Annotated in this window: 165 protein-coding genes, 3 tRNA genes and 1 pseudogene; 88 read left to right on the top strand and 81 right to left on the bottom strand. The window is 62.9% G+C overall.

Annotated elements, in window-relative coordinates:
- The 5 genes from NKH99_RS17030 to NKH99_RS17010 all read left to right on the top strand — a co-directional run.
- A partial coding sequence (locus tag NKH99_RS17030) for a site-2 protease family protein (RefSeq protein WP_353014771.1) occupies nt 1-864 on the top strand: 864 nt, incomplete at its 5' end.
- A gap of 100 nt (nt 865-964) precedes the next feature.
- Nucleotides 965-1813, top strand: coding sequence for a DUF1194 domain-containing protein (locus tag NKH99_RS17025; RefSeq protein WP_352918931.1), 849 nt, complete (start codon nt 965-967; stop codon nt 1811-1813).
- Nucleotides 1814-1927: 114 nt separating this feature from the next.
- The gene (locus NKH99_RS17020; RefSeq protein WP_352766919.1) at nt 1928-2878 is read left to right on the top strand and encodes an ABC transporter substrate-binding protein; all 951 of its coding nucleotides are present in this window, start codon (nt 1928-1930) and stop codon (nt 2876-2878) included.
- 71 nt (nt 2879-2949) lie between these two features.
- A complete protein-coding gene (locus NKH99_RS17015) occupies nt 2950-3726 on the top strand; it encodes an ABC transporter permease (RefSeq protein ID WP_023676527.1) in 777 nt (258 codons plus the stop codon).
- A complete protein-coding gene (locus tag NKH99_RS17010; RefSeq protein ID WP_352500960.1) occupies nt 3723-4505 on the top strand; it encodes an ABC transporter ATP-binding protein in 783 nt (260 codons plus the stop codon). Before NKH99_RS17015 ends, NKH99_RS17010 begins: the two co-directional genes overlap by 4 nt.
- A 10-nt stretch (nt 4506-4515) precedes the next feature.
- Here NKH99_RS17010 and NKH99_RS17005 read toward each other — a convergent pair whose 3' ends face one another.
- From NKH99_RS17005 to NKH99_RS16990, 4 genes are all read right to left on the bottom strand, one after another.
- On the bottom strand, nt 4516-4689 hold the full coding sequence (locus NKH99_RS17005) for a type II toxin -antitoxin system TacA 1-like antitoxin (RefSeq protein ID WP_353014769.1): 174 nt from the start codon (nt 4687-4689) through the stop codon (nt 4516-4518).
- A gap of 57 nt (nt 4690-4746) precedes the next feature.
- Nucleotides 4747-5685: a GlxA family transcriptional regulator gene (locus NKH99_RS17000; RefSeq protein WP_352501106.1), complete on the bottom strand. Its 939-nt coding sequence runs from the start codon at nt 5683-5685 to the stop codon at nt 4747-4749.
- Nucleotides 5686-6035: 350 nt separating this feature from the next.
- Nucleotides 6036-6170 carry a hypothetical protein gene (locus NKH99_RS16995; RefSeq protein WP_013894968.1) on the bottom strand — a complete coding sequence of 45 codons (135 nt, stop codon included), beginning with the start codon at nt 6168-6170 and terminating at the stop codon, nt 6036-6038.
- A 335-nt stretch (nt 6171-6505) separates the two neighbouring features.
- Nucleotides 6506-6691 carry a hypothetical protein gene (locus NKH99_RS16990; protein ID WP_352452109.1) on the bottom strand — a complete coding sequence of 62 codons (186 nt, stop codon included), beginning with the start codon at nt 6689-6691 and terminating at the stop codon, nt 6506-6508.
- 230 nt (nt 6692-6921) lie between these two features.
- Here NKH99_RS16990 and NKH99_RS16985 point away from each other — a divergent pair, with 230 nt between their 5' ends.
- Nucleotides 6922-7821, top strand: coding sequence for a LysR substrate-binding domain-containing protein (locus NKH99_RS16985; protein ID WP_023676521.1), 900 nt, complete (start codon nt 6922-6924; stop codon nt 7819-7821).
- Nucleotides 7822-7827: 6 nt separating this feature from the next.
- Here NKH99_RS16985 and NKH99_RS16980 read toward each other — a convergent pair whose 3' ends face one another.
- The 10 genes from NKH99_RS16980 to NKH99_RS16935 all read right to left on the bottom strand — a co-directional run bounded on the left by NKH99_RS16980 (nt 7828) and on the right by NKH99_RS16935 (nt 17320).
- Nucleotides 7828-8811 (bottom strand): alpha/beta hydrolase, encoded by a 984-nt coding sequence (locus tag NKH99_RS16980; RefSeq protein WP_353014768.1) that lies wholly within the window; start codon nt 8809-8811, stop codon nt 7828-7830.
- Between the two features lie 268 nt (nt 8812-9079).
- Entirely contained in the window at nt 9080-9262 is a 183-nt protein-coding gene (locus tag NKH99_RS16975) for a hypothetical protein (protein ID WP_352470285.1), read from the bottom strand.
- 186 nt (nt 9263-9448) lie between these two features.
- A complete protein-coding gene (locus NKH99_RS16970) occupies nt 9449-11518 on the bottom strand; it encodes an ASKHA domain-containing protein (protein ID WP_023676517.1) in 2070 nt (689 codons plus the stop codon).
- Between the two features lie 113 nt (nt 11519-11631).
- Nucleotides 11632-12606: a methyltetrahydrofolate cobalamin methyltransferase gene (locus tag NKH99_RS16965; protein WP_023676516.1), complete on the bottom strand. Its 975-nt coding sequence runs from the start codon at nt 12604-12606 to the stop codon at nt 11632-11634.
- 80 nt (nt 12607-12686) lie between these two features.
- Nucleotides 12687-13778, bottom strand: a complete 1092-nt coding sequence (locus NKH99_RS16960) for a methylenetetrahydrofolate reductase (protein WP_023676515.1) — start codon at nt 13776-13778, stop codon at nt 12687-12689.
- On the bottom strand, nt 13775-14380 hold the full coding sequence (locus NKH99_RS16955) for a methylenetetrahydrofolate reductase C-terminal domain-containing protein (protein WP_353014775.1): 606 nt from the start codon (nt 14378-14380) through the stop codon (nt 13775-13777). The genes NKH99_RS16960 and NKH99_RS16955 overlap by 4 nt, the downstream gene beginning before the upstream one ends.
- Nucleotides 14381-14390: 10 nt before the next feature.
- On the bottom strand, nt 14391-14693 hold the full coding sequence (locus NKH99_RS16950; protein WP_352470289.1) for a virulence factor: 303 nt from the start codon (nt 14691-14693) through the stop codon (nt 14391-14393).
- 235 nt (nt 14694-14928) lie between these two features.
- On the bottom strand, nt 14929-15840 hold the full coding sequence (locus NKH99_RS16945) for a fatty acid desaturase (RefSeq protein ID WP_353014767.1): 912 nt from the start codon (nt 15838-15840) through the stop codon (nt 14929-14931).
- 43 nt (nt 15841-15883) lie between these two features.
- The gene (locus tag NKH99_RS16940; RefSeq protein WP_353014766.1) at nt 15884-16666 is read right to left on the bottom strand and encodes a formyl transferase; all 783 of its coding nucleotides are present in this window, start codon (nt 16664-16666) and stop codon (nt 15884-15886) included.
- Nucleotides 16667-16744: 78 nt separating this feature from the next.
- A complete protein-coding gene (locus NKH99_RS16935) occupies nt 16745-17320 on the bottom strand; it encodes a DUF4893 domain-containing protein (RefSeq protein ID WP_353014764.1) in 576 nt (191 codons plus the stop codon).
- A 121-nt stretch (nt 17321-17441) separates the two neighbouring features.
- On the opposite strand from NKH99_RS16935, the gene NKH99_RS16930 reads away from it, so the two are divergent.
- Nucleotides 17442-18353, top strand: a complete 912-nt coding sequence (locus tag NKH99_RS16930) for an NAD-dependent epimerase/dehydratase family protein (RefSeq protein WP_353014763.1) — start codon at nt 17442-17444, stop codon at nt 18351-18353.
- Nucleotides 18354-18397: 44 nt separating this feature from the next.
- Complete coding sequence (locus tag NKH99_RS16925) at nt 18398-18913, top strand: hypothetical protein (protein WP_353014762.1); 516 nt, start codon at nt 18398-18400, stop codon at nt 18911-18913.
- A gap of 58 nt (nt 18914-18971) precedes the next feature.
- On the opposite strand, the gene NKH99_RS16920 is transcribed toward NKH99_RS16925, so the two are convergent.
- A complete protein-coding gene (locus NKH99_RS16920; protein WP_352500949.1) occupies nt 18972-19601 on the bottom strand; it encodes a DUF1638 domain-containing protein in 630 nt (209 codons plus the stop codon).
- A 64-nt stretch (nt 19602-19665) separates the two neighbouring features.
- Between NKH99_RS16920 and NKH99_RS16915 the strand changes: the two genes are divergently transcribed.
- Nucleotides 19666-19806 carry an entericidin A/B family lipoprotein gene (locus tag NKH99_RS16915; RefSeq protein ID WP_023676507.1) on the top strand — a complete coding sequence of 47 codons (141 nt, stop codon included), beginning with the start codon at nt 19666-19668 and terminating at the stop codon, nt 19804-19806.
- Between the two features lie 81 nt (nt 19807-19887).
- On the opposite strand, the gene NKH99_RS16910 is transcribed toward NKH99_RS16915, so the two are convergent.
- Nucleotides 19888-20586: a cobalamin B12-binding domain-containing protein gene (locus tag NKH99_RS16910; RefSeq protein ID WP_023676506.1), complete on the bottom strand. Its 699-nt coding sequence runs from the start codon at nt 20584-20586 to the stop codon at nt 19888-19890.
- A 308-nt stretch (nt 20587-20894) separates the two neighbouring features.
- On the opposite strand from NKH99_RS16910, the gene NKH99_RS16905 reads away from it, so the two are divergent.
- From NKH99_RS16905 to NKH99_RS16885, 5 genes are all read left to right on the top strand, one after another.
- Nucleotides 20895-22469, top strand: a complete 1575-nt coding sequence (locus NKH99_RS16905) for a trimethylamine methyltransferase family protein (protein ID WP_292654762.1) — start codon at nt 20895-20897, stop codon at nt 22467-22469.
- Nucleotides 22470-22617: 148 nt separating this feature from the next.
- The gene (locus NKH99_RS16900) at nt 22618-23247 is read left to right on the top strand and encodes a hypothetical protein (protein WP_353014761.1); all 630 of its coding nucleotides are present in this window, start codon (nt 22618-22620) and stop codon (nt 23245-23247) included.
- Nucleotides 23248-23351: 104 nt separating this feature from the next.
- Nucleotides 23352-24107: a dienelactone hydrolase family protein gene (locus NKH99_RS16895; protein ID WP_352681607.1), complete on the top strand. Its 756-nt coding sequence runs from the start codon at nt 23352-23354 to the stop codon at nt 24105-24107.
- Between the two features lie 68 nt (nt 24108-24175).
- Nucleotides 24176-24736, top strand: coding sequence for an RNA polymerase sigma factor (locus NKH99_RS16890; RefSeq protein WP_352452095.1), 561 nt, complete (start codon nt 24176-24178; stop codon nt 24734-24736).
- A gap of 2 nt (nt 24737-24738) precedes the next feature.
- On the top strand, nt 24739-26856 hold the full coding sequence (locus NKH99_RS16885) for a vWA domain-containing protein (protein WP_353014760.1): 2118 nt from the start codon (nt 24739-24741) through the stop codon (nt 26854-26856).
- Nucleotides 26857-27005: 149 nt separating this feature from the next.
- Here NKH99_RS16885 and bmt read toward each other — a convergent pair whose 3' ends face one another.
- Nucleotides 27006-28022 carry a betaine--homocysteine S-methyltransferase gene (gene bmt, locus NKH99_RS16880; protein ID WP_352454606.1) on the bottom strand — a complete coding sequence of 339 codons (1017 nt, stop codon included), beginning with the start codon at nt 28020-28022 and terminating at the stop codon, nt 27006-27008.
- A gap of 88 nt (nt 28023-28110) precedes the next feature.
- Nucleotides 28111-28953, bottom strand: coding sequence for a helix-turn-helix domain-containing protein (locus NKH99_RS16875; RefSeq protein ID WP_352452091.1), 843 nt, complete (start codon nt 28951-28953; stop codon nt 28111-28113).
- A 228-nt stretch (nt 28954-29181) separates the two neighbouring features.
- Here NKH99_RS16875 and NKH99_RS16870 point away from each other — a divergent pair, with 228 nt between their 5' ends.
- Both NKH99_RS16870 and NKH99_RS16865 read left to right on the top strand, forming a co-directional pair.
- The gene (locus NKH99_RS16870) at nt 29182-30192 is read left to right on the top strand and encodes a fatty acid desaturase (protein WP_352815778.1); all 1011 of its coding nucleotides are present in this window, start codon (nt 29182-29184) and stop codon (nt 30190-30192) included.
- Nucleotides 30193-30275: 83 nt separating this feature from the next.
- Nucleotides 30276-31076 carry a phosphate/phosphite/phosphonate ABC transporter substrate-binding protein gene (locus tag NKH99_RS16865; RefSeq protein WP_353014759.1) on the top strand — a complete coding sequence of 267 codons (801 nt, stop codon included), beginning with the start codon at nt 30276-30278 and terminating at the stop codon, nt 31074-31076.
- A 109-nt stretch (nt 31077-31185) separates the two neighbouring features.
- Here NKH99_RS16865 and NKH99_RS16860 read toward each other — a convergent pair whose 3' ends face one another.
- The 4 genes from NKH99_RS16860 to NKH99_RS16845 form a co-directional block, all read right to left on the bottom strand.
- On the bottom strand, nt 31186-32499 hold the full coding sequence (locus NKH99_RS16860; protein WP_353014774.1) for a M24 family metallopeptidase: 1314 nt from the start codon (nt 32497-32499) through the stop codon (nt 31186-31188).
- Between the two features lie 25 nt (nt 32500-32524).
- Nucleotides 32525-34102 (bottom strand): ArnT family glycosyltransferase, encoded by a 1578-nt coding sequence (locus NKH99_RS16855; protein ID WP_353014758.1) that lies wholly within the window; start codon nt 34100-34102, stop codon nt 32525-32527.
- Between the two features lie 88 nt (nt 34103-34190).
- Nucleotides 34191-36776: a GcvT family protein gene (locus NKH99_RS16850; RefSeq protein WP_352470302.1), complete on the bottom strand. Its 2586-nt coding sequence runs from the start codon at nt 36774-36776 to the stop codon at nt 34191-34193.
- Nucleotides 36777-36908: 132 nt separating this feature from the next.
- Complete coding sequence (locus tag NKH99_RS16845; protein ID WP_023676493.1) at nt 36909-38486, bottom strand: trimethylamine methyltransferase family protein; 1578 nt, start codon at nt 38484-38486, stop codon at nt 36909-36911.
- 208 nt (nt 38487-38694) lie between these two features.
- Between NKH99_RS16845 and NKH99_RS16840 the strand changes: the two genes are divergently transcribed.
- The 6 genes from NKH99_RS16840 (at nt 38695) to NKH99_RS16815 (ending at nt 45687) form a co-directional block, all read left to right on the top strand.
- Entirely contained in the window at nt 38695-39855 is a 1161-nt protein-coding gene (locus NKH99_RS16840; protein WP_352815771.1) for an MFS transporter, read from the top strand.
- A 95-nt stretch (nt 39856-39950) separates the two neighbouring features.
- On the top strand, nt 39951-42020 hold the full coding sequence (locus tag NKH99_RS16835) for a prolyl oligopeptidase family serine peptidase (protein WP_353014757.1): 2070 nt from the start codon (nt 39951-39953) through the stop codon (nt 42018-42020).
- 240 nt (nt 42021-42260) lie between these two features.
- A complete protein-coding gene (locus tag NKH99_RS16830) occupies nt 42261-43640 on the top strand; it encodes an aspartate aminotransferase family protein (protein ID WP_353014755.1) in 1380 nt (459 codons plus the stop codon).
- Nucleotides 43641-44124: 484 nt separating this feature from the next.
- Nucleotides 44125-44433 (top strand): DUF6422 family protein, encoded by a 309-nt coding sequence (locus NKH99_RS16825; protein WP_352815765.1) that lies wholly within the window; start codon nt 44125-44127, stop codon nt 44431-44433.
- A gap of 19 nt (nt 44434-44452) precedes the next feature.
- A complete protein-coding gene (locus tag NKH99_RS16820; RefSeq protein WP_352470307.1) occupies nt 44453-44752 on the top strand; it encodes a hypothetical protein in 300 nt (99 codons plus the stop codon).
- A gap of 110 nt (nt 44753-44862) precedes the next feature.
- Complete coding sequence (locus NKH99_RS16815; RefSeq protein ID WP_352539671.1) at nt 44863-45687, top strand: class I SAM-dependent methyltransferase; 825 nt, start codon at nt 44863-44865, stop codon at nt 45685-45687.
- A gap of 406 nt (nt 45688-46093) precedes the next feature.
- On the opposite strand, the gene mmsB is transcribed toward NKH99_RS16815, so the two are convergent.
- The 3 genes from mmsB to NKH99_RS16800 are packed head-to-tail and all read right to left on the bottom strand — an operon-like array spanning nt 46094 to nt 48591.
- Nucleotides 46094-46978, bottom strand: a complete 885-nt coding sequence (gene mmsB, locus NKH99_RS16810) for a 3-hydroxyisobutyrate dehydrogenase (RefSeq protein WP_352539672.1) — start codon at nt 46976-46978, stop codon at nt 46094-46096.
- Nucleotides 46979-47021: 43 nt separating this feature from the next.
- Complete coding sequence (locus NKH99_RS16805) at nt 47022-47387, bottom strand: four helix bundle protein (RefSeq protein ID WP_352815761.1); 366 nt, start codon at nt 47385-47387, stop codon at nt 47022-47024.
- A gap of 37 nt (nt 47388-47424) precedes the next feature.
- The gene (locus NKH99_RS16800; RefSeq protein ID WP_352815760.1) at nt 47425-48591 is read right to left on the bottom strand and encodes an isobutyryl-CoA dehydrogenase; all 1167 of its coding nucleotides are present in this window, start codon (nt 48589-48591) and stop codon (nt 47425-47427) included.
- Nucleotides 48592-48743: 152 nt separating this feature from the next.
- On the opposite strand from NKH99_RS16800, the gene NKH99_RS16795 reads away from it, so the two are divergent.
- Together NKH99_RS16795 and NKH99_RS16790 are read left to right on the top strand one after the other, a co-directional pair.
- Nucleotides 48744-49358, top strand: a complete 615-nt coding sequence (locus NKH99_RS16795; protein WP_352742252.1) for a dimethylsulfonioproprionate lyase family protein — start codon at nt 48744-48746, stop codon at nt 49356-49358.
- A gap of 1 nt (nt 49359) precedes the next feature.
- Entirely contained in the window at nt 49360-50829 is a 1470-nt protein-coding gene (locus NKH99_RS16790; protein WP_353014754.1) for a cobyric acid synthase, read from the top strand.
- A gap of 52 nt (nt 50830-50881) precedes the next feature.
- Here NKH99_RS16790 and NKH99_RS16785 read toward each other — a convergent pair whose 3' ends face one another.
- From NKH99_RS16785 to NKH99_RS16775, 3 genes are all read right to left on the bottom strand, one after another.
- Nucleotides 50882-51301: a VOC family protein gene (locus NKH99_RS16785; protein WP_352613989.1), complete on the bottom strand. Its 420-nt coding sequence runs from the start codon at nt 51299-51301 to the stop codon at nt 50882-50884.
- A 73-nt stretch (nt 51302-51374) separates the two neighbouring features.
- Complete coding sequence (locus NKH99_RS16780; protein WP_352490695.1) at nt 51375-52202, bottom strand: helix-turn-helix domain-containing protein; 828 nt, start codon at nt 52200-52202, stop codon at nt 51375-51377.
- Nucleotides 52203-52313: 111 nt separating this feature from the next.
- Nucleotides 52314-52484, bottom strand: a complete 171-nt coding sequence (locus tag NKH99_RS16775) for a hypothetical protein (protein WP_352451984.1) — start codon at nt 52482-52484, stop codon at nt 52314-52316.
- A 497-nt stretch (nt 52485-52981) separates the two neighbouring features.
- Here NKH99_RS16775 and NKH99_RS16770 point away from each other — a divergent pair, with 497 nt between their 5' ends.
- Entirely contained in the window at nt 52982-53413 is a 432-nt protein-coding gene (locus tag NKH99_RS16770) for a TerB family tellurite resistance protein (RefSeq protein WP_352685127.1), read from the top strand.
- Between the two features lie 6 nt (nt 53414-53419).
- On the opposite strand, the gene NKH99_RS16765 is transcribed toward NKH99_RS16770, so the two are convergent.
- From NKH99_RS16765 to NKH99_RS16745, 5 genes are all read right to left on the bottom strand, one after another.
- Nucleotides 53420-55042 (bottom strand): ABC transporter ATP-binding protein, encoded by a 1623-nt coding sequence (locus NKH99_RS16765; protein ID WP_352918969.1) that lies wholly within the window; start codon nt 55040-55042, stop codon nt 53420-53422.
- Entirely contained in the window at nt 55039-55908 is an 870-nt protein-coding gene (locus tag NKH99_RS16760) for an ABC transporter permease (protein ID WP_353014753.1), read from the bottom strand. Before NKH99_RS16760 ends, NKH99_RS16765 begins: the two co-directional genes overlap by 4 nt.
- On the bottom strand, nt 55905-56852 hold the full coding sequence (locus tag NKH99_RS16755) for an ABC transporter permease (protein ID WP_352767992.1): 948 nt from the start codon (nt 56850-56852) through the stop codon (nt 55905-55907). Before NKH99_RS16755 ends, NKH99_RS16760 begins: the two co-directional genes overlap by 4 nt.
- A gap of 254 nt (nt 56853-57106) precedes the next feature.
- Nucleotides 57107-58585 (bottom strand): ABC transporter substrate-binding protein, encoded by a 1479-nt coding sequence (locus NKH99_RS16750; protein WP_352680003.1) that lies wholly within the window; start codon nt 58583-58585, stop codon nt 57107-57109.
- 130 nt (nt 58586-58715) lie between these two features.
- Nucleotides 58716-60005, bottom strand: coding sequence for an acetylornithine deacetylase/succinyl-diaminopimelate desuccinylase family protein (locus tag NKH99_RS16745; protein WP_353014751.1), 1290 nt, complete (start codon nt 60003-60005; stop codon nt 58716-58718).
- 222 nt (nt 60006-60227) lie between these two features.
- Here NKH99_RS16745 and NKH99_RS16740 point away from each other — a divergent pair, with 222 nt between their 5' ends.
- On the top strand, nt 60228-60656 hold the full coding sequence (locus tag NKH99_RS16740) for a L,D-transpeptidase (protein WP_352470461.1): 429 nt from the start codon (nt 60228-60230) through the stop codon (nt 60654-60656).
- A gap of 143 nt (nt 60657-60799) precedes the next feature.
- Here the strand turns inward: NKH99_RS16740 and NKH99_RS16735 are convergent, their stop codons facing one another.
- The 5 genes from NKH99_RS16735 to NKH99_RS16715 form a co-directional block, all read right to left on the bottom strand.
- Nucleotides 60800-61792, bottom strand: a complete 993-nt coding sequence (locus tag NKH99_RS16735; protein WP_353014750.1) for a lipid A biosynthesis lauroyl acyltransferase — start codon at nt 61790-61792, stop codon at nt 60800-60802.
- Between the two features lies 1 nt (nt 61793).
- The gene (locus tag NKH99_RS16730) at nt 61794-62822 is read right to left on the bottom strand and encodes a zinc-binding dehydrogenase (protein WP_352831024.1); all 1029 of its coding nucleotides are present in this window, start codon (nt 62820-62822) and stop codon (nt 61794-61796) included.
- Between the two features lie 36 nt (nt 62823-62858).
- Nucleotides 62859-64148, bottom strand: a complete 1290-nt coding sequence (locus tag NKH99_RS16725; RefSeq protein ID WP_353014749.1) for a beta-ketoacyl-ACP synthase — start codon at nt 64146-64148, stop codon at nt 62859-62861.
- A 75-nt stretch (nt 64149-64223) separates the two neighbouring features.
- Nucleotides 64224-65411, bottom strand: a complete 1188-nt coding sequence (locus tag NKH99_RS16720; protein ID WP_352928205.1) for a beta-ketoacyl-ACP synthase — start codon at nt 65409-65411, stop codon at nt 64224-64226.
- A gap of 38 nt (nt 65412-65449) precedes the next feature.
- The gene (locus tag NKH99_RS16715; protein WP_023719977.1) at nt 65450-65734 is read right to left on the bottom strand and encodes an acyl carrier protein; all 285 of its coding nucleotides are present in this window, start codon (nt 65732-65734) and stop codon (nt 65450-65452) included.
- A 213-nt stretch (nt 65735-65947) separates the two neighbouring features.
- On the opposite strand from NKH99_RS16715, the gene NKH99_RS16710 reads away from it, so the two are divergent.
- The 3 genes from NKH99_RS16710 (at nt 65948) to NKH99_RS16700 (ending at nt 67867) form a co-directional block, all read left to right on the top strand.
- Complete coding sequence (locus NKH99_RS16710; RefSeq protein WP_353014748.1) at nt 65948-66202, top strand: ribbon-helix-helix domain-containing protein; 255 nt, start codon at nt 65948-65950, stop codon at nt 66200-66202.
- Nucleotides 66199-66384, top strand: a complete 186-nt coding sequence (locus NKH99_RS16705) for a hypothetical protein (RefSeq protein ID WP_352816954.1) — start codon at nt 66199-66201, stop codon at nt 66382-66384. The genes NKH99_RS16710 and NKH99_RS16705 overlap by 4 nt, the downstream gene beginning before the upstream one ends.
- 322 nt (nt 66385-66706) lie before the next feature.
- Entirely contained in the window at nt 66707-67867 is a 1161-nt protein-coding gene (locus NKH99_RS16700; RefSeq protein WP_352817182.1) for an epoxide hydrolase family protein, read from the top strand.
- A gap of 202 nt (nt 67868-68069) precedes the next feature.
- Here the strand turns inward: NKH99_RS16700 and NKH99_RS16695 are convergent, their stop codons facing one another.
- Entirely contained in the window at nt 68070-68618 is a 549-nt protein-coding gene (locus NKH99_RS16695) for a histidine phosphatase family protein (protein WP_352470325.1), read from the bottom strand.
- Between the two features lie 106 nt (nt 68619-68724).
- On the bottom strand, nt 68725-71736 hold the full coding sequence (locus NKH99_RS16690) for a caspase family protein (protein ID WP_353014747.1): 3012 nt from the start codon (nt 71734-71736) through the stop codon (nt 68725-68727).
- A gap of 149 nt (nt 71737-71885) precedes the next feature.
- Between NKH99_RS16690 and NKH99_RS16685 the strand changes: the two genes are divergently transcribed.
- The 4 genes from NKH99_RS16685 (at nt 71886) to NKH99_RS16670 (ending at nt 77709) form a co-directional block, all read left to right on the top strand.
- Nucleotides 71886-72836 (top strand): AEC family transporter, encoded by a 951-nt coding sequence (locus tag NKH99_RS16685; RefSeq protein ID WP_352685107.1) that lies wholly within the window; start codon nt 71886-71888, stop codon nt 72834-72836.
- A gap of 211 nt (nt 72837-73047) precedes the next feature.
- Complete coding sequence (locus NKH99_RS16680; RefSeq protein ID WP_353014746.1) at nt 73048-74505, top strand: NAD-dependent succinate-semialdehyde dehydrogenase; 1458 nt, start codon at nt 73048-73050, stop codon at nt 74503-74505.
- An 80-nt stretch (nt 74506-74585) separates the two neighbouring features.
- Entirely contained in the window at nt 74586-75611 is a 1026-nt protein-coding gene (locus NKH99_RS16675) for an aldose epimerase family protein (RefSeq protein WP_353014745.1), read from the top strand.
- A 340-nt stretch (nt 75612-75951) separates the two neighbouring features.
- Entirely contained in the window at nt 75952-77709 is a 1758-nt protein-coding gene (locus tag NKH99_RS16670; protein ID WP_353014744.1) for an adenylate/guanylate cyclase domain-containing protein, read from the top strand.
- Between the two features lie 348 nt (nt 77710-78057).
- On the opposite strand, the gene NKH99_RS16665 is transcribed toward NKH99_RS16670, so the two are convergent.
- The 5 genes from NKH99_RS16665 to NKH99_RS16645 all read right to left on the bottom strand — a co-directional run bounded on the left by NKH99_RS16665 (nt 78058) and on the right by NKH99_RS16645 (nt 82865).
- A complete protein-coding gene (locus NKH99_RS16665) occupies nt 78058-78978 on the bottom strand; it encodes a phosphorylase family protein (RefSeq protein ID WP_353014742.1) in 921 nt (306 codons plus the stop codon).
- Between the two features lie 14 nt (nt 78979-78992).
- Entirely contained in the window at nt 78993-79784 is a 792-nt protein-coding gene (locus NKH99_RS16660; RefSeq protein WP_352505784.1) for an ABC transporter permease, read from the bottom strand.
- The gene (locus NKH99_RS16655) at nt 79777-80664 is read right to left on the bottom strand and encodes an ABC transporter permease (RefSeq protein ID WP_352500912.1); all 888 of its coding nucleotides are present in this window, start codon (nt 80662-80664) and stop codon (nt 79777-79779) included. Before NKH99_RS16655 ends, NKH99_RS16660 begins: the two co-directional genes overlap by 8 nt.
- Complete coding sequence (locus NKH99_RS16650) at nt 80661-81698, bottom strand: ABC transporter ATP-binding protein (RefSeq protein WP_352501102.1); 1038 nt, start codon at nt 81696-81698, stop codon at nt 80661-80663. Before NKH99_RS16650 ends, NKH99_RS16655 begins: the two co-directional genes overlap by 4 nt.
- Nucleotides 81699-81824: 126 nt before the next feature.
- The gene (locus NKH99_RS16645; protein ID WP_352470335.1) at nt 81825-82865 is read right to left on the bottom strand and encodes an ABC transporter substrate-binding protein; all 1041 of its coding nucleotides are present in this window, start codon (nt 82863-82865) and stop codon (nt 81825-81827) included.
- Between the two features lie 21 nt (nt 82866-82886).
- Between NKH99_RS16645 and NKH99_RS16640 the strand changes: the two genes are divergently transcribed.
- A complete protein-coding gene (locus NKH99_RS16640; RefSeq protein WP_353014741.1) occupies nt 82887-84062 on the top strand; it encodes a LacI family DNA-binding transcriptional regulator in 1176 nt (391 codons plus the stop codon).
- Between the two features lie 12 nt (nt 84063-84074).
- On the opposite strand, the gene NKH99_RS16635 is transcribed toward NKH99_RS16640, so the two are convergent.
- Complete coding sequence (locus NKH99_RS16635) at nt 84075-84659, bottom strand: TetR/AcrR family transcriptional regulator (protein WP_352451959.1); 585 nt, start codon at nt 84657-84659, stop codon at nt 84075-84077.
- A 107-nt stretch (nt 84660-84766) separates the two neighbouring features.
- Here NKH99_RS16635 and NKH99_RS16630 point away from each other — a divergent pair, with 107 nt between their 5' ends.
- From NKH99_RS16630 to NKH99_RS16620, 3 genes are all read left to right on the top strand, one after another.
- Nucleotides 84767-85582, top strand: coding sequence for an oxidoreductase (locus NKH99_RS16630; protein ID WP_353014740.1), 816 nt, complete (start codon nt 84767-84769; stop codon nt 85580-85582).
- A gap of 86 nt (nt 85583-85668) precedes the next feature.
- Nucleotides 85669-86616, top strand: a complete 948-nt coding sequence (locus NKH99_RS16625) for an alpha/beta fold hydrolase (RefSeq protein WP_353014739.1) — start codon at nt 85669-85671, stop codon at nt 86614-86616.
- A gap of 5 nt (nt 86617-86621) precedes the next feature.
- A complete protein-coding gene (locus tag NKH99_RS16620) occupies nt 86622-87623 on the top strand; it encodes an NADP-dependent oxidoreductase (RefSeq protein WP_353014738.1) in 1002 nt (333 codons plus the stop codon).
- On the opposite strand, the gene NKH99_RS16615 is transcribed toward NKH99_RS16620, so the two are convergent.
- Nucleotides 87616-88545, bottom strand: a complete 930-nt coding sequence (locus NKH99_RS16615; RefSeq protein ID WP_353014736.1) for a sugar kinase — start codon at nt 88543-88545, stop codon at nt 87616-87618. The two genes, NKH99_RS16620 and NKH99_RS16615, sit on opposite strands and share 8 nt — an antisense overlap.
- A gap of 157 nt (nt 88546-88702) precedes the next feature.
- Here NKH99_RS16615 and NKH99_RS16610 point away from each other — a divergent pair, with 157 nt between their 5' ends.
- Nucleotides 88703-89149, top strand: coding sequence for a FixH family protein (locus NKH99_RS16610; protein ID WP_352470464.1), 447 nt, complete (start codon nt 88703-88705; stop codon nt 89147-89149).
- Nucleotides 89150-89156: 7 nt separating this feature from the next.
- Entirely contained in the window at nt 89157-90356 is a 1200-nt protein-coding gene (locus tag NKH99_RS16605) for a cytochrome-c peroxidase (protein ID WP_352816925.1), read from the top strand.
- A 24-nt stretch (nt 90357-90380) separates the two neighbouring features.
- Here the strand turns inward: NKH99_RS16605 and NKH99_RS16600 are convergent, their stop codons facing one another.
- The gene (locus NKH99_RS16600; protein ID WP_023676441.1) at nt 90381-90833 is read right to left on the bottom strand and encodes an Lrp/AsnC family transcriptional regulator; all 453 of its coding nucleotides are present in this window, start codon (nt 90831-90833) and stop codon (nt 90381-90383) included.
- Between the two features lie 162 nt (nt 90834-90995).
- On the opposite strand from NKH99_RS16600, the gene putA reads away from it, so the two are divergent.
- Entirely contained in the window at nt 90996-94607 is a 3612-nt protein-coding gene (gene putA / locus NKH99_RS16595; RefSeq protein ID WP_353014735.1) for a bifunctional proline dehydrogenase/L-glutamate gamma-semialdehyde dehydrogenase PutA, read from the top strand.
- A gap of 69 nt (nt 94608-94676) precedes the next feature.
- Here putA and NKH99_RS16590 read toward each other — a convergent pair whose 3' ends face one another.
- Genes NKH99_RS16590 through NKH99_RS16580 form a run of 3 tightly spaced genes read right to left on the bottom strand, consistent with a single transcriptional unit; the run spans nt 94677 to nt 98662 of the window.
- Nucleotides 94677-95975: a TonB family protein gene (locus tag NKH99_RS16590; RefSeq protein WP_353014734.1), complete on the bottom strand. Its 1299-nt coding sequence runs from the start codon at nt 95973-95975 to the stop codon at nt 94677-94679.
- Nucleotides 95976-96011: 36 nt separating this feature from the next.
- Nucleotides 96012-96443 carry a hypothetical protein gene (locus tag NKH99_RS16585; protein WP_353014772.1) on the bottom strand — a complete coding sequence of 144 codons (432 nt, stop codon included), beginning with the start codon at nt 96441-96443 and terminating at the stop codon, nt 96012-96014.
- A gap of 5 nt (nt 96444-96448) precedes the next feature.
- Nucleotides 96449-98662, bottom strand: a complete 2214-nt coding sequence (locus NKH99_RS16580) for a TonB-dependent hemoglobin/transferrin/lactoferrin family receptor (RefSeq protein ID WP_502900066.1) — start codon at nt 98660-98662, stop codon at nt 96449-96451.
- 201 nt (nt 98663-98863) lie between these two features.
- Between NKH99_RS16580 and hemP the strand changes: the two genes are divergently transcribed.
- The 5 genes and pseudogenes from hemP to NKH99_RS16555 all read left to right on the top strand — a co-directional run bounded on the left by hemP (nt 98864) and on the right by NKH99_RS16555 (nt 103003).
- Nucleotides 98864-99070, top strand: coding sequence for a hemin uptake protein HemP (gene hemP / locus NKH99_RS16575; RefSeq protein ID WP_352451949.1), 207 nt, complete (start codon nt 98864-98866; stop codon nt 99068-99070).
- 9 nt (nt 99071-99079) lie between these two features.
- Nucleotides 99080-100138, top strand: coding sequence for a hemin-degrading factor (locus NKH99_RS16570; RefSeq protein ID WP_353014732.1), 1059 nt, complete (start codon nt 99080-99082; stop codon nt 100136-100138).
- 11 nt (nt 100139-100149) lie between these two features.
- Nucleotides 100150-101058: a heme/hemin ABC transporter substrate-binding protein gene (locus NKH99_RS16565; RefSeq protein WP_353014731.1), complete on the top strand. Its 909-nt coding sequence runs from the start codon at nt 100150-100152 to the stop codon at nt 101056-101058.
- A 5-nt stretch (nt 101059-101063) separates the two neighbouring features.
- A pseudogene (locus tag NKH99_RS16560) lies at nt 101064-102156 on the top strand (FecCD family ABC transporter permease).
- Nucleotides 102157-102166: 10 nt separating this feature from the next.
- Nucleotides 102167-103003 carry a heme ABC transporter ATP-binding protein gene (locus tag NKH99_RS16555; protein WP_353014730.1) on the top strand — a complete coding sequence of 279 codons (837 nt, stop codon included), beginning with the start codon at nt 102167-102169 and terminating at the stop codon, nt 103001-103003.
- Nucleotides 103004-103176: 173 nt separating this feature from the next.
- On the opposite strand, the gene rirA is transcribed toward NKH99_RS16555, so the two are convergent.
- On the bottom strand, nt 103177-103638 hold the full coding sequence (rirA, locus tag NKH99_RS16550; RefSeq protein ID WP_023676431.1) for an iron-responsive transcriptional regulator RirA: 462 nt from the start codon (nt 103636-103638) through the stop codon (nt 103177-103179).
- 191 nt (nt 103639-103829) lie between these two features.
- Here rirA and NKH99_RS16545 point away from each other — a divergent pair, with 191 nt between their 5' ends.
- From NKH99_RS16545 to NKH99_RS16535, 3 genes are all read left to right on the top strand, one after another.
- The gene (locus tag NKH99_RS16545) at nt 103830-105134 is read left to right on the top strand and encodes a DUF445 domain-containing protein (protein ID WP_352500897.1); all 1305 of its coding nucleotides are present in this window, start codon (nt 103830-103832) and stop codon (nt 105132-105134) included.
- 83 nt (nt 105135-105217) lie between these two features.
- Complete coding sequence (locus NKH99_RS16540; protein WP_352500896.1) at nt 105218-105646, top strand: phasin family protein; 429 nt, start codon at nt 105218-105220, stop codon at nt 105644-105646.
- Between the two features lie 138 nt (nt 105647-105784).
- Nucleotides 105785-106282, top strand: coding sequence for a MaoC family dehydratase (locus NKH99_RS16535; RefSeq protein ID WP_023676428.1), 498 nt, complete (start codon nt 105785-105787; stop codon nt 106280-106282).
- A gap of 30 nt (nt 106283-106312) precedes the next feature.
- On the opposite strand, the gene NKH99_RS16530 is transcribed toward NKH99_RS16535, so the two are convergent.
- Nucleotides 106313-107716: an aminotransferase-like domain-containing protein gene (locus NKH99_RS16530; RefSeq protein ID WP_352500895.1), complete on the bottom strand. Its 1404-nt coding sequence runs from the start codon at nt 107714-107716 to the stop codon at nt 106313-106315.
- Nucleotides 107717-107820: 104 nt separating this feature from the next.
- On the opposite strand from NKH99_RS16530, the gene NKH99_RS16525 reads away from it, so the two are divergent.
- Nucleotides 107821-108714, top strand: a complete 894-nt coding sequence (locus tag NKH99_RS16525; RefSeq protein WP_353014729.1) for a DMT family transporter — start codon at nt 107821-107823, stop codon at nt 108712-108714.
- Nucleotides 108715-108757: 43 nt separating this feature from the next.
- Here the strand turns inward: NKH99_RS16525 and NKH99_RS16520 are convergent, their stop codons facing one another.
- Entirely contained in the window at nt 108758-110209 is a 1452-nt protein-coding gene (locus NKH99_RS16520) for an MFS transporter (protein WP_502893714.1), read from the bottom strand.
- 139 nt (nt 110210-110348) lie between these two features.
- On the opposite strand from NKH99_RS16520, the gene NKH99_RS16515 reads away from it, so the two are divergent.
- Nucleotides 110349-111242, top strand: a complete 894-nt coding sequence (locus NKH99_RS16515; RefSeq protein WP_352501099.1) for a LysR family transcriptional regulator — start codon at nt 110349-110351, stop codon at nt 111240-111242.
- 19 nt (nt 111243-111261) lie between these two features.
- Here the strand turns inward: NKH99_RS16515 and NKH99_RS16510 are convergent, their stop codons facing one another.
- The 3 genes from NKH99_RS16510 to NKH99_RS16500 are packed head-to-tail and all read right to left on the bottom strand — an operon-like array spanning nt 111262 to nt 113693.
- The gene (locus tag NKH99_RS16510) at nt 111262-112302 is read right to left on the bottom strand and encodes a zinc-dependent alcohol dehydrogenase family protein (RefSeq protein ID WP_352500893.1); all 1041 of its coding nucleotides are present in this window, start codon (nt 112300-112302) and stop codon (nt 111262-111264) included.
- A 33-nt stretch (nt 112303-112335) separates the two neighbouring features.
- Nucleotides 112336-112986, bottom strand: coding sequence for a maleylacetoacetate isomerase (gene maiA, locus NKH99_RS16505; RefSeq protein ID WP_353014728.1), 651 nt, complete (start codon nt 112984-112986; stop codon nt 112336-112338).
- Nucleotides 112983-113693 carry a fumarylacetoacetate hydrolase family protein gene (locus NKH99_RS16500; protein ID WP_352470356.1) on the bottom strand — a complete coding sequence of 237 codons (711 nt, stop codon included), beginning with the start codon at nt 113691-113693 and terminating at the stop codon, nt 112983-112985. The genes maiA and NKH99_RS16500 overlap by 4 nt, the downstream gene beginning before the upstream one ends.
- A gap of 369 nt (nt 113694-114062) precedes the next feature.
- On the opposite strand from NKH99_RS16500, the gene NKH99_RS16495 reads away from it, so the two are divergent.
- Entirely contained in the window at nt 114063-115085 is a 1023-nt protein-coding gene (locus NKH99_RS16495) for an acyltransferase family protein (protein WP_352470357.1), read from the top strand.
- Between the two features lie 19 nt (nt 115086-115104).
- Here NKH99_RS16495 and NKH99_RS16490 read toward each other — a convergent pair whose 3' ends face one another.
- Both NKH99_RS16490 and NKH99_RS16485 read right to left on the bottom strand, forming a co-directional pair.
- The gene (locus NKH99_RS16490) at nt 115105-115602 is read right to left on the bottom strand and encodes a GNAT family N-acetyltransferase (protein WP_352470358.1); all 498 of its coding nucleotides are present in this window, start codon (nt 115600-115602) and stop codon (nt 115105-115107) included.
- Between the two features lie 19 nt (nt 115603-115621).
- On the bottom strand, nt 115622-116386 hold the full coding sequence (locus tag NKH99_RS16485) for a copper homeostasis protein CutC (RefSeq protein WP_352470360.1): 765 nt from the start codon (nt 116384-116386) through the stop codon (nt 115622-115624).
- A 241-nt stretch (nt 116387-116627) separates the two neighbouring features.
- On the opposite strand from NKH99_RS16485, the gene NKH99_RS16480 reads away from it, so the two are divergent.
- Nucleotides 116628-117083 carry a carboxymuconolactone decarboxylase family protein gene (locus NKH99_RS16480; protein WP_352500891.1) on the top strand — a complete coding sequence of 152 codons (456 nt, stop codon included), beginning with the start codon at nt 116628-116630 and terminating at the stop codon, nt 117081-117083.
- A gap of 27 nt (nt 117084-117110) precedes the next feature.
- Here the strand turns inward: NKH99_RS16480 and NKH99_RS16475 are convergent, their stop codons facing one another.
- Nucleotides 117111-118019, bottom strand: a complete 909-nt coding sequence (locus NKH99_RS16475; RefSeq protein WP_352500890.1) for a LysR family transcriptional regulator — start codon at nt 118017-118019, stop codon at nt 117111-117113.
- A 122-nt stretch (nt 118020-118141) separates the two neighbouring features.
- On the opposite strand from NKH99_RS16475, the gene NKH99_RS16470 reads away from it, so the two are divergent.
- The 4 genes from NKH99_RS16470 (at nt 118142) to NKH99_RS16455 (ending at nt 120816) form a co-directional block, all read left to right on the top strand.
- Entirely contained in the window at nt 118142-118645 is a 504-nt protein-coding gene (locus NKH99_RS16470) for a nuclear transport factor 2 family protein (protein WP_353014726.1), read from the top strand.
- A gap of 59 nt (nt 118646-118704) precedes the next feature.
- The gene (locus tag NKH99_RS16465; protein ID WP_352978372.1) at nt 118705-119688 is read left to right on the top strand and encodes an alpha/beta hydrolase; all 984 of its coding nucleotides are present in this window, start codon (nt 118705-118707) and stop codon (nt 119686-119688) included.
- Nucleotides 119685-120239 carry a nuclear transport factor 2 family protein gene (locus NKH99_RS16460; RefSeq protein WP_353014724.1) on the top strand — a complete coding sequence of 185 codons (555 nt, stop codon included), beginning with the start codon at nt 119685-119687 and terminating at the stop codon, nt 120237-120239. The genes NKH99_RS16465 and NKH99_RS16460 overlap by 4 nt, the downstream gene beginning before the upstream one ends.
- Before the next feature lie 130 nt (nt 120240-120369).
- A complete protein-coding gene (locus NKH99_RS16455) occupies nt 120370-120816 on the top strand; it encodes a nuclear transport factor 2 family protein (RefSeq protein WP_353014722.1) in 447 nt (148 codons plus the stop codon).
- A 55-nt stretch (nt 120817-120871) separates the two neighbouring features.
- Here the strand turns inward: NKH99_RS16455 and NKH99_RS16450 are convergent, their stop codons facing one another.
- Together NKH99_RS16450 and NKH99_RS16445 are read right to left on the bottom strand one after the other, a co-directional pair.
- On the bottom strand, nt 120872-121300 hold the full coding sequence (locus NKH99_RS16450; RefSeq protein WP_353014721.1) for a cupin domain-containing protein: 429 nt from the start codon (nt 121298-121300) through the stop codon (nt 120872-120874).
- 70 nt (nt 121301-121370) lie between these two features.
- Entirely contained in the window at nt 121371-122201 is an 831-nt protein-coding gene (locus NKH99_RS16445; RefSeq protein ID WP_353014719.1) for an AraC family transcriptional regulator, read from the bottom strand.
- An 84-nt stretch (nt 122202-122285) separates the two neighbouring features.
- On the opposite strand from NKH99_RS16445, the gene NKH99_RS16440 reads away from it, so the two are divergent.
- Nucleotides 122286-123485 (top strand): amidohydrolase, encoded by a 1200-nt coding sequence (locus NKH99_RS16440; RefSeq protein ID WP_353014718.1) that lies wholly within the window; start codon nt 122286-122288, stop codon nt 123483-123485.
- Here the strand turns inward: NKH99_RS16440 and NKH99_RS16435 are convergent.
- From NKH99_RS16435 to NKH99_RS16405, 7 genes are all read right to left on the bottom strand, one after another.
- On the bottom strand, nt 123463-125685 hold the full coding sequence (locus tag NKH99_RS16435) for a xanthine dehydrogenase family protein molybdopterin-binding subunit (RefSeq protein ID WP_353014716.1): 2223 nt from the start codon (nt 125683-125685) through the stop codon (nt 123463-123465). The two genes, NKH99_RS16440 and NKH99_RS16435, sit on opposite strands and share 23 nt — an antisense overlap.
- On the bottom strand, nt 125682-126671 hold the full coding sequence (locus tag NKH99_RS16430; protein ID WP_352614027.1) for an FAD binding domain-containing protein: 990 nt from the start codon (nt 126669-126671) through the stop codon (nt 125682-125684). Before NKH99_RS16430 ends, NKH99_RS16435 begins: the two co-directional genes overlap by 4 nt.
- On the bottom strand, nt 126668-127153 hold the full coding sequence (locus NKH99_RS16425) for a (2Fe-2S)-binding protein (RefSeq protein WP_352614066.1): 486 nt from the start codon (nt 127151-127153) through the stop codon (nt 126668-126670). The genes NKH99_RS16430 and NKH99_RS16425 overlap by 4 nt, the downstream gene beginning before the upstream one ends.
- A 665-nt stretch (nt 127154-127818) precedes the next feature.
- The gene (locus NKH99_RS16420) at nt 127819-127965 is read right to left on the bottom strand and encodes a hypothetical protein (protein ID WP_352766966.1); all 147 of its coding nucleotides are present in this window, start codon (nt 127963-127965) and stop codon (nt 127819-127821) included.
- Nucleotides 127966-128027: 62 nt separating this feature from the next.
- Nucleotides 128028-128231 carry a cyclophilin-like fold protein gene (locus tag NKH99_RS16415; RefSeq protein ID WP_352470375.1) on the bottom strand — a complete coding sequence of 68 codons (204 nt, stop codon included), beginning with the start codon at nt 128229-128231 and terminating at the stop codon, nt 128028-128030.
- A 66-nt stretch (nt 128232-128297) separates the two neighbouring features.
- Nucleotides 128298-129344: an alpha/beta hydrolase gene (locus tag NKH99_RS16410; RefSeq protein WP_352830969.1), complete on the bottom strand. Its 1047-nt coding sequence runs from the start codon at nt 129342-129344 to the stop codon at nt 128298-128300.
- Between the two features lie 50 nt (nt 129345-129394).
- Nucleotides 129395-129622, bottom strand: a complete 228-nt coding sequence (locus tag NKH99_RS16405; protein WP_352470377.1) for a hypothetical protein — start codon at nt 129620-129622, stop codon at nt 129395-129397.
- A 186-nt stretch (nt 129623-129808) separates the two neighbouring features.
- On the opposite strand from NKH99_RS16405, the gene NKH99_RS16400 reads away from it, so the two are divergent.
- The gene (locus NKH99_RS16400; protein WP_353014715.1) at nt 129809-130714 is read left to right on the top strand and encodes a LysR family transcriptional regulator; all 906 of its coding nucleotides are present in this window, start codon (nt 129809-129811) and stop codon (nt 130712-130714) included.
- A 245-nt stretch (nt 130715-130959) separates the two neighbouring features.
- Here the strand turns inward: NKH99_RS16400 and NKH99_RS16395 are convergent.
- A tRNA-Asn gene (locus tag NKH99_RS16395) sits at nt 130960-131034 on the bottom strand.
- A gap of 219 nt (nt 131035-131253) precedes the next feature.
- Here NKH99_RS16395 and NKH99_RS16390 point away from each other — a divergent pair.
- Complete coding sequence (locus NKH99_RS16390; RefSeq protein WP_023676401.1) at nt 131254-131514, top strand: hypothetical protein; 261 nt, start codon at nt 131254-131256, stop codon at nt 131512-131514.
- Nucleotides 131515-131578: 64 nt separating this feature from the next.
- Here the strand turns inward: NKH99_RS16390 and NKH99_RS16385 are convergent, their stop codons facing one another.
- Nucleotides 131579-131779, bottom strand: coding sequence for a hypothetical protein (locus NKH99_RS16385; RefSeq protein ID WP_352451402.1), 201 nt, complete (start codon nt 131777-131779; stop codon nt 131579-131581).
- 217 nt (nt 131780-131996) lie between these two features.
- On the opposite strand from NKH99_RS16385, the gene NKH99_RS16380 reads away from it, so the two are divergent.
- From NKH99_RS16380 to NKH99_RS16360, 5 genes are all read left to right on the top strand, one after another.
- Nucleotides 131997-132070 (top strand) — tRNA-Cys (locus tag NKH99_RS16380).
- Nucleotides 132071-132159: 89 nt separating this feature from the next.
- The gene (locus NKH99_RS16375; protein WP_352568867.1) at nt 132160-132828 is read left to right on the top strand and encodes a protein-L-isoaspartate O-methyltransferase family protein; all 669 of its coding nucleotides are present in this window, start codon (nt 132160-132162) and stop codon (nt 132826-132828) included.
- A 187-nt stretch (nt 132829-133015) separates the two neighbouring features.
- Nucleotides 133016-134407, top strand: coding sequence for a TolC family outer membrane protein (locus NKH99_RS16370; RefSeq protein ID WP_352737155.1), 1392 nt, complete (start codon nt 133016-133018; stop codon nt 134405-134407).
- Nucleotides 134408-134606: 199 nt separating this feature from the next.
- Nucleotides 134607-135467, top strand: a complete 861-nt coding sequence (locus NKH99_RS16365) for a DUF2497 domain-containing protein (protein WP_353014714.1) — start codon at nt 134607-134609, stop codon at nt 135465-135467.
- 388 nt (nt 135468-135855) lie between these two features.
- Nucleotides 135856-138639, top strand: a complete 2784-nt coding sequence (locus NKH99_RS16360; protein ID WP_353014712.1) for a valine--tRNA ligase — start codon at nt 135856-135858, stop codon at nt 138637-138639.
- Between the two features lie 79 nt (nt 138640-138718).
- On the opposite strand, the gene NKH99_RS16355 is transcribed toward NKH99_RS16360, so the two are convergent.
- Nucleotides 138719-139009: a hypothetical protein gene (locus NKH99_RS16355; RefSeq protein ID WP_353014710.1), complete on the bottom strand. Its 291-nt coding sequence runs from the start codon at nt 139007-139009 to the stop codon at nt 138719-138721.
- Nucleotides 139010-139099: 90 nt separating this feature from the next.
- Between NKH99_RS16355 and NKH99_RS16350 the strand changes: the two genes are divergently transcribed.
- The 3 genes from NKH99_RS16350 to NKH99_RS16340 all read left to right on the top strand — a co-directional run bounded on the left by NKH99_RS16350 (nt 139100) and on the right by NKH99_RS16340 (nt 143147).
- The gene (locus tag NKH99_RS16350; RefSeq protein ID WP_352470410.1) at nt 139100-140320 is read left to right on the top strand and encodes an OmpP1/FadL family transporter; all 1221 of its coding nucleotides are present in this window, start codon (nt 139100-139102) and stop codon (nt 140318-140320) included.
- Between the two features lie 279 nt (nt 140321-140599).
- Nucleotides 140600-142324 (top strand): dihydroxy-acid dehydratase, encoded by a 1725-nt coding sequence (gene ilvD, locus NKH99_RS16345; RefSeq protein ID WP_352686585.1) that lies wholly within the window; start codon nt 140600-140602, stop codon nt 142322-142324.
- Nucleotides 142311-143147 (top strand): tetratricopeptide repeat protein, encoded by an 837-nt coding sequence (locus tag NKH99_RS16340; protein ID WP_023678939.1) that lies wholly within the window; start codon nt 142311-142313, stop codon nt 143145-143147. The genes ilvD and NKH99_RS16340 overlap by 14 nt, the downstream gene beginning before the upstream one ends.
- 24 nt (nt 143148-143171) lie before the next feature.
- Here NKH99_RS16340 and NKH99_RS16335 read toward each other — a convergent pair whose 3' ends face one another.
- The 4 genes from NKH99_RS16335 to erpA all read right to left on the bottom strand — a co-directional run bounded on the left by NKH99_RS16335 (nt 143172) and on the right by erpA (nt 145131).
- Entirely contained in the window at nt 143172-143489 is a 318-nt protein-coding gene (locus tag NKH99_RS16335) for a hypothetical protein (protein WP_023678938.1), read from the bottom strand.
- Nucleotides 143490-143566: 77 nt separating this feature from the next.
- Nucleotides 143567-144361 carry an exodeoxyribonuclease III gene (gene xth / locus NKH99_RS16330; protein WP_023678937.1) on the bottom strand — a complete coding sequence of 265 codons (795 nt, stop codon included), beginning with the start codon at nt 144359-144361 and terminating at the stop codon, nt 143567-143569.
- A 30-nt stretch (nt 144362-144391) separates the two neighbouring features.
- A complete protein-coding gene (locus tag NKH99_RS16325) occupies nt 144392-144781 on the bottom strand; it encodes a VOC family protein (RefSeq protein WP_352470415.1) in 390 nt (129 codons plus the stop codon).
- A 2-nt stretch (nt 144782-144783) separates the two neighbouring features.
- Entirely contained in the window at nt 144784-145131 is a 348-nt protein-coding gene (erpA, locus tag NKH99_RS16320; protein ID WP_352539735.1) for an iron-sulfur cluster insertion protein ErpA, read from the bottom strand.
- A 73-nt stretch (nt 145132-145204) separates the two neighbouring features.
- Between erpA and NKH99_RS16315 the strand changes: the two genes are divergently transcribed.
- From NKH99_RS16315 to NKH99_RS16255, 13 genes are all read left to right on the top strand, one after another.
- Nucleotides 145205-146419 (top strand): deoxyguanosinetriphosphate triphosphohydrolase, encoded by a 1215-nt coding sequence (locus NKH99_RS16315; RefSeq protein WP_353014708.1) that lies wholly within the window; start codon nt 145205-145207, stop codon nt 146417-146419.
- A gap of 61 nt (nt 146420-146480) precedes the next feature.
- The gene (gene argS, locus NKH99_RS16310) at nt 146481-148238 is read left to right on the top strand and encodes an arginine--tRNA ligase (protein WP_353014707.1); all 1758 of its coding nucleotides are present in this window, start codon (nt 146481-146483) and stop codon (nt 148236-148238) included.
- A 103-nt stretch (nt 148239-148341) separates the two neighbouring features.
- The gene (locus tag NKH99_RS16305; RefSeq protein WP_353014706.1) at nt 148342-151992 is read left to right on the top strand and encodes an SPOR domain-containing protein; all 3651 of its coding nucleotides are present in this window, start codon (nt 148342-148344) and stop codon (nt 151990-151992) included.
- A 116-nt stretch (nt 151993-152108) separates the two neighbouring features.
- Nucleotides 152109-153128 (top strand): beta-N-acetylhexosaminidase, encoded by a 1020-nt coding sequence (gene nagZ, locus NKH99_RS16300; RefSeq protein WP_352815675.1) that lies wholly within the window; start codon nt 152109-152111, stop codon nt 153126-153128.
- A 58-nt stretch (nt 153129-153186) separates the two neighbouring features.
- Nucleotides 153187-153987, top strand: coding sequence for a segregation and condensation protein A (locus NKH99_RS16295; protein WP_352490754.1), 801 nt, complete (start codon nt 153187-153189; stop codon nt 153985-153987).
- Nucleotides 153984-154763, top strand: coding sequence for an SMC-Scp complex subunit ScpB (gene scpB / locus NKH99_RS16290; protein ID WP_352470421.1), 780 nt, complete (start codon nt 153984-153986; stop codon nt 154761-154763). Before NKH99_RS16295 ends, scpB begins: the two co-directional genes overlap by 4 nt.
- A gap of 178 nt (nt 154764-154941) precedes the next feature.
- Nucleotides 154942-155163 (top strand): twin-arginine translocase TatA/TatE family subunit, encoded by a 222-nt coding sequence (locus tag NKH99_RS16285; protein ID WP_023678929.1) that lies wholly within the window; start codon nt 154942-154944, stop codon nt 155161-155163.
- A 45-nt stretch (nt 155164-155208) separates the two neighbouring features.
- Complete coding sequence (gene tatB, locus NKH99_RS16280) at nt 155209-155916, top strand: Sec-independent protein translocase protein TatB (RefSeq protein ID WP_353014705.1); 708 nt, start codon at nt 155209-155211, stop codon at nt 155914-155916.
- Nucleotides 155913-156776 (top strand): twin-arginine translocase subunit TatC, encoded by an 864-nt coding sequence (gene tatC / locus NKH99_RS16275; RefSeq protein ID WP_352539741.1) that lies wholly within the window; start codon nt 155913-155915, stop codon nt 156774-156776. Before tatB ends, tatC begins: the two co-directional genes overlap by 4 nt.
- Before the next feature lie 465 nt (nt 156777-157241).
- The gene (gene serS, locus NKH99_RS16270) at nt 157242-158546 is read left to right on the top strand and encodes a serine--tRNA ligase (protein WP_353014704.1); all 1305 of its coding nucleotides are present in this window, start codon (nt 157242-157244) and stop codon (nt 158544-158546) included.
- Nucleotides 158546-159304 (top strand): 5'/3'-nucleotidase SurE, encoded by a 759-nt coding sequence (gene surE, locus NKH99_RS16265; protein WP_352539743.1) that lies wholly within the window; start codon nt 158546-158548, stop codon nt 159302-159304. The genes serS and surE overlap by 1 nt, the downstream gene beginning before the upstream one ends.
- A complete protein-coding gene (locus tag NKH99_RS16260; protein WP_352500868.1) occupies nt 159301-159966 on the top strand; it encodes a protein-L-isoaspartate(D-aspartate) O-methyltransferase in 666 nt (221 codons plus the stop codon). Before surE ends, NKH99_RS16260 begins: the two co-directional genes overlap by 4 nt.
- A gap of 189 nt (nt 159967-160155) precedes the next feature.
- The gene (locus NKH99_RS16255) at nt 160156-161688 is read left to right on the top strand and encodes a peptidoglycan DD-metalloendopeptidase family protein (RefSeq protein WP_352539744.1); all 1533 of its coding nucleotides are present in this window, start codon (nt 160156-160158) and stop codon (nt 161686-161688) included.
- Between the two features lie 96 nt (nt 161689-161784).
- On the opposite strand, the gene NKH99_RS16250 is transcribed toward NKH99_RS16255, so the two are convergent.
- On the bottom strand, nt 161785-162660 hold the full coding sequence (locus NKH99_RS16250; protein WP_352995149.1) for an ATP-binding protein: 876 nt from the start codon (nt 162658-162660) through the stop codon (nt 161785-161787).
- Between the two features lie 293 nt (nt 162661-162953).
- Between NKH99_RS16250 and yajC the strand changes: the two genes are divergently transcribed.
- The 4 genes from yajC to NKH99_RS16230 are packed head-to-tail and all read left to right on the top strand — an operon-like array spanning nt 162954 to nt 167158.
- Nucleotides 162954-163295: a preprotein translocase subunit YajC gene (yajC, locus tag NKH99_RS16245; RefSeq protein ID WP_352451381.1), complete on the top strand. Its 342-nt coding sequence runs from the start codon at nt 162954-162956 to the stop codon at nt 163293-163295.
- 52 nt (nt 163296-163347) lie between these two features.
- Nucleotides 163348-165900 carry a protein translocase subunit SecDF gene (secDF, locus tag NKH99_RS16240; protein WP_352470433.1) on the top strand — a complete coding sequence of 851 codons (2553 nt, stop codon included), beginning with the start codon at nt 163348-163350 and terminating at the stop codon, nt 165898-165900.
- Nucleotides 165901-165915: 15 nt separating this feature from the next.
- Nucleotides 165916-166305, top strand: coding sequence for an Mth938-like domain-containing protein (locus tag NKH99_RS16235; RefSeq protein ID WP_352500864.1), 390 nt, complete (start codon nt 165916-165918; stop codon nt 166303-166305).
- 25 nt (nt 166306-166330) lie between these two features.
- On the top strand, nt 166331-167158 hold the full coding sequence (locus tag NKH99_RS16230; protein WP_502896454.1) for a phytoene/squalene synthase family protein: 828 nt from the start codon (nt 166331-166333) through the stop codon (nt 167156-167158).
- A gap of 26 nt (nt 167159-167184) precedes the next feature.
- Here NKH99_RS16230 and trmFO read toward each other — a convergent pair whose 3' ends face one another.
- From trmFO to NKH99_RS16215, 3 genes are all read right to left on the bottom strand, one after another.
- Nucleotides 167185-168594, bottom strand: a complete 1410-nt coding sequence (trmFO, locus tag NKH99_RS16225) for a methylenetetrahydrofolate--tRNA-(uracil(54)-C(5))-methyltransferase (FADH(2)-oxidizing) TrmFO (protein ID WP_353014702.1) — start codon at nt 168592-168594, stop codon at nt 167185-167187.
- A gap of 363 nt (nt 168595-168957) precedes the next feature.
- Nucleotides 168958-169098, bottom strand: a complete 141-nt coding sequence (locus NKH99_RS16220; protein WP_023678914.1) for a DUF1127 domain-containing protein — start codon at nt 169096-169098, stop codon at nt 168958-168960.
- 48 nt (nt 169099-169146) lie between these two features.
- Nucleotides 169147-169287 carry a DUF1127 domain-containing protein gene (locus NKH99_RS16215; protein WP_091596947.1) on the bottom strand — a complete coding sequence of 47 codons (141 nt, stop codon included), beginning with the start codon at nt 169285-169287 and terminating at the stop codon, nt 169147-169149.
- Between the two features lie 223 nt (nt 169288-169510).
- On the opposite strand from NKH99_RS16215, the gene NKH99_RS16210 reads away from it, so the two are divergent.
- Nucleotides 169511-170629 (top strand): DUF2157 domain-containing protein, encoded by a 1119-nt coding sequence (locus NKH99_RS16210; RefSeq protein ID WP_353014701.1) that lies wholly within the window; start codon nt 169511-169513, stop codon nt 170627-170629.
- The gene (locus tag NKH99_RS16205; protein WP_352614037.1) at nt 170626-171210 is read left to right on the top strand and encodes a GDYXXLXY domain-containing protein; all 585 of its coding nucleotides are present in this window, start codon (nt 170626-170628) and stop codon (nt 171208-171210) included. The genes NKH99_RS16210 and NKH99_RS16205 overlap by 4 nt, the downstream gene beginning before the upstream one ends.
- Before the next feature lie 89 nt (nt 171211-171299).
- Here the strand turns inward: NKH99_RS16205 and NKH99_RS16200 are convergent.
- Nucleotides 171300-171384, bottom strand: a tRNA-Leu gene (locus NKH99_RS16200).
- Nucleotides 171385-171727: 343 nt separating this feature from the next.
- On the opposite strand from NKH99_RS16200, the gene tig reads away from it, so the two are divergent.
- Both tig and NKH99_RS16190 read left to right on the top strand, forming a co-directional pair.
- Nucleotides 171728-173203, top strand: a complete 1476-nt coding sequence (tig, locus tag NKH99_RS16195) for a trigger factor (RefSeq protein ID WP_352470469.1) — start codon at nt 171728-171730, stop codon at nt 173201-173203.
- 160 nt (nt 173204-173363) lie between these two features.
- A complete protein-coding gene (locus tag NKH99_RS16190; protein ID WP_352470439.1) occupies nt 173364-173885 on the top strand; it encodes a hypothetical protein in 522 nt (173 codons plus the stop codon).
- Nucleotides 173886-173987: the final 102 nt, after the last annotated feature.

Genomic DNA, 173987 nt, shown 5'->3' with positions numbered 1-173987 from the left:
TCACCACCGTGCCATGGCCGCTCGCCCCTCAGAGCAAGCCCCGTTCTCTCTCCAAAACTTTTTGCAGAACCTTCAGCACACTATCAGCTGAACCGGAATATCCCGGTTCGCGTCAGCTGGACCTTCGCAATTCCCATTGTGCTGCCCTTCCTGAACGAGTGGGCGAGCCGACCCAAGGATGCACTGATCCATACCTCTATCTTTGCAGCGCTTCTGTTTGCGTCGATATTTCTGCACGAACTGGCACACGCCTGGATCGGACGCCGACAAGGCGTCGCCACCGACAGGATAGAATTATATCTCTTCGGCGGGCTCACGCGTTTCAAACGCGCCGCAGCGCCATCGCCTGCCTGGGCGCGGATTGCGATAGCGGGTCCCCTGGCGAACATCGCGCTCGCCGCGTTTTTCGATGCGGCCTATTATCTGGTTTTTGGAGAACTCATCCCAGTTGTGCCCGAAAGGCCATTCGGGTGGCTGCCGTCAAGGTCGGCCGGTCCTCTGGAATGGACGCTTTGGATTGGCGCATTATTGAACGTGTCACTTATCATTCTCAACATCCTGCCCGCCTACGATCTGGATGGCGGCGTGATTGCAAGACATTTGTTCCTGAGACGCTTCGGCGTCCGCCGGGCCGCGCAGATCGTCGGCATGTGCGGCATCGTACTTTCAATTCTGCGTTTTGCGATCATCTTGCCTGCCGCGGTTGCAGGTATTCTGTTGTGGCTTCCGCCGTCATTCAAGCCGAACTGGAGGGCAGCGCGCGGAGTCGGTGCTAGAAAACCGAAGCCGGACCCATTCTCCGAGACGGATGTCGAGAAGACCGTGGAGTGGCGGGGACGGGGCGGGCACCGCATCTACAAATGAAATTCGCTTTCCGGCGGTTCGCAAGAATGTGACCGGATGAGCCCGGCTCTTCACCGGGCTTTTCTCTTTGTCGATCGGCGATTTTCGCTTACCGTGCGGCATGTCTGGTTTTGCCCGTGCAAGACATCTCGTCTCGGGTGCCGCCGCGCTGGCGTCGGTGCTATGGCTGACTGCAAACTCCCGCGCCGCCGAGCCGGTCGACGTCGAACTGGTGCTGGCAGTCGACGTTTCGCTGTCCATGTCGCCGGACGAGCTCGAAATCCAGCGTCATGGCTACGCGGCGGCGCTGACGCATGACGATGTCCTGCGGGCAATCGGCGAAGGCGCTCATGGCAAGATTGCCGTCACCTATGTCGAATGGGCTGGCGCGACCTGGCAGCAGGTCGTGGTGCCGTGGACGGTGATCGCCAATCGTGCCGACGCCGAGCGGCTGGCAGCGCAGCTTTCCGCTCATCCGCCGGCCAGTGCCAGGCGCACCTCGATCTCCGGCGCGCTGGAATTCGCCAGCGATCTCTTTGCTGAAAGCGGCTTCCAGGGCGTCAAGCGGGTGATCGACATTTCGGGTGACGGCCCCAACAACCAGGGCGCACCTGTCGATATCACCCGCGACGCCGTGATCAAGCAAGGCATCACCGTCAACGGCCTGCCGCTGATGACCAGGGGCGGGTTCAGCAGCGCTTACGATGTCAACAATCTCGACCGCTACTACAGCGACTGCGTCATCGGCGGGCCGGGCTCCTTCATGATCCCGGTCAATGACTGGACGCAGTTTCCGGAGGCCATCCGCCGCAAGCTGGTGCTGGAGCTTGCCGGTCCGGCCTCGCCGCAGCGAGCGGCGGAAGAGGCGGCGCATCCGCCATTGGTGCTGGCACAGGACATCCCCGTCACCGACTGCCTGGTTGGCGAAAAAATGTGGCGCGACCGCAGCTGGATGTACGACAGCCGCTGATGGCGGAGTTTGCTGTCGATGGTGACATACCGCAGTGCAGCATCTGCTTCATTGACAAGCCTGCGGGCGTCTGTGACACAATTCCGCATCCGAACACATTAAAGGGGAACCGACATGAACAGGATCGGAATTCTTGCCGCAAGCTTGACGCTTGCCATCGGATTGTCCGCGCCGGCGATGGCCGCCACATCGGTCAGCATCGGCATCAGTGGATGGACCGGCTTTGCGCCGCTGACGCTCGCCAAGCAGGCCGGCATCTTCGAAAAGCACGGCCTCGACGTCACCTTGAAGAAGGTGCCGCAAGCCAGCCGGCCGCTCGCCATCGCCAGCGGCGACCTGCAATGCGCCGCCACCACGGTCGAGACCTGGCTGGTCTGGAACGCCAATGGCGTGACGACCAAGCAGATATTCCAGCTCGACAAATCCTACGGCGCCGACGGCATCGTCGCCCGCAACGACATCAAGACCGTCGCCGATCTCAAAGGTAAGTCGGTCGCGTCTTCGGCGCCGGGCACCTCGCCCTATTTCATGCTGGCCTGGGTGCTCAACAAGAACGGCATGTCGACCAAGGACGTGACGGTCGTCAACCTGGAGCCGGATGCGGCGGCGCAGGCGTTTCTCGCCGGCCAGAACGATGCGGCGGTCACCTATGAGCCGTTCATCTCGGCGGTGCGCGAAAAGTCCGACCAGGGCCATATCCTTGTCACCACTCTCGACTATCCGATGGTGCTCGATACGGTCGGCTGCACGCCGGAGTTCCTCAAGGCCAATCCGGATGCGGGCAAGGCGCTTGCCGACAGCTATTTCGAGGCACTCGACCTGATCAAGAGCGATCCGGCGAAATCCTATGAGACGATGGGTGCCGACGTGAAGCAGTCGGCCAAGGAATTCGAAGAGTCGGCCAAATACCTGAAATGGGCCGACAAGGCTGAAAACAAGCAGTTCTTCACCAAGGAATTCCAGGACTTTTCCAAGACCGCCGGCGAGCTTCTGCTGCAGATGGGTTTGATCAAGGAAGCGCCTGACGTCTCGACATTGGCCGACACCAGCGCCGTAGCCGACTAACCGGCAGGATTGTCGCCCGGCGGCGGCGCGTGCGCCGCCGCTTTTTCATTCAGATCAGAGGACGGTCGAAGATGCCGCGCCCCTTGCATCCGGTCTCGCCGGGCATTCGAACCGTGCTCGGCATTTCGTTCTTCGTGCTGTTCGTGGCGTTCTGGGCGTGGATCACGCTTGGCGGCCACGTCAATCGCATTTTCCTTGCCGATCCGCTGTCGATGGTGAGAGACGGTTGGCGGCTGCTGGTCGAGGACCGCTTCTGGCTCGACATCCTTATCACCATCTGGCGCGTCTTCGGCGGGTTCCTGATGGCGGCCATCGTTGCCGTGCCGCTCGGCATCGTGATGGGTGCCTGGAAGCCCGTGGAGGCGTTCCTGGAGCCGTTCGTCTCCTTCGCCCGCTATCTGCCGGCATCGGCCTTCATCCCGCTGCTCATCCTGTGGGCGGGCGTTGGCGAGCTCGAAAAACTGCTGGTGATCTTCGTCGGCTCGGTGTTCCAGATCATCCTGATCATCGCGGTCAAGGTCGGCGGCACACGGCGCGACCTGGTCGAGGCGGCCTACACGCTTGGCTCGTCCGACAATGGCATCGTGCGGCGCGTGATCATGCCGGCCAATGCGCCGGAGATTGCCGAGACCCTGCGGCTGGTGCTCGGCTGGGCCTGGACCTATGTCATCGTCGCCGAGCTGATCGGCTCGTCGTCGGGCATCGGCTACATGATCATCAACAGCCAGTCGCGGCTGGCGACAGGGCAGATCATCTTCGGCATCATCGTCATCGGCCTGATCGGGCTGTTGTCCGATTTCGCCTTCAAGGCGCTCAACCGTTGGCTGTTTCCATGGAGCCTGGCGTGAGCAAGCTGCTCATCGAAGGCGTCTCGCGCACCTTCGCCGGTGTCGGCGGTGGACAGCCGGTCAAGGCGCTGATGCCGATCGATCTGGCGGTCGCCGCCAACGACTTCATCACGATCCTGGGGCCATCCGGCTGTGGAAAGTCGACGCTGCTCAGGATCGTCGCCGGCCTCGAAGCGCCGAGTGGGGGACGTGTTCTGCTCGACGGCAGGGTGGTGGACCGGCCCGGTCCAGACCGCGGCATGGTTTTCCAGTCCTATACGCTGTTTCCGTGGCTGACGGTCGCCGAGAACATCGCCTTCGGCCTGCGCGAACGTGGAATGGCCGAGCACGAGCGCAGCGAGATCGTCGCTTCTTACGTCGATCTCGTCGGGCTGAGAGGTTTTGAAAACCATTGGCCGAAGCAGCTTTCCGGCGGCATGCAGCAGCGCACCGCGATTGCCCGGGCACTGGCCAACGATCCGGAGATCCTGCTGCTCGACGAGCCGTTCGGCGCGCTCGACAACCAGACCCGCGGGCTGATGCAGGAACTGCTTCTCGGCATCTGGGAGCGCCGGCAAAAAACGGTGCTGTTCGTCACCCACGACATCGAGGAGGCGATTTTCATGGCGTCGCGCGTGGTCGTGATGACGGCACGGCCGGGCCGCATCAAATCGGACGTTGCCGTCGACCTGCCGCATCCGCGCCACTACACGCTGAAGACCAGCCCGGAATTTTCGGCGCTGAAAGCGCGGCTGACGGAAGACATCCGCGTCGAGGCTATGCGCACGGCGCAGGTATAGTCGCCGCAACCTACACTCGACCGCGACGGGAAAAGATGCTCGGTTCGCTCAACAGGCGCTTTAGGCGTGGAAGGTCGCGCGTAGGGGCGTCCAGTGCCGCCATGAACGCGGCCCATTTTTCTGCATCGAGGCGGAAGCTGTGCGGGTCGGCCGGTTTTTCGGATAGGCTCGAACTCGTGGTCATGGGACATCTCTCGATGCGAAATATCACACTTCGCCGGTCCTCTGCTGATTTGCCAGATCAAGCCGCCAGAAGCTGCTTGCGATCGACGCGTTCCTGTTGCGGCGAGCGGGCGTACAACTCGCGATAGCATTTGGAGAAATGCGAGGCGGAAACAAAGCCGCAGGCGACCGCCACTTCGACCACCGGCAACGACGACTGGATCAGCAGGTGCCGGGCGCGGTCGAGGCGGATCTCCAGATAGTAACGGGCAGGGGAGCGCCCCATCTCGGTGCGGAACAGGCGCTCAATCTGCCGGCGCGACAGGTCGACATGATCAGCGACCTCGATCAGCGAGAGCGGCTCGGAGAGATTGGCTTCCATCAGCTCGATAATGGCCAGAACCTTGGAATTCTGCACGCCAAGGCGGGCGCGCAGCGGCAGGCGCTGGCGGTCGGTCGGGCTGCGCACGCGATCAGTCAGCACCTGCTCGCAGACGCGGTTGACGAGGCTTTCGTCGAAATCGTCGCCGATCAGCTTCAGCATCATGTCGAGCGCGGCGGTGCCGCCGGCGCAGGTGTAGATGTTCTGGTCGATCTCGAAGAGGTCGGCGAAGACATTGGCCTTGGGGAACGCCTCGGAAAAGCCCGGCAGGTTCTCCCAATGGATGGCGCAGCGCTTGTTGGACAGCAGGCCTGCGGCGGCCAGGATATGCGCGCCGGTGCACAGGCCGCCGACGGCAACGCCGCGATTGTACTCCTCGCGCAACCAGGCAAAGGCCGATTTGTTCTGGTAGCGCTCGACATTGATGCCGCTGCAGACGATGGCCATGTTCGGCCGGTCCGGTCCGGACATTTTCTTGCGCTCTTCCTCCAGCGAGGTGTTGACGGCGCATTCGACGCCGTTCGAGGCGCGCACCGGCTTGCCGTCGATGCTGGCGAGCCGCCAGCGATAGGCTTCATAGCCGAGCATGCGGTTGGCCGAACGCAACGGGTCGAGCGCCGTCGCGAAGGCGATCATGGTGAAATCGGGGACCAGGAAGAATACGAACGATCGCCGGATCGGGTGCTTTACGACATTCACGGGTAGATCCTCACGCTGCAATGGCGCGAACAGGATGTCGCGATTAGCACAGCGACATCAGGAAAGACGTTTCCTGTCAATTGGCTAGACGGCAACGGAGCGACTTTATTTGCGACACGGGTCGCAAATGGGCGATCGCTATGCGGCGAAGGACGCGACATGCCGCCGGATCGACCAACCGAGCCTACGCAGTCTGCGCACACGAAAACGCCGCCTCGGCAAAACCGAAGCGGCGCTGGATCGACTTCGAAGCAGCGCTAGGCTGCTTCCGCCGGGATTGCCGCGTCTCAGGCGACGAAGCCGAGGCGCGCGGCAGCCATGGCACCGGTCTGGCCAGGCATGGTGTTGGCCAGGCGCTGGCGCTCGAGCGCGGTCGTCAGGTTCATTTCGCGACGGGCAAAGAGGCGGGCAAAAAGCTTCATGATCATCTCCATTCGGTTGCTCAGACGGGTCGCCTTCGCTTGATGGAGTGGGGCAGCTCGTTTGTTGATGATGATATAGGCTTACGTGAGGGGAAACTAAATCGCAAAAGCGAAGCACTTGATATGAAAAGCGACACGGAATGCGACAAATTTGGGCATTCTGCCCAGGATTTTCGATTATTTACAATGTGTTGATTGCCAGTGCGGGCTGCTATGCGACTTGCTCATATGCGGCATGCGACGGCGACATGGCTCGGGAAAATCATTGGAGTACAAACAAAAAGGCCTGCCGGGCTGATCTGCGCGGCAGGCCTTCAGCTGTTGATACACACGGTTTACTTTGCTCCAGCCCAGGATCCCACACCATGGCGAGTGCCGGCCTTGGCATCGGCAGCTTCGGGCCAGCCGATATCCTTCTGCAGTTCAATCGGCAGCGCGCGGATGGCGCGTTCCGTCTGGTAGCGGGCACGGGCCTCGCTGAACTCGGTCGCGATCCGACCGATGGATGACAGGATAGACATCTCATTCTCCTTCGCGTTGGGCCGGGTTGTCCCGGCGCTTCCAGCGTCAGGCGATACACCGGGTTTGTTTCAGCTTCATTTCGTGTCGATTGCAGGTCCCGTATCATGGTTGTTTCGGGACCATTTCGATGCGTCCTGCCTTCGACGGAGTTGACTATCCTCCCAAACTGATGTTCAATCAAACGAAATGGAATGATGGTTTGCATCAGAAAAATTGAAGGCCGCTTGCCATGAACGCCCCACTCAATCATCCGCTGCCGCTGCTCGATCTCGATGTTCTGCGCACTTTCGTCGCAATCGCCGAGACCGGCAGCTTCACCACTGCGGCCAATGCGGTCTTCCGCACGCCGTCGGCCGTCTCGATGCAGATCAAGAAGCTGGAGGACATTCTCGGCCGCTCGGTGTTCGCGCGCGACGCCCGTTCGGTGACGCTGACCACCGATGGCGAGATGCTGCTCGGCTATGCGCGCCGGCTGCTGTCGATCAATCGCGAGGTGGTGTCGAAGTTCATCATTCCAGACATTGTCGGGGTGGTGCGGCTCGGCTCGCCGGACGATTACGGCGAACGTGTGCTGCCGCATGTGCTGAAGCGGTTCGCACAATCGCATCCATCGATCGCGGTCGACGTCACCATCGACCAGAGCGTCAATCTGCGCCGGCGAATGGACGACCGGGCGCTCGACATCACGTTGCTCACCAACTCCTACAAGACCAGCGCGATCGGCGCCGAAGTACTGCTCACCGAGCCGATCGTCTGGGCCGGTGCCAAGGGCGGTTGCGCGCATCTGCGTGAGCCGCTGCCGGTCTCATTGTGGGAAGAGGGCTGTGCCTGGCGGGCAGGGGCATTGGAGGCGCTTGGCCGCGAGGGCCGCAACTACCGTATCGCCTATATGAGCGCACACACGGCCGGCCAGCGCGCCGCGATCATGGCGGATCTTGCGGTGGCGCCGCTGCCGAAATCGTTCCTCGGCAGCGATATGGTCGAGCTGTGCCCGAAGGACGGCATGCCTGACATCGGCACCTACAATCTGGCCATGGTGGTGACGCCGGACGCCAGCGCGCCGGTGAAGGCAGTCGCCGACCATATCCGTGCGACGTTTGAGATGTTCAGGGAAACTGGGAAGTTCTGAGCCAAACTACGACCTGAGCGGCGCAACCAGATCGCGAGGCGTTCCGTCGCGGTCTGCCCTTTGCAGCGACAACTCTCCTGCCTTGGCATGATAACTGTCAGTTTCGTTGGTCAAGAAGGCCACTATGCTGTCCCGCGCGCGACGCGCCTCCGGCATGTCGATCAACGGCCAGACATGGAACATGCCTTGCTCGTGGACGACCTCAATTTCGACGCCGGCCGCGCGTGCCTTTTCCGCGAAAATCAGATTGTCGGGGGTGAGCAGATCGCGTGAACCGGTCAGCAGCAGCGTTTTGGGCAGCACCGACAGGTCGCCGTAAACCGGGCTGATGCGCCAGTCGGTGGGATCGATGCCGGCGCTGTAAAGCCGGATCGCCTCGCGGCCGCCGGCAATGCCCAGCCACGGATCGTTGCGTTCGGCCTCATACATTTCTGGGTTGGCGAGCGACACGTCGAGACCGGGCGAAATCAGCACGTGGCGTGATGGCAAGGGCAGGCCGTCTTGCGCAGCCATCATGGTCAGCACGACGGCCATGTTTCCGCCGGCGGAATCGCCCATGAAGATGATATCATTCGCCCTGGTTTCGCCGAACATCTGGCGGTAGACGGCGCAGACCATGCCGAACATGGCGTGAAAATCGTGTTCGGGAGCAATGGGATAGATCGGCACGGTGATACCGAACCCGAGGCGGTCGGCCATGTCGGCGATCAGCCGCCAATGATAGGGTGTGATTTCAAAGACGTAAGCGCCGCCGTGCAGGTAGAGAATCCGCCTCCGCTCACCAGCCTGGGGAGCGATCTCGTAGACGGGAAAGCCGTTGATCGTGCGGGTTGTGATCTCCAGGCGTGACCACAGCGACGCAGGCGGCTGATGGTTTTCCGTCCTGCGCGCATAGGCGATCCAGCGCTGCAGGTTCTCGGGGCTGGAAAACGCCTTCTTGCGGCTGTACCTGAGGACGAACGACACGACGTGGCTTTTGAGACTGGGCATGCAGATACACGGACTTCGGCTGAGCCGACTAAGAGAACCCCCGACTATTTCGAAGATTGTGTCGCCACCAAAAAAGTCAAGATTGATGCAATCTCAACACGGTCGTTTGATCCCAGCTGTCGACAAAGCGTCCGGCCATGAAGTCTCTGGCCTACCGGTGCAGCTCAACGCCGCGGCAGCAACGCGGCGCGCAGCCAATTGTTGGGTGCAGCCGGAGCCGCATTGCGGCTCCGGCGAATACCGAGCAGCTTGCATTTGTCGATGAATTTCATCCGCGCTGCGTGCCCCATCCGACCGAAAGCTGCCTTTCGCTCGAACGCGGCGACACCGGCCAGCCAATGTCCTTTTGGATCTCAGGCGGCAAGCTGTTGAGGATGCGCAGCGACTTGCGCGCTTCGCGTGTTTTCTTGAAGGCCGCACCATAGCGGCCGAAGCTTTCGAACATCGACATCTTGATCTCCTTGGAGCGTTGCGGTGGCCGAAAACTGTTTCCGCCGGCCGTTCGATGCCGGTTAAATGCTCCGCCTATGTATCTGGCGGATTTCACGAAAACGCGATTTCGTTTCCAGATCGGCGCGATCTGGAAACATTTGCATACAAATGAAAATGGAAGTTCTGACAGCCTGGCGGAGGCGAGTCATCCCCGCCCGCGCCGCGCGGCATGGCCTTCGCGCGAACGCCGCCGCGGGGCAGCGTCGCCGGCAATGCCGTCTTCGCTCACCGTCTTGCGCGGCGGCAGTTTCACCGCCGCCGACAGCTTGGGAAACGGGTCGATCTTGTTCGGGAGCGCCATGGCATAAACGAAATGTTCCTGGAATTTCGGCTCCAGCGCCGTCTCGATCTTCTCGATCTTGCTAACGGTTTCCTCGATCTCGCGGCGATAGCCGCGGTTCAACAGCGCCATGCGGGCGCCGGCGCCGGCCGCATTGCCAACGGCCGAGACCTTGTCGAGGTCGCAATCCGGAATCAGGCCCAGCACCATTGCGTATTTCGGGTCGATGAACGAGCCGAATGCGCCGGCGAAGTGGATGCGGTCGACATGATCGGTGTGCTGTTTTTCCATCAAAAGCTTGGTGCCGGCATAAAGGGCGGCCTTGGCAAGCTGGATAGCGCGCACATCAGTCTGGGTGATGGTGATCTTGGGCTCGCCTTCCTTCAGCACATAGGAGAAGGTGCGGCCATTGGCGACGACGCGGGGCGAGTGGCCGCTCAGCGATCCATCGACGACGCCGTCCTCGGAGATGATGCCGGCGAGATACATCTCGGCGACCACCTCGATGATGCCGGAGCCGCAAATACCGGTGACGCCGGTCGCCTGCACACTGTCGAGGAAGCCCGGCTCGTCGGACCAGAGTTCCGAGCCGATGACGCGGTATTTCGGTTCCAGCGTTTCAGGATCGATGCGGACGCGCTCGATGGCACCCGGTGCGGCGCGCTGGCCACCGGAGATTTCCGCACCTTCGAAGGCCGGGCCAGTTGGCGATGAGGCCGCCACGACCCGCTGGCGATTGCCGAGCACGATCTCGGCATTGGTGCCGACATCGACGATCAGCATCATCTCGTCCTGGCGGTGCGGCCCTTCCGACAGCGTCACTGCGGCAGCGTCCGCGCCGACATGGCCGGCAATGCAAGGAAGCATATAGAGCCTGGCGCCCTGGTTGAGCTTCAAACCGATATCCGATGCCTTGATGTGCACGGCGCCGGAGACGGCTAGCGCGAAGGGGGCGCCGCCGAGCTCGGTCGGATCGATGCCGAGGAACAGATGATGCATGATCGGATTGCCGACGAACACGGAATCCAGGATGTCGTTGCGTTGGACGTTGCCTTCGGTGCAGACCTTGTCCACAAGCCCCGAAATGGCCTCGCGCACGGCGACCGTCATGCCTTCGCGGCCGTCCGGGTTCATCATCACGTACGAGACACGGCTCATCAGATCCTCGCCGAAGCGGATCTGCGGATTGGATGTGCCCGACGAGGCGGCGACGCGGCCCGACAGCAACGACACCAGATGCATGGCGATCGTGGTCGAGCCGATATCGCAGGCAAGTCCGTACGCCTCGTTCTTGAGGCCGGGCCACAAAGCGATGACTCGTGCGGTCTCGCTGTCGGTGTCCTTGTGGATGGCGGCGGTCGCGGTCCAGTTGCCTTTGCGCAAAATGCCTTGCACCTGCGGCAACAGATGGAAATCGAAATCGAGGCTCTTGAGGCCCCAGTCCTTCATCAGCGCGATCTTCAGACGGTCGAGGTCGCCGAGCGGCTTGTGCATGTCGGGTTCTTCGATCTCGACATAGCACATGCGGATTGCCGCATCGCGGGCGATGACCCTGGTGTCGGCGTCCTTGCGAATGGTCTGCGCGTTGATGACGGTGTCCTGCGGCACGTCGACGACGAGATCGCCGAGAATCTGCGCCGAGCAGGACAGCCGGCGGCGCTCGGGCAGGCCGCGTACGCGCTCGTAGCGCTCTTCCTTGGCGCCCTTGGGCGAGAGGTGATCGTTGGAGGAAACGATCTTGTGCTTGGCGAAATTGCCTTCCTGCACCTCGATCTGGCAACGCCCGCAAGTGGCACGCCCGCCGCACACGCTCTCGACATAGACACCGAGTTGGCGCGCGGCGTCCAGAACCGGCGTGCCGACCGGAAACCGGCCGCGCTTGCCCGACGGCATGAACAGCACGAGCGGATCGGTGATGTTGACGGGAGAGTTCATACGTTCCAGACTTTACTTTCTACGCAGCTCGGGTCTTGGCTACGGCAGCGATGCCGCTATGTCTCGGTTCCTCCCCAGTCCTAGGCCCCATATCGTGTCGGCCAAGACCTGGCTCAACCCCGGGCCATACGCGCTTCGCGGCCGCCGCGCCTGCGTCCGCCATTGCCATTGCCATCGCCCGGCGCGTTGACCTGCGTCCGGGCGGCAACGGCCTGGCCGCCTTCAGCAGGCTTGTAGTCCTTGTAGGTCCTGATCCAATTGGTGCAGTTCTCGTCGGTGCCGTTCAGCACGTTGGCGCCACGCACCGCTTCCATTTCCTGCGGCCGCACCGGGTTCATGATCGCCGAGGTCATGCCGGCGCCGATCACCATCGGGATGAAGGCGGCGTTGATGCCATGACGGTGCGGCAGGCCGAACGAGATGTTGGAGAGGCCGCAGGTGGTGTTGACCTTGAGCTCCTCGCGCAGCCGGCGTAGCAGGGCAAATACCTGGCGGCCGGCATCGCCCAGCGCGCCGATCGGCATGACCAGGGGGTCGACGACCACATCATGCGCCGGAATGCCGAAGTCGGCACAGCGCTGAACGATCTTCTTGGCGACGGCGAAGCGCACATCGGGGTCCATCGAAATACCGGTCTCGTCGTTGGAAATGGCCACGACAGGAACGTTGTATTTCTTGATCAACGGCAGGATGGCTTCGAGCTTTTCCTCCTCGCCGGTGACGGAATTGACCAGCGGCCGGCCCTTGGCGACCTTCAGCGCCGCTTCGATTGCCGCAGTCACGGAGGAGTCGATCGACAACGGCAGGTCGACCAGGCCTTGCACGATCTCCAGCGTCTGCACCAGCAGCGCCGGCTCGGTGGCGTTGGGATCGACTGCAGTGACGCCGGCATTGACGTCGAGCATGGTCGCCCCACAGGCGGCCTGCTCCAGCGCATCCTTGATGACGGTCTCAAAATTGCCGGCGATCATTTCGGCGGCCAGCTTTTTGCGGCCGGTCGGATTGATGCGCTCGCCGATCACGCAGAAGGGCTGATCGAAGCCGATGATGATTTCTCGTGTCGCCGAGGCGACGATAGTGCGGGTCATGAAATCTCTCCATCGTGATATAAAGAGTTCTTTATATCGTTATCTGTTTCTGATCAAGCGAATGCTGACGATTCGCGCTGTCAATGCGCGGTCTTGACCATGTCGACCTGGGTTTCGGTGAGGTCGTCATGCAGTATGTGGTCGAGCCGGTCGGCAACGAGCTGGTCGTCGCGGCGGATTTCGCGTTTCCACGGCCGGCGACCCTTCAGCACGCCAGATTCGTCGACGATCTCAGCGACGTATTCTTCCTGGCGATAGGCCATCACATGGACGCCGGACACACCGGGAATTTCCTTCACCTCATTGATGATGTCGATGCAGAGCTGCTTGCCTTCCTTCTTCTGATCCTGAGCGCCTTCCAGGCGCTTGACGATCTGATCGGGAATGTGAATGCCCGGTACGTTGGAGCGGATCCATTTGGCCGTCTTGGCCGAGGCCAGCGGCCCGACGCCGCACAGGATGAAACATTTCTCGGTATAGCCGAGATCGCGGACCTTCTGCATGTAGGTGCGGAACATCGGTACGTCGAAGCAGTACTGGCTCTGCACGAACTGTGCCCCGGCGGCGATCTTCTTGCCCAGCCGATAGGGCCGGAAATCGATCGGCGGCGCAAACGGGTTGATCGCCGCGCCAAGGAAAAGCTGCGGCGGGGTCGTGAGTTTGCGGCCGGACAGGAATTTGCCGTTATCGCGCATAACGCGGCAGGTTTCGAGCAGCGACATGCAGTCGAGATCGAACACCGGCTTGGCGCCGGGCTGGTCGCCGGCCTGCACGCCGTCGCCGGTCAGGCACAGCATGTTGGCGACGCCCATCGCAGCACCCCCAAGCACGTCGCCCTGGATGGCGATGCGGTTCCGGTCGCGGCAGGCGATCTGCATGATCGGGGCATAGCCCATGCGGGTCAGCAGCGCGCAGATGCCGACCGACGACATGTGGCAGTTGGCGCCGGAAGCGTCGACGGCATTGATGGCGTCGACCCAGCCGTCGAAAATCCTGGCGCGGTTGTAGACGTCTTCCGGATCGGCGCTGTCGGGCGGATTGAGCTCGGTCGTCACTGCGAACTCGCCGCGCCTGAGGACGCGTTCCAGCCGGCCACGCGAGGTGTGGCCGGGCAGGGGATCGAGCGGCAAATGGATGCCGGCCGGATTCTCGTCTGGCTGACGGCCGATCATGCCGATGCTCCGGTCTTCGTAGTATTCCGGGCCGCATTGCGGGCGGCCGCGGCCTGCGCGGTGACCCGCAGCCAGGCGGAAGTTTCGCGCAAGGACTGATCCACCGGCTTCTGCACTTCCAAAATCTTGTCGCCATGCACCATGTTCCGCGAGCCTTCCCAGGCTTTGACCCAGACGCAAGGCATGTCAGGCTCGACCTCGCAATTGCCGTTGGCGCGGACACCGCCGCAAGGGCCATTGCGCAATTGCTTGGGGCAGTTCATTGGGCACGACATGCCGGTCGAGGAAAGGATGCACTGGCCGCACATGCGGCAGTCGAACATGAATCCCTTGACGCGCTTTTCGACGAATTTCACAGGCCCTTCGACACGGCTGTAGCCGATGCCCTTCCACAGCGGATGGAGGAGCAGGAACATGTCGGCGAATTTGCCGTAGAACCATTCGAGCAGCCGCGAATGCCGCACAGACCAAAGCCGCACCGCGAAAGAGCGCTGCACACGCCGCTGCGGCGACACGTCGGCCGGCTTGTAGTCGGATTTCGGCGCCGCCTTCTTGACGATGGTCGCCTGGGTCACGCCGGCTTGAGCTGTCGTCGCCGGCATTGATTGGGGATCAGACATTCTCTTTGCCCCCCGCCTTGACCAGAGCGACCAGCCGCTCACGGTCGTATTTCGCATCAAGTTCCTGAAGAGCCTTCTCGGCCTCGGCTTCAAGATCGTCACTGACCGGGAGGGGTTCTGCCTTGTGCCATTCGGCAAGATAGTCGTCGGTGCCGCCAGCGCCGGTGCGCATGGCGCACATGTCGATCGCCTCGGTGAAGCGCAGCGGCAGTTCGCGCTTGGCGTTCTGCCGGCCCTTCTTGACGATGACCTGGGCGGGGATGTCGCGCCAGTAGACGACGATCAGATCGGCCATAATTTCCTGCTCCTGCAGAGCGCCGTGCGTCCAATCGGACGGACAAACGATGCTCTACCATTTAACTCCGCTGCATCGTGCTCTCCGAAGATCGATTCCGATCCTTTGGCCAATGCAGTGGTTTCGAGCATTGCCGGAAGCGCTGTTGGGCTGCTTGTTATGGGACGACGCGGGGGCCTTCAAAAGCGACGCAATCGAAGGCCGCGGTTGAAAGCGGAGTTTCTTCCAGCAATGGTCAGCCGGCGCGGCCATCGTAGCTGCCGACCAGCTTCCTGTGGAAGCGCACGTAACCTCGTTCGGTCGTGCGTAAATGCTCCGCGACGATGTCATGGAAGCGCGGCAGGCGGTGGAAGGGAACGGCCGGATAGGAATGGTGCTCGGAATGGTACGGCATATTCCAAGCCACGAAGCGCACCAGCCTTGTGGTGAAGGTGGTGCGGGTGTTCTCGAGCATGTTGGCGACATGTGGGCACAACGCGTGCTCGGCCAGCAGGTAGGCACGCAAAAACGGCTGTCCGACCAGCACCGGCACGATCCAGACCCACAACAGCAGCGCCGACTGCGCGGCGAGCGATGCGGCCAGCAATGCCGCATAGCCGATCAGGAACTGCCGTGCTTCGGCAACCACCTTGCCGCGGCGCTTTTCCGGCACAAAGCCGTCGCGGTTGCGGCCCGCCGCATTGGTTGCGATCACACGGCCCATGGCGATCCAATAGGGGCCGCCTGACAGATAGCGCAGATATTGGCTGATGGTCTCCGGCTTCGGAGCCATCAGTTCGGGGTCGTTGTCCGGGTCGTGCGTATGGCGGTGATGGGCGAAATGGAAATAGCGGAACCATGCCGGCGGCAGCAGGATCAGGAAGCCGGCCACGGCGGCAACAGCGCGATTGAGCCACGCCGTCCTGAACGCCGTTTCATGGATGGTCTCGTGCAACGGCGTGAAGAAGAAGACGATCAGGATTCCCTGCGGCAAGACGAGCAGCGGCCAGAACGGGATGCGGGCGGCGATCAGCGCGCCCAGCAGGATAACCAGCCCGGCATGGACCGCCAGCCGGACAATGCCTGGCCGGTCAAGCCTGGCGGTGAGGTCGCGACGGTCCTCGACCGAAAGGCCGGCAATGATGGTGCGGTGGTCGATGTCGCTCATGATGCAATGTTAGTGGCGGGTGGCTGTCCGGTAAATCGGCGCGTCACCAGACGCCGTTCCTTATCCCGGTCCAGAGATAAAACCATACCGTCGGATGATACCATTGTTTCGAAGGCAGGCCGGGACCCACCGTGCCGAGCTTGCCGGCCAGCGCATCCCTGACGGCCTCGACGCAGATGTCGCGCGAGAACGCCGCCTGCCGCAACGCGTAGCTTGAAATTGTGTCGCCCGGCTGCGGTTTGCCACGCGTCTGCCGCAGCACGCCGCCAGTGTCGACGCCGGCGTCGACCAGATGCACGGTGGTGCCGAAGTTCTCCGCATCGCCTGAAGCCAGCGCCCAGTAGCCGCCGTTCATGCCACGATATTTCGGGGCGATGCCGGCATGGTAGTTGAGGACCGGGCAAGGGATTTTCGCCAGCGTCTGCCGCGACAGCAAGCGGCAGCCGGCGAGCAGCACCACACCCGGCTGGATTTCCGCAATCGCCTGCAGGCACTCCGGCGCGTTGGCCGACGAGACATAAATGATCTTTTGCCCAGGCTTCGGTTCGGTTTGCAGCTTCTGCCCGGCGGCAAGCCGTGCTGCGTGGCCGGCGAAGAAGCGCTTGCCGAGGCGCGTCAGCACCATCGTGCCGAGTTGACCGATGGCCGAGGTCCAGCCTTGCCGCCGCGCCCGCGCGAGAAGCAATTGCTTTTTGGATTCAGGAGCTTCGAGGATGACGCTGACCGGGCCGAGTTGATCGGCGAGGGCGTTGACGATCGCCCAGATATGCGGGCCGCCTTCGGTGACGACGACGATCGGCCGTTGGTTTGTTTTCGACAGTGCCATGCTCTGCGACTCCCCGCAAAGAACCTGTTCTTTGCGCGCGAATGCTAGGCTGACCGGGTTAACCCCTGGTGATCGGGCTCAGCGCTTGAATTCGAGGATATCGAGCTTCGATTCGTAATAGGGCGCCGGGAACTCGATGCGCCATTCACTGGCGCTGTTGCGGAAGGCATAGCCGACCTGATCGCTTTCCGGGCCGCTGCCGTAGGGCTTTGCCGGATCGTCGTTGACGTGGAAGGAACCGAGATAGATCGCGCGTTTCTCGCCATCGTCGAAGAAGCGGCCCTTGGTGCGCTGCGAGCCGGTGATCTTTTCCAGTCTCCAGCCGGAACCGTCGTCGCTCACCTTGCATTTGAACCAGCCATAGATGACGAGCGGGCTCAATCCGCCGGCCTTGATGGTGCGGCATTGCCATTTGCCGGTCAGGTCCCTGTCAGAGAAGGGAACCAGCGGCTTTGCCAGCAAAGCGTCGAGCTGCTTGACCTCGGCGGGATCGCCGGCCTTCGCCTCGTCAAGCGCTGCCCTGCGCGTCTCGCCATATTTGTTGAGCCGCGTCTTGTCGGCAGCCGTTATCAGCTTCTGCACCTCGCCATCGGCGAACGCGGGCATGGTCAAGCAGAGGACAGTTGCTGCGGCAAACATGAGGCGAGCGATCATCGGTGGCGTTTCCCTTTTGATGGCTGGAGCAGGCTGTTTTCTTGTCTGGCGCATACCTTAATGTTTCGCCGCGTTCTGTCATACGTGCCTGAGCATCGACAGCAGAAACGAGGTGGAAAGAATGCGGATCTTGCTGACGGGATCGTCCGGTTGGCTGGGCAGCGCCTTGGCGCCGCGCCTGCGGGCTCTTGGTCACGACGTCACCGGCCTCGATCCCGTCCCATCCTCGGAAACGCCAATCGTCGGCTCAGTCGCCGATCGCGACCTGGTCATGAGGGCGGTCGAGGAGAACCGCGTCGAGGCCATCATCCATAGCGGCGCGCTGCACAAGCCTGACATCGAACGTTATCGCAACGAGGATGTCGTCGAGACGAATGTGCGCGGCACGCTCAACCTGCTCGATGCGGCAGCAGCTTTTGGCGTTCAGCGCTTCGTGTTTACGTCGACGACATCGCTGATGATTTCCGAGTCCACACGCACCGGCTTCACCGGCGGGGCGCGCAAGGCGGCATGGCTGACGGAAGACATGTCGCCTGAACCGCGCAACATCTACGGCGTCACTAAGCTTTCAGCCGAACAGCTCTGCCGGCTCTATCATTTGCAGTTCGGCCTGCCGGTGATCGTGTTGCGCACCGCCCGGTTTTTTCCCGAGGCGGACGACATGGCGCACGTGATCGAACAGTCGGATGCCAACACCAAGGCCAATGAGCTGTTGTTCCGCCGGCTGACGGTGGAGGACGCAGCCGACGCCCACATCGCTGCCCTGGAGAAAGGGCCGCAATTGGGCTTCGAGACTTTCATCATCTCGGCACCGACGCCTTTCCAGCCCGAAGATTGCGCGGCCTTGATCGCCGACGCGCCGTCGGTCGTCGCGCGCTATTTTCCGGATTATCCGGCACTCTACACGAAGAAAGGCTGGACGATGTTTTCGTCGATCGACCGGGTCTATGATGCGTCGCGGGCGAGGAAGCGGCTGGGTTTCATCTGCAAGACGAGCTTTGCCGATGTGCTCGCCCGGCTTGTGGCGGAATAAGAGCGCGGGTATTCGTCAGGAATGCGCGTCACTGGGAGAGGTAGTTGGGAGTAACAATCTACTTTGAAGGACAGTTACGGGGTCACGAGCAATATGCTGCTTTGCTGCACGAAGCCAAGGCGTTCGCCATTGCGCGAGACTGGCCGGTGCGCGAGATCGATGAGCGCGAGAAGACGCTCAATCGAGTCATTGATGAACGAAACGTGGACTATATTGGCCCTGTGTTTGGAATAGAGCTTCAACCGCATCCCAATTCGGAACCGCTGCGGCTTGAGTTCGGCAATCACCTCTTCGTTCAACAACATTGTAAAACTCAGTTTTCAGGTGCAGGCGCTCATATCGAGATCATCAGGTTTCTTCGCGAAATTACTCGCTTGTTCTCCAGTCTCAATGTCGTCGATGAAGGGGAGTATTGGGAGCTAAGTGATCCGTCAATTCTGCAAAGTAATTTCGACAATGTCGATGCAATGCTTGCCGAAATATTGCTTAAAGATCCAACCGCGCGGGGGCCGATCCGCCTTGAAACCGGGCGCATTATCGATGTCATATCGGATCGGTGAATCGGTGGGCGAAAATGAACGGCAGCCTCCGGCAAACGCTTAGAGGACGCTATTTCTTTTACGAATGTGCTGAGGCGCTGGCCAGTTCCTTCGTCAGGTCACCATAGCCGGTCGAGCGGCGCTCATAGGCGAGGCCGAGCATTTTCGCCGCCTTTTCGGCGACCTTGTCGAGTTCCGGGTCGTTGGTCTGAGCGATATAGATCAGCTTCTCGTAGTTGCCGAAATAGTCCTTGATCAGCTCCGGGTGCTTGTCGAGGCCGAGCGGCTTCATGAAGAAGGCATCGAATTGCCGGCAGAGGAAGTCGGTCATGTAGAACGACATCATGTCGTCATCGGCGACCTTCGCATAGGCATCCATGCCCTGGTAGAAAGCAAAGCAATGCGGCCCGGCCATGCGCTCGACGCCATGCTTCTCGCAGATCCGATCGAGCAGGCCACCCGTGCCGCAATCGGCATAGCCGACGAAGATGTGTCTGTAGCCGTCGGTCTTGGCCTTCTCGATAGCCCTGTCCATGGCCGGCGCGATGCGGTCCGGATAGAAATGGAACTCCGCCGGCAGGCAGGTCAGGTCGAGATGGTCGAGCCCGAGCTGCTCCTTGACCGCCAAAACTTCGCGCGCGATCATCCCGCAGGCGATGACGAGCAGCCTGTCGCCTTGATCGGATTGTTGTTTTCGCGCGGTAGTCATGGAACCAGTCTAATCGATCTTCGTTGCTGTCCAGCGAATTTATATGCTGAGGGAGACACCAATCATGAAATTGTTCCGCGTCGCGCCAATCGCTATTCTCGCCTGCGCCTTGGCTGTTTCGGCCTGCGCCAACACGGTGCGCGGCGTCGGTAAGGATATCAAATCCACTGCGAAGGCAGTTGACGATACCGTCAAGAAACCCTGATCCGCACGGCTCTCAACATTTGGGAATAAAAAAGCCGCACTGCAAGGCGCGGCTTTTCTTGTTCGTGCCGGACTTATTGGCTCAGGCCGAAGCGCGGACGTTGTGCTTGCGCTTCATGAAGTCCTTGGCGGTCTCGACTGCCACCGCGGCGTCGCGGCAATAGGCGTCGGCGCCGACGGCTTTGCCGAATTCCTCGTTGAGCGGTGCGCCGCCGACCAGTACGACATAGTCGTCGCGAATGCCTTTTTCCTTCATCGTATCGATGACGACCTTCATGTAAGGCATGGTCGTCGTCAGCAGGGCCGACATGCCGATGATGTCGGGCTGGTGCTTTTCGATGGCATCGAGATATTTTTCGACCGCATTGTTGATGCCGAGGTCGATGACATCGAAGCCGGCGCCTTCCATCATCATGCCGACCAGGTTCTTGCCGATGTCGTGGATGTCGCCCTTGACGGTGCCGATCACCATCTTGCCCTGCTTCGGCGCGCCTGTGGCGACAAGCAGCGGACGCAGGATGAACATGCCGGCCTTCATCGCGTTGGCCGACAGCAGCACTTCGGGAACGAACAGGATGCCGTCGCGGAAATCCTCGCCGACGATACGCATGCCCTCGACCAGAGCCTCGGTCAACACCTTGTAAGGCGCCCAGCCGCGCTCGAGAAGGATATTGGTGCCTTCCTCGATTTCTTCCTTCAACCCGTCATAAAGATCGTCGTGCATCTGCTGCACCAACTCGTCGTCGGAGAGTTCCGAAAGGATGATCTCGTCGTCGGCCATTTTTTCTCAGGCTCCTTGCCGGCTACAACTATCGCGGCAGCTTAAAAATATCGCGTCAATACCTAACCCGCACGGGCCGGTTGTCCATAGCTGATTTGCGACTTCCCGCAAAACGAAAGCGACCGTAAATCTCTTGGAATTCTTGTCGATTTTGCGACAGGCGTTGGCGCTGGCGGGCCGTTTCGAATAGGGTGCATGGCTACGATCCGGCCAGAGACCGCAATATGCGGCCGCAAACGGATTTCAGGCCGGTACAACAGCCCGGCCGGAGTAAATCAGGCCAGAACGAAAGCCAGGGAAGAACGATTATGAGTGAGAACGCGCCGGTCGATCAGGAAGCGTCAAACGCACGGCGCGGGCGCGCTGCCAGCGGTGGCGCCGCAGCCCGACGGGCCGCGCGTTCGGGCGGCGGCCCCGGCACACAGCTCACCTATATCAAGCGCAAGATCAACGTCTATGAAGTGCTGGACGAGGAAGGGCTGGCGCTGATCGAAAAGAACACCGACACGGTGCTGGAGGAGATCGGCATCATCTTCCGCGACGACGCCGAGGCGCTGCAGCTTTGGAAAGAGGCGGGCGCCGACGTCAAGGGCGAGCGGGTGCATTTCCCCAAGGGCCTCTGCCGCTCGCTGTTGAAGACCGCTCCGTCCGTCTATACCCAGCACGCCCGCAACGGCGAGCGCTCGGTGCAGATCGGCGGCAACGCGACAGTGTTCGCGCCGGTCTATGGACCGCCCTTCGTGCGCGATCTCGACGGCGTCAGGCGCTATGCGACGATCGAGGATTTCCGGAATTTCGTGAAACTCGCCTATATGGCGCCGTCGATCCACCATTCGGGCGGCACGGTTTGCGAGCCGGTCGACGTGCCGGTCAACAAACGGCATCTCGACATGGTCTACAGCCATATCAAATATTCGGACAAGCCGTTCATGGGCTCGGTGACCGCGCCCGAGCGCGCGGAAGATACGGTGGCGATGGCCAAGATCGTGTTCGGTGACGATTTCGTCGAGAACAACACGGTGCTGACCAGCCTGATCAACGCCAACTCGCCGATGGTCTTCGACGAGACCATGCTGGGAGCGCTGAAGGTCTATTCGCGCCACAATCAGGCCTGTATCGTCACGCCGTTCATCCTTGCCGGTGCGATGAGCCCGGTGACGGTCGCCGGCACGCTGACCCAGGTTTTAGCCGAGGTTCTGGCGGGAGCGTCGTTCACCCAGCTGATCCGGCCGGGTGCGCCGGTGCTGTTCGGCACCTTCGCCTCGTCGATCTCGATGCAGTCGGGCGCGCCGACCTTCGGCACGCCGGAGCCGTCGCTGGTCTCGTATGGCGCCGCACAGCTTGCCCGTCGGCTCGGCCTGCCGTTTCGCACCGGCGGTTCGCTCTGTGCTTCAAAAATCCCCGATGCGCAGGCCGCCTACGAGAGCGCCAACACGCTGAACTCGACGATCCTCGCCGGCACCAACTTCGTGCTGCATTCGGCCGGCTGGCTCGAGGGCGGTCTCGCCTCCTGCTACGAAAAGTTCATGATGGATATCGACCAGCTCGGCATGACGCAGAAGTTCTCCGAGGGTGTCGACCTGTCGGAAAACGGCCAGGCGATGGACGCCATCCGCCAGGTCGGCCCGGGCAGCCACTATCTCGGCTGCGATCACACCCAGGCCAATTTCCAGACCGCGTTCTACCGTTCCAACATCGCCGATAACAATTCCTACGAGCAATGGCTGGCCGAAGGCGAAAAGACCGCGCCGCAGCGCGCCAACGAGCTCGCCCGCCGCTGGCTGGAGAGCTACGAGGCGCCGTATCTCGACCCGGGAATCGACGACGGGCTGAAGGACTTCATCGCCAGGAAGAAGGCGTCGATGGCCGACGCCTTCACCTGAAAGGAGCCCGAATCAGGCGGGGCTAAAGTCGCCAACATCATCCACAAGGAAGTCTGGCGGAGCGCCTTCTCCGACCCGGACAAGAAGGGATGATCCCGAGCGCGGCATGACTCAAACAATCGCGGCGGCACTTTCCGTCCATGGCCTTATGCTTCGCGGCGGCTTCAATTTTGCAGGTGCTGAAGAAACACCCTCCGGTCTCTCCGGCGCTGCCGCCAGATCCGTTCTGCTGGTGGGGCAGGCGGGTGCCGCACCTTGGCCGCACTTCCTGCCCTGGTTGGAGAAACAGTCACAGCCGATCGACGATCCGCTCGACAGATGGTCTCGCGAAGTGATCGGCGCGGTGGCCGAAAGATTCGGGGCACGCGCGGTGTCGCCGTCCGACAGGCCTTATCTGCCATTCCAGCAATGGGCGATGCGTGCGGAGGGGCTGAAGCCGTCGCCGCTCGGCATTCTCATGCATCCGCAATACGGGCTCTGGCATGCCTATCGCGGCGCGCTGCTGTTCGAAAATGAGATTGCGCTCCAAGAACCCTACGACGTGATTCACCTTTGCGATACATGTTTGGAAAAACCTTGCCTGAAATCCTGTCCGGTCGAGGCTTATTCTGCGAATGGTTTTGCACATGAAACCTGTCTGGCCCATGTGCGCGGGCAAAATGGCGCGCCCTGCCGGACCGGCGGCTGCCTTGATCGCAACGCCTGTCCTTACGGCACCGATTATCGCTATCCGGCCGAGGTTCAGGCCTTTCACATGGCAGCATTCGCGCGTCTGTAGCGTCGCCGAATGCCGCACGAAATCTTGAAGCAGATCGCCTCATTACAGCTTGCGGCGACGGTCAGCGCGGATATCTATCGCACGACACGTCAACGGAGCGGGTGATGGCCAAGCAAGCGATGCAGATCAAGACAAGCGACGGCATTGCCAAGGCCCGGCTGTTCCGTTCGGCGGCCCCAGCCAAGGCAGCGATCATCCTCTACATGGACGTTTTCGGTCCGCGACCGGCGCTTGATCAGATGGCGGAGCGGCTTACGAGCGAGGGCTATGCGGTGCTTGTGCCGGACCTTTTTTACCGCAATGCGCCCTACGGTCCGTTCGATCCCAAGACTGCGTTCGGCGACGAGAGGAGCAAGGCCGCCATCACAGGTCTGCTCGGCGGCACGACCCAGGAGATGACGATCCGCGACAGCGGCGCTTTCCTCGATGCGCTCGCTGCCCAAGGCCTAACCGGGCCGGTCGGCATAGTCGGCTACTGCATGGGCGGAGCGCGGGCGCTGAACGCCGCGGCCAGCTATCCCGACCGCATCGCCGCCGCGGCCAGTTTTCACGGCGGCAATCTGGCTGGTGACGCCGCCGACAGTCCGCATCGGAAGGCCGCCTCGGTCAAGGCAAGGGTCTATATCGGCACTGCCGGTGTCGACCGCAGCTTTCCGCCGGAGCAATCGGCGCGGCTCGCCGAAACACTGCGCGCCGCCGAGGTTGATCATGTCATAGAGAACTATGCCGGCATGGCGCATGGCTGGTGCATGCCGGACCATAGTGCCTTCGATGCAGCCGGCGCCGAACGCCACTGGAAGCGGCTGACGACGCTGTTTGCGGAGACGCTCGGCCAAGTCACGCCAACCATTACGACGTGACCGCCCACCAAAAAATTCTTTCCATCGCCCCAAGGAACCGCCATTAGCCTTCGTCCAACAGGCAAATGATGGCGATGATGCTGGACGAAAGCGAAGCCTCCGACGCCGAACTGATCGGACGGGCGAAGGGCGGAGACCGGGGTGCTTTCGGCAAGTTGCTCGAAAGGCACTATGGTTTCGTCTATCGCGCCGCCTATCGTTGGTGCGGGAAAAAGGCCGACGCCGAGGACATCGCCCAGGAAGTCTGCGTCCGGCTCGGGCGGGCGATCCGCGACTATCACGGCAGCGGTGCCTTCACGACGTGGCTCTACACCATGACGCTGAATGCGGCGCGCGACATGATGCGCAAGACCGCCCGCGAGACGGTCAAGACCGAGGCTTATGGCGCCTATGCGCTAATTTCGGGGGAAATCTCGGCCGAGCCGGAAGACCCGGCCGAGGCGCTCTGGGCAGCGGTGCGCAAGCTGCCGGACAAGCAGCGCGATGCGGTGCTGCTGGTTTATGGCGAAGGGCTGAGCCACGCCGCCGCCGCCGAGGCGATGGCGATCTCGGAGACGACGGTTTCTTGGCACATCCATGAAGCGAAGAAACGGCTGAAGACGCTGATGCGTTCAGCCGGGGAAGTGTGACCATGGTCGACGACAACGAACTGAACAGACTGCGCGACATCGCAGCACCGGCGCCGGACGCGGACGCAAAGGCGCGTGCCCTCCAGGCCGCGCTGCGCGCCTATGACATGGAAGAAAAAACTTTGCCGGGCGCCCAAGGATCGGTGAGCGGGCTTCGTCTCACAGAGCGAGCACAAAGGCTCTGGAGCGAAATCATGCAAAAGAAACTCTTCGCCACGCCGGCCATTGCCGGGCTCGTTGCCCTGCCGATCGCCGGATACGCTACCATTTATATGCTGGGGGAATCCAAATTCGGCGGGCCCGAATTCGGCGGGGATAAGATCACCGAAACGCTGGCTGACAAGCCGACGACCGTCAAACCGCCGGTCGTTGCCGAAGCGGACAAGCAGAAGAAGGCGGACGCCGACAGTGAAAGCCGCGACACCGGCGAGGCGCTTGTGGCGCCGACATCGCCGCCGAAGGCGGAATCGACCGCAGTCGGCGGGCTGACGCAGCAGGATGTGCTCAGCCGCAATGCACCCGAACCGCAGCCGAGCAGCGAGCTTGCGTTGAACGGCGACGCAAGCTCCGCGGCCCCTTCAGCCGATGGCGGCGCGCGGGTCGGCCGCATGCCTGGCACGGTTGCCGAGCCCAAGCTGATGGCACAGCAGCCCGCCGCTGCGCCGGCCGACCAGATGCTGCCGCAAGAGGAAAACCGCGACCGCGTCGAGAATTTCAAGACCAACCCGGTGCATGCCGCACTTGAAGACCCGGTCTCGACCTTCTCGATCGATGTCGACACCGCTTCCTATTCCTTCATCCGGCGCTCGCTCAAGGAAGGCTTTATCCCGCAGGCCGACACGGTTCGCGTCGAGGAGATGGTCAACTACTTCCCCTATGACTGGAAAGGCCCGGACTCCGCCTCGACGCCGTTCAACTCGACCGTCAGCGTCATGCCGACACCGTGGAACGAGCACACCAGGCTGATGCATGTCGCCATCAAGGGTTTCGACGTGAAGCCGGCCGAGCAGCCCAGGGCCAATCTGGTCTTCCTGATCGATGTGTCGGGGTCGATGAACGAGCAGGACAAGCTTCCGCTCCTGCAGTCGGCCTTCCGACTGCTGGTCAACAAGCTGAGACCTGACGACACCGTCTCGATCGTCACCTATGCGGGCGATGCCGGTACCGTGCTGGAGCCCACCAAGGCTTCGGAAAAGGACAAGATCCTCGCTGCCATCGACAATCTGACATCCGGCGGCTCGACGGCAGGCGAGGCCGGCATCAAGGAAGCCTACAGGCTGGCGCAGAAATCCTTCGTCAAGGACGGCATCAATCGGGTGATGCTCGCCACCGATGGCGACTTCAATGTCGGCCAGACCGACGACGACGACCTGAAGCGGCTGATCGAAAAGGAGCGCAAGACAGGCGTATTCCTGTCGGTGTTCGGCTTCGGCCGCGACAATCTGAACGACCAGATGATGCAGACCATCGCCCAGAACGGCAATGGCACTGCTGCCTACATCGATACATTGGCGGAGGCCGAGAAGGTGCTGGTCGAGGATGCCTCCTCGACACTGTTCACCATCGCCAAGGACGTGAAGATCCAGGTCGAGTTCAACCCGAACAAGGTCTCGGAGTACCGGCTGATTGGCTACGAAACCCGCGCCTTGAACCGCGAGGATTTCAACAATGACCGGGTCGATGCCGGCGAGATCGGCTCAGGTCATTCAGTCACCGCGATCTACGAGATCACGCCTAAGGGCAGCGGCGGCGAACAGATCGACCAACTGCGCTACGGCCAGGCCTCGGTGAACAATGGCGGTGTCGCCAATGCCGACGAATATGCTTTCGTCAAGATCCGCTACAAGCTGCCGAACGAGGACACCTCGAAGCTGATCACCAGGCCGGTAACGTCAGCCAACGAGGTGGCGTCGTTCGATCAGGCCAGCACCGACCAGCGTTTCTCTGTTGCCGTTGCTGCCTTCGGCCAGAAGCTGCGCGACGAGGATGCTACCGCGAAGTTCGGCTACGACAAGATCATGCAGATTGCCACCGCCGCCAGAGGAGCCGATCCGTTTGGATACCGGTCCGAGTTCCTCTCGCTTGTGCGCCTTGCCTCGGCGCTCGGCGGTAACCGGTAGTGGCAATGACGGCCGGTTTCTTTCAGATGGGATCGTTCTGATAGGGGGAGCCGGCCTACGGGCGGGTGAGGCAGGCCGGCGAGGGAAACCTTGCCGGCCTTTTTTCGCGGCCGCACCGCTTCGCGCGGACCATGTCGCAGACGAAAGCGTCAGGCGCGTCCGCGGCGCCGCTCGCGGCGGGCTTCGCTGGTCTCGGCGACATTGACCGTAGCCTGCTTGTTGCGCATCGGGCCGATGCGTTCGACGATCTGCTCGACGGTCGGGCGATCCGACTTGGTGTGCGCATCGAGCGCCTTGCGCATTGCGGCGAGGTGCTGGAACGAGGTGCCGCAGCAGCCGCCGACGATTTTGGCGCCGGCATCGACGGCGAGGCGCACATAGTCGGCCATCAGCTCGGGTGTGCCGGAATAGTAGATCTCGGCACCGCGAAATTCGGGAATGCCGCAATTGCCCTTGACGATCACCGTTGCTTCCGGCTTCGCCTCGGTCATGTCGAGCAGCGACGCGAGAATGTCGGAGGCGCCGACACCGCAATTGGCGCCGACACCGAGCGGTGTCTGCGACAGGCCATCGACGACGCCGTGGATGTCCTTCGGCAGCAGTCCCATCATGGTGCGGCCGGCGGTGTCGAAGGAGCCGGTATAGGTATAGGGCAGGCCGACGCGGATGGCGGCTTCGGCGGCGGCGCGGATTTCGTCTGGCGCCGACATGGTTTCGATCCAGGCGACTTCGGCGCCGCCGGCCTTCAGCCCCTCAATCTGCTCGGCAAAGGCTTCGACCGCCTCGTCATAGGTCATGGCGCCGAGCGGCACCAGCAACTCGCCGGTCGGGCCGACGGAGCCGGCCACGATCACCTTGCGGCCGGCGTTGCCGGCGACGGCGCTTGCGATCTCGGCCGCGCGCTTGTTCAGCGCATAGACCCGGTCCTGCGCGTGGTGCAGCTTGAGCCGATGGCGGGTGCCGCCAAAAGAGTTGGTCAGGATAATGTCGGCGCCGGCATCGACAAAGTTCTGGTGCAGGCTGGTGATGGTGTCGGGCGCGGTCTCGTTCAAGAGCTCGGGAGCCTCTCCGGCCTCAAGGCCCATGGCGAACAGATTGGTGCCGGTGGCGCCATCGGCGAGCAGGACGCCCTTTTCGGCAAGCAGAGCGTCGATCGGATTGGTCATGTGAAATACGCCTTCCCGGAAGAATAACTGAGATAAGGATATAAAGAATTCTTTATGTGCCGTCAATGTCGGCACGTAGAGCAACCGGTCAAAATCGCATCTCCGCCAGCTTTCGTGTGAAGCTGGCCGCTTCATGCGCGTTGACGTCCGCGGCACGGATCAGATTGTCGAAATGGCTGGTCAGGATGCGGATCGGCTGCGTGGCGTTCAGCACCAGATACATGTCGCCGACGTAAATGGCGGCGCGATAGGGCCCGAAGATGGTGTAAGGGATCGAATAGCGCATCCGCCCGTCATAGAGAAACAGGCGGAAGGTGGGATAGAGGTCGTCGAGCAGCGTCGCCATGTGCAGGAGCTGCTGGTGGCGGTCGGCCTCCGGAAAGCGGTCCCACACGCCCAGCCCGCGTGCGAAGATCTCCAGCGTGTGGCGCGGCATACAGACTTCCATGTCGGTTTCGGGCCGTCGGTTGTAGTCGATGCGGTACTGCGTTTCGCCGGCCTGTGCCTCGCGACTCTTGTTGGCGATAACGGCTTCGTAGTCGACAAGCGCCTCGGTGCGCAGAAGATCGGGAATGCCGGCCGGCACGTAGCGGATTTTCGTTCCCGCCGCCTCGGCATGCCAGCGAGCCAGCAGCGTGCGGTCGAAGCCGTCCGGCGCCTCCTCGATCTCAAGGCTCTCGCGGATTTCACCGGTGACGCCCTCGTCGTGGCTGAGGCCGAGCAGCCAGTCGAGCGAGACTTTGAATTCGGCGGCGATGTTGAGCAGCGTTTCGGCGCGGGGAAGGCGGATCGACGCGCCGGAGAGCAGCTGCGACAGCGCCGAACGGTCGATGCCAACCGCGGCGGCGAAGGCCGACTGGTTCAAATCGGACCTTGTCAAGAGCATTTTCAGGCGCTCGCGAAAGATCGTCGACAGGTCGCGCTTGTCCAAATCGCTACCCCATTCAATAGGAGGAAAAATTTGCGCTTAAAGCCGCGAACGCGGGCTTCAGGCGTAAATGAATCCTGTTGGCTGTTTACAATACATAACATATGCAGCTGAAAATGCGCAATCGCAACAGTTTGTGCGCTTTATCGCGTTGCGCCGACGCAACGCTCCTGACACAATGTTGTCAGGAATCAAACGGGTTCCGGCGACTGGAAGGCAGTGGTCGATAGCATGACGAGCATGGGCAACAGGCGACACGGCGCAGCGACCATCGAATGGCCGACCGTATTTCTCGCACTTCTATGCTACGGCGGCTGGCTCGCTGCCGGCTTTCTGCTCTGGCCATCCTACCCGTTGCTGGCACTCGCCTTTCTGACCATGATTGCGGCGCTGCAATCCTCGCTGATGCACGAGGTCCTGCACGGCCACCCAACCCGGAATGCGCGGCTCAACGAAGTCTTTGTGTTCCTGCCGATTGGCCTTGTCTGGCCGTTTCGCCGGTTCAAGACCATTCACCTGCGCCACCATGCAGACGAGCGCCTGACCGATCCGCTCGACGATCCCGAAAGCTATTACAAGGCGCTCTGGCAGCACGAGGAGCTGCCGTCGGCGATGAAATTCCTGCTGAAGATCAACAACACAATGCTCGGCCGTTTCGTGCTGGGCCCGTGGCTTTCCTGCATAGGGTTCTTCATCGACGACGCCAGGCAGGTTGCCGCGGGCGACAACGTCGTCCGCAAGGCCTGGCTGCTGCACGCGATCGGCCTCGCCATCGTGCTGCCCATCGTGCAGTTCGGCTTCGGCATGCCGTTGTGGCTTTACGTTCTGGTGCCGGTATGGCTGGGACAATCGCTGATTTCGATTCGAACCTACGCCGAGCACCAATGGTCGGAACATCCGGAAGGCCGCACGATCATCGTCGAGCGCTCGCCGCTGTCCTTCCTGTTCCTCAACAACAATCTGCATTTCGTCCATCACAAGAGCCCGACGGTGGCCTGGTACAGGCTGCCGAAGCTGTTTGCCGACCGCCGCGACGAGTGGCTGCGGATGAACAATGGCTACGCCTATCCGAACTATTTCGCGCTGCTCAAGGCCTATGCCTTCAAGGCGAAGGAGCCGGTCGTCCATCCCGTGCTGCGGCGCATGCCGGAACCGGGACGCGCATTCAAGCCGCGCGTCAGGGCACGCAGCCTCAATGGGCTTGGCAGCGCGCCGGTACCCGCCGAGCCGCCGAAAGAATGATTCTTGCGTTGTTGCAGGCGGTGCCGCGCGGACGACGCTTTCCTGACCTTGCCAATTTCCCCGCATAACGGTCAAATCCCGGCATGAGCGAATTCATTGCGGCTTTGCCGATGTACGACTGGCCGGAAGCGCGGGACGATGTCGACGCGCAATGGGCGCGGCTGCGCGATGCTTTCAGACAAAAAGGCATCGATGCGCCGGAGACGATCATTCGCCGCACCGGCGATTTGCCCCCCGTGCCTGGCGGTATTCGCGACGATCAGGGAAAACCCATCGCGCCCGATCCGGCGACATTGCCGCCGGACGAACTGGATTTTCACCAGCTCTGGCTGCATCCGGCGCTGCTCTTTGCGCAAACCTGCTGGGGACCGATGGAACTCGGCCTGTCGCAGCATGTCCAGCTCGTCGGCCAGCCGCGTTACGACGCCTTCGAGGGTGGACAGGGCGAACTCTATTCGAGCGCCATCGTCATGAGGGCGGGCGAGGCACCGCCGGCAAGGGCGCCGGCCGACGGCGGTGCCGTCATTCCGCTCGATCAGCTTCGCAGCAAGCGCTTCACCTTCAACAGCCTCGATTCCATGTCGGGCATCATCGCGCCAGCCCGCGACCTGCAAGCATTGGGCGAGAGTTTGGATATCTTTTCCGCGCTGAGCGAAAGCTGTGGGCACCGTGCTTCGATCGTTGCCGTTGCCGAGGGCAGGGCGGACGTCGCGGCTATCGATTGCGAGAGCTGGGCGCTGGCGCAGAGTTTCGAGCCGGCGGCGCAGAAGGTGATGGTCGTCGGCTGGACAAGGCGGCGCAAAGGCTTGCCGTTCATCACGGCCAGGACAACGCCGGAAACGATCGTCGCTGCGATGCGCGAGGCGATCGCCGCGCTCGCATAAAGCGCGTCGCGTTCGGTCGGCCTCATGCGACGCGCTTTAGATTCTTGTTTTATGCATGTCGTTATCGCAAAGCCGCTGCACACTTTTGCGCGACATGCATTAGCGTCGCTCAGCCGCCAAGCAGCCGATTGTCGAGCGGGTAGGTCGAAAGCTTCTCGTTGCCGGTTTCAGTGATCAGGATCTGTTCTTCGATCTTGACGCCTTCGTAGCCGCCAAGCCGACCGATATAGCTCTCGACGCACAGCACCATGCCAGGTTCGAGCACTCCGTCCGGTGTGTCGTCGGTCCAGTCGCCAGCATGCGGCAAGGTCGGGTATTCGTCGGCTAGGCCGACGCCGTGATAGAGCACCCCGTAACGGGCCGGGAAGCAGTCTCCCGGTGGCACTGACGAGCACTCGACGAGGTCGCGGAACGATATGCCCGGCCGCATCAGCTCCGTGTTGTGGGCGATCTGGTCGGCGGCGATGCGGAACAGATCGCGCTGCTCATGCGACGGCGGCGCGTCACCGCAAAGCCAGGTGCGCGAAAGGTCGGCGCAGAAGCCGTAAGGACCGATCAGGTCGGTGTCGAAAGCGACGAGCTCGCCGGCCTCGATCGTCCGCGACGAACACTCCTGGAACCATGGATTGGTGCGCGGGCCCGACGACAGGAGCCGGGTTTCGATCCATTCGCCGCCGCGCGCGATGTTGCCGCGATGGAGTTCGGCCCACAATTCGTTCTCGGAGATGCCAGGCCTCAACGCCTTCTCCATCTCGCCCATTGCCGCCTCGCAAGCGGCGATCGCCCGGCGCATGGCAAGGATTTCGTCGGGCGATTTGATCAGCCGCGCATTTTCCATCACCGCCTCGCCATTGCCGGTCGAGATGCCGAGGCGGGCGAGCTCTTCGATGCCCTCGGGATTGATGTGGTCGACTGCGATGCGGCGATTGCCGCCGCCATGTTCCAATACCAGGTCGGCGATGCCGGCTGCCCAGCGGCGGGCTTTTTGGCCGGTCAGCTCGCCGCTGTACAGATAAGCCCACGACACCGCCGGCCGCACCTCGTCGACGACGCCGGAATGATCGGAAAGGTGCTCGCAGGAGAAATAGTCGAACAGCACCACCGGGCCATCGGTGGCAACGAAACAATGCCTGGTCCGATTGTGTGCGACCCAGAGCTGCATGTTGGTTGCGTCGGTGGCATAGCGGATATTGACCGGATCGTAGAGCAGGGCTCCCGCATAGTCGCGGCGCTTCAGCTCGGCGCGGATGCGCTCGAGCCGATATCGGCGCATGGCGGGCAGGTCAGGAGCAGCAATGCCCGCCGCCTGCCATTCGACTTCCGCCAGCGCTCCATAGCCCAGCGCATGCTGGTTGAGTTCAGCGGCCTTCAGCCGCGATTTTTTGTGCAGCACATCGTTCGAGCCGTCCGGCTCGAACGGCATGATCTTGCGGTGATGACGGGGCCGGTCAGTCGGGTTCCTGTCCACCCTCGGCTCCTCCGCTAACGCCTTCCTTGGGCGCCGTGGTTTCTCCCACCGCCATTCTCTTCAATCTTACATAGGCGCCGGCCCGGGCGGACTTGCCGGTGCCGCGCAACAGCGGAACCATCATTTGCCGTGGTTGGCCGTCCGGCTCATAGCCGGCCGCTTTGAGCTGCTCCAAAATGACCGGACGCGGATCGTCTCGGTCAAGCCAGACGAGTACGGCCGGCTCCTGCATCAGCGTTTCGAAATTAGGCACTTCCTGGTCAAGTGCGACCAGGTTTTCATCGACCAACCGCAGGTTTCCGACCCATGCACCATCAGATATTGCGGTTTTGACCGGTCCGTCCGCAGTCAGTTGGCGATAGAGGGCGGGGTAATCCACGCGGATCATCCGCGAGAGGCCACTGGTCCCGTTTATCTGGACGTACCAGGTGGCGGGCGCGAGCAGCACGGCGATGATCGCTCCAGCCGCGATCACCAGGAGCTGCGCATTCCTGCCGCGCGGCGCCAGCCGTTCCATAGTGGCGACGATGGCCAGCGGCAACATGAACAGGACCGGTAGCAGCCAGCGGTCCTTGACCACCGTCACGCCGGTGGCAAGTACAAGTAGTGCAAGCATGGCCAAGCCGAGCGCCAAGGTACGCCACAACAGAATTTCCCTTGCCGGACCTTTCGGGTGCCGCTCGGAGAAACGGAACTTCGCCAGCCAGAACGTGAGGGCGGAAACGAGCACCGGCAAGACCGCGAAATTGAAGGTGCCCATGATAAACTTGCCGGCGCCGACAAAGGCCGCCGCCACGCGCCCTTGTTGCGCGTCTATTCCGAACTTCTCGCCTCTCGACAATAAATCGGCGGGATGCATGAGGCTCCAATAGGTGGTTGGCGCCAGCACCAATATCGCGACCGCTATGCTGATGGCGACCTTCGGATCGAGAATCGCGCTGCGCCATTCGCGCAGCGACAGCACGGCCGCAACAAGGGCCACCACGAGGAAGACATCATTATATTTGGCAAGAATTGCCGCCGCCGTGGCCAGGCCAAACGCCGCATAGGCGATCATGCTTCGCCGCTCGAGAAGATAGGCCATGGCCAGCAGGAGCAGCGAGCAGAAGCCGACGACGGCGACGGAATGCGACAAGGCGCGCTGCGATTCCCAGACGATCTGCGGGATCGTAAACAGGCCGAACATGGCCGCCGCCGCTGTCGCTTTGGTGTAGCTGAACCGCCGCATGGCGGCGAACACGCTGCAGGCGGCAAGGAACAGCACGGAGTATTTGACGAGCTTCAGCGTGAAGATACTGGTGCCGAAAACATGCGCGGCCAGCCAGTTGATCCAGGTGTACAGGGGTGGTTGCGAGCCGCCATATCCAGCCCAGAGATACGGAACATAGATCAGCTGCTCCGCATCATCGATGCCGACGCCGGTTCCCGCCCAAGAGCTCAACAGGGACAGTATGATGGTCTGCAAGGCAAAGTAAGCCGCGACCATGACGATCGCCGCCGGGAAGGGGCCGATCCGTCCCTCGGCCAGCCACTCGGCCCATCTCAGATTGTACTTCAATGAAATCTCATCGCCCTTGCCAGCAGAGTGTTGCCGGCTGCGCTAGCATGAAGAGTATGCTCCGCACAATGCGACCGGCTGGCTGCGCCTACGTCCTCATCTTTTCGCCGCTCGGGTCGAAAGGCGGTTCGACATTGACGCGTGCGGGACGCCGGTGCCCGAGGATTTCGATCTCGAACAGGCCGGCGCTCTCGTTCTCGGCAAGCGCCGCCGGTACATATCCCTGCGCCATCGACTTCTCGACATAATGCGCATAGCCGCCGGAGGTGACCCAGCCGACCACGCGCCAGTCGCCGTCGACAATGCCGCGCACGGCAGACGCGCCTTCGGCGGCGTTCGAGCCGCGCACTTCCTTGCCGCCCGCGTCGAAGCGCGGCGCGCCATAGCCATGCGGCTTTTCCACGGTGCCGTAATCCTTGCCGCCGACCTTGGCCCAGATCGGCTCGTCGCCCATGACGTCTGCATCCGCGGCATCGACGATGAAGGAGACACGGCGCAGTTTCGGCCCTTCTGCCTGTTCCTTGGCCGCTGCTTCCCGGCCGATGAAGTCGTTCTTCTCCAGCTTGATGAAGCGGTCCATCGAGCCTTCGAACGGTCCGTAGATCGGACGTAGCTCGCGGAACCAGGTCGGGAAGTTCTTTTCAAGGCGCATAGAGAGCAAAGCCCGCATGCCGAAATCGACAAGCCCAAACTCTTCGCCAGCCTCCTTGATCGCCTTGTAGACCAAGCGCTGGTAGGCAGGCGCCATCCATATCTCGTAGCCGAGGTCGCCGGTGTAGGTGATGCGATTGACCATGCAGGGCGCGCCGCCGACCGCCATTTCGCGGAAATCCATAAAGCGGAAGGCCGTGGTCGAGATGTCGACATCGACCAGTTTCTGCAGCAGGTCGCGGGATTTCGGCCCGGCGATGGAGAGACCGACCAGCGTCTGGTCGAAGCGGTGGATGCGGATGCTTCCGTCCTTCGGCAGATGCTTCTCGAACCAGCGCATGTGGTATTTTTGCGCTGCCGAAGAACCCCATATCATAAAGCGTTCTTCCCCACCCCTTGGGCTCGCCTTGGCGATGGTGAAGTCCCCGATCAGCCGGCCGAACTCGTTCAGCATGGGCGTCAGCACGATGCGGCCGGTCTTCGGCATGCGATTGGTCATCAGACGGTTGAGGAAGTCCTCGGCCCCTGGTCCGGAGACTTCGTATTTGGCGAAGTTGGCGATCTCGGTGACGCCGACCTTCTCGCGGGTGGCGCGCACTTCCTCGCCGATCGGGCCGAAATCATTGGAGCGGTGGAAGGACACAACGTCCTTCGGCTCCGAGCCTCTCGGCGCGAACCAGAGCGGGGTTTCGAGACCCCAGCTGTCGCCCATGACGGCGTTATTGGCGATCATGGTGTCGTAAAGCGGGGTCGTCTGCGCTGGTCTTGCCGCCGGTAATTCCTCGTTGGGAAAGCGGATGGAGAAACGGCGCGAATAATTTTCGCGGACCTTTGCGTTGGTATAGCGCAGCGTTGCCCATTCGCCGAAGCGCGCAACGTCCATGCCCCAGACGTCGAAGCCGGGGTCGCCATGGACCATCCAGTTCGACAGCGCCAGGCCGACGCCGCCGCCCTGGCTGAAGCCGGCCATGACGGCGCAGGCGCACCAGAAATTGGTCAGGCCCTGCACCGGGCCGACCAGCGGGTTGCCGTCCAGCGCGAAGGTGAAGGGGCCGTTGATGATCTGCTTGATGCCGGCCTTTTCGATGCCGGGGAAATGCTTGAAGCCGATCTCGAGCGACGGCGCGATGCGGTCGATGTCTGGCTGCAGCAGCTCGTGGCCGAAATCCCAGGGCGTGCTGACCGGCGACCACGGCTTGCAGGCCTTTTCATAGGTGCCGAGCAGTATGCCGTTGCGCTCCTGGCGGGTATAGATCTCGCCCTTGAAATCGAGCACGCCAATCATCTCGCGGCCGGTCGACTTGTTGAATTCCTCGACCTCCGGCATCGGCTCGGTCAGGAGATACATATGCTCCATGGCCAGCACTGGCAGTTCGACGCCGACCATGCGACCGATCTCGCGCGCCCACAGGCCGCCGCAGTTGACCACATGCTCGGCTTTGACTGTGCCTTGCTCAGTGACGACGTTCCAGGTGCCGTCGACCTCCTGCGTCAGTTCCACGACGCGGTTGCGCAGTACGATCTCGGCGCCTAGCTTCCTGGCGGCCTTGGCATAGGCATGGGTGGTGCCGGAAGGGTCGAGATGGCCCTCGACTGGATCCCACATGGCGCCGACGAAATTCGTCTCGTCCATCAGCGGGAACATTGCCTTGGCTTCGGACGGCGTGATCAGTTCGGTGTCCATGCCGAGATAGCGGCCCTTGGCGTGGGCGAGCCGCAAGAAGTCCATGCGCTCGGGCGTGTCGGCCATCATCACGCCGCCGGTCAGGTGCAGCGAGCAGGATTGGCCGGAAATCTCCTCGATCTCCTTGTAAAGCTGCACCGTATAGGCCTGCAGCTTGGCGACGTTGGGATCGCCGTTCAGCGTATGGAAGCCGCCCGCCGCATGCCAGGACGAGCCGGAAGTGAGCTCCGAACGCTCGATCAGCATGATGTCGGTCCAGCCAGATTTGGCCAGATGATAGAGCACCGAGCAGCCAACGACGCCGCCGCCGATGACAACCGCTTTTGCATGAGATTTCATGAAGATAGATCCGTTTTTGAAGAGATTGAATCGAGTGAGCGGGGCGCGAAAACAAAGCGGAGATGGGATACAGCGATGTTTCGGGCCAGCCTGCCATCAAGACGGAGTGGGGGTCGACTACTCATCAGATGATCAAAAATCGGTCGGCGCGCCGCCTTCGGCCCGGCGCTTGTCGACGAAGGCGTTGAGCTCCTCCCGGATTGCCGGATCCATGTAAGGCTCTTCATAGGAGGCCAGCCGTTCCTTCCAGACGCGATTGGCCTTTTCGAGCGCCGTCGGCGATCCGGCCTCCGCCCAACTCTCGAAATTGCGCCAGTCCGAGATAATAGGCGCATAGAACGCGGTCTTGTAGCGGTCCTGCGTGTGCTGGGTGCCGAAGAAATGGCCGCCGGGGCCGACGGACTGTATGGCGTCGAAACCGAGTGCTTCCTCGGAAAGATCGAGCGGCGTCAGGAACTCTGCGACCATCTGCAACAGGTCTATATCCAGGATGGTCTTCTCATAGGAGCAGCGCAGGCCGCCTTCGAGCCAGCCGGCGGCATGCATCATCAGGTTGCCGCCGCCCTGGATGGCGCCCCACAGCGAGAACACACTTTCATAGGCGGCCTGCGCGTCGACCGTGTTGGCTGCGCAGGTGTTGGAGGTGCGGTAGGGGATGTTGTAGCGGCGGGCGAGCTGCCCGCCGACCAGCTGCGCCTTCATATATTCCGGCGTGCCGAAGGCCGGCGCGCCGGACTTCATGTCGACATTCGAGGTGAAGCCGCCGTAGCCGACAGGCGCGCCCTTGCGCACCATCTGCGCGAAGGCGATGCCGGACAGCGCCTCGGCATTCTGTTGCACCAGCGCGCCGGCAATCGTCACCGGCGCCATGGCGCCGGACAGGGTGAACGGCGTCACGATGACCACCTGGCCCTTGCTCGACATCTGGATGATGCCTTCCATCATCGGCACGTCGAGCTTGAGCGGCGAATTGGTGTTGATGATGGTGAATACCGACGGCTCCGCAAGCAACTGCTCATGGCTGATGCCACGTGCGATCCTGGTGATCTCGATGCCGTCGACGTTGCGCTCCTTGCCGAGCGAATAGATGTGGAACATCTTGTCGGTCAGCGTGGCGAGGTCACGGATGCATTCAAGATGGCGGACGGACGGATGGATGTCGATCGGCTCGACCGGATAGCCGCCCGTGCAGTTCAATATGTTGTGCATCTGCGCAAGCTTGAGGAAGTTGCGGTAGTCCTGCTGGTTGCCTGGCCGGCGGCCGCGGTCGACGTCTGAGCAATTGGGTGCCGACGCCATCATCGAGATGATCAGATTATCGCCGCCAAAGCGCACGTTGTGCGCCGGGTTGCGGGCGTGGATGGTGAACTCCGGCGGGCAGTGCGCAACCAGTTCCAGGATCATGTCACTGTCGAAGCGCACCCGCTCGCTGCCTTCGCGGACATCGGCGCCATGCGCCTTCATAATGCGCCGGGCTTCGTCATGCAGCACGTCGACGCCGATTTCCCGCAGCACGCGCAGAGAGGCGAGGTGGATAGATTCCAGCTCGTCGTCGGAAACCAGCCGGGTCGGCGCCAGCGGGTTCTTCAACTGCCGAAACGGCGGCTGCTCGAACGCCGCCGATCCGCCGGCACGCTTTCCCGCGCGGCCGCCGCGACGGGCGCGGTCGTTTGCCAATGCAGGTTCGGCGGGCTGAAGGGCGGCGGTCATGATAGTCCTCGTACGCTGCGGCAATGCGGCGGCATAATGGACTGCCGGCCGGCCAGCCATTGCGGAGGCGGCGACCACTAGGACGAGGGAAGCGACATGCCTGAAGGGCAGCCGGAGGGATCGTCAGGCTCTTATCTCTTCCGGCTGGCGCAAGCGGTTTTCGTTGCCGGTGCTTACCGCGATGAAAGCGAAACGCTAGTCCTGCATCATGGACCGGGCGGAACAGGACAGCGGCGAGACAGTGCAATGGGCGGCGATCACCGGCGTGATCGCCACCGTCTCGGTGTTCGCCATCGCGCAAGGGCTGAGCTATCCGCTGTTGAGCTTCATCCTGCAGCGCCAGGGCGTCTCGCCGGCCATGATCGGCCTGTCGGCGGCAATGACGCCGATCGGCTTCATCGTCTCGTCGCCGCTGGTTCCGGCGCTGGCACGGCGTTTCGGGGCAGGGCGCACCGCGCTTACTTGCGCGGCACTTTCCGCGCTGGTGCTGGCGCTGATCGGCTGGACGCAAAATGTCTATCTGTGGTTTCCGCTGCGCTTTTTGATCGGCGCCGTCACCAACCCGCTCTACGTGCTGAGCGAAGTCTGGGTGATCGCACTGGCGCCGCCGGCACGCCGCGGCCGCGTCATGGGCATCTATTCGACCATCATTTCGGCGGGCTTTGCGGCGGGGCCGCTGTGCCTGCTTGCGGTCGGCACCGAGGGATGGCCGCCGTTTCTCGTCGGCATCGCCGCATTCCTGTTTTGCGGCGCCTGCCTCGCCTCGGTGCTGGCACGGCTGCCCAAGGTCGACGAGAGCGGGCACCGCGTTTCGGTGCTGGGTTTCGTGCCGCAGGCGTGGCTGCTGTTATCGGCGGTGATCGTGGCCGCCGGTTTCGAACAGGCGGTGCTCGCCTTGCTGCCGGTCTACGGAACACATTATGGCATCGCCGAAGCGCGCATGTCGGCGCTGCTGTCGGTGATGATCGCCGGCAACATCGCTATGCAGGTGCCGCTCGGCCTGCTGGCGGAACGACTGACGGCGCGGCTGGTGCGGTTCATCTGTGTTTCGATGACGGTGCTCGGATGCGTTCTGTTGCCGGCTCTCATCGAGACGCCGCTGATCTGGCCGTGCGTCTTCATCTGGGGCGCGGTTTCCTACGGCATTTACACGATGTCGATCATTGAACTCGGCGAGAGGTTCACCGGCTCGGCACTGGTCGCCGGCAACGCCGCCTTCTCGCTGATGTGGGGCGTCGGCGGCATCGCCGTGCCGCCGCTGGCGGGCAGCGCCATGGATGTTGTTGGCGCCGGCGGCCTGCCAATGACGCTCGGTGCCATTTGCCTGGCGCTGGCAGTTGTAACGGTCATTCGAAGACGGATGGTGTGAATGCCAGAAAGCCGCCGTTTCTGACGAATAACTTGAATGTAAGCGGCCCCATGTCGATCTTGGCTATGTCGCCGCCCGACTCAACCGGAGACCTCATGATCAAATCGAATACCAAGGGCCAGCCGGGTTCGGCGGCCGAAGACCCGTTTCTCTGGCTTGAGGACAGGAGGGGCAAGCAGGCGCTCGACTGGGTGCATCACCAAAATGCAGTTACGGTCGGGGAGCTGCAGGGTGATCCGTCCTATCAGACGTCGTTCGAGACGGCGCTCGACCTGATGACAGCCGAGGATAACATCGCCGTCGGGGCCGCTATCAACGGCTATGTCTATAATTTCTGGCAGGACCGGACGAACGTACTCGGCGTTTGGCGGCGCACCACCGTCGCCTCCTACAAGACCGACAAGCCGGAATGGCAGACGATCATCGACTTCGACAGTCTGGCGGCGAAAGAGGGGGTGAAATGGGTGTTCAGCGGGGCCAGTCGGCTCTACCCCGACTTCAGCCGCTGCCTGCTCAACCTGTCGCCGGATGGCGGCGATGCCAGCGAGATGCGCGAATTCGATATCGAAAGCAGATCGTTCGTCGATGGCGGCTTTCGCGCTCCTGCCTCGAAGTCGAGCTTTAGCTGGCTGGACGAGGACACGGTTATCGTTTCCGCCGCCTTCGAGGAGGACGACAAGACCCAGTCCGGTTATCCGCGCGTGGTCAAGCTTTGGCGGCGCGGCACGCCACTGGAAGCGGCGATGCCGATCTTCGAGGCGCTGAAGCAGGATCTTGCCGCCGGCGGGTCCGTCGAATTCGACGGCGACAAGCGTCATGTCTTCCTCGCCCGGACCATCGACTTCTTCGCCTCGCACAGTTTCCTGCGGCTGCCTTCCGGCGAGAACAGGCGCATCCCGTTGCCGGACGACGTCACCGATACAGCGCTGTTCAAGGGCCAGCTCGTCTTCGGCGTGCGTACCCCGTGGACTGCGCCGGACGGCACGCTGTGTAAGCCCGACGGGCTCTATTCACTCGATTTCGAGCGCTGGATCGAAACCGGGCTATTCGGATCCCTCGATACCGTGCTCGAGCCGGCGCACCGCGTCTCGATCGCCGGCATTGCCCGCACGCAGGACCGGCTGTTCATCAATTTGATGGACAATGTGCGCGGCAAGGTCGTCGCCGGCAAGCGCAGCGACAGCGGCTGGGAGTTCAAGCCCGTGGCGTTGCCCGAAAACGGCAATGTCGGCATCAGCCATGCCGAGCATTTCGGTTCCAGCGTCTCCTTCTCCTTCACCGATTTCCTGACGCCGAGCTCGATCATCTGGTCGGACGACAACGCTGCGGGGCTGGCAACGGTGAAGTCGCAGCCGGCGCGTTTCGACGCGTCGTCCCTGCTCTCCGAACAGTTCGAGGCACGCTCGAAGGATGGCACGATGATCCCGTACTTCGTCGTCAGGAAGCGCGACTTGCATGGACCCGTGCCGACATTGCTTTACGGCTATGGCGGCTTCGAAGTGCCGCTGCTGCCCGGCTATGCCGGCGTGCGCGGCAGGCTGTGGCTGGAGAAGGGCAATGCCTATGTGCAGGCCAACATCCGCGGCGGCGGCGAGTTCGGCCCGAACTGGCACCAGGCAGCGCTCAAGGCCAATCGCCAGAATGCCTTCGACGATTTCGCTGCCGTCGCGCAAGATCTGATCAAACGCGGCATCGCTACGCCCGCCACGCTGGGCATCCAGGGCGGATCGAATGGTGGCTTGCTGACCGGCGTCTCGCTGACCCAGCACCCGGAATTGTTCGGTGCAGTGATCATCGACGTGCCGTTGCTCGACATGCTGCGTTACACCGAGCTGCCGCCCGGCGCGTCATGGATGGCCGAGTATGGCGATCCGGCGAAGCCGGAAGAGGCAGCCTGGCTCGCCGCCTATTCGCCCTACCAGCATGTAGACACGGATGCAGCCTATCCGCCGGTGTTGCTGACGACCTCGACCGCCGACGATCGCGTCCATCCCGGGCATGCGCGCAAGATGGCGGCACGGCTGCAGGCGGCCGGCCATGGCAAGACGCTGTTCTTCGAGGAGACCGAGGGCGGCCATGGTGGACGCGGCGACCGGCGGCCGCAGGCCGCACAGGCGGCGATGAAGTACGTCTTCCTGCAGCGGGCCCTGACTGGCACCAATTGACCGGCGTCGCTTGACCGGCACGGCTTGAACTGAGGGCTCGAGGCAGCCTAAGGTACATGCATGGCTCGGCTGGCGAAATCGGGTTGCGCATTTAGGGTGGCGGTGACGCCGTCGTCGCGCACGCTACGCGCCGAGCTGTTGCGGCTCTGCGCTCGCATCGGCTATTCGCCGCCCGCTGTCCTCTGACGAATCCGCCCCGGCGCGAAAGCTGCCGGATTGGTTCAAGAGGAAAGACCAGACATGACCTACCAGAATTATTCGCTGAAGCAGCTTCAGCAGATCGATGCCGCGCATCACCTTCATCCGTTCACCGACCACAAAGAGATGCGCGAGACCGGCTCGCGCATCATCACCCACGCCGACGGGCCGTTCATCTATGATGCCGAAGGGACGGAAATCCTCGACGGCATGGCTGGGCTGTGGTGCGTCAATGTCGGCTATGGCCGCGACGAGCTCGCCGACGCCGCCTACGCCCAGATGAAGGAGTTGCCCTACTACAACTCTTTCTTCAAATGCTCGACGCCGACGCCGGTTCTGCTGTCGAGAAAGCTGGCGGAGATCGCGCCAAGGCACATCAACCAGGTGTTCTACGGCTCGTCCGGTTCGGAGGCCAACGACACGGCGCTGCGCCTGGTCCGTCACTATTGGGTGCTGGAAGGCAGGCCCGAGAAGAACCGCATCATCTCACGCAAGATGGGCTACCACGGCTCGACCATCGCCGGCGCCTCGCTCGGCGGCATGGATTTGATGCACAAGCAGCTCGGCGGCGCCGTGCCCAACATCGTCCATGTGATGATGCCCTATGCCTATGAGCTCGCACTGCCCGGCGAAAGCGACCATGATTTCGGCCTGCGCGCGGCAAAAGCGGTCGAGGACGCGATCCTCGAAGCCGGCGCCGACAAGGTGGCCGCCTTCATCGGCGAGCCGGTGATGGGGGCAGGCGGGGTGAAGATCCCGCCGATGAGCTATTGGCCGGAGGTGCAGCGCATCTGCCGCAAATACGATGTCCTGCTGATGCTGGACGAGGTCATCACCGGATATGGCCGCACAGGCGAGTGGTTCGCCGCACAAGCCTTCGACGTCGAGCCCGACACCATCACCACGGCCAAGGCGCTGACCTCCGGCTATCAGCCGCTGTCGGCGCTGCTGGTCGGCGACCGCATCGCGGCGACGCTGGTCGAAAAGGGCGGCGAATTCTATCACGGCTACACCTATGCCGGGCATCCGGTGGCCTGCGCGGTGGCGCTGAAGAACCTCGAGATCATCGAGCGCGAAGGCCTGGTCGATCGCGTCAGGAACGACACCGGGCCTTACTTCGCCAGGGCGCTGCAGGAACGTCTCGGTGGGCACGATCTGGTCGGCGAGGTGCGCTCGTTCGGGCTGATGGGGGCGATCGAGATCGTCAAGGACAAGGCAACCAAGGAGCGTTTCCTGCCCGCCGGCAGCGCGGCGGTGATGGTTCGCGACCACGCGATTGTCCAGGGCATGATGCTGCGCGCTACCGGCGACACGATGATCCTGTCGCCGCCGCTGATCTGGACCCGCGAGACGATCGACATGGCCTGCGACCGCATCGCCACGGCGCTCGATCTGGCGCAAGCGGATTTGCGCAAGGGGTAAGGTAGAACCATCGCCGGGCGACCTGCAGTCGGACGCTCGGCGATCGCTGCGTCGATCGCCGAGCAGATGGTCGAGGACGTGGACAAAGTCAGTTCGAATTCGGCTGCGGGTGGAAACGCGCCCCATCCAGGCACTGCCGACTATTCAGCTTTGGCGCGCCAAGCCTACCTCACTCCCGCCTGGCAAAACTCGTCCATGCCGAGCGCGGCAAGCGTGCGAACGGCGCCCGTCTTGTCACCTGCCGCCGATCAGCGTGACGTCCGTAAGCCATCCGTAAGTCCGGTCCTGTCAACTTCGCCTGATCGACTTCAGCAAGGGATCATTCGTTCAAGGAGACCAAAATGGGCGACTAGCTGTCCTTAGCGCCACGTCGCAACGAATTGCGCCACGTTGAAGAGCGAACAAGTCGAGCGGTGTGCAAATTTGAAGCATGCTTGCTTCCCAATTGAGGCATTTGGCGAATCCAAATCTGAGGGAGTGACACATGTTTAAATATCTGTCTCGGGAGGGTCTCACGCGCGAACAATCGGAAGCCCTGGAAAAGGCCGCGTTCTTGATCATCAGCGCGCGGAAAGAAGCCGCGGCGCTACTGGCGCGGGCGGGAGTAACTTTACCTGATAATGGGTTTGGGTTCGGGAACCCTTGCAACGCGCACATAGAGGCGCACGGCAACTGCCCGTGCAACGATTACACGGGCGATGGTGGGCCATGTTTGACGCAGACTACCCTCGATACGGCCTTCCCCCCGTCCCGGAGTTGCGGCCATCCACCATCAAAACATCTCTCCACGTAAGGCGTATTGGAGACAGTTGATGCGCACCATTTCTTTGATCCTAGCCTTGGTTATGCAATCGGTCATCACTGTATCTCTTGCGCAGGACGCCAAAACACCTTTCAAAAGGCCGGTTCCAGAAGAGCACAAGGGCTTCGTGGCGGAAATTGAGAGTGTTTTCAGGAAATATCCAAAGGCGATCGCTCGCTACAAACTCGTGGATATCGGCCTCGTAAATATTGGCGAGATGCCGCGCGTGGAGTGCACAGTGGAATGCGAGTTTGATTCTACTTGGGGCGGATGGTGCAAAGACCGTTGTGATACGGAACGCGAAGAATAGCACTGCCGGTTTCCATTGCCCGGTTGCTAGTCGACAGACACGCGCTTTATGATGGCTGCTGAAGCGCCGATCGGGCCCGTTGCCCGAGATCGTTGTGCGGGAGGGACACTATGGCCCAGCAGGAGCAGTGGCAGCTGGAAGGCAGCGCCGCGGACCTCTACGAGCGCTACCTGGTCCCGGCAATCACAGCCCTGTGGGCTGCGGACCTGATGGATCGTGCTGCGCCTCAATCTGGTGAGCGGATTTTGGACGTAGCTTGCGGCACCGGCGTGGTGGCACGCTCGGCGGCCGAGCGTATGGGAAGTGGGCAGGTCGTCGGCCTCGACATCAATACGGGCATGCTCGCCGTTGCTCGGTCGCTCCCGAGAGGCGCTGGAGCGCGTATCGACTGGCACGAGGGAAGCGCGCTCGAAATGCCGTTCCCTGACTCCGCCTTCGATCTGGTTCTTTGCCAGCTCGGACTGCAGTTTTTTCCGGATCGATCTAGTGCGCTCCGTGAGATGTTCCGGGTTCTGGTGCCTGACGGCCGACTGGCTTTAAACGTTTTCAGCGCTATTGAGCACACTCCTGCGGCGAAGGCGCTGGCGGATGCCTTGGATCGACACCTCGGTCCAGGCGCTTCGGCAACGAAAAGGTCTGAGCATTCACTCGCCGATGCGGACGAGCTTTACCGATTGGTGGCCGAGGCGGGATTTCGTCAGGTGACCATCCACACGACGACACAAAACATCCGATTTCCCTCGTCTAGGGAATATGTGCGACTACAGCTGGCAGCGACTCCGCAGGCCGGGCTGGTCAGCAGAATTGATGCCGGGCATCGGGAAGCAGTCATCGCAGCGATCACCGGTGATCTAGATTTTTCGCTGGCAATCTATTCAACTGAAGGGGAGCTGATGTTCCCCCAAGAGGCCCACGTCGTGCTCGCACGCAAGTAGCGTAGCTGACCGATGAGCCATGGCACCGACGCGCTGGGGGATTGGGGCGCGACCACCTGTGGGTCGACGTAGCTCAGGACAGCAGCCACGACGCCGACGATCATCTGGAGACACGCCAGGGCGATCGCCTCATTGTCCTTGAAGAATGCGAAACGCAAAAACCGCGCTCCATCGGAACGCGGCTTTGCCAGATACGCATGGCGCTTCGCCAACAATACACTTGCGAAACTTACGGCGAAACTTACGGGCTCCGGTACGCGAGACCTGATCCGGAGCGCCGGGCGGATGTCCGCCTCGCAATCCGTTTTAAACGCATATCGTTACTGCAGGGTTAGCAAGAGCTTAAGCAAACCTAAATTTGCCGGCTTTCCGCATTGGGCAGATCGAAAACCTGTGAACCTGGGGCTTACGCCGGGTCACCACGGAGGAAATTAATGATGCCGGAAAAATCCGCGCCGGCATTCCCTTGTGCGTTGAACAGCGCATAAAGCTGGGCTGCCTCGGCGCCGAGCGGCGTTGCTGCACCGACGCTCTGTGCGGCCTCCTGCGACAGTTTCAGGTCCTTCAGCATCAGTGCCGCCGCGAAGCCAGGCTTATAGCCATTGTTGGCGGGCGATGTCGGCACCGGGCCGGGCACCGGGCAATAGGTGGTCAGCGACCAGCACTGGCCGGACGAGGTCGAGGCGACGTCGAACAGCGCCTGGTGCGACAGGCCGAGCTTTTCTGCCAGCACGAAGGCCTCGGCAACGCCGATCATCGAAATGCCCAAAATCATGTTGTTGCAGATCTTCGCCGCCTGTCCGGCGCCGTCGTCGCCGCAATGAACGATGCGGCCGGCCATCGGCTTGAGGATTGGTTCGGCCTTGGCGAAGGCATCCTTCGAACCGCCGGCCATGAAGGTCAGCGTGCCGGCCGCCGCACCGCCCGTGCCGCCGGAGACCGGCGCGTCGATCGACAGCAACCCGTGCTTGGCGGCGATGGCATGGGCCTTTCGAGCCGACTCGACATCGATGGTAGAGGAATCGATGAACAGCGCGCCTTTTTTTGCCCTGGATACTATGTCTGCGTAAACCGACAGAACATGCTTACCGGCTGGCAGCATGGTGATGACCGCATCGGCGTCTTTCACCGCCGCAACGGCGTTGGCCATGATGACGACGCCGTGTTCCCTGGCGATGACGAGATTCTCCGGCACCAGGTCGAAGCCGTGCACGGCATACCCGGCCTTGACCAGGTTGGAGGCCATCGGATTGCCCATATTGCCGAGGCCGATGAAGGCGATGGTGGTCATAATGGCGCTCCGTGGTTTGGGTAGGCAGTAGGCAGTAAGCGACCTATTCGGGCGCAAGTTTGCTAATAAGTTGGCGAAGCATTTTCCCGATGCCCTCGGTCGCTAAAAGCACGTGATAAGCTTGATCATGCGTAGCAAGGCCAATGCGTTCGGCGATCTGGAGGTGTGTCTCGAACTCCTTCAGCGATCCCTGGGCAATCCTGAGAAATTGCTGATAGGAGCCTCTGTCTCGGCCGTAACCTTCCGCGATGTTTGCAGGAATAGAGGTTGCTGAGCGGCGGATTTGGCTGGTCAACCCATACAATTCCTCTTTTGGCCATGCCTTGGTCAGGGAGTAGGTGGTGACGGCCAGATCCATCGCCTGCTGCCATACGATAAGATCCTTGTACGAATTGATCTTGCCGGTCATCTTTCTGCCTACTGCCTACTGCCTACTGCCTACTGCCTTACCGTCCGATCAGCGCGCGAGCGATGATGACGCGCATGATCTCGTTGGTGCCTTCGAGAATCTGGTGGACACGCAGGTCGCGCACCAGTTTCTCGATGCCGTAGTCGTGCAGATAACCATAGCCGCCGTGCAGCTGCAGGGCGTCGTTGGCGACGTTGAAGCCGGCGTCGGTGACGAAGCGCTTGGCCATCGCCGACCATTTCGAGGCCTCCGGCGCGTTGCGGTCGAGCTTCGAGGCGGCGGTGTAGAGGAAGACGCGCGCTGCCTGCAGTTCGGTCTCCATGTCGGCAAGCTTGAACTGCAGCGCCTGGAACTGGTTGATCTTCGAGCCGAAAGCCTTGCGTTCGGCGGTGTAGGCGAGTGCCTTGTCGAGTGCCGATTGCGCGCCGCCGAGCGAGCAGGCGGCGATGTTCAACCGGCCGCCGTCCAACCCGGCCATGGCGATGCCAAAACCGGCGCCTTCAGCCGACAAAAGATTTTCGGCCGGCACCTTGCAGTCCTCGAAGACGACCTGGCGCGTCGACTGCATGTGCCAGCCCATCTTGTGCTCGTTGGCGCCGAAGGAAAGGCCCGGCGCATCGTTCGGCACGACGAAGGTGGAAATGCCTTTCGGCCCGTCGGCGCCGGTGCGCGCCATGACGACATAGAGGTTGCTGTCGCCGGCACCGGAGATAAACTGCTTGGCGCCGTTCAGCACATAGTCGCCGCCGCTTTTGACCGCACGCGTCTTCAGCGCCGCGGCATCGGATCCCGAACCCGGCTCGGTCAGGCAGTAGCTGGCCAGCCATTCCATCGAGGTCAGTTTGGGCAGGAAGCGCCGGCGCTGCTCGTCGCTGCCGAAGCGGTCGATCATCGATGCTGCCATGTTGTGGATCGAGATGAAGGCGGAAAACGCCGGATCGGCACGCGAAAGCGCCTCGAAGATCAGCACGGCGTCGAGCCGGCCGAGCCCCGAGCCGCCGACGTCGTCGCGGACATAGATGCCGCCAAGGCCGAGCGGACCTGTCTCGCGGATCACATCGGCCGGGAAATGCTTGTTGCGATCCCAGTCGAGTGCGTTCGGCGCCACGCGGTCGGCGGCGAAGGCTTGCGCCATCTCCTGGATGGCGCGCTGGTCCTCGTTGAGTTCGAACTGGCTGGTGCCCGCATCGACAGCGGCGTCCATGGCGTGCTCCCTGATGTTTCCGGCCTGCTGGCCTGTCGTTTTTGGCTTTGCGCGCCGTCCAATCTAGACCAATGATGCCGCCGCGCAACCCGACCCGTCTTGATCCAACCATCTGGGCAGCCGCTGTGGGCGAATGCGCTTTGGAGCAAAGTGTGACGACAACTTTCGACGAACTGCTTGGATGCTTCCATGCCTATCTCCAGACGTTCGATGATGCGCTGGTGCGCGACGCCGTGGCCCGGATCGGCTGGGACATGCCGTCCCGTCCGCTCGAACCGCATGCACTGCCTTGTCTCGTCCAGCTCGACCGGATCGTCGAACTCGCTCCCGCTGCGGCCAAGTCGCTGGCGCGGCTGGTTGCGGAGCGTCGCGGCTATCTGCACTGGGGCCAGACCTATGGCGAGGCGGATTTCGGCAAGGTTTTCATCGACAATTACGGCTGGCTGGAGGTGTTCGGTACACGCGGGCATTTCGTCAATGACGAGGTCGCGGGCGGCCTGCTGATCCTTGGACCCGACACCGTCTACCCCGATCACCACCATGTCGCGGAGGAGATCTACATCCCGCTGACCGGCGGCACCGAATGGCGCATGGGCGATGGCGGTTTTCGCCTTCGAGCGGCGGGCGAGGTGATCCACCATGCCCCTGATATCAGCCACGCCATGCGCACCGGCAAGGAGCCGCTGCTGGCGCTCTACATCTGGCGCGGCGGGCCGCTGGCAGCCAAGTCGACGATCACCGGAACTGTTGCGCAGGGCAGGGGCTGATATGGCCAAGGCGATCATGCTGCAGGGCACGGGTTCGGATGTCGGCAAGACGGTGCTGGTTGCCGGCCTCTGCCGCGCGGCGAAGAAGCGCGGCCTGAAGGTGCGGCCGTTCAAGCCGCAGAACATGTCGAACAACGCGGCCGTCGCCGATATTCCGGGCGATTCAGGCGGCGGCGAGATCGGCCGCGCCCAATGGCTGCAGGCGATCGCCTGCGGCGTGGCGCCGATCGTCCACATGAACCCGGTGCTGCTCAAGCCGCAGACCGATGTCGGCGCTCAAGTCGTCGTGCAGGGCAAGGTGTTCGGCGAGGCGCGGGCGCGCGACTACCAGGCGCTGAAGGGCCGGCTGATGGATGCGGTACTGGACTCCTGGGCAAAGGTCGGCGAGGGCGCCGATCTGGTCATTGTCGAGGGCGCCGGCTCGCCGGCCGAGATCAATCTCAGGAGCCGCGACATTGCCAATATGGGCTTTGCGACGCGCGCCGGCGTGCCGGTGATCCTGGTCGGCGATATCGATCGCGGCGGCGTCATCGCCTCGGTCGCCGGCACCCATCTGATCCTGCCGGAGGAGGACCGGCGCATGATCGTCGGCTACCTCATCAACAAGTTCCGTGGCGACGTCTCGCTGTTCGAAGACGGCATCAAGGCGATCGAAAAATTCACCGGCTGGCGCTGTTTTGGCGTCGTGCCGTGGCTGAAGGCGGCGGCGCGGCTGCCATCGGAAGATTCCGTCGTGCTCGAGCGACTGGCGTCCGGCGAGAAGCGCGCGCTGAAGATCGCCGTGCCGGTGCTCTCGCGCATCGCCAATTTCGACGATCTCGACCCGCTCAAGGCCGAACCGCAAGTTGAGGTGGTGTTCGTGCCGCCTGGTGAGCGCTTGCCCGAAGATGCGGGTCTGGTGGTCATTCCCGGCTCGAAGTCGACGATCGGCGATCTCCTGAAATTTCACGAGAACGGCTGGGACCGCGACCTTGCCGCGCATAGGAAACGCGGTGGTCATATCGTCGGCATTTGCGGCGGCTTCCAGATGCTTGGTCATATCGTGCGCGATCCCGACGGCATCGAGGGCAGCGTTACAGAAACGCAAGGGCTTGGCCTGCTCGACGTCGAAACGGTGATGGAGCCGGAAAAGACGGTGCGCAATGTCAGCGCGCGCTCGGTGCAATTCGATCTGCCGCTCGAGGGCTACGAGATCCATCTCGGCCGCACCACCGGTCCGGACACGCTGCGGCCGTCCGCCGTTATCAACGGCATCGATGACGGCGCTATCTCGGCCGACGGCAAGGTGCTGGGCACCTATATGCACGGGCTGTTTTCCGCCGACGCCTTCCGGGCGAAATTCCTCGAAAGCCTCGGCGTCAAGGGCGGCGGCATCGACTACCGCGCCGAGGTCGAACGGGCACTGGACGAGATCGCAGCCGAACTGGAAACCCACCTCGACTGCGACACGATTTTTGGGCTGGCGCGTTAGATACTTTGCCTGAGCATGATCTTGTCCGAAAACCGGTCTCCACTTTTCGGGATCATGCTTTCTCGTCAGCCTTCGGCCAGTAGGTGCCGAACGACCAGACGTTGCCTTCCGGATCGCGGCAGATGAATTCGCGGCTGCCATAGTCGCGGTCGGTGAGTTCTTCCAGAATCTCGGCGCCGGCGGTCTTTGCCCGCGCGTATGCCGCGTCTGCGTCAGCGACCGCAACGTAGATCGACTTGCCGCCACCCGAACCCGGCGCGCCGACCATCTTGCCATAGGCGTCGTCGCGCGCCGTGCCGAGCATGACGATCGAAGAGCCGAAAGCGAGTTCGGCGTGGTGCACCACGTCGCCTTCGCCATAGCGGGCACGAACGCTGAAGCCGAAGGCCTCGCACAGCCAGTCGATCATCTTGCCGGCATTCCTGTAGCGCAGCGCCGGATAAAGCAGCGGTGGTTCGGGGGTGTTCGGCATGGCTGATCTCCTTCAGCGGGTTGGTCGATCAACCCAGTCTGCGCGAAGGCCGGTTGCGCGTCTTGAAGAAATGTTACCTCGCGGCAAGCGCCGTCGGCGCGACGCCTGCCAGGTCGCGAAACTCGCGTACCAGATGCGCCTGGTCGGCATAGCCGCAGTCGGCGGCGATGTCGGCCCAAGCGCTGTTGGCCTGTCTCGACAGGCCAAGCGCATGATTGAAGCGGACGATGCGCGAGAGCGTTTTTGGGCCGGTGCCGATAGCGTCCGAAAATTTTCCGGTAAGATGCTTGCGGCTCCAGCCAAGCTTTTCGGCCAGCGTCGAGATGCGGATCCGCCCACGCGTCGAGACGATCGTCTCATAGACCCAGACCATTTCGGCCTGAGTGCGGTCCGCGGTTGCCAACCGATCACCGACGAAGGCTTCGGCGATGGCAAAGCGTGTGCTCCAATCCGGCGCATTGCCGAGCCTTTCGCGAAGCGCGATGCCTTCGACGCCGAGCACGTCATCCAGGCCGACCATGCGGTCGGTCAGTTCGCTCATCGGGCGGCCGAAGAAGCGACGAGCGCCGAGCGGGGTGAAATTGATCTGCACACAGCAGGTGCCGCCGCAGGATTCGATCACTACCGGCCCGGCATAAAGGCCGGAGGCAAAACTGGTGAAGCGGTCATTGTCGCCTGGGTCCTGGCCGAGCCCAATGGCAAAGGGTTCGGCAAAGCTGATGACCAGCGGCACGGTCAGCGAGGCATATTCGACGGCGCGGAAATGGCCTGGCATGGTTTCGCGAAAGCCGCACATGTCGGTGACGACGCCCTGAAGCCGATGGCTCGGCGCGCGCCGCACCATCTCGAACCGATCGAGGCCTGGGCTTTCGTGGCGGCTGCCGTCTTCGCTGTCGGGCATGCGCTTTCCTTCCGCCACGCGACTTTAACAGACCATTCGTCGGAATCAAAAGCGCCCGGCTTTTGGCCGGGCGCTCCGAGTTGCCTGAGATTCTGAATTGTCTGGACGTGTTTAGGCGCCGCGCATCAGGCAGCCGGCGGCCAGCACGATGTAAGCGATGACAACAATCCACACAGCAGCCAAAGGGATGAACGCAAGGACGCCAAGCGCGGCGAGAACGCCGATAATGGCGATAACAAGGGATATAATGAAAATAAGCTGGGTAGGCGCACTGAGATTCATGTTCGGTCCCTCCTCAACATGATTCGTACAACGGCATACTATCAGTCGCGCGGTCACACACCAATGAGCGCAGCGGGTTCGCCGGATTGGCCGGCAGTTTTATGGGAGTGCCAGAACGGTGCGGCGCGTTCGATCACGAAGGGCAATCGCTTCGGACGAATGACAGTTTCCAAATTGTGGCGGAGACCACCAATTGTCGATGTCGCCGCCGCCCCTCATTGCCCTGCCGGGCATTTCTCCCCGCATAGTGACGGGGAGAAAGGGCTGGTCGCAACGTCGGCGCCTTTTCTTGCAGCGCCTGCGATTGGCGAAACCGGTGACGAGAGCGCCCCTCTCCCGTCACTAAACGGGGGATGCCGGCAGGCAGGTGAGGCGCAGCGCCAACGCCCTAAAAGGGTGAGGAGGCGAATTCAAAACCGATTGCCCTGTTCCACCATTCGCACCCGTTTGCGCCAAGCCGATTCCGCGCTACCTTCCCGACGAATCGGAAGGGGCTGATGGCGATGGGATTGCTGGACCAGATACGCTCGATCTTCGACGGCGACCCCGGCGTGCGCAAGGTCGCGGACGATCCGGTGCTGTCGGCGGAATTGCTGATGCTGTTCCGTATGATCCTGGCCGACGGTTCGGTCAGCGAAAGCGAAATGACCGCCTTCAGACGTATCTGCCGCGACGCCTTCGGCATTCCCGACACCAGCGTCGACAGCGTCATCGAATATCTCAACGATTTCGGCTACGAGACCAACAGCTCGCAGGCCGTCGCCCAATTCCGCGACCTCGACGTCGAACGGCGCAAGCTGCTCGCCCGCCACATGGCCGAGATCGCCAAGGCCGATTCGCAACTTGCCGGGAGCGAGATGCAGCTGTTGCGCCGCACGCTCGACCTGCTCGACATCAGCCCGGCCGATTTGGTCAAGCCGCAAGGCTGAGGCCGCTCACCCCTGTTCCTGCAGTCGTTTCGCGATCGCCCGGTGCAGGTCTGGAGCAGCAGCGACCAACGCCTTGGCCGCCTCGGATTGCGGGTGGTCGAGCACTTCGCTCGTCCTGCCGCGCTCAACGATCTTGCCGTCATGCATGACCATCACCTCGTCGGTGATGGCGCGGGCGACGGTCAGATCATGGGTGATGAACAGATAGGCGATGCCGAGTTTTTGGTTGAGCTCGGCGAACAAATCGAGGATCTGCGCGCGGATCGAGACGTCGAGCGCCGAGACCGGCTCGTCGGCGACGACCAGCTTCGGCCGGGTGATGATGGCGCGGGCGATCGAAAGGCGCTGGCGCTGGCCGCCCGAAAACTCATGCGGATACTTGTCCATGTCGCCTGGTGAGAGGCCGACCTCGTGCAGCGCATACGCCACCATCTCGCGCCGCGCGGCGGGCGCCGGCTTCTTCTCCAGCACATGCAGCGGCTCGGCCACCAATCTCTCGACCTTCTGGCGTGGGTCGAACGAACCATACGGGTCCTGGAACACGACCTGCATGTCGCGCCGTGCCGGCTTCAGCTCCGCCTCGCTCTTGCCGGTGAGGTTATCGCCGCGGAAGCGGATCGTACCGGCCGTCGGTTTGTCCAGTGCCAGGACCATGCGAGCAAGCGTCGACTTGCCACAGCCGGAACGCCCGACGAGCGCCATCGACTGGCCGGGCGCCATCGAGAAGGAAACATCGTCGACGGCGCGGATGGGAGCCCCTCGCTTGAGCAGCGATATGCGCCGTGCCGGATAATCCCGCGTCACATTTTCTACCCGAAGAAGAGGTTTGGCCGATCCGCTGTCATGTGTGCGGGCCCGCGCCGGCACATGCATCGAGGCCTGCGCCAGCTGTCGCGTATAGGGATGAAGCTGTTCGGACAGGACGCGCGCCGTGTCGCCGGCCTCCATCACCTCGCCATGGCGCAGGATGGTGATGCGGTCCGCCATCTCGGTCACCACGGCGAGGTCGTGCGAGATCAGCAGCAGGCCCATGCGGTTTTCCGCTACGAGGTCGCGCAGCAGGTCGAGGATCTGCGCCTGCAGCACCACGTCGAGCGCGGTCGTCGGCTCGTCGGCGATCAACAGCTTGGGTTTCAGCGCACAGGCGATGGCGATGACGACGCGCTGGCGCTGGCCTCCGGACAGCTCATGCGGATAACGCGACAGCGGGAACTGCGCCGCCGGCAAGCCGACCCGGTCGAGCATTTTTCGCGCCCGTTGTTCGGCGTCCGCGCGGCTCGCCCTGGTGTGCCAGCGAATACCTTCGGCGACCTGCTCGCCAATGGTCTTGACCGGGTTGAGCGCCGTCATCGGCTCCTGGAACACCATGCCGATGTCGTCGCCGCGTAGCGCGCACATCTGATCCTCGCTCGCCGCCAGAATATCGATGCCGTCGAAGGTAACGCGTCCGCTGGCGCGTGCCGCCCAGGGCAAGAGCTGCATCACGGTGAGCGCAGTCATCGACTTGCCGGAGCCGGATTCGCCGACCAGCCCCATCATTTCGCCCGGCGCGACGGAAAGCTCGACGTCTCTGAGGATACGGGTGCCGCCGATGGTCAGCGACAGCTTCTCGATCTCGAGCAGGCTCATCGCTGCCGCCGCGATTTCGGATCGAGGATGTCGGCGATACCGTCGCCGAGCAGGTTCAGGCCAAGCACGGTGATGACGATCGCCATGCCCGGAAAGATCGCCATCCACGGCGCCACCACCATGCGCGTCTGGGCGTCGAACAGCATGCGGCCCCAGCTCGGCATCGGCGGCTGGGTGCCCAGCCCGACGTAGGAAAGCCCGGCTTCGGCCAGTATGCCCAGCGCGAACTGGATGGTCCCTTGCACCAGCAGCAGCGTGGCGATGTTGGGCAGCACATGTTCGATGCTGATCAGCGTCCTGCTTTTGCCGGCGGCGCGGGCGGCGAGGATGAATTCGCGCGGCCAGATCGCCAGGGCGCCGGCGCGGGCGACGCGCGCGAACACCGGGATGTTGAAGATGCCGATGGCGATGATGGCGTTGAACGCGCCGGGCCCGAAGATGGCGGTGATCATGATTGCCGAAAGCAGCGCCGGAAAGGCGAAGACCAGGTCGTTCAGCCGCATCAGCACGTCGTCGGCGATGCCGCCCCGCGCCGCGGAAAAGGCGCCGAGCGGCACGCCGACGCCCATGCCGATGCCGACCGCCACCAGCGCCACGGCAATCGAGTTGCGGGCGCCAACCATGATCATCGACAGGATGTCGCGACCGAAATGGTCGGTGCCGAACCAGTGCGCCAGCGACGGCGCCTGGGTCTTGTCGGAAATGACCAGCCTGGTGACGTCGTAAGGCGTCCACACGAAGGAGAGGATCGCGACCGCAGCCACCAGTGCGGTGACGACGAAGCCGGCGAGGAACGAACGGTTTCGAAACGCCTTGGCCAGGATGCCGGCAAGGTTCTCGTCGGGGATGTCGATGTGCAGCGTCATTGCCTGCCTCTCAGGCGCGGATCGACCACCGCATAGGAGAGATCGACAACGAAATTGACGATGATGACGGCGGCAACCAGCAGCATGACGACGCTCTCGACCACGATCAGGTCACGCTGGTTGATTGCCTGGAACACCAGCCGGCCGAGGCCGGGCAAATAGAAGACGTTCTCGATGATGATGGTGCCGGCAAGCAGGAAGGCGAATTGCAGGCCTAGAATGGTGACCACCGGGATCAAGGCGTTGCGCAGCGCATGCCGCCACAAGACAAGACGATAGGGCAGGCCCTTGGCGCGGGCGGTGCGGATGTAATCCTCATTCAGCACTTCAATCAGCGCCGAGCGGGTGACCCGGGCGAGGATCGCCGCCTGCGGCAGAGCGAGGGCGACCGCCGGCAGGAGCAGCGACTTCAGCGCCGGCCAGACGCCGGCGCCCCAGCCGGGAAAACCGCCGCCCGGCACCAGCCGCAGCCAGACGGCGAACAGATAGATCAGCATCAGCGCAAACCAGAAATTGGGCACGGCGACGCCAAGCTGGGCGGCGCCCATCGCAACCGTGTCGCCGGCCCGGCCGCGCCGGCTGGCGGAAAACAGCCCGACCGGGATGGCAATGACTGTGGACAGCGCCAGCGCCATCAGCGCCAGCGGCAGCGAGACGACGAGGCGCTCGCGGACCAGATCGATGACCGGCACCGAATAGGTGTAGGAGCGACCGAAATCGAGGCTCAGCAAGCCGCCGGCCCAATGCAGATAGCGCAGCACGACGGGAGCGTTGAGGCCCATCTGGTTGCGCAGCAATTCGATCTGGTCGGCACTGGCGTTCAGGCCAAGCATCAGCCGCGCCGGGTCGCCGGGAATGATCTCCAGCACGGCAAAAACGACCATTGAGGCCAGAACCAGCGTGACGATGGCGATGATGAGGCGCTTGAGGAGGTAGGCGGTCATGGACGTTGAGGAACCGCTGTGTTGCCGGACGCAAAAACCGGGCGAAGCTTGCGTTCCCGCCCACCCCCCTCTGTCCTGCCGGACATCTCCCCCTCAAGGGGGGAGATTGGCAGTTTCAACGCCGGCACTGTCCTTGCAACGCTAGTGGTTAGCGAAAGCGGCGGTGAGGGCTCAATCTCCCCCCTTGAGGGGGAGATGTCCGGCAGGACAGAGGGGGGTGTGACGGAGTGCAACTTTCGCCTTTCTGTCAGCGATCAATCCGTCCACTTCACCTTGGTCAGGTCGTTGGCCTGGATGGGGGCGTTTTCCCATAGGCCCTGCAGTTTGGCGTCCCAGACGCCGACCTTCGGCAATTCGTAGAGGAAGCCGACCACGGCGTCGTCTGCCAGGACCTTCTGCGCCTCGCCGAGCAGCGTCATGCGCTTGGCCTCGTCGGAGGTAAGGTTCAGCTCGTCGATGATCTTGTCGAAGGCCGGATTGTCGTAGTTGAAGTAATAGTCCTTGCGCGAATAGATATCGATGTCATTGGGCTCGGTGTGGGAAACGATGGTCAGGTCGTAATCCTTCTTGGTGAAGACCTGGTCCAGCCACTGTGCCCATTCGACCGGGATAATCTCGAGATCGATGCCGATTTCGCGAAGCTCGGAGGCGATGATCTCGCCACCAAGCCGCGCATAGGAGGGCGGCGGCAGCTTGAGCGTCGCCTTGAAGCCATTCTCCAGGCCGGCTTCCTTCAGCAACTCCTTGGCCTTCTCCACATTGTGCGGATAGAGGCCGGTGAGGTCGACATAGGCCTTGCTGGCGGGCGACATGTGCGAGCCGATCGGCACGCCGAGGCCGGCCGAGGCGCCGTCGATGATCGCCTTGCGATCGAGCGCAAAGGAAATCGCCTGCCTGACCTGCAGCTTGTCGAAGGGCGGCTTCTTGTTGTTGATCGACAGGATGGTTTCACCCTCGGTCGAGCCGATCACCACCTTGAAGCGCGGATCGTCCTTGACCTGGGCGACGCTGTCGGGGTCGAAGAACGGAAAGGCCTGAACGTCGCCGGAAAGCAGCGCCGGAACGGCGGCGGCGGCATCCGGAATGATGCGGAACTCGGCCTTGTCGAGAAATACCGGGGCGCCCCAGTAATTATCCGACTTGACCAGCGTGATCGATGAGCCCTTGGCCCAGTTCTGGAACTTGAACGGGCCGGTGCCGATCGGTTTTTCCTTGTTGGTGTCGGCTGTCTCAGGCGCCACGATCACCGCGTCGCCCCAGCCCATATTGTAGAGGAACGAGCCTTGCGGGTTCTTCAGCGTGACCTTCACCGTCGCGGGATCGACGACCTCGACCTTGTCGATGGCGGCAAACAGGGCCTTTTGCGCGTTGACGGAATTGTCGGCGCGGGCACGGTCGAGCGAGAATTTCACGTCGTCGGCGTTGAAGTCGGTGCCGTCATGGAATTTCACGCCTGTATGCAGCTTGAAAGTGTAGACCTTGCCGTCGTCGGAAATGCTCCAGCTTTGCGCGAGATCGGGCAGCACCTCGCCGTTCGGGCCGATGCGGGTCAGGCCTTCGAAGACATTGGCATAGAGTACCTCGTCGATTGCCGCGGCGGCACCCGCGGTCGGGTCGAGATGCGGGGGTTCGAGCGTAATGCCGATGACCAGGTCGGTGCGCGCGGCCATCGCCGAGGTCCCGGCGGCCAACGCCAGCGCCGCGGCGGCCAGAATGGTTTTCCACAATTTCATCGTGCAACTCCCCATGTCTAAAACACGTGCTCAAACCCGGGCGGATAGAAGCGTGAATTCGCCGCCGAGTAAATTGCGTTTCGTACCGTGTGCCGACGCCGGGAGGAATGTTTTTCCGCCCATGGCCGGATCATGGCGGGCCGGCGCCCCTCAGCAGCACGCCGAGGCCGATCGCCATCACCTTTGCCGAGTCCAGCATGTCGGCAATGCCGACCCATTCATCGGGCCGATGGGCGAGATCGAGGATGCCCGGGCCATAGGCGATGCAGTCATAGATGTGGCCGATGCGGGCGATGTGCTTCTGGTCGTAGGTGCCGGGCGAAATCACATAATCCGGCTCGCGGTCGAATATCTCCATGATGCCTTGCGCGACCGCCTTCACCACCGGTGCGTCGCGCTCGGTCATCAGCGGCAGCACCTCCATCAGATCGCGGATCTCGTAATCGAACTTTTTGCGCTCGCGCTTCAGCCGTTCCAGGATATCGGTCACCTCGCTCTTGACCGTAGCGAGATCCTCTTCGAGCAGGAAGCGGCGGTCGATTGTCAGCCGGCAGGAATCGGGCACGTTGGGCGAGGGCAGGCCGGGCCGGAAATCTTCCGTCTGGCCGCCATGGATCGAGTTGATGTTCATGGTCGAGCGTTTTGCGCCTTCGGGCACGACCGGCATGCGCGTCATCTTGCGGTCGAGCGCCGGAAACAATTCGTCCTCGAAGGCCCGCAGCACGGCGCCCATATGGCGCACCGCATTGTCGCCGAGGAACGGCATCGAGCCGTGCGCGATCTCGCCCTTGGTCTCGATCTCGGCCCACCAGACGCCGCGATGGCCAAGGCAGATGCGGTCCTTGTTGAGCGGCTCGGGAATGATGACGTGGTCGACCTTCGGCCTCGAGAAATAGCCGAGCTTGGCCAGATGCGCGACGCCGCCAAAGCCGCCGGACTCCTCGTCGACCGTGCCTGAAATCTCGATGGCGCCGGGAAAATCGGGAAACACCTCCATGAAGGCTTCAGCGGCGATGATCGAGGCAGCAAGCCCGCCTTTCATGTCGCATGCGCCGCGGCCATAGACCTTGCCATCCCTGACGATGCCGGCGAACGGATCGAGGCTCCAGCCGTCGCCGGGCTCGACGACGTCGATATGCGAATTGAAGTGCACGCAAGCACCCGGCGCCCGGCCATCGAAGCGGGCGACGACGTTGACGCGCGGGTAACGGTCAGTGTCGCCGGGCGTGCCCTCGGCACGGATGAATTCGATCTCAAAACCACGCTTCTTCAGCCGCGCGCCGATATATTCGGCACATGGCGGATAGGCTTCGCCGGGCGGATTGATGGTCGGAAAGCGGATCAGATCCGCAGTCAGGGCAACCAGATCATCGGCTCGGTCATCGATAGCCTTGAGGAGCCGTTCGTTCGGTTCGTTCATTCGGCGAATTGAGCAGCGGATGAGGCGGTTTTGCAAGCCCGATGGCGAATTGCGAGGCGATTGCGTGTCGTTACGGCAACTATTGCGGGAAATCGTTCAAATTCGCTGCTTTGGATTGGTGAAATCGTCAGGGAGTAGGTGTTAGCTCGCTGGCTTGCCATCAAAACGCTGGAGAACAGCGTGACGGCAGGCAGGCAAGGGGCATCAAAGGGGTTTGATTGCATGAAAAACACTGTTCTCATGGCAGCGGCATTAGTAGCGATGCTGTTCGGTTCGTCGTTCGAGAGCCGTGCGGCCAGCCTGGTCGCGAACATCGATATTTCCTCACAGACGATGACGGTAAGATACGGGCTTTCGTATTATCGGTGGAGCGTTTCCACCGCCCGCAAGGGCTACATCACGCCGCGCGGCAGTTACCGGCCACAGCGGACGGCCCGGATGTGGTATTCGCGCAAATACGACATGTCGCCGATGCCCTATTCGGTGTTCTTCCGCGGCGGCTATGCCATCCACGGCACCGGCGCGATCCGGCAATTGGGGCGCCCGGCATCGCATGGCTGTGTGCGCCTCCACCCCAGCAACGCCGCCGCGTTCTATTCGATGGTGCGCGAAGCCGGCTTCGGCAATACGCGGATTCTCGTGACGAATTAGGGCCTGCTCCTCGGCCCGCAATAAAAAACCCGCCGGAGCGGCGGGTTCGTTGGGGCCAAATAGCACCATACCGAAATTAGTAGCATAGCTGCCGGCACAAAGCAAGAACAAAATAAGGCTTGCACCCAAAAAAGATGGTGCGCTCAGGCGGGTTTGTCGCGCATTGTCGCTGGCCGACGCTTTTTGCGGCCGCTGATCTCCCAGCGCTTGTGGAACCACATCCACTGGCCGGGGTCTTCGCGCACCCAGCGCTCGACCACGTCGTTGAGAAGCTGGGTGGTGGCGCGGACGTCGACACTGCCGCCGGCGGTGCGCGGCAAGGTGAGCTTGTCCTCGATCTCGAGCCGGAAACGGTTGTTCGGCAGGCGTACGCAGCGCGCCGGGTAGACATCGCAATCGTAGTGCCGCGCCAGGGTGCCGAGAACCCGGTTGCTCTCGCAGGGGCGGCCGAAGAATGTCGTCTCGAGCCCGCCGGTGAATTTTTGGTCGACCAGCACGCCGATATTGCCGCCTTTCTCCAGGATGGCCGCAAGTGCGAACGAGGCACCGGTCGAAGACGGCAGCAGCGATCCCATGCTCGAGCGGCGGGTCGAGAGGATGTACTCGGCGAGGTAAGGGTTGTTGGGCGGGCGAAACAGCGCCGTGATGTTCATGCCGAATGTCGCCGCAGCCACCGGCAGCAGCTCGAAATTGCCGAGATGCCCGGTGAAGACGATATGCGGCTTGTCCTCGCCAGCGATGCGCACGAAATGCTCCACGCCCTTGACCTCGACACGGCCCGGCTTCGTCGCAGCGGGATCGTAGTCGAACAAAGCATCGAGAAAGATGTATTCGGCGGCCAGGCGGGCCATGTTGCCCCACATGTCGGAAGCGATCGCCTCGATTTCGGCATCGCTCTTTTCCGGATAGGCCTTGCGCAGATTGTCGACGGCGACCTGATGGCGCGCTACCCAGGGGCCGATGCGGCGGGCAGCGCGGTCGGCGAAATTGAGCGCGCTGTCGGGCGGCAGCAGGCGCAGCGCGGAGATGATGATCATAGCGACCCGCGCGACCAGCCAGTAGTTGAACTGGCGAAGCCGCCTGCCATAGCGGAATCCCAGGTCCCTGCGGATCTTCCTGAAGGCGTTGCCGATCATTTCAGCCGACGCGCAGGATGATCTTGCCGAAGACGTCGCGGCCTTCCATGCGCTTCAGCGCCGCATCGATGCCGTCGAAGCCGACCTCGGTGTCGATCACCGGCGCGACCAGGCCCGCGGCCATCTTCTGCATGGCGTCGGCCATATTTTCCATGCGGCAGCCGAACGAGCCGAGCAGCTTCAACTGCTGCTGGAACAACTGCATCAAATTGATCTGTGTCGACACGCCGGAGGTCGAGCCGCAGGTGACCAGCCGGCCGCCGCGCTTCAGGCACAGCATCGAGGCGGCAAAGGTGTCGGTCCCGACATGCTCGAACACCACGTCGACGCCCTTCTTCTTGGTCAGCTTGCGCACGATGCCTTCGAAGCGGTCGTCGCGATAATTGATTACGTGGTCGGCGCCGAGCGCCTTGGCCTTGTCGATCTTGTCGTTCGAGCCGACGGTGGTGATGACCGTGCAGCCCATCTTCTTGGCCAGCTGAATAGCGGCGGAGCCGATGCCGGAGCCGCCGGCATGGACCAGTATCGTCTCGCCGGGTTGCAGCCGGGCATTGTCGAACAGCATGTGCTCGACCGTGCCGAAGGTGACAGGCGCCACCGCCGCGCCGATTTCGCTCACGCCGGGCGGAGCTGGGACCAGAAGGCGCGCCGGCAGGTTGATCTTTTCCTGCGCAAAGCCGTCGAGATGGAAGCCGTGCACGCCCGAAACATGCTCGCAGAGATTGTCGCGGCCTTCGCGGCAGGCGCGGCAAAGACCGCAGGTGCGGGCGCCATAGATCGACACCAATTGCCCGGGCACAAGGCTGGAAACGCCGGGGCCGACCGCCTCGACCTCGCCGGAAGCCTCGGCGCCGACGACCAGCGGCAGCTTGCGCTTGGCAAAAGCCATGCCGCGCCAGCCCCAGACGTCGATATGGTTCAGCGCCACGGCCTTGATGCGCAGCGTCACCTCGCCGAGCGCAGGTTGCGGCGGGGGCGGCAGGTCCACCGTTTCAAGGCGGCGGTCCTCGATAAGTTGCAATGCGCGCATGGTGCCTGTCGGTTCAGTCTGGCTGAAAAAGGTCGCTTAGACCGGTTCCCGCGCCATGACAAGGCAGGTGTTCTGGCCGCCAAAGCCGAAGGAGTTCGACAGGACGGTGCCGACCTCGGCGTTGCGCTTGGTGTTCGGCACCACGTCGAGCACGATTGCCGGGTCGGGATTGTCGTAGTTGATGGTCGGCGGAATGATGCTTTCGCGCATCGTCATCAGCGAAAATGCGGCCTCGACAGCACCGGCAGCCGATAGGGTATGGCCGATCATCGACTTGTTCGACGAGACCGGCATTGACGAGATCCGCTCGCCGAATACCGTCGACAGCGACAAATGCTCCATCTTGTCGTTTTCGGGCGTCGAGGTGCCATGGGCGTTGACATAATCGATCCCGTCCTCGCTCAGGCCGGCATCGGCAAGAGCGGCGCGCACCGCCGCGATCGCCGGCGAACCGTCCGGCTTGGAGCGGGTGCGATGGAAGTCGTCGGCCTTTTCGCCGCAGCCGCGCAATATGCCGAGAACGGTGGCGCCGCGGGCAAGTGCTGCCTCCAGCGATTCCAGCACAAGGGCGCCCGAACCTTCGGCCAGCACGAAGCCGTCGCGATCCTTGGAGAAGGGTTTTGAGGCCTTTTCGGGGATGTCGTTATGGGTGGAGAGCGCCGACAGAAGCGAGAAGCGGATCAGCGCCTCGGCGGTCGCCGAGCCGTCGGCGCCGATCGACAGCGCCCTGTCGCATTCGCCGCGGCGGATCGCCTCGACGCCGAGCTGGATCGCCGTGGCGCCCGAAGCGCACGCGGTCGACAGCGTAATCGGCAGGCCGCGCGTGCCGAAACGGTCGGCAAGCCGGTCGGCAATCGAGCCGAACTGGGTGGTCTCGAAGATGTCGAGTTCTCTGAGGCCGCGCGCTACCCGCAGCAGCCTTTCGGCGCCGGAATCGTGCCTGTCTGAATTATTGGGCGTGTCGGAATTGTAGAGCGAAAAGCGCTCGCTCCAGTCGAGCTCGACCGGCGGCGAAGCGAGGAACAGCGGTCCGCCGAAATCGCCGGCATCGAGGCCGGCCTCCGACATCGCTTCCTGGGCGGCGGTTTCGGCAAGCTCATAGGTGAGGAGACTGGCGCCCTTGGAGCTCGACGGCAGGAAATCGACCATGCCGGAGATGCGGGTGTTGAGATGATCGACCGGGAAGCGGGTGATCGGATGGATGCCGGACTTGCCTGAGGTAAGTGCCGCCCAATTGTCGGCTTTGCCGACACCGAGCGACGTCACCACGCCGATGCCGGTGACGGCGACGATGGGCCTGCCGATGTGGTCGTTCAGATTGGCCATTTGTTGTCCAAAAACCTGTTTCTCTTGGAGCGTCGGATCGCCCGAAAACCGCGCCACACTTTTCGGTCCGATGCTCTAGGCGGCTTTGATCAGCGCCATGCCCTCGAATTGGTGATAGCCGATCGCCGTTGCAAGGACGGTCTTCGGGACGCCGGCAAACGGCTTTTCGACTGTGGCGTCGAAGACAGGGTAGGCGGCCTTGCGGTCGACAGCCAGCGCCGCCAGCGCCACGGCAAAGGGGAATTGCGCTTCCTTCATGTGGCCGGTCAGCGTCGAAAAGCCGCGTGCGGCGATCGCCGGATTGGCGTCGAGCGCCGATTTCTCGGCGGCGGTCGCGGCATGGGCGCCCGAAGCGCCGGAGATCGCGAGCAGCTCGCCATTCGGCAATGCGGCTTGCTTCAACAGCGTGGCGATCTCGCCGTTGAGTTCGTCCCGCCGGCGCCTGGCGCGACCGGACAGGACCGGGCCGAGTTCCGCATAGATCTTCCGGCCACGGCTTTCCGCATGCTCGCGTTGCTCCAGGACGAGAAACGCGCCGCCGGATCCGGTCACCACGCCGCCGCCTTCGGCGCCTTGCCTCTGCCAGACCGGCCGCCACGGACCGCGATGCAGGTAGCCGGCCAGTTCATAGCCGAGCAGCATGTCGGAATGTTCGGTCTGGAAAGCGCCGCCGACCAGAATATGCGTCGACTGGCCGGAGCGGATGCGCGCGGCCGCCGTCTCGACGGCGGCAACGCCCGCACCTTCCTCGCCCATGAAGGTGCGCGACGACCCCGTCACCTTGTGGACGATCGAGATGTTGCCGGCGAGCAGGTTGGAAAGCTGTGCCAGAAACAGCGTCGGACGCAATTCGGTGGTCAGCTTCTCGTTGAGCAGCACGTCGCGGTCATTGCGGCTTTCCGATGCCGCGAGAATGGCCGCATCGACCGCCTCGTCGCGCTCGCCGCCGCCGGCGGCCACCACCATGTCCATCGTCGCGCAGAGTTCGTCATTGCCCTTGATGCCGGCATCGTCGAGCGCAAGGCCGGCCGCATAGGTGCCGAGCCTCTGCCAGGTCTCCATCTGCCGCTGGTCGCCACGCTTGGCGATCTGCAGGTTCCAGTCGATCTCCGGCAGCGGATGGACCGTATAGGGCGAGAAGCGCGAGGCCTCCAGAACCGGCTCAAGCCGTGGCTGGACGAGCTTTTGCCAATGCGCATCCGGACCCTCGCCCAGTGACGAGACAAGGCCGATGCCTGATATGACGACGTCGTGGGGGTTCATGGGAGGCTGTTGTGGGTCGGGCGCGTCAGGCGCTGTGTTCACGTGGCGTTCTTGGCGGCGACGAGCGCGTCGATCTTGGCGCACAGGTTCTTCATGACGAAATAGTCGTCGGTCGAAGCCTTGCCGTCATTGACTTCCTGCGTCCACTTTTCCAACGGCACCTTGATGCCGAATTCCTTGTCGATGGCAAAGACGATGTCGAGGAAGTCGAGGCTGTCGATGCCGAGATCGTCGATGGTGTGGCTTTCGGGCGTGATCGTCTCGATGTCGATCTCGCTGGTGTCGGCGATGATCTTGGCGACTTTGTCGAACGTGGTGGACAAGGGCTTTTCCTTCGATTGCGGGCGGAATCTGTCCGCATGTGTTTTGGGCTGTCTAATCGGTTTTTCCGGGCAGGAAAAGGCCTGATACGCCGCGCGCAGATGGGATTGCTGCCCAGGCAGAGCAATAGGGGTCGCTGGCAACCCCCGGCGATATGTCGAAACCGCCCCATCTCTGACCATTGGGTGTACCAATGTACCATGGTACAAAGATCTATGACCATAGAACGCGTGCAGACCGGGGTGCGCCTGGAAAAACGATTGGTGAAGGCGCTCAAGGCCTTGGCTGAGCATCGCGACATGAGCCTGGGTGACCTCATCGAGGGCATCCTGCTGCATGCTTTCGAAGGCCGGACACCGTTCTCCGCGGCGACCCTGGAAACAATCGGCCAATTGAAGCGCATCTACGAAATGGAGCTTGCCGCAGCGGACAGCCACGGTCTGGCGGAAACCGGCGGGGAGGGCGGATGACGAGCCATCTTGAGCGCAGCCACAGCATCGTGCTTTCGGGGCCGATCGACCGCGGCTTCCCGCTGTTCACGCCGATCGGAGAGACCCTGTGGGTGGACGGCTGGCGTATCGCATCCGCTATGTTCGCGTTACGCGGATTCGCGTTTCGGATTTGTCGAGGTGGCCTGCCGACCGACCACTAACGGAGGCACGGAGGCGTCGATTACCTATGCGTTCACGGCCTTGGAGCCCGGCAGGAGCATCCTATCTGTCCGAACTTACAGAGGACGCGTTCGCGGACATGATCGAGGGATGGAAGCTCCGTGTCGACGCTTGGCTGGTAGCGGTGAAAATCTGACGCCAAGTAACTTAAACGAATTGCCACTAAGGGTGGAATGTTACCTTCGTCTCGTAGATGGGAACGAGCAAGTAGCGGACAAAGCGGTCGCTCAGTGAAGTTTCCTGCGTTCTGTGCCTTGATGATGGGACAATTCTTCGCCGCTGATCGGAGCAACACCCGTGGCCATGCATTCCTTCCACATCCACATCCCGGATGAACAGATCGAGTACCTACAGCGTCGTATCCAATCGACAAGATGGCCGTCGTCGATCTTCGCATACGGATGGGACGACGGTACTGACGTTGATTTCCTCAGAAAGCTTTCACGTTACTGGGAATACGATTTCAGGTGGCGCGATCACGAAAAACGTCTGAACCTGTTGCCTCAGTTTAGGGTCACGATAGACGGGTGCGACATCCATTTCGTTCATCAGAAAGGAAAGGGGTCAGCACCCTTGCCGTTGATCCTCACTCATGGCTGGCCCGGCTCCTTCGCCGAGTTCGAGCACGTCATTCCGCTGCTCACGGATCCTGCCAAATACGGCGGGGATGCCGAGGACGCCTTCGATGTCGTCGCACCGTCGCTTCCGGGTTTCGGCTTCTCGTCCCCGCCGCATCAGGCCGGCGTTAGCTCAAAGCGTGTCGCGAAGCTGTGGCGGGGGCTGATGCGCGAACTGGGATATGATCGCTTCGCCGCACAAGGTGGCGACATCGGCGCAGGCGTCTCGACCTGGCTCGCTCGGCTTTACCCGGACGACCTTATCGGATTGCACCTGAATTACATTCCAGGCAGTTTCCGCCCGACCCTCGGTCGCGACGACCCACCTGTCACGCCGGAGGAGAAGGCATTCCTCGACAGTGCGGCGAATTTCGCTGCAACGGAGGGAGCCTACGCTTTTCTGCAGGGGACCAAGCCCCAGACGCTAGCCTTTGCACTGACAGATTCCCCAATCGGGCTAGCCGCATGGATTGCCGAGAAGTTCCGCAGTTGGAGCGACTGCGAAGGCGAACTCGAACGCGCCATCCCTCTAGACACGCTGCTTACCGACATCTCGCTCTACTGGTTCGGTAACACGATCGAGGCCTCGCTCCGGATTTACAAAGAGAACCGGCTCTGCCCCCTGATCTTCGGGCCAAGAGAGCGAATAACACCGCCCCTCGGCGTTGCAGTCTTCCCCCGAGAGCTTCCTATGCCACCTCGCTCCTGGGTCGAGCGAGTCTTCCGTGTCGAGCGCTGGACCGACATGCCGAAAGGCGGACATTTCGCGGCGATTGAGCAACCCGAACTCCTGGTCGAGGACATCCGGGCCTTTTTTCGGCCGCTGAGGCTCCGGCCGGCAAAGTAAGGACGAAAACCTGCCCGTTGTCACGGCTCGGAAGTCCTGATGAGACGGTAGCATCGCATTCGCTTTCGTTAAAAGCGCTCGTTGCTCCTGACTAAGGTCAATGTCGACCTTGGACTCGACCAAGACCTCATCGCGGGTCGGAACCGGTATTCCGCTTAAGGTACCAAGCGCTAGATTTTCACTTCAACCGGCTCCGGCCCGGTCAGAAGGTAACGCGGCCGAGTACCCGCAGGCCGTCGCCTTGCGGCTCGACGACCACGGCCTCGCCTTCGCGCGGCGAGATGCCGGTCAATTCCTTGATGTTTTCGAGATGCGTGACCATGACCAGATTGTCGGACCCGGAATAGCCGCGGATCTCGGCCAGGATCGCAGCGATCTGGGCGGCCTTCTCCTTTTCGTCGGTCTTCAGCAGGTCAAGCGGTGCGAACGGCTCCGGTTCGCTTTCGAAAGCTATGCGCGCGGTTTCGAGGCAGCGGCAATAGCGGCTGGACAGCACGCGCTCGACCGGTGCGGCGCGGGCGCCAAACAGCGCGCCGATCTTGCGCGCCTGTTGCTTGCCGCGCTCCGAGAGATTGACCTGGGTGGCGCATTTGCCGAGGTCGAAATTGGCCGCATCGGTGGTGCCTGTGACCATGGCATGGCGAAGCAGGACCACATGCCCGCCGTCGCGCAGCAGCGCCCAGCCGGCTTCCGTCGCATGGGCTGTGGCGGAAACGGCAAGCAACAGCAGCGCCAGCACAAATCGAAGCATCAGACATCCTTTTCGGGTGACCGGCAGGCAGGTCCCCGGTGACCGGCATATAGGGACGGCAAAGCCGGCTGAAAGACAAGCCGAGTGCAACCTGCGGCCGAAACGCCTATTTCTTCGCTATCTGCTTCTTCACCAGATCGATCTTGCGGTCGGTCAGCGGGATCGGGAGTGTGTAGCCGGCTTCGGTAAAGCCCTGCTTGGCGTTCTCGAAGAATTCGATCGCCTTTTGGTATTCGGCATTGCCACCGCCATAGCTGCCGCGGTTCCAGTGGACGTCGCCGAGATTGTTCTGCTCGAAGGCCCATTGCATCGGCTGGCTTTCGCGGGTGAAGACCTTGAGTGTCGCCTCGAAGGCGGCTTCGGCTTCATCCAGATATTTGCCGGTGCGTTCGAGATTGCCAAGATTGATCAGGCTCATGCCGATGCCGTTCTGCGCGTTTGCCCAGTCGACGGGCGAGGTCTCGAAGGTCAGCACCTCCAGCGCCGCCCGGCGCGCGGCGATCGATGCGGCCAGTTTGCCGGGGTCGGCCTCGCTCATGCTCAGCCATTGCAGCGCCGAGCCGATGCCGGCCTGCGCCAGTGCCCATTGCCGCGGCGTCGTCTCGCGCTTGTATTCGCGCAGTGCATCGCGATAGGCCTCGATCGCCGCCTCGTAATGCACCGGCTTGTCGGTCACGCCGCCGAGCAGTTGCAGCGTGTTGCCGAGATTGTAGTGGGTCATTGCCCAGTCGAGCGGAAACTCCTTTTTGGTATAGACGCGCCGTGCCGCCCGGTATGCAGCGGCCGATTGCTCAAGCCTGGCAGGATCGCGCGTGCGCTGGCCGAGCGTCTGGTAGATCGAGCCGAGATTGTTCTCCGCCGAAGCCCAATCCGTCGGAAAACGTTGGCGTGTGAATATGGTCAGCGCGTCGCCATAGGCAGCAGCCGCCTCTTCGAGCAGGCCGGTGCCGAGATCGAAACGGGCAGCACTGCTCAGCGCGTTACCCAGATTGAGACGGCTGCTCGCCCAGGAGAGCGGGAAGGTGTCGCGTGTGCGGATTTCGAGCGCGGCGCGGAATGCCGCGGCTGCCTCGTCGATTTTCGCCTTGTCGTTGCGTTGCGTGCCGAGAGACACCAGCGTATTGCCGAGATTGTTCTGGACCATCGCCCACTGTACGGGCGCCTTTTCGCGCGTGTATTCTTCAAGCGCCAGCCGGTAGGCGGCCTCGGCCTCGGTCAGGCGCGCGCCGCCCGGTTCGCGTTCCGAAAGCGCGTAAAGCGCAAGGCCAAGGTTGCTTTGCGAGGCGGCCCAGTCCAGCGGGACTTTGTCGCGCGGCCGCTTCTCCAGCGTGGCGCGCATCGCCACCACTGCCTCGTTCAGGCGTTTCGGGTCGCTCTCGCGTTCGCCGATCTTCAACAGCACATTGGCCAGGTTGTTCTGGGCGGCCGCCCAGTTGAGGTCATCCTTCTCGCGCTCGAACACGGCAAGCGAATCGCGAAAGATTTTCGCTGCCTCTTCCAGCCGGTCGGTTTCGCGCTCGCGCTCGCCGATCGTCTGCAGCACCACCGCCATGTTGTTGCGGGTGATCGCCCAATCGCGGTTCTGCTCGCCATTGGGGATGAAGTTCAGGATGACGCGGTAGGCGTCGATGGCGTGCTGCAGCGCTTGCCTGTCGCCGGTGGCGTTGCCATGCGCGTTAAGCGCTTCCGCCTCCTGGTTCTTGTAGTTCCAGCGCAGCCTGTCGTCCCATCTCTCGACCAGCGAGAAGGCCTTGCCGTAATCGTTGGCGGCCGACAGATAGTCGAAGACCAGCGCCGAAGCGTCGGCGCGCCTGGCATAGATCGCCGCGTCGGCAAGACGCTTCTGCCTGACCAGATCCTCCGCCTGATCGACCACGCCGCTGGCCTGCTCGACCCGGCCCACCGCCTGGTCGAGGAAGTTGCGCGCGGTGACGATGGCGCCCTGGCCGATCGCCTTGTCGGCCGAGGCGACGAGGCGGCTGATCTCGGGGTCGTCGGTGCGCAGCGCGTTGCGCTCGGAGATCATCTTCTTCAGGCGCTCGGCCTGCGCATCGAGCAGCTTTTGCAGATCGGTGGGGTCCTCTGGCATCTTTTCGGTGCCGAGCGCCTTCAGCACGCCATACAGCGCGTCGAGCGGCACGCCGTCCTGCAGGGAGGCCAGTTCGACCTGTGCCCGCTTGGGGTTCGGCAACTCGGCGATCGTCAGCAGCAATTGCCGCCGCTCGCCGGTGATCAGGCCGTCGTCGCCGGTCGGCTCCTGCGGTGCAACGCCGAAATAGAGCAGCCGGCGCAGGCTTTCATTGACCCATGGCCGCTGCCTTGCCTTGGTGTCGAGATAGACCTCCTCGGTCACCATGCGCATGACCGAGCCGAACTCGGTGCCCTTCATTGCCGCTAGGTGGCGCAGAAGTGCCGCTGCGTAGGGGCTGTTTTCGCCGACGATGCCGTCGAGTGCCGGCCGCCCCGGCTCGGCGGCAAAGCCGATCACCGTTCCCAGATTTTCCGTCGCGGTCGCGTTTGCCAGTGCCCTGGCACCGCGCACCGGCTCCAATCCGCCGGCGCTGATCGGCGAGGCCGAGGCCGTGGGCGCCCGGCGCAGCACCGCGTCCGCCGGAAACGGGTTGGTGCGGCAGGCATCGAGCAGCATGATCGTTACCGGCACGGTCGTCTTCAATTCGTCCATGACGGCGGAGATCGGCACCAGGGCCCGATCGGCGTCCTTCAATGAAGAAACGTCGGCGTCGACCGGCACCAGATAGTTTTCGCCGCCGGCCTCGATGCCGTGGCCGGAATAGTAGATCAAGGCGACGTCGGCGTCCTCGGCATCCTCGGCGAAACGCTCGAGGTCGCGCTTCAGCTTTGCCGTGTCGCGGTCGGTGACGCTGCGCGCGTCGAAGCCGAGATCGGTCAGCATCTTGGCGACGTCGCGGGCGTCGTTGGCGGGGTTGGGAAGAGCCGCTATGTGCTGGTATTTCGACTGGCCGACAATCAGCGCCACGCCCTTGAGGCTCGCCGGCTCCGCGGCATGAGCCGAGGTCGCCACGAGGCAAAGCATGGCGCCGACGAAAGCCGTCAGCCACGCCTGCTTGAAGAAGTGCTGATTTCCGACAAGGCCCATTCGCCGCGTGTCCCCCGACAACCCTGTATAGCGCCGGCATCCAACCATGAGCAAATTCGGGCAAGATCCGAGCGGCCGGATTGTTGGCCGGTACATTCGCGAGAGAAGGGCGATTGCGCCGCCGCCGAGCCTCGCCTATCACGGGAAAAATGTCTCCGCTTACCGAAACCGTCCTCTTCGTTTTCAGTCTTGTCGGGCTCGGCTATCTTGCCGGGTTGACCAGCTATTTGAAGCCGGCGAGCGGCGAGGGCGTATCCGAATTCGCCATCAACGTGGCAATGCCGCTTTTGCTGTTCCAGACCATGGTAAAGGCTGATTTCCACGGCGTGGCGCCGTGGTCGCTGTGGGGCGCCTATTTCGCGGCAGTGGCGCTTACCTGGGCTGCCGGCCATCTGGTCATTACGCGCATCTTCGGGCGGGACGCCCGCGCTGGCGTCGTCGGCGGCGTGTCGTCGTCCTACTCCAACGTTGTCCTGCTCGGCGCGCCCTTCATCATCGGCGTGTTCGGGCCGGCCGGGTTCGAAGTGCTGTCACTGCTCGTTTCCATTCACCTGCCGGTGATGATGATGGCCTCGATCATCCTTTTCGAGATGTTCGGCCGCGGCGGCAGCGAGCCTGTGCATCCGCTCCGCGTCGTCAGGAGCTTTCTCAGGCGGGTATTCATCAATCCGCTGATCATCGGCATACTGGCCGGGCTGGCGTGGCGCTTCACCGGTGCGCCGCTGCCGGTGCTTGCGACGCGGCTGAGCGACGCGCTGGCCGGCACGGCCGCCCCGGTGGCGCTGTTCGCCATGGGGCTCAGCCTGCGCCGTTTCGGCATTTCCGGCAATGTAAGGCCGGCGCTGGCGCTGTCGGCGCTGAAACTGTTCCTGATGCCGGCGCTGGTTCTCGGCCTGGTCTGGCTGATCGGCCTGCCGCCATTGACGGCCAAGGTGGCGGTCATGGTTGCGGCGTTGCCGTCCGGCATCAATTCCTATCTCATCGCGGTGCAGTTCAACACCGGCCAGGCGCTGGCGTCGAACCAGATGACCATCGCCACCGCCTGTGCGGTCGTGACCACTGCGTTTTGGCTGACCGTGGTCGTCCATGTTTTTGGATAAGAACTCGGGTTTTTCGATAAGAACCCGGGCTTTTGGATAAGAACCCGGCTGCATCGCCTCTCGCTTTGGCTGGCCCAAACCCTATATGCCATCTTGTGATTGCTTGCGGGGCTTGCCCTGGGCTAAGAGCAGTGGCTCTAGCGATGCTATCGCGCACGTCCATTCACGAAATCAGCGACCGGCCCGCCAGGTGCCGAACGGAGGCGAGATCATGCTTCAGAAGACCAGCCATTTCATGCGGCAGGCCAATCTCATCAATGGCGAATGGGTGCAGGCCGATTCAGGCCAGACGGTCGACGTCAACAATCCTGCCACCGGCCTCAAGATCGGCACGGTGCCGAAGTCGGGCAAGGCCGAGACCCGCCGCGCCGTCGAAGCCGCCGACGCGGCCTTCCAGACATGGCGCAAGACCACCGCGCTCGAACGCTCGAAGCTGTTGCGCAAGCTGCACGACGCGATGATGGACAATCAGGACGTGCTGGCCGAACTGCTGACCATCGAACAGGGCAAGTCGCTGTTCGAATCGAAGGGCGAGATCGGCTCGGCCGCGTCCTACATATTGTGGTTCGCCGAAGAAGGCCGCCGCACCTATGGCGACGTCGTGCCGTCGCCCTGGGCGGACCGCCGTATCCTGGTGACCAAGGAACCGGTCGGCGTCATCGCCGCCATCACGCCGTGGAATTTCCCGTCCTCGATGCTGGCCCGCAAGCTTGGCCCGGCGCTTGCCGCCGGCTGTACCGCCGTGGTCAAGCCGGCGTCGCAGACGCCTTATTCCGGCCTTGCCTGGGGCGCGCTTGCCGAGGAAGTCGGCTTCCCTAAAGGCGTAATCAATATCCTGACCGGCGCCGCCGGTGAGATCGGCGACGAGATCTGCGCCAACCCGCTGGTCAAGAAGATCACCTTCACCGGCTCGACGGAGGTCGGCAAGATCCTGATCCAGAAGTCGTCGGTGACGGTCAAGAAAGTGTCGATGGAGCTCGGTGGCAACGCGCCGTTCATCGTCTTCGATGACGCCGATCTCGAGCGGGCCGTCGCCGGCGCCATCACCGCCAAGTACCGCAATTCCGGCCAGACCTGCGTCTGCACCAACCGCTTCCTGGTGCAGGCCGGCATCTACGACCAGTTTGTCGAAAAGCTGGCTGCTGCGAGCAACGGGCTGAAGGTCGGTTCCGGCCTCGAGGAAGGCGTCCAGCAGGGACCGCTGATCGACGAAAAGGCGGTGGAGAAAGTCGAGGAGCTGATTGCCGACGCTACCGCCAAAGGCGGCAAGGTCGTCGCCGGCGGCAAGCGCCACGCGCTCGGCGGCTCGTTCTTCGAGCCGACGGTGATCGCCAATGCGACGCCGAAGATGCGCTTCATGAAGGAAGAAATCTTCGGCCCGGTGGCGCCGGTATTCAAGTTCGAGACCGAGGAAGAGGCCGTGGCACTCGCCAACGACACCGAGTTCGGGCTGGCCTGCTACTTCTACACCGGCGATCTCGGCCGCGCATTCCGGATCATGGAAGGGCTCAAATACGGCATGGTCGGCGTCAATGAAGGGCTCATCACCACCCCTGAAGCGCCGTTCGGCGGCGTCAAGGAATCGGGCCTCGGCAAGGAAGGCGGCCATCAGGGCATCGAGGATTATCTCGACACCAAATATGTCTGCATCGGCGGACTTGGTCTCTAGAAGCCTGATGCGGTAATACCGAAAACGATCCTGGGCCGCTTCGAAAGGCCAGGCTGGCATCGATCAATGAACTTGCGAGCATGGCAATGAAGGACGGCGAGGTTTTCGGCACGACGCAGGCGGGCGAGGCCGTCCGCCGCTTCACCATCCGTGGCGGCGGCCTTACCGCCAACATCATCGGGCTGGGTGCGATCATCCAGGATCTGCACCTGGCCGGGCACGACGCGCCGCTGGTGCTCGGCTATGATCGTTTCGAGCACTATGAGACGGACACCGCCTTCTTCGGCACCGTCGTCGGGCGCTATGCCAACCGTATCCGCGACGGCCGCTTCACGCTTGCCGGCAAACGCTATCAGACCGAGCGCAATTTCCTCGAAAAGCACACGCTGCATGGCGGTTCGCAAGGTTTTTCGCGCCGGGCCTGGGCGGTTTCGCTGCATGGCAGGGATTTTGTCACGCTGACCCTGCACGACCCGGACGGCACGATGGGCTTCCCCGGCGCGCTCGATGTGACCTGCACCTACCGGCTGAAGATCCCCGGCACGCTCAGCGTCGAACTGACCGCCACCTGCGAGGAGCCGACGCTCTGCAATCTCACCCAGCATTCCTATTTCAACCTGGATGACGGCGGCGCCGGCGACATTCTCGATCACCGGCTGATGCTGAATGCCGGCGCCTATCTGCCGGTCGACGCGGATCTCATTCCGACAGGCACGGTAAAGCCGGTCGACGGCACACCTTTCGACTTTCGCCAGGCGCGGCCGCTGCGCATGGAGACCGAGGGCGAGCAGCTCCCCTACGACCAGAATTTCTGCCTCGCCTCGACGCGCGGGCCGCTGAAGCAGGCGTCGTGGGCGCAAGGCGCGAATTCCGGCGTCGAGATGGAGCTCTGGACCACCGAGCCAGGTGTCCAGCTCTATACCGGCCAGTATCTGGCACCGTCCTCGCCTGGACTGGGCGGGCGTCAATACAAGGCCTTTTCGGGCTTTTGCCTGGAGCCGCAAATCTGGCCGGATGCGCCGAACCGGCCGTATTTCCCGCAAGCCACGCTGTGGCCCGGGCAGATCTATCATCACGTGACCGAATACCGGTTCAGGCTGCCTTAGGGCATGACCCCCGGAAACCGGCATGGTTTTGCTGCGCTGACCTCCGGTTCGGAAAGGGTCATGCAAAATTCAAAGTGTTATAGCGTCCTTTGCGCGTCCAATGACGCGCGGCGCACTGGAGTCAAAACGCAATCACTCTGAACGACCGACTTCGAAGCCTCTCGGACCTTTGACGCCGAGAGCCCTGACGACGCAAGTTGACCCTTATCCGACATTCGGGCTCTCATGCAGCAAAGTACACAGACCTGAAAAGCTGTCTTTCAGGGGCGGCGGCAATGGCATCAACCTGCGACCTGCTGTAAGCTTGGAAAGCGGGTAACAATCCGCGAAGGATTGGGGGATGGAACGTCATCTCGCAGCCGTCCTGATTGCCGATGTCGTCGGCTATGGCCGCTTGAGCCAGATCGACGACGAGGGTACGCGTGCGCTTTTCCGAACCGACCTGAACGAAGTATTCAAGCCAAGGATCGCTGCGCACCATGGTCGACTGGTGAAAACCATGGGAGATGGGATGTTGGTCGAGTTCCACAGTGTGGTCGACGCCCTACGCTGCGCGGTCGAAATCCAGCAACAGAAAGCGGAGGTGAACGTTTTCAAGCAGCCAGAACGGCGGCTTGATTTCCGCATCGGCATCAATCTGGGCGATGTTATCGTTGAGGGTGACGACATCCACGGTGACGCGGTGAACATCGCCGATCGGCTGCAAGGGCTGGCGGAACCTGGAGGAATCGCGATTTCCGCCACCGCCTGCGACCATGTGAGGGGAAAGGTGCCGATCGGCTTTGCCTCACTCGGCGTGCAGAAAATGAAAAGTATCGCCGAACCGGTTCGCGTGTACCGTGTCTTGATCGACCCCGCTACTGCGGGCAAGATCCTCGGTGCCAAACCACGCCTTTCTTCCGGCGACGACAGTAAGCCGCCGGTAATTGCGGTTTTGCCGTTCGAAAACCTGAGCGCCGACGACGGCTGGACGCGGCTGGCAGACGGCCTGTCGGCCGACATGATCGGCGACCTAGCGCGCTATCCCGACCTTGCGGTCATTTCGCGCCAGACCATGCAGTCCTATCGGGGACGGGCGAGCGACACACGCTCGGTTGGACGGGAACTGAACGCCGATTACCTGCTGGAAGGCACCCTCCAGGCGATCGGACAGCGTGTCCGCGTCGCGGTGCAGCTGGTCGACACCCGGACCGGAGCCAACCTTTGGTCGGCGCGGTTCGACGAGTCGACCGATGATTTTTTTCTCATGCAGGACAGCATCACACAGAACGTTATCAACGCCCTGGCAGGCACTTTCGGCAAGCTTGCCAATCTCGGGCGTGAGGTGGCTCGGCGGAAGCCTCCCTCGAGCCTGGGTGCTTACGACTGCTATCTGCTCGGGGTGGAACTGCACGACAGATTCACGACCGATGCGAGGGCAGAAGCCATACGCATGCTGTCCCGCGCCGTGGAACTCGACCCCGGCTTCGCGCGGGCCTGGATGACGTTGGGATTGGCACATGCGGTCGATGCCTTCAATGCCTTCACGCCAGATTCAGCCACTTCGGTCGAGCGCTGGCGAGAATGCGTGGAAAAGGCTCTGGCGCTCGACCCTACCGATCCGATGACGCGCCTTTACATGGGCGCTCTCCGCGCCATTGACGGCGATATCAGCGGGGCCGCAGAGGAATACGACCGGGCGCTGGCCCTGGCACCCAATGACGCCGATGTGCTGTCGATGCTCGCCTCAAGCCGAGCTCTCGTGTGTGGAAATCCGGAAGAAGGCTGTGCTCTCGCCGAACGGGCGCTTCGCCTCAATCCGCAGGCTCCGAGTTGGTACTACGCGCAGCTCGCCCGGGCGCGGTTCGTCGCCGGTCGCTATGCCGACAGTCTGTCGTCGCTGTGCCAAAGTCCGCCGGATATTCCCGTCACTCTGATGTTCCGTGCCCTGTGCCACGCGCTGCTCGAAGAGTCGGCGCAGGCGCAGTCGATCGCCAGGCGGATTGCCGTCGAGTTTCCAAGGTTCACCGTCGAGAACTTCATCCGAACCTATCCCGTCACCAATCCTCTGGCCCTCGCTGCGATTAAGGAAGGGGCTCGTCGCGCAGGCATAGCGTAGAGCCGAAAACGGTGCCTAGCTGAGGAGGGGGACGCGCTTCCTGGATATGCCACTTGGTAAGCCGGGCCTCGCTTCCGGCACAGGCTGAAGGTCTGCTTCGTAGCGCTAACTGGGCGCTGGCGTGACCCCTGCTAAGCTTCCGCTCATGGCGCTCTGTGCTGATTCCCGCCGAATAATTCAAACGACAAGTTCCGCCCATCTGGGCCATTGGCGGCAGCCAGTCTGATTGAGTTTTGACCCTAATCCTCAAACGCCGCCCTCAACGTTTCGAACGTCGCAAACACGCCCAATGCAGCGCCCTCGGGATCCTTGGTCGGCGGCAGAGCCTCAGCTATCTGGCGGGTTATCTCAGAACCGGCTGGAGCGTTCTTTCGGCTGAGGCGACTTCAAGCCGTGACAGGAGCATTCCGGATCAGCGGGAAGTCGCGCGGCGGTCTCCAGCGCGACCCGCGAGGCTGACATGGAGAGACTGGGCAGCACGTCCTCCTGCAGCAATTTCTGGCGATTGCGATCCATATAGTCGTTGAAGCCCGCCGTCACGAACGCGCAAGGCACGAAACACGCGCCGATCTCGCGCGACAAGGTCGCCTCAGGGGCGATGGAATGGTTGAGTACATCCGCCCCCATGCCCCGATATGCCAAGGCTTCGGCAGGCGTTGTCAGCCGGGGCCCATAACAATGGGCAGCCACCAACTGCTGTTCGATGCCATAAACGCGGCATTCGGCTGGCCAATGACGGCGGGCCGTTTCGACCAGAACCGCCGCACATCTTGGACACACGATTTGCTTGCCCGAACAGTCAAAGCTCTGACGGTCAGGAAGCAGTGAAAACGGGGTCTGCGTCAGTTCGATGATGTCGGCGGTCACGACCATGTCGCCCGGCTGGATCGCCTTGTTGACGGCGCCTACGGTCGAGCAGGCGAGAACTTGCCGTACACCCGCCCGCATCAATACCCAGAACGCGCGGCGATGGCAGGAATGGTCGATACGGTCGCGGGGATTGCCGTGCGAATACATGCACAGCGCGCGTTTTGCTCTCCCTTCGGCTGTGATCGACGCATCGAACTCGAGCAGCTTCCAGTTGTCGGTGCGACCGAAAGGTGTTTCAAAACTCATGTCGCGCCGCAAGGTGCGCACACCCTCGAATTCGACATCTTCCGGGAAGGCAAGCCCCCAGTTTGCCGACCCGGTGATGATGGCCACCCCTACCTGAGGGATGTCCGTCGAATGATCCGTCAGATCGTCGGCTGCATGGTAATTGGTGGGCATGTTTCCAGTCTCGGTCAGGATTTTTGGCGAAGGGTCACAATCAGGACCACGGCCACGACGATGACGGTCCACAATGTCGAGATCGCCGCAATGGTCGGATCGATCTGATCGCGCAGCGACAGGAACATAAGCTTCGGCATCGTGCTGTTGCGACCACTTGCGATGAAGATCGAAATCACCGACTCGTCGAGCGAAGTCAGGAACGCCATCAATGTCGCTGACAGCAAGCTGATCCGAAGTTGCGGAACGATGATTCCGCCAATGGACCTGGCCCAGTTTGCACCGAGGCTGCGCGCCGCCTGAACCTGGTTCCAGTCAAAGCGGGCGAGAGCGGGTAGCAACACAATGCAGGCGACCGGAACGGCCAGCACCACATGTCCGACCAGCACACCGAATAGCGTTCCGATCAGATGTTGTGCGGCCAACACAAAGAAGAGACCGATCGCAAGCAGGATACCTGGGGTGATCGAGGGGGTCAGCAGGACGCTCTGGATGGCCGTAGCGGTCTTTCCGCCCAGCCGATTCATTGAAATGCAGGCGAGCAGCGCGAAGGGTACCGCGATCAACGCCGTCAACGTCCCAAGGATCAAACTCGTTCTCAGCGCGGCCATCCACGTTGCCGAGCCGAAGAAGTTCTCGTACCAGCGCAACGAGTAGGCGTGCGGCGGAAACTCGAGGAGATTCGACGCCGAAAAGGAAAGCGGCACCACCACGAGCGTCGGCAGCATCAGAAATGCCATGACAAGAGCGGCAAAGCTCCAGAGCAAAATGCGGGCGAGCCTGTTTTGCGGATAGGCTTCAAGCATGGGAGGCTTCCACGGTGTTCTGGGCCACCAGACGGCGTGCCGCCAGCAACATCACACCGATCAGCGCCATAAGAACGAGGAGCAGAATGCCCAGGACGCTTGCCGACCCCCAGTCCTGAAAGGTCGATAGTGTACGCTCGATCCGGGTAGAGAGCGGATTTACCTTGCCGCCGCCAAGCACCGCCGGCGTGATGAAAAAACCTATGGCGTAGATGAGGACGATGATCGAACCCGAGAAGATGCCGCCCGCCGAAAGCGGCATAATGACTGTGCGGATGACCTGCCTGAGAGTGGCTCCCATGCTCGCAGCCGCGCGAATGAGATTTGGGTCGATATCGCGCATCGCAGCATAAACAGGCAGCAGAAAAAGTGGCAGCATGTAGTGCACCATGCCGATGAGCGTTCCCGTGAAGTTGTAGACCAGCGGCAATGGCTCCGCCGTCAGGCCTGAACCGGTCAAAGCCGCGTTGATCAGGCCGTCGCGCCGCAAGAGCACGAGCCAACCATAGGTACGCACCAGAATAGAGGTCCACAGCGGCAGCATGACGAACGCCATGAGCACGTTGGCCAACCTTGGTCTGACGCTGGCGAGCGCCAGCGCCAGAGGAGTGCCGAGGAGAATGCAGCCCGCCAGCGTACCCAAGGACAGTTCGAGGGTCGTGACGAGCGCCGACCACGTCAGTCCGCTCGAAAGGACCTTCTGGTAGTTGCCGACGGTGTACTCACCTGCGGTGGTCAGGAAGGATTGCCGGATGATCCAAAGGATGGGCAGTATCGCCGCCAGTCCAACGATGAACAGCGCCGGGAGCGAAAGTGAAAGAAAAAACCGCCGCTCGCGCCGCGCATCCGCCGCGAGCGCCGGGTCCCGGAGGACGATCACGCCATCGCTCCCGGTATCGCGTGAACCTTCGCTGCCGGTGCATATGCGGTCATCCGCTGACCGGCGGCAAGCTCGGCGCAGCCGCCGGCCAGCGCTGCCGGAATGCAGACAAGAACCTCTTGCCCGCCGTCAAGCGCCAGCGTCAAAAGCCAGTTCTCGCCGCGGAACGCTTTGGCGCGCAGTATTCCTTCGAGAGCCACTCCGTCTCCCCCGACGAGCTTCGCATCAAGATGGAAGCTTTCGGCGCGGATCATCAGGGTTTCGCGTGATGCTTCGGCGCCGTCGATTCTGCGCGCTGAGCCCGGGGCCACAATGTTGGCCTCGCCCATGAACTCCGCGACGAAGCGGGTCGATGGACGATCATAAATCCGCTGCGGCGTATCTATCTGCTGGATGCGGCCAGAATTCATCACCGCAATCCTGTCAGACATAATCAGCGCTTCGCGCTGGTCGTGGGTTACATAGATCGTGGTGATCCGTAGATGATCATGCAGACGCCGGATCTCATACTGCATGGTCTCGCGCAGGTTCTTGTCGAGCGCCGACAGCGGCTCGTCCATCAACATCACGCGCGGTTCGAAGACGATAGCCCGCGCCAATGCCACCCGTTGACGTTGGCCGCCGGATAGTGCGGCAATATTGCGCTCCGCCAGACCATCCAGCTTCACGCGGGCCAAGGTATCAAGCGCCCGCTGACGCGCCTCCGCTCTCGGTACCTTGCGCAGCACCAGCGGATACGCGACGTTCGCCAGGACATTCATGTGGGGAAACAAGGCGTAATTCTGGAATACTATGCCGATGTCTCGTTTGTTGGGCGGCAGGCGGGTGATGTCTCGATCGCCCAAGAAAAGTTTACCGGAATCCGGCCGGACAAAACCAGCCAGAGCCATGAGTAACGTGGTCTTGCCCGATCCCGATGGCCCTAGCAGCGTGAGGAATTCGCCAGCCTGAATGTCGAGCGAAACATCATCCAGTGCGACGTAGGACCCATAAGCCTTGTGCACGCTTTCGACGGTGATCGCGAGCGACTTCATCATGTGCTCCAGCCTTAAAGCGCGTCGCGTTCGACTGGCTTCACGCGACGCGCTTTAGGTTTCTTGTTTTCATGCATGTCGTTGTCGCGCTGCACATTTTTGCGCGACATGCGTCAGAGCTGAGAGTCAGCGAGCCATCATTTCATCGAAGGCTCTTTGGGCAGCCTCGCCATTCTTGACCCACCATTCTGAATTGGAAAACACCGAAGTGCCAGCATTTTCAGGCGCGGTCGCAAGGGTCTTCAGACGGTCCTCGGGAATAAGGCCACCCTCATATGCCGCAGGATTGACTGGGCCGTAGGCAATGAAATCGGTCAGCTTGGCAACCCGCGCGGGCTGCGTCATCGCTGCGATGAGCTTCATCGCGGCTTCCTTGTTCGGCGCTCCCTTCGGCACCCCAAGACAGTCCGTGCCGATGACCGAACCCTTGAACGTGTAGTCAGCCGCGCCGCCATCTGCTTTCACGGTTTGGGCGCGTCCGTTCCAGGTAATGACCAAATCCGCCTCGCCGTCTTTCAGCAACTGCGCCGACTGGGCGCCCGAGGTCCACCACACGGCGACATCTGGTTTGATCGCTTCAAGCCGCTTGATGGCGCGCTCTAGCCCTTCCGGGGTGCTGAGCACGGAATAGACGTCCGCCGGTGCCACGCCATCGGAGAGAAGCGCGATCTCGATCGAGTCTTGCGCATTGGCGCGCAACGCGCGACGGCCAGAAAATTTGGCAACATCCCAGAATTCCGCCCACGTCTTCGGCGGGTTCTCGCCATAGGTCTTGGTGTTCCACGACATGACGGTGCCATAGGAGTCAAACGGATAGCAGTAGTCGGACTTCGCACCCTCCGGCACGGATTTCGGATCGATGATCTTGTAGTCGAGTGGCTCCAGCAGCGATTGTGCGGCCGCCTGGGCACCTTCCGGTGAGCCCAGGTGAATGACGTCGGTCGTGACCGCACCCGAGGTGACCTGCATCTTCAAGGCGGCCAGGCCGTCGCTTAGGGTCTCCTCGCGGACATCATAGCCAAGCTCTTTTGCAGCAGGGGCCCACATGGCCTCCTTCATGGCGTTGCCATAGTCGCCACCCGCGGTCGTGATTGTGACCGTCTGCGCATGCACGGGCAGGGCAGCCGAGATTGCGAATGCTGTTAAGGAAATGCGTAGCCAGGACATAGGTTCTCCTCCCCAACTTTTATGGAATATCGCTTGAAAGAGCCATTATTTTGTAATCGTAACGTTACGATTGCATCTGAATGCGCCGGAGTCAAGCTGCTTCCTGCGGGAGTTTGGATTGACCGGGATGTCGAATTCGGTAACGTTATGGCGGTCAGCAAATCAGCCGGCGCTTTCGCAAATGAAGTCGGGCGAACAATGGCCAATCTAAAGCAGATCGCCGCTGAACTTTCCCTGTCGGTGACCACGGTATCCCGCGCTCTGAAGGATGGGCCGGAGGTGCAGCCCTCGACCATAGCCCGCGTCAAGGAGGCGGCCAAGCGGGTCGGCTATCTACCAAATCATCATGGTCGCGCGCTCAAAACCGGTCGAACGCAGACGCTGACGGCAGTACTCCCGATGGAAACACGAGACCATCTGTCCGATCTATTAAAGCTTCCTTTAATCGAAGGCATGACGCTGGCGGCGCGGCAAGCCGGTTATAGTCTGTCCATCTATTCCACCACTCCCGACGACGATCCCGTTGAGAGTGTGCAGCGGCAGCTTCAGGCGCACAGCGCAGACGGCCTGGTCATCACGCGCCTGGTGTCGGCTGATCCGCGCGTCAAGCTGCTGCTGGATAAACGCATGCCGTTCGTCGCGTTTGGAAGAACCGACTTGGATATCGCGTATCCTTACGTCGATGTCGACAATGAACAGATTGCCTATGAGGCGACCCGGCGGCTCATGGATAAGGGCTGTCGACGTATTGCGCTGCAACTTCTCGTTCCGGAGGACCAGGCGAGTGCCACGCGTCTTTCCGGGTATGGAAGGGCAATGGCCGAGGCTGGCATTCCGATCGACCCATCGTTGATCGGTCATGGCATGTTCACCATGGAATCGAGCGCAGGCTGGTTCGATCGCTTGCTGGCGTCATCAGATCCGCCAACGGGCTTGGCGTGCGCCAACGAACTGGGCCTTCTGGGAGCGTTGCACGCTCTCGGCAAGCGGGGTCTCACACCAGGCCGCGACGTCCACATCGTCACCCGTGACAGCACGCGGCTGGCACGCTTCCTGCCGGCAAAGATCGGAGTTCATTCCGTGGATATGGCGGGTGTTGGACGCAAACTTATCGAAGTCCTGGAGAGCCGGATCATCAATCCGCTCGGGCCGGTGGAGACAGTCTTGGTGCAAGGCAGATTCGAGCCGGCCGAATAGTCCGGGCGGCCCTCAGGAGGCCACCTCGTCTTGAACCGGCCGGATCAGCGCCTTTGCGGCAGCTGCTCCCGCCGCGAGGATACGATCCGATAATTCCGTTCCTTCCACGGCGCGCGCGAGTTGAAGCGCGCCGATGAGCGTTGCAAACATGCCCAACGCAGCGCCCTCGGGATCGTTCGTCTGCGGCAGAGCTTCAGCTATCTGGCGCACCAGGGATTGAGCGCGCTCGGCATAGAGGGCTCGCGTTTCAGGCGGCTGCCGCGCAATTTCCGGCAACAACGCGGCCGATGCGCAACCCTTTCCAGGATTGTCCCGGTGCTCGGCCGATAGATACGTCTCTATGGCCATTTCCGGACCGCCGGCGGCCAATGCTTCCTGCACTTCATGCGACTGCGCGTCCAAGGCCGCCGCCACGCTTTCGCGGACGAGCTCCGCCTTCGACTGGAAGTGCGGATAGAAGGCGCCGTTCGTCAGCCCGGCGTCGCTCATGATGGTTGCCAGCCCGGACGCCGCGATGCCGTCAGATCGAAAACGTTCGGCGGCGACCTCCATGATCCGGCTGCGTGACGCGTCTTTTCGGCCCTTTTCATAGCGCATGGTCTTTCTTTCCTGTCCTGCTATTGCATTATGCTCATAATCTGATATTACGATCATAAGTCAATTCGTGGAAATAAGCTAGACCTCTCGAACCTGGAACATCAAAAATGAATGGGAATTCTGAAAAGACCGCAATCGTGACCGGAGCCTCCTCGGGCATCGGCCGCGCCAGCGCCGAGGCCTTGGCGCGGGCGGGTTTCACTGTCTTCGGGACAAGTCGCCGCAAGACCAGTAACGGTCCGGGCGGAGTGACCATGCTGGCATGCGACGTGACCGATGATGCGGCCGTCAATGCGCTCGTTGCCAACGTGCTCGCGCAGACCGGCCGGATCGACCTCCTGGTCAACAATGCCGGTGTCGGTCTGCTAGGCGGCGCCGAGGAATCCTCGGTCGCACAGGTACAAGCCCTGTTCGACGTCAATCTGTTCGGCGTCATGCGGATGACCAATGCGGTGTTGCCGTCGATGCGGCGGCGCGGCGAAGGGCGCATCATCAATATCGGCTCGATTCTGGGACTGGTACCCGCGCCATACTCAGCTCATTACTCGGCGGTCAAGCACGCGCTCGAAGGCTATTCGGAATCGCTCGACCACGAGGTGCGCGCCTTCAACGTCCGCGTTTCCGTCATCGAGCCGGCATTCGTCCGCACCGTCTTCGACCAGAACGGCATCGAGCCGGATTCGCTGTTGAAGGAATACGATCGGGCTCGAGCCGGGTTGAAGGCGCTGCTGGGCGATGTGATGCCCAAGGCCGATCGGCCGGAAGTGGTGGCGGATGTGGTTGTCAAGGCAGCGACCGATGCCCGTCCGCGACGGCGCTATACCGCTGGCAAGGCAGCGCGCCAGGTCAGCCTGCTGCGCCGCTTTGCCCCCGCGGGGATTTTCGACAAGAGCCTGCGCAAGCAGTTCCGACTGTCGGTCTGAACAACGGCGAGCCAGAGGATTTCACGCACATGCGACTAGCAACCACAACACATTTGGCCAGGCCCTACGAAACGGAGACGCCAAGCATGACACATAGATCCAATCGGTTGCCGCGTTCACCGGCGTTGTTCCAGGACGTGCCAACGCTCTCGATCGACGTCGGCGGCACAGCCTTTGCTTACAGGGAACTCGGGCCCAGGGCGGGCGTGCCGGTGATCCTGCTCAACCATCTGGCTGCTCAGCTGGACAATTTTGATCCGCGCATCGTCGATGGCCTCGCTGCGACCCGGCGGGTAATTGCCTTCGACAATCGCGGAATCGGTGCTTCGGGTGGCAAAACTCCGTCGACCATTTCCGGCATGGCGCGGGATGCGGTCGCCTTTGTCCGGGCGCTGGGGTTCGAAGAAGTCGATCTCTTCGGCTTTTCACTCGGCGGCTTCGTGGCGCAAGAGATTGTGCTGACCGAGCCCAAGCTTGTGCGCAAACTCATCCTGGCTGGCACGGGGCCGGCCGGTGGGCAAGGCATCGACAAGGTGACGCCGCTGACGATCGTGGACATGATCAAGGGCGCGCTGACTTTTCGGGATCCGAAGTACTATCTCTTCTTCACAAGAACGCCGAATGGGCGCCGCGCCGCAAACGCATTTCTGCAACGGCTGAAAGAGCGCCGGAATAACCGGGACAAGGCGATATCGCTGAGCGCGTTCGGCGCGCAACTCAAGGCGATCAAGGCCTACGGACTCCAGGCGCCACAAGACCTGAGCACCATCCGCATTCCCACTTTGGTTGCGAATGGCGACCAGGACAGGATGGTGCCGAGCAGCAATACCTACGATCTCGCCGGGCGTATCCCGGGGGCGCATCTGGTCATCTATCCGGATGCCGGGCATGGCGGGATATTTCAGAACCACGCCGCTTTTGTCCCGAAGGTCCTGTCCTTCCTCGAGGCTGAGGCCTTGCCGCAAGGCGGCTATGCAGCTGAAAACGTTCGGCTTGTTTCGTCCCGAACAGCAACAGGCATTCTTAGAAAGTAACTGCCGTGAAGGCATTCGTTGTCGATAAGTATAACAAGAAGGGCATTCTGCGGCTGGCCGAAATGCCGGAGCCGGAGCTCCAGGACAGCGATGTCTTGGTCGAGGTCCATGCCGCAGGGGTGAACCTGCTCGATTCCAAGGTCAAAACCGGAGAATTCAAGCTCATCTTGCCCTACCGCCGGCCCTTCATCCTGGGCCACGACGTGGCTGGGAAGGTTATCCGCGTGGGATCGAAAGTCAGCAAGTTCAAGGTCGGCGACGAGATCTATGCGCGGCCGCGCGATGGCCGGATTGGGACATTCGCCGAATTCATTGCCGTGAATGAGGCCGACGTAGCCTTGAAGCCCGAGAATCTCAGTATGGAAGAGGCGGCGTCGATTCCCCTGGTCGGTCTCACCGCCTGGCAGACGCTCATCGAACGGGCAAACCTGAAGAAGGGACAGAAGGTCTTCATTCAGGCTGGTTCCGGCGGCGTCGGGACATTTGCTATTCAGTTGGCCAAGCACCTCGGCGCGACCGTTGCGACAACCGCGAGCGCGGCGAGTGCCGATCTGGTCAAAAGTCTCGGCGCCGATGTCGTCGTCGACTACAGGAAAGACGACTTGGAGAAAGTTCTGTCGGGCTACGATGTCGTCTTGAACAGCCAGGACGCCAAGACACTGGAAAAATCCCTGAGGGTGCTGAAACCGGGTGGCAAGCTCATCTCCATCTCCGGTCCACTGGATGCCGAATTTGCCAGGGAAAAGGGACTGAACTTAATGCTGAGGCTGGTGCTCAGCTTCCTGAGTCGCGGAATTCGGGCCAAAGCCAAGCGCCGCGGCGTGCAGTTTTCGTTCCTTTTCATGTGGGCGCAGGGCGATCAGCTGAGCAAAATCACCGCTCTCATCGAAGCCGGCGCGATCCGCCCGGTTGTGGATCGGGTCTTTCCATTCGAGGCGACCAATGACGCCCTGGCCTATGTCGAAACAGGACGCGCCAAGGGCAAGGTCGTCATCAAGGTCAGATAGCAGTTGCCTCGAACGCAGCCTTGAGCGTCTCGAACGGCGCCAGGGCGCCGCGCACCTGCACGACGGCGGCGGCGACGCGATGGGCGCGCAGCACCGCCTCTGCCGGGGCATGGCTGGCAAGGCGAGCGGCGAGGTAGGCGCCGTTGAAGGAGTCGCCGGCGCCGGTGGTGTCGACCGGGGTGGCGACGTGCACCGCCGGAACCGATTGCAAGGTTCCGTTTTGCGCGATCAGCGCCGGTTCCTCACCGTTCTTGATGACGACTTCGCCGGCCAGCTTTCGCAGCCGTTCGGCTGTTTTCTGCGGTGTCGTATCACCAAACAGCATCTGCTCGTCGGGAAAGGTCGGGAGCGCGATGTCGGCGACGGCGAGTGCCTCGAGGATCGCGGCCTGCGCGTCCTCGCGCCGGCGCCACAGCCGCGGCCGGTAATTGGGATCGAAGGCAATCAGCGAGCCGGCGGCGCGCGCCGTGGCCACGGCCGTCAGCAGTACCTTGCGTGGAGCCTCGTCGAGAATTGCCAAAGTTATACCGGAAAAATAGACAAGCGCCTGGTTTTCAAGGCTTTTCTGCAAAGCGGCTGGGTCCGAAGCCAACTGCCTTGCGGCCGCATCGGCCCGCCAATAGGTGAAAGAACGTTCGGCGCCGATCAGCGTGATCGCATAGAGGCCGGGGCGGGCGCCCGCTATCACCGGGCTGGCGCCGATGCCGATGCCGCTCTCGGCCAGGAACTTGATCTGGTCGCGCGAGAACGGGTCGTCGCCGAAGGCCGACACATAGGTCGCCGGCCGCTCGCCGCTCAAGGCATGCAGCGCCCATAACGTGTTGAACGTGTCGCCGGCAAAGCCCATGCGCCAGTTCGGCCCGGCCTGGCCCGAAAGCTCTAGCATGCACTCGCCGATCGAGGCGATGCCGTTTCCTGCCATGAAGCACTCCTCCATCCTGCAATTGCGGTGCTGTAGCTTTTTGCAGCCGGCAGCGCCATGCTTGGCGACGGCGGATTCTTGCACTGGGCGCGACTTCCCACAGGGGCGTGGGACGCGATCTGCCCAGCGAAACGTTATCCGCAGAACAGGAATGGGTTTGGCATCGTTATGGCGTTATCTTCTTGGAGGCCTCGGCCTGGCTGCCTTGCTCGCCGGCGTGCTGGCAATCGTCTATCTGACGGCGCCGCATGCACCCCAACCAAGTTCGGACGTCGGCCGTTCCAAGACGACGGCGAACAAGCTGTTCGTGGCGACTTTCGAGCCCGAGAAAGGCGTCATCCGGCAGGGCGAACTGGAATCCTGGCTGCTGACGCTGAAAACCGTCGAAGGTGCGCCGGTGGAAGGTGCTGCGATAACGATTTCCGGCGGCATGCCGCAGCACAAGCACGGTCTGCCGACCAGCCCCCAGGCGACCGATTACCTCGGCGCGGGGCGCTATCGCATCGACGGCGTGAAATTCACGATGAGCGGGTGGTGGCAATTGCATTTTGCCATTTCCGCTGCGGCCGGTTCGGACACTGTCGTCTTCAATGTGGTGCTGTGAGCCACTGATGAGCCGGTTTCCCAGTCTTCTCGCGTTGGTGGTGGTGGCCCTGCTTGCCGGCTGCGGCAGACCGGAGTTTTCCGATGCCGAAAAGCAGACCATCGCCTCGCTGGCACTATCCAAGCTGCCGCCGCTGAAGCCCGACACCACCAATCGCTTCGCCGATGTGCCGGCCGCCGCGGCACTCGGCTCGACGCTGTTCTTCGACACCGGGATGAGCGGCGACGGCACGGTATCGTGCTCGACCTGCCACAAGATCGACCGCCAATTCCAGGACGACTTGCCGCAAGCGGTCGCCGTCGGCCGCACCAACCGTCGTACCATGCCGTTGGCCGGCGTCGCGCATGATCCCTGGTTCTTCTGGGACGGGCGGCGCGACAGCCTGTGGGCGCAAGCGCTGACACCGCTCGAAAATCCGCTGGAGCAGGCCGGCAACCGCGCCGCCTTCGCGCATTACATCAAGGCCCGCTTCGGCGAGCGCTACGAGCGCATCTTCGGGCCGCTGCCGGACCTTTCGGGCGTGCCGGCCAATGCCGGCCCGCTCGGCACCGATGCCGAGAAGGCGGCCTGGAACGCCATGCCCGCCAGTCAAGCCGAGGAGGTCAACCGCGTCTTTGCCAACATCGGCAAGGCGATCGCCGCCTTCGAGCGCTCGATCGCGCCGCCGCAGACACGCTTCGACCGCTTCGCCATCGACCTGGCTGCGGGCGCCGAGCCGAAAGGCGACGCCGCCTTTTCGCCGGAGGAAATCCTCGGCCTGAAGCTGTTCATCGGCAAGGCCAATTGCGTGACCTGCCACAATGGCCCGCGTTTTACCGACGGCAGCTTCCACAACACCGGCGTGCCGCCGGTCGCGGGCCTGCCGCCGGATCGCGGCCGCGTCGACGCGGTGGCGCAGGTCGAGGCCGATCCGTTCAACTGTTTCGGCGCCTTTCGCGACGGCGATGCCAGCGCCTGCCGCGAGTTGCGCTTCATGGTCAAGACCGGGCCGGAACTCGTCCGCGCCTACAAGACGCCGTCGCTGCGGGGTGCCGCCACCCGGCCGCCCTACATGCACGCCGGGCAGTTTTCCTCCCTCGACGAGGTGGTGGCGCATTATTCGAAGGCACCGGCAAGCGTCGAGGGCACATCCGAGATCCACCCGCTGCAGCTTTCGGACCGCGAACGCGCGGCGCTGGTGGCGTTTTTGAAGACACTGGCGGAGTGAGGGCGGGACAACAACAGCGCTCTCCTACCGATCCTTCACCGTCTCCATCGCGACAAACGTCGAGGTCTGGGCAACGTGCGGCAGGGCGGAGATACGCTCGCCGAGTACGCGGCGGTAGGCGGCGATGTCGGTGGTGCGGACCTTCAGCAGATAGTCGAAGCTCGATGCCATCATGTGGCACTGCTCGATCTCCGGCACCGCCTGCACGGCGCGGTTGAAGGCGTCGAGCGCGGCCGAGCGGGTGTCGGACAGTTTCACCTGGACGAAGGCGACATGGCCTTCGCCCATGCGCTCACGGTCGATGATCGCCTGGTAGCCCCTGATGAAGCCGTCCTTCTCCAGCCGTTTGACTCGTGCCTGCACCGGCGTCTTCGACAGGCCGACTTTCGCCGCCAGTTCCGACATGGAAAGCCGGCCATTGCTGCCCAGAGCCGACAGGATGTTCCTGTCGATGCGGTCCAATTGGTCTTCCGTCACTGAATTCCTGGTCGAATTGGAGGTGATCAGTCCTAATGATAGATCGATCGATCTGTTCTGTCGACTTCTTTGGACCGACTGCAATCCCTACTTATGTTAGCTTGCGCCGTTCGGTCCGGCGACCGTCGGCCCGCTCCCTTATGCTCGCTCTACAGGACCGCCATGCCAGCGCTCGATACCATCCGCCAGCAGATCCGTGCCAATTATTTGCCCGACGAAGACCAGGCGGTGAAGCGGCTGGCCGAGGCGGCCGGGCTGTCCGCGCAAGACCGCAAGGCGATTTCGGCGCGTGCCGCCGATCTGGTGCGGGCGGTGCGCGGCTCGTCCGATCCGCGGCTGATGGAGGTGTTCCTGTCCGCCTATGGCCTGTCGACCAAGGAGGGCGTGGCGCTGATGTGCCTGGCCGAGGCGCTGCTGCGGGTGCCAGACACCGAGACGATGGACGACCTTATCGCCGACAAGATCGCGCCGCACGACTGGTCGGCGCATGCGGGCGGCTCGAGCTCGATCTTCATCAATGCGTCGACCTGGGCGCTGATGCTGACCGGCCGCGTGCTCGACGAGGGCGAGGGCGGCATCGAAGGCACGCTGCGCGCCATGGTGCGCCGGCTTGGCGAGCCGGTCATCCGCAAGGCCGTCGCCGCCGCCATGCGCGAAATGGGCGAGCAGTTCGTGCTCGGCCGCACCATTGCCGAGGCGGTCAGGCGCGGCCGACCGATGACGCAGAAGGGCTATCTCTATTCTTTCGACATGCTGGGCGAGGCGGCCCGCACCGAGGCCGACGCGCTGCGCTACCTCAAGGCATATGCCGATGCCATCTCTTCGCTCGATGCCGGCGCCAACGGCCCCGACATCCGCCAGAACCACGGCATCTCGGTAAAACTGTCTGCGCTGCATCCGCGTTATGAAGTGACGCAGAAGGAAAAGATGCTGCCCGTCATGGCCGAGCGGCTGTTGTCGCTGGCGCTGGCGGCGCGCCATTCGCGCATGGGCCTCAACATCGACGCCGAGGAAGCCGACCGCCTCGATTTGTCGCTCGACGTCATCGAGCGGGTGCTGGCCGAACCGGAGCTTGCCGGCTGGAACGGTTTTGGCGTCGTCGTGCAGGCCTATGGCCCGCGCGCGGCCTTCGTCATCGACTGGCTCTACGAGCTGGCGAGGAAATACGACCGCAGCATCATGGTGCGGCTGGTCAAGGGTGCCTATTGGGACACCGAGATCAAGCGGGCGCAGACGCTCGGGCTCGACGGCTATCCGGTTTTTACCCGCAAGGCCAACACCGACGTCTCCTACCTGGCCTGCGCCAAGAAGCTGTTGGCGATGACCGACCGCATCTATCCGCAATTCGCCACCCACAACGCCCACACCGTCGCCGCGATTCTGTCGATGACGACGGAGCGCGATACGTTCGAGTTCCAGCGGCTGCATGGCATGGGCGAGGCGCTGCATGAGACGGTGCGGCGGGCCGAAGGCACGCGCTGCCGCATCTATGCGCCGGTCGGTGCTCATTCCGACCTGCTCGCCTATCTGGTCCGCCGGCTGCTCGAAAACGGCGCCAATTCCTCCTTTGTCCACCAGCTCACCGACGAGGAAGTCGAGCCCGAGGACATTGCCCGCGACCCGCTCGAAACGGTGGAGAAACAAGGTCCCGCCGCCAATCCAGCGATCGTGCCGCCGTCGGCGATCTTCGGTCCCGGCCGGCGCAACTCCAAGGGTTTCGATATCACCGACACGCTGACGCTGGCTGCGATCGACAAGGCGAGGGCCGAGTTCGCCGGGCCGGAGCGCTGGCACGCCAAGCCGGTCAGCCGCGCTGCCGGCTACGGCAAGCAGCGTCCGGTGGTCAATCCTGCGAAACCTTCGGAAGTGGTCGGCACGGTCAGCGAGGCCGGCGCCAAGCAGGTCGAGACCGCCGTGCGCATCGCCGTCGAGGCACAACCGGCATGGGCAAGACGGCCGGTCGCCGAGCGCGCTGCCATCCTCAACCGGGCGGCCGATCTCTACGAAGCAAACGCCGTCGAGTTCTTTGCACTCTCCGCCCGCGAGGCCGGCAAATCGCTCGCCGACGGCGTCGCCGAAGTGCGCGAGGCGGTCGATTTCCTGCGCTACTATGCGGCTGAGGCCGCCAATGCCGAGGCGGGCACCGAGGCGCGCGGCGCCATCGCCTGCATCTCGCCGTGGAATTTTCCGCTCGCCATCTTCACCGGGCAGATCGCGGCGGCACTCGTCACCGGTAATTCGGTGATCGCCAAGCCGGCCGAACAGACGCCGCTGATCGCCTTCCGCGCTGTCCAGTTGCTGCGCGAGGCCGGCGTGCCGGAGGATGTCATCCAGCTTCTGCCCGGCGACGGCCCCTCGGTCGGCGGCCCGCTGACCGCTGACCCGCGCATTGCCGGCGTCTGCTTCACCGGCTCGACCGAGGTCGCCAAGCTGATCGAAAAGCAGCTCGCCGACACCGCCGCGCCCGACGCCATGCTGATCGCCGAGACCGGCGGCCTGAACGCCATGATTGTCGATTCCACTGCGCTGCCCGAACAGGCGGTGCGCGACATCCTGGCCTCCGCCTTCCAGAGTGCCGGCCAGCGCTGCTCGGCATTGCGCATTCTCTACGTGCAGAAGGACGTCGAGAAGAAGATGCTTGAGATGCTGAAAGGCGCGATGGAAGCGCTCAGCCTCGGCGACCCGTGGCGGATATCGACCGATGTCGGTCCGGTCATCGATGACGAGGCGCAAGCGTCGATCCGTGACTATTGCACCAAAATGGGCCTGCAGGGCCGGCTGATCGCCAAGCTCGAAGCGCCGAAGGACGGCCGCTTCGTTGCGCCGCACGTCTTTCGGGTCAAGGGCATCGAGGAGTTGGAGCGCGAGGTGTTCGGGCCGGTGCTGCATGTCGCCACCTTCGATGCCGACGAGATTGATGCGGTGATCGCGGCGATCAACCGCAAGGGCTATGGCCTGACCTTCGGCCTGCACACCCGCATCGAAGGCCGCGCCCAGCATTTCGTCGATGGCATCCATGCCGGCAACATCTACGTCAACCGCAACCAGATCGGCGCCGTCGTCGGCGCGCAGCCGTTCGGCGGCGAGAGCCTTTCCGGCACCGGGCCGAAGGCCGGCGGCCCACATTATCTTCGACGCTTCCGCAAGGGACCGGAGGCCGGCACCCATCTTGCCGAAGGCCGCAAGGTGACTGCGACCGAGCTCGCCGACAATCTGCCGGACCCGGCGCTTGGCGGCTGGTCGACGCGTCCGGATCGTGTCGCCATCCTGAGGAAACATCTGCGCGGCAAGGGTGCCGCCGCCATCGGCACCGCCGCCGCCATCGATTTCGGCCAGGTCGACCTGCCCGGGCCGACCGGCGAGGCCAACACGCTGTCGCTGTCGCCGCGCGGGCGCGTGCTGTGCCTCGGTCCCGACGCGGATACGCTGCTTGCGCAGACGATCCAGGCGCTGGCCGCCGGCAATGCCGTGCTCGCCGTCGCCCCCGGCGCGCCGGCGGCGCTATCGGCGCTGACCGGCAAGGGCCTGCCGCTGGCGGCGATCGACGGCCGGCCGGACCCGGTCGAAGCGCGCTCGCTGCGCGTCGATGTCGTTGCCTTTTCCGGCACGCCCGAGGCCGCGCGCATCGTGCGCAAGGTCATCGCCGAGCGCGCCGGCCCGATCGTGCCGCTGGTCAGCGAAGTCTATTATCCGGCCGCCTACGCCCACGAGCGCGCCGTCTGCGTCGACACCACGGCGGCGGGCGGCAATGCCAGCCTGCTGGCCGCTGCGTAGGTTTCGCCAGGGTTCGCGTATCGCGGGGCAGGGGCGGCGCCGACTTTGGTATCCACATGAGGACGATCGTTACCTGATAGCGAGCGGAACTTCGAACTGCCAGGCCGAGCGACCGGCTCCTTCCGGAATGGGAGGAAACGGAGAAGCCCGGCGGACTGCGTCGAGTGCGGCTTTGTCCAGCGCGGCAACACCCGAACTGCCCGTCAGCCTAGCCGACCGGACGCTGCCGTTCGAGCCGACGGTAAAGGCAACGGTTGCTGTGCCGGTGGCGCGTGTGCGTGTCGAATTGAAGGCCCGCACCAGTTTTGATCTGATCTTGCCGGGATAGTTCGTGACGGCTGCATTGCCGATGCCTGATTTGCCGCCTCTGCTGGCGGTCAGGATCTTGCCGTCCTTCCTGCCGTCGGCCATGCCGCGCGCGACATCCGTTTCGTCACGGCCGCCGGAGCCGGCTTTTTTCTTCTTGGTGTCGGCTTTGGCCGCAGCCTTGCCCGCCTTCTTGCGCAGGGGCGGCTTTTCGGTTTCAGCCGGTTCGGCTTTTTTGACCGGCTTGTCCTTTGCGGTTGCCTTCTTCGGCCGCTTGGGCTCCGGCCTGTCCGGCTTCGGTTCTTCCGCCGCGCCGACTGTCTCGGTCGTCTGAACCGTTTCCGCCGGCGCCGGGTCGGTTGGTGCCGGTGCGCTTGTCTTGGCAGGCTCGGCCGTTTCTGCGGCGCTGACTGGCGGCGGCACGGCATTGTCGTCGGCAGGCACCAGCCTGTCGGTCGCAAGAACGTCGGGCGATGGGTCCTGGCGCGCCGGCTGGACGGGTTGGGCAGGTGCGGGCTCGGTGCGATCGGCAGGCACAGCGATTTCCGTGGCGGCCTCGTTGACCGGCTCAACCACTTCTTTGTCCGATGTCTCCGCCGCATCGGTGACCGGCTGGAGCGTCTCCTCTGCCGCGGTCGCCTGCGCCTCGACCGTTTCGACCGGCTTGGCGTCCAGCATGGTCACCATCGTCACGTTGGCCACTTCCGGATCGTCTCCGACATCGCCGGCCGCCTGCTGCGGGTCGGCGCCGAGCAGCATTTCGCTTTGCTGGTCGGCACCTTCGATGCTTGGCCGATCGTCCGGCAGCGTGAGAAAGGCCAGCGCCACGGCTACGTGGAATGCGCAAGAGCAGGCGATCGCCACCGTCCAGTTGCGGCGCCGCCGCGTCTGTCGTGCCTGCCGCAATGGCTCCGCAGGCACCGTCGGCAAGTCGCCGTCGGCATCGGCGATGTAACTGTCTTCCGGCCTGTCGCGCAGCGAAACACGCAGCGCCTCGCGCGGGATGGCGAAGTCCGGATCGTCCGGCTCCGGCGGCAGGAAACCGGCTAGTGGCCACGCCACGGCGTTTCGCGCGAATGCGGGTTCCGGTCCCAAAATTCAGACCCCGAAGGCGATGCCAGTCCTGGTCTGCGTCTTCAGCCCGCGCATGCAGGCATTCGGCTCGGCGCCGGCGCATTCCGTGGCGCTGTTGATCAACACGCGGCTGACCTTGCCGCAATCGGTGCCGGCAAGATCGAAACGCGTCACCTTGGTCTTGCCTGCCGGCAGCTCCTTGAAGTCGAGCACGGTCAGCCGGTCGACGACGCCGGCCTCGTTGAACAGCGCGATCTCGAACGCCGCCCGGGAAAGACCGGCGCCGAGATTGTTGGTGACCACGAAGGTCAGGCGGCAGCCCTTGTCGGAAGGCTGCGCGCCATTGAGCTCGAGGATCAGCGCCGGTGCTTGCTGTTGTGTCCACGCTGGAGCCGCCGCAAGCGACATTGCCAGCGCCGCGGCGAACAGACGAAGGGGTGCTGTCACGCCTTGCATCATCGTCAGCCTCCAAACCTCATCGTTGCCGCCAGCTTCAGGGTGACGCCGGGCTCGTAGACGACGCTCGTCGTCGATGCGTTCAGCGGGTTGGCGTATTTGACGTCGAACAGATTGTCGGCGCGGAAATCGACCTTGAAATTGTCGGTCGCCTGGTAGCTGGCGAAGGCATTGACCAGCGTGTAGTCCCTGGCCACCGGGTTGCCCTGCGGCTTGCCGTTGTATTGCACCTCGCCGCCGACGGTCAGCCTGTCCTCGAGGAAGCGAAAGCCGAGTTGCCCGGTGACCTGGGAGGAAGGGATGGTGACAAGGTCCGCCCGTTCGCCTTCATAGGAAATCGTATGGCCGTCGGTGAACGACGCCGAAAGCCCGGCAAAGCCCCAGGCGGCATCATAGACGCCCTCCATCTCGAAACCGTGGATCTTGGCCTTGGCGAAGTTCTGATACTGGAAGCAGATCGGGATGCCCGGGCCGAACGGGCAGCCGCTGGTCGGGTCGAACGGCGAGAGCGTCACGCCGTCTATGTAATCGTCGACGTTGTTGTTGAAATAGGCCGCCTTCAGCCGCAGCGCGTCATCAGCCTCAATGACGCCGTTGGTGCTGTAATTGACGCCAAACTCCACGGTCTTGCCGGTTTCGGGCTTGAGATTGGGATTGGGGAGGAACGGGAAGCTGACGCCGGCTGGATGGTTGCCGCTGATCAGGGTCTCCGACAGCGACGGAGAACGATAGCCTTCAGCGTAGGTGCCGTAGAATTGCAGCCCGGAAAGGCTGGCGCTCTCGAAGGGCGAAATGCCCACTGTGATGCGTGGCGACAGCCGGTCGCCAGAGGTTTCGCCGACATCGCTGTCAAGCTTGTAGCTGTCGTAGCGCAGCCCGGCGATGATCTCGAGCCGGTCCCAGGTGAGCTTGTCCTGAACGTAAGCGCCGGAGACGTTCCTGTTGCCCGAGGGCGTATAGAAGCTGTCGCCGCCAGCCGTGCCGCCTGTCTCGACATCGTCGCCAACCCAGTCGCCGCCATAGGTCAGCTCATGCGCAATGCCGACGGTCTCGAATCTCGACGTGTTCCAAATGTCTATGCCGGAGGTGCCGATGTCGAACGTCGATTTCGAACCCGCCGGCAAAACCACGGGCAGACCGGTGACCGGATCAAACCGGTTTTGCGCCACAAGGGTCGTCAGATCGAGCTTGGTCTTGTTGTAGGATGCGTTAATGTGGAGGTCGAGCCAGCTCTTGTCTTCGTCGGTGATGTTGTAGCGGGCCGTGAACGTATTCGCCTTCAGGTCGGCGTCGTTCACCGGCGCGCTGCCGCTGGTCTCGGTCCATCCGTCGTTCGAGCCGATCCAGCCCAGCTTCAGCTCGCTGTTTTCGCTGGGGCGGATGGTCGTCTTGAGGAGGCCGCTCAAGACGTCGAAGCCAGTGCCCGCCACAGTGTCGCCGCCGCCATGCTTGTAGTCGTCATAGTCGCGGTAGACGATATTGCCGAGCACGTCCCAGTTCTCGTTGATCCGATAGGCGCCGGTGGCGCTGGTGGTCCAGCCTTCGCCGTTGGTTTCGTAGCGCCCGGTCGCGGATGCCGCCCAGGTCTCGTCGGGCTTGAGGAAATCCTGCGCATCCTTGGTGTCGAAAAATACGACGCCGCCGATCGCCCCGGAGCCATAGGTGTTGGCGACCGGACCGCGGATCACATCGACGGATTTGATCAATTCGGGATCGATGTAGAAGGTCGATTGCGTGCCATGATCCGAGCGCTGGAAATTCTGGCGGGCGCCGTCGACGATGACGGAGACGCGGCCGAAGTCCTGCAGGCCGCGGATGTTGATGCTGGAACTGACACGCCTTGTGTCGGCCTGGACGGCGACACCCGGCACACCGAACAGCATTTCGTTGGGCGTCGTCGCCATGCGGCGCTCGAGCTGTTCCTCGTCGACATGGCTGGCTGAAGCAAGCGACTCGATCGCCGTCTCGCCGGTACGGCTGAGGATCAGGATCTTGTCGAGCAGTGTGGTACCCGCCGGGGCCGGCTTTACCTTTTCGGGCTGTTGAGACGGGTCAGTCTGCTGCTGGTCGGCTGCCGGTTGGGCGGCCTGCTGGGCGTCGGCCGGTGTGGCAAGCAGCGGGATCGCCGCCGCGCCGGCCAGCAACGCGGCCATTTTGCTTGTCATAGAACAATGTGTCAGGCCGCTGCCCGCCAGCCGTCCCCAATTCGCCAACCCCATGCTGCAGCTCCAAGAATCCATGTTCGATGCTGGCTGGCTTGGGGCTCGCTGGCATTTTTCATCGTGTCCGGCGTCTTAAATGTTGACTCATTTACTCCGGTATTGCACTGCTAGATAACATGATCATTCGAGTCAAGAATTGAATCGGCATTTCACGCAGGCGCCGCGCCAGATGCCCGGCACAGGAAAGGGATCGAACCAATGAACACGCACAATCCCAGCGACTTTCGCTATCGCGTCCGCCGTTCCGACGAAAATTCCGTCCGTTTCGATCGGGTCCAATCGGCCGTGAGAACGCTGTCCAGCAACACGCTGTTCCAGGGCGAGCACGAGATCGGCATCGAGCATCATGGTGCGCTGTACCGGCTGAAGATCACCCGGCAGGGCAAGCTCATCCTCAACAAGTAGGTGGTAGAAATGGACCAGCGCGTAAAACCCGCCCCGCACGAGATCCGGCGGGCACGGGCAGACAATCCGAAAATGCGCGAGCGCGACCTCGCCGCCCAGCTCGGTATTTCGGAGGCCGAACTGGTCGCCGCGCATTGCGGCGACTGCGTCGTGCGCGTCGAGCCGCGTGTCAACGACCTTTTGACTGGCCTCGAAGCTGTCGGTGAGGTGATGGCGCTGACCCGCAACGAAAGCGCGGTGCACGAGAAGATCGGCGTCTACGACAAGGTCGTCACCGGTAATCACAATGCCATGGTGCTCGGCGAAAATATCGACCTGCGTATTTTCCCAAAAGTTTGGGCGCACGGCTTTGCCGTGGAAAAGCGCGATGGCGCCGACATCCGCCGCAGCCTGCAGTTCTTCGACACCGCAGGCGAGGCGGTACACAAGGTGCATCTCAGGCCAGCCTCCAACCTCTACGCCTATCAGAAACTGGTGGCCGGGCTGGAATCGCCGAACCAGGAGCCGACGGTGGCGATTTCAGCGGGCACGGCTGACGAGACCGAGACTGCGGACAATTCGGCGAGCATCGACGATCTGCGCGACCGCTGGAGCCGGCTGACCGACGTGCACCAGTTCTTCGGCATGCTGAAGACACTGAAGATCAGCCGCCGACAGGCGGTGCGCATGGTCGGCCAGGACTACGCCTGGCTGGTCGACAAGGATGCAGTGAACGCCATGTTCAACCACGCCGCTGCCGGCGCCATGCCGATCATGTGCTTTGTCGGCAATCGCGGCTGCATCCAGATCCATTCCGGCCCCGTCGCCTCGATCAAGCCGATGGGACCATGGCTCAACGTGCTCGACGAGACCTTCCATCTGCACCTGCGGACCGACCACATCGATGAGGTCTGGGCCGTGCGCAAGCCGACCGGGGACGGCCATGTCACGTCGCTCGAAGTCTATGGCGCCGACGGCAAGATGATCATCCAGTTCTTCGGTAAGCGGCATGAAGGCGAAAGCGAGCGCGACGACTGGCGCTTTCTGGCCGAAAACCTGCCGCGTATCCCAAGCCCGACCGCAGCCTGAGGAAAACGACGATGGTTCTTGTCTCCAGGCTGGCATCGGTCTCCAGGTCGGCGCTTGGTCCTGCGGCCGCCGTTTTCCTGGCCTTCGCCGCGCTGATAACGGCTCAAGCCGCTGAGGGCATCGCGACTTTCGCCGATCGCTCGAGGATCGTGGCTATTGGTGGCTCGATCACCGAGATCGTCTACGCGCTCGGTGAACAGGATCGTCTTGTCGCACGCGATTCGACCAGCCGCTATCCGCAAGCGGCGGTGGAACTGCCGGATATCGGCTACATGCGCCAGCTGTCGCCGGAGGGTGTGCTGTCGGTCAAGCCGTCGGGCATATTGGCCCTGCGCGGCAGCGGACCGAAGGAAGCCGTCGACGTCTTGAAGAAATCAAGCATCCCGTTCATCGAGGTGACCGAGCATTATGATAATCAAGGCATTCTCGAAAAGATCCACATCGTCGGCAAGGCGCTTGGCACCGAGGCCAAGGCCGATGCGCTGGCGGCCCAGATAGACGCCAAGCTGAAGGCAGCCGAAAAGCAGACCGCCTCGATCAAGGAGCGCAGGCGCATCCTGTTCGTGCTGTCGATGCAGGGCGGCAAGCTGCTTGCTGCCGGCAGCGACACCGCCGCCGACGGCATCATCAAGCTTTCGGGCGGCATCAACGCCATCGACGGCTTTGCCGGCTACAAGCAATTGTCGGACGAGGCAGTCATCACCGCCAGGCCCGACGTGATCCTGATGATGAACAACGCCGGGCCGGCCACCGCGGATGACGAATTGTTTTCGAACCCTGCCGTGGCTTCGACGCCGGCGGGTGCCGCCCGCAAGCTGATCCGCATGGACGGCGGCTATCTGCTCGGCTTCGGCCCGCGCACGGCCGACGCCATCCACGACCTCGCCGTCTCGCTCTATGGCGGCCAGGTCACGGATTGAGCGCGATGGCGGATCATTCGATCGCCGGTGCGGCGGGCATCATGGCGACGGCAGCCGAGGGTGATCGTTCGCGGCGCGCCCGCCTTGTCATCGTGCTGCTCTGCGTCGGGTTGACTATCGCCGCGATGTTGTCGCTGACCTCCGGCGCATCCGATGCCTCGGCCATCGGCGTCATGCACGACTGGCTGTTCGGCGCGTTGCCCGGCGACGCGGCATTGAGCGCCCGCGACCGCCTGATCATCCATGACATCCGTCTGCCGCGGGTTGTTCTGGGCGTGCTGATCGGCGCATCGCTTGCAGTCTCCGGTGCCGTCATGCAGGGGTTGTTCCGCAATCCGCTGGCCGACCCCGGCCTGATCGGCGTTTCGGCCGGATCGAGCCTCGGTGCGGTCGCCGTCATCGTGCTTGGCTCGACCATGCTGGCGCCGCTGACTTCGGCGCTCGGCACGATGGCTTTGCCGCTGGCTGCGTTCTGCGGCGGGCTGGCTACGACATTGGGTCGCGACACGGCAAGGCCAGACCTCCGTCGCCACCATGCTGCTCGCCGGCATCGCGCTGGCCGCGCTTGCCATGGCGCTGACCGGCATCCTGATCTTCATGGCCGACGACCGGCAATTGCGCGACCTGACCTTCTGGCAGCTCGGCTCGCTGGGCGGCGCAACCTGGCAGAAGATCGGCTCGGTCGGGCCGGTCATCGTGCTGGCGCTGGCGGCAATGCCGTTCCTGGCGCGCGGCCTCAACGCGCTGGCGCTCGGCGAGGCCACGGCCGGCCATCTCGGCATTCCGGTGCAGCGGCTGAAATACTCCGCGATTGTCGGCGTCTCGGCAGCGGTCGGCGCGTCGGTCGCCGTCAGCGGCGGCATCGGCTTCGTCGGCATCGTCGTGCCGCATTTGCTGCGCCTGCTGATCGGCCCCGACAACCGCTATTTGCTGCCGGCATCGGCACTGCTTGGTGCCGCGCTGCTGCTGTTGGCCGACGCCGTCGCCCGCACCATCGTTGCCCCGGCCGAATTGCCGATCGGCATCGTCACCGCGGTCGCCGGTGCGCCGTTCTTCCTGTGGATCCTGCTGCGCAAGCGCGGCGTCATCGACTTGTGAGACTTTGCCTATGATCGAAGCGCGCGATGTCTCGGTGGCGATTGGCGGCAAGCGCATTGTCGCCAATGTCGATTTCGAGGCGCGGCCCGGCGAAATCGCGGCCATCGTCGGCCCCAACGGTTCGGGCAAGACGACCTTCCTCAGAGCACTGTCCGGCGATCTTGGCTATTCGGGAGAGGTCACCGTCAACGGCCGCAATCTATCGGCGATGAAGCCGGTCGATGCGGCGACGGTCCGTGCGGTGCTGCCGCAGGCGACGACGCTGTCGTTTCCGTTCACCGTGCGTGAGATCGTCAGGCTAGGCCTGGTCGGCGGGCGCTCCGGCGCGTTGCCCGGCGAGGACCGGCGCCTGCCCGAACGGGCGCTGGCTCGCGTCGACCTCGACGGTTTCGCCGGCCGCTTCTACCAGGAGCTGTCCGGCGGCGAACAGCAGCGCGTGCAGCTTGCTCGCGTACTCTGCCAGGTCTGGGCGCCGGTGCTCGACGGCAAGCCGCGCTATTTGTTCCTCGACGAGCCGGTGTCCAGCCTCGACATCAAACACCAGCTGATCATCATGGACATCGCCCGCGATTTCGCCAGACGCGGCGGCGGCGTGGTCGCCATCCTGCACGACCTCAATTTGACGGCGATGTATGCCGACCGGATTTTCGTCATGCATCGCGGCAGGCTCGCCGCTACAGGTTCGCCGCAACAGGTGCTCAGCGACGAGCTGATCGAAAAGGTCTTCGATTGCCGGCTGAAGGTCGGCGTGTTGCCGGCGGCAAACATGCCGTTCGTATTGCCGCAGTCGGGCCTGCAAATGGCGGTTTCCTGCGCTTCCGGCCTTCGCCGGCCGAAGCATTCATGAGAGGTGCGGCAGTTAAGGCTATGGCCGGCGCAGGCCGGTACTCACGTACCCAAACGTACGCTCGGTTCCGGTTCTCGGAACCCACCATTTTGGTCGCTTCGCGCCCGTCTTCGACTCCGGCTCGGCCTGACCTGAATCTCAACAGACCTCACCAATTGAGATGCGACCAAAAATCAGGCGGCCGGCGCCCTTTGCACCAGCATGTCGATGCCGAGCAGGTGCCGCACATTCGGGCGCGCCGCCACCAGATCGGCGATCGTGTAGCGCGACAGCACGGCGAAGAAGGCGTTGAGCGCTTCGCGCAATGCCGAATTCAGCGCGCAGCTGTCAACCAGCGGACATTCGGCGGCGTCGTTCTCGAAGCACTCGGCCATGGCAAAGCTTTCCTCCGTTACCCGCACGACATCGAACAGGCTGATTGATTCGGCCGCGCGGCCGAGCCTGACGCCGCCATTCCTGCCGCGCACCGTTTCGATCAGGCCGTTTTCGACCAGCGGCTGCAGGATCTTGAACAGGAAAAGTTCCGATACCGAATAGGCGGCGGCGATCTCGGGGATGCGGCTCAACCGCTCTGTGTTGGCGGCGCAATACATCAGAATGCGCATGGCGTAGTTGGTCTGACGGGTAAGCCGCATTGTGTCCTCACATAACAGTGGTTGGCGTCAATATGGCCTATAGTTTGGAACAATTCCAGACTGGCGCTGCATAATAGATGAATTCCGGCGTCAAGTTTGCGTGCACGATTGCGCGCACCGGAACCAGCGGCGCGCTTTCTAGGGCAGGCGGCACTAGATAAGTTCGCATACACGATCAGGAGCGGCCCATCATGTCACGACCAGCCCCGGCATTTGCATCCGTCGCGTCCGTCCGGTTCGACGCCGATGCCGACGCCAAGCTTTCGGCGCTCAGGCGCACCAAGTTCGTCGCCGCCGCAGCACTCGCGTTTTGCGTGCTGATCTTCGCGGTGGCGAAATCGCTCGAGAGCCGGCATGCATGGCTGGGCTTCGTCGCCGCTTTCGCCGAGGCGGCGACGATCGGCGGGCTGGCCGACTGGTATGCGGTGGTGGCGCTGTTTCGGCGGCCGCTTGGCCTGCCGATCCCGCATACGGCCATCATCCCGGAAAACCAGAATCGCATCGCCGACAATCTCGGCCGCTTCATCGAGGTGAATTTCCTGGCGCCGGAACCGGTGCGCGAAAAGCTCGCCGAGGTCGACTTTTCCGCGCTGGTCGCGGACTGGCTGGCCGACCCGAACCGCGCCGCCGATTTATCGCGCTTCGTCGGCCGGCTGGTGCCGCAGACGCTGGCGGCGGTCGAGCAATCCGGACTGCGCGGCTTCGTCACCAGCCGTATGCTGGAGCAGATCGAAAAGGTGCCGCTGGCGCCGCTCGCCGCCGAGCTGCTGTCGGCGCTGACTGATGATCGTCGCCACCAGAAATTATTCGACGAGTTCACCAAGGTGGTCGGCCGCTTCCTGAGCGACGAGCAGGCGCTGGCGACGATGCGCGAGAAGATCCGCGAGGAACTGCCGTCGCTGTTCAACCTGTTTCGCGCCGACGCCTATCTGTTGAAGAAGATCGTTGCGTCGGCCGGCTCGCTGCTCGATGAGGTGCGCGCCGATCCGCACCACCCGATGCGAGCCGAATTCGACCTTTTCGTCGAAACCTTCGTCGAGCGGTTGAGGACATCCAAACAATATGCCAGGCGCGCCGAAAAGCTGAAGCGCGATTTCCTTGCCCGGCCGGAGCTCAGTGCGCTGGCCGGCGATATGTGGGACAGCCTGCGGCTGTTCATCGAACAGGACGCCAAGGCGCCCAATTCGATGATCCGCGACCATCTCGCCACCATGTTCGTCGAGGTCGGCCGCCATCTTGCCGACGACGCGCAGATCAGGGCCGACATGAACCAGGGCTTCATCGTGGCGCTGGCCTCCTTCGTCGAAAGCCAGAAGAGCGGCGTGTCGAAGTTCATCGCCGACCAGGTCAAGCGCTGGGACCTCGCGCAACTGACAAGGCTTATCGAAATGAACATCGGCAAGGACCTGCAATATATCCGCTTCAACGGCATGATCATCGGTGGCCTTGCCGGCCTCGTGCTCTACACTGCCGAACGGCTGTTTCTTGTCGGCTGACTCGTCCGAATGGACCGCTGAGCTTCGCTGCACTATCTTCCGTGCAGTGGCGGCGTTGGCGGCAACAGGGGGAGAGAACCAGCATGGCAAAACGACCGGAGTCCGAGTCCTTCATCGACATATTCGGCAAGTTCGGCCGCGACCTGAAGCTGCCGAATGTCGATGTCGAGGCGATCCTCGCCCACCACGCCAGGAACTTGGAAGCGCTGGAGAAGTCGGCACGGGCGAGTGCCGCCGGAGCGTCGGCGCTGTTGTCAAGGCAACGCGAGATGCTGCAGGACACACTGCGCGAAATCACCGACATGGCACAAAGCTACAGAGCGCCCGGCAATCCGCAGGAAATGATGCAGAAGCAGGCGGCGTTCGCCAGGAAATCCTTCGAGACCGCGCTGAAGAATGCCGGCGAGATGACCGAACTGGCGAGGGCGTCCGGCACCGAATCGATCGAAATCCTGCGCAGCCGCATCAAGGAGGCGATGGAGGAGATCCGCGCCGGCCACGACAAGAGGTAAGCTGTTCCCCGGCAGCACGCTTGCCGGCGGCGAAGACCGGCGGTTCGCGGCCGAAGATTATGGGCTGGAATCGCACTGGCGAATTGACAGGGGCGGCCCGTCGTGGTCCGGAACAGGCAAGCGATCGGGAAAGCAGGAATGACGCAGATACGGCCGAGGACGCCGCCGACCTTCGAGCAACTCAGGGCGATGGCCGGGCAGGAGTTGGGCGTTTCGGACTGGACGCTGGTCGATCAGCACCGCATCGACCAGTTTGCCGAATGCACGGGCGATCATCAATGGATCCATGTCGATCCCGAGCGGGCGAAGCGGCAAAGCCCGTTCCGCACCACGATCGCGCATGGCTATCTGACTCTGTCCATCATCGGCGCGCTGGCGCTCGAGATGGGGATCGTACCCGAAAACACGCAGGCCGCGTTCAACTACGGTTTCGACAAAGTGCGCTTCGTGGCGCCGGTCAGGGTCGGCTCGCGAATCAGGCTGCGCACCACGCTGTTGTCGATGGAAGACAAAGGTCCGGGGCAATATCTGATGAAGGCCGCCAATACGGTCGAGATCGAAGGCGAGCAGAGGCCGGCGCTGACCGCCGAGACGCTCGTCATGCTTTATGCACGCCGCAAGCGGGCAGGGGCCTGAGAGTTCAGCCTCAGTTTTGCGGCAGCGCAATCAACGCGACATCGCCTGTTCAAGCGCCCTGAAAACCCGGTCGTCTCCCGATTGGGCGACGTTGAAGCGCATGTAACGGCTGGCCGACCGGGACAGGCTGAACGCATTGCCGGGCGCGAGCACGACGTTGGCCGACAGGGCATGGCGGGCGACATCCGCGGCATCTATCCCCTCCGGCAGCCTGCACCACAGAAACATGCCGGCCGGCTGATCTATCCATGGCACGATGCCGATCGCCCTCAGGCGGGTGCTGGTTTCCTCCATTGCGCGCGAAAGCCGCGCGCGCAGCAGGTCCACGTGCTTGCGATAGAGGCCATCCTTCAGCAGCGTCAGTACCAGTTCGGATGCAAGCCGACCGCTGCCGAACGACGTGGCGATCTTGAGATCGGTCAATCCTTCCATCCAGTCGCGAGGAGCGGCGATGAAGCCGCAGCGCACCGATGCCGACAGCGTCTTGGAAAAGCTTCCGATGTGGATGACCCGGCTGAGGCCGTCGAAGGCAGCCAGCCGGGGCGCGGGCGTGTGTTCGAAATCGGCGAAGATATCGTCCTCGATGATGGTCAGCCCTGACTGGTCGGCGAGCTTCAGCACCCGATGGGCAACGACCGGGGACAATATGGCGCCGGTCGGATTGTGGAGCGCCGAATTGGTGATGTAGAGGCGCGGCCGATGCTCGTTCAGTGCCTGCGCGAACAGCTCGATGTCCGGACCCGAGCGCGTGTAGGGGACGCTGATCACCTTGGCCCGATGGGCGCGCAACAGGGCATGGAAGTTGAAGTAGCAGGGATCGTCGACCAACACCGTGTCACCCGGTTCGAGCAGGAACCGGCACAGCAGGTCGATCGCCTGAGTGCCCGATTCCGCCAGCATGATCTGGTCCGGGGAGGCTTCGATACCGTGCTCGGCCATGCGCCGCGCCAGCAGATGGCGTAGCGCCGGCAAGCCGAGCGGCGTGCCGTAATCGGTCAGCGCTGCGTCGTCGGCGCGGGCCATCGTCCGCAGCGCGCGACGCAATCCGGCCTCGGGCATCCATGACGCCGGCAACCAGCCGCAACCCGGTTTCAGGACGCCGTCGCCGGCTTCCAGCGATTGGCGCGAGACCCAGAGCGGGTCGACAGCACGGTCAAGCCTGGGGCCGATCTCGGCCAGTGACAGCGGAGCCAGCGGTCCGGCGGCATAGAAACCCGAGCCTGGCCGCGAGCGGATCATGCCTTCCGCCGCCAGACGCTCATAGGCTTCGACCACGGTGGATTTGGAAACCTGCATGGCCTTGGCGAACGCCCGGATCGAAGGCAGCCGCGTTCCCGGTGTGAGGCTGCGCGCGGCGATCCTGTGCCTGATCGTCGCCATGACGCTTTCGACAAGCGTTCGGCTGCGCTCATCTGTTGTCGTCTGCTCATCCATCCGTACTGCTCGCCCTACCATAACGGTTTTGTCAAACTGTACCTGATTGTCTCTGGCGGAGCCATACGCCCGGCCCGATAGAGGGCGAAATCAGCGGGGCATCAATGAACAAGGCGGCGAGTCGTTGGGCGGCGAGTAGTTGGGCGGCGAGTGGCTGGGTTAACGGGTTCATAGGCGTGCTGATCTTCAGCGGTTCGCTTCCGGCGACGCGCGTGGCGGTGATGGATTTCGATCCGGTGTTCGTAACGGTCGCCCGTGCGGCTTCGGCGGGCATCCTCGGCCTGGCGCTGCTGCTCATTTTTCGTCAGAAGCGTCCGGAGCGGCGAGATCTGTTCCCGCTGGCGATCGTGGCGCTTGGCGTCGTGGTCGGCTTTCCCCTGCTGACGGCGCTGGCGCTCAAGCACATCACGTCGGCTCACTCCATCATTTTCGTCGGCCTGTTGCCGTTGGCGACCGCGATCTTCGGTGTGGTTCGAGGCGGTGATCGCCCGAAGCCGGCGTTCTGGCTGTTCTCGTGCCTCGGCAGCGCCCTTGTTGCCGGTTTCGCAGTCACCCAAGGCCTGTCGGTCTCGCCGCTCGGCGACATCTTGATGCTGGCCGCCATCATCGTGTGTGGATTGGGCTATGCCGAAGGAGCGGCGCTGTCGCGCAAACTCGGCGGTTGGCAGGTGATTTCGTGGGCGCTGGTGCTGTCGCTGCCCCTCATGCTGGCGCTGACGTTCATCACTTTGCCGCCGTCGCTCGAAAGTGCCGGCAGGGGCGCCTGGATCGGCTTGGCCTATGTTTCGCTGTTCAGCATGCTGATCGGTTTCGTGTTCTGGTATCGCGGCCTGGCGCAAGGCGGCATCGCCGCCGTCGGGCAGTTGCAACTGCTGCAGCCCTTCTTCGGCCTCGGGCTGGCGGCAGCGCTGCTGCATGAGCAGGTCAGTCCCGCCATGATCGCCGTCGCCGCCGCCGTCGTACTTTGCGTCGTCGGTGCCAAGAGATATGCGAGATAGGTGCGCCAGTTGCCGGAGTTGCATGCGAACCGGGTGGAAACCCTCAAGGATGCTTGGCAACGATATCAGTTCGCCCGGCCGTGGCGCGGGCTGAAAATACCGCAAGGATCAGCGCCATCAGCACCAGGCCCGTCGCCACCTGGAAAGTGACCTGCATCCCTCGTGCCGCTGCCGCAGGTGCCAACACTGCCAAGCCAGTGCCTTCCCCAGCCGATGCGAAGGCGAACACCGCGCCCATCACCGACGCACCGGTGATCAGGCCGAGATTGCGCGACAGATTGAGCAGGCCGGAGACGACGCCACGCTGGTCGGATGCGACGCCCGTCATCACGGCCGAATTGTTGGAGGTCTGAAACAGGCTGTAGCCGGTGCAGACGATGATGATTGGCAAGACATAGCCGGCAATACCGAATTCCGCCCGCGACAGAGCAAAGGTGCCAATAGCGAGATCGAACAGGCCGACGATCATCATCCGGTTCGCCCCGAAACGATCGACCAGGCGTCCGGCCGGCAGCGCCGCCAATGCGGTAATCAGAGGGCCGGTCGACAGAACCAGCCCGACCATGGCCGCGTCTAGCCCAAGCGCGCGCGACAGATAGAATGGTGCGACCACCAGCGTCGCCATCATCACCGTGGCGACGATCAGGTTCATGGCGAGGCTTGCGTTCAACGCCTGGTCGCGGAACCTCGCAGGCTGGATCAAAGGGTTCTGGACCCTTGTCTGCGCAATGACAAACAGCAGGCCAGCCACGGTGGCGGCAATCAGCAAGCCGACATTGAGAGAACCAAAACTGCCACGCCCAAGGGTCATGGCGAGCGCATAGGCGGCTAGCGTCAGCGCGAGCAAAGCCGTGCCGATCCCGTCGAAACCGCGCCGACCTGGCGTCTTTTTTCCGGCCGGCAGGAAGCGCCAGGCAAGCGCAAAGGCCAGCATCCCCAATGGCAGATTGATGAGGAAGATCGCGCGCCAGCCGAGGCCGGCGATCAACAGTCCGCCAAGCGAGGGGCCAAGCGTGGTGCCGATCGCCGACATGGCGCCGAGCAGGCCCATGGCGCTGCCGGTTTTATCCCGGGGAACCGTGTCGGCGACAAAGGCCAGCGTCAGAGCCATCATAATGGCCGCGCCGAGCCCCTGTGCCGCCCGAGCGGCAATCAGCAGCCAGAGCGTCGGCGCGAGCCCGCAAAGCACCGATGCAAACGTGAACAGGGCAATGCCGCCGAGCAACAGCGGTCGGCGGCCGAATACGTCGGCGAGCCGCCCGACGCTGACGATCAAGGTAGTAATGGCGAGCAGATAGGCCAGGACGACCCATTGCACGAGCTGGAACGATGCGCCGAATGCCTGCATCAGCGATGGCAGCCCGACGCTGGCGATGCTGGTGGCGAGCGACGACAGCAGCGTTGAAAGCGACAGGCTTGCCAATGCCCATCGGGTCGAGCGTGCGCCGCTCACCGGGGCAACTTCGTCCCAGATCTTTTCAGCGGTCGATGCCAAGGTGAACTCCTTTGCCGGCAGCCCCCAATCGGAGCTGTCGGACGCTATTCCCTCGCATGATGTGGCGGAAGGCGCAGTATTTGCATCTTATTCGTGCATGAAACGCCACATCGCGGCCGAGCTGTGCTACGGTCCTTCCATGTCGTCACCCGATCTCAATCTGCTTGTCGCCCTCGATGTGCTGCTGAGCGAGGGCAGTGTGGCGCGCGCGGCCGGGCGGCTGCGCCTCAGTCCCTCGGCGATGAGCCGGACGTTGGCGCGGTTGCGCCAGGCGACAGGCGACCCATTGTTGGTCCGGGCCGGCCGTGGCCTGGTTGCGACGCCGCGCGCGCTCGAATTGCAGCAACAGGTAGGCCGCGTCGTTCAGGATGCGGAAGCGCTGCTGCGCCCGGCCAAGCTCCTCGACCTCTCTGCTCTCGACAAGGTCTTCACGCTGCGCGCCAACGAAAGTTTCGTCGAGGAGTTCGCACCGCGTCTTCTGACCCGTGTCGAAGCGGATGCACCTGGCGTGCGGCTGCGTTTTGCGCCGAAATCCGACAAGAACGACATGTCGTTGCGTGACGCGGCGGTTGACCTCGAAATCGGGGTTGCCAGTGAAACGAACCCTGAAATGCGCATTCAGGCGCTGTTTCGCGACCGCTTCATCGGTGCGGTGCGAACGGGTCACAGCCTGGGCGAGGGCCCAATGACGCCGGAACGCTATGCGGCCGGCCGCCACATCAGCGTTTCGCGGCGTGGCCGCGAAAAGGGCCCGATCGACGAGGCCTTGAAACTGCTCGGTCTCCAGCGGACGATCGTGTGCATGGTTTCCAGCTTCTCGGCCACGCTCGCCATGGCGCGCGCCTCCGATCTGATCGCCAGCGTCCCCGAACGGCACACGCTGGGCGCGCGCACGGGCATGTACAGCTTCCCGTTGCCGGTCGATATCGAGGAGGTCACCATTTCGATGCTGTGGCATCCGCGACTCGATGCCGATCCAGCACAACGCTGGCTGCGAGCCTGCGTGCGGGAGGTCTGCGCGTCGTTTCGCTGATCCAGGCTCAGGGCGTGATCTAGAATCTGGTCACCACGCCGATGCCTATGCCTTCGAAGCCGCCCATCGCCATCAATGCGGCCGGCGCCTCTTCGAGGCTGATCTTCTTGCCGACCAGCAGTTCGGGTTTCAGCTTGCCGGTACGGATCATCTCCATCATCGCCTGGTAGCGGAACGCCTGCATGCCGTGGCTGCCGCGGATTTCGAGCTCGAATGCGATCACCTTGTCCATCGGTATCTGCGGCCTGGCATGGTCGCCGAGCATCAGGCCGACCTGCACGTGGCGGCCGCGACGGCGCAGGTTCGCGATCGAGTTGAAAGAGGTTGTGGGGTGGCCGAGCGCGTCCATCGACATATGCGCGCCGCCATTGGTGATCTGCTTGACCGCCTTGACCACGTTCGGCGTCTTTGCCGCGTTGATCGTCGCCACCGCGCCGATCTTTTTGGCAAAGTCCAGCTTCTCGTCCGTGAGGTCGATGGCGACGACATTGGCGCCCATGGCGCTGGCGATCATGATCGCCGACAGGCCGACGCCGCCGCAGCCATGCACGGCCACCCATTCGCCGGGCGTCACCCGGCCCTGATCGACGATGGCGCGGAACGAGGTGACGAAGCGGCAGCCGAGGCTGGCGGCGGTGGCGAATTCCATCTCGTCGGGCAAGCGTACGAGATTGGTGTCGGCATGGTCGATGGCGACATATTCGGCGAACGAACCCCAGGCGCTGAAGCCGGGCTGGAACTGATGTTCGCAGACCTGGTGGTTGCCCGAGGTGCATTCGAAGCAGCGGCCGCAGCCGACGGCAAACGGCACAGTGACGCGCTCGCCGCCCTTCCAGCGGGTCACCTGGTTGCCCACCGCGGCCACGACGCCGGCAAGCTCGTGGCCAGGCACATGCGGCAGGCGGATACCGTCGTCGTGCCCCATCCAGCCATGCCAGTCGCTGCGGCAGAGGCCGGTGGCCTCAACCTTGATGACGACGCCTTCCGGGGCCGGCGTCGGATCCGGCACGGTCTGGATCGTCGGCGCCTCGCCGAATTTTTCGAAGACGACGGCTTTCATCGGCTGTTCCTCATGACTTCTGCGATTTGCGGTCTATTCGGCATCGATCTGGTTCTCAGGCGCGGCCTTCTGGAACGCCGGCAGCGCCGTGCAGGCGGCATTGATGCGCGAGATTGTCGGGTAGGGCGTCATGTCGACGCCGAAGCGGGCATTGCTGGTGACCTGTGCGACCAGGCAGATGTCGGCCAGCCCCGGCGTGTCGCCATGGCAGAATGTCTTGGTCTCGGGCGAGGAAGCCAGAATCTTTTCAAGCGGCTGGAAGCCTTCGTTGACCCAGTGCCGGAACCAGTTGACGACATCCTGGTCGCCGGCGCCGAACAGTGTGCGCAGCGAGGTCAGCACGCGCAGATTGTTCACCGGATGGATGTCGCAGCCGATCATCTGCGCCAGCATCCTGACGCGGGCGCGGCCAGGCGCATCCGTGGGCAGCAGCGGTGGCTCAGGCGTGGTCTCGTCGAGATATTCGATGATCGCCAGCGATTGCGTCAGTAGCCTGCCGTCGTCCAGGACCAGTGCCGGCACCAGCCCTTGCGGATTGACCGCGAGGTAGGCGGGTTCGAGATGCTCGCCGTGGCGCAAATGATGCGGCACGTAGTCGTAGGACAGGCCCTTCATCTCCAGCGCGATCCGCACCCGGTAAGAGGTCGAGGAGCGGTAGTAGTTATGGAGGACGATGTCGCTCATCGGATCGGTTGGCCGATGGTCAGTTCGATTTCGCCGATGCCGTCGACGCCACCGGTGATCTTTTCGCCCGGCCCGACGGCGCCGACGCCAGCCGGTGTTCCGGTGAAGATCAGGTCGCCGGGCTTAAGCTCTAGCGCCTCGCTGCAAATCGAGACGATGTCGGGAACCGGCCAGATCAGTTCGGCGAGGTCGCCGTCCTGCCTGATCTCGCCGTCGACCGCGAGCCAGATGCGGCCCTTGTCGGGATGACCGGATTTTTGCGCCGGAACCAGCGGGCCGCAGGGCGCTGAACGGTCGAAGGCTTTCGACCAGTCCCACGGCCTTGCCGCCTTTTTTGCCTCGTCCTGAAGGTCGCGGCGAGTCAGGTCGACGCCGACGCCGTAGCCCCAGACATGGTCCAGCGCGCGCTCGCGCCGGATGCGGAAGCCGGCTCCGCCGATCGCGACGACCAGCTCGATTTCGTGATGCAGGTTTTGGGTCAGCGGCGGGTAGGGGATAATCGTGCCCGAACCGACCGCCGCATCGACCACTGCGTCGCCTGGCTTGGTGAAGAAGAAGGGCGGGTCGCGCTCGTCATTGCCGAGCTCGCGGGCATGAGCGGCGTAGTTGCGGCCGACGCAGAAGATCCGGCGCACGGCAAAACGCTCCGGCGAGCCGGCCACGGCCACCGACGGGGTTGCGGGCAGGGGAAGGACGAAGTCTGTCATGCACTGTCTCAGTTCAGTGGATATGTCGCCGGCACATTCGGCCGATTTGGGCAAACGGGCAAGGCATTGGATGGCGGAAGAGCAGGCCTGCCGCACGGTGCCGCGGAAATCACCGGTACATTTTGCTCTGCCGGCCAAGATGGAGATGTACCATTTGCCGTTAGGCTGGCCATGGCGCGCAGCGCCTGCCGCCAACGCCTGAGACTGTCGACCGTTTCGGGGAACGGACGTGACAGCCCCCTTTCGGTCCGCCCCCGTACTTCGGGCGTGTCGTTATCTCGCACTTGCACAAAGCTCTGGTGCGCTGCAATATAGCTGGAGGAATGCGGCCTCCAGCCCGCCTTTCGCAGGTTCAATGAAGGGACCGGCATGACGGACATCTCCGCGACGCGTCTTGTCGTGTCCAGGCCTGTCGCCGATAGCTCGGCAAGAACCAGGCTTGCCTATCTCGACGGCTGGCGCGGCCTGTCGATCGCGCTGGTGCTGATCGGCCATTTCTTCCCCGTTCCCGGCATCAATCTCGGCGTCCTGGGCGTCGAATTCTTCTTCGTGCTCAGCGGCCGGCTGATGGCCGAGATCCTGTTTGTCGAATACTATCCGCTGAAGAAATTCTTCAAGCGCCGGTTCTCCCGCATCTACCCGGCACTGCTGATTTTTGTCGTCGCCGCGATGGTTGCCCTGTCCGGCACATTCATCGCCTTCAAGTGGAAGGCGGCGCTGACGGCGCTGACGTTCACCTACAACTATGCCGGAATTCTCGTCACCCGCGCCGGCGCGCTCGACCATATCTGGTCGCTCTGCGTCGAAGAGCACGCCTATATCATCCTGGCGCTGATCAGCGTCGTCGTCTCGGGGCGGTCCCGGGTCATCATGTTGCTCGGTGCATTGTCGGTGCTGGCCATGGCAAACGGCGCCATCTCCTACTGGGTGCTCGCAATAGGCTACGAGGGCACCTATTGGCGCACCGACGTGCACATCGCCTCGATCCTGCTGTCGGCGGTGATATGCCTGCTCAAGGCCGACGACAGGCTGCCGGCGCTGTTCAAGGGGCCGCATGTCGCCCTGGCGGCCTCAGTACTGGCTGTGCTCCTTTTCATGGCTGCCGTGCCAACCCCGATCCACTATCTGGTCGCGGTGCCGCTGCTGGCACTCGCCGTCAATTCGCTCGACTTCGGCAGCCGGTATCTGACCGGGTTTCTATCGTCCCTGCCGATGACGATGCTGGGGCTGTGGTCGTATTCGCTCTATCTTTGGCAGCAGCCCTTTTATCAATTCGTCGACATAAAAGGCAGTTCGCCGTGGTTGATGCTTGCGGCGGCGTTCGCTTGCGCGCTGTGCAGCTACTACATCATCGAAAAGCCGGCCCGCTCCTGGCTGAACCGCAATTGGTAGGGCGTACGGCGCCCGCCGTTCAGCCGGCGATCCGTCTTGCATAATACCGCACGGCTTTCCTGCCGCCGTGGATTACCGCGTCGCCCACTTCCGCAAAGCCGAGTGCGGCATGGAAGGCGTCCGAAGCCGGATTGGGTGGCTCGGCATTGACTTCGCAGGTGACGATCGCCTGGCCCGCGCGTGACGCCTGCTCGAACAGATCCTCGTACAGCCGGCGGGCATGGCCGCGCCCGCGCGCTGCGGCGGCGACCACGACGCGATCGACATAGACGAACCGCGGGTAACGCTGGCGAAACCACAGGAAGTTCGGGCTGTCGTAGCTGGCGTCCTGGTCGAAGGTCATGATGAAGGCTTCGAGCGTACCGATGCGGCGCGTGTAAAACGCTTCGGCGAGCAGGAAGGACAGGCGCTCGGGTTCGAGCCACGACAATTCGGCGGCATGCTCGTTGTTGAGCGCGAGGATTGCGGACTCATCACGCGGCGAAACCCGTTCGATCGGCAAACGCACTTCGATCATGTTGTTCGATCTTCCAGGATCACAGCCGGGCGGCTGCGATGGTCGCCGCCACCAGCGCCTCGTCGGTCACGGTGTTGCGGTATTCGCGGTCGAGGTCGGTGCCGCCCATGCCGACTTTCGGGTTGCGGTAACGCATGGCACTCGGCACGTCCTTGAGCGCGGCGAAGTGCATTTCGCTCAACCCGGTTTTCCTCCGCACCTTGCCGATGTTCTCGGGATCAAGCCCGCCGCAGCCGAGGATGATGATGCGGTCGCCGGCCTGCCTGACAAGATCGGCGAGCAGGTCAGCGCCCTCGAGCGCCGTGTCGCGCTGGCCGCTGGTCAGCACGCGGCCGACCTTGCAGCGGATCAGCGCTTCCAGCGCCTCTGTCGGATCGCGGGTCATGTCGAAGGCGCGGTGGCAGGTGACGTTCAAGTTTCCCGCCGCCTTAACCAATTCGCTCATGCGCTGTTCGTCGATGGTGCCGTCGGCAGTGAGGCAACCGACGACGACACCGGCGACGCCGAGCTCGGCAAGCGCGCCGACATCGGCGAGCATCGAACGATATTCGGCTTCGCCATAGAGAAAATCGCCGCCGCGCGGCCGCACGATGACGTGGAAGGGGATCGTCGCCAGCTCGAGCGCCGTGCGCACCGTGCCGAAGCTCGGTGTGATGCCGCCCTCGATCAGGCTGGCACAGAGCTCGACACGGTCGGCGCCTGCGGCTTGCGCGGCCAGCAGGCCGTCTATGCCTTCGACGCAGATCTCGATCAGCGGCAGGCGAGGGCGTTCGGTCTCGATCATAGGCGATCCGTCGATGATTTCAGCTGCCCAGCGGTAGCATCGGGCATGGTGCGATGAAAGCCGGAACTGTTGGCTCAACACGCGACAGGGCGGCCGGCGGTGCTCCAATTTTGCCGCTTGACATATCCATAACCGTTCAGCTATATGTCGATTCATAGCTAGCGAGTTATTGATTGATTAACAGCACAGCCGACCGAAAGCTAAATGTGCGGCCGGCAGAAACACGCCTAAGGAGACCACCATGCAAGCACGGTTGAAAAACCCGGTGATGCTCATTCCCGGCGCCTTGCAGGCACTGCTCGCGCTGGACAAGTCGACGGAGACGGCCGACCTGTCCTATGTGACGCGCAAGCTCGTCCATTTACGCGCCAGCCAGATCAACGGATGCAGCCTCTGCGTCGATATGCATGCGCGCGAATTGAAGAAGGCCGGCGAGAAGGACGAGCGCATCTTTGCCGTGTCCGCATGGCGGGAGACACCCTACTTCACCGACGCCGAACGCGCCGCGCTGGCACTGACCGAGGCGGCAACCCGGTTGGCCGATCGGCCGGATCCGGTGCCGGATGCAGTCTGGGACGAGGTCGCCCGGCACTATGACGAAAAGGCGCTTGCCGCCCTGGTCGTCCAGATTGCCCTGATCAACGCATTCAACCGGCTCAACGCAACCACCAGGCAGATTGTCGGCGCCTGGGGCTGAACGGGGCCGGGTTCTCGAAAAGCCACTTCAGATCCGCAGCTTGTACGAATTCGCGCGGACGAAGTCGATGAAGGCCCGCAGCTTCGGCGGTACCAGGCGGCGGCTCGGATAATAGAGGTGGAGCGGCTCGTAAGCGGGACAGAAAGGCTCCAGCACCTTGACCAGCGCGCCTGAGGCGAGAAGCGGCGCGGCGAGGCCCTCGACGGCGAAGGCGAGGCCCAGCCCTTGCGCGGCGGCGGTAATGCACAGCGGAAGTGTGTTCACGACCAGACATGCGTCCGGCGTGAATGCGACTTCGCGTCCATCCACGGTGAACTCCCAGGGCGAAATCGCGCGGGTGCGGGTGAGGGCGAATGCGATGCAGCGATGGGCGGCGAGGTCGGCCGGCCGCTTCGGTGTGCCGTTGCGCGCCAGATAATCGGGGCTACCCACCACGACCATCTGCAGTGGCCCGCCCAGACGCGCGCCGATCATGTCTTTCTCGAGAAGCTCGCCGATGCGCAGGCCGGCGTCGAAGCCATCGGCGGCGATATCGACGAAGCTGTCGTCGAAAATCAGACTAAGCCGCACTTCGGGATAAGCATCCATGAACGGCCGCATCAGCGGCTCGATCAGCAGCGGAGCGGCGATCCACGGCAGGCTGAGGCGCAGCGTGCCGGCGGGACGATCGCGGCTGTCGCGCAGAGCCGCACCAGCCGCCCAGATATCTTCGGCTGCCGGACGCACATGGTCGAGGTAGTGGGCGCCAGCCTCGGTCAAGCCAACGCTGCGGGTCGTGCGGTTGAGCAGCCGCACCCCCAGACGCTGCTCGAGCCCCTTGACCGCCTCGCTCAACGAGGCCGGAGCGACGCCGAGCTCGGCGGCGGCGCGGGTGAAGCTCCTGGCCTCGGCGACTTTCACGAAGGCGACGATGCCGCTGAACTGGTCGAGGCGCATTGTAAGGATTTTCCAAATAGCCCTGTCGAACTCTACTGGTTTTTCCGGCGAACAAAAGGCGTCATGTTGGGTCCGACGAACCGGCCTCGGGAACGGCTCGAAAAGACAAGGAAACAGGATCGATGACCAGGCTTGCTTTACTCGCCGCCGGCACTCTTCTGGCGGTGTCTGCCGCCCCGGCGCACAGCGGGCCACTGGAAGACCGCAATATCCAGCTCATCAAAGACTATTACGCAGCTTACGCGACCGGCAATCCCGAGGCCGTTCGGCCCTTCCTCGCGCCTGATATCGTGTGGCGCATTCCCGGCCATCATCCGCTCGCCGGCGACAAGCGCGGGCCGGACGAGGTGGTCGCCTTCTTCCGCGGCCTGGCCGATGGCAAGTTCAAGGCCGAGCCGATCTTCTTCCAGGCGCAAGGCGACCTCGTTGTCGACGTCCATCGCGGCTGGTCGAATGTCGGCTCAGGTCCCGAGATCGACCAGTTCTACGCGCTGATGTTCCGCATCAAGGACGGCAAGATCGCCGAGGCACAGAATTTTTTGACCGACATGTACCAGTCGGACGCTTTCTACTGGGCGCATTACCCGCTGAAGCCGCTGCCCGGCCGACTGGCTGGCGAGCGCTGAGACGGCGGTCTTTCTCGCAACGCGCAGCGCTTCTCACTCCAAGCCAAAGGAGACTTGCGATGTTTAAAACCCTGACACTTGCCGTAGCAACCACCGCCGCGCTCGCCGTCACCAATGCCGTCGCCGCACCGCGCGTCGAGCACGTCACATTCTCCTCGCATGGTGAGCAGCTTGTCGGCGAGCTCTATCTGCCGGAGGATATGGACGCGGCAAAACCTCGGCCGGCGCTGGTCGTGACCGGCGCCTGGATGACGGTGAAGGAACAGATGCCGGCCCGCTACGCCCGCGAGATGGCCGATCGTGGCTTCGTCGCCTTGACCTTCGATTTTCGTGGGTGGGGCGAAAGCGGCGGCCTACGCCGCCAGTACGAGGATCCTAGGGCCAAGATCGCCGACATCGAAGCGGCGGTCGCCTATCTCTCGCGCCGGCCCGAAGCCGATCAGGACCGCATCGGCGGGCTCGGCATTTGCGCCAGCTCCGGCTATATGGTCACCGCCGCCGCCGAAAACGCCGCGATCAAATCGGTCGCCCTCGTTGCGCCCTGGTTGCAGGATGCCGAAGTGGTCGAGCAGGCCTATGGCGGCCGGCATGGCGTCGCCAGGCTTGAGGCCGTGGGCGATGCGGCCGAGGCTGAGTATCGCCGCACCGGCAAGCAAGCGTTCTTGCCGGCCGCGAGCCTGACCGACGAGCGCGCGGTCATGTTCAAGGTGCCCTATTACACCGAGCCCGATCGCGGCATGATCCCGGCCTGGCGCAACGAGGCCGATCCGGCGTTCTGGCGCGGCTGGCTGACGTTCGACGCCATCCAGGCTGCTCCGCGCCTGCACCAGCCTTTTTTGATGGTGCACAGCGAGGCGGCTGCCATTCCGCAGGGGGCGCACAAATTCTACACGCGGCTGACCAGTTCCAAGCGGGAGCTGTGGCTCGACAACGTCACCCAGTTCGATTTCTACGATCGTGCCGCGCCGGTGAAGGCCGCAAGCGATACCGTCGCCGCGCACTTCCGCGCGACGCTGGGCAGTGCGGGGGAGGCGGGACAATGAGCCTCGTCACGCGCCGGCATGTCCTGGCCTCGGCGGTTTCCGCTGCGATGATTTCCGCCGTCTCGGCGCCCGCCTCGAGCGCTCCGGGAGATGCGCTGACGGTCAAAGACAGGATCGCAATCGCCGAGGCGATTGCCGGGATCGGCCTCTATGCCGATCTGCGTGAATGGAACCGGGTCAGATCCTATCTCGCGGCCCGTGTCACGACCGACTACACCAGCCTCTTCGGCGGCGAGGTCACGACCAGCGGCAGCGACGCGCTGATCGCGCAGTGGCAACGGCTGCTGCCGGGCTTCGACGCCACCCAGCACCTCATAACCAACATCACCGTCGAGGGCGCGGGCAATGACGCGGTCGCACGCAGCCATGTCCGCGCAACCCACTGGATCGGCGGGCGGTTCTGGACGGTCGGTGGCAGCTACCTCCACCGGCTGGTGCGGACGCCGGAAGGTTGGCGCGTCAAGGCAATCTCCATCCGCCGCTTGTACGAAGAGGGGGATCGCGCCGTGCTGGCCGCCGCTGCCGGCCGGGTAAAGGCGGAGGCCAAATGAGTGTTCGGGTTTGCGCAGGCCCAATCGCGCGGCGAGGTTGCTCGGAGCATCGGCAACGTGAATATTGATCGAAATGTCGGGGCAGGCTTGGCGCATGCGGCATTAGTGCCGCCAACCGCGGAGACAGGACATGACCCTTTCATTGCAGGAGGTTTCCGATAGGCTTGAGATCGAACAGCTGCTTGTTCGCTATTGCTATGCGGTGGACGATCGCGACTGGGAAGCCTATCGCAAAATATTCACAGCCGATGCCTTGCTTGACGACACTGTAACAGGTGGAATCAGGAGCGGTGTGGATGAGCATGTTGCTTACATGAAAGGCGCCCTTTCCAAGATATTGATCTCGCAGCACGCCATTTCGACAATCCTTCTGGATCTCCGAGGGGACGAGGCCAGCGCGCGCGTGCATTGTTCATGCCCGATGGTGGTAGACCTCGGCGAAGGCAAAAGGCAGGTCTTCTTCCAGGGGCTTTGGTATCGAGACCGCGTCGTACGCACGTCCGAGGGCTGGCGCATAAGTGAACTTGTCGAGGAAGGCTATTGGAATCACAATTTGCCGGAGGGGTTCGCGTTCTGACGTCTGTTACGCGCTGTGCTGGATCCGCCCCGGACGCCGTTCTCAGACCTGGCAGCTACTGGCGCAACACCGTGTTCCTGGTGCCTTCTTCGACCTGGTCGATGACCAGCAGCTTGACCGGGTCGGCGCCGACATTGGTCGCCTGATGCCATTGCCCGATCATCTCGATGATGAAATCACCTGTTTGATAGGTGTTGCTCTTGCCGGTCTCGACATTGGTGACCTGAAGCGTGCCGGCCTCGACATAGGCATAGCGCGGAAACGGATGCTTGTGGACCGGCAAGGTCGCGCCCGGCGCGATCTGATAGGCCGAGACCAGGACCTGGACGTTCTTCTGCGGCAGCGTGATCGGCTGGCCGGACGCGGTCTCGGTGCGAGAGGCAAGCGGGGTCACGACAACCGGCGTGCCGCTGGCATCGAGCGCCTGAGCGTTGTTTGCAAACAGTGCAGCAGCGAGCAGCGTCGATACCAAGATTTTTCGCATGATTCCCCCCGAGCTGCGCCAGCATTGCGCAGCGGGCATTGGCGCGCAAGCTTGTCCTGTCCAGCAGCGTTTATCCCGCTTTTCTGAACATGCCTGGCGTCATGCCATGCATGGCCCGGAATGTACGGGACAGATGGCTCTGGTCGGCGAAACCGGCCGCGATGGCCGCGTCGGCAAGGCCAGATCCCTGTTCGATCAGCGTGCTCGCCCGGCGCAATCGCCGGTCGCGGATATAGGCCGCCGGCGTCAGGCCAATTGCCTTGTTGAAGTCGCGGATGACCTGGAACCGGGTCACGCCAGCCGCGCCGGCAAGCCGCTTGAGATCGAGCTGCGAACCAAGTTCGCTTTCGATAAGGTCGCGACAGAGCGAAAATCTTCGCTGTGATCCGGAGCTTTCGATCTCTTCGGCCTGTCCGCTCGAATCGCCATGGCGAACGATCAGCCGTCGCAGCGCCACGAGCAGAGACGTCTCGGCCGTCATCGTGTCCGGGGATGTCGAGCCCTGGTGCGCTGCCGTCAATACTGCGGCGAGACTGCTGTCTTCGATCGTCGCGCGCGAAAACACCGGAGCGCCGTCGCGGCCGAGTTCGCGGGCAAGCGCGCTCATCAGCGGCACCGAAGGATAAAACGTCCGGTAGGCCCAGCCTTCATCCGCGCCGCGTTCGCCGTCATGCCACTCCTCGGGATTGACGACGGCAATGGTGCCTGCCGGAGCGAGAACGCTTTTGCGGCCGATGCGAATGCGCTCGCAGCCAGAGGTGATCAGGGCGATCACATAGGTCGGGTGCGTGTGCAGGTCGTAGCGGTGCCGGGTGAAGCGCGCCTCGAACAGGCCAAGGTCGGGGAAGCACGGATGGCGCCAGTATTTCCCGGTCTCTGCCGCTTCGTTTGTCCTTGCCATGGTCAATCCGGTTCAAGACGCCTCTCGCGGGGCCTTCTATGGCTGGCAAACCAAGCCGCCTTTTGTCGGCGGAAAGGAGGCATCATGTTGCATAATGACCCCGTCGCCGCGCTGACACCAGAGGTCGTAGGCTGGCGGCACCATATCCATGCCAATCCGGAGCTCGCATTCAATGAATACGAAACGGCGCGTTTCGTTGCAGAGAAGCTGCGCTCCTTCGGCGTCGACGAGGTGCATGAAGGGATCGGCGGCACCGGCGTCGTCGGTGTCCTGCGCAGCGGCGCTGGAACGTGCGCTATCGGCCTTCGCGCCGAGCTCGACGCGCTTCCTGTGCTGGAGAAAACCGGCCTGCCCTATGCTTCGAGGCAAGAGGGCGTGATGCACGCCTGTGGCCATGACGGCCACACCGCCATGCTGCTCGGCGCCGCCAAACTGCTCAGTCAATCGCGCACCTTCGACGGCACCGTCACTTTCATCTTTCAGCCGGCCGAGGAAAACGAGGGCGGCAGCATGCGCATGATCGAGGACGGCCTGTTCAAGCGCTTTCCGGTCGAAGCGGTCTATGCGGTCCACAACTGGCCGGACATCAGGCTGGGGACGATCGCCGCCCGCGTCGGGCCGCAAATGGCGGCCGTCGATAATTTCGAGCTGACCTTCGAGGGTCTTGGCGCGCATGCCGCGATGCCGCAGCTCGGCGACGACCCGATCCTGGCCGCCGGCGCCTTCGTGCAAGCCGTCCAGCGCATTGTCAGCCGCTCGGTCGACCCGCAGAGCGCGCTTGTCGTCAGCATCACGCAGATCCATGGCGGCAACGTCGGCAACATCGTGCCGGGCAAGGTCTGGCTGCAAGGCACCTGCCGCTTCTTCGAGCACGGCCTTTCCGACCATTGCGAGAGGCTGATCGGCGAGATCGCACAAGGTATTGCCGCCGCGCATTCGCTCAAGACCAGGCTCGACTACAGGAAGGGCTATCCGCCGCTGATCAATACGGCGGATGCGACGGCCCGCGCCGTCGTGGCCGCCGCCTCCGTCGTCGGCCGGGAGAATGTCTTGACCGAGTTCAGCCCCAGTCTCGGCTGCGAGGATTTCGCTTTCATGATCCGCGACGCCGGCGGCTGCTATGCGTGGATCGGCGCCGGCGAGGTCGGCCCGGGCAAAGGCCTGCACGGCGACCGCTACGTTTTCAACGACGGGATCGTGCCGACGGTGATGCGCTATTACGTCAACCTCGTCGAGCAGACGCTTCCGCGGGCCGGTCCTTCTACAGCAGTTTTTCCGGCGTGATCGGCAACTCCCGGATCCGCTTGCCTGTGGCGTCGAAGACGGCGTTGGCAACAGCAGCGGCAACGCCGGTGGCGCCGAGTTCGCCGATGCCTTTGCCGCCGATCGGGCTGGCATGCTCGTCCACCTCATCGACGAAGTGGATTATGATGTCGCCGGGAATGTCGGCGTTGACCGGAATGGCGACCCCGGAAAGGTTTTTCGACAGGAACCGCCCTAGCACCGGTTCGTGCCTGCTCTGCTCCATTGCCGCCATGCCCCAGCCCCAGATGATGCCGCCCGTCATCTGGCTGCGTGCGGTGCGGGGATTGACGATGCGGCCGGCGCTGTAGCTGCCGACGGCGCGACGGAGCCTGAGCAGGCCGAGCCCCGGATCGACGCCGACCTCCATGAAAATCGCGCCGAAAGTGCGCATAGCGAGGCCTTTGCCATGCTGCGCCGGATCGAACGAGCCGGCGCCGACGATCTCGCCGATGTCGGTATGGCTCATCACATCCGCGATCGTCTGACCGCCGGCAGCGCCCCTGCGGCGAATCTTGCCGTCCTGCATCTCCACCTCGTCCGGCAGCAGATTGGCAAGACGGGCAAGCTGCGAACGCGCATCTTCGGCGGCGGCAAGCACCGCCGCGCCCACCCCCATGGTCGATGACGAGCCATAGGTCGGTCCCGCCTCCGGCAGCTGCGTATCGCCCATTTCCAACTCGATCTTCTCCATCGGCAGGCCCAGCACGTCGGCTGCGATCTGCGGAAAGATGGTGAGTGTTCCGGTCCCTATGTCCTGCGTGCCGGTGCGGATGAGCACCGTGCCGTCCCTGTGCAGCCTGACCTCGGCTGCAGGCGTCGGGTGGCGGAAACAACCCATGGTACAGGTCGCCATGCCGTAGCCGATCAGCCAATCGCCGTCGCGTTGCGGCTTGCGCGGGCGCTCGCGCCAGCCGAACAGGCGGGCGCCTTCCTCATAGGCCTCGCGCAGCTTCTTCGATGACCAGGGCTGGCCGGTGGCCGGATCCGTGTCCGCATGGTTGATCAGACGCAGGTCGAGCGGATCGACGCCCAGGCGGTGGGCGAGCTCGTCCATCGCGCTTTCGAGGGCCCAGGTGCCTGGACCCTCGACCGGCGCGCGCAGCGCCGTCGGCATGGCGACGTTCGCGCGCTCGACGCGCTGGCTGAGACGCATCGCCGGCGTGGCGTAGAGACCCTTCGAGGCTTCGGTGGCGAACTCGACGAAATCGTCGCTCACGGTGGTCAGGTTGATCACGTCCTGCTGTACGGCGGTCAGCTTGCCCGAGCTGTCCGCAGCCAGCACGATCTTCTGTGCCATGCGCGGCTGGTAGCCGAGGCAGGAATAGGCATTGGCGCGGCTGAGCGCGAGCCTGACCGGGCGCTGCATGATGCGCGCGGCGGCGGCGGCCAGCACCTGATGCGGCCAGATCCAGCCCTTGCCGCCGAAGCCGCCGCCGGTATGGCGGGAAATCACGCGGACCTTCTCGGCCGGGACATTCATGCGGGCGGCAAGCACCTGGCGGACACCGTAGACGTGCTGCGTGGCATCGTGCAGCGTCAGCTCTCCGTCATTCCACTCAGCGAGCGTCGCCGAGGGCTCCATGGCGTTGTGATGGCGCGACGGCTGCAAATAGACGGCTTCGACCGTGGCGGCGGCGTCAGCAAGCCCGCGGTCGACCTCGCCCTTCGTAAACGTCGGCTCCAGGAACAGGAAGCCGCTCTCCCTCGGCGAGACTGCAGCCTTGTCGATGGCGGTCCACTCCGGCGGTGCCGGCAACTCCGGCTCGGCGAACTCGTAGCGCAACGCGACGCGGCGAGCGCCGGCTTCCGCCGCCTCCAGCGTCTCGCCCAGCACAATGGCAAGCGGCTGGCCCTCGTGACGTATTTCGTCGCTCTGCATGGGCATGAAGCTCTGCGCGGCCGGCGGGCCTTCGGCTTGCTGCATCTGCGTATCCGGCTCGGCCCTTGGCGATGCGAACCGGCCGAATTTTGGCATGTCCTCATGCGTGAGCACACGCACGACGCCCTTCTCGGCGAGCGCGTCGTCGACCATGATCGACGTCACGCGGCCGGCCGGAACGGGCGCGGTCACGAGTACCGCATAGAGCAGGTCGGGGGCGAAATAGTCGGCCGCATAGCGGGCGCGGCCGGTCACCTTGACGCCGCCGTCAGGGCGGGCAACAGGCTGGCTGATCATCATGACGGCATCCTCGCTGCTCTTTCGATCGCCCGCAAAGTGGCGGTCTTGGCCAGTTCGATCTTGTAGGCGTTCTGCGACAAGGGACGCGCTTCGGCGAAGGATTGCTCGATAGTGGTGCTCAACGCCTCGCGATCGCCGATTTCGGCACCGGCGAGCTGCTCCTCGGCGGCGCTCAGCCGCCACGGCCGCAGCGCGACGGACCCCAGCGCCAGGGCCGCCCGACGGATGGTTTGGCCGTCCATCTCCAGCACAGCGGCGGCAGAGACGATGGCGTATTCGTAGGATTCGCGCTCGCGCACCTTGAGGTAAGCCGATCGCGGCGCCGGCGCCGGCAGCTCGATTGCCGTGATCAGTTCGCCTTGCTGCAACACATTGTCCGCCTCGGGCCGCGTATCGGGAAGCAGGTGGAATTCGGCTGCCGGAATGCGCCGGCCGCCGCTGCGGTGCGCGGTGACGATGACCGCATCAAGTGCTGCCAGCGCCACGGCCGGGTCGGATGGCTGGGTGGCGACGCAATCCTCGGTCCAGCCGAATATCGCGTGATTGTCGTTGATGCCATGCAATGCCGAGCAGCCGGAGCCGAGCTGACGCTTGTTGCATGGCAGCTGCTCTTCGGCGCGGAAATAGGCACAGCGCGTCTTCTGCAGCAGATTGCCGCCAATCGTTGCGAGATTTCTCAGTTGCGGCGACGCCGCGTTGAGGATCGCCTGGCTCAACACCGGATAGTCGCGCATCACCAGCGCATGCTGCGCGACATCGTTGAGATGCGTCAGCGCGCCGATCGTCAAGCCGCCGCCGGGCAGTGCCTCGATCTGATCCAGCCCGTCGAGGCGGGAGATGTCGATGATCCGCACCGGCTCGGCAATGCCAAGGCGCAGCCAGTTGAGCAATTCGGTGCCGCCGGCGAGAAAGGCGCTGTCCGGCGCTGCACCGGCCGCGATCGTTTCGCCCAGGCTATCGGCGCGCGCGTAGACGAATGGGGTCATTGGCTCACCCTCCCGGCCGCCGCGCGCACCGCCTCGGCGATTTGCGGATAGGCGGAGCAGCGGCACAGATTGCCGCTCATCCATTCGCGGATCTCGGTATCGGAGCCGGTGTGTCCCTCCTCGATCAGCGCCGCCGCCGACATCACCTGGCCGGGCGTGCAGAATCCGCACTGGAAACCATCATGATCGATGAACGCCTGCTGCACGGGATGAAGCGCGTCGCCGTCTGCCAGCCCTTCGATCGTCGTGACCTCGCGTCCCTCGCAGGACACGGCAAGTATCATGCAGGCATTCACACGCCGTTCGTCGAGATGCACGGTGCAGGCGCCGCACTCGCCGAAATTGCATCCCTTTTTCGTTCCGGTCAGATGCAGCCGCTCGCGCAGCAGGTCGAGTAGCGTGACGCGGGGATCGAGATCGGAAAGGCTGTGATCCTCTCCGTTCACCCGCAACCTCAATAGGTGCCGATCGTGGAAGTTCATGTGGGGGTACCTCGAAGCACATGCCGTACTCGCCGCAAGGGACTCGTCCAGCAAGCAGCCACCCACCTGTCGAGGCGAAATAGGGCGGTCAATTCCGGTGAAAAGGCGCTGCCGGTCAGGGAAGACTAAAAAACGCGCATTTGAGATTTGCGGCGGAAACGCCCTGAATGCCGCCGCAAAAAGTGTCCACCGTAATTCCCGTCATTCAGGTTGGCTTGGGCGGCCTACATTGGGAACATTGCCGCGCCGCTGTCCAATCTAGGGCAGGCGGCTTTCCAGGGCGGGGCGGCCTTGCGACTGGCAATGTCGTCCGGCAAATGAAAGATGAAGCTGAGAACTACGAGTTCGCGATCGGACGACGCCAGGATTCGCCGCAAGCGCACAGGAAACGAAACGTGACCGTGATCGCACTGAGGCGCTACTCGTTGCCGGCGGGCCGAGGAGGATTGCTCGTGAAGGTCGGCTAGGGACGGTATCGCGCGGCAGTGTTGAACGCGGCCTGGGGATCAGTACGATCACGAGGGAAATCAGGGAGCGGATCGCCGCGGTGGCAAGGAGGTGCTCCATGCCGGTCGTGGCGTCTGTGACCGCAGGGGCAGGCGCTGTCGAAATCCGCACCCGGCTCATGCCGCTGTTTCCCGTGATGCCACCGCGCTGCACACGCCTCAGCCAGCACGTTCAATTCTCACCGTGACGGAACCGGGACGATCAAAGATCGAAACATCGCCGGCGACCTTCCCGAGCACAACGATGCCGGACGACGGGACGCGACCATTCCGATAGTAGATCACGAAATGATCGGAACTCCACAGCCCGAGCGTGCCGACCGAGAAGTCGCGCTGCCGTGTCTGTTCCGGAAATGGAGCCGGTAGATTTACCGGTCTTCTTCCTGGCGAAGGTGGTCGCTCATCTCAATGGTAAGCGGCAACATCTGAGCAAGAGACTTTGCGGCTTCGTTATCGGCAAGATCGGCCGTGACCTCGCCCCAGTCTGATGAAATGCGAATACGTTCTTGAGCCATCCTGGGTCCAACCATTCCAAATGCAATAACGCCAGCGCTCAGCAGTGATTTCAGCACGGGTCATTCCTCCGTTTTCTAGGCAGATGGAGCCCGCCCCAGCAAACACAGGCTCCATCTCGTCAGTCACGCGGAGAGGTGCTGATTGAAGAAGCTGGTAAGCCTGTCGAACGGAATCAGGTCCACACGGTCGTAGAGATCGACGTGACCGGCGCCCTGGACCCAAACCAGTTCCTTGGGCTCGGCTGCCAGTCTGTAGGCTTCCTCGCTGAATTCCCTCGAATGCGCCTGATCGCCGCTGATGAACAGCATTGGGCGCGGCGAGATCGTCTCGATGTCATTGAACGGGTAGAAGTTCATGAATTTGACGTTGCTGGTCAGCGTCGGCTTAGTCGTTATCTGGTCGGAGACACCCGCCGGGGTAAACTCTCCGCGGGGTGTCCGATAGAAATCGTAGAACTCGCGCTGGATGGGATGCGTCGACGCGGTCAGTTCGAGATCAGTGCCGCCCGTATACTGGATTTGGCCGCCTTCGAATTCGGAGTAGCGCTGTTCGGCGGCCGCCGCGATGATCTGCTTCCGTTGCTCGACGCTTAGCGAGTGATTGAGTGCGTTTCGGTTCGCCGCGCCCATGTCATACATGCTGACCGTGGCGATGGCGCGCATGCGCGGGTCGATCTTGGCGGCGCTGATGACGAAGCTGCCGCTGCCGCAGACACCAATCGCGCCAATGCGGTTGCGGTCCACGAACGCGTGTGTCCCGAGGAAGTCCACCGCCGCGCTGAACGCCTCGGCATAGACATCCGGCGAAACGATCTGTCGGGCTTCGCCCCCGCTCTCGCCCCAGAATGGCAGGTCGATCGCCATGGCGATGAAGCCCTGCTCGGCCATCTTGGTGGCATAGAGGGTCGCGCTTTGCTCTTTCACCGCGCCCATTGGATGGCCGACGACGATGGCCGGATGACGTGCATTGCGGTCGAGGTTCTTGGGAACGAGCAGATTTCCCGCAACATTCATCTGGTATTGGCTCTTGAAGGTCACTTTCTCCAGCGTCACCTGACCGCTCGTATAGAAATTGTTTGCACCGTTTGACATATCTTGAGCCTTTGCGAAGGGAAAGTTGAAGAGTGACGCCCCACTGAAGGCGGCGATGCCGGAGCCGGTCAGCTTCAAAAGCTCCCGCCGGTGGATTTCACGCGCTGGTATTTTCGTATCAGGGGTATTCAAAGGCATTTCCGATCTCCTGTAAGTTTGGGTTGGAATTGAACCACTCGCCACTTTGGCCAGTCCTCTTCGAGTTTGAGCAGACGCCGACCGTTGCCGATCAGCGCGATTGCGAAGCCGGCCAGAACCAAGCTGCCGATGAAGATCGCGGAGATCGTCAGACCATACAGCAGCACCCCTCCGACTACCGCGCCCAGAAGGATCGAAGCCTGGATCGCCGCGACCATCAGGCCTGCCGGCGGCCTCGGCCGCATTTTGCGACATCCATGTCATCCAAATCACCGACATCGCGGTAATGCATTGTTGCAGTGCAAACCTAATGGTTTTGTCATAAAGCGATTAGCCCTATAAATCGGTATGAACCTATCGACTATATCGAATAATCCGCTGCAAGCGACGGAGAGAGAAACTTCATGGCCAGAACCGATCTCAACCAATTGACGTGGTTTCAGGCTGTCGCAGAAGAGCGCAGCTTCACCAAGGCGGCGGCAAAGCTCGGCGTCGCGCAATCGACGCTCAGTCACACGATCAAGCAGCTCGAAACACGCATGGGCATACGCCTTCTGACCCGCACGACGCGTAATGTCGCGACGACCGTTGCGGGCGAAAGGCTGCTACAGACGATCACCCCGCGCATTGGTGAAATCGAAGACGAGATCACAGCGCTGATGGCGCTCCGCGAAAAGCCGTCAGGCTCGATCAGGTTGACCCTGTCCGACCACGCGCTCGAAAGCGTGGTCTGGCCGAAGCTTAAGCCGGTCCTCAGCGGCTATCCCGACATCGGCGTCGAACTGATCCTGGACAGCACCTTCCGCAACATTGTCGAGGAAGGCTTTGATGCCGGTGTCCGGCTTGGAGAGAGCGTCGAGAAAGACATGATCGCGGTCCGCATCGGCCCGGACTGGCGCTTAGTCGCCGTGGCTTCGCCGCGATACTTCGCGGCGCACGGCGTGCCTGTGCATCCGCAGGATCTGGTCCGGCACGTCTGCATCAACATGCGTCACGAAACCGCCGGTGGTCTGTACGCATGGGAGTTCGAGAAGGATGGACAGGCGCTGCGTGTCCGTGTGGACGGTCAACTTACCTTCAACAACTCCTACGCCATGATCGACGCTGCAGTGAGTGGCTATGGCATCGCCTATGTTCCCGAGAACATCGTGGAGCGGCACGTCGTCTCAGGATTGCTGGTGAAGGTCCTCGACGACTGGTCACCCTTCTTCGATGGCTATTTTCTCTATTATCCGAGCCGCCGCCAAAACCTTCCTGCGTTCAAGATCATTGTCGACGCGTTGCGGCATCGGGATCCGTCGGGATCGTGATGTTCCCTTCGTCATATTGTACTCAGGGGCGTGGTCGATAGCGGCTCATTCCTGAATCTCGATAGGCGCAGCAGGAAAGGCATAGGTCGAGGTCCGGTATCCAACTCGAAGCGTTAGTTATAACCAGAACATCGCGTCGATGCTTGCGCGAAGGTTGGCCACAATCGCGCCGGCTGGAGCGAAGCGCATGATCCTACAGGGAAATTGAATAGGTCCGCGGCCGCATCGCACCGAAGCGTAGATGTTGGCTCCCCGGGCCGGATTCGAACCAGCGACCAACCGGTTAACAGCCGGTTGCTCTACCACTGAGCTACCGGGGAACAGAGGCTCTTGCGTGAGTGGGGCAGCCTATAGCAAACCCGTTTCGGCTTTGCAAAGAAGCATTTCGCATTTTTTCGATGCTTTTTGGCGCGAGGCTTGCTGGCAATGGCCGGCGAGCGCCCTCATATGAGCTGTCTCTCGCCTGTCACGGAACAGAAAAGGCCGTTGCGGCTTTCTCCGGCTGACGTGCTACTGATGCAAACGGATCGACATTTCACATGACGGCAATGAGCGACGAACAGCCACCGGCCCGGAAAATCTCGGTCTTCGGCCGCCAGTTCACCATGCCGCGCTCGCGCGGCCTCAGGATTGCGATCGGCGTCGTGCTGATCATCGGCGGCATTCTCGGCTTCCTGCCGATCCTGGGTTTCTGGATGGTACCGATCGGACTGCTGGTGCTCTCCTACGAATTTGCCCTGGTGCGTCGTCATCGGCGCCGCTTCGTCGTCTGGTGGGAGCGACGGCGCCGGCCTGACTGAGATTGCCCCGCTGACGGCCGCCAGCCTGCCATATGTCGGCGAGCGGCGTCGTCCGCCCATACGTTTACCGAGGTTGGTCGAAGCAGCTCTCCAGACGTTCGCAAAGCTCCTTGAGAACGGCGGTAGCCGATGCCAGCCGCGCCCGGTCGCGCGGCGGCAGGGTGTTTGCGCCTTCTATGCTGAGGCGGTCGATGGCATAGCGCACAAGCTCTGCAGACTGCGACAATCCGCGCGACGTGCCGTCCTTCGTAGCTGCTCGACGCATGGCGGAGCCTCCTCTTTGCCCAACGTGGCCGCCGGTTTCGGGTTCCCGTCGCCCAGAATCATGCTTAACGATAAGCTAATATGTTATTGCTAACATGGGCATTGCGTTGATAAGGCAGGGCATGGAATGTCGAGGAACCGTTGGGAATGCATGGTGGCCGCTTGACGGCATTTTCGCCGCAACCTATTGGAGCCGGGTGGAACGCCGGGAGCAATGAGGCCTCGTGGCGGAGTGGTTACGCAGAGGACTGCAAATCCTTGCACCCCGGTTCGATTCCGGGCGAGGCCTCCAATGCCCGAGCTCCCGCGCGTCAGCGCCAGGGGGCTTCAGTTCCGGTCGAAACAGCCGCGGCCTTTGCGCGGCAAGCGGATGGTTGGAACATGAGCGCTGATTTTGCCGAACGCCGGGTGAAGATGGTCGACGGCCAGATCCGCACCACCGACGTGACCAGCGCACCGCTGCTCGAGGCGATGCTTGTCGTGCCGCGCGAGGCCTTTGTCGGCGCCGGCCAGCGTGACCTTGCCTATATCGACGAGGACATCCGCATCGCCGATACGGCCGACGGTCCGCGCTATCTGATGGAACCGTCGCCGTTGGCCAAGCTGATGCAGCTGGCCGATATCGGCCCAAGCGATTCGGCACTCGATGTCGGCTGCGGCACCGGCTATGCGGCGGCGATCCTGTCGCGGCTGGCAAGGTCCGTGGTGGCGCTGGAAAGCGATCCGGCGCTGGCCGAGACCGCCACTTCGACGCTTGCGGCACTGGGTTGCGGCAATGTCACCGTGGTCCACGGGCCGCTGCCGCAAGGCCACGCAGATAAGGCGCCTTACGACGTCATCCTGATCGGCGGCAGCGTCGGGGAGGTGCCGGCGGCGCTGTTCGACCAGCTTGCCGAAGGCGGCCGACTCGTCGCCGTGGAGGGGCAGGGCAATTCGGGCGTAGCCCGGCTTTTTTTTAAGACTGGAGGGGTTGTAACGGGAAGACGCGCATTTAATGCGGCAATTAAGCCACTACCGGGATTCGAACGCATTCCCGCCTTCGAATTCTGAGTGATTTTGCCTTGCAGCGAAGGCGCTGTCATGATCGCTTGCGTTTGAACAATCGTTGCTGATCTGCATAACCGGGTGTTTCTTGGGGGCTTTCAGCGGGGGAACGATAAAAAACGCGGCGCCGGCTGATCAGAAGGAGAAGCCAGCGTGGCGCAGTTCCCGTGCAAAACGAATGAGGGAATATAACGTGCCGTCTGTACGCAAGTTGCTTTTTACCGCTGTCCTCGTTTCGGCGACCGCGCTTTCTCCAATGGCCGCCTCGGCCGAAACCATTCTCGGGGCACTTTCAAAGGCCTATCAGAACAATTCCTCTCTCAATTCTTCACGCGCCGGCGTTCGCGTCACCGACGAGGGCGTTGCCATCGCCAAGTCCGGCTGGCGCCCGACCATCACCGGTTCCGGAAGTATTGATTATACCGCCAGCCACAGCAACCTGTTGCACCGAAACATCTCGTTGACCACCGGCAACTTTGGCGTCGAGATCGACCAGACGCTGTTTGACGGTTTTCAGACCAGGAACAATGTGGCGGCCGCCGAATCGCGGGTCCGCGCTTCGTTCGAAAGCCTGCGCAACGCCGAAGAAAACACTCTTTTCAACGCGGCAAGCGCCTATATGGACGTCATCCGCGACCGTCAGGTCGCCGTGCTGACCGAACAGAACCTGCAATTCCTGACCGAGCAGGCGCGTGCGGCGCGTTCGCGCTTCGAGGTCGGCGAAGGTACCCGCACCGACGTCGCGCAAGCCGACGCCCAGCGTGCCTCCGCGGTGGCGCAGTTGAGCGCCGCCCGCGCCACGGCGCTGGCAAGTGCCGCGACCTATCGCCAGATCGTCGGCGATGAGCCGGGCAGGCTCAGGCCGGCTTCGCCGCTGTCGAAGCTGTTGCCGTCGAGCCTCGATGCGGCGATCGCGATCGCATCGGCCGAGCATCCGGCCATCCTCGCCACCGCGCATCTGGTCGACGCGGCGGCGTTTTCGGTGAAGTCTGCCGAAGGCGCGCTGCTGCCTCAACTCTCGGCGTCGGCGGGTGTTTCGAGCGCCTATCGCGGCACCGCGCCCGGCTCGCTCTCCTCGACACAGGATGGCGTGACCAATTCGGCGAACATCGGCGCGACATTGACGATACCGATCTATTCCGGCGGCCGGACCTCGGCATTGGTTCGCCAATCAAAGGAATCACTCAGCCAGGCCCGTATCGAGGTCGATGTCAGCCGCGACACCGTGCGCCAGGCGGTGACCTCGGCATGGTCGCAATACACCGCCGCGCAGCAAAGCGTCACGGCCAACCGGCAGGTGGTCGCCGCCGCGCAGCTTGCCCTGAACGGCGTCATCGAAGAGCGCAATGTCGGCCAGCGCACCACGCTCGACGTGCTCAACGCGCAGGCGACCCTCATCACCGCCAAGATCAATCTTGTCAGCGCCGAACGCGACGTGGTGGTGGCGAGCTATGCCATCCTCTCGGCGGTTGGCCATTTGTCGGCAGACCGCCTTGCGCTCAACGTGACGAAGTACAGGCCCGAAGAGCATTACAACGCCGTCAAGGACAAGTGGATCGGCCTGCGCACGCCGGACGGCCGCTGATCGCCAGGCCGTGTTTTCAGCCCGCGCTCGAACGACGCGCGGGCTTTCAACTCCCGACCCTAATCTGTTGAAATCCGAGATGTCGCCAGATTGGGGATTCTCGCAAGCCGTTCCGTCGGTTACGCTGTTGCCATGATTCGAATCCGGCATTGCCGGACAGTAAATCTGAGAACGAGTCACAAGGGCGGCGGATGTGACGATGGCGACGGCAAGCAGCGTACAGCGCGAACCTTCCATGGAAGAAATACTGGCTTCCATCAGAAGGATCATCGAGGACAGCGATACCGGCCGCAAGCAGCCGGGCGACGCGGACGAGCTGCGCCAGGATCTGCAACCGGCGCCGGCAACCGGACGGGCAGCGGAGGGGGATGCGTTCCGCTCCGAACTGCGCGGCGGGCTGGAGATCGCCAAGCCGGCCGCGCGCGCCGAGGTGCAGCCAACGGCCGCGCCGGTCATTGAGCGCCAGGAAACGCCGCTGCGCGCCGGCCCGGTAAAGGCAGCGGTGACGCTGGCTGAGGTGAACACCGCTCCAGCAAAGCCGGATCAGCCTGCGACAGCCAAGGCTGCCGAGACGACCGACACCATCATCGCCGATTGGCGGCGCGAGATCGCCGCGGTCGGCGACGCGATGGCCAAGCCGGAGCGCGCCGAGCCACTCCGGACGCCGGACGCCGAGCCGAAAGCCGAGGTTTTCGAGAACGAGGCGACTGCTGGACCTGTGCCGGCGCCTTCGGAAATTGGGCCGGAGCCTTCGGAAAGCGGCCCGGAACCTTCTAAAATCGGCCCGGAATCTTCGAAAATCGGATTGGCGCGTCCGGCGGCCAGCGAGGCGCCGTCCCTTCGGCCGGCGATCCTTTCGGAGCATACGGGCCGGCAGGTTGCCGCTGCGTTCGGTGAACTTTCAGACGCGTTTGCCAGCCGCAGCAAGAAGACCTTCGACGAGATGGCCGAGGAGATGCTGCGGCCGATGCTGCAGGACTGGCTGGACAACAACCTGCCGACGCTGGTCGAGCGGCTGGTGCGCGAGGAAATCGAGCGCGTCGCGCGCGGCGCGCAGTAGCAATTCGGAGAGCCGCCAATGGGCGGCGCTCGACCGGCGAATTGTCGAAGTCGGCGCTGCCCCTCATCCGCCTGCCGGCACCTTCTCCCCGTATAGTGACGGGGAGAAGGGGTTGACCGCAATTTAGGCGCCTTTTCCGCAACGCTCGTGACTGGCGAAAACTTCAGTCAGGCGTTTTTCTCCCCGTCACTATACGGGGAGAAATGCCCGGCAGGGCAATGAGGGGCAGCGCAAACCTGAAGCGATTGCCTTGCAACATTCAGTCCCGCGAGTTGCACCGAACCATCCCGGCGCTATCTATTGGCCATGCCGCCCTTGCGGTTGACTTGGCAACAACCTTCCGATTTACACCGGACCACAAATTCCGGACAGCGCGGACCGTTTTCCCATGCTCGAAAAGACCTACGACGCCAAAGCCGTCGAGCCGAAGATTGCCAGGATCTGGGAAGAGGCCGACGCGTTTCGGGCCGGTGCCGGGGCCGAGGAGGGGGCTGAAGCCTTCACCATCGTCATCCCGCCGCCGAATGTCACCGGCTCGCTGCATATGGGTCATGCGCTCAACAACACGCTGCAGGACATTCTGGTGCGCTTCGAGCGCATGCGCGGCAAGAACGTTCTTTGGCAACCAGGCATGGACCATGCCGGCATCGCCACGCAGATGGTGGTCGAGCGCCAGCTTATAGAAAAGCAGATTCACCGCCGCGACCTGACGCGCGATGAGTTCATCGACAAGGTGTGGGAATGGAAGGCAGAATCCGGCGGGGCCATCCTCAACCAGCTGAAGCGGCTCGGGGCCTCGGCCGACTGGAGCCGGGAGCGCTTCACCATGGACGAGGGCCTGTCCAAGGCCGTGCTCGAAGTGTTCGTGACGCTCTACAAGGAAGGGCTGATCTACAAGGACAAGCGCCTTGTGAACTGGGACCCGAAGCTGTTGACTGCCATCTCGGATCTCGAGGTCGAGCAACAGGAGGTCAACGGCAACCTCTGGCACTTCCGCTATCCGGTCGAAGGCATGACCTTCGATCCGGAAAATCCGAAGACCTTCATTACCGTTGCGACGACCCGCCCGGAGACGATGCTGGGTGATACGGCTGTCGCCGTCCACCCCGACGACGAGCGTTTCCGGCATCTTGTCGGCAAGAACCTCATCCTGCCGATCGTCGGCCGCAGGATCCCGGTGGTGGCGGACGAGTATTCCGATCCCGAAAAAGGCAGTGGTGCGGTCAAGATCACGCCGGCGCATGACTTCAATGATTTCGAGGTCGGCAAGCGCCACCGGCTGCCGGCGGTCAACATCCTCACCGTCAATGCGGCGGTGAGCCTCAAGGACAATGAGGACTTTCTCGCCGGACTGGACGTGACGCCGGAGCGCCAGGCCGTCTGGGACAGCCTCGACGGCCTCGACCGTTTCGATGCGCGCAGGAAGATCGTCGAGCTGATGCAGGCGGGCGGCTTTCTCGAGAAGGTCGAGCCGCATCGCCACACGGTGCCGCACGGCGACCGCGGCGGCGTGCCGATCGAGCCGTTTCTGACCGACCAGTGGTATGTCAATGCGGCGGAACTGGCCAAGCCGGCGATCGCCTCGGTGCGCGAGGGCCGTACCAATTTCGTGCCCAAAAACTGGGAAAAGACCTATTTCGACTGGATGGAAAACATCCAGCCCTGGTGCATTTCGCGCCAGCTCTGGTGGGGCCACCAGATCCCGGCCTGGTACGGGCCGGACGGGCATGTCTTTGTCGAAAAGACCGAGGAAGAGGCGCTCGGTGCCGCCGTCGAATACTATCTGGCGCTGGAAGGGCCGTGGAAGGCCTGGGTCGAGGACAAGCTCGAGAATTTCCAGCCTGGCGAGATCCTGACCCGCGACGAGGACGTGCTCGATACATGGTTCTCGTCGGCGCTGTGGCCGTTCTCGACGCTTGGCTGGCCGGACCAGACGCCGGAGCTGAAGACCTATTACCCGACCGACGTGCTGGTGACCGGTTTCGACATCATCTTCTTCTGGGTCGCCCGCATGATGATGATGGGCCTGCATTTCATGGACCAGGAGCCGTTCCATACGGTCTATGTCCACGCGCTGGTTCGTGACAAGAACGGGCAGAAGATGTCGAAGTCGAAAGGCAACGTCATCGATCCGCTCGAGCTCATCGACGAATACGGCGCCGATGCGCTGCGCTTCACCTTGACTGTGATGGCAGCGCAAGGCCGCGATGTTAAGCTCGATCCGGCGCGCATTGCCGGTTATCGCAATTTCGGCACCAAGCTGTGGAACGCGACGCGCTTCGCCGAGATGAACGAAGTGGCGCGCGACGACGATTTCTGGCTGCAGGACGCCAAGCTGGCGGTCAACCGCTGGATCCTGACGGAGCTGACGCGAGCCGCGCGCGACATAACGGACGGCATCACCTCATACCGCTTCAACGAGGCGGCGGGTGCCGCCTACCGCTTCGTCTGGAACCAGTTCTGCGACTGGTACCTCGAACTGCTGAAGCCGGTGTTCATGGGCACCGACGAGGCCGCCAAGGCCGAGAGCAGGGCCTGCGTCGCCTTCGTACTCGACGAGATCTACAAGCTGCTGCATCCGATGATGCCGTTCATGACCGAGGAACTGTGGGCCGAAACCGCCGGCGAGGGCAGGCAACGGCAATCGCTGCTTTGTCATGCGGCATGGCCGTCGCCCGACTTCGAGGACGAGGCGGCGGCCGCCGATATCAACTGGCTGGTCGACCTTGTCTCCGGCATCCGCTCGGTGCGTTCGGAGATGAACGTGCCGCCGGCGGCTATCGCACCGCTCGTGGTGATCGGCGCCAACGAAACGACACGCGAAAGGCTCGAGCGTCAGGACTCGGCCATCAAGCGTCTGGCGCGGGTCGGCGACATCTCGCTCGCCGAGGCGCCACCCAGGGGATCCGCCCAGATCGTCGTCAACGAGGCGACGATCTGCCTGCCGCTCGGCAGCCTGATCGACCTTGCCGCCGAGGCAGCGCGCCTGCACAAGGAGCTTGCGAAGGTGACCGAGGAAATAGCGCGGCTCTACAAGAAGCTGTCCAACGAGAAATTCGTCGCCAACGCGCCGGAAGAGGTGGTGGAGGCCGAGCGTGAAAAACTCGCCGAATATCGCGAGGCGCAAGAGAAGCTTTCGGTGGCATTGGCGCGGGTGCGCGATGCCGGTTGATCGAATAGATTGGGCCGGTTGATCGAACAGATTGGGCCGGCTGATCAAACAAGTTGATCGAACAGATTGGGCCGGCTGATCAAACAAATTGGGCCTGCTGGCCGCAATAGATTCGCCGGTCACGAATCTGCCTTCCAGACAGGCCGCCTGCCACGAAAACGGGCATTCCGCAGCGTAAATCTTGAGGCAAACTGAATGTTTTTGCCCCATTGTTGCCATAATGTAACAATGGCTGACTGGGCACGCAAAATGCCCTGTTCTGCAGTGATTTAGAGGGTTTTCCCGAGTTTTCTCGTCGATCTGTATTGTGGCGGCCATTTTCCCGCCTCGGCAACAAGGCCGACACCTTGTCGGAAATGCGTTCAGCCAAGCTGTACATGTACGCACGGCGAATTCGTTGTTGCGCCGTTAACCTGAATTGGTTCTAGCTTGATGCAAGGATATTTCGGGGAGGAGATTCATGTGTTATTCGCGTCTCAAAGTGCTGCTGGGCGCGGGGGCTTTTTCGCTGGCTTTGGCTGGGACGGTGCAAGCCGGGGGCTTTGACCGGGGCGGCGTCAACATCGATCAGCTGTTCGACGCGGCGCCATATTCGTTCGACGCAGGCGTCACCTATGTTTCGCCACAGCGCAAACTCAAGAATGTGCAGCGTCTCGATGGCTCGGGTTTGTCGACATCGGCGGTGGACGTTGGTGGCGATTATGCGGTGCCGCATGTCGGCATCAAGGCCAACATCTTTGAGCCCGTAGACTGTCTTGCCACCTATACGAGACCGTATGGTGCGGACGCGAATTTCGGCATGAACAACGCCTATTCGCCGACAGCGGTCAAATACGCCGTCGACACAGACGATTTCGGTCTCACCTGCTCCTATAAGGTGAACGTCGGCAAGGGCGCCATACGATTCATCGGCGGTGTCTCCTACCAGCAGGTAGACGCGTTTCTTTCCCGTCAGACACTGCTCGCCTTCGGCAATACCGGCCTCGGTGTCTTCAAGCTATCCGACGAGGCATGGGGTTGGCGTGCGGGCGCAGCCTATGAGATCCCCGAGATCGCTCTGCGCGCCAGCCTGATGTACTCTTCGAGCTACAAATATGACGGGCTGTCGGGAACCGTCGACACGACCGGCTTCAGGGGCGCCTTTCCAGCGGATCTGATTCCCGGCTCTACCGGCGTGTACCCAGTCTCGGCGTCGGCTGAGATACCTCAGGCTCTGGAATTCAAGCTGCAGAGCGGCATAGCTCCTGGCTGGCTGGCCTTTGGTTCCATCCGCTGGCAGGAGTGGAGCAAGCTTGGCGTCATTGCCATCAATGGCGTGCGCAGTCCGGTAACCGGTTTGCCCTCGCCCGTTTCATTCGACCTGCTTTATCGCGACGGCTGGACGGTCACGGGCGGTATCGGGCACAAGTTCACCGATCAATTGTCGGGCGTGGTTTCGCTGACCTGGGATCGCGGCACCTCGACGACCTCCGGCTATCAGTCGGATACCTGGGCCGTTGCCAGCGGCGTCTCCTATTCGCCGAACGATCAGGTCGAGGTCAGGCTCGGCGGCTCGATCGGTGTGCTGACGAGCGGGTCATCGACTTTCAGCGGTGTCGGCGACGTGGCAAATGCCGTTACCTATACCTACGGCAACGACCTGCTTCTCGCCGGTTCGGCTTCCGTCAAGATCAAGTTCTAACTATTAAATTTTAAACGACAAAACGGCCGGGCACTGCCCGGCCGTCGGTTGGATGCATGGCGTCCGGCATTCGGCTGGCGCAACAATTGTCCCCATGATGTTCGCTCCGATAATTGTGACGTTTTGGCAACAGTTTCTGAACAACCCTCGCGTCGCCCGGCCGCCCGGGAACATTGCCTATTTCCCGCCATAAACCCGGCGCACCTCGAACCTGTCTCGGGACATGCGCCAAAAGGCTAGGCGAAGAGGCAGGCCGCACCGCCCGCGGCAAGGACGAGTATGGACGCCAGAGCGATCTCCAAGGCCAAGCTGCCGAGCCGCCACGTGACCGTTGGTCCCGAGCGGGCGCCGCATCGCTCCTACCTTTATGCTATGGGGCTGTCGGCGGCCGAGATCGCGCAGCCTCTGGTCGGTGTCGCCAGCTGCTGGAACGAGGCCGCGCCCTGCAACATCTCGCTGATGCGCCAGGCGCAAGTGGTCAAGAAGGGCGTGGCGGCGGCCAACGGCACGCCACGCGAATTCTGCACCATCACCGTCACCGACGGCATCGCCATGGGTCATCAGGGCATGAAGTCGTCGCTGGTGTCGCGCGAGGTCATCGCCGACTCGGTCGAGCTCACCATGCGCGGCCATTGCTACGATGCGCTGGTTGGATTGGCCGGTTGCGACAAGTCGCTGCCCGGCATGATGATGGCCATGGTGCGCCTCAACGTACCGTCGATATTCATCTATGGCGGCTCGATACTGCCCGGCAGCTACCGTGGCCGGCAGATCACCGTGCAGGACGTGTTCGAGGCGGTCGGCCAGCATTCGGTCGGCACCATCGGCGACGCCGAGCTGCTCGAGATCGAGCAAGCCGCCTGTCCATCGGCCGGCTCCTGCGGCGCCCAGTTCACCGCCAACACCATGGCCACCGTCGCTGAGGCGATCGGCCTGGCGCTGCCCTATTCCTGCGGCGCGCCGGCACCCTACGAGATGCGCGACCGCTTCAATTTCGCTTCCGGCGAAAAGATCATGGAGCTGATCGCAAGGAACATCCGCCCGCGCGACATCGTTACCATAAAAGCGTTGGAAAATGCCGCGACCGTGGTCTCGGCCACCGGCGGCTCGACCAACGCGGCGCTGCATCTGCCGGCGATCGCGCACGAGGCCGGGATAAAGTTCGATCTTTTCGACGTGGCCAGGATATTCGAGAAAACACCTTATATCGCCGACCTCAAGCCGGGCGGCAAATACGTCGCCAAGGACATGTTCGAGGCAGGCGGCATTCCGCTGTTGATGAAGACGCTGCTCGACCATGGCTATCTTCATGGCGATTGCCTGACGGTGACCGGCCGCACTTTGGCCGAAAATATGGAACATGTTGCCTGGAATGACAGCCAGGATGTGGTCCGTCCCGCCAACAGGCCGATTACCCAGACCGGCGGGGTCGTGGGCTTGAAGGGTAACCTTGCCCCCGAAGGCGCGATCGTGAAGGTCGCAGGTATGGCGGAGCTCAAATTCTCGGGTCCGGCACGCTGCTTCGATTCGGAAGAGGAATGTTTCGAGGCCGTTACGCACCGCAACTATAGGGAAGGCGAGGTTCTCGTCATCCGTTACGAGGGTCCGCGCGGCGGCCCGGGCATGCGCGAAATGCTGTCGACGACGGCGGCTCTCTACGGCCAGGGCATGGGCGGCAAGGTGGCGCTCATCACCGACGGGCGTTTTTCGGGCGCAACGCGCGGTTTCTGCATCGGCCATGTCGGGCCGGAAGCGGCAGTGGGCGGCCCGATCGGGCTGCTTAGGGATGGCGACTTGATCTCGATCGATGCGGTGAACGGCACGATCGAGGTTGCATTGTCCAAAGCCGAACTGGCGGCGAGGGCAAAAGCATGGAAGGCGCGCACGACCGACTATCAGTCGGGCGCGATCTGGAAATACGCACAGACGGTCGGACCTGCCCGCGACGGCGCGGTCACCCATCCCGGCGGTGCCAAAGAAACACACTGCTATGCGGACATCTGAGTTGTTGAGGTCGTCTGTCCTTTCGGCACTGGTTGCGCTCGCCACGTTTGGCGCGACCTTGGGCGCCGTCGGCCAGGCCATGGCCTTCGACGACAAGGTGTTCGACGACAAGACCGGCGTGAAGCCGCAGTCGAGCCCGTGGGCGGTGTTCCAGTTCGGCTTTTCCGCCTACAAGAACGGCCATAAGGAGCAGGCCGCGGAAGCCTATAAATATGCCGCCGAGAACGGCCAGATCGGCGCCACCTGGAAGCTTGCGCGCATGTATGCCGAAGGCGATGGCGTGGCGCGAGACGACTACGCGGCGTTCAAGTTCTTCAGCGAGATCGTCGACCAGGATGTCGAGCCCGGTTCGCCCGAGGAAAGCTATGTTTCGGACGCGCTGGTGGCGCTCGGCGACTATCTGAGGAAGGGCATTCCCGGCAGCCCCGTCGAGGAGAACGAGGTGGCGGCCCAGGAATATTACATGCGCGCCGCCGCCAACTACCGCAACCCGAACGCCCAGTTCGAGATGGGCCAGATGTTCCTCAAGGGTGAGGGCGGCGTCAAGGCCAGCGTCAAGCAGGCCGGACGCTGGTTCCAGCTGGCGGCCGAAAAGGGCCATGCGGGCGCGCAGGCCACGCTCGGCAACCTGCTCTTCCAAAGCGGCAAGATCGTGCGGGGGCTGGCGATGATGACCGCGGCGCTCGAACGGGCCTCACCCGCGGACCAGCCATGGATCCGCGGCATGCAGGAAGAAGCGTTTGCGGCCGCCGGCGAAGCCGACCGCCGCACCGCGATCTCGCTGGCCGACGACATCCTCACCAAGGGTGGCGGCGACCAATAGGTCGGCAGAATTTCCGTTTTGAGATCAATTGTCGGTCGGTTCCGCCGGCATGCCGCTGGGCGCCGGTGTTGAGATCGGCGTGCCCTGCAGATGTGGGGCCAGCGTGTTCTCCGGGCAGCCATCCCGCTGCTTTGTCCAGGATGTGTTGTTGAGCACCATCTCGCAACGGGCGAGGTAGCTTTGGCCGGCAAGCGTCAGGCAGGCGACCCGGCCGATCTGGAATGATTTGCCGTTAGCCAGGCACTCTGCATCGGCAAAAGCCGGCGTCGCCACCGCCATCGCAAGCGCGCAGCCGATCGGGCAAAGTGCAAATCGAGTAGTCATGGGAACCCCAGCCACCATGATGATTTCTCATTAAGCGCGCGATTTGTGGCGATAAGAGGTCAACTTATCATTGTGCCGCCGGACAGCAGCTCCGGTCAGGCCGGCTGCAGCGCCAGATCGATCGCCACCGGCACGTGGTCGGAGGGTTTTTCCCAGGCGCGCACCTGTTTTTCGATCGAAGCCGAGGAAAACCAGTTGGCGGCTTCGGGCGACAGAAGCAGGTGGTCAATGCGGATGCCGTTGTTCTTCTGCCAGGCGCCGGCCTGATAGTCCCAGAACGTAAAAATGTCCGGGGCGTCGGTGACGGCACGCACGGCTTCGGTGAAGCCGAGATTCTTCAGCCGCCGGAACGCTTGCCGCGTCGCGGGCTGGAACAGTGCATCGCTTAGCCAGTTTTCCGGATACTTCGCGTCGATCGGCTCGGGAATGACATTGTAGTCGCCGGCCAGGACCAGCGGCTCTTCCAGAGCAAGCCGCTCCTCGGCCCAGCGCTCAAGTCGCGCCATCCAGGAAAGCTTGTAGGAGAACTTCTTCTCGTCGTCGATCGGGTTGCCGTTCGGCAGATAGATCGAGGCAACGCGCAAGGCGCCCTTGTCGGTCGAGAACACGCCCTCGATGAAACGCGCCTGCTCGTCGGCATCGTCGCCCGGCAAACCGCGATTGACCTCGTCGAAACGCAGCTTCGACAGGATGGCGACGCCGTTGAAGCCTTTTTGGCCGTAAGTCTCGACATTGTAGCCGAGCGCCTCGATCTCGGCGCGGGGAAACTGCTCGTCGACCGTCTTGATCTCCTGCAGGCAGGCGATGTCGGGCGCGCTTTCCGTCAGCCAATGGGTCAAATTGCCGATGCGGGCGCGAACGCCGTTGATGTTCCAGGTGACGATTTTCATGACGGCCTCGATAGGCTGGTGGTCCGGAGACTAGCGATCCGGTGGATGACGTTCGACAAGGCCGATCGTATTGCCTGCCGGGTCCTTTAGGAAGGCCATCCATTCGCTTTCCCCCGCCTGGCCGAACAGGCCTTCGGTGTCGCGATGGACGAGCGCCGGCGGCGCGGTGAAGGGAACACCGGCGGCCCTTGCCGAAGCGTGGAACTCGTCGAGGCCCGATATGTCGAGATAGACGGTGCCGGCAGGCAGGCCGTCGGTGAAAAGCAGGCGCACGTCACCGGCCATGATAAAGGCGATGCCCGGCGGATCGAAACGCGCATGCAGGTTCATGCCGAGCACTTCGCGCCAGAACGCCAGCGTCGCATCGAGGTCGCGCCCGGCGGAAAGCGCGACCTGACGGACCGCGCCGATGTCGGGCATTTCTAGATCGAGAAGCTGGTGCCGCAGCCGCAGGAGGCGACCGCATTGGGGTTTCTGATCTGGAACGACTGGCCCATCAGATCGTCGACGAAATCGATCACCGAGCCGCCCATATAGACCAGCGACAGGTCGTCGATCAGCACGGTGGCGCCGTCCTTCTCGATGGCGACGTCGTCGTCATTGCGCCCATCGACCAGGTCGAACTTGTAGGAGAAGCCGGAACAGCCGCCGCCCTCAACCGAAACGCGCAGCGCCGTCTTGCCGGCTTCGCTCGCCACAATCTTGGCGATCCGCCTGGCGGCGGCGTCGGTCATCTCGACTTTCATGGCGGTCTTGGCATCAGCGCCCATGGGCGTCACCTTGCTTTCGGTTTTGTATGATAGGTATGAAGCGCGACCGGGCAAGTCAACTGCGGCATACGCTATGACCAACGAGTTGGGCGACATCGGATTCGGCTATCGGCCGCGCGCGGCCTATGCCAGCGACCCGGCGAAGTCGCGCGGGCGGCTGTTCGACGAGGTGGAAAGCCCGACGCGCACGCCGTTCCAGCGCGACCGCGACCGCATCATCCATTCGACGGCGTTCCGCCGGCTGAAGCACAAGACGCAAGTGTTCGTCGCGCACGAAGGCGACCATTACCGCACGAGGCTGACGCATTCGATCGAGGTGGCGCAAATCGCACGCGCTCTGGCGCGGGCGCTGCGCGGCGACGAGGACCTGGCCGAGGCGGTGGCCCTGGTGCACGACTTCGGCCACACGCCCTTCGGCCATACCGGCGAGGACGCCCTGAATGAGAAGATGGCCGCCTGGGGCGGCTTCGACCACAATGCGCAGTCGCTGCGTGTGGTGACGCGGCTGGAGCGGCGCTATGCCGAGTTCGATGGGCTGAACCTCACCTGGGAAACGCTGGAGGGGCTGGTCAAGCACAATGGCCCGCTGACCGATGCCAAGGGCAAAGGGCTGAAGGGGCCGGTGCCGCAGGCTATCCGCGACTATTCCGAACTGCACGACCTCGAGCTCGACCGCTTCGCTGGTATCGAGGCGCAGTGCGCGGCGATTGCCGACGACATCGCCTACAACACCCACGACATCGATGACGGCTTGAGGGCAGGGCTGTTGACGCTCGATATGCTGGAAGGCGTCTCGCTGCCGGGGTCGATCCTCAAGGGCGTGCGTCAGCGCTATCCGGCGCTCGATGACGTACGCACCGGCCACGAGCTGATGCGCCGGCAGATCACCATCATGGTCGAGGACGTGATCGTCTCGACGACGGCCAATCTGGCGCGCATCAAGCCTGACAGCGCCGAAGCGGTAAGGGCGGCCGGCGAGCCGATGGTGAGCTTCTCCGCCGAGACGGCCGTATTGGAAAAGGAGCTGAAGGCCTTTCTCTACAAGCACCTCTACCGGCATGCGGAGGTCATGCGGGTGCGCGCCGATGCCGACCAGATCGTCAGGGACCTGTTCGACGTCTATTTCGCCGATCCGCGCGCCATGCCGGATGGCTGGCGCGAAGGGCTCGACCGGGCAGAGGACCGCGTCAAGGCGCGCAGTGTTGCCGATTTCCTGGCCGGCATGACGGACACTTATGCGCTCAAGGAACACAGGCGTCTGTTTGACCATACGCCGGATTTGAGCTAGGGCGGGCGCGATTTTGCCGGCCAACGCGCCGGATCCATGCAAAACCGTCAGAGCCATAGCAATGAACATCTTCGCCGATTTCAACGCGCGAATCATAAAGGCCGTCGAAGCGCTTGATTTGAAAGACAAGGATGGCGCGTCGCCGGACCTGTCGCGCATCGCCGTCGAGCCGCCGCGCGATGCCAGCCATGGCGACCTCGCGACCAACGCTGCCATGGTGTTGGCCAAGCCGACCGGCCAGAGCCCGCGTGCGCTGGCCGAAAGGCTGGCCGAGGCGCTGCGCGCCGACGAGGATATCGCGGCCGCCGAGATCGCCGGCCCGGGCTTCGTCAATCTCAGGCTCAAGGACGGCTTCTGGCAGGCGCATCTGACGGCGCTGCTCGGCGAAGGCCGCAATTACGGCCGCTCGACTGTCGGCGGCGGCAAGAAAACCAATGTCGAATATGTCTCGGCCAACCCGACCGGCCCGATGCATGTCGGCCATTGCCGGGGTGCTGTGGTCGGCGACGCGCTGGCCAATCTGATGGCCTTCGCCGGTTACGACGTGACCAAGGAATACGTCATCAACGATGCCGGTTCGCAGATCGACGTGCTCGGACGCTCAGTCATGCTGCGCTACCGCGAAGCGCTCGGCGATGAGATCGGCGAGATTCCGCCCGGGCTTTATCCAGGCGACTATCTGATCCCCGTTGGTCAGGCGCTGGCCAGCGAATTCGGCCGCTCCCTGCTGCAGATGCCGGACGAAGAGGCGCTTGCCATCGTCAAGGACAGGACGATCGATGCGATGATGGCGATGATCCGCGAGGATCTGGCGCTGCTCAACGTGCATCACGACGTCTTCTTCTCCGAGCGGACGCTGCATGCCAACAATGCGAAGAAGATCCGCTCGGCGATCAGCGACCTGACGCTGAAGGGCCACATCTACAAGGGCAAGCTGCCGCCGCCCAAGGGCGAGAAGCCGGACGACTGGGAGGACCGCGAGCAGACGCTGTTCCGCTCGACCGCGGTCGGCGACGACATGGACCGGGCGCTGGTCAAGTCGGACGGCACCTTCACCTATTTCGCCGCCGATGTCGCTTACCTCAAGGACAAGGTCGATCGCGGCTTCGTCGATCTGATCTATGTGCTTGGTGCCGATCATGGCGGCTATGTAAAACGGCTGGAAGCGCTTGCCCGGGCGATTGCCGGCGACGAGGTCAAGCTTACCGTGCTGCTTTGCCAGTTGGTGAGGCTGTTTCGCGCCGGCGAGCCGGTACGTATGTCGAAGCGGTCGGGCGAGTTCGTGACCTTGCGCGAAGTGGTGGAGGAGGTCGGCCGCGACCCGATCCGCTTCATGATGCTCTACCGCAAGAACGACGCGCCGCTCGACTTCGACTTCGCCAAGGTGACCGAGCAGTCGAAGGACAATCCGGTGTTCTACGTGCAGTACGCCTCGGCGCGCTGCCATTCGGTGTTCCGGCAGGCGAGCGAGCAATTGGGCGAGGCCATGTTCGACCGCAACCAGCTGGCCGCCGAAGTGGCTTTGCTGACCGATGAGGGGGAGATCGGCCTGATCAGGAAGCTCGCCGAATATCCTCGGCTGATCGAAGCCGCGGCGCTCGCGCTCGAGCCCCACCGGCTGGCATTTTACCTCTACGAACTCGCTTCCAGCTTCCACGGACACTGGAACCGGGGCACCGATAATCCCGACTTACGTTTTGTTAAGGTTAACGACCGACAATTGACGCATGCCAGACTAGGGCTGGTGCAGGCTGTTTCGGACGTTTTGACGTCCGGCCTGACGCTGATCGGAGCCAATGCGCCCACCGAAATGCGTTAGGTTTGAGTAAAAAACCTGTCACCTTTTGCCCACATTGCGCTGGTAAGGGCCAACCCTACGCGACGTCCATGGCGTCCGAATGAGTGCGAGTTCGGGAACAATAATGGCAGACAGAACCCAGCTGAGAGCAGCCGACCACAACGACATCGCCAACGATGATCCGTTCGCGGAACTGACCAGGATCATGGGGTTCGACCCGCGCCAGCCGGTCAAACCGCAAACGCCGGCACAGCCGAAAACCGCTGCCGCCGAACCGTCGCTGGACGAGGGCGATTTCGAGATCGATCTCGAGAAGGAGTTGATGGGCGAATTCGGCGCCGACGCCAATGACAATGCTTCCCCTGCCAAGCTTCGCGAGCCGACACCCGAACCGGCCGCCGCCGACGAAATGGAGGACGCGCTTGCTGCCTCGTTCGAACAGGATTTCGCGTTCGACGACAGTGCGGCGGATGATGCTGCTCCTGTTGCAGCCACTTCTGTTGCCGCCGACGAAATTGCCTCCGCCCCCGAAAGGGCGTTCGCTCCCGCCGTCGAGCCGGAGTTCGACGACGATTTCGATAACGCCGTCGCCGGCTCGCTCGAAGACGTGTCGCCGTTCGAGGACGACCTTTCGAGTGACGACGAACTTGCCGCCTCGCTCGACCAGGATTTTCGGCACGACGACGATGTGACGGCCAAGATCGCGGTGACCGGCGAGGATGAACCCAGGGCCGCAGCCGAGGCGATCGAGCCGGTCGACGAGCCCGCCTTCGACGATGAGTTCGACGATGCCGTTGCAAGCTCGCTCGAAGACGAGCTGATGTTCGACAAGCGTGAGCCGATGGAGCAGACCGTCGCCGTTGAAACCGCCGCGCAAGCGGCCGCGCCTGCGTTCGATGACGAGTTCGACGATGCCGTGGCAAGTTCGCTCGAAGACGAGCTGATGTTCGACGAGCATGAGCCGGCGGAAAACGTCGCCGCCCCGGCATCGCCGGTTGAGGCGGTTTCGGCCGATGAGGATCTTGCCGGCCATTTCGATGATGCCATGGCCGATGTCGACATGGACTTCGACGTTCGCTCGGACGGGCCTGCCGAAATCGAAGAACCAGAGTTTATCGAAGAGCAGTCGATCGAAGAGCCAGAGGCCGCCCGGCTTTCCGGCACGGCCGCTGAAGCGGCGTTCGACGACGATTTCGATCTGAGCTTCGACGATGCGCCTGCCGAGGAAGCCGAAGAACCCGTGGCGCAGGTTGCGGCCGAACCAGCGGCGCCGGCCGCTGTCGTCCCGACGGCCCCAGTGGCTGAGGAACGCAGCCTGGAAGACGAACTGAACGCGCTGCTCGGTGCGATGAGCACACGGCCGGCACAAGCGGTCAACGAACCTCAGACAAGCCCGCAGACTGCCCAGAAGCCCGTGATGGCTGTTCAGCAGCCTATCGCGCCGGTAATTCAGAAGCCAGCAGTGGCCGCTGAACAGCCAATGGCGGCGGTCAAAGACGTCGCCAACGAACCGGTGCATGCTGTCGACGAGCTGGATTGGGAACTCGACGAGCACGAGCCCGCTGAGCCGCAGCAGTCCAGTGCCGCCGATGACGCCGATCTTGGCAGTGTCCTCCTCGATGAGCTTGAAGGCGAGGATTTCGGTGTTGAAGCCGCTGCCGGACCCGCGGATGATCTCGACAGCGATGCACTCGATGCCGACTTCGCCAGGAATATCGGCCTGGATCATGACTCGGCCGACAAGAGTGCGGCAGCTGCTGCCGAGGAAGACCCGCTCGATGCGCTGAACTGGCTGACGACACGCGCCACACCGCCCGAGCCGGCCCGCTCGTGGAGCCGCGTGACACCGGTCGCACAGCCTCAGCCCGCTTTTGCAAGCCAGCCGATGGCTTCGGCGCGTTCGGCACCACCGCCGCAGCCGGCTGGAACGCCGTCCTATCGGGCCGCACCGGTCGAAGAGAGGCCGTCCTATGAAAGCCAGGCATCCCGTGAAGAGAGGCCGTCCTATGAAGATCGGCCCGCCTACACGGAAGCTGCACCAACTTCGCGTCAACAGCCCTCCGCCTATGACGAGATGCCCGATGTCGAGACGGTCGACGTGCCCGAGCGCGTCGTGGCGCTGGCGGACGATCTCGACATTCCGGAGCTCAACTTCGACGATGACGAGCCGGTGGCGCCCGCCTACGACGATCTCGATGCCGATTTTGCCAGCCTTCTCACCGAAATGAATGCAACGGATATAGCGCCTGCCCCGGTGCGCAGTGCTGGCTATGACGATGAATACGATGCCGGCTTCGCGTCTGGCTACAAGCAAGATCGTAGCGAGACGCGCGCCTATGGCGCCAAGCCTGCGGTAGCCCCCGTCAGCGCGGCGGCTGCTTCCTATGCCGATGCAGCGGACGGTTTCGATCTGGGCCCATTGCCCGGTGGCCAGCCGGTTTCGCAGGCCGACGATTTCACCTTCGATGAGCTCGACTACGATCCCGAACTGGACGAGGAGATGTCGGTTCCGGGCCTTGCCGAACGCGGGGCCGAAAGGCAGCCGCGCAGGCGCGGGCTGCTGATAGGTGCGGTGGTCGGCGCCGTGGCGATCGCCGGAGGCCTTGGCGCCTTTGCGTTGACCCTCGGCGGCAAGAGCGGCGGCGATGCGCCGGTTATCGTCAAGGCCGACAACAGGCCGATCAAGATCAAGCCGGAAAATCCAGGCGGCACCGTCGTGCCGAACCAGGACAACAAGGTTTATGACGCTGTGGTCAAGGGCACCAAGCCCGCCGAGCCGGTTCAGCAGAAGCTGGTCACCAACACCGAAGAGCCTGTGGACCTGAAGGCCAACGAACCGGAGAGCCGCGTCGTCGATCTTTCGCCCAATGACCCCGATGCCGCGGACGATATCGACGCGCCCGGCACCGCGGCGTCCGACACCGACGGGGCTGGCACCAATGCGCCCGGCACCAGCGCGTCTGACTCCAGCACGCTTGGCGCCAGTGCGGCTGGCGCTGCCGAAACCGCCGCCGCACCGGCGCCCAAGTCCGAGGATCGCATCGCGCAGGTTCTGCAGGAGGCCGAGAAGGGTGCAACCCCCGAGATCGTCGCCGTTGCGCCGCGCAAGGTACGGACCATGGTCGTGAAACCTGACGGTTCGCTGGTGGCGCGCGAGGATCCGGCGCCTGCCGCCCCGCAGATGGCTGCTGCCGAGCCGGCCGATCCGGCGCCGCAGCACGTCGCTCCGTCGGCCCAGGCCGACGCCGCCGCGCAGACCGGCACCGTGCCCCTGATCGACCAAATCACAAGTGATCCGAAGATTAGCGACCAGCCGAGCGGCGATCAGGCCGAAACCTCCAAGCTGCAGCCGGCGCCCAAGCCCGACACAAAGGCTGAAGCCAAGGCCCAGGCGTCAGCCAGCAAGCAGTCCGCCAGCACCCCGGCCACGGTTCCGGTGGCGCCGCAGCGCCCGTCCGACCAGCCGGTCGATGTGGTTGGCGAGGTCAAGCCCGATCAGGTCGCTTCCATCGATCCGGCCGCGGCCGGGGCTGGTTCGTGGTCGATACAGATCGCTTCGCAGCCGACAGTCGAAAGCGCCCAGGCGACTTACCAGGATCTGCAGCGCCGCTACGGCAGCGTGCTTTCCGGCCGCACCGCCAACATCGTCAAGGCCGAGATCGCCGGCAAGGGCACCTTCTACCGCGTCCGCGTTCCGGCGCAGTCTCGCAACGAGGCGATCAAACTGTGCACCAGCTACAAGGCTGCCGGCGGCAATTGCTTCGTGTCCCACTAGGCACCAAGGCCCCTCGAAAAGCCGGCGTCCGCGCCGGCTTTTTTGCGTGAACGGAAACCTCTGAAGGCAATTACGGGCGATTCCCTTTGTCGGCGCGAAGCTCTAAACTGTTCCGCATGACCGAATCAAAATCCATGATCCTCGGCTGCGCCGGGAAATCACTGACCCGCAACGAGATCCGTTTCTATCGCAACGAATGCCCGTGGGGCTTCATCCTGTTTGCGCGCAATATCGGCGAGACCGAGCAGATCCGCGATCTGGTCGCCGCCATGCGCGACTGCGTCGAGCGTGCGGACGCGCCGGTATTCATCGACCAGGAGGGCGGCCGCGTGCAGCGCCTGCGGCCGCCGCTGGCGCCGAACTATCCGGCTGCCGGTGCACTCGGCGCCTTGTGGCGCGACGACCATGACGCCGGCACCCGTGCCGCCTGGCTGATGGCGCGGCTGCATGCCTTCGACCTGCTGCGCTACGGCATCACGGCGGATTGCCTGCCGGTGCTCGATGTGCCGATCGAGGGCGCCAGCGACGTCATCGGCGCGCGCGCCTATGGCAAGGAGCCGCGCGCCGTCATCGAATTGGGTCGCGCCGCGGCGGAAGGCCTGATGGCGGGCGGCGTGCTGCCGGTGATGAAGCATATTCCCGGCCATGGAAGGGCCTTCGCCGATACGCATTTCGAACTGCCGACCGTCGACGCCTCGATCGGCGACCTGCAGCGGCATGATTTTGCCCCGTTCAGGGAGCTCAACCATTTGCCGATGGCGATGACGGCGCATGTCGTCTATAGCGCGATCGACCCGAAGAACCCGGCCACCACATCCGGCAAGGTCATCGAAGAGATCATCCGCGACGAAATCGGCTTCGACGGCCTGTTGATGAGCGACGACACCTCGATGAAGGCACTTTCTGGGGATTTCCCGTCAAAGGCGGCCGCGATCCTTGCGGCGGGCTGCGATCTGGTCCTTCACTGCAACGGCGTGTTCGAGGAGATGGCCGGCATTGCATCGCGCACGACCGGGCTGGAAGGCAAGTCGTTTGAGCGCGCGGAGCGGGCGCTGACCTATATCAGGAACCGCGACGTGGCGGACGAAACCGAGATTCGGGCCGAATTTGCCAGTTATTTCGACGCGGTGGCCTAGCATCAAAGGAAGCGAAGTGGCGGAAACATTGGACCTGAAGGCCGGCAAGGCCGCACCGATGGACCGCTTGTGGGCCGAGAACGACGATTCCCGGCTGACCGGCGATCCGGCGTTGGTCGTCGATGTGGCCGGCTTCGAAGGTCCTCTCGATCTTCTGCTGCATCTTGCCCGCAATCAGAAGGTCGACCTGTCGCGCATCTCGATCCTGGCGCTGGCCGAACAGTATCTGGCCTTCGTCGAGAAGGTGAGGGCGCTGAGACTGGAGCTTGCCGCCGACTATCTGGTGATGGCCGCGTGGCTGGCGTTTCTCAAGTCGAAGCTCCTGATCCCCAAGCAGCCCGGCGACGAAGGCGAAAGCGGCGAGGAACTGGCGGCGGTGCTGCAGTTCCGGCTGAAGCGGCTCGAGGCGATGCGCGACGCGGCGGCACGGCTGGTCAACCGCAACCGGCTTGGACGCGACGTGTTTGCACGCGGCATGCCGGAAATGGTCATCGTCGAGAAGCGCAATGCCTATTCGGCCTCGCTCTACGACCTGTTGACTGCCTATGCCCAGCAGCGCCAGAAGCAGGCAATAACCAATGTGACGATCGCCAGGCGCGGCGTGTGGTCGCTCAAGGATGCGCGCGACGTGCTGACCAGGCTGATCGGGTCGCTGCGCGACTGGACGGCGCTCGACAGTTTCCTGGTCGAATATCTGGCCGCCCCGGAAGAGCGGCGCACCGCGGTTGCCAGCTCGTTTGCGGCGACGCTGGAACTGGTGCGCGAAGGCAAGATGGAAATGCGGCAGGACCAGGTGTTCGCGCCGCTTTATCTGCGCGGCCGCGCCCAGGCCATCAAGATAGTCGAGGTAACACCATGAACGAACGCGCCAACGCTTCGGTCATTCCGTTCAAGGTCGACGACGACGCCGAGCAAGGCGCGGTCGCCGAAAACCCGGCACAAAATCAGGGGCAGAATTTGTCGCGGAATCCTGGCGAGCGGCTGCATATGGCGGAGGCCGTAAGGATGGCCGAGGCGATCGTATTCGCCAGCGCCGAGCCGGTCAGCGAAAAACAGCTCACTTCGCGACTGCCCGACGGCATCAACATTGCCGCGGCAATGGCCGAACTGCAGCAGATCTATGCGCGGCGCGGCGTCAATCTGGTGCGCGTCGGCGATGCCTGGGCGTTTCGCACCGCCGGCGACCTCGCCTTCCTGATGAGCCGTGACACGGTGCAGCAGCGCAAGCTGTCCCGCGCTGCCCTCGAAGTGCTGGCGATCATCGCCTACCACCAGCCGGTAACGCGCGCCGAGATCGAGGACATCCGCGGCGTCGAGACGTCAAAGGGGACGCTCGACACGCTGATGGAGACCGAATGGGTGAGGATGCGCGGCCGGCGCCGCACGCCGGGCCGTCCCGTCACCTACGGCACGACCGACATTTTCCTCGACCATTTCGCACTGGAGGAGATACGCGATCTCCCCGGCATGGAGGAATTGAAGGGTGCCGGGCTGCTGTCCGGCCGCATGCCGTCGAATTTCTCGGTGCCGCTGCCGCCGGCCGACCCCGATGCGCTCACCGACGACGAGGATCCGCTGACCGACATCGACCTCGAAGAACTCGGCCTTTTGACGCCGCGCGTCACGGAAGATTGAGCCGAGCGCCATCTTAAAGCCACAGGCAGGATGGAACTGCGCCGATTGGTAGCGGGCCGCCGTGCCGAAAGTGCGTGACTTCGGCGACTCATTTATGAACTCTGTCGCAGTTCTGTTTGAATCCGAACCCGAAAGCGCATAGATCAGCGTCTGGGAAACCGTTCGAGAGAGATTTGCTATGGGTTCATTTTCGATTTGGCACTGGATGATCGTTCTGGTGATCGTGCTGCTGGTGTTCGGCCGCGGCAAGATCCCCGAGTTGATGGGCGACATGGCCAAGGGCATCAAGAGCTTCAAGAAGGGCATGGCGGACGACGAGACTGCCGAGGACAAGCGCACCGTCGAACACCGTTCCGACGAAACCGTTTCGGTACCGAAGGAAAAGGCCAGCAAAAGCTGAGCCCAAAATTTTCGTCGGCCAAAACTTGAGTCGGAACGTATAGCCATGTTCGAAGTCGGCTGGACCGAGATGCTGGTGATCGCGATCGTCATGATCGTGGTCGTCGGGCCCAAGGATTTGCCCAACATGCTGCGCACCTTCGGCCGCACAACGGCGAAGCTGCGCGCCATGGCGTCCGATTTCCAGCGGCAGTTCAACGATGCGTTGAAGGAAGCCGAGCTCGACGACGTCAAGAAGTCGGTCGATTCGCTGAGAAGCCTCAATCCGGCAGCCGAGATCAGGAAGCAGCTCAATCCATTCGAGCAGGCCGCCGCCGACGTCCGTTCCGGCGTCGACGCAGTGATGAAACCCAAGCCGGCCGTCGATGCCGCCGCTGCGACGGAGCAGGCGGCCGAGCCGCTTAAGAACGGCGCAACGACGATGCCCGGCGTCAGCCCGCCGGAGCCGACGCCGGCCACGCCGATCTTTCCGGCGATGACGGACGAGTCCGTCGTAGCGCCGGCAGTGCAGGCGCATACGGCTGCAGCGGCCGTGCCGAAAAAAGCACCTGCGGCAAAGAAGAAGCCAGCGCCCGCAAAAGCCGCGGCCGCCGCGCCGGCCAAGCCGGCAAAGACTGCTGCGCCAAAGGCTGCCGCAAAAGCTGAGCAAAAAGCGCAGTCGTCAGCAGCGAAGAAGCCGGCGTCAGCAGCGAAGAAGCCGGCGTCAGCAACGAAGAAGCCGGCCGCCAGGAAAACGGCGGGAGCCGCCAAGTGAGTGTTTCGGACAAGGAAAAGGACGAGATAGAAAAATCGTCGGCTCCGCTGATGGAGCACCTGATCGAGTTGCGCCGGCGGCTGATCTGGTCGATCGGCGGTTTTTTTGTTGCCTTCCTGGTCTGCTTCTTTTTCGCCAAGCGGCTGTTCAACCTTCTGGTCGTTCCGTTCAGATGGGCGACCCAATGGGCCGGGCTCGACCCGCACAAGGTCGAGCTGATCTATACGGCGCCACAGGAGTTCTTCTTTACCCAGGTCAAGCTCGCCATGTTCGGCGGCATGGTCATCGCCTTTCCGCTGATCGCCACGCAGATCTACAAATTCATCGCGCCCGGCCTCTACAAAAACGAGCGCAACGCCTTCCTGCCGTTCCTGATCGCCTCGCCGATCCTGTTCCTGATGGGCGCGTCGCTGGTCTATTTCTTCTTCACGCCGATGGTGATGTGGTTCTTCCTCGCCATGCAGCAGACCGGCACCAACGACCAGGTGCAGATTTCGCTGCTGCCGAAAGTGTCCGAATATCTCAGTCTGATCATGACGCTGATCTTCTCCTTCGGCCTGGTGTTCCAGCTGCCGGTGGTGACAAGCCTGATGACGCGGGTCGGCATGCTGTCGTCAACGGCCCTGGCCGAGAAGCGCAAATGGGCGATCGTCATCGCCTTTGTGGTGGCGGCGGTGCTGACGCCGCCCGACCCGATGAGCCAGATCGGCCTCGCCATTCCGACGATCCTGCTCTACGAGGTCTCGATCTGGTCGGCCCGGCTGATCGAACGCAGCAAGGAGCGCGACCGTGTGGCCCGCGAAAAGCAGGACGCCACCGAAGAGGTGGCCGAAAAGCCGGCGGACGCGTCTTCGACATAGGTTCGGTTGACCGGCTGGCATCTTTTTGCCGGCCGCAGCAACTTTGTTCTTGCTTTGTGCCGGCAGCTATGCTATTAATTTGGGTATGGTGCTGATTCGGCGCCGACGACCCGCCCACTGAGGCGGGTTTTTTTGGCTCAGATTCCTTTCGACCAAATGTTGCGAGTGCTGCCGACATCAATGTCGGCGGGACAGCGCCCCCCTCTGTCCTGCCGGACATCTCCCCCTCAAGGGGGGAGATCGGCCGTCATCGCGGCTTTCGCAGATCTCCGGCGCTGAAAAAGCAAGCCGTCGGCGAAGCTGCCGATCTCCCCCCTTGAGGGGGAGATGTCCGGCAGGACAGAGGGGGGCGCGAAGGAACTCGGCTTGACATCTTGCATCGATCAGGGATGCGGTTTACGCCCTCTGGTCTTTGTTTTGGGCATTTCCTTGCCCCGAAACCGCCGTGCCGAGGACGAACAGACCATGCTTGATATCAAATGGATTCGCGACAACCCGAGGGCCCTTGTCGAAGCGCTCCAGAAGCGCTCGTGGTCGGCCGGGGATGCGCAGTCCACGGTCGACGACCTGATCGCCGCGGATGAGGCGCGGCGCGAGCATCTGACCGAGCTGCAGACCAGGCAGGAACGCCGCAACGCCGCATCGAAGGAGATCGGCAATGCCATGCGCTCGGGCGATGCAGCTCTTGCCGAAAGGCTGAAGGCCGAGGTCGGCGAGATCAAGGCCTTCATCCAGAATGGCGAGGCGCGCGAGCGCGAGCTCGACAAGGCGCTGAACGATGCGTTGGCAGTGCTGCCAAACGTGCCGTTCGACGATGTGCCGGTCGGCAAGGACGAGCACGACAACGTCGTCAAACGCGTCGTCGGCGAGGTGCCGACGCGGCCGAATTGGGTGAAGGAGCATTTCGAGATCGGCGAAGCGCTCGGCATGATGGATTTCGAGCGGGCAGCACGGCTTTCCGGCTCGCGCTTCACCGTGCTCAAAAGCGGCCTGGCGCGGATGGAACGCGCGCTCGGCCAGTTCATGCTGGATCTGCACACCACCGAGCACGGCTACGTAGAGATCCAGCCGCCGTTGATGGTGCGCGACGAGGTGCTTTTCGGGACCGGGCAACTGCCGAAATTCGAGGAGGATTTATTCTTCGTGCGGCACGGGGACGGCAGGCTTGGCCTAATCCCAACCGCCGAAGTGCCGCTCACCAATCTCGTTCGCGACGAGATCACGCCGCACGAAAAACTGCCGCTGCGCTATACGGCGCTGACGCCGTGCTTCCGCTCCGAGGCGGGCTCGGCCGGGCGCGACACGCGCGGCATGCTGCGCCAGCACCAGTTCTACAAGGTCGAGCTGGTGTCGATCACCGACCAGGAGACTTCGGTTGCCGAGCACGAGCGCATGACCGAATGCGCCGAGGAGGTGCTGAAGCGGCTCGGCCTGCCGTTCCGCACCATGACGCTGTGCACCGGCGACATGGGCTTTGGCGCGCGCAAGACCTACGACATCGAGGTCTGGCTGCCCGGCCAGAACGCCTATCGCGAGATCTCGTCGTGCTCGGTATGCGGCGATTTCCAGGCGCGGCGCATGGACGCCCGCTACAAGGACAAGGACGGCAAGGGCAATCGCTTCGTCCACACGCTGAACGGCTCCGGCACCGCCGTCGGCCGTGCGCTCATTGCCGTCATCGAAAATTATCAGAACGAGGACGGCAGCGTAACCATTCCTGAAGCGCTTCGGCCTTACATGGGCGGTCTGGAAAAGATCGAATCGAAATAATGCGCATCCTTCTGACCAACGACGACGGCATCCATGCCGAGGGCCTTGCATCACTCGAACGCATCGCGCGCACGCTGTCGGACGACGTCTGGGTGGTGGCACCGGAACAGGATCAGTCCGGCTATGCGCATTCGCTGTCGATCTCGGAGCCGCTGCGGCTCAGGAAAATCGGTGAAAAGCACTTTGCGGTGCGCGGAACGCCGACCGACTGTGTCATCATGGGCGTGAAGAAGATCCTGCCCGCAGCGCCTGACCTGATCCTGTCCGGCGTCAATTCCGGCGCCAACATCGCCGACGACGTCACCTATTCGGGCACGGTCGCCGGCGCCATGGAAGGCGCGCTGCTCGGCGTGCGATCGATCGCCATCAGCCAGGCCTATTCCTATGTCGGCGAGGACCGCGTCGTTCCTTACGAGACCACCGAAGCGCTGGCGCCGGCCCTGCTCGAAAAGCTCGTCGCCATGCCGTTGCCGGACGGCGTGCTGCTCAACGTCAATTTTCCGAACTGTGCGCCGGAAGAGATCGCCGGAACTGTAGTCACTTCGCAGGGCAAGCTGGTCCACAGCCTGTGGGTCGACGAGCGGCGCGACGGGCGCGGCCTGCCTTACTACTGGCTGCGCTTCGGCCGCGAGCCGGTCGAGGGCAAGCAAGGCACCGACCTCAATGCCTTGCGCAATCGGCTGGTGTCGGTGACGCCGCTGCAGCTCGATCTCACCGCGCATGAAATCCGCGATCAACTGGCCAAGGCGCTCGCATGAACTTGAACCACGCTGCAACGGTCGACGAGCGCGAAGGTTTCGCTGCCTTCCTGCTTCGCCTGCGCGGCAGGGGGACGGTGCCGAAGGCGCTTATCGCCGCCTTCGAGGCGACGCCGCGGCGCGGCTTTCTGTCTCCGCATTTCCACTCGATAGCCTGGTCGGACCGTATGCTGCCGATCGAATGCGGCGAGGCCATCGAAGGCGCCGACCTGCAGGCGGCGGTGATCGCGGCACTTGCCATCGAGCCGGGCAACCGGGTGCTCGAGATCGGCACCGGATCCGGCTACACGGCGGCGGTGATGTCGCGGCTTGCCGCGCGGATCGTCACCATCGACCGTTACAAGACGCTGGCCGAACAGGCCCGGCAGCGTCTCGAGGCACTCGCCATCGGCAATGTCATCGTGCGCCAGGCGGACGGTTCCAACGGGCTGGCCAACGAAGCGCCGTTCGACCGCATCGTCGCCTGGGCGGCCTTCGACAGCCTACCGCGCTTCCTCCTCGACCAATTGTCGAGCGGCGGCATCGTCATCGCGCCGATCGGACCCGACGAAGGCGAGCAGGTGCTGGCCAAGCTGACCAAGGTCGGCAGCCGCTTCGAACGCGAGGATATCGGCCTGGTGCGCCTGCAGCCGATCCTGCACGGTGTCGCCGCGGTGATCTGATTCCGGGTACATCGCGCCGCTTGGGGATCAGCCGAAGCCTGTCGTTTCGTCATCCTAGGACGACGAAGTTGAGAGCCTTCCTCGAATATTTTAAGAAAATTTGCGTCTGATTCTACAGGTTTAACCGACCGGTAACATTAACGCGCTTTAATCACACTCAGTTGTACCGGGTCTGTGCGGGTTAGTGCGATGCAATTCAGTGTTTTGAAGGCAAACGGACGCAATCTGGCGCGTGGCTGCGCCGTCCTCATGATCGCAGGCGCTGCGACGGGGTGTAGTTCCCAGGTGGCGCGGTTCAACAGCGTCGATGACGTGTTCACCGCCTCGACCAACAACCAGCGCGCCATCATCGACAAGCAGGATGCTGCCCAGCCCTATCCGGGCGATGTTGCGGCCGCGCCGGTCGACGGCAGCCACACCCAGTCGGTCAGCCGCTCAAGCCTCGAACCGGTTACGGCGCAGCAGTTGCCACCGCCGGCTCCCGCCCTGGCACCCGCCGCCCGCCCGGTGCGTACCGCTGCCGCGCCGGCGATGGCGCCTGCCGCTCCTCGTGTCGACAGGACGGCAACCGGCACCGTCGCTCCGGCGGCAAGGCCGTTCAAGAACGCCGAGCCCGACGCGCCGCGCATGGCGACGGCCGCCGGCGCACCGCATGCAACCGAGATCGTCGTCAAGGACGGCGAGACCATTTCCGGCCTGTCTCGGCGCTACGGCGTGCCGGCCGATGCCATCATGAAAGTCAACGGGCTGAGCGCGACCAAGGGGCTGAAGACCGGCCAGAAGCTCGTCATCCCGGCCTATGCGTATTCGAGCAACGGCGCCACGCCGAAAGTCGCCGACGCCAAGCCCGCGAACGGCACCAGGCACGACCAGCCGGCCGACGCGCCGGAGAAGGTGGCCGTGCTGCCGCAGCAACCGAAGCTCAGGGAAGGCAAGTCTGCCGCGCAGGTGGACGCCTCGGCTGCCGCGAGCCAGCCGAAGGATGGAAAGGCCGCGCCCAAAGTGGCTTCGGCGACGGCCAAGCCAGCCGGTGCCGGCGGCACCTACACGGTTCAGCAAGGCGATACGCTGTCGGCCATCGCCAGAAAGACCGGCGTCGGCGTCGTCGCGTTGAAGCAGGCGAACGGCATGCAGGATGGACTGCTCAAGATCGGCCAGACCCTGAAAGTGCCGGCAGGCGGAACCGCTGTTGTCGCCGGTGCGAAGCCGGCAAAGGTCGATCCGGTGACGACGGCCACCACCCAGCCGCCTGCCAAGGCCACGCCGACGCAGACGCTCGCCTCCTACACGCCGCCAAAGAAGGACGCGAAAGTCATCCAGCAGGCCGAGGACGACGATGCGGTGGCGCCGGACGCAACGGGCATCGGCAAGATGCGCTGGCCGGTGCGCGGCCGCGTGATCTCAAGCTTCGGCGGCGGCAAGGACGGCGTCGACATTGCCGTGCCCGAGGGGACGCCGGTCAAGGCAGCTGAAAACGGCGTCGTCATCTATGCCGGTGACGGCCTCAAGGAATTCGGCAACACGGTGCTGGTGCGGCACGAAAACGGTCTGGTCACCGTCTACGGCCACACCAGCTCGATCGAGGTGCAGCGCGGCCAGAAGGTCAAGCGCGGCCAGGAAATCGCCCTGTCCGGCATGAGCGGCACCACCGACTCGCCGAAACTGCATTTCGAAGTGCGCAAGAACTCGGCGCCGGTCGATCCTTCGACCTATCTCGAATAGATGACGAAAGCGATTTGCGGGCCACCTGACCTTCAGCCCGCCGAGGAAGTCCGCTCCGCAAGGTGCGGGCTTCTTCTGCTGTTAGTCGTTGAGCCGCTAATCCTTCAGCGATTTGCCGAGCCGGCCTGCCAGATCCTGGGTGAACTGCCAGGCGACGCGGCCCGAACGGCTGCCCCGCGTCGTCGCCCATTCCAGCGCCTCGGCGCGCAGCGTCTCGGGATCGATGGCGAGATCGTGATGGCGGACATAGCCGTCGATCATGTCGAGATATTCGTCCTGCGAACATTTGTGGAAGCCAAGCCACAGGCCGAAACGGTCCGACAGCGAAACCTTTTCCTCGACCGCTTCGGACGGATTGATCGCCGTCGAGCGCTCATTATCGATCATGTCGCGCGGCAACAGATGCCGCCGGTTCGAGGTGGCGTAGAAGATGACGTTGGCCGGGCGGCCCTCGACGCCGCCTTCAAGCGCTGCCTTCAGCGATTTATAGGACGTGTCGTCATGGTCGAATGACAGGTCGTCGCAGAACAGGATGAAGCGGAAGGGTGCTGCCTTCAGCAGGCCCATCAGCTTCGGCAGCGTGTCGATGTCTTCGCGATGGATCTCGATAAGCTTGAGCGGCAGATCGAGGTTGGCCGAAGCGTTGACCGCGGCGTGCACCGCCTTGACCAGCGACGATTTGCCCATGCCGCGCGCGCCCCACAACAGCACGTTGTTGGCAGCATAGCCTGAGGCAAAGCGCTCGGTGTTGTCGACCAATATGTCGCGGACGCGATCGACCCCGCGGATCAGGCCGATGTCGACGCGGTTGACCTTGAGCACCGGCTCCAGATAGCCGGGATCGGCCTGCCAGACGAAGCAATCGGCCTCGCCGAGGTTGGTTTGCGGCACCGGCGGCGGGGCGAGGCGAGCGACCGCCTCGATCAGGCGGTCGAGCTTCTGGCTCAGGGTATCGATGGTGCTGTCGGTCATCTCTTGTCTTTTTTGTTTCGCTTTCGGGATGGTGCGGCAGGCCAACCTACCTGATTTCAGCGGTTTCGAAACTCGTCCCAAGCATTTGTTCGGGCATGATCTTTTGCGGAAACCGAGCGTCGCTTTTCGGGATCACCCTCTAACACGGCTCACCAGGCCGGAAAAGCAGCCGATTTGCCCGGCGGCGCAGTTGCATTGGCAACGTTACCGACTATATTCCGGCCAAATTTGGCGGGGCCGTCAAATTCCCAGAACGGTTAAGGCGGCTGTTTTTAAAATTCAGGAGTACCTCGATGTTCGTGACACCGGCATACGCCCAAGGCATCGGCGGGGACTCGTCCGCAATGTTTATCCAGATCGTGCCGTTTGCTCTGATTTTCGTGATCATGTATTTTCTGATCATCCGGCCGCAGCGCACGCAGCTAAAGAAGCGCGGCGAGATGCTGGCGGCGGTTCGTCGCGGCGATACCGTTGTCACCGGCGGCGGCTTGGTCGGCAAGGTGACCAAGGTGATCGACGATAACGAGCTGGAGATCGACCTTGGCGGCGGCACCAAGGTGACGGCGCTGCGCTCGACGATCGCCGACGTACGCGTCAAGGGCGAGCCGGTGGCAAACCAGAACGCCAAGAAATAACCGAATTGAAGGCGGAACGCAGCCGCTTGTACGCCTGAACGGACGATAACCAATGCTCTATTTTTCGCGCTTCAAGATGATCCTGATCTGGCTGGCCGTGGCCGCCACAGTGGTCCTCGCTGCGCCCAATCTTTTCTCGGCAAGCACGTTGGCCCAACTGCCCAGTTGGGTGCCGAAGCGGCAGATGACGCTCGGCCTCGACCTGCAGGGCGGCTCGCACATCCTGCTCAGGATGGATCCGAACGATCTGATCAAGGATCGGCTGGAGACGACGCGCGACGAAATCAGGACGCTGCTGCGCGATGCCAAGATCGGCTATACCGGCCTTGCCGGGTCGGGGCGCACGGTGCAGGTCCGCATCACCGATCCCGCACAGATCGACGCCGCCAAGAACGCACTGAAGCCGTTGACCAATCCGGTGGCGGCCGGCCTGTTCAGCGGCGGGTCCATCCAGGAGATGACCCTGGATGATTCCGAGGCCGGCCTGCTTAAATTCACCGTCACCGATGCCGGCATCAAATACCGTACGTCGACGGCGCTGACCCAGTCGATCGAGGTTGTCAGCCGTCGTGTCAACGAACTGGGAACGACCGAGCCGATCGTGCAGCGGCAAGGCGACGACCGCATCCTTGTGCAGGTGCCTGGTTTGCAGGACCCGCAACGGCTGAAGGAAATTCTCGGCCAGACCGCCAAGCTGACCTTCCAGATGGTCGACCAATCGATGCCGGTGCAGGATGCGCTGAACGGCCGTCCGCCGCCGGGGTCCTCGGTGCTGTATTCGCAGGACGATCCGCCGGTTCCGTATCTGATCGAGAACCGCGTCATCGTTTCGGGTGAAAACCTCGTCGATGCCCAGGCGACGTTCAACTCGCAGACCAATGAGCCGGTGGTTTCGTTCCGCTTCGATTCCAAGGGGGCGCAGCGGTTCGGCCAGGCGACAGCGCAGAATGTCGGCAAGCTGTTTGCCATCATCCTCGACAATCAGGTGATTTCGGCGCCGCGGATCAACGAACCGATCCCTGGCGGTTCCGGCCAGATATCGGGGAATTTCACTGCCGAGAGCGCCAACGATCTCGCCGTGCTGCTGCGCGCCGGCGCCTTGCCGGCGACGCTCACCGTGATCGAGGAGCGCACGGTTGGCCCTGGCCTCGGCCAGGACTCCATCCATGCCGGCAAGGTCGCCGGCATCATCGGCTCGATCCTGGTCGTGGCGTTCATGTTCGTCGCCTACGGTTTCCTCGGCTTCCTCGCCAACATCGCGCTGGCGGTGCATGTCGCGATGATCGTCGGGCTGCTGTCGCTGCTTGGCGCGACGCTGACCTTGCCGGGTATCGCCGGTATCGTGCTGACCATCGGCATGGCGGTCGATTCGAACGTGCTGATCTATGAGCGTATTCGCGAGGAGCGACGTGCCGGCCGCTCGGTGATCCAGGCGATCGATACCGGCTTCAGCAAGGCGCTGGCGACCATCGTCGATTCCAACGTCACTTCGCTGATTGCCACCGTGGTGCTGTTCTACCTCGGCACCGGGCCGGTGAAGGGTTTTGCCGTCACCTATGCCATCGGCATCCTGACCACGGTCTTCACCGCCTTCACCTTCACCCGCCTGCTGGTGTCGATCTGGCTTCGCCGGGCCCGTCCGAAGGAGTTGCCACGCGCGCCGGTGACCTTCATTCCGCCGGGAACGAAAATTCCGTTCATGGGCATCCGCCGCTGGACGTTCACGCTGTCGAGCGTGCTTTCGGTGCTGTCGGTCATCGGCTTCATGACCATCGACATCAATTACGGCATCGATTTCAAGGGCGGCTCGCTGATCGAGGTGCAGTCCAAGGCCGGCAATGCCGATCTGGCCGACATCCGCGGCAGGCTGACGGAACTCAATATCGGCGAGGTGCAGGTTCAGCAATTCGGCGAGCCGAACGACGTTCTGATCCGCGTCGGTACCCAGGAGGGCGGCGAGAATGCCGAGCAGACCGTCATCGACAAGGTGCGCGGCGAGCTGCAGGACCAGTATGATTTCCGCCGCGTCGAAGTGGTCGGGCCGACGGTCTCGGGCGAGCTTGCCAAGCAAGGCACCATTGCCATGCTGGTCGCGCTGCTCGGCATCCTGATCTATGTCTGGTTCCGCTTCGAATGGCAGTTCGCGGTCGGCGCCATCGTTGCGACCGTTCACGACGTGGTCATGACGATCGGCTTCTTCGTCCTCACCGGCCTCGAATTCAACCAGTCGTCGCTGGCGGCGATCCTTACCATCATCGGTTATTCGCTCAACGACACGATTGTCGTCTATGACCGTGTTCGCGAGGATCTGCGAAAATACAAGCGAATGCCGCTGCCGCAACTGCTGAACAATGCCATCAACGAGACGCTGTCGAGGACGACGCTGACCTCGGTGACGACGATCCTGGCGCTGCTGGCCCTGGTGCTGTTCGGCGGCGAGGTGATCCGCTCGTTCACCATGGCCATGCTGTTCGGCGTCGTGTTCGGCACCTATTCGTCGATCTTTATCGCCGCGCCACTGCTTATCCTGTTCAAGCTGCGGCCGCAGGCCACAGCGTCGGACGAGGAAAAGCCGGTGGGCGGCGGCAAAGCCATAGCCACCTGACGGCTTGCCTCAAAAGTGGCCAAGGGTATCGTCATCCGCGAGGCGCATTTCCCCGGCCGCGCACCGATCGAGGCTTACGGCAACGGCGGCTTCCGTTTTGCCGACATGTCGCATCGCGGCTCGCTGCTGTGCCTGCCTTCGGGCATCTATGGCTGGGAGCCGGCCGATCCGCTGGCGCTGACGGCAGCGGATTTCGCCAAGCTGTTTAACGAGGCAGACAAGGTCGAGATCCTGCTGGTCGGCAGCGGCAAGGATCTGAGGCCGTTGCCGGCCGCGCTGCGTGCCGCGCTGAAGGATGCCGGCATTTCCGCCGATCCGATGTCGACCGGGGCGGCTGTGCGGACCTACAATGTGCTGCTGGCTGAAGACCGCGCGGTGGCCGCAGCACTCATCGCCGTCGACTGACGTGGCCGAAAACACCAAACTCGTCATGGAGACGGTGCGCGCCGCTGATCATGACCGCTACCTGACCGCGCTCTACGCGCCCGAAGACAAGCGGGACGCGCTGTTTTCGCTCTATGCCTTCAACGCCGAAATTGCCGGCATACGCGACCGCATCCACGAGGCGCTGCCGGGCGAGGTGCGGCTGCAATGGTGGCGCGACGTCATCGCAGTCGAAGAGGATGGGGCTGAGGTCGGCCATCCCGTGGCGGACGCGCTGAAGGCGACTATTTCCGCCCACCATCTGCCCAAGGCCGCTTTCGAAAACATGCTCGAAGCGCGCATCTTCGATCTCTATGACGACCCGATGCCGTCGCGCACCGACCTCGAAGGCTATTGCGGCGAGACTGCCGCAGCACTTATCCAGCTTGCGGCGATGGTGCTCGATCCGGTCGAAGCACCGCGCTTTGCCGAGCTTGCCGGCAGGGCAGGTTGTGCGCAGGCGATGACCGGTCTGCTGCTTCTGCTGCCGCTACATCGCGAGCGGGGACAGTGCTTTGTGCCGGCCGATATTTTGGCGGCGGCGGGATCCTCGCCGGAAGAATTCGTTACAGGTGACGGCGGGCCGGGCGCGGAACGCGCCGCTGCCGCGATAATCGCGCTGGCACGGGAACATCTTTCCGCCTTCGAGCAGGGGGCGTCCGCTCTACCGGTTTCGCTGCGCCCGGCGTTTCTGCCGCTGGCTCTTTCGGGCGCCTATCTCGACAAAATGGAGCGCGCCCGCCGCTCGCCTGTCAAGGAGGTGGCGCGGCTCTCTGTCTTGCGCCGGCATTGGCTCTTGTTCCGGCGCGCGACGCGGGGCTGGCCGGTCGCATAGAGGCTGCCGCGTAGCCAACCCGACCGTTATTCCGCCGCTTCCGCCCGAAAAGGCAGCCCCAGCCATTCGCGGCAGTCGGCGAGCGCGCGCGATGTCACCGCGTGCCGCTTGGCGACCGTCTTGTCCTTGCCGCGCAGCCGCTTGCCCTCGATCTTCGGCGCGTCCACCGGCGGGAACAGGCCGAAATTGACGTTCATCGGCTGGAAGGAGCGCTTTCCCGGCTCGTCGTCGGAGACAATATGGCCGCCGGTGATGTGGTTGAGCAAGGCGCCGAAGGCGGTGGTCAAGGGCGGCAGCGACGGCGCATGGCCAAGCCTTTCGGCGGCGGCAAAGCGCCCGGCGAGCAAGCCGATGGCGGCGCTCTCGACGTAGCCCTCGCAGCCGGTGATCTGGCCGGCAAAGCGCAGGCCGGGTCGCGACTTCAACTGCAGCGACGCGTCGAGCAGAGTCGGCGAATTGATGTAGGTGTTGCGGTGCAGGCCGCCGAGGCGGGCGAACTCGGCGTTTTCCAGCCCGGGGATGGTGCGGAATATGCGCACCTGCTCGGCGTGCTTCAGCTTGGTCTGGAAGCCGACCATATTGTAGAGCGTACCCAGCGCATTGTCCTGGCGGAGCTGAACGACGGCATACGCCTTTACAGACGGATTATGCGCATTGGTCAGTCCCATCGGCTTCATCGGCCCGTAGCGCAATGTCTCGACGCCGCGCTCGGCCATCACCTCGATCGGCAGGCAGCCGTCGAAATAGGGCGTGCCTTCCCATTGCTTGAATTCGGTCTTCTGGCCGTCGACCAGCGCCTGCACGAAGGCAACGTACTGCTCCTTATCCATCGGGCAGTTGATGTAATCCTTGCCGGTGCCGCCGGGACCGACCTTGTCGTAGCGCGACTGGAACCAGCAGATATCCATGTCGATCGTGTCGAAATGGACGATCGGCGCGATGGCATCGAAAAAGGCGAGCGCGTCGGCGCCGGTTGCTTCCGCAATCGATTGGGCGAGCGAAGGCGCCGTCAGCGGGCCGGTGGCAACGATCGCCTGGTCCCACTCCGCCGACGGCAGGCCGGGCACTTCCTCGCGACGAATGGTGATGAGCGGGTGCGCTTCGAGCTTTCTGGTGACCGCTTCGGAAAATCCGTCGCGGTCGACGGCCAGCGCACCGCCGGCCGGCACCTGATGGGCGTCGCCGGCGCTCATGATCAGTGAACCAGCCAGCCGCATTTCGGCGTGCAGCAGGCCGACGGCATTGGTTTGCGCATCGTCGGAGCGGAAGGAGTTGGAACAGACGAGCTCGGCCAGCCCGTCGGTCTTGTGCGCGTCGGTACCGCGGACGGGCCGCATTTCATGCAGGACAACTGGAACGCCGGCTTCGGCCGCCTGCCAGGCGGCTTCGGAGCCGGCAAGTCCGCCGCCGATAACGTGAATGGGGTTCTTGTCCATGAGCGCCGAAATAGTCGCTTGGCGCGGGGATTGCAATTGCCACGCGGGAGAATGGCTGACGGGGGAAGCCGCCCCAAAACAACAACACCCGCCGGGGGAGGAGGTCCGGCGGGTGTCGTTTTGTTGGTCGATCCTCGGGAGGAGGTGAAGATCGACCGTATTCGTCATCGCCGGGGAGGAGGTCGGCTTTGACGAAATTCCTTTCGCCATTTGAAAGGGCGCGAAACCCTTTTTAGAAACAGCGCCCGCCGGGGGAGGAGGTCCGGCGGGCGCCGTTTTTGTGGTCAACCCTCGGGAGGAGGTGAAGGCTGACCGTATCCGTCAGAGTCGGGGAGGAGGTCGACCCTGGCGAAATTCTTGTTGTTAGATCGCCCTGCGAGCGACCATCTTGATCTCGTCGCGGACGATGCCGAGATCGTTGAGCTGGCGGTTCGACAGGCGACCCAGCTCGGTAACCGTCTCGCGGTACACGCGCCAGTTACGATAGTTGCGGATCAGGTTCATTGTCGTTCTCTTTTCAAAACTGGTTCGGGCCATTTGCGGCCCGAAGGATTAGACCGCCTTGCGGGCGACGTAGTGAATGTCGCTGCGGCTGATGCCGAGATCGGTCAGTTCACGGGTGCTCAGGCGGCTCAGCTCGGACACGGTGTCCCTATAGCGGCGCCAGTTGCGATAGTTGCGGATCAGGTTCATGGTAGTCTCGTTTCGTCTTTCTTTCGGATCATTCCGTCTTTGTGTGCACCGTGAAAATAGGTGGGGTCATATCGATTTAAAAGCGCTATTGGTGCATGGCAGCAATGCAAATTGTGCAATGCAGCATTAACGCGCGTCCAGTTTTTCCGCCCAGATCGGAAAATGCCGTTAGGTCAAACGCTTGGCCGGACGAGCTAAAAGAACCAGGGAAAGGGGGAGGGGCATGGCGAGCTATTCGTCACGGGTCAGGTCGGATATCGCGCGATGGCAGCAGGCCGGCCTGGTCGACGCGCCGACAGCCGAGGCTCTAACGCGCGACGTCGAGGCAAACGAACGCAAATCGCTGAGTTTCGGCTCGATCCTGGCGATGATGGCGGCGCTGCTGTTCGGCGCGGCTATCCTGATCTTCATCGCCGCCAACTGGGAAGTCATCCCGCGGCTGGTGCGGGTCGCGGCACTTTTTGCCGTTATCCTTGCCGGCTATGTCGGCGGCGCGGTGTTGAAGATGCGCGACCATGCGGCGATCGGCGAAGCACTGTGGATCGTCGCGGCGGCGGCATTCGGCGGTTCGATCGCGCTGATCGGCCAGATGTATCATTTGTCGGGCGACGAGGCCTCGGCCTTGATCACCTGGGGCGCCGGCACGGCGCTGGCGGCGGTGGCGCTGCGCTCAAACCCACTGACCGTCGCTGCCGTCGGCATCGCCGATGCCTGGCTGTTCCTGAGAGGGTTCGACTACTTCCGGCGCACGGAATTTCCGCATCTCTTCGTGATCATGGCGCTGGTGCTGTTCGCCGTTTCGTTCTGGACGCGCAGCCAGGCGGCGCGCCACCTGATCATCCTGTCGGTCCTTTTCTACCTCGTGCTGTTGGCCATGGAATACGACACGCTGCAAGTCGCCATCCCGCTCGTTGCCGCGTCGGTGCTGCTTTTTACCGCTGCGATCTTTGCTGCCGGGCCGGTCGAGAGGGTTTTGCAACTCGGCGGCAGGTTGACCTTGCACGCGCTGATCGGCTTTCTCACCGGACTGGCGATGATCCAATTCGAACTGGCGGATGAAAGCAGCTACAATAGCGGCTTTGCCATTGCCTCGGCTGTTGCGCTGGCCGGCATCGTCGCGGCGATCGTGCTGGGCGGCCGCGAGAGCCGGGGACTGCGCTGGGTTGCCTATGCGGGCTTCGCCTTCGAACTCGCCATCATCTATGTGGTGATGCTGCAATCAATGCTCGACACGGCAGGCTTCTTCCTTGCGGCGGCGGTGCTGCTCGCCGTTCTTGCTTTCATTATCATCCGCATAGAAAGGCGCATGAACGCCTCGAACATGACAGGAGCGGCGGCATGATGACCGGCAAAAGACTGATCATCTCGGCGCTGGTCCTGGCGCTCGTCCAGATCGGCTTTCTGAGCTGGATCATCGCCGGACGCGCGGCGATCCTGCGCGATGGCAAGCAGGTCCTGCTCAAGGTCGAGCCGATCGATCCGCGCGATCTCTTGCGCGGTGACTACATTCTGCTCGGCTACGACATTTCACGCATACCGGTGAAACTGATCGGCAACATTCCGGCCGGCAAGCTTTCCAGCGAGGAAACGTCGATCGTGGTCAGGCTGAAGCAGGGCGCCGATGGCTATTGGGGGCCGACCGCGGCCTGGTTCGGGCAAGCGCCGGCGCCGGCAGCATCCGATGAAGCCGATATCGTCGGACACGTCTCCGAGGGCTGGAATATCGGCCAGGGAGCAACGACGATCGCGCCGGAGTACGGCATCGAGCGCTTCTATCTGCCGGAAGGCGAGGGGATGGCGATCCAGAACGACATGCGGGTGCGGCCGTTCGGCATCCGGGTGGCGATTGCGGCCAACGGCACGGCGCAGATCAAGGCGCTGGTGGACGGCGACAAGACACTGTTCGAGGAGCCGCTTTACTAGATCGCGCTACGGCCTTGGCAATGATCTCCTGCGCCAAGGCTCGGAGGAGCTTCGAGTGGCCTGCCACCCCAAGCTCGAAGAGCGAAGGGTGGTGCGGATGAAGGGACTCGAACCCCCACGCCTTTCGGCACTGGAACCTAAATCCAGGGCGTCTACCAATTCCGCCACATCCGCATTGCCCGGCCAATCCCATGTAGCCATCATTCTGTCAATGTCAGGGCTGATATCGGTATCCTTGGCCGGAATGCAAAGATGGTTGAAAATCAGCGTCGCCTGTGACAAAAGGCGTGTCGAATGTGACGGGACGCGACGATCCGCTTCTGCAGAATGTGATAAGAAGTAGGAAAAACAAAGACTTATTCACGTTTTGGAGCGTATTTCTGGAGGATTTGTGCCGCGTTGAGCGGACAGATCGCCAAGTCCCGCACCAAAAGCCATTCCCGGCAAGATCATACCGGCAGGCTGTAAACGGCAGGGGCCGTTTGACGGCCTCATTGGTGGAAACAAAGGTTTTATGATGCAGGTCACCGAAACGCTCAACTCCGGTCTCAAGCGCGAGATCAAGATCACCGTGCCGGCCGGTGACATGGAAGCCAAGCTGATGGCGCGGCTCTCCGATGCCAGGAACAAGGTCCGCATCAACGGCTTCCGCCCCGGCAAGGTGCCGGTGCAGCATCTGCGCAAAGTCTACGGCAAGTCGTTCATGGCCGAAGTGGTCAACGAGATCCTCAATGATTCAACCCGTTCGATCATCACCGGGCGCGGCGAAAAGGCCGCCATGCAGCCCGAAGTGATCATGACCGAGGACGAGAAGGAAGCCGAGAAGATCCTGGCAGGCGGTGCCGATTTCGAGTTCCGCCTGAACTATGAGGTCATTCCGCCGATCGAGATCAAGGATTTCTCCGACATCAAGGTGACGCGCCAGGTGTTCGACGTGCCGGATGAAGAGATCGACGAGCAGGTCAAGCGTGTCGCTGAATCCGCCCGCACTTACGAGCCGAAGACCGGCAAGGCCGCCGAGGGCGACCGTGTGACCATCGATTATGTCGGCAAGATCGACGGCGAAGCCTTCGGCGGCGGCGCCGGCACCGATCAGCCGCTGGTGCTCGGCTCGAAGGAATTCATCCCCGGCTTCGAGGACCAGCTGGTCGGCAGCAAGGCCGGCGACGAGAAGCAGGTCACGGTTACCTTCCCGGAAAACTACCAGGCGGCGCATCTGGCCGGCAAGGAAGCCACTTTTGACGTGACGGTCAAGGAAGTGTCGAAGCCCGGCGCGCTTGAGATCAACGACGAGATGGCCAAAAATCTCGGCCTTGAATCGCTGGAGCGCCTGCGCGAGGTGGTGCGCGGTCAGATCGAGAACCAGTTCGGCTCGATAACGCGCCAGAAGGTCAAGCGGCAGTTGCTCGACCAGCTCGACGCTGCCTACTCGTTCGAGGCGCCGTCCAAGCTAGTCGAGGCCGAGTTCAACAACATCTGGAACCAGGTCAATCGCGATCTCGAAGCTGCCGGGCGCACCTTTGCCGACGAAGAGACGACTGAAGAAGAAGCGCGTGCAGAATACATGCGGCTTGCCGAGCGCCGTGTGCGTCTCGGTCTGGTTCTCGCCGAAATCGGCGAGAAGGCCGGCGTCACGGTGACGGACGAGGAATTGCAGCGCGGCCTGTTCGAGCAGGTGCGTCGCTATCCGGCCAACCAGCAGCAGGAAGCCTTCGAATTCTATCGCAACAATCCCGAAGCGCTGAACACGTTGCGCGCGCCGATGTTCGAAGAGAAGGTGGTCGACCATCTGCTCGGCCAGATTTCGGTCACCGACGTCAAGGTCAGCAAGGAAGAGCTGCTGGCCGACGAGGAGGATACGGATACAACCAAGGCCAAGCCGGCGAAGAAGGCGGCTGCGAAAAAAGCGGACACCAAGAAGGCCGACGACGACGCTGAAGAGCCGAAGAAAAAGGCCGCGCCGAAGAAGAAGGCCGCCAAGGACGCTGAATAACGTCCCTGCTGAATTCCGAAAGGCCGCCTTCTCGAGGCGGCCTTTTTCGTTGTGGCACAGACGCAACGGATTTCACGCATCTGGCGCTCGAGGTAGCGATATGAAGCTTTGATGATTATCTGCGCTGGGTTGCTGACCGCAGCGGTTGTTGGAGGCATCGTTGAGACAGTTCTTCGGTATCGGAAGCGTGGCGGCGGCGTTCCTGCTTGCGTCGGTCTGTGGCATTGCCCAGGCTGATACGGTTCTCGACAACTGGCGGTTCGACAAGAGCAGCGATGGCCTTGTCACCGCCTCGCTTTATGCGACCAACAAGCTCATCACCGGCGGCGGCGCATTGAGCTACAGCCCGGTTTTGACGATCGCGTGCCGGACCGCCGGCGAACCGCGTTGGAGCGAATGGCTGCAGCTGAGCGACACCGTTTCCGCCAGCCGAACCATCGCCATGTCGGTGACTGTCGGCCAATCCGGCAAGCTCAACGAAAGCTGGTCGGTCGGCCCGCGCAGCAGGATGCTGGTCCGCGACGGTGCCGACGGCATCAGGCGACTGATTGCCGCGGACCGGCTGCTGCTGTCCTGGCGGTTCGGGCTGCTGTCGGGGCGCGGCAAAGCCGAGTTTGACCTCACCGGAGTTGAAGAGGCGATCGGCCGGATCGCCGCCAGCTGCAACACCAAATTGCCTTGAGCAGATTGTCCGCATTAAACCTTGGCACGGCCGAACTCTATCTGCCGGCCGGGTTCCGTGGTATGTAGGTGCCGCAACCCCAGGCAGTGGATATCCGTTCTG

The sequence above is a fragment of the Mesorhizobium sp. M0854 genome, from assembly GCF_040319815.1.
Taxonomy (GTDB): Bacteria; Pseudomonadota; Alphaproteobacteria; order Rhizobiales; family Rhizobiaceae; genus Mesorhizobium.
The sequence above is the reverse complement of the archived record's forward strand: the minus strand, read 5'-3'. Positions and strand labels throughout refer to the sequence as shown.

Bases quoted from the DNA above. Each gene is read 5' to 3' on its own strand.
- NKH99_RS16785 (WP_352613989.1), bottom strand. From the start codon at position 51,301: ATGCCGAACACCCCCGAACCACCGCTGCTTTATCCGGCGCTGCGCTAC.
- NKH99_RS16695 (WP_352470325.1), bottom strand. From the start codon at position 68,618: ATGCTTCGATTTGTGCTGGCGCTGCTGTTGCTTGCCGTTTCCGCCACA.
- NKH99_RS16835 (WP_353014757.1), top strand. From the start codon at position 39,951: ATGATCAAATCGAATACCAAGGGCCAGCCGGGTTCGGCGGCCGAAGAC.
- NKH99_RS16430 (WP_352614027.1), bottom strand. From the start codon at position 126,671: ATGACCCCATTCGTCTACGCGCGCGCCGATAGCCTGGGCGAAACGATC.
- NKH99_RS17015 (WP_023676527.1), top strand. From the start codon at position 2,950: ATGCCGCGCCCCTTGCATCCGGTCTCGCCGGGCATTCGAACCGTGCTC.
- NKH99_RS16465 (WP_352978372.1), top strand. From the start codon at position 118,705: ATGTTTAAAACCCTGACACTTGCCGTAGCAACCACCGCCGCGCTCGCC.
- NKH99_RS16805 (WP_352815761.1), bottom strand. From the start codon at position 47,387: ATGACCGGCAAGATCAATTCGTACAAGGATCTTATCGTATGGCAGCAG.
- NKH99_RS16460 (WP_353014724.1), top strand. From the start codon at position 119,685: ATGAGCCTCGTCACGCGCCGGCATGTCCTGGCCTCGGCGGTTTCCGCT.
- NKH99_RS16540 (WP_352500896.1), top strand. From the start codon at position 105,218: ATGGCAAAACGACCGGAGTCCGAGTCCTTCATCGACATATTCGGCAAG.
- NKH99_RS16750 (WP_352680003.1), bottom strand. From the start codon at position 58,585: ATGAAATTGTGGAAAACCATTCTGGCCGCCGCGGCGCTGGCGTTGGCC.
- NKH99_RS16670 (WP_353014744.1), top strand. From the start codon at position 75,952: ATGGAACGTCATCTCGCAGCCGTCCTGATTGCCGATGTCGTCGGCTAT.
- NKH99_RS16915 (WP_023676507.1), top strand. From the start codon at position 19,666: ATGAAATTGTTCCGCGTCGCGCCAATCGCTATTCTCGCCTGCGCCTTG.
- NKH99_RS16545 (WP_352500897.1), top strand. From the start codon at position 103,830: ATGTCACGACCAGCCCCGGCATTTGCATCCGTCGCGTCCGTCCGGTTC.
- NKH99_RS16985 (WP_023676521.1), top strand. From the start codon at position 6,922: ATGAACGCCCCACTCAATCATCCGCTGCCGCTGCTCGATCTCGATGTT.
- NKH99_RS16480 (WP_352500891.1), top strand. From the start codon at position 116,628: ATGCAAGCACGGTTGAAAAACCCGGTGATGCTCATTCCCGGCGCCTTG.
- NKH99_RS17025 (WP_352918931.1), top strand. From the start codon at position 965: ATGTCTGGTTTTGCCCGTGCAAGACATCTCGTCTCGGGTGCCGCCGCG.
- NKH99_RS16980 (WP_353014768.1), bottom strand. From the start codon at position 8,811: ATGCCCAGTCTCAAAAGCCACGTCGTGTCGTTCGTCCTCAGGTACAGC.
- NKH99_RS16705 (WP_352816954.1), top strand. From the start codon at position 66,199: ATGACGAGCCATCTTGAGCGCAGCCACAGCATCGTGCTTTCGGGGCCG.
- NKH99_RS16945 (WP_353014767.1), bottom strand. From the start codon at position 15,840: ATGAGCGACATCGACCACCGCACCATCATTGCCGGCCTTTCGGTCGAG.
- NKH99_RS16935 (WP_353014764.1), bottom strand. From the start codon at position 17,320: ATGATCGCTCGCCTCATGTTTGCCGCAGCAACTGTCCTCTGCTTGACC.
- NKH99_RS16840 (WP_352815771.1), top strand. From the start codon at position 38,695: ATGGACCGGGCGGAACAGGACAGCGGCGAGACAGTGCAATGGGCGGCG.
- scpB (WP_352470421.1), top strand. From the start codon at position 153,984: ATGAACGAACGCGCCAACGCTTCGGTCATTCCGTTCAAGGTCGACGAC.
- NKH99_RS16895 (WP_352681607.1), top strand. From the start codon at position 23,352: ATGGCCAAGCAAGCGATGCAGATCAAGACAAGCGACGGCATTGCCAAG.
- NKH99_RS16215 (WP_091596947.1), bottom strand. From the start codon at position 169,287: ATGAACCTGATCCGCAACTATCGCAACTGGCGCCGCTATAGGGACACC.
- NKH99_RS16885 (WP_353014760.1), top strand. From the start codon at position 24,739: ATGGTCGACGACAACGAACTGAACAGACTGCGCGACATCGCAGCACCG.
- NKH99_RS16335 (WP_023678938.1), bottom strand. From the start codon at position 143,489: ATGGTGGCTGGGGTTCCCATGACTACTCGATTTGCACTTTGCCCGATC.
- NKH99_RS16635 (WP_352451959.1), bottom strand. From the start codon at position 84,659: ATGCGCTATGAAAAGGGCCGAAAAGACGCGTCACGCAGCCGGATCATG.
- NKH99_RS16440 (WP_353014718.1), top strand. From the start codon at position 122,286: ATGTTGCATAATGACCCCGTCGCCGCGCTGACACCAGAGGTCGTAGGC.
- argS (WP_353014707.1), top strand. From the start codon at position 146,481: ATGAACATCTTCGCCGATTTCAACGCGCGAATCATAAAGGCCGTCGAA.
- tig (WP_352470469.1), top strand. From the start codon at position 171,728: ATGCAGGTCACCGAAACGCTCAACTCCGGTCTCAAGCGCGAGATCAAG.
- NKH99_RS16920 (WP_352500949.1), bottom strand. From the start codon at position 19,601: ATGACTACCGCGCGAAAACAACAATCCGATCAAGGCGACAGGCTGCTC.
- NKH99_RS16890 (WP_352452095.1), top strand. From the start codon at position 24,176: ATGGCGATGATGCTGGACGAAAGCGAAGCCTCCGACGCCGAACTGATC.
- NKH99_RS16305 (WP_353014706.1), top strand. From the start codon at position 148,342: ATGGCAGACAGAACCCAGCTGAGAGCAGCCGACCACAACGACATCGCC.
- NKH99_RS16205 (WP_352614037.1), top strand. From the start codon at position 170,626: ATGATGACCGGCAAAAGACTGATCATCTCGGCGCTGGTCCTGGCGCTC.
- NKH99_RS16445 (WP_353014719.1), bottom strand. From the start codon at position 122,201: ATGGCAAGGACAAACGAAGCGGCAGAGACCGGGAAATACTGGCGCCAT.
- NKH99_RS16720 (WP_352928205.1), bottom strand. From the start codon at position 65,411: ATGAACCCCCACGACGTCGTCATATCAGGCATCGGCCTTGTCTCGTCA.
- NKH99_RS17000 (WP_352501106.1), bottom strand. From the start codon at position 5,685: ATGATCGCCTTCGCGACGGCGCTCGACCCGTTGCGTTCGGCCAACCGC.
- NKH99_RS16950 (WP_352470289.1), bottom strand. From the start codon at position 14,693: ATGGCCGATCTGATCGTCGTCTACTGGCGCGACATCCCCGCCCAGGTC.
- NKH99_RS16255 (WP_352539744.1), top strand. From the start codon at position 160,156: ATGCAATTCAGTGTTTTGAAGGCAAACGGACGCAATCTGGCGCGTGGC.
- NKH99_RS16220 (WP_023678914.1), bottom strand. From the start codon at position 169,098: ATGAACCTGATCCGCAACTATCGTAACTGGCGCGTGTACCGCGAGACG.
- maiA (WP_353014728.1), bottom strand. From the start codon at position 112,986: ATGAGCGACATCGTCCTCCATAACTACTACCGCTCCTCGACCTCTTAC.
- NKH99_RS16580 (WP_502900066.1), bottom strand. From the start codon at position 98,662: ATGGGGTTGGCGAATTGGGGACGGCTGGCGGGCAGCGGCCTGACACAT.
- trmFO (WP_353014702.1), bottom strand. From the start codon at position 168,594: ATGGACAAGAACCCCATTCACGTTATCGGCGGCGGACTTGCCGGCTCC.
- NKH99_RS16455 (WP_353014722.1), top strand. From the start codon at position 120,370: ATGACCCTTTCATTGCAGGAGGTTTCCGATAGGCTTGAGATCGAACAG.
- nagZ (WP_352815675.1), top strand. From the start codon at position 152,109: ATGACCGAATCAAAATCCATGATCCTCGGCTGCGCCGGGAAATCACTG.
- NKH99_RS16990 (WP_352452109.1), bottom strand. From the start codon at position 6,691: ATGTCTATCCTGTCATCCATCGGTCGGATCGCGACCGAGTTCAGCGAG.
- NKH99_RS16475 (WP_352500890.1), bottom strand. From the start codon at position 118,019: ATGCGCCTCGACCAGTTCAGCGGCATCGTCGCCTTCGTGAAAGTCGCC.
- NKH99_RS16510 (WP_352500893.1), bottom strand. From the start codon at position 112,302: ATGAAAGCCGTCGTCTTCGAAAAATTCGGCGAGGCGCCGACGATCCAG.
- NKH99_RS16725 (WP_353014749.1), bottom strand. From the start codon at position 64,148: ATGGCCAATCTGAACGACCACATCGGCAGGCCCATCGTCGCCGTCACC.
- NKH99_RS16740 (WP_352470461.1), top strand. From the start codon at position 60,228: ATGAAAAACACTGTTCTCATGGCAGCGGCATTAGTAGCGATGCTGTTC.
- NKH99_RS16375 (WP_352568867.1), top strand. From the start codon at position 132,160: ATGAGCGCTGATTTTGCCGAACGCCGGGTGAAGATGGTCGACGGCCAG.
- NKH99_RS16760 (WP_353014753.1), bottom strand. From the start codon at position 55,908: ATGACGCTGCACATCGACATCCCCGACGAGAACCTTGCCGGCATCCTG.
- NKH99_RS16390 (WP_023676401.1), top strand. From the start codon at position 131,254: ATGACGGCAATGAGCGACGAACAGCCACCGGCCCGGAAAATCTCGGTC.
- NKH99_RS16675 (WP_353014745.1), top strand. From the start codon at position 74,586: ATGGCAATGAAGGACGGCGAGGTTTTCGGCACGACGCAGGCGGGCGAG.
- NKH99_RS16210 (WP_353014701.1), top strand. From the start codon at position 169,511: ATGGCGAGCTATTCGTCACGGGTCAGGTCGGATATCGCGCGATGGCAG.
- NKH99_RS16625 (WP_353014739.1), top strand. From the start codon at position 85,669: ATGACACATAGATCCAATCGGTTGCCGCGTTCACCGGCGTTGTTCCAG.
- NKH99_RS16230 (WP_502896454.1), top strand. From the start codon at position 166,331: ATGGAGACGGTGCGCGCCGCTGATCATGACCGCTACCTGACCGCGCTC.
- serS (WP_353014704.1), top strand. From the start codon at position 157,242: ATGCTTGATATCAAATGGATTCGCGACAACCCGAGGGCCCTTGTCGAA.
- NKH99_RS16555 (WP_353014730.1), top strand. From the start codon at position 102,167: ATGATCGAAGCGCGCGATGTCTCGGTGGCGATTGGCGGCAAGCGCATT.
- NKH99_RS16690 (WP_353014747.1), bottom strand. From the start codon at position 71,736: ATGGGCCTTGTCGGAAATCAGCACTTCTTCAAGCAGGCGTGGCTGACG.
- NKH99_RS16850 (WP_352470302.1), bottom strand. From the start codon at position 36,776: ATGAAATCTCATGCAAAAGCGGTTGTCATCGGCGGCGGCGTCGTTGGC.
- NKH99_RS16970 (WP_023676517.1), bottom strand. From the start codon at position 11,518: ATGAACTCTCCCGTCAACATCACCGATCCGCTCGTGCTGTTCATGCCG.
- NKH99_RS16400 (WP_353014715.1), top strand. From the start codon at position 129,809: ATGGCCAGAACCGATCTCAACCAATTGACGTGGTTTCAGGCTGTCGCA.
- NKH99_RS16735 (WP_353014750.1), bottom strand. From the start codon at position 61,792: ATGATCGGCAACGCCTTCAGGAAGATCCGCAGGGACCTGGGATTCCGC.
- NKH99_RS16800 (WP_352815760.1), bottom strand. From the start codon at position 48,591: ATGGACGCCGCTGTCGATGCGGGCACCAGCCAGTTCGAACTCAACGAG.
- NKH99_RS16730 (WP_352831024.1), bottom strand. From the start codon at position 62,822: ATGCGCGCATTGCAACTTATCGAGGACCGCCGCCTTGAAACGGTGGAC.
- NKH99_RS16815 (WP_352539671.1), top strand. From the start codon at position 44,863: ATGGCCCAGCAGGAGCAGTGGCAGCTGGAAGGCAGCGCCGCGGACCTC.
- NKH99_RS16535 (WP_023676428.1), top strand. From the start codon at position 105,785: ATGACGCAGATACGGCCGAGGACGCCGCCGACCTTCGAGCAACTCAGG.
- NKH99_RS16870 (WP_352815778.1), top strand. From the start codon at position 29,182: ATGACGAGCATGGGCAACAGGCGACACGGCGCAGCGACCATCGAATGG.
- NKH99_RS16450 (WP_353014721.1), bottom strand. From the start codon at position 121,300: ATGCGAAAAATCTTGGTATCGACGCTGCTCGCTGCTGCACTGTTTGCA.
- NKH99_RS16745 (WP_353014751.1), bottom strand. From the start codon at position 60,005: ATGAACGAACCGAACGAACGGCTCCTCAAGGCTATCGATGACCGAGCC.
- NKH99_RS17005 (WP_353014769.1), bottom strand. From the start codon at position 4,689: ATGACCACGAGTTCGAGCCTATCCGAAAAACCGGCCGACCCGCACAGC.
- NKH99_RS16585 (WP_353014772.1), bottom strand. From the start codon at position 96,443: ATGCAAGGCGTGACAGCACCCCTTCGTCTGTTCGCCGCGGCGCTGGCA.
- NKH99_RS16940 (WP_353014766.1), bottom strand. From the start codon at position 16,666: ATGGCACTGTCGAAAACAAACCAACGGCCGATCGTCGTCGTCACCGAA.
- NKH99_RS16645 (WP_352470335.1), bottom strand. From the start codon at position 82,865: ATGTCCTGGCTACGCATTTCCTTAACAGCATTCGCAATCTCGGCTGCC.
- xth (WP_023678937.1), bottom strand. From the start codon at position 144,361: ATGAAAATCGTCACCTGGAACATCAACGGCGTTCGCGCCCGCATCGGC.
- surE (WP_352539743.1), top strand. From the start codon at position 158,546: ATGCGCATCCTTCTGACCAACGACGACGGCATCCATGCCGAGGGCCTT.
- NKH99_RS16700 (WP_352817182.1), top strand. From the start codon at position 66,707: ATGCATTCCTTCCACATCCACATCCCGGATGAACAGATCGAGTACCTA.
- NKH99_RS16315 (WP_353014708.1), top strand. From the start codon at position 145,205: ATGACCAACGAGTTGGGCGACATCGGATTCGGCTATCGGCCGCGCGCG.
- NKH99_RS16755 (WP_352767992.1), bottom strand. From the start codon at position 56,852: ATGACCGCCTACCTCCTCAAGCGCCTCATCATCGCCATCGTCACGCTG.
- NKH99_RS16525 (WP_353014729.1), top strand. From the start codon at position 107,821: ATGAACAAGGCGGCGAGTCGTTGGGCGGCGAGTAGTTGGGCGGCGAGT.
- NKH99_RS16325 (WP_352470415.1), bottom strand. From the start codon at position 144,781: ATGCCCGACATCGGCGCGGTCCGTCAGGTCGCGCTTTCCGCCGGGCGC.
- NKH99_RS16360 (WP_353014712.1), top strand. From the start codon at position 135,856: ATGCTCGAAAAGACCTACGACGCCAAAGCCGTCGAGCCGAAGATTGCC.
- NKH99_RS16285 (WP_023678929.1), top strand. From the start codon at position 154,942: ATGGGTTCATTTTCGATTTGGCACTGGATGATCGTTCTGGTGATCGTG.
- NKH99_RS16865 (WP_353014759.1), top strand. From the start codon at position 30,276: ATGAGCGAATTCATTGCGGCTTTGCCGATGTACGACTGGCCGGAAGCG.
- NKH99_RS16790 (WP_353014754.1), top strand. From the start codon at position 49,360: ATGGCCAAGGCGATCATGCTGCAGGGCACGGGTTCGGATGTCGGCAAG.
- NKH99_RS16570 (WP_353014732.1), top strand. From the start codon at position 99,080: ATGGACCAGCGCGTAAAACCCGCCCCGCACGAGATCCGGCGGGCACGG.
- NKH99_RS16765 (WP_352918969.1), bottom strand. From the start codon at position 55,042: ATGAGCCTGCTCGAGATCGAGAAGCTGTCGCTGACCATCGGCGGCACC.
- NKH99_RS16825 (WP_352815765.1), top strand. From the start codon at position 44,125: ATGTTTAAATATCTGTCTCGGGAGGGTCTCACGCGCGAACAATCGGAA.
- NKH99_RS16530 (WP_352500895.1), bottom strand. From the start codon at position 107,716: ATGGATGAGCAGACGACAACAGATGAGCGCAGCCGAACGCTTGTCGAA.
- NKH99_RS16470 (WP_353014726.1), top strand. From the start codon at position 118,142: ATGACCAGGCTTGCTTTACTCGCCGCCGGCACTCTTCTGGCGGTGTCT.
- NKH99_RS16250 (WP_352995149.1), bottom strand. From the start codon at position 162,660: ATGACCGACAGCACCATCGATACCCTGAGCCAGAAGCTCGACCGCCTG.
- hemP (WP_352451949.1), top strand. From the start codon at position 98,864: ATGAACACGCACAATCCCAGCGACTTTCGCTATCGCGTCCGCCGTTCC.
- NKH99_RS16930 (WP_353014763.1), top strand. From the start codon at position 17,442: ATGCGGATCTTGCTGACGGGATCGTCCGGTTGGCTGGGCAGCGCCTTG.
- tatB (WP_353014705.1), top strand. From the start codon at position 155,209: ATGTTCGAAGTCGGCTGGACCGAGATGCTGGTGATCGCGATCGTCATG.
- NKH99_RS16845 (WP_023676493.1), bottom strand. From the start codon at position 38,486: ATGACCGCCGCCCTTCAGCCCGCCGAACCTGCATTGGCAAACGACCGC.
- mmsB (WP_352539672.1), bottom strand. From the start codon at position 46,978: ATGACCACCATCGCCTTCATCGGCCTCGGCAATATGGGCAATCCGATG.
- NKH99_RS16770 (WP_352685127.1), top strand. From the start codon at position 52,982: ATGGCGATGGGATTGCTGGACCAGATACGCTCGATCTTCGACGGCGAC.
- NKH99_RS16820 (WP_352470307.1), top strand. From the start codon at position 44,453: ATGCGCACCATTTCTTTGATCCTAGCCTTGGTTATGCAATCGGTCATC.
- NKH99_RS17020 (WP_352766919.1), top strand. From the start codon at position 1,928: ATGAACAGGATCGGAATTCTTGCCGCAAGCTTGACGCTTGCCATCGGA.
- erpA (WP_352539735.1), bottom strand. From the start codon at position 145,131: ATGGGCGCTGATGCCAAGACCGCCATGAAAGTCGAGATGACCGACGCC.
- NKH99_RS16860 (WP_353014774.1), bottom strand. From the start codon at position 32,499: ATGCCGTTCGAGCCGGACGGCTCGAACGATGTGCTGCACAAAAAATCG.
- putA (WP_353014735.1), top strand. From the start codon at position 90,996: ATGCCAGCGCTCGATACCATCCGCCAGCAGATCCGTGCCAATTATTTG.
- NKH99_RS16350 (WP_352470410.1), top strand. From the start codon at position 139,100: ATGTGTTATTCGCGTCTCAAAGTGCTGCTGGGCGCGGGGGCTTTTTCG.
- NKH99_RS16385 (WP_352451402.1), bottom strand. From the start codon at position 131,779: ATGCGTCGAGCAGCTACGAAGGACGGCACGTCGCGCGGATTGTCGCAG.
- NKH99_RS16995 (WP_013894968.1), bottom strand. From the start codon at position 6,170: ATGAAGCTTTTTGCCCGCCTCTTTGCCCGTCGCGAAATGAACCTGACG.
- NKH99_RS16685 (WP_352685107.1), top strand. From the start codon at position 71,886: ATGTCTCCGCTTACCGAAACCGTCCTCTTCGTTTTCAGTCTTGTCGGG.
- NKH99_RS16710 (WP_353014748.1), top strand. From the start codon at position 65,948: ATGACCATAGAACGCGTGCAGACCGGGGTGCGCCTGGAAAAACGATTG.
- NKH99_RS16260 (WP_352500868.1), top strand. From the start codon at position 159,301: ATGAACTTGAACCACGCTGCAACGGTCGACGAGCGCGAAGGTTTCGCT.
- NKH99_RS16650 (WP_352501102.1), bottom strand. From the start codon at position 81,698: ATGAAGTCGCTCGCGATCACCGTCGAAAGCGTGCACAAGGCTTATGGG.
- NKH99_RS16830 (WP_353014755.1), top strand. From the start codon at position 42,261: ATGACCTACCAGAATTATTCGCTGAAGCAGCTTCAGCAGATCGATGCC.
- NKH99_RS16910 (WP_023676506.1), bottom strand. From the start codon at position 20,586: ATGGCCGACGACGAGATCATCCTTTCGGAACTCTCCGACGACGAGTTG.
- NKH99_RS16640 (WP_353014741.1), top strand. From the start codon at position 82,887: ATGGAATATCGCTTGAAAGAGCCATTATTTTGTAATCGTAACGTTACG.
- NKH99_RS16660 (WP_352505784.1), bottom strand. From the start codon at position 79,784: ATGCTTGAAGCCTATCCGCAAAACAGGCTCGCCCGCATTTTGCTCTGG.
- NKH99_RS16630 (WP_353014740.1), top strand. From the start codon at position 84,767: ATGAATGGGAATTCTGAAAAGACCGCAATCGTGACCGGAGCCTCCTCG.
- NKH99_RS16960 (WP_023676515.1), bottom strand. From the start codon at position 13,778: ATGATCGGCCGTCAGCCAGACGAGAATCCGGCCGGCATCCATTTGCCG.
- NKH99_RS16780 (WP_352490695.1), bottom strand. From the start codon at position 52,202: ATGCCCGACAGCGAAGACGGCAGCCGCCACGAAAGCCCAGGCCTCGAT.
- NKH99_RS16615 (WP_353014736.1), bottom strand. From the start codon at position 88,545: ATGGCAGGAAACGGCATCGCCTCGATCGGCGAGTGCATGCTAGAGCTT.
- NKH99_RS16900 (WP_353014761.1), top strand. From the start codon at position 22,618: ATGCTTCGCGGCGGCTTCAATTTTGCAGGTGCTGAAGAAACACCCTCC.
- ilvD (WP_352686585.1), top strand. From the start codon at position 140,600: ATGGACGCCAGAGCGATCTCCAAGGCCAAGCTGCCGAGCCGCCACGTG.
- NKH99_RS16490 (WP_352470358.1), bottom strand. From the start codon at position 115,602: ATGATCGAAGTGCGTTTGCCGATCGAACGGGTTTCGCCGCGTGATGAG.
- NKH99_RS16975 (WP_352470285.1), bottom strand. From the start codon at position 9,262: ATGTCGATGTTCGAAAGCTTCGGCCGCTATGGTGCGGCCTTCAAGAAA.
- NKH99_RS16605 (WP_352816925.1), top strand. From the start codon at position 89,157: ATGAGCCGGTTTCCCAGTCTTCTCGCGTTGGTGGTGGTGGCCCTGCTT.
- NKH99_RS16565 (WP_353014731.1), top strand. From the start codon at position 100,150: ATGGTTCTTGTCTCCAGGCTGGCATCGGTCTCCAGGTCGGCGCTTGGT.
- NKH99_RS16365 (WP_353014714.1), top strand. From the start codon at position 134,607: ATGGCGACGGCAAGCAGCGTACAGCGCGAACCTTCCATGGAAGAAATA.
- NKH99_RS16340 (WP_023678939.1), top strand. From the start codon at position 142,311: ATGCGGACATCTGAGTTGTTGAGGTCGTCTGTCCTTTCGGCACTGGTT.
- NKH99_RS16965 (WP_023676516.1), bottom strand. From the start codon at position 12,606: ATGACCCGCACTATCGTCGCCTCGGCGACACGAGAAATCATCATCGGC.
- bmt (WP_352454606.1), bottom strand. From the start codon at position 28,022: ATGACCAATCCGATCGACGCTCTGCTTGCCGAAAAGGGCGTCCTGCTC.
- NKH99_RS16500 (WP_352470356.1), bottom strand. From the start codon at position 113,693: ATGACAGACTTCGTCCTTCCCCTGCCCGCAACCCCGTCGGTGGCCGTG.
- NKH99_RS16665 (WP_353014742.1), bottom strand. From the start codon at position 78,978: ATGCCCACCAATTACCATGCAGCCGACGATCTGACGGATCATTCGACG.
- yajC (WP_352451381.1), top strand. From the start codon at position 162,954: ATGTTCGTGACACCGGCATACGCCCAAGGCATCGGCGGGGACTCGTCC.
- NKH99_RS16435 (WP_353014716.1), bottom strand. From the start codon at position 125,685: ATGATGATCAGCCAGCCTGTTGCCCGCCCTGACGGCGGCGTCAAGGTG.
- NKH99_RS16955 (WP_353014775.1), bottom strand. From the start codon at position 14,380: ATGCCGGCGACGACAGCTCAAGCCGGCGTGACCCAGGCGACCATCGTC.
- NKH99_RS16680 (WP_353014746.1), top strand. From the start codon at position 73,048: ATGCTTCAGAAGACCAGCCATTTCATGCGGCAGGCCAATCTCATCAAT.
- NKH99_RS16905 (WP_292654762.1), top strand. From the start codon at position 20,895: ATGAGTGAGAACGCGCCGGTCGATCAGGAAGCGTCAAACGCACGGCGC.
- NKH99_RS16485 (WP_352470360.1), bottom strand. From the start codon at position 116,386: ATGATCGAGACCGAACGCCCTCGCCTGCCGCTGATCGAGATCTGCGTC.
- NKH99_RS16775 (WP_352451984.1), bottom strand. From the start codon at position 52,484: ATGAATCTCAGTGCGCCTACCCAGCTTATTTTCATTATATCCCTTGTT.
- NKH99_RS16295 (WP_352490754.1), top strand. From the start codon at position 153,187: ATGGACCGCTTGTGGGCCGAGAACGACGATTCCCGGCTGACCGGCGAT.
- NKH99_RS16425 (WP_352614066.1), bottom strand. From the start codon at position 127,153: ATGAACTTCCACGATCGGCACCTATTGAGGTTGCGGGTGAACGGAGAG.
- rirA (WP_023676431.1), bottom strand. From the start codon at position 103,638: ATGCGGCTTACCCGTCAGACCAACTACGCCATGCGCATTCTGATGTAT.
- NKH99_RS16515 (WP_352501099.1), top strand. From the start codon at position 110,349: ATGTCGTCACCCGATCTCAATCTGCTTGTCGCCCTCGATGTGCTGCTG.
- NKH99_RS16405 (WP_352470377.1), bottom strand. From the start codon at position 129,622: ATGGTCGCGGCGATCCAGGCTTCGATCCTTCTGGGCGCGGTAGTCGGA.
- secDF (WP_352470433.1), top strand. From the start codon at position 163,348: ATGCTCTATTTTTCGCGCTTCAAGATGATCCTGATCTGGCTGGCCGTG.
- NKH99_RS16495 (WP_352470357.1), top strand. From the start codon at position 114,063: ATGACGGACATCTCCGCGACGCGTCTTGTCGTGTCCAGGCCTGTCGCC.